This window comes from Streptomyces sp. DH10 (genome assembly GCF_029813805.1).
In the GTDB taxonomy this organism is placed as follows: Bacteria; Actinomycetota; Actinomycetes; order Streptomycetales; family Streptomycetaceae; genus Streptomyces; species Streptomyces coeruleofuscus.
Window position 1 is genome coordinate 1 of sequence record NZ_JARVKU010000023.1, and the last position, 163,486, is coordinate 163,486.

145 protein-coding genes, 1 other RNA gene and 6 pseudogenes are annotated in these 163,486 nt (G+C 71.4%); 73 read left to right on the forward strand and 79 right to left on the reverse strand.

The genetic code is table 11. The features are described 5' to 3' along the window. The 3 genes and pseudogenes from QC385_RS34980 to QC385_RS34990 all read right to left on the reverse strand — a co-directional run. Nucleotides 1-295: pseudogene (locus QC385_RS34980) on the reverse strand (class E sortase); the annotation flags it as partial. 183 nt (nucleotides 296-478) lie between these two features. Then, a complete protein-coding gene (locus QC385_RS34985; protein WP_279545391.1) occupies nucleotides 479-2,116 on the reverse strand; it encodes an alkaline phosphatase D family protein in 1,638 nt (545 codons plus the stop codon). A 79-nt stretch (nucleotides 2,117-2,195) separates the two neighbouring features. Continuing rightward, entirely contained in the window at nucleotides 2,196-2,840 is a 645-nt protein-coding gene (locus tag QC385_RS34990; protein WP_279545393.1) for an HNH endonuclease family protein, read from the reverse strand. 399 nt (nucleotides 2,841-3,239) lie between these two features. Between QC385_RS34990 and QC385_RS34995 the strand changes: the two genes are divergently transcribed. Both QC385_RS34995 and QC385_RS35000 read left to right on the forward strand, forming a co-directional pair. Then, nucleotides 3,240-3,821: a TMEM165/GDT1 family protein gene (locus QC385_RS34995; RefSeq protein ID WP_086604837.1), complete on the forward strand. Its 582-nt coding sequence runs from the start codon at nucleotides 3,240-3,242 to the stop codon at nucleotides 3,819-3,821. Nucleotides 3,822-4,022: 201 nt separating this feature from the next. Beyond that, complete coding sequence (locus tag QC385_RS35000; RefSeq protein ID WP_279545395.1) at nucleotides 4,023-4,682, forward strand: HAD family hydrolase; 660 nt, start codon at nucleotides 4,023-4,025, stop codon at nucleotides 4,680-4,682. Between the two features lie 31 nt (nucleotides 4,683-4,713). Here the strand turns inward: QC385_RS35000 and cpt are convergent, their stop codons facing one another. Together cpt and QC385_RS35010 are read right to left on the reverse strand one after the other, a co-directional pair. After that, on the reverse strand, nucleotides 4,714-5,244 hold the full coding sequence (gene cpt, locus QC385_RS35005; protein WP_279545396.1) for a chloramphenicol phosphotransferase CPT: 531 nt from the start codon (nucleotides 5,242-5,244) through the stop codon (nucleotides 4,714-4,716). 27 nt (nucleotides 5,245-5,271) lie between these two features. Next, nucleotides 5,272-7,251 (reverse strand): peptidoglycan-binding protein, encoded by a 1,980-nt coding sequence (locus QC385_RS35010; RefSeq protein ID WP_279545397.1) that lies wholly within the window; start codon nucleotides 7,249-7,251, stop codon nucleotides 5,272-5,274. Between the two features lie 159 nt (nucleotides 7,252-7,410). Between QC385_RS35010 and QC385_RS35015 the strand changes: the two genes are divergently transcribed. Then, the gene (locus QC385_RS35015) at nucleotides 7,411-9,462 is read left to right on the forward strand and encodes an MDR family MFS transporter (RefSeq protein ID WP_279545399.1); all 2,052 of its coding nucleotides are present in this window, start codon (nucleotides 7,411-7,413) and stop codon (nucleotides 9,460-9,462) included. Between the two features lie 58 nt (nucleotides 9,463-9,520). Here QC385_RS35015 and QC385_RS35020 read toward each other — a convergent pair whose 3' ends face one another. Next, nucleotides 9,521-10,012 carry a GNAT family N-acetyltransferase gene (locus QC385_RS35020; RefSeq protein WP_279545400.1) on the reverse strand — a complete coding sequence of 164 codons (492 nt, stop codon included), beginning with the start codon at nucleotides 10,010-10,012 and terminating at the stop codon, nucleotides 9,521-9,523. A gap of 167 nt (nucleotides 10,013-10,179) precedes the next feature. Here QC385_RS35020 and QC385_RS35025 point away from each other — a divergent pair, with 167 nt between their 5' ends. Together QC385_RS35025 and QC385_RS35030 are read left to right on the forward strand one after the other, a co-directional pair. Next, on the forward strand, nucleotides 10,180-10,896 hold the full coding sequence (locus QC385_RS35025; RefSeq protein ID WP_279545401.1) for a hypothetical protein: 717 nt from the start codon (nucleotides 10,180-10,182) through the stop codon (nucleotides 10,894-10,896). Nucleotides 10,897-10,901: 5 nt separating this feature from the next. After that, a complete protein-coding gene (locus QC385_RS35030; RefSeq protein ID WP_279545402.1) occupies nucleotides 10,902-11,498 on the forward strand; it encodes a hypothetical protein in 597 nt (198 codons plus the stop codon). 22 nt (nucleotides 11,499-11,520) lie between these two features. On the opposite strand, the gene QC385_RS35035 is transcribed toward QC385_RS35030, so the two are convergent. Next, on the reverse strand, nucleotides 11,521-11,928 hold the full coding sequence (locus tag QC385_RS35035) for a J-domain-containing protein (protein WP_150480607.1): 408 nt from the start codon (nucleotides 11,926-11,928) through the stop codon (nucleotides 11,521-11,523). 88 nt (nucleotides 11,929-12,016) lie between these two features. Here QC385_RS35035 and QC385_RS35040 point away from each other — a divergent pair, with 88 nt between their 5' ends. After that, nucleotides 12,017-12,409: a hypothetical protein gene (locus QC385_RS35040; protein ID WP_279545403.1), complete on the forward strand. Its 393-nt coding sequence runs from the start codon at nucleotides 12,017-12,019 to the stop codon at nucleotides 12,407-12,409. Between the two features lie 20 nt (nucleotides 12,410-12,429). On the opposite strand, the gene QC385_RS35045 is transcribed toward QC385_RS35040, so the two are convergent. Beyond that, entirely contained in the window at nucleotides 12,430-13,101 is a 672-nt protein-coding gene (locus QC385_RS35045; protein WP_279545405.1) for an O-methyltransferase, read from the reverse strand. Nucleotides 13,102-13,254: 153 nt separating this feature from the next. Then, nucleotides 13,255-14,628 carry a glycine betaine/L-proline transporter ProP gene (gene proP / locus QC385_RS35050; protein WP_279545407.1) on the reverse strand — a complete coding sequence of 458 codons (1,374 nt, stop codon included), beginning with the start codon at nucleotides 14,626-14,628 and terminating at the stop codon, nucleotides 13,255-13,257. A gap of 286 nt (nucleotides 14,629-14,914) precedes the next feature. Here proP and QC385_RS35055 point away from each other — a divergent pair, with 286 nt between their 5' ends. Together QC385_RS35055 and QC385_RS35060 are read left to right on the forward strand one after the other, a co-directional pair. Continuing rightward, nucleotides 14,915-16,981, forward strand: a complete 2,067-nt coding sequence (locus QC385_RS35055; protein ID WP_279545408.1) for a bifunctional glycosyltransferase 87/phosphatase PAP2 family protein — start codon at nucleotides 14,915-14,917, stop codon at nucleotides 16,979-16,981. 147 nt (nucleotides 16,982-17,128) lie between these two features. Then, nucleotides 17,129-17,545 carry a peptidoglycan-binding domain-containing protein gene (locus QC385_RS35060; RefSeq protein WP_279545409.1) on the forward strand — a complete coding sequence of 139 codons (417 nt, stop codon included), beginning with the start codon at nucleotides 17,129-17,131 and terminating at the stop codon, nucleotides 17,543-17,545. Between the two features lie 50 nt (nucleotides 17,546-17,595). Here the strand turns inward: QC385_RS35060 and QC385_RS35065 are convergent, their stop codons facing one another. Beyond that, nucleotides 17,596-18,006, reverse strand: a complete 411-nt coding sequence (locus tag QC385_RS35065) for an ATP-binding protein (protein ID WP_279545410.1) — start codon at nucleotides 18,004-18,006, stop codon at nucleotides 17,596-17,598. 93 nt (nucleotides 18,007-18,099) lie between these two features. Here QC385_RS35065 and QC385_RS35070 point away from each other — a divergent pair, with 93 nt between their 5' ends. After that, on the forward strand, nucleotides 18,100-18,948 hold the full coding sequence (locus tag QC385_RS35070; RefSeq protein ID WP_279545411.1) for a helix-turn-helix domain-containing protein: 849 nt from the start codon (nucleotides 18,100-18,102) through the stop codon (nucleotides 18,946-18,948). Beyond that, the gene (locus QC385_RS35075; RefSeq protein ID WP_279545412.1) at nucleotides 18,908-19,120 is read left to right on the forward strand and encodes a DUF397 domain-containing protein; all 213 of its coding nucleotides are present in this window, start codon (nucleotides 18,908-18,910) and stop codon (nucleotides 19,118-19,120) included. Before QC385_RS35070 ends, QC385_RS35075 begins: the two co-directional genes overlap by 41 nt. Here the strand turns inward: QC385_RS35075 and QC385_RS35080 are convergent. Beyond that, nucleotides 19,104-20,273 carry a steroid 3-ketoacyl-CoA thiolase gene (locus QC385_RS35080; protein ID WP_279545413.1) on the reverse strand — a complete coding sequence of 390 codons (1,170 nt, stop codon included), beginning with the start codon at nucleotides 20,271-20,273 and terminating at the stop codon, nucleotides 19,104-19,106. The genes QC385_RS35075 and QC385_RS35080 overlap by 17 nt on opposite strands. A gap of 216 nt (nucleotides 20,274-20,489) precedes the next feature. Here QC385_RS35080 and QC385_RS35085 point away from each other — a divergent pair, with 216 nt between their 5' ends. Beyond that, entirely contained in the window at nucleotides 20,490-21,725 is a 1,236-nt protein-coding gene (locus tag QC385_RS35085) for a cytochrome P450 (RefSeq protein WP_279545414.1), read from the forward strand. Between the two features lie 3 nt (nucleotides 21,726-21,728). Here QC385_RS35085 and QC385_RS35090 read toward each other — a convergent pair whose 3' ends face one another. Continuing rightward, nucleotides 21,729-22,319, reverse strand: a complete 591-nt coding sequence (locus QC385_RS35090) for a TetR/AcrR family transcriptional regulator (protein ID WP_279545415.1) — start codon at nucleotides 22,317-22,319, stop codon at nucleotides 21,729-21,731. Nucleotides 22,320-22,460: 141 nt separating this feature from the next. Here QC385_RS35090 and QC385_RS35095 point away from each other — a divergent pair, with 141 nt between their 5' ends. Next, entirely contained in the window at nucleotides 22,461-23,381 is a 921-nt protein-coding gene (locus QC385_RS35095; RefSeq protein ID WP_279545416.1) for an alpha/beta hydrolase family protein, read from the forward strand. Nucleotides 23,382-23,633: 252 nt separating this feature from the next. Here the strand turns inward: QC385_RS35095 and QC385_RS35100 are convergent, their stop codons facing one another. The 5 genes from QC385_RS35100 to QC385_RS35120 are packed head-to-tail and all read right to left on the reverse strand — an operon-like array spanning nucleotide 23,634 to nucleotide 29,136. After that, nucleotides 23,634-24,458 carry an ECF transporter S component gene (locus QC385_RS35100; RefSeq protein WP_279545417.1) on the reverse strand — a complete coding sequence of 275 codons (825 nt, stop codon included), beginning with the start codon at nucleotides 24,456-24,458 and terminating at the stop codon, nucleotides 23,634-23,636. Further along, nucleotides 24,455-26,110, reverse strand: a complete 1,656-nt coding sequence (locus tag QC385_RS35105) for an ABC transporter ATP-binding protein (RefSeq protein ID WP_279545419.1) — start codon at nucleotides 26,108-26,110, stop codon at nucleotides 24,455-24,457. The genes QC385_RS35100 and QC385_RS35105 overlap by 4 nt, the downstream gene beginning before the upstream one ends. Further along, a complete protein-coding gene (locus tag QC385_RS35110; RefSeq protein WP_443033070.1) occupies nucleotides 26,107-27,288 on the reverse strand; it encodes a CbiQ family ECF transporter T component in 1,182 nt (393 codons plus the stop codon). The genes QC385_RS35105 and QC385_RS35110 overlap by 4 nt, the downstream gene beginning before the upstream one ends. Continuing rightward, the gene (locus QC385_RS35115; protein WP_279545421.1) at nucleotides 27,281-27,904 is read right to left on the reverse strand and encodes an SCO2322 family protein; all 624 of its coding nucleotides are present in this window, start codon (nucleotides 27,902-27,904) and stop codon (nucleotides 27,281-27,283) included. The genes QC385_RS35110 and QC385_RS35115 overlap by 8 nt, the downstream gene beginning before the upstream one ends. After that, entirely contained in the window at nucleotides 27,901-29,136 is a 1,236-nt protein-coding gene (locus QC385_RS35120) for a prenyltransferase/squalene oxidase repeat-containing protein (protein ID WP_279545422.1), read from the reverse strand. The genes QC385_RS35115 and QC385_RS35120 overlap by 4 nt, the downstream gene beginning before the upstream one ends. A 454-nt stretch (nucleotides 29,137-29,590) precedes the next feature. Between QC385_RS35120 and QC385_RS35125 the strand changes: the two genes are divergently transcribed. Continuing rightward, nucleotides 29,591-30,406 carry an SAM-dependent methyltransferase gene (locus QC385_RS35125; protein ID WP_279545423.1) on the forward strand — a complete coding sequence of 272 codons (816 nt, stop codon included), beginning with the start codon at nucleotides 29,591-29,593 and terminating at the stop codon, nucleotides 30,404-30,406. 4 nt (nucleotides 30,407-30,410) lie between these two features. On the opposite strand, the gene QC385_RS35130 is transcribed toward QC385_RS35125, so the two are convergent. The 3 genes from QC385_RS35130 to QC385_RS35140 all read right to left on the reverse strand — a co-directional run bounded on the left by QC385_RS35130 (nucleotide 30,411) and on the right by QC385_RS35140 (nucleotide 32,969). Beyond that, nucleotides 30,411-31,316 (reverse strand): helix-turn-helix domain-containing protein, encoded by a 906-nt coding sequence (locus QC385_RS35130; RefSeq protein ID WP_279545425.1) that lies wholly within the window; start codon nucleotides 31,314-31,316, stop codon nucleotides 30,411-30,413. A 92-nt stretch (nucleotides 31,317-31,408) separates the two neighbouring features. Further along, nucleotides 31,409-31,864 carry a nuclear transport factor 2 family protein gene (locus tag QC385_RS35135; RefSeq protein WP_279545427.1) on the reverse strand — a complete coding sequence of 152 codons (456 nt, stop codon included), beginning with the start codon at nucleotides 31,862-31,864 and terminating at the stop codon, nucleotides 31,409-31,411. 49 nt (nucleotides 31,865-31,913) lie between these two features. Continuing rightward, nucleotides 31,914-32,969, reverse strand: a complete 1,056-nt coding sequence (locus QC385_RS35140) for an MBL fold metallo-hydrolase (protein ID WP_279545428.1) — start codon at nucleotides 32,967-32,969, stop codon at nucleotides 31,914-31,916. Between the two features lie 85 nt (nucleotides 32,970-33,054). Between QC385_RS35140 and QC385_RS35145 the strand changes: the two genes are divergently transcribed. Together QC385_RS35145 and QC385_RS35150 are read left to right on the forward strand one after the other, a co-directional pair. After that, the gene (locus QC385_RS35145; protein ID WP_279545429.1) at nucleotides 33,055-34,506 is read left to right on the forward strand and encodes an aldehyde dehydrogenase; all 1,452 of its coding nucleotides are present in this window, start codon (nucleotides 33,055-33,057) and stop codon (nucleotides 34,504-34,506) included. A gap of 2 nt (nucleotides 34,507-34,508) precedes the next feature. Beyond that, nucleotides 34,509-34,742: a ferredoxin gene (locus QC385_RS35150; protein WP_279545430.1), complete on the forward strand. Its 234-nt coding sequence runs from the start codon at nucleotides 34,509-34,511 to the stop codon at nucleotides 34,740-34,742. Between the two features lie 508 nt (nucleotides 34,743-35,250). Here QC385_RS35150 and QC385_RS35155 read toward each other — a convergent pair. Continuing rightward, the gene (locus QC385_RS35155; protein WP_279545432.1) at nucleotides 35,251-35,913 is read right to left on the reverse strand and encodes a TetR family transcriptional regulator; all 663 of its coding nucleotides are present in this window, start codon (nucleotides 35,911-35,913) and stop codon (nucleotides 35,251-35,253) included. 211 nt (nucleotides 35,914-36,124) lie between these two features. On the opposite strand from QC385_RS35155, the gene QC385_RS35160 reads away from it, so the two are divergent. The 3 genes from QC385_RS35160 to QC385_RS35170 are packed head-to-tail and all read left to right on the forward strand — an operon-like array spanning nucleotide 36,125 to nucleotide 39,587. Beyond that, nucleotides 36,125-37,777, forward strand: a complete 1,653-nt coding sequence (locus QC385_RS35160; RefSeq protein ID WP_279545434.1) for a glycosyltransferase family 4 protein — start codon at nucleotides 36,125-36,127, stop codon at nucleotides 37,775-37,777. Further along, on the forward strand, nucleotides 37,771-38,520 hold the full coding sequence (locus tag QC385_RS35165) for a class I SAM-dependent methyltransferase (RefSeq protein ID WP_279545435.1): 750 nt from the start codon (nucleotides 37,771-37,773) through the stop codon (nucleotides 38,518-38,520). Before QC385_RS35160 ends, QC385_RS35165 begins: the two co-directional genes overlap by 7 nt. After that, complete coding sequence (locus tag QC385_RS35170; protein WP_279545437.1) at nucleotides 38,517-39,587, forward strand: prenyltransferase; 1,071 nt, start codon at nucleotides 38,517-38,519, stop codon at nucleotides 39,585-39,587. The genes QC385_RS35165 and QC385_RS35170 overlap by 4 nt, the downstream gene beginning before the upstream one ends. Before the next feature lie 124 nt (nucleotides 39,588-39,711). Here the strand turns inward: QC385_RS35170 and QC385_RS35175 are convergent, their stop codons facing one another. Next, complete coding sequence (locus QC385_RS35175) at nucleotides 39,712-40,005, reverse strand: hypothetical protein (RefSeq protein ID WP_059416357.1); 294 nt, start codon at nucleotides 40,003-40,005, stop codon at nucleotides 39,712-39,714. Between the two features lie 314 nt (nucleotides 40,006-40,319). Between QC385_RS35175 and QC385_RS35180 the strand changes: the two genes are divergently transcribed. From QC385_RS35180 to QC385_RS35190, 3 genes are read left to right on the forward strand one after another with little or no spacing between them, the layout of a single operon-like run. Further along, complete coding sequence (locus tag QC385_RS35180) at nucleotides 40,320-41,453, forward strand: hypothetical protein (protein WP_279545438.1); 1,134 nt, start codon at nucleotides 40,320-40,322, stop codon at nucleotides 41,451-41,453. Beyond that, a complete protein-coding gene (locus QC385_RS35185; RefSeq protein WP_279545440.1) occupies nucleotides 41,450-43,015 on the forward strand; it encodes a vWA domain-containing protein in 1,566 nt (521 codons plus the stop codon). The genes QC385_RS35180 and QC385_RS35185 overlap by 4 nt, the downstream gene beginning before the upstream one ends. Continuing rightward, nucleotides 43,002-43,751 (forward strand): hypothetical protein, encoded by a 750-nt coding sequence (locus tag QC385_RS35190; protein WP_279545441.1) that lies wholly within the window; start codon nucleotides 43,002-43,004, stop codon nucleotides 43,749-43,751. The genes QC385_RS35185 and QC385_RS35190 overlap by 14 nt, the downstream gene beginning before the upstream one ends. Before the next feature lie 7 nt (nucleotides 43,752-43,758). Here QC385_RS35190 and QC385_RS35195 read toward each other — a convergent pair whose 3' ends face one another. The 6 genes from QC385_RS35195 to QC385_RS35220 all read right to left on the reverse strand — a co-directional run bounded on the left by QC385_RS35195 (nucleotide 43,759) and on the right by QC385_RS35220 (nucleotide 49,794). Beyond that, complete coding sequence (locus tag QC385_RS35195; protein ID WP_279545442.1) at nucleotides 43,759-44,772, reverse strand: LLM class F420-dependent oxidoreductase; 1,014 nt, start codon at nucleotides 44,770-44,772, stop codon at nucleotides 43,759-43,761. A gap of 97 nt (nucleotides 44,773-44,869) precedes the next feature. Continuing rightward, a complete protein-coding gene (locus QC385_RS35200; RefSeq protein WP_279545443.1) occupies nucleotides 44,870-45,715 on the reverse strand; it encodes a hypothetical protein in 846 nt (281 codons plus the stop codon). 159 nt (nucleotides 45,716-45,874) lie between these two features. Next, nucleotides 45,875-46,840: an N-acetylmuramoyl-L-alanine amidase gene (locus QC385_RS35205; protein ID WP_279545444.1), complete on the reverse strand. Its 966-nt coding sequence runs from the start codon at nucleotides 46,838-46,840 to the stop codon at nucleotides 45,875-45,877. Nucleotides 46,841-46,892: 52 nt separating this feature from the next. Then, entirely contained in the window at nucleotides 46,893-47,180 is a 288-nt protein-coding gene (locus QC385_RS35210) for a hypothetical protein (RefSeq protein WP_279545445.1), read from the reverse strand. 107 nt (nucleotides 47,181-47,287) lie between these two features. Then, nucleotides 47,288-47,938 (reverse strand): class I SAM-dependent methyltransferase, encoded by a 651-nt coding sequence (locus QC385_RS35215; RefSeq protein WP_279545446.1) that lies wholly within the window; start codon nucleotides 47,936-47,938, stop codon nucleotides 47,288-47,290. A gap of 116 nt (nucleotides 47,939-48,054) precedes the next feature. Further along, nucleotides 48,055-49,794 (reverse strand): MFS transporter, encoded by a 1,740-nt coding sequence (locus QC385_RS35220; RefSeq protein ID WP_279545447.1) that lies wholly within the window; start codon nucleotides 49,792-49,794, stop codon nucleotides 48,055-48,057. A gap of 204 nt (nucleotides 49,795-49,998) precedes the next feature. Between QC385_RS35220 and QC385_RS35225 the strand changes: the two genes are divergently transcribed. Together QC385_RS35225 and QC385_RS35230 are read left to right on the forward strand one after the other, a co-directional pair. Beyond that, a complete protein-coding gene (locus QC385_RS35225) occupies nucleotides 49,999-51,426 on the forward strand; it encodes an MFS transporter (RefSeq protein ID WP_279545448.1) in 1,428 nt (475 codons plus the stop codon). A 297-nt stretch (nucleotides 51,427-51,723) separates the two neighbouring features. Then, the gene (locus tag QC385_RS35230; protein WP_279545449.1) at nucleotides 51,724-52,464 is read left to right on the forward strand and encodes a class I SAM-dependent methyltransferase; all 741 of its coding nucleotides are present in this window, start codon (nucleotides 51,724-51,726) and stop codon (nucleotides 52,462-52,464) included. A 106-nt stretch (nucleotides 52,465-52,570) separates the two neighbouring features. Here QC385_RS35230 and QC385_RS35235 read toward each other — a convergent pair whose 3' ends face one another. After that, entirely contained in the window at nucleotides 52,571-53,785 is a 1,215-nt protein-coding gene (locus tag QC385_RS35235) for a polysaccharide pyruvyl transferase family protein (protein WP_279545450.1), read from the reverse strand. A gap of 301 nt (nucleotides 53,786-54,086) precedes the next feature. On the opposite strand from QC385_RS35235, the gene QC385_RS35240 reads away from it, so the two are divergent. Genes QC385_RS35240 through QC385_RS35250 form a run of 3 tightly spaced genes read left to right on the forward strand, consistent with a single transcriptional unit; the run spans nucleotide 54,087 to nucleotide 57,004 of the window. Beyond that, nucleotides 54,087-54,944 (forward strand): MaoC/PaaZ C-terminal domain-containing protein, encoded by an 858-nt coding sequence (locus QC385_RS35240; RefSeq protein ID WP_279545451.1) that lies wholly within the window; start codon nucleotides 54,087-54,089, stop codon nucleotides 54,942-54,944. 31 nt (nucleotides 54,945-54,975) lie between these two features. After that, complete coding sequence (locus QC385_RS35245; protein WP_279545452.1) at nucleotides 54,976-56,052, forward strand: Zn-dependent alcohol dehydrogenase; 1,077 nt, start codon at nucleotides 54,976-54,978, stop codon at nucleotides 56,050-56,052. A 10-nt stretch (nucleotides 56,053-56,062) separates the two neighbouring features. Further along, the gene (locus tag QC385_RS35250; protein ID WP_279545453.1) at nucleotides 56,063-57,004 is read left to right on the forward strand and encodes a 3-oxoacyl-ACP reductase; all 942 of its coding nucleotides are present in this window, start codon (nucleotides 56,063-56,065) and stop codon (nucleotides 57,002-57,004) included. 142 nt (nucleotides 57,005-57,146) lie between these two features. On the opposite strand, the gene QC385_RS35255 is transcribed toward QC385_RS35250, so the two are convergent. Together QC385_RS35255 and QC385_RS35260 are read right to left on the reverse strand one after the other, a co-directional pair. Further along, a complete protein-coding gene (locus tag QC385_RS35255; RefSeq protein WP_279545454.1) occupies nucleotides 57,147-57,320 on the reverse strand; it encodes a hypothetical protein in 174 nt (57 codons plus the stop codon). A 97-nt stretch (nucleotides 57,321-57,417) separates the two neighbouring features. Further along, nucleotides 57,418-58,734 (reverse strand): hypothetical protein, encoded by a 1,317-nt coding sequence (locus QC385_RS35260; protein WP_279545455.1) that lies wholly within the window; start codon nucleotides 58,732-58,734, stop codon nucleotides 57,418-57,420. 233 nt (nucleotides 58,735-58,967) lie between these two features. Here QC385_RS35260 and QC385_RS35265 point away from each other — a divergent pair, with 233 nt between their 5' ends. From QC385_RS35265 to QC385_RS35275, 3 genes are read left to right on the forward strand one after another with little or no spacing between them, the layout of a single operon-like run. Next, on the forward strand, nucleotides 58,968-59,822 hold the full coding sequence (locus QC385_RS35265; protein WP_279545456.1) for a Nif3-like dinuclear metal center hexameric protein: 855 nt from the start codon (nucleotides 58,968-58,970) through the stop codon (nucleotides 59,820-59,822). Continuing rightward, complete coding sequence (locus QC385_RS35270; RefSeq protein ID WP_336621342.1) at nucleotides 59,819-60,562, forward strand: zinc ribbon domain-containing protein; 744 nt, start codon at nucleotides 59,819-59,821, stop codon at nucleotides 60,560-60,562. Before QC385_RS35265 ends, QC385_RS35270 begins: the two co-directional genes overlap by 4 nt. A gap of 19 nt (nucleotides 60,563-60,581) precedes the next feature. Next, entirely contained in the window at nucleotides 60,582-62,021 is a 1,440-nt protein-coding gene (locus QC385_RS35275; protein ID WP_279545458.1) for a bifunctional RNase H/acid phosphatase, read from the forward strand. Here QC385_RS35275 and QC385_RS35280 read toward each other — a convergent pair. From QC385_RS35280 to QC385_RS35295, 4 genes are all read right to left on the reverse strand, one after another. Beyond that, complete coding sequence (locus QC385_RS35280) at nucleotides 61,996-62,643, reverse strand: bifunctional 4-hydroxy-2-oxoglutarate aldolase/2-dehydro-3-deoxy-phosphogluconate aldolase (RefSeq protein ID WP_279545459.1); 648 nt, start codon at nucleotides 62,641-62,643, stop codon at nucleotides 61,996-61,998. The genes QC385_RS35275 and QC385_RS35280 overlap by 26 nt on opposite strands. An 89-nt stretch (nucleotides 62,644-62,732) precedes the next feature. Further along, nucleotides 62,733-63,515 (reverse strand): peroxide stress protein YaaA, encoded by a 783-nt coding sequence (gene yaaA, locus QC385_RS35285; RefSeq protein ID WP_279545460.1) that lies wholly within the window; start codon nucleotides 63,513-63,515, stop codon nucleotides 62,733-62,735. Between the two features lie 43 nt (nucleotides 63,516-63,558). Next, nucleotides 63,559-64,137 carry a hypothetical protein gene (locus QC385_RS35290; RefSeq protein WP_279545461.1) on the reverse strand — a complete coding sequence of 193 codons (579 nt, stop codon included), beginning with the start codon at nucleotides 64,135-64,137 and terminating at the stop codon, nucleotides 63,559-63,561. Further along, nucleotides 64,134-64,889: a MerR family transcriptional regulator gene (locus QC385_RS35295; RefSeq protein ID WP_279545462.1), complete on the reverse strand. Its 756-nt coding sequence runs from the start codon at nucleotides 64,887-64,889 to the stop codon at nucleotides 64,134-64,136. The genes QC385_RS35290 and QC385_RS35295 overlap by 4 nt, the downstream gene beginning before the upstream one ends. 104 nt (nucleotides 64,890-64,993) lie before the next feature. Between QC385_RS35295 and QC385_RS35300 the strand changes: the two genes are divergently transcribed. From QC385_RS35300 to QC385_RS35370, 16 genes and pseudogenes are all read left to right on the forward strand, one after another. Then, nucleotides 64,994-65,833, forward strand: coding sequence for a helix-turn-helix domain-containing protein (locus tag QC385_RS35300; protein ID WP_279545463.1), 840 nt, complete (start codon nucleotides 64,994-64,996; stop codon nucleotides 65,831-65,833). Nucleotides 65,834-65,915: 82 nt separating this feature from the next. Further along, nucleotides 65,916-66,632: pseudogene (locus tag QC385_RS44355) on the forward strand (DMT family transporter); the annotation flags it as partial. Between the two features lie 115 nt (nucleotides 66,633-66,747). Beyond that, nucleotides 66,748-67,153, forward strand: an RNA gene (gene rnpB / locus QC385_RS35305) — RNase P RNA component class A. Between the two features lie 118 nt (nucleotides 67,154-67,271). Then, nucleotides 67,272-68,327 carry a lytic transglycosylase domain-containing protein gene (locus tag QC385_RS35310; protein WP_279545464.1) on the forward strand — a complete coding sequence of 352 codons (1,056 nt, stop codon included), beginning with the start codon at nucleotides 67,272-67,274 and terminating at the stop codon, nucleotides 68,325-68,327. 111 nt (nucleotides 68,328-68,438) lie between these two features. Beyond that, a complete protein-coding gene (locus tag QC385_RS35315; protein ID WP_279545465.1) occupies nucleotides 68,439-69,539 on the forward strand; it encodes an RNA polymerase sigma factor in 1,101 nt (366 codons plus the stop codon). A gap of 176 nt (nucleotides 69,540-69,715) precedes the next feature. Next, on the forward strand, nucleotides 69,716-70,645 hold the full coding sequence (locus QC385_RS35320) for an ABC transporter ATP-binding protein (RefSeq protein WP_279545466.1): 930 nt from the start codon (nucleotides 69,716-69,718) through the stop codon (nucleotides 70,643-70,645). After that, nucleotides 70,642-71,412 (forward strand): MlaE family ABC transporter permease, encoded by a 771-nt coding sequence (locus tag QC385_RS35325; protein ID WP_010036858.1) that lies wholly within the window; start codon nucleotides 70,642-70,644, stop codon nucleotides 71,410-71,412. Before QC385_RS35320 ends, QC385_RS35325 begins: the two co-directional genes overlap by 4 nt. 3 nt (nucleotides 71,413-71,415) lie before the next feature. Continuing rightward, a complete protein-coding gene (locus QC385_RS35330) occupies nucleotides 71,416-72,231 on the forward strand; it encodes an MlaE family ABC transporter permease (RefSeq protein WP_279545467.1) in 816 nt (271 codons plus the stop codon). An 8-nt stretch (nucleotides 72,232-72,239) separates the two neighbouring features. Beyond that, nucleotides 72,240-73,481, forward strand: a complete 1,242-nt coding sequence (locus QC385_RS35335) for an MCE family protein (RefSeq protein WP_279545468.1) — start codon at nucleotides 72,240-72,242, stop codon at nucleotides 73,479-73,481. After that, nucleotides 73,478-74,515, forward strand: coding sequence for an MlaD family protein (locus QC385_RS35340; RefSeq protein WP_279545469.1), 1,038 nt, complete (start codon nucleotides 73,478-73,480; stop codon nucleotides 74,513-74,515). The genes QC385_RS35335 and QC385_RS35340 overlap by 4 nt, the downstream gene beginning before the upstream one ends. After that, nucleotides 74,512-75,600: an MCE family protein gene (locus tag QC385_RS35345; protein ID WP_279545470.1), complete on the forward strand. Its 1,089-nt coding sequence runs from the start codon at nucleotides 74,512-74,514 to the stop codon at nucleotides 75,598-75,600. Before QC385_RS35340 ends, QC385_RS35345 begins: the two co-directional genes overlap by 4 nt. Beyond that, nucleotides 75,597-76,721: an MCE family protein gene (locus QC385_RS35350; protein ID WP_279545471.1), complete on the forward strand. Its 1,125-nt coding sequence runs from the start codon at nucleotides 75,597-75,599 to the stop codon at nucleotides 76,719-76,721. Before QC385_RS35345 ends, QC385_RS35350 begins: the two co-directional genes overlap by 4 nt. After that, a complete protein-coding gene (locus QC385_RS35355; protein ID WP_279545472.1) occupies nucleotides 76,718-78,022 on the forward strand; it encodes an MCE family protein in 1,305 nt (434 codons plus the stop codon). The genes QC385_RS35350 and QC385_RS35355 overlap by 4 nt, the downstream gene beginning before the upstream one ends. Next, nucleotides 78,019-79,296 (forward strand): MlaD family protein, encoded by a 1,278-nt coding sequence (locus QC385_RS35360; RefSeq protein ID WP_279545473.1) that lies wholly within the window; start codon nucleotides 78,019-78,021, stop codon nucleotides 79,294-79,296. The genes QC385_RS35355 and QC385_RS35360 overlap by 4 nt, the downstream gene beginning before the upstream one ends. Nucleotides 79,297-79,316: 20 nt before the next feature. Beyond that, nucleotides 79,317-79,781: a hypothetical protein gene (locus QC385_RS35365; protein WP_193506231.1), complete on the forward strand. Its 465-nt coding sequence runs from the start codon at nucleotides 79,317-79,319 to the stop codon at nucleotides 79,779-79,781. A 67-nt stretch (nucleotides 79,782-79,848) separates the two neighbouring features. Continuing rightward, nucleotides 79,849-80,631, forward strand: a complete 783-nt coding sequence (locus QC385_RS35370; RefSeq protein ID WP_279545474.1) for a hypothetical protein — start codon at nucleotides 79,849-79,851, stop codon at nucleotides 80,629-80,631. Nucleotides 80,632-80,643: 12 nt separating this feature from the next. On the opposite strand, the gene QC385_RS35375 is transcribed toward QC385_RS35370, so the two are convergent. The 4 genes from QC385_RS35375 to QC385_RS35390 form a co-directional block, all read right to left on the reverse strand. Beyond that, the gene (locus QC385_RS35375; protein ID WP_279545475.1) at nucleotides 80,644-91,362 is read right to left on the reverse strand and encodes a non-ribosomal peptide synthetase/type I polyketide synthase; all 10,719 of its coding nucleotides are present in this window, start codon (nucleotides 91,360-91,362) and stop codon (nucleotides 80,644-80,646) included. Next, on the reverse strand, nucleotides 91,322-92,986 hold the full coding sequence (locus QC385_RS35380; protein ID WP_443033071.1) for an MFS transporter: 1,665 nt from the start codon (nucleotides 92,984-92,986) through the stop codon (nucleotides 91,322-91,324). Before QC385_RS35380 ends, QC385_RS35375 begins: the two co-directional genes overlap by 41 nt. A 105-nt stretch (nucleotides 92,987-93,091) precedes the next feature. Then, nucleotides 93,092-93,469: a MazG-like family protein gene (locus tag QC385_RS35385; RefSeq protein WP_279545476.1), complete on the reverse strand. Its 378-nt coding sequence runs from the start codon at nucleotides 93,467-93,469 to the stop codon at nucleotides 93,092-93,094. A 48-nt stretch (nucleotides 93,470-93,517) separates the two neighbouring features. Next, nucleotides 93,518-94,075, reverse strand: coding sequence for a DoxX family protein (locus QC385_RS35390; RefSeq protein WP_279545477.1), 558 nt, complete (start codon nucleotides 94,073-94,075; stop codon nucleotides 93,518-93,520). A gap of 148 nt (nucleotides 94,076-94,223) precedes the next feature. On the opposite strand from QC385_RS35390, the gene QC385_RS35395 reads away from it, so the two are divergent. Further along, entirely contained in the window at nucleotides 94,224-94,550 is a 327-nt protein-coding gene (locus tag QC385_RS35395) for a hypothetical protein (RefSeq protein WP_086846736.1), read from the forward strand. 61 nt (nucleotides 94,551-94,611) lie between these two features. After that, a complete protein-coding gene (locus tag QC385_RS35400) occupies nucleotides 94,612-95,598 on the forward strand; it encodes an aldo/keto reductase (protein WP_279545478.1) in 987 nt (328 codons plus the stop codon). Between the two features lie 314 nt (nucleotides 95,599-95,912). On the opposite strand, the gene QC385_RS35405 is transcribed toward QC385_RS35400, so the two are convergent. Next, entirely contained in the window at nucleotides 95,913-96,671 is a 759-nt protein-coding gene (locus tag QC385_RS35405; RefSeq protein WP_279545479.1) for an SDR family oxidoreductase, read from the reverse strand. 133 nt (nucleotides 96,672-96,804) lie between these two features. Between QC385_RS35405 and QC385_RS35410 the strand changes: the two genes are divergently transcribed. After that, a complete protein-coding gene (locus QC385_RS35410) occupies nucleotides 96,805-98,445 on the forward strand; it encodes an alkaline phosphatase D family protein (RefSeq protein ID WP_279545480.1) in 1,641 nt (546 codons plus the stop codon). On the opposite strand, the gene QC385_RS35415 is transcribed toward QC385_RS35410, so the two are convergent. Next, nucleotides 98,432-99,466, reverse strand: coding sequence for a Gfo/Idh/MocA family protein (locus QC385_RS35415; RefSeq protein ID WP_279545538.1), 1,035 nt, complete (start codon nucleotides 99,464-99,466; stop codon nucleotides 98,432-98,434). The genes QC385_RS35410 and QC385_RS35415 overlap by 14 nt on opposite strands. An 85-nt stretch (nucleotides 99,467-99,551) precedes the next feature. On the opposite strand from QC385_RS35415, the gene QC385_RS35420 reads away from it, so the two are divergent. Together QC385_RS35420 and QC385_RS35425 are read left to right on the forward strand one after the other, a co-directional pair. Then, complete coding sequence (locus QC385_RS35420; protein ID WP_279545481.1) at nucleotides 99,552-100,895, forward strand: multidrug effflux MFS transporter; 1,344 nt, start codon at nucleotides 99,552-99,554, stop codon at nucleotides 100,893-100,895. Continuing rightward, nucleotides 100,892-102,022 (forward strand): serine hydrolase domain-containing protein, encoded by a 1,131-nt coding sequence (locus QC385_RS35425; protein WP_279545539.1) that lies wholly within the window; start codon nucleotides 100,892-100,894, stop codon nucleotides 102,020-102,022. Before QC385_RS35420 ends, QC385_RS35425 begins: the two co-directional genes overlap by 4 nt. Before the next feature lie 331 nt (nucleotides 102,023-102,353). Here QC385_RS35425 and QC385_RS35430 read toward each other — a convergent pair whose 3' ends face one another. After that, nucleotides 102,354-103,100, reverse strand: coding sequence for a class I SAM-dependent methyltransferase (locus tag QC385_RS35430; RefSeq protein ID WP_279545482.1), 747 nt, complete (start codon nucleotides 103,098-103,100; stop codon nucleotides 102,354-102,356). Between the two features lie 153 nt (nucleotides 103,101-103,253). After that, nucleotides 103,254-103,427: pseudogene (locus QC385_RS35435) on the reverse strand (ATP-binding protein); the annotation flags it as partial. On the opposite strand from QC385_RS35435, the gene QC385_RS35440 reads away from it, so the two are divergent. Further along, nucleotides 103,421-103,669 (forward strand): hypothetical protein, encoded by a 249-nt coding sequence (locus QC385_RS35440; protein WP_279545540.1) that lies wholly within the window; start codon nucleotides 103,421-103,423, stop codon nucleotides 103,667-103,669. The pseudogene QC385_RS35435 and the gene QC385_RS35440 overlap by 7 nt on opposite strands. 813 nt (nucleotides 103,670-104,482) lie before the next feature. Here QC385_RS35440 and QC385_RS35445 read toward each other — a convergent pair. After that, nucleotides 104,483-105,238 (reverse strand): hypothetical protein, encoded by a 756-nt coding sequence (locus QC385_RS35445; RefSeq protein WP_279545483.1) that lies wholly within the window; start codon nucleotides 105,236-105,238, stop codon nucleotides 104,483-104,485. A gap of 234 nt (nucleotides 105,239-105,472) precedes the next feature. Further along, complete coding sequence (locus QC385_RS35450) at nucleotides 105,473-105,919, reverse strand: SRPBCC family protein (protein ID WP_279545484.1); 447 nt, start codon at nucleotides 105,917-105,919, stop codon at nucleotides 105,473-105,475. Between the two features lie 167 nt (nucleotides 105,920-106,086). Between QC385_RS35450 and QC385_RS35455 the strand changes: the two genes are divergently transcribed. Further along, complete coding sequence (locus QC385_RS35455; protein WP_279545485.1) at nucleotides 106,087-107,073, forward strand: small ribosomal subunit Rsm22 family protein; 987 nt, start codon at nucleotides 106,087-106,089, stop codon at nucleotides 107,071-107,073. An 83-nt stretch (nucleotides 107,074-107,156) separates the two neighbouring features. After that, complete coding sequence (locus QC385_RS35460; protein WP_150480509.1) at nucleotides 107,157-107,510, forward strand: hypothetical protein; 354 nt, start codon at nucleotides 107,157-107,159, stop codon at nucleotides 107,508-107,510. Here the strand turns inward: QC385_RS35460 and QC385_RS35465 are convergent. Together QC385_RS35465 and QC385_RS35470 are read right to left on the reverse strand one after the other, a co-directional pair. Next, on the reverse strand, nucleotides 107,477-108,847 hold the full coding sequence (locus QC385_RS35465; RefSeq protein WP_279545486.1) for a S28 family serine protease: 1,371 nt from the start codon (nucleotides 108,845-108,847) through the stop codon (nucleotides 107,477-107,479). The two genes, QC385_RS35460 and QC385_RS35465, sit on opposite strands and share 34 nt — an antisense overlap. A 117-nt stretch (nucleotides 108,848-108,964) precedes the next feature. Then, nucleotides 108,965-109,168, reverse strand: a complete 204-nt coding sequence (locus QC385_RS35470) for a DUF6243 family protein (RefSeq protein WP_279545487.1) — start codon at nucleotides 109,166-109,168, stop codon at nucleotides 108,965-108,967. A 106-nt stretch (nucleotides 109,169-109,274) separates the two neighbouring features. Between QC385_RS35470 and QC385_RS35475 the strand changes: the two genes are divergently transcribed. Next, nucleotides 109,275-109,910 (forward strand): TetR/AcrR family transcriptional regulator, encoded by a 636-nt coding sequence (locus tag QC385_RS35475; RefSeq protein WP_279545488.1) that lies wholly within the window; start codon nucleotides 109,275-109,277, stop codon nucleotides 109,908-109,910. Here QC385_RS35475 and QC385_RS35480 read toward each other — a convergent pair. Beyond that, complete coding sequence (locus QC385_RS35480) at nucleotides 109,889-110,785, reverse strand: glycerophosphodiester phosphodiesterase (RefSeq protein WP_279545489.1); 897 nt, start codon at nucleotides 110,783-110,785, stop codon at nucleotides 109,889-109,891. The two genes, QC385_RS35475 and QC385_RS35480, sit on opposite strands and share 22 nt — an antisense overlap. Before the next feature lie 210 nt (nucleotides 110,786-110,995). Between QC385_RS35480 and QC385_RS35485 the strand changes: the two genes are divergently transcribed. Next, entirely contained in the window at nucleotides 110,996-111,733 is a 738-nt protein-coding gene (locus QC385_RS35485) for a bifunctional DNA primase/polymerase (protein ID WP_279545490.1), read from the forward strand. Between the two features lie 18 nt (nucleotides 111,734-111,751). Here QC385_RS35485 and QC385_RS35490 read toward each other — a convergent pair whose 3' ends face one another. Continuing rightward, nucleotides 111,752-112,753 (reverse strand): hypothetical protein, encoded by a 1,002-nt coding sequence (locus QC385_RS35490; RefSeq protein ID WP_279545491.1) that lies wholly within the window; start codon nucleotides 112,751-112,753, stop codon nucleotides 111,752-111,754. Nucleotides 112,754-112,893: 140 nt separating this feature from the next. Between QC385_RS35490 and QC385_RS35495 the strand changes: the two genes are divergently transcribed. Next, entirely contained in the window at nucleotides 112,894-113,538 is a 645-nt protein-coding gene (locus QC385_RS35495; protein WP_279545492.1) for a PhzF family phenazine biosynthesis protein, read from the forward strand. Nucleotides 113,539-113,638: 100 nt separating this feature from the next. Continuing rightward, entirely contained in the window at nucleotides 113,639-113,851 is a 213-nt protein-coding gene (locus QC385_RS35500; RefSeq protein ID WP_279545493.1) for a hypothetical protein, read from the forward strand. A 76-nt stretch (nucleotides 113,852-113,927) separates the two neighbouring features. On the opposite strand, the gene QC385_RS35505 is transcribed toward QC385_RS35500, so the two are convergent. Continuing rightward, nucleotides 113,928-114,575: a biliverdin-producing heme oxygenase gene (locus QC385_RS35505; protein WP_279545494.1), complete on the reverse strand. Its 648-nt coding sequence runs from the start codon at nucleotides 114,573-114,575 to the stop codon at nucleotides 113,928-113,930. Between the two features lie 126 nt (nucleotides 114,576-114,701). Further along, nucleotides 114,702-115,559, reverse strand: a complete 858-nt coding sequence (gene map, locus QC385_RS35510) for a type I methionyl aminopeptidase (RefSeq protein ID WP_279545495.1) — start codon at nucleotides 115,557-115,559, stop codon at nucleotides 114,702-114,704. Nucleotides 115,560-115,617: 58 nt separating this feature from the next. Between map and QC385_RS35515 the strand changes: the two genes are divergently transcribed. After that, nucleotides 115,618-115,848 (forward strand): hypothetical protein, encoded by a 231-nt coding sequence (locus QC385_RS35515; RefSeq protein WP_279545496.1) that lies wholly within the window; start codon nucleotides 115,618-115,620, stop codon nucleotides 115,846-115,848. A gap of 68 nt (nucleotides 115,849-115,916) precedes the next feature. Here the strand turns inward: QC385_RS35515 and QC385_RS35520 are convergent, their stop codons facing one another. Next, on the reverse strand, nucleotides 115,917-116,519 hold the full coding sequence (locus tag QC385_RS35520) for a hypothetical protein (protein WP_279545497.1): 603 nt from the start codon (nucleotides 116,517-116,519) through the stop codon (nucleotides 115,917-115,919). A gap of 118 nt (nucleotides 116,520-116,637) precedes the next feature. Between QC385_RS35520 and QC385_RS35525 the strand changes: the two genes are divergently transcribed. The 3 genes from QC385_RS35525 (at nucleotide 116,638) to QC385_RS35535 (ending at nucleotide 118,743) form a co-directional block, all read left to right on the forward strand. Further along, nucleotides 116,638-117,747, forward strand: a complete 1,110-nt coding sequence (locus tag QC385_RS35525) for a sialidase family protein (protein WP_279545498.1) — start codon at nucleotides 116,638-116,640, stop codon at nucleotides 117,745-117,747. A gap of 33 nt (nucleotides 117,748-117,780) precedes the next feature. Then, nucleotides 117,781-118,500, forward strand: coding sequence for an NADPH-dependent F420 reductase (npdG, locus tag QC385_RS35530; protein ID WP_020269687.1), 720 nt, complete (start codon nucleotides 117,781-117,783; stop codon nucleotides 118,498-118,500). A 63-nt stretch (nucleotides 118,501-118,563) separates the two neighbouring features. Further along, the gene (locus QC385_RS35535) at nucleotides 118,564-118,743 is read left to right on the forward strand and encodes a hypothetical protein (protein ID WP_279545499.1); all 180 of its coding nucleotides are present in this window, start codon (nucleotides 118,564-118,566) and stop codon (nucleotides 118,741-118,743) included. A 4-nt stretch (nucleotides 118,744-118,747) separates the two neighbouring features. Here QC385_RS35535 and QC385_RS35540 read toward each other — a convergent pair whose 3' ends face one another. Then, nucleotides 118,748-119,548, reverse strand: a complete 801-nt coding sequence (locus QC385_RS35540; protein WP_279545500.1) for a site-2 protease family protein — start codon at nucleotides 119,546-119,548, stop codon at nucleotides 118,748-118,750. A gap of 169 nt (nucleotides 119,549-119,717) precedes the next feature. Here QC385_RS35540 and QC385_RS35545 point away from each other — a divergent pair, with 169 nt between their 5' ends. Further along, nucleotides 119,718-122,996: a BTAD domain-containing putative transcriptional regulator gene (locus tag QC385_RS35545; RefSeq protein WP_279545501.1), complete on the forward strand. Its 3,279-nt coding sequence runs from the start codon at nucleotides 119,718-119,720 to the stop codon at nucleotides 122,994-122,996. A gap of 20 nt (nucleotides 122,997-123,016) precedes the next feature. On the opposite strand, the gene QC385_RS35550 is transcribed toward QC385_RS35545, so the two are convergent. From QC385_RS35550 to panB, 3 genes are all read right to left on the reverse strand, one after another. After that, a complete protein-coding gene (locus tag QC385_RS35550) occupies nucleotides 123,017-123,832 on the reverse strand; it encodes an ABC transporter permease (protein ID WP_279545502.1) in 816 nt (271 codons plus the stop codon). Beyond that, nucleotides 123,829-124,848 (reverse strand): ATP-binding cassette domain-containing protein, encoded by a 1,020-nt coding sequence (locus QC385_RS35555; RefSeq protein WP_279545503.1) that lies wholly within the window; start codon nucleotides 124,846-124,848, stop codon nucleotides 123,829-123,831. The genes QC385_RS35550 and QC385_RS35555 overlap by 4 nt, the downstream gene beginning before the upstream one ends. Before the next feature lie 173 nt (nucleotides 124,849-125,021). Continuing rightward, entirely contained in the window at nucleotides 125,022-125,897 is an 876-nt protein-coding gene (gene panB / locus QC385_RS35560; protein ID WP_279545504.1) for a 3-methyl-2-oxobutanoate hydroxymethyltransferase, read from the reverse strand. Nucleotides 125,898-126,098: 201 nt separating this feature from the next. Between panB and QC385_RS35565 the strand changes: the two genes are divergently transcribed. The 5 genes and pseudogenes from QC385_RS35565 to QC385_RS44360 form a co-directional block, all read left to right on the forward strand. Next, nucleotides 126,099-127,700: an MFS transporter gene (locus tag QC385_RS35565; RefSeq protein ID WP_279545505.1), complete on the forward strand. Its 1,602-nt coding sequence runs from the start codon at nucleotides 126,099-126,101 to the stop codon at nucleotides 127,698-127,700. A 107-nt stretch (nucleotides 127,701-127,807) separates the two neighbouring features. Continuing rightward, entirely contained in the window at nucleotides 127,808-128,443 is a 636-nt protein-coding gene (locus tag QC385_RS35570) for a TetR/AcrR family transcriptional regulator (protein WP_279545506.1), read from the forward strand. Between the two features lie 176 nt (nucleotides 128,444-128,619). Then, entirely contained in the window at nucleotides 128,620-129,672 is a 1,053-nt protein-coding gene (locus tag QC385_RS35575; protein ID WP_279545507.1) for an endonuclease/exonuclease/phosphatase family protein, read from the forward strand. Nucleotides 129,673-129,828: 156 nt separating this feature from the next. Next, complete coding sequence (locus QC385_RS35580) at nucleotides 129,829-131,046, forward strand: MFS transporter (RefSeq protein WP_279545508.1); 1,218 nt, start codon at nucleotides 129,829-129,831, stop codon at nucleotides 131,044-131,046. Between the two features lie 110 nt (nucleotides 131,047-131,156). Next, nucleotides 131,157-131,781: pseudogene (locus QC385_RS44360) on the forward strand (zinc-binding dehydrogenase); the annotation flags it as partial. Between the two features lie 36 nt (nucleotides 131,782-131,817). On the opposite strand, the gene QC385_RS35590 reads toward QC385_RS44360, so the two are convergent. The 5 genes and pseudogenes from QC385_RS35590 to QC385_RS35610 all read right to left on the reverse strand — a co-directional run bounded on the left by QC385_RS35590 (nucleotide 131,818) and on the right by QC385_RS35610 (nucleotide 138,353). Next, the gene (locus QC385_RS35590; RefSeq protein WP_279545510.1) at nucleotides 131,818-133,572 is read right to left on the reverse strand and encodes an NAD+ synthase; all 1,755 of its coding nucleotides are present in this window, start codon (nucleotides 133,570-133,572) and stop codon (nucleotides 131,818-131,820) included. 91 nt (nucleotides 133,573-133,663) lie between these two features. After that, a pseudogene (locus QC385_RS35595) lies at nucleotides 133,664-135,606 on the reverse strand (S53 family peptidase). A gap of 158 nt (nucleotides 135,607-135,764) precedes the next feature. After that, nucleotides 135,765-136,385 (reverse strand): DUF305 domain-containing protein, encoded by a 621-nt coding sequence (locus QC385_RS35600; RefSeq protein WP_279545511.1) that lies wholly within the window; start codon nucleotides 136,383-136,385, stop codon nucleotides 135,765-135,767. Continuing rightward, nucleotides 136,382-137,047, reverse strand: a complete 666-nt coding sequence (locus QC385_RS35605) for a DUF3105 domain-containing protein (RefSeq protein ID WP_279545512.1) — start codon at nucleotides 137,045-137,047, stop codon at nucleotides 136,382-136,384. The genes QC385_RS35600 and QC385_RS35605 overlap by 4 nt, the downstream gene beginning before the upstream one ends. Further along, complete coding sequence (locus QC385_RS35610) at nucleotides 136,971-138,353, reverse strand: RNA-guided endonuclease InsQ/TnpB family protein (protein ID WP_279545513.1); 1,383 nt, start codon at nucleotides 138,351-138,353, stop codon at nucleotides 136,971-136,973. The genes QC385_RS35605 and QC385_RS35610 overlap by 77 nt, the downstream gene beginning before the upstream one ends. 220 nt (nucleotides 138,354-138,573) lie before the next feature. Between QC385_RS35610 and QC385_RS35615 the strand changes: the two genes are divergently transcribed. Then, nucleotides 138,574-139,023 (forward strand): RrF2 family transcriptional regulator, encoded by a 450-nt coding sequence (locus QC385_RS35615; protein ID WP_279545514.1) that lies wholly within the window; start codon nucleotides 138,574-138,576, stop codon nucleotides 139,021-139,023. Here QC385_RS35615 and QC385_RS35620 read toward each other — a convergent pair. Further along, nucleotides 139,020-140,210: a globin domain-containing protein gene (locus QC385_RS35620; protein ID WP_279545515.1), complete on the reverse strand. Its 1,191-nt coding sequence runs from the start codon at nucleotides 140,208-140,210 to the stop codon at nucleotides 139,020-139,022. The genes QC385_RS35615 and QC385_RS35620 overlap by 4 nt on opposite strands. Nucleotides 140,211-140,504: 294 nt before the next feature. Between QC385_RS35620 and glnA the strand changes: the two genes are divergently transcribed. Then, nucleotides 140,505-141,866, forward strand: a complete 1,362-nt coding sequence (gene glnA / locus QC385_RS35625) for a type I glutamate--ammonia ligase (RefSeq protein ID WP_279545516.1) — start codon at nucleotides 140,505-140,507, stop codon at nucleotides 141,864-141,866. A 75-nt stretch (nucleotides 141,867-141,941) separates the two neighbouring features. On the opposite strand, the gene QC385_RS35630 is transcribed toward glnA, so the two are convergent. The 12 genes from QC385_RS35630 to QC385_RS35685 all read right to left on the reverse strand — a co-directional run bounded on the left by QC385_RS35630 (nucleotide 141,942) and on the right by QC385_RS35685 (nucleotide 153,675). Continuing rightward, nucleotides 141,942-143,210: a tyrosine-type recombinase/integrase gene (locus QC385_RS35630; protein WP_279545517.1), complete on the reverse strand. Its 1,269-nt coding sequence runs from the start codon at nucleotides 143,208-143,210 to the stop codon at nucleotides 141,942-141,944. A 74-nt stretch (nucleotides 143,211-143,284) separates the two neighbouring features. Beyond that, a complete protein-coding gene (locus QC385_RS35635) occupies nucleotides 143,285-143,524 on the reverse strand; it encodes a helix-turn-helix transcriptional regulator (RefSeq protein ID WP_279545518.1) in 240 nt (79 codons plus the stop codon). Between the two features lie 439 nt (nucleotides 143,525-143,963). Next, complete coding sequence (locus QC385_RS35640) at nucleotides 143,964-145,439, reverse strand: ATP-binding protein (RefSeq protein WP_279545519.1); 1,476 nt, start codon at nucleotides 145,437-145,439, stop codon at nucleotides 143,964-143,966. A 2-nt stretch (nucleotides 145,440-145,441) separates the two neighbouring features. Further along, nucleotides 145,442-146,278, reverse strand: coding sequence for a bifunctional DNA primase/polymerase (locus tag QC385_RS35645; protein ID WP_279545520.1), 837 nt, complete (start codon nucleotides 146,276-146,278; stop codon nucleotides 145,442-145,444). Further along, nucleotides 146,275-147,138 carry a deazapurine DNA modification protein DpdA family protein gene (locus QC385_RS35650; protein ID WP_279545521.1) on the reverse strand — a complete coding sequence of 288 codons (864 nt, stop codon included), beginning with the start codon at nucleotides 147,136-147,138 and terminating at the stop codon, nucleotides 146,275-146,277. Before QC385_RS35650 ends, QC385_RS35645 begins: the two co-directional genes overlap by 4 nt. Before the next feature lie 81 nt (nucleotides 147,139-147,219). Further along, nucleotides 147,220-147,732 (reverse strand): hypothetical protein, encoded by a 513-nt coding sequence (locus QC385_RS35655; RefSeq protein ID WP_279545522.1) that lies wholly within the window; start codon nucleotides 147,730-147,732, stop codon nucleotides 147,220-147,222. Nucleotides 147,733-147,756: 24 nt separating this feature from the next. Then, a complete protein-coding gene (locus QC385_RS35660; RefSeq protein WP_279545523.1) occupies nucleotides 147,757-147,948 on the reverse strand; it encodes a hypothetical protein in 192 nt (63 codons plus the stop codon). Nucleotides 147,949-148,161: 213 nt separating this feature from the next. Next, complete coding sequence (locus tag QC385_RS35665) at nucleotides 148,162-150,273, reverse strand: FtsK/SpoIIIE domain-containing protein (protein ID WP_279545524.1); 2,112 nt, start codon at nucleotides 150,271-150,273, stop codon at nucleotides 148,162-148,164. Nucleotide 150,274: 1 nt separating this feature from the next. Then, a complete protein-coding gene (locus QC385_RS35670) occupies nucleotides 150,275-151,873 on the reverse strand; it encodes a hypothetical protein (RefSeq protein WP_279545525.1) in 1,599 nt (532 codons plus the stop codon). A gap of 106 nt (nucleotides 151,874-151,979) precedes the next feature. Continuing rightward, on the reverse strand, nucleotides 151,980-152,315 hold the full coding sequence (locus QC385_RS35675; RefSeq protein ID WP_279545526.1) for an RRQRL motif-containing zinc-binding protein: 336 nt from the start codon (nucleotides 152,313-152,315) through the stop codon (nucleotides 151,980-151,982). After that, nucleotides 152,312-153,421, reverse strand: coding sequence for a hypothetical protein (locus tag QC385_RS35680; RefSeq protein ID WP_279545527.1), 1,110 nt, complete (start codon nucleotides 153,419-153,421; stop codon nucleotides 152,312-152,314). The genes QC385_RS35675 and QC385_RS35680 overlap by 4 nt, the downstream gene beginning before the upstream one ends. Further along, on the reverse strand, nucleotides 153,418-153,675 hold the full coding sequence (locus QC385_RS35685) for a DUF6284 family protein (RefSeq protein WP_279545528.1): 258 nt from the start codon (nucleotides 153,673-153,675) through the stop codon (nucleotides 153,418-153,420). The genes QC385_RS35680 and QC385_RS35685 overlap by 4 nt, the downstream gene beginning before the upstream one ends. Nucleotides 153,676-154,193: 518 nt before the next feature. Between QC385_RS35685 and QC385_RS35690 the strand changes: the two genes are divergently transcribed. After that, nucleotides 154,194-154,589, forward strand: a complete 396-nt coding sequence (locus tag QC385_RS35690) for a GntR family transcriptional regulator (RefSeq protein WP_279545529.1) — start codon at nucleotides 154,194-154,196, stop codon at nucleotides 154,587-154,589. Nucleotides 154,590-154,805: 216 nt separating this feature from the next. On the opposite strand, the gene QC385_RS35695 is transcribed toward QC385_RS35690, so the two are convergent. Beyond that, nucleotides 154,806-155,315: a flavoprotein gene (locus tag QC385_RS35695; protein ID WP_279545530.1), complete on the reverse strand. Its 510-nt coding sequence runs from the start codon at nucleotides 155,313-155,315 to the stop codon at nucleotides 154,806-154,808. Between the two features lie 50 nt (nucleotides 155,316-155,365). Then, a complete protein-coding gene (locus QC385_RS35700) occupies nucleotides 155,366-156,601 on the reverse strand; it encodes a helix-turn-helix domain-containing protein (RefSeq protein ID WP_279545531.1) in 1,236 nt (411 codons plus the stop codon). Between the two features lie 205 nt (nucleotides 156,602-156,806). Between QC385_RS35700 and QC385_RS35705 the strand changes: the two genes are divergently transcribed. Beyond that, on the forward strand, nucleotides 156,807-157,589 hold the full coding sequence (locus QC385_RS35705; protein WP_279545532.1) for a hypothetical protein: 783 nt from the start codon (nucleotides 156,807-156,809) through the stop codon (nucleotides 157,587-157,589). A gap of 61 nt (nucleotides 157,590-157,650) precedes the next feature. On the opposite strand, the gene QC385_RS35710 is transcribed toward QC385_RS35705, so the two are convergent. After that, entirely contained in the window at nucleotides 157,651-158,433 is a 783-nt protein-coding gene (locus QC385_RS35710) for a hypothetical protein (RefSeq protein ID WP_279545533.1), read from the reverse strand. A 533-nt stretch (nucleotides 158,434-158,966) separates the two neighbouring features. Between QC385_RS35710 and QC385_RS44365 the strand changes: the two are divergent. Further along, nucleotides 158,967-159,053 (forward strand): annotated as a pseudogene (locus tag QC385_RS44365) (glutamine synthetase); the annotation flags it as partial. Nucleotides 159,054-159,232: 179 nt separating this feature from the next. Here the strand turns inward: QC385_RS44365 and QC385_RS35715 are convergent. After that, the gene (locus QC385_RS35715; protein ID WP_279545534.1) at nucleotides 159,233-159,679 is read right to left on the reverse strand and encodes a VOC family protein; all 447 of its coding nucleotides are present in this window, start codon (nucleotides 159,677-159,679) and stop codon (nucleotides 159,233-159,235) included. Between the two features lie 15 nt (nucleotides 159,680-159,694). Further along, a complete protein-coding gene (locus tag QC385_RS35720; protein ID WP_279545535.1) occupies nucleotides 159,695-160,213 on the reverse strand; it encodes a pyridoxamine 5'-phosphate oxidase family protein in 519 nt (172 codons plus the stop codon). Nucleotides 160,214-160,363: 150 nt separating this feature from the next. Between QC385_RS35720 and QC385_RS35725 the strand changes: the two genes are divergently transcribed. After that, entirely contained in the window at nucleotides 160,364-163,372 is a 3,009-nt protein-coding gene (locus QC385_RS35725; RefSeq protein ID WP_279545536.1) for a bifunctional [glutamine synthetase] adenylyltransferase/[glutamine synthetase]-adenylyl-L-tyrosine phosphorylase, read from the forward strand. Nucleotides 163,373-163,486 lie beyond the last annotated feature (114 nt).

Genomic DNA, 163,486 nt, shown 5'->3' on the forward strand with positions numbered 1-163,486 from the left:
CCTCCGGCCGTTCCTGCGGCACGGGTCCCTCCGGCCGTTCCTGCGGCACGGGTCCCTCCGGCCGTTCCTGCGGCACGGGTCCCTCCGGCCGTTCCTGCGGCACGGGTCCCTCCGGCCGTTCCTGCGGCACGGGTCCCTCCGGCCGTTCCTGCGGTACGGATCCCTCCGGCCGTTCCTCCGGTACGGCTGCTTCCGGCCGTTCCTGCGGTACGGATCCCTCCGGCAGGGCCTCTTCCGGTACGGATCCCTCCGGCAGGGCCTCTTCCGGTACGGATTCCTCGGTCGACGCAGACAAGGGTGGGGCTCCCGGGCGTGTGGGGCGCATTCGGAGGTCCGCCGGTGGGGAAGCGGACGGTCCGCCTCATCATGCCGTCGCCGGGGACCGGAACCGAGGTCCCTGGCCAAGGATTGACGGTCGGTGTGGGATGCCTCACGAGCATCACGGTCATCGGGGCAAGAAAGGGTCGTAATAGGTCCGTTACGGGGCAAGTTCGGAGTCCAGCAGCGTCGTCAGGCGCGGGCCCTTTCCCTCCCGTGCCCGGGCCTGCTCCAGGCGCAGCCGTGCCGAACGGCCGCGCAGGGTCAGTGTCATCAGCTGGTTGCCGAACCAGGGGCCGCCCGTCTTGCGCCAGCCGACCGGCGGCCGGGGGAGACGCCCGTGCCGGGCCAGGCCACGGCCGAACGTGCGCGCCACCGCGCTCCAGCCTACCCGGAAGGCCATTCGGATCGACAGGGGGACGGAGTTGTGGACGGGCGAGCAGACGAGCTGCACCACCCGGGCGTCGGGACCCGGCCCGGGCCACGAGGGCTCGGCGATGTAGGCGTGGTGCACGTCCCCGGACAGCACGCACACCGTCGCCGGGGCGTCCCGCCCCGAGCCTGCCTCGGCGATCAGCTCCGCCAGCCCGGCGAACGACTCGGGGAACGCCGACCAGTGCTCCAGGTCGGCCCCCCGCCGCACCTTCTCCCCGACCCGCGCCCAGCGCTCGCCCCGTTCCCCCCGGCACAGCGCCGCGTTCCAGCCCTCGGCGTCGTGCACCAGATGCGGCAGCAGCCAGGGCAGCGAGGTGCCGAGGAGGAGGTGGTCGTACGACCCGGGGCTGTCCAGGACCTGCTCGCGCAGCCAGGCCTCCTCGCCCGGGTCGAGCATCGCGCGGCGGTCCTCGGCGAGGACCCGGGCCGCCCGGCTGTCGACCATCAGCAGGCGTACGCGCCCGAAGTCGCGCCGGTAGCTCCAGCGCGCCGTGGCCGCGTCGGCGTCGGCCCGGGCGGCGAAGGCGCGCAGCACGTCGGTGCCGTCGGAGGCCTCCCGGACGCCCTTGTACACCGGGTCGGCGGCCAGTTCCTCCGGTGAGAGGTTTCCCAGGTGCTGGTACACCCAGTACGACATCAGGCCGCTCAGCAGCCGCTCCCGCCACCAGTCGGTGGCCCGCATGTCGGTGAGCCAGGCGTCGGAGGTGTTCCAGTCGTCGATGACGTCGTGGTCGTCGAAGATCATGGAACTGGGGACGGTGGACAGCAGCCAGCGGATGCGGGGGTCGAGCCACGACTCGTAGTAGAGGTGCGTGTATTCCTCGTAGTTGGCGACCCCGTTGCCCGGCGGCTCGTTCAGGTCGCGGCGGGCCGCCAGCCAGCGCTGCGTCGTCTCGGAGGTCTCGTCGGCGTACACCTGGTCGCCGAGCAGCAGCAGGACGTCGGGACGCTCGCCCTCCGGGTCGGCCACGAGGCGGGTGGCCAGCGCGTCGAGGGCGTCCGGGCCCACGGGGTCGTGCCCGCCGGCCGGAGGGGCGGCCCAGCGGCAGGAGCCGAAGGCGACGCGGAGGCCGCCCTCGCTGTCCGGCGCGTGGATCGCCGACGGCGGGAAGGGGGAGTCGGGCAGCGGCCACACGGGGGTGTCGTCGAGGAGGACCTCGTACGTCGTGGACGTACCGGCCGTGAGGCCGGTCACCGGGATCAGCGCGTAGTGGTGACCCGCCACCTGGAAGGTCGGGGCCGTGCCGCCGGCGCCGTCGGCGCAGCGCACCGCGGCCGTGCACGGACGGCTCGTCTCCACCCATACGGTCGCGGACGAGTCGTCGGTGTACCTCAGCAGCGGTCCGAGCCGCAGTCCGGCCATCGTGGCCCCCTCTCCGTCGCCCCGTACGGTACGGAACGACGGAGGTCAGCGGGGAGGTTCCGACACGGATTCGCGCGTGTCAGCAGTTCGCGAGGTGGTTCTGGAGCGCGGACTTCTCGGCCGAGTCGACCGAGAGGCCGTAGTAGTACTTCACCTGGACCCAGGCGCGGACGTAGGTGCAGCGGTACGTCGTCCGGGAGGGCATCCAGGTGGCCGGGTCCTGGTCGCCCTTGGCCTGGTTGACGTTGTCGGTGACCGCGATGAGCTGCGGGCGGGTCAGGTCGTTGGCGAAGGACTGGCGGCGGGAGGTCGTCCAGGAGTCGGCGCCGGAGTCCCAGGCCTCGGCCAGCGGGACCAGGTGGTCGATGTCGACGTCGGAGGCGGCGGACCAGGTGGCGCCGTCGTAGACCGAGTACCAGCTGCCGCTGGTGGCGGCGCAGGAGGAGTCCTGCTGGACGTTCGAGCCGTCGCGCTTGAGGACGACCTCGCGGGTGTTGCAGGAGCCGGACTGGGTGATCCAGTGAGGGAAGAGGTCGCGGTTGTAGCCGGTGCGGTCCTCCGTGGCCACGGTGAGCGAGGCGAGGTAGGAGCGGGCGGTGGCCCCGCTGACGGGGGTGGGCAGGGCGGCGGAGGCGGCCGGGCCGTTGAGAAGGCCGGCCGAGGCTATGAGACCGGTGAGGCCCGCGAGTATGCTGAGCCGTCGACGCGCGTAGAACTTCGGCATGCGAACTCCCTTGAGGGGTGGGGGCGTTGGGCTGCGAGCGAGGGAATGCTCGTCGCGCCGTGTTGCGGGGAGGTGTGCGCCCGGTGAGAAGTTAGTGACGCGTGCATGACATGACAAGCTTTAAGGCGGAACTTTTCGCTCCAGGGGTGTCGCGTACCATGGTCGGCGCAGAAGGGGAGTAGCTCTTCGCCGGACCGTCGACATACTGCTCAGCCCGCCTGAGCCGGCGCCCGGAGGCAGGTCCTACTGGTCCGTCCAGGGGTCCCGCCAGCGAGACCTTCGGCAAGCAGTGCACACCCGTGCCCCACGGCACGGGAGCCGAGTGTGCTGCCGTGCCGAGGTGTCGTGTGTGAAGATCCAGCACTCTCGGTGGGGCAGCCCCGACCGATTGAGGAACCCTTGATCAGCCTGACCGTGACGGCCGTCGTCTTCGGCGTCGTCTTTCTCGCCGAACTGCCGGACAAGACCGCCCTGGCCGGCCTCGTCCTCGGCACCCGCTACCGCGCCTCCTACGTCTTCGCCGGTGTCGCCGCTGCGTTCGCGCTGCATGTCGCGCTCGCCGTCGCCGCGGGCAGCGTGCTCACGCTGCTGCCGCAGCAGATCGTGCAGGCGCTGACGGGCGTGCTCTTCCTGGGCGGGGCCGCGGTCCTGCTGCTGAAGAAGGGCGAGGACGAGGAAGAGGTCCGCAAGCCGGAGAACCAGTCCTTCTGGAAGGTCTCGGGCGCGGGCTTCATGCTCATCCTGGTCGCCGAGTTCGGCGATCTCACGCAGATCATGACCGCGAACCTGGCCGCCCGCTACGACGACCCGCTCTCCGTCGGCCTGGGCGCGGTGCTCGCGCTGTGGGCGGTGGCCGGAATCGGCATCGTCGGCGGAAAGGCGCTGATGAAGAAGGTGCCGCTGCGGCTGATCACGCAGATCGCGGCGCTGGTGATGCTCGCTCTCGGTGTGTGGAGCCTGTGGGAGGCCGTGACCGGGTGAGCCGGGGCGGCCGGGGGAGCCGGGGCGAGCTGAACGGTGGGTGAACGTCTGCGGGGGGCCCTGGCGCGATCCGGGGATGTTTTGTACCGTGGAGAAACAAAGTGGCCCTCGCCCGTTTTCCCTGACCGGCGGGCGGGGCCGCCTTGTCCCTCCGGGGGCTGCCGAGTGCCCTCGTCCGAGCCCTGAGCCTTGGAGCTGCCGATGACGGCCACCGCCGTGCTCACCGCCCGCGGCCTGCTGCTGGACATGGACGGCACCCTCGTCAACTCCGACGCCTCGGTCGAACGCGTCTGGCGGCGCTGGTCCGAGCAGCACGGGCTCGACGGGGACGAGGTCATGAAGGTCGTCCACGGACGGCAGGGGTACGCGTCGATGGCGCTGCTGCTGCCCGGCCGGCCGATGGAGCAGAACTACGCGGACAACGCCCGGATGCTCGCCGAGGAGACGGCCGACACCGAGGGTGTCGTCCCGATCCCCGGGGCGGCGGAGTTCCTCGCCTCGCTGCGGGGGCTGCCGCACGCGCTCGTGACCTCCGCCGACGTCCCGCTCTCGACGGCGCGGATGGCCGCGGCCGGGCTGGAGCTGCCCGAGGTGCGGGTGACCGCGGAGTCGGTCGGGGCGAGCAAGCCCGACCCCGAGGGCTTTCTGAAGGGCGCCGCCGAGCTTGGTGTGGCGCCCGCGGACTGTGTCGTGTTCGAGGACTCCGGCGCCGGGATAGCGGCGGGTCGCTCCGCAGGGATGACGGTGGTCGGGGTCGGGCCCCGGGCCGCGTTCCACGCGCCGGACGTGGTGGTGGACGACCTCACGCAGGTGCGCGTGGAGGCCGTGGGGGACGGGACGATCCGTCTGCATGTCGGGTGACGGACGCTGCGGTCACCAGGAGCCGGCTCGGTCAAACGTGGGCGGCGATGGTGCGTGCACACACCAGGGACTCGGTGTGTGTGGTGTCCACCTCCAGGTCGTAGCGCACGCCCTCGTGCACCAGGTGCGCCTGTGAGGCGGCCATGCCCCGGACCCGGTCGCCCCGGGCGATCTCGCGCCCCGCGGCGACCGCGCTGTCGCACCTGACGCCGACCCACAGCACGCCGAGCCCGTCCAGGGCTTTCTGCCAGCGCAGTTGGGAGTGCGGTCCGCCGAGGAAGACGTCGTCGACGATGATCCTGGCGCCGGCGCGGGCCATCGCGGCGATGCCCTCGGTCCAGGCCGCGTCCAGGGCGCGGAACTCCGCGCCCACGCTCACCCCGCCGTCCGCGGCGAAGCTGATCCCTCCGTCCGAGCCCTGCATCTTCGCGGGCAGCGCATCGACGAACGAGTCGACGCCGAAGGCGAGCCACGGGTCCGGCAGCACCTCTTGCAGGCACCGGACGATCCCGGACTTGCCGGAGCTCGAACCGCCGTTGAGGACGATCACCTGAGTAGTCACGGCGTCACAGTAGGGCGCTCGGGCCGGTCATGGCTCCTTGGTTTCCGACTCCAGCTTGGCCCGCGTCTCCCGGTCGTAGACGCCGAGATCTTCGGTCTGGATGCCGCGTGACCACTGGTAGGTGCGGACGGCCTCCTCGAGCCGGCTGTCGTAGTCGCCGTCGGTGTCCTCGTCGTAGAGGTACAACTGGCGCAGCCGGAGCTGGAGTTCGGTGACCTCCGGGCCGCGGTCGCCCAGGCGCAGGACGGCGGGGCCGCTGTTCTGGCGGGATCGGTCCGGGGGCGCGTTCTCCGGGCTGGCCGGGGCGGACGTCCGGGATGCCGACGGGCTGGCCGACCGCGACGGGCTCGGCGAGGCGCTCGGCGTGGACGGCGACGGGGACGCCGAGGGGCTCAGCGTGGCCGACGGCGGCGGTACGGCGGGGGCCGGCGGCGCGGCCTGTGTGCTCTCCGCCGGCGGCGTGGATGCCGCGCTGCTCGACGGGACGTCCGGCACGCTCGCCCGGAGGTCGTCCGGCAGCGCGCTGTTCCGGGACGGCGCCTCGTAGGAGAACATCCCGCTCGCGTACCCGGCCGCGGCCACCACGGCGACACAGGCCCCGGCGGCCGTGGCGAGCAGTGCGTTGCGCCGCCGACGCCGGGGCCTGCGGCCGGACTCGTCCGCTTCCGGCCTGCCCCGGCCCGGTCCTCCCGTGCCGTCGAAAAGCCGCAGATCGGTGACGCTGGGCTCGGTCGCGGCGGAGGCCAGGGGCGTCGGCAGGACGGAGGTTTCCGGGGAGGCCGGCAGCACGGAAGTGACCGGCGAGGCCGGCAGCACGGTGGTCGCGTCCGGGTCGACCGAGGCGACCGGGCGCAAAGGCATGGTCACGTCGGCGGGGGAGGGCGGCGGCGCGGCACCTTCGGCGCGCGGGGCTTGCCCGGGATTCGTCATGGGCGGTCGCGGGGCGTCGTGGGGCGTCCGCGCGGGGCCGTCGGTGTGCGGGGGCTGCGCAGGGTGGGTCCGGGGCGGTCGGGGAGCGGTGTCGGCTGCCCGCCCGGGGTTGGTCATGGGCGGTCGCGGGGCGTCGTGGGGCGTCCGCGCGGGTCCGTCGGTGTGCGGGGGCTGCGCAGGGTGGGTCCGGGACGGCCGGGGAGCGGTGTCGGCTGCCCGCCCGGAGTTGGTCATGGGCCGTCGCGGCGCGTCGTCGGTGGCCCGCGCGGGGCCGTCGGTGTGCGGGGGCTGCGCAGGGTGGGTCCGGGACGGCCGGGGAGCGGTGTCGGCTGCCCGCCCGGAGTTGGTCATGGGCCGTCGCGGCGCGTCGTCGGTGGCCCGCGCGGGGGCTTGGGCGTGTGAGGCCTCGGCGTGCGGCGAGGCGGTCGGATCGTCCGTGCGGGTCCGTCGCGGAGTGCCTTCGCCCACTCGGGTGGAAGCGTCGGCAGGGGAGGTCTGGGCATGCGGGGCCGAGGCGGAGTGGTCCGCCGGGGACGGCTGGGCGGGGCCGTCCTCGCGCCGGGACCCCGACGGGTGGGTCTGGGGCGGTCGCGGGGCGTGGTCGGCCGGTCGCCCGGGCGTCCGGCCCGGGGCGCCTTCGGGGGTCTGCGCCGAGGTCTCGGCGTAGGAGGCCCCCGCAGGCGTGGGCCTGCCGTCCGCGTGTGGTCGCCGTGGGGTGCCGTCGGCCGCCCGGGTGGGCTGCTCGGGGCTCGTCGCGGGTGAGGGCGTGGTCGGGCCGTCCGCGCGGGTTCGTCGTGGGGTGTTGCCGCCTGCCCGCGTGGGTGCGTCCGTGTGCGAGGGCGACGTGGGCCGGCCCGGCGTGTCCTCGTCCTCGGGAGCCCGTGTGGGCGGGTCGGGCGTGAGTTCGACGTAGGGACGGATCCGGAGCGGGTCGAAGTCCTCCGCTGCCGCCGCATCGGTCGTGCGGGCGTTGCGGAGGGCCTCTGCGGCGCGCTGGGCGCAGGTGCAGGACGGGGTGTTGTCCGGCTGTCTGGGCGTGCCGCACTCCGGGCACGGGTGGCCGTTCGGCTGTTCCACGCGTTCCTCCCTCCCCTCGCGAACTCCAGAGATTATCCAGATCTTCTCCACAGTGCGGATGACGAGCCCCCGGAATGAAAGCTTCCAAAAGGACTCGGCGGGCCATACCCCGTCACACCGGTCACGATGGAAAATGTCACAGGACCCTCGGGAGGTCTCATGGCCGGGCATGTGCACGTCACTAAGACGCCGGACCAGGGCGCCGCCGACCGGGAACAGGTGTCCGGGAACGTGCTGGTCTCGATCGGCGCACTGCTCCTCGGGATGCTGCTCGCCGCCCTCGACCAGACCATCGTGTCGACCGCGCTGCCCACCATCGTCAGCGAGCTGGGCGGCATGGATCACCTGTCCTGGGTGGTCACCGCCTACCTGCTGGCGGCGACCGCCGCGACCCCGCTGTGGGGCAAACTCGGCGACCAGTACGGCCGCAAGCGGCTGTTCCAGACGGCGATCGTGATCTTCCTCGTCGGCTCCGCGCTGTGCGGCATGGCGCAGGACATGACCCAGCTCATCGCGTTCCGGGCCGTGCAGGGGCTCGGCGGCGGCGGGCTGATAGTGCTGTCGATGGCCATCGTGGGAGATCTCGTCCCGCCCCGCGAACGCGGGCGCTACCAGGGGCTGTTCGGGGCCGTGTTCGGGGCGACGAGCGTGCTCGGGCCGCTGCTTGGCGGGCTGTTCACCCAGCATGTGAGCTGGCGCTGGGTGTTCTACGTCAACCTGCCCGTCGGGATCGTGGCGCTCGCCGTGATCGCGGCCGTGCTGCACATCCCGCGCCGGGCGCAGCGGCACGTCATCGACTACCTCGGCACCTTCCTCATCGCGGCCGTCGCCACCTGCCTGGTGCTCGTCGCCTCCCTCGGAGGCACGACCTGGGGCTGGGGGTCCGCGCAGATCGTCGGGCTCGCGGTGCTCGGTGTCGCCCTCGCCGTCGTCTTCGTGGCCGTCGAGCGGCGGGCCGCCGAACCCGTCCTGCCGTTGAAGCTCTTCCGCGTCCGCACCTTCACGCTCGCCGCCGTGATCAGTTTCGTCGTCGGCTTCGCCATGTTCGGCGCGATGGTCTACCTGCCGACCTTCCTCCAGGTCGTGCAGGGCGTCAGCCCGACCATGTCCGGTGTGCACATGCTGCCGATGGTGTTGGGGCTGCTGCTGGCCTCGACGGCCTCCGGGCAGATCGTCAGCCGGACCGGCCGCTGGAAGGTGTTCCCGGTCGCCGGCACCGGCGTCACCACCCTCGGGCTGCTCCTGCTCCACCAGCTCGACGAGCACAGCTCCACCGCCGAGCTGAGCGGTTACTTCTTCGTCTTCGGCCTCGGACTCGGCCTGGTGATGCAGGTCCTCGTGCTCATCGTGCAGAACGCCGTCCCGTACGAGGACCTGGGCGTCGCCACCTCCGGCGCCACCTTCTTCCGCTCCATCGGCGCCTCGTTCGGCGTGGCCGTCTTCGGCACGGTCTTCGCGAACCGGCTCGGTGACCAGCTCACGGACGCCTTCCGGGGGGCGCAACTGCCGCCCGGCGTCTCGGTGGCCGCGCTGGAGGCCGACCCGCGCGGCATCGCCGCCCTCCCGCCCGGTCTGCGCCCGCCGGCCCTGCACGCGTACGCCGTCTCCATCACGGACGTTTTCCTCTACGCCGCCCCCGTCGCGCTCCTCGGCTTCGTGCTCGCCTGGTTCCTGAAGGAGGACCGGCTGCGCGGCTCCGTCACCGCGCCCGACGTCACGGAGACCCTGGCCAGCAACCCCGTCCAGCGGTCCTCGCACGACGAGGTGTGCCGCGCGCTGTCGGTGCTCGGCAGCCGCGCGGGGCGGCGCGAGATCTACCGGGAGATCACCGCCCGGGCGGGCTACGACCTGCTGCCCGCCGCGAGCTGGGTGCTGCTGCGGATGAGGCGGTACGGCTCGGTGGAGCCGGCCGTGCTGGCCGAGCGGACGCCCGTGTCGCTGCCCGTGATCATGAAGGCCGTACGCCAGGTCGAGGAGCGCAGGCTCGCCGTGCGCACGGGCCTCGACATGGTCCTGACCGACCGGGGTCGCGAGGTCGCCGAGCGGCTGGCCCAGGCCCGTGAGGAGTCCCTCGCCGCGCTGCTCGGCGACTGGTGGGGACCGGACCGGCCGACGGATCTGGTGCAGCTCGTGCGGGAGCTGAACGGCGAACTGTGCGGCTCCGAGCGGGAGCGGCCCTCCGAGGTCCGTCCGGTGGAGCACCTCGGCTGAGGCGCCGTCGGTGGGTGGTCGGGTGAGGCGCTCCGGCTGAGGCGCCGTCGGCGGGCGGTCAGGTGAGGTGCTTGGTGAACCAGTGCTCGGCGTACGGTTCGTCGTTGTGGGGCTCGGTCTCCGTGTAGCCGAGCCGGGCGTAGAGGGCGCGGGCCTCGACGAGGTCGCCGCGGGTGTCGAGCACGATCCGGCCGGCGCCGAGCGCGCGGGCGGCGTCCTCGGCGGCCCCGACCAGGAGCGCGGCACCGCCCTTGCCGCGCATCGGCTCGCACAGGAACACCCGCTTGAGCTCGGCGGTCGTGCCGTCCAGCAGCCGTACGCCCGCGGTGCCGGCCGGCTCACCGCCGTACCGGGCGACCAGCAACCGGCCGCGCGGGGGCGTGAGTTCGGCGCCCGGCTGGGCGGCGATCTCACGCTCCAGCTCGTCCGGGTCGGTCCGGCGCCCCTCGTGCAGCAGGTACCAGCGGTCGCTGACCTCGGTGTAGTACGCCCGCCACAGGGCGGCGGCGACGGGGGAGTCGTACGGTTCCGGGGCCACGGTCCAGGTCATGACCGGCATTCTCGGCGGGGGCCCTGCCAGGCCCGCAACCGAATATCCCGGGGTGTGCGCGCCCCGGGGGTGGGCCGGACACCGTTTGGGGGCCTGCTTCCGGGCTACCCGGTCGGCGAACCGGCTCGCGAGGAGAGCCGGTTGGGCCGAGAACCCGGAAGGCATTCATGTCCACTGGCCTGATCATTGCTCTGATCGTGATCGCGGCGGCCGTCGTCATCATCGCGGCCGTCATGACCCTGCGCGCCCGAGGGGCTCGGCGCGGCCCGAGCCTGAAGCGGCGCTTCGGACCCGAGTACGACCTGGCCGTCGCCCGCCACGACGGCGACGCCAAGGCGGCCGAGCGCGAGCTCGCCGAGCGCGTGGAACGCCACGGCGACCTGCGCGAACGAGCGCTGGAGCCGGCGCAGCGCGAGCAGTACGAGGCGCGCTGGACGGCCGCCCAGGAGCGGTTCGTCGATTCGCCGCGGGAGGCCGTCGCCGAGGCGGACCGGCTGCTCGCGGAGCTCGCCGGCGTCCGGGGCTTCCCGGACGGCGGGCAGTACGAGGAACAGCTCGCCGCGCTGTCCGTGCACCACGCCCACCACGTGGACGGCTACCGGCGCGTGCACCGCGCGGCGCACCTGCGCGCGGACGACGCCCGGGACGGCGGCACCGGTACGGAAGACATGCGTGAGGCCATGGTGGCGGCCCGCGCCCTGTTCGAGGAGCTCGTGCGGCCCGCCCGCCACGACGGCGGAGGCCACGCCGCCGGCCCGCACCTGGGCGGACGCCATGAGGGCGGACGGCACAAGGCCGGGCTGAACGGCGGCCGCAAGGCCCCGGCCACCCGCGACGGACACATGCCGTGGGCGCTCCACCGACGTCAGGCGAAGGAGAGTTGAGATCGATGTCCAACATGACCCCACCGCCCGGCGACGAATCCTTCGGCGCCCGCGGCTCCGCCGGTCCCGACGCCCGCGGCGAGACCGCCCTGGGCACCGGCCACGGCACGACGTCGCACGGCATCGGCGGTCCGACGGACCGTGCCACCGGAAAGGGGACCGCGGAAACCGCCCGGACCCCTGAAACCTCCCGGGCCCCCGGGACCGCCGGGGCGCTCGGCTCTCATGGGACCCATGAGACCCCTGGGACTCCCGGGACCTCCGAGACCGCGGCAACCCCTGGCACCCCCGAAACCTCCAAAGCGCACGGCACGCACCTGCTCCCCAACGACGAGTCCGACAAACTCGGCTCCCAGTTGCACCACGCCGTCGCCGAGTTCGTCGACGCCCCCCGGGCCGCCGTCGAGGAGGCCGACCACGTGCTGGAGGAGATCGCGGCCCGGTTCACCGAGGCCGTGACCCAGCGCCGCCGCACCCTGCGCCACTCCTGGCAGTCCGTGGAGGGCGGCGAGGGCAAGCCCGTGTCGAGCGGCGACACCGAGCAGCTCCGGCTGGCCCTGAAGGACTACCGGGAGCTGGCGGAACGGCTGCTGCACGTCTGAGCCGGGTGCTCCCGAGCCCCGGTCACCGGTCCGCCCGGCGCTCCCGCCACTGCCGTACGACGTCCTCGACGTCGTACGGCTTTTTACCGAGCGGGGGCCCGGGCGGCGGCTTGAACATCATGTCGCGGATCTTGTCGTTGATCTCGCCGATGATCTTCCTGACGGCCTGCTCCGAAGGCGCCGCGTACGCGGCCAGGAGCGCGTCCTCCGCCTCCTTGCGCAGTGCCAGCGTCGGCGGCAGGACCGATAGGCCCTCGCGCGCCATCTTCCGCTTGACCCACCACAGTTCGTCGTAGGTGGAGTCCACATCGGCCGGCAGCGGTTGGCCCGCCCCCGGCAGCCGCTCGAACTCGCCGCGTGTCTCCGCATCACGGATCTGTTTGTCGACCCAGGACTCGAAGTCGACGCCGGGTGGCTTTCGCTCGGTCATGAACCCATTGTGCCGGACACCGTGCGGCCTGGCGTTCTATCATGCGGCGGGCTTGCAGTCCCATCAGGACGTCTCAGGAGGAGCGCACGTGCTCGAACTCACCATGGCCGCCGTGTCCGCGGCGGAGGAGGGTGCCACGGCCGGCATGCTCATGGCCGACGCGCCCAGCGAGCCGGGCGCCGTGCTGCGGGTGGGCCGCGACAAGTCGGTGTGCCGGCTGTCGACGCCGGACGACTGGCTGTTCGTCTCCCGCGTCCACCTGGAGTTCCTGTGCGGGGCCGACGGGACCTGGCAGCTGACCTGGCTGCGCGGCTCCCAGCCCGACCCGTCCTCCGAAGTCCGGCTCACGGTGGGGGAGTACGTCCAGCCCCTCGCCTACGGCGGCACCGTCCCGCTGCCCAGGGGCGGCAGCGGCGAGGTCATCGTCCAGGACCGCACCGCCCCGCGCAGCGTCAACGTGGGCTTCTTCCACGAGGTCTGAGCGCCCGGCGACACCCGGCCCTACGCCAGCACCCGTGCCAGCGCGAACCCGTCGTACCCCTTCATGCCGACCGTCTGGATCGCCGTACCGCTCAACCGCGGGTGGCTGCCGATCAGTTCGATCGCGGCGCGGGTGCCCGTCACGTCCGGGGCCGTGCTCTCGGCGTCGGTCACGCGGCCGCCGCGGACGACGTTGTCGAGGACGATCAGGCTGCCCGTGCTGGTGAGCTTCAGGGCCCACTCCACGTAGTGCGGGTTGTTGGCCTTGTCGGCGTCGATGAAGACCAGGTCGAAGGGGGGCGGGTTCTCGTCGGCCAGCTTGGGCAGCGACTCCAGGGCCGGGCCCACCCGGACCTCGACGAGCTTGTCCAGGCCGGCGCGGGCGATGTTGCGGACGGCGACCTCGGCGTGCTTGGGGTCGTACTCCAGGGAGACCAGCCGCCCGTCGGCGGGCAGGGCGCGGCCCAGCCAGATGGTGCTGTAGCCGCCGAGCGTGCCGATCTCCAGGATGTGGCGGGCGCCCTGGATCTGGGCCAGGAGCTGGAGGAGCTTGCCCTGGTTGCCCGCGACGTTGATGTGCGGCAGCCCGGCGGCGTCGCTGTCGCGCAGGGCGGCCGCCAGGGCTTCGTCGTCCGGGGCGAGGCGGTCGGTGAAGTAGGCGTCGACCTCGTCCCAGACGTGCGACTCGCTCATGCACCTCTACCTTTCGTACGCATAGTTAGCATCCCTAACTAGTGGCGGTGACGAAGATACGTGGTGCACCGGTTCGCTGTCAGGGGGATATCGCCCGGCGTGTCTTGTCTCAGCCGGTCACCGGAAGGGCTCTCGGCCGGCCACCGACGGTTCTCAGTCGGCCACCGACGGTGCCGACCCCGGCAGCGGGCGCCCCGCCGACTCGGCCATGCGCCACACCGCGAAACCGCCGACGACGGCCGCGGCCATCATGTAGTACGCGGGCATCATCATGTTCCCGGTCGCGCCGATCAGGGCCGTGACCACCAGCGGCGTCGTGCCGCCGAACAGGGACACGGAGACGTTGAAGCCGATGGACAGGGAGCCGTAGCGGACCTTCGTCGGGAACAGCGCCGGGAGCGCCGAGGGCATGGCCGCCGTGAAGCAGACCAGCAGCAGGCCGAGGGCGCCCATGCCGAGCGCGACGGCCAGCAGGCTGCCCTCGCGGATCAGCAGCAGGGCCGGGACGGACAGCAGCAGGAAGCCCGCGCAGCCGGTGGCGATCACCGGGCGGCGGCCGATCCGGTCGGTCAGCGCGCCGGCGAAGGGCTGGACGATCATCATGAGGGCCATCACGCCGAGTACGACGAGCAGGCCGTGCGTCTCGTCGTAGTGGAGCTGACCGGTCAGGTAGCTCGGCATGTACGACAGCAGCATGTAGTCGGTGACGTTGAAGACCAGCACCAGGCCGACGCAGAGCAGCAGGGCCCGCCACTGGCCGGTGATCATCTCGCGCAGCGGCACCTTGGGGCGGTCGGTCTCGGCCTTCTCGACCTCGGCCGCGAACGCCGGGGTCTCCTCCAGGCGCAGCCGCAGGTACAGGCCGATGATGCCCATCGGGCCCGCGATCAGGAACGGGATGCGCCAGCCCCAGGAGGTCAGGTCGTCGGCGGAGAGCAGGGCGGTCATGAGCGTGACCAGGCCGGCGCCGCCGATGTAGCCGGCGAGGGTGCCGAACTCCAGCCAGCTGCCGAGGAAGCCGCGCCGCTTGTCGGGGGCGTACTCGGCGATGAACGTGGAGGCACCCGCGTACTCGCCGCCGGTGGAGAAGCCCTGCACGAGGCGGGCCACGAGGAGCAGGACCGGCGCGCCGACGCCGATCGTCGCGTACGACGGGATCAGGCCGATCGCGAAGGTGCCCGCCGCCATCATGATCATGGTGAGCGCGAGGACCTTCTGGCGGCCGACGCGGTCGCCGAGTGGGCCGAAGACCATGCCGCCGAGGGGACGGACGAGGAAGGCCGCGGCGAAGGCGCCGAACGTGGAGAGCAGCTGCGCGGTGGGGTTGCCCGAGGGGAAGAAGACCTTGCCCAGCGTGACCGCGATGTAGCTGTAGACACCGAAGTCGAACCATTCCATCGCGTTGCCCAGCGCGGCCGCCTTCACGGCGCGCTTGACGAGCGCGGGGTCGGTGACGGTGGGGTCGGGGGTTTTCGCTGCGCGGCTCTTCAGGCCGGACGCGGGAGCGACGACTGAGACAGTCGACAAGACTCGCTCGCCTACCTTTCGACGGGGACAGGGGCGCGGTCCGCGCGGCGGCGCTGTCGTACGGGCCGAAAAGCGACGATAGGCGGATAAAGGCCGATCACGGGCCGTACGCCTTTCGTTGCAGGGGGCATCTAAATCCCGGCTGTGCAGGCACGTCTGCCCGGCTGGGAGCGGTTCCCACGCGATCTTGATGTGATCCTTCTCGCGTCACGAGAGGCAACCACGCGCCTCGCGCACTATCGTCAACCGGACGTAGGGGGCATATCGGGTAGAAGGTCGACGAGGCGTGGCGAATGCGGAGCGCAGCGGACGACCGGCGGAAGCCTTCGGAGCGACCGCCGTCGGCAGTACCCGCACACCCTCCCGCGCGCCCCTGCGCATGGCCTGTCTCGCGCTGTGGCTGATCGTCGCCGCCCTCGCCGCCCGGCAGGTGGCCGTCGTGCTCGGCACTCCGAGGGGCGAGCGGCTGACGGATCTGGAGACCTGGGTCGGGCCGAACGGCGTCCTGCGCGTGACCGGCTCGCTCTACGACTCCACCCGCTTCACCGGCACCCCCTTCGGCGGACTCGTCCTCAAGCCCCTCACCCGTGCGGCCGAGCAGGCCCTCGGCTGGGGCTGGACCTTCGGCACGCTGCTGCTGGTCGTCGCGCTCGGACTGATCGCCGCCCGCGCCCTGCCCCAGCCCATCGGCCGCCGCACCGCCCTGCTGGCCGCCCCCGTCGCCATCGGCCTGCTCATGCTGTCCCTGCCGGTCCGCAACACCCTGTGGCTCGGCCAGACCAGCATCATCCCGGTCCTGTTCGTCCTGCTGGGCTGCTTCGCCGCCCACGGCCAGCGGACCAGCGGCCTGCTCATCGGCGTCGCGGCCGCGCTCCAGCCCACCCTGCTGCTCTTCACGCCCCTGCTGTGGTTCACCGGCCGCAGACGCGCCGCGCGCTCCACCGGCGTCACCTTCGCCGCCTGCACCGCGCTCGCCTGGGCCGCGATGCCGCACGACTCCCACACCTACTGGGTCCACCACATGGCCGGCGTCGGCCTCGGCGGCCGGGCCGACGACCTCGGCAACCAGTCCCTGCACGGCGCCCTGCTGCGGCTCGGCCTGAACGGCCCCCTGGAGGTCGCGCTCTTCCTGACGCTCGGCGCGGCCGTCGCCGTCCTGGCCCTGCGCCGCGCCGTGCGCTACGTCGACGACGGCCAGCTGCTCCTCGCCGTCGCGATCACCGGCTGCGCCGCGATCGTCGTCTCGCCCACGGCCTGGCAGCACCAGCTGCTGTGGGTGCTGCTCGCGGTCGTCGGCCGGGCCGGCACACGCGCCTCCGACCGCTACGTCTGGCCCGTCGCCGTCGTCCTGGTCATGACCCTGCCGGCCAGGATGATGCTGCCGGACATGCCGTCGCTGGACCCGCTGCGCACCAACCTCGTCCTGGTCGCCGCCCTCGCCGCCGCCACGGCCGTGCCGTTCCTGTCCCGCACCTCCCCGCACTACCAGTCGCCGGTCCCGACCGAGTACGCCCCCGCCGCCCCGGCCCGCTTCCGGCACATCCCGCTCGCGCCCTTCCTGCGCCGGGTCCTCACCCGGCCGAACCTCCTGCTGGAGCTGCTCCTCATCCGGGTCACCTACGCCGCCTACTCCCAGGTCCGGCTCGCCGCCACCGGGGGCAGCATCTCGGCCGGCCGGGCCGAGGCCGAGGAGAACGGCCGCCAGATCCTCGGCCTGGAACGCGCCGTGCACCTCGACATCGAGCACTGGGCCAACCACACCGTCGTCACGATCGACTGGCTGCGGGACTTCTGCGACTTCTACTACGTGTCGCTGCACTTCATCGCCCCGCTGACCGTCCTCGCCGTCCTGTACTGGCGCCGCCCCGCCGACTACCGCTGGGCCCGCTCCGCCCTGGGCTTCGCCACCCTGCTCGCCCTGGTCGGCTTCTGGCTCTACCCGCTGGCCCCGCCCCGGCTGATGCCGGCGCTCGGCTTCATCGACACCGTCCACGGCGTCCAGGACTTCTCCCGGCCCGACTACGGCACGCTCACCGCCCTGACCAACCAGTACGCGGCGATGCCGTCCCTGCACTTCGGCTGGTCGCTGTGGTGCGGCGTGGTGATCGCCGTGCTGGCGGGCCGCTGGTGGATCAAGGCCCTGGGGATGCTGCACCCGCTGCTCACCGCGTCCTCGATCGTCGCGACCGGGAACCACTGGGTGCTGGACGCGGCCGGGGGAGCGGTGGTCGTCGGCGCGGGCTTGGCACTCACCTATCTGCTGTCCGGCCCCCGGGCCGCCACCGCCGCGGCGGCCAGCGTGAACGCACACCGGCCCAAAGACCCGTACACAGTTGACACCGCCCCCGGCTGAGCCCCAACCGCCCGCTGGAGACGGGCGGTTGCGGCCGCAGCCCATGCCCTCGCCGCGTTCGCCGGCCTCGCCCGAGATGCACCCCGGGTGAGGGGCGCGCACGATGAGAAAAGGGCACCCTCTCTGGAGGTGATGGGGATGCGAAGTGTGCTCACCGCCCTGGCGGCCCTGATTCTTCCAATTTCCCTCGCGGCAGCACCAGCTGTAGCGGCATCACATGGCACTTCGGCGACCGCCGCGGTGACCAGCGCCCAGGCCGCAGACACGTTGAATCGTCCAGCAAGCCTCGTGGCCCAGGGACCGGACGACGTATGCAACTACACCGATAGTCGACCGAGCCTTCGCCTGGGGTCATCCGGGGCAGCGGTCCAACAGGCCCAGTGCTACCTGAATCAGGCGATCGGCGCCGACCTGGACGAGGACGGAGACTTCGGCCGAGTCACGCAATCCGCGACGGAGGACTTCCAGCGGTGTGCCGACATCGTCGTCGACGGTCGCATCGGAGCCCAGACCTGGTCGTTCCTTTCCTTCTGGGCCAACGCGCCAGGCACTCCGTACTGTTGACGGCCCCGAAGCCCAAGGGGTGGTCAGGACACACGGTTCAAGGTCTCTGTTCACTCCAGGGTGACGGACTCGGTCCCGCATTCGAACCACACGGTCTTCCCGCCCCCGCGCCACAGCGACACGCCCCACTTGTCGGCCATCGCGTCGAGCAGGAGCAGCCCCCGGCCACCCTCGGCCTCCGGCTCCGGCCGGGCCGGGGAGACCGGCAGTCGATCACTGCCGTCCGTCACCTCGACCCGCACCCCGGCCGGCTGCCGCAGCAACAGCAGCGCGCAGCGGCGGTCGGGGACGTGCTGTACGACGTTCGCGAGCAGCTCGGTCACGCCCAGCTCGACGGCGTCCGACAGCTCGGGCATACCCCACTCGCCGAGGAACGAGCGGACGATACGGCGGATGTGGAGGGGGGCGTGTTCACCGACGGTGAGGCGCATCGTGTACTGGGCGGGAATGTATTCGTTCACGGGACGAGGCTGGCGTGCCGTGACTACTCTGGGCTACGGAACGGATACAACGGGTCCCATTGTGGGCCGAGTTGCGTGAGAGGGGCTTCTGCCGTGACCCACATCAACGCCCTTGACCCGGGTGCGTCTCCGCTCGACTACTACGGCTTCGAGCTGAGGAGATGCCGTGAGGCCGCCGGGCTGACACAGAAGCAGCTCGGGGAGATCCTCAATTACACGGGCTCGTTGGTTGGCCAGATCGAGACAGCACGGAAGGTTCCGACGCCGGAGTTCAGTGAGCGGGCGGATGCGGCGCTGGGCACGGACGGCCTGTTCTCCCGGCTGGTCGAACTGGTGCTGCGGAGCCAATTGCCCGCCTGGTTCAGGCAAGTGGCTGAGCTGGAGGTGCGAGCAGTCGCGATGTGCACCTTCCACACGCATCTGGTTCACGGCCTTCTTCAGACCAAGGCGTACGCAAGGGGGGTGCTGGGTGCGCTGGACAGAACCGACCTCGACGACCGCGTCTCCGCTCGGCTGGCACGTCAGCGCATCTTCGAGAAGGGCGAGCCGCCCGTCTTCTGGGCAGTCATCAGCGAAGCCGCGCTGTACCAGGAGATCGGTGGCCGGGAAAGCATGCGCGGCCAACTGGCCCACTTGTTGTCCTTCGAGGGCAACCCCCGGATCAACGTTCAGATCCTGCCGTTCTCCGCTGGAGCCCACGCAGGACTCCAAGGCTCATTTGACCTCTTCCGCTTCGATAGCGATCCCGACATCGTCTACACCGAGGGGTACGGCAGCGGGCATCCGACCGCAAACCCGGACACCGTCAAGGACTGCTCGCTCCGTTACGATCATCTGCAAGCCGCCGCGCTCTCCCTCAGGGAATCGGCGGATTTGATCCGGCGTGTGATGGAGGAACGCTATGGCGAGCAGTGTGATCCCGGCGGGGGCCCAGTGGCGTAAGTCCAGCTACAGCGGCGATCAAGGCGGCAGTTGCGTAGAGATCGCCGAAACCGCACACACCACGGTCGTCGCAATACGCGACTCCAAGAACCCGGCGGGACCGATCCTCACCCTCGACCCCGCCACGTTCACCACCTTCATCGACTGGACGACGACTACAACCGCTGAATGATCGTGCCGGTGGCCAAACCGCCGCCCGCGCACATCGTGATCAGCGCGAACTCCTTGTCCGCGCGCTCAAGTTCATGAAGCGCCGTCGTGATGAGCCGGGCCCCGGTGGCTCCCACCGGGTGCCCGAGCGCGATCGCGCCACCGTTCACGTTCACCTTCTCCAGATCCTGCTCGAAGACCTGCGCCCAGCTCAGTACGACCGATGCGAACGCCTCGTTGATCTCCACGAGGTCGATGTCCTTGAGGGACATCCCGGCCTTGCCCAGCACGGCCTTGGTCGCGTCGATCGGGCCGTCGAGGTGGAAGTGGGGGTCGGCGCCCACCAGGGCCTGGGCCACGATCCGGGCCCGGGGCCTCAGCTTCAGGGCACGAGCCATCCGCTTCGACGCCCACATGATCGCCGCCGCCCCGTCGGAGATCTGCGACGAGTTGCCGGCCGTATGGACCGCCGTCGGCATGATCGGCTTCAGCGCGGCCAGCGCCTCCGCCGTCGTGTCGCGCAGGCCCTCGTCCTTGTCCACCAGGCGCCACATGCCCTGCCCGGCGTGCTGTTCCTCCTCCGTCGTCGGCACCTGGACCGCGAACGTCTCTCGTTTGAAGCGCTCCTCCGCCCAGGCGTGGGCGGCCCGCTCCTGGGAGGCGAGGCCCAGGGCGTCGACGTTCTCGCGGGTCAGGCCGCGGTGGCGGGCGATGCGCTCGGCCGCCTCGAACTGGTTCGGCAGGTCGACGTTCCACTCGTCCGGGAACGGCTTGCCCGGCCCGTGCTTCGAGCCCGACCCGAGCGGCACCCGGGACATCGACTCCACGCCGCAGGAGATGCCGACGTCGATCACGCCCGTGGCGACCATGTTGGCCAGCATGTGGGAGGCCTGCTGCGAGGACCCGCACTGCGCGTCGACGGTCGTCGCTGCCGTCTCGTAGGGGAGCCCCATCGTGAGCCAGGCCGTGCGCGCGGGGTTCATGGACTGCTCACCGGCGTGGGTGACCGTACCGCCGACGATCTGCTCTATGCAGTCGGCCGGGATACCGGTGCGGCCGAGGAGCTCGCGGTACGTCTCGCCCAGGAGGTAGGCGGGGTGCAGGTTGGCGAGCGCGCCGCCGCGCTTGCCGATGGGGGTGCGTACGGCTTCGACGATCACGGGTTCGGCAGCCATGGGTGCGGGTCCTCTCCGGGAGGCTACGCGGAACTAGTACGCGTTCTAGTTCTGCCAGCAGTGTGCTGAGGGCTGCTCTCCGACCGCAAGAGTCGTGCGAGTAATTGGGGGGTCCATGCCCCTTGCTACTTGTAGAACCCGTTACTACCGTCACCGCAACTCCGCACAGCTGATGGGCCGTCAGAATCAGAGTCGGTACGAGTGGTGGGAGCCGCCATGTCCTGTCCCGCGCTGCCCGAGGGGTTCGACTTCACCGACCCGGACCTGCTGCACAGCCGTGTGCCGCTGCCGGAGTTCGCCGAGCTGCGCCGGGTGGAGCCGGTCTGCTGGGTGCCGCAGCCGGCGGGTCTCGCCGGTTTCCAGGACGAGGGATACTGGGCGGTCACCCGGCACGCCGACGTCAAGTACGTCTCCACGCATCCGGAGTTGTTCTCGTCGTACCTCAACACGGCGATCATCCGCTTCAACGAGCACATCGACCGCGACTCCATCGACGCGCAGCGGTTCATCCTGCTGAACATGGACCCGCCCGAGCACACGCGGGTGCGGCAGATCGTGCAGCGCGGGTTCACGCCCCGGGCGATCCGCGCGCTGGAGGAGCGGCTGCGGGCCCGTGCCCACGCGATCGTGGCGAACGCCGGCGCGCACACCGGCCCCTTCGACTTCGTCACCCAGGTCGCCTGCGAACTGCCCCTCCAGGCGATAGCCGAGCTGATGGGCGTGCCGCAGGAGGACCGGGACAAGATCTTCGACTGGTCCAACAAGATGATCGCGTACGACGATCCCGAGTACGCCATCACCGAGGAGGTCGGCGCCGAGTCGGCCACGGAGATCATCGCCTACGCGATGAACATGGCCGCCGACCGCAAGCAGTGTCCCGCCCACGACATCGTCACGCAGCTGGTCGCGGCGGAGGACCAGGGCAACCTCAACTCCGACGAGTTCGGCTTCTTCGTGCTGATGCTGGCCGTCGCGGGCAACGAGACCACCCGCAACGCCATCACCCACGGCATGCACGCCTTCCTCACCCACCCCGGCCAGTGGGAGCTGTACAAGAGGGAGCGGCCGTCGACGACGGCGGAGGAGATCGTGCGCTGGGCGACCCCGGTCGCCGCCTTCCAGCGCACCGCCACCCAGGACACCGAGCTGGGCGGCAAACTGATCCGCAAGGGCGACCGGGTGGGGCTGTTCTACGCCTCCGCCAACCACGACCCCGAGGTCTTCGACGAGCCGGACGACTTCGACATCACCCGCGATCCCAACCCCCACCTCGGTTTCGGAGGTGGCGGCCCGCACTACTGCCTGGGCAAGTCCCTCGCCGTGCTGGAGATCGACCTCATCTTCAACGCGATCGCCGACGCCATGCCGGGTCTCCAACTGGTCGAAGATCCGCGCCGGTTGAGGTCGGCGTGGATCAACGGGGTGAAAGAACTCCGGGTTCGGGCCCAGTAGCGGTCAGTGCGGTTGGCGTAGTCCTGTCACGAGGAGCGCGACCAGTCGGCGTGCGTCGTAGCGGGGGTCGCTGTCGGCGCCGACGCAGAGGTTTCCGATGCCGCGCATGAATTGGTACGCGTCGAGGTCGGAGCGGATCTCGCCGGAATCGGCGGCGGCGCCGAGCAGTTGGGTGCACACCGGCAGGAGGCGGTCGAGGAAGTAGGTGTGCAGCGGCCCGAAGCAGGTGCTGTCCCCCTGCATCGCGGTGGCCAGGCCGTGCTTGGTGACCAGGAAGTCGACGAAGAGATCGACCCACCGCTCCAGGGCGGCATGGGGCGTCGGGCCGGCCGCCAGCAGGGCCGGGCCGGCTTCGGCGCAGGCGTCGACCTGGTGGCGGTAGACGGCGATGACGAGGTCCGCCCGGGTAGGGAAGTGGCGGTAGATCGTGCCCACCCCGACGCCGGCCTTGGTCGCGATGTCCCGTACCGGCGCGTCCACGCCCGAGCTGACGAAGACCTCGGCGGCCGCGTCCAGCAGGGCCTGCTGGTTGCGCCGGGCGTCCTTGCGCTTGGACCGGGCCGGGCTTCCGGCGCTCTGGCCGCTGTCGTTCACCGTGTCGTCCTTCCGTGCTGGTGCTGGTGCGTGCTGTTGCGTGCGGTTGTAAAGCGGAACCGTGTTCCGTATCGTGGGTGTCGTAATCGGAACGGCGTTCCGTTTTATTCATGATGACAGACCTGACCGGAAGGCACCTCCATGCCCGGCACTTTCCTGTCCGACTCCACCATGGTGATCTCCGCGAAGCCGGTGGTCCTGCCCGCCCCGGGCCGCGGTGAGGACCTCCAGGTCCGCGTGTCCGCCCCCGCGGCCGGCGGCGATCTGCCCGTCGTCCTCTTCTCGCACGGCTTCGGCTGGTCGATGAACGGCTACGCCCCGCTGGCGGACTTCTGGGCCGCCCAGGACTTCGTGGTGGTGCAGCCCACCCACCTGGACTCCAGGACGCTGGGCCTGCCACCCGAGGACCCCCGCACGCCGCGGATCTGGCGCTTCCGTATCGAGGACCTCACGCGTGTGCTGGACGGACTCGACGTCCTCGAAGCCTCCGTACCGGGCCTCGCCGGACGCCTCGACCGTGACCGTATCGCCGTGGCCGGTCACTCCTGGGGGGCGCAGACGGCGAGCACGCTGCTGGGCGCGCGCGTCCTCGACTCCGACGGTGTTCCCGGCGAGGACATGTCCGACCCACGTGTGAAGGCGGGTGTGCTGCTCGCCATGGCAGGCCTGGGCGACGACCTGACCCCGTTCGCCGTCGAGCACCTGCCGTTCATGAGGCCGTCCTTCGACACCATGACCACGCCGGCGCTCATCGTCGCCGGGGACCGTGACGACTCCGCGTTGTCCACGCGCGGACCGGACTGGTTCACCGACCCGTACACCTACAGCCCGGGAAACAAGAGCCTGCTCACGCTGTTCGGAGCGGAACACTCGCTCGGGGGCATCCCCGGCTACGAGGTGGCGGAGACGACCGACGAGAGTCCCGCACGCGTCGCACTGCTCCAGCGCCTCACCACCGCCTACCTGCGCAGCGCCCTCTACCCCGGGGACACCGGCTGGAAGGCGGCGGCCGTCGCGCTGGAGGAGGACCCCGAGCCGCTGGGGAAGCTCGAGAGCAAGTAGAGGACGCAAGAGATGGGCGAAGGCGACGGCCCCGGGGATCAGGGGGCCGCCGCCTTCGGTCTGTGGGGGGTGGGCTCTGTCTACGGGGCGGGCGGTCTTGGGAGGTGGCCTGGCCAGCGAAACAGGCACGCCGGATGCCCGCAAGGAGCCCGCTTACTAGGTGTGGCCGCATGTGCGCGGAAGGTCCGCCCCGTGACCGGGGGCTGTTCCTACGGCCCCGCTTCGTACGTGACGGGGGTCATGTGGGGGGCTTCACGTCCGGGGCGCGTCGAACGTGACCGGCGTCTCGAAGGCCGCCCGGCGGGTGGCGCGGCGCAGCGCCCGGAGGACCGCGGGGCCGAGTGCGAGCGTCAGGACGACCGTGACGACGGCCCGGCCCAGGTCCCAGCCCAGCGAGGTGGCCAGGCAGTACGCGAGGAAACGGGCCAGGTTGCCGGCGACCGCCGCGTGCGGGTCGAAGGCGACGTTGGAGGCGAGGGCGCTCATGAAGGGCCAGCCGGCCAGGTTCATGACCGTGCCGTAGGCGAAGGCGGCGAGGAAGCCGTAGACCGCGAGCAGCACGAGCTCGGCACGGCCGCGCAGCCGGTCCGGGCCCGGCAGCAGGCCCGCGCCCATCGCGAACCAGCCCATCGCCAGCATCTGGAACGGCAGCCACGGGCCCACCCCGCCCGTGAGCAGCGCGGACGCGAACATCGTCACCGAGCCGAGGACGAACCCGAACCCCGGGCCGAGGACCCGCCCGCTCAGCACCATCAGGAAGAACATCGGCTCGATCCCGGCGGTACCGGCGCCGATCGGCCGCAGGGCCGCACCCGTGGCGGCCAGCACGCCGAGCATCGCGACCGCCTTCGGGCCGAGACCGGTCTCCGAGATCGCCGCGGCCACCACCGCCACGAGCAGCACCAGCAGGCCCGCGAAGAGCCAGGGCGCGTCCTGCGCGTGGGCGCTGAGCCGCGAGGTGGGCGGGGTCAGGAACGGCCAGCCGAAGGCGACGACGCCCACGGCGCTGACGAGGGCCAGCGCGGCGAGCGAGCGGGGGCCGAGACGGACGGCCCGGGCCTGGCGCTGGGCGTTCACGAGTCGGTCCCGGGCTGGAGGGCCGCGCGGACCTGGGAGACCGTGAGCCAGTGCCGCGGGGCCAGAATCTTGGTGACCTGGGGGGCGAAGGAGGGGGAGGAGACCACGACGTCCGCCGTCGGGCCGTCGGCGATCACCTCGCCGTCGGCGAGCAGCACCACCCGGTGGGCGATCTCGGCGGCCAGCTCCACGTCGTGCGTGGCCAGCACGATGGCGTGCCCCTCGGCGGCGAGGGTTCGGAGCACCGCGACCAGGCGGGCCTTGGCCGCGTAGTCCAGGCCGCGGGTCGGCTCGTCCAGCAGGAGCAGCGGCGGCCGGGCGGTCAGTACGACGGCCAGGGCGAGGGCGAGCCGCTGGCCCTCCGAGAGATCCCGGGGGTGGGTGTCGTCGCTGACGCCGGGGAGCAGTTCGGTGACCAGGGCACGGCAGGTGCCGGGTTCCGCGTCCGCGTCCTGGTCGGCCGCGGCGCACTCTGCGGCGACGGTGTCGGCGTAGAGCAGGTCGCGGGGCTCCTGCGGGACCAGGCCGACTTTGCGGACGAGGTCCTTCGGGGAGGTGCGGTGGGGTACGGCTTCGCCGAGCCGGACGGTTCCCGAGCTGGGGGTGACCAGGCCGACCAGGGAGTTGAGCAGGGTGGACTTCCCGGCGCCGTTGCGGCCCATGAGGGCGATGGTCTCGCCGGGGGTGATGGTGAGGTCGATGCCGCGGAGGGCTTGGATGCGGGCGCGGGTGACCGAGAGGGCTTGGAGCGCGCCTACTGGGGTGGGGGGTTCGGAGCGTTTGCGGGTGCGGGTGGTGTGTGGTTGATCGCGCAGTTCCCCGCGCCCCTTGGGGGCGTCGTCGAGCCGTTCGCGCAGAGCTACTGCCCGCCTGCGCGCGTCGCGGACCGTCAGGGGCAAGGGCGTCCAGCCTGCCAGCCGGCCCAAAGCCACCACCGGCGGGTACACGGGGGACACGGCCATCACCTCGGCCGGGGTGCCCAGGACCGGAGGCGCGGCCGGGGCGGGCAGGAGTACGACCTGGTCGGCGTACTGGATGACGCGTTCCAGGCGGTGTTCGGCCATGAGGACCGTCGTGCCGAGGTCGTGCACGAGCCGCTGGAGGACCGCCAGGACCTCCTCGGCGGCGGCCGGGTCGAGCGCGGAGGTCGGCTCGTCCAGGACGAGGACGCTCGGGTGCGGGGTGAGGACCGAGCCGATCGCGACGCGCTGCTGCTGGCCTCCGGAGAGCGTGGCGATCGGACGGTGGCGCAGGCCTGCGAGGCCGAGCAGGTCGAGCGTCTCCTCGACGCGGCGCCGCATCACGTCCGGGGCGAGGCCCAGCGACTCCATGCCGTAGGCGAGTTCGTCCTCGACGGTGTCGGTGACGAAGTGGGAGAGGGGGTCCTGGCCCACCGTGCCGACGACGTCGGCGAGTTCGCGCGGCTTGTGGGTGCGGGTGTCGCGGCCGGCGACCGTGACCCTGCCGCGCAGGGTGCCGCCGGTGAAGTGCGGGACGAGCCCGCTGACCGCGCCCAGGACCGTGGACTTGCCCACACCGGACGGGCCGGCGAGGAGGACCAGTTCGCCCTCCGGGACCTCGAAGTCGATGCCCTGGACGGTGGGTTCAGCGGCGCCGTCGTACGTCACGGACACATCCTCGAAGCGGATCACGAGGGCTCCTTGGGGTCGGGGGCGACGAACGCGGGCAGCAGGCCGAGGAGGATCGCCGCCGCGGGCCAGAGGGGGAGCGTGGGGGCCACGAGCGGCACCACGCCGGGGTGCAGGGCCGCGGGGTCCCGGACGGCGGCGAGCGTGAGGAGCGCGGCGACCGCCACGCCGGAGGCGACGACCAGCCAGGCGCGCACGTCCCAGCGGTCGGGGCGGTACCGGGTGCGCAGCGACCGCCGTCCGCCGAGCCGGAGACCCGCGAGGGCGGCTGCGAGGCCGGTGAGGAGTACCGGGATGCCGTAGGTGGCGCCTTCGGCGGTGAGCAGACCGTACGTTCCGGCGCACACGCCGAGCAGCCCGCCGAGGGTGAGGGCGGCGGTGGTGCGGCGGACTGCGGCGGGGACCTGGGCGGTACGGCCGTAGCCGCGGGCGTCCATCGCGGCGGCGAGCGACACCGAGCGCTCCAGCGCGCCCTCCAGGACCGGCAGGCCGACGTGCAGCAGGCCCCGCAGGCCCTTGTCCGGGCGGCCGCGCAGACGGCGGGCTGCGCGCAGGCGCTGGACGTCGGCGATGAGGCTGGGCGCGAAGGTCAGGGCGACGACGACCGCGACGCCCATCTCGTACAGGGCGCCCGGGAGGGACTTGAGTAGGCGGGAGGGGTTGGCGAGGGCGTTCGCGGCGCCGACGCAGATGAGCAGGGTGGCCAGCTTCAGGCCGTCGTACAGGGCGAAGGTGAGGGCCTCGGCGGTGACCGCGCCGCCGAGGCGGATGCCCTGGGCCCAGGCGGGCAGACCGACTTCGGGGAGGGTGAGGAGGGTGTGCGTGCCGGGGATGGGGGAGCCGAGGATCGTGGCGAAGAGCAGGCGGATGAGCAGGACGGCGAGGGCGAGTTTGACGAAGGCGCCGTAGGAGCGGGACCAGGGGGTGTCGGGGCGGCGGGTGGCCACGACGTAGGCGGAGACCGTGATGAGGAGGGTGAGGAGGAGGGGGTTGGTGGTGCGGGTGGCCGCGGTGCCGAGGGAAAGGGACCAGAGCCACCATGCTGCTGGGTGCAGTTGTGCTCCGCGTCGGTGCCCGGGCCGGGGTGGGTCCGCAGCCCGGCGGAGCGTGGTGCCGCCCTTCTGCGGGACGGGTGCCGCCCCAGCGGCACGACTGCCCGCAGGCTGGGTGCCGCTACCCACGTCGGCGTACCTGCCAGATCGCTGCTGCGGCCAGCACTGCCACCGTGGCGATTCCCGCCCACAGGCCAAGGGACGGGCCGTTGTCCGGCTTGTCCTGCTTCCCGGTCGGGGTCTCACTCTGCGACACCTGCTCCCCGCACCCCTTCTCCGGGTAGCCCGAGATGGCGCACAACAGGGCGTTCGTGTCGTAGCGCAACGGCTTGGCCACCGTCGCGAGGGCCTCTGCCGTCGTCGCGTCGGGGGACACCCGTGCGCAGGCCGTTCGAGGCGCGGGCGGCTTTTCGCCGGACGGCGCGTCCGCCGCCGTGCCGAAGTCGAGGAGCAGGGCCACCCGCTTCTCGCCGTCCTGCGCGGGCGTCTTCGCGCAGATCGCCGTGAAGTCGGCCGTGCCGCGCGGGCGGGCCGCGTCGGAGGAGTCCTCGCTCACCGCGAAGCGGAAGCCCTGGACGTCGCCGTCCGAGGGACGGGTCACGGACGGGCCCTGGGTGGCGTAGACCCAGTGGTCGCCTTCGCGGTCCCAGAACGACCAGTACCGGTACCCGGCGGCCTGGGCCTGGCCCGCTCCCGCGCCCAGCAGGAGCGAGGCCAGGACAAGGAGAAGGGCCCGGCGGATCACGGCTGCTGCCTGTTCCTGCGGCCGCTGAAGAGGAAGCCGATGCCGACACCGGCGACGAGGCAGACACCGACGTACCACCAGACGCCGAAGGGGCCCGAGTCCGAGTCGCTCTTGTCTTCCGCGGCCTGGGTCTTCTCGGCGGTCTGCGGGGCCGGACCCGTCGCGTTCAGCTGCTTCACCAGGTCGGTGCCGCCGAAGTCGCGCGGGTCCGTGCCCGTCGCGTGGGCGGCGAAGATCAGCTGGGCGTAGGCGGCGGGACCGTTCTGGCCGGCCCAGGCCGAGGCGTTCTTCTCCAGCCAGCTCAGGGACCTCTCCGCCTGCCCGGTGTCACCCCGCGCGGCGAGCGCGACGACCGCGTCGGCGGTGTTGCCGTAGTCGGGCTGGGGGTCCGCACCCGGGAGGGCCGAGGTGAGGTGGCCGTCCTCGGCGAGAGCCTTGGTGAGGTAGGCGGCTCCGTTGGCCGCCGCCTGCTCCGGCGTCTTCCCGTCCTCGCAGGCCTGGCCCTTCGTCGCCCCGGTCGTCTCGGTCGCCCCCGTCTTCCCGCCGGGCTTCACCACCATGCCCTTGCCCAGTGCGCCCAGCACACCCGCCGCCGTGGCGTCCGCGTTGGCGGCGAGCTTGCCCTTCTTGTCCGGCTGGAACGCGAAGGCGCCCGCGTCGTCGCCGTCACAGCCGAGGGCCAGCTTCAGGAGCGCGTCGTAGGGCGACTTGCCGCCCTTCTCGACCTGTTGCGGCTTCTCGCCCGCGGCGGTCAGCGCGCCGATGACGACGGACGTGGAGTTGGTGTCGCTGGCGCCGCCGGGCGTATAGCCCCAGCCGCCGTCCTTGTTCTGGACGGACTTCAGCCAGGCGACGGCCTTGCCGGTGACGGCGCCGTGCCCGCCGAGGGCGGTGAGGGCCTGGACGGCGGCGGCCGTCTGGTTCGTGTCGACCATGGTCCTGGCGTCGCACGCGGCGGTGGGATCGGCGCGGTACGGGGCGAAGGAACCGTCCGCGCACTGCTGGCGCACCAGCCACTCCACGGACTTCGCCGCGGGCTTCACACCCACCGTGTCCTGCGCGAGCAGGGCGAGCGACTGGCGCCAGACGCCGTCGAACTTCGGGTCCTTGCCGCCGTACAGGGCGGAGGGGAACGCCTGGGACGGAGAAGGGGACGGGTCGGCGACGGCCGGTGTGGCGGCGCCGACCACGGCGACGGCGGCCAGGACCGCGGCGCTGCGGCGGACGTTCATGATCGGCGGGTGCCTCTCCCTGTGGGGGAGCCGGGCAGCACGGGACACCCCGGCGGCTCGGCTCCGTACCTCGACGGTGCCGTGCACCGGCGGCCTGCCGGGCACGTGAGCCGGTCACGATCCGTACGGGGCGATCCGGCTCACCGCCTCGGCGGCGGTACACGGTTGCGGGTCAGCGCCGGAATTGCACCGGCTTCCCCCCGTACGGGTGTGATGACGACCCGCTTACTGTACCCGCACGTCCAAAACGGGCTGAGGGTGCCGGGTGGGGGCGGACAGCTTCGCCTCCTATGGTCCACGAGCCTCCTACGCGGGGAAGGTGACCCGGCCTGGACTACGGAGCCGGACGGAAGCGGAACTGCTGGGCCCCGCCGAGGAGTTGCTCCTGTCTCAGGGGCCGGCACGGCGGCACTCAAGCTAACGTGGGCCTCCACGACCACACGCAGGAGCGTCCATGACTGATCAGGTGCGGAACTCCGGGCAGGAGCCGCTCCCCAAGATCGACACCTCCGTGCCGCACTCGGCCCGGATCTGGAACTACTGGCTGGGCGGGAAGGACAACTACGAAGTCGACCGCGTGGCCGGTGACGCGTTCCGCGAGATCTTCCCGGGTATCGAGACCGGAGCCCGCGCCGCCCGCTACTTCCTCGCCCGCGCCGTCCGCCACCTCGCCGCCGAGGAGGGCATCCGCCAGTTCCTGGACATCGGCACCGGGCTGCCCAACGTGGACAACACCCACCAGATCGCCCAGCGGGTGGCGCCGGAGAGCCGGATCGTCTACGTCGACAACGACCCGCTGGTGCTGGCCCACGCCCGCGCGCTGCTCACCAGCACCGAGGAAGGCGTCACCAACTACGTCGACGCCGACCTGCGCGAGCCGGGCACGATCATCCGGGAAGCCGGGAAGACGCTCGACTTCGACCAGCCCGTCGCCCTCATGCTGATGGGCATCCTGGGCCACATCGAGGACCACGACGAGGCACGCTCGATCGTGCGGCAGCTGGTGGACGCCCTGCCCTCCGGCAGCTACCTCGTCCAGTACGACAGCACCGACACCAGCGAGGATTACGTCCGGGCCATCCAGCAGTACAACGACGGCGGCTCGATCCCGTACATCCTGCGCAGCCCCGAGCAGATCGCCCGCTACTTCGACGGTCTGGAGCTGCTCGAACCGGGCGTCACGTCCTGCTCGCGCTGGCGCCCCGACGCCGCGGCCCTGGATCTCCCCGCGGAGGTGCACCAGTACGGCGGAGTCGCCCTGAAACGCTGACGTCTCAGGTCTCCTGAAGGATGCGGTGGAGGATGGTCGGAGTCTCGTCCGGTGACTCGGCTTCGACCACCAGCCGGTTCATCGCGTCCCAGTAGCACTCGATCTCGGCAGGCCGGTCGGGATAGAGGCCGGTGGTGAGCCGTTCGAGGTAGACCACGTCGGGCAACTCGCCGCCGGGCAGGCGCAGAATCGTGACCGGGCCGCCCTCCGCCGCGTGGCCGCCACTGCTGAACGTCAGGATCTGGACCGTGACCTGCGGAAGCCCGCAGATCTCGATGAGATGCCTGAGCTGCGCGCGCAGGACGTCGGGACCGCCCACCGGGCGACGCAGCGCCGCCTCGTCGATCACGGCCCACAACCGGGTCGCCGGCCGCCGGCGCAGAATCCGCTGGCGGGTCATCCGCAGCGCGACCCGGCGGTCCAACTCCTCCGCGCCGGCGTCCGGGCGGGCGACCCGGATGGAGGCCCGTGCGTAGTCGGCGGTCTGGAGCAGTGCGGGAACGCGCTGGACCTGGAAGCAGCGGATGACGCTCGCCGCCTGTTCCGCGCCCAGGTACGTCTGCATCCAGGTGGGCACCACGTCGCTGTAGTACTGCCACCAGGCGGGGGTGTTGGCCTGCTCGGCCAGTGCCACCAGGGTCGCGCGCTCGGCCTCGTCCGTGACGCCGTAGTGCGTGAGCAGATCGGCGACGTCGCGCAGCTTGAACCCGTGCCGGCCGGTCTCCATCCTGCTGATCTTGGACGCGGAGGCCCGGATGACATGGCCCGCGTCCGCACGGCCGATGCCCCGCTCCTCCCGCAGCCCGCGCAGCCGTGCGCCCAGCACCAGCCGCGGCACCATGGGCCCGGCCGATCCGCTGTCCAGGACTCCGCTGCCGGGCGTCGTACGAGCGGCCTCTTCGGTGCCCATGGGCATGTCTCCTTGCGGGGGAACGCAACTCCGCGATGTCTGTGAGCGCCGCGGCATATGCATCCTAGGGCCCCGCGCCGACCCCATCCGGCTTATGGCAGAGGCGAGTTCGCCCGCGGGGTGGCTCCGCCGAAGGGCAGGTGCAGCGTCCGCGAGGCGAGCAGCCAGGCGCCGTCGGCCCTGTGGAACGTGTCCTCGTAGTGCCCGGCCTGGACCGGCGGCCCGGCCGGGACCATACCGCCGTCGTAGCCGTCGACGCGGTACGTCGTGAAGTACGAGATCGCCTCGGCCACGTCCGGGGACACCACCGTGACCAGGACGTTGGACATCATGCGGCGGGACAGCCGGTCGGCGGGGCGGGAGCCGAAGTACGCGCGCAGGGCGTCCCGGCCCTTGACCAGCCGTCCGTCCTCCGGCCACTGCCAGACGCCGTCCTCGGTGAACAGCTCGGCCACGGAGGAGGGTTCGCCCAGGTCGAGCCGGTGGACGAAGTCGATGACCAGGCGCTCGCAGGCGCGTTCGGCGAGGAGGCGTTCCATGGGGTCCATGATTGTTTCGTAGCACCCCGGCGGTCGGTCCTCCGCCGGGTTTGCCACCTCATTGCACCGCCACGTACGTCACCGGATCGCTCCCCGGCACCGCCTCCGCCCGGCCCGCCTTGACCAGGCGGCGCAGATGGGACTCGGCCTCCGAGACGGCGATGGTGCGGGAGCCGTGGGGGATGTCGGCCCAGGGGCGGTTCCACTCCATGCGCTCGGCGAGCTGCCAGGGCGTGAGCGGCTCGGCGAGGAGGGCCAGCAGGTCCGTGAGGCGGGCCTCGTGGTGGGCGAGCAGCTCGCGGACGCGGGCGGCGGCGTCGGGGAAGGGGTGCTGGTGGGCCGGGAGCACCTCGGCGGGGGCGAGGCGGCCCACGCGTTCGAGGGAGTCGAGGTAGTCGCCCAGGGGGTCGGTGACCGTGGTGTCGTCGGGATCCTCGTAGAGGCCGATGTGCGGGGTGATCTCGGGCAGCAGGTGGTCGCCGGAGAACAGGCGGCCGTGGCCGGGGAGTCGCGCGGGGTGGGTTTCCTCCAGGTGGAGGCAGACGTGGCCCGGGGTGTGCCCCGGGGTCCAGATCGCGCGCAGGCGGCGGCCGGGGAGGTCGAGGAGTTCGCCGGGGACGATGTCGCGGTCGGGCAGGGCGGGGGAGAGGCCGGGCAGGGCGCGGGGCCGGGCCGCGCGCAGCGGGGCGATGTGCTCCTCCGGGGCGCCGGCGGCGGCGAGCTTGGCCGCCATGTACGAGAACCAGCGCTCGGGGCGGGCCCCCCGGGTCCGCCGTACGACCGCCGTGTCCGCCGGGTGCATCGCGATCCACGCGCCCGAGGCCTCACGGACCCGGCCGGACAGGCCGTGGTGGTCCGGGTGGTGGTGGGTGACGACCACGCCGTGGATCTCGGCGACCGAGGTGCCGCAGGCGGTGAGGCCGGACGCGAGGGTGTCCCAGGACGCCGGGTCGTCCCAGCCGGTGTCGATCAGTACCGGGCCCCGGTCGGTGTCGACGACGTACACCAGCGTGTGGCCGAGGGGATTGTCCGGGATGGGGACCCGCAGGGACCGGACACCTCCGCCGTGGTCGTACACCGCCGGGGCGGGCCCGCGGTCCTGGCTGCTCTGCATGTGCCCTCCGTTCCACGGCCATTGCCCACTATAACGAGAACTGGTATCAGTTTCTGAAACACCGTCAGATGCGAAGGCAGCGGCCATGACCGAGCTCGTGGAACACGGACAGCTGTTCGTCGGCGGGGAGTTGACCGACCCCCTGGGTACGGACGTCATCGAGGTGATCTCGCCGCACACGGAAGAGGTCATCGGGCGCGTCCCGCACGCCTCGACCGCGGATGTGGACCGGGCCGTGGGGGTGGCCCGGCGGGCCTTCGACGAGGGCCCCTGGCCGCGCATGAGTCTCGACGAGCGGATCGAGGTCGTGAGCAGGATCAAGGACGGGATCGCCGCCCGGCACGACGAGATCGCCCGCGTGATCTCCGCCCAGAACGGCTCGCCGTACTCCTGGAGCGTCCTCGCCCAGGCCCTCGGCGCCGTCATGGTCTGGGACTCGGCGATCACGGTCGCGCGGAACTTCACCTACGAGGAGCGGCGCGACGGCGTGCTCGGCCGCATCCTCGTCCGGCGCGAGCCCGTCGGGGTCGTCGCCGCCGTCGTCCCCTGGAACGTCCCGCAGTTCGTCGCCGCCGCCAAGCTGGCCCCCGCGCTGCTCACCGGCTGTACGGCCGTCCTCAAGCCCTCGCCCGAGTCGCCGCTGGACGCGTACCTGCTCGGCGAGATCACGCGGGAGGCCGGGCTGCCGGAGGGCGTGCTGTCGATCCTGCCCGCGGACCGGGAGGTGAGCGAGTACCTGGTCGGGCACCCCGGCGTCGACAAGGTGTCCTTCACCGGGTCGGTCGCGGCCGGCAAACGCGTGATGGAGGTCGCCGCCCGCAACCTCACCCGCGTGACCCTCGAACTGGGCGGCAAGTCGGCGGCCGTCGTCCTGCCCGACGCGGACGTCGAGACGGCCGTGGCGGGCATCGCCCCCGCGGCCTGGATGAACAACGGGCAGGCCTGCGTCGCCCAGACCCGCATCCTCCTCCCGCGCTCCCGCTACGACGAGTTCGCCGACGCGCTGGCCGCCGCGGCGGGCGCGCTGACGGTCGGCGACCCGCTGGACCCCGCCACCCAGGTGGGCCCGCTGGTGGCGAGGCGGCAGCAGCGGCGCAACCTCGACTACATCCGCATCGGGCAGGAGGAGGGCGCCAAGATCCTCACCGGCGGCGGACGCCCGGCCGGCCTCGACCGCGGCTGGTACGTCGAGCCGACCCTCTTCGGCGACGTCGACAACTCCATGCGCATCGCCCGCGAGGAGATCTTCGGCCCGGTGATCTGCCTGCTGCCCTACGACGACGAGTCCGACGCCGTGAAGATCGCCAACGACTCCGACTACGGGCTGAGCGGCAGCGTGTGGACGGCGGACGTCGAGCACGGCATCGAGATCGCCCGCCAGGTCCGTACCGGCACCTACTCGGTCAACACCTTCAGCCTGGACATGCTGGGCCCCTTCGGCGGCTACAAGAGCTCGGGCCTCGGGCGGGAGTTCGGGCCCGAGGGGTACGGCGAGTACCTGGAGCACAAGATGATCCACCTCCCCGCGGACGCGTAGCGATGGGTGACCGCTGGCACGTCGAGGTCGACCGCTCCCTGTGCATCGGCTCGGCCCAGTGCCTCCACCACGCGCCGGACGGCTTCCGCCTGGACTCCGCCCGGCAGTCCCATCCGGTCGCCCCGGACACGGACGCGAACGAGCGGGTGCTGGAGGCGGCGGAGAGCTGTCCGGTGGAGGCGATCACGATCACGCTGGGGGACAGCGGGGAGCCGGTGTTCCCGCCGGAGGACTAGGGCCTGTCGTTTGGATCAGGTCGCGGGGAATCGACGGTATCTCGTCAGCGCCGGTGAGCGGGGCCTGGTGCGTGCGGCTGCAAGGCGGAGGAGGGAGCCAACGCGATGGGGGCACCGCCCGCGCGAGCGAAGCCGAGCGTGGGGGAGTTGGCGACTGACGACAACGCCGCAGATGCGCGTGCCAGGCCCCGCGTCTGCGACCTGATCCAAACGACAGGCCCTAGGGAGGACACCCTCTCTGGAAGGCGCCCCTTTTGTCGGAAAAATCATGTTTCCGGGGGTTCCATTCCTGGCTGGTGGTTCTACCCTGGAATCAGGCCTACGGGACGAGTGAGGGAGTCCGACCGGAGTAGCCGACTTTGGCAGGAAGCCTCGGCTTCCGCCGGTGCCGACTGCGACGGTAGGGCTGAGAGGCCGGAAGGTCGAAGGGCCGAGAGGTCCGGCGACCTGAAGGCGACCCCCAGAACCTGATCCGGACCATGCCGGCGAAGGGAACCCGTCTCGTAGGTCATTCCTGTGCGTCCGGCGCCGTCAGGTCGATCAGGCGGCACACCGTCTCGATGTCGATCTTGACCTGGGCGATGGAGGCGCGGCCCGACAGCCAGGTGATGAGCGCCGAGTGCCAGGTGTGCTCTATGACCCGCACCGCCGACAGCTGCTCCGCGGTGGGGTGTTCCAGCCCCATCGCGTCCAGGATGATCGCCGTCGTCTGCCGCGAGACCTGGTCGACCTCCGGGCTCACGCTGCGGTCGGCGAAGGTGAGGGCGCGGACCATCGCGTCGGCCAGATGCGGCTCGCGCTGGAGGGCGCGGAAGGCCCGCATCAGCGTCTCCGCGACCCGCTCGGCCGCCGACTCGCCCTGCGGGGGCTTCTTCCGCAGCGTGCCGTGCATGTGCTCCAGCTGGTCCTGCATCGTGGCGACCAGCAGATGGATCTTGGAGGGGAAGTAGCGGTACAGGGTGCCGAGCGCCACCTGTGAGGACTCCGCGACCTCGCGCATCTGCACGGCGTCGAAACCGCCCCGGCTGGCCAGCTGCGCGCTCGCGTGCAGGATGCGGCGACGACGGGCCTCCTGTCGCTCCGTCAGGGGCGGGGAGGCGGGGGCTGTGACTCTGGCGTCCACCTTGGCCACCTTGTTCACCTTGGCGCTCACCTTGGCTTCCGCGGGCATGGGCCGGTCCCGTTCCGTGACCGTCCGTGAGGACGAGTGATCAGACAGCATGGCACGGCACCGGCCGTGGCGTGAATCACCTGATCCACTGGTCACAGCGCCCTTACCTGCCGGTAGATTCAGAGCCTCCGGACGATCAAGTCTGAAACTTGTTCTAGATTAGCGTCCCGGCGTAATCTCGCGGGACAGAGCAGGGAGAAGGGGGCCGAGAGTGACCGCTGAGGCCAGCGAGGCCGGGGCTCCGGAGGACCCCGCGGCCGACGGCTTGCGACCGCTCAACATCGCGCTCCTCACCTATAAAGGAAACCCGTTCTGCGGCGGCCAGGGCGTCTACGTCCGCCACCTCTCACGCGAACTGGCCCGCCTCGGCCACCGGGTCGAGGTCATCGGCGCACAGCCGTATCCCGTGCTCGACGAGGGTTACGACGGGCTGAGCATCACCGAACTGCCCAGCCTCGACCTCTACCGCCAGCCGGACCCCTTCCGCACGCCGAAGCGTGACGAGTACCGCGACTGGATCGACGCGCTCGAAGTCGCGACCATGTGGACCGGCGGCTTCCCCGAACCGCTGACGTTCTCGCTGCGCGCCCGCCGCCACCTGCGCGCCCGCCGCGGCGAGTTCGACGTCGTCCACGACAACCAGACGCTCGGGTACGGGCTGCTGGGAGACGTGGGCGCGCCCCTGGTGACCACGATCCACCACCCCATCACCGTCGACCGGCAGTTGGAGCTGGACGCGGCGGAGGGCTGGCAGCGGCGCTTCTCCGTGCGGCGCTGGTACGGCTTCACGCGCATGCAGAAGCGCGTCGCGCGGCGGCTGCCGTCCGTGCTCACCGTCTCCGGCTCCTCGCAGCAGGAGATCGTGGACCACCTCGGCGTCCGCCGGGACCGCGTCCACGTGGTCCACATCGGCGCCGACACCGACCTGTTCTCGCCGGATCCCTCGGTGCCCGTCGTGCCCGGACGGATCGTGACGACGTCCAGTGCCGACGTGCCGCTGAAGGGCCTGGTCCACCTCGTCGAGGCGCTCGCCAAGGTCCGCACCGAGCACCCCGCCGCCCACCTGGTCGTCGTCGGCAAGCGTCCGGCGGAGGGGCCCGTCGCCCAGGCGATGGAGCGGTACGGCCTCGACGGTGCCGTCGAGTTCGTCAAGGGCATCTCCGACGCGGAACTCGTCGACCTCGTGCGCTCCGCCCAGGTCGCGTGCGTACCGTCGCTCTACGAGGGCTTCTCGCTGCCGGCCGCCGAGGCCATGGCGACCGGGACGCCCCTGCTCGCCACGACCGGCGGGGCGATCCCCGAGGTCGCCGGCCGGGACGGGGAGACCTGCCTGGCGGTGCCGCCGGGCGACTCGGACGCACTGGCGGCCGGGCTGGGCCGGCTCCTGGGCGACGCGGAGTTGCGTGCGCGGCTCGGAGCGGCCGGGCGGGAGCGGGTACTGCGGCACTTCACGTGGGCCAGGGCCGCGGAGGGCACGGTGGCCCGGTACCGCGAGGCGATCGCCAGGTCCCGTGGCGACCGCTCCGTGGTGACGCCGCTGGCCTCCGGCGGTTCCGCGGTGGGCGGTGACCGTTCGGCGCCCCCGACTTCCGGTGGATCCGCGGTGGGCGCGGACCGCTCGGTGTCCGTGGTTTCCGGCGGTTCGGCGTCTCAGGTTTCCGACGGCTCCGCGGCGGGCGGGGACCGCTCGACGCCCCCGGCTCCCGCCGACCCCGCGGGCCCGGCTTCCGGCCGCCTCCCCGCAGCCGGCGTCGATCAGTCCGCGTCACCGGCTCCCGGCCGTTCCGCGGCTCCCGCAGGTGCCGTCTCGGCGGCCACCACAGATGTAGAAGGCGTCAACTCCGAAAGCAGGGCCACGTGCTGACCGTCGACTTCTCCCGGTTCCCGCTCGCCCCGGGCGACCGAGTCCTGGATCTCGGCTGCGGTGCCGGCCGGCACGCCTTCGAGTGCTACCGGCGCGGTGCGCAGGTCGTGGCCCTGGACCAGAACGCCGAGGAGATCCGCGAGGTCGCGAAGTGGTTCGCGGCGATGAAGGAGGCCGGCGAGGCCCCCGAGGGCGCCACCGCCACGGCCATGGAGGGCGACGCCCTTGCGCTGCCCTTCCCCGACGAGTCCTTCGACGTCGTGATCATCTCCGAGGTGATGGAGCACATCCCGGACGACAAGGGCGTCCTCGCGGAGATGGTGCGCGTGCTGAAGCCCGGCGGGCGCATCGCCGTCACCGTCCCGCGCTACGGCCCGGAGAAGGTCTGCTGGACCCTGTCCGACGCCTACCACGAGGTCGAGGGCGGCCACATCCGCATCTACAAGGCGGACGAGCTGCTGGAGAAGATCCGCGAGGCCGGCCTGGAGCCGTACGGCACCCACCACGCCCACGCGCTGCACTCCCCGTACTGGTGGCTGAAGTGCGCGTTCGGCGTCGACAACGACAAGGCGCTGCCCGTGCGGGCGTACCACAAGCTGCTCGTCTGGGACATCATGAAGAAACCGCTGGCCACCCGGGTCGCGGAGCAGGCGCTGAACCCGCTGATCGGCAAGAGCTTCGTGGCGTACGCGACCAAGCCGCACCTGCCGCGTCTTTCCGACACCGAGGCGGACGCCCAGTGACGACTCCCCGGACGGAACATCTGGTCCTGCCCGGGGTCCTCACCGCCGGTCAGGCCGCCGCGACCGTCGCCGGCATCCTCTCCGTTCAGCGCGAGGACGGCGCGATCCCGTGGTTCCGGGGACACCACCTCGACCCGTGGGACCACGTCGAGGCCGCGATGGCCCTCGACGCGGCGGGTGAACACGAGGCAGCCGAACGGGCCTACCTGTGGCTGGCCCGGCACCAGAACGAGGACGGCTCCTGGTACGCGGCCTACGCGGACGGGGACTTCGCCGAGGTCACCGACCGGGGCCGGGAGACCAACTTCGTCGCCTACATAGCCGTCGGCGTCTGGCACCACTACCTCTCCACCGGCGACGACACGTTCCTGGAGCGGATGTGGCCGGCGGTGTACGCGGCGGTGGAGTTCGTGCTCCGCTTGCAGCAGCCGGGCGGGCAGATCGGCTGGCGGCGCGACGACGACGGCACGGACACGGCCGACGCCCTGCTCACGGGCAGCTCCTCCATCCACCATGCCCTGCGGTGCGCGCTGGCGATCGCCGAGCAGCGGGAAGAGGCGCAGCCGGACTGGGAGTTGGCGGCGGGCGCGCTGCGCCACGCGATACGCCGGCACCCGGAGCGGTTCCTCGACAAGAACCGTTACTCGATGGACTGGTACTACCCCGTGCTCGGCGGCGCCCTGACCGGTGCCGAGGCCAAGGCCCGCATCGAGGAGGACTGGGACCGTTTCGTCGTCCCGGGACTGGGGGTGCGCTGCGTGGTCCCCAACCCGTGGGTGACGGGCGGCGAGTCCGCCGAACTGGCACTGGCGCTCTGGGCGATGGGGGAGTCGGATCGCGCGCTGGAGATCCTCCAGTCGATCCAGCACCTGCGCGATCCGGAGAGCGGTTTGTACTGGACGGGCTACGTCTTCCAGGACGAGGCGATCTGGCCCCTGGAGCTGACCACGTGGACCGCGGGGTCGCTGCTGCTGGCCGTGGCCGCGCTGGGGGGCCATGAGGCCACATGCCGGGTCTTCGGCGGCGAGGGCCTGCCACTGGGGCTCGAGTCGGACTGCTGCGCCTAGGAGTTCCGGTGGGCGCGGGGGATTGGCGGGCGCGGGTTGTGTGTTGTGGGGCTCGCGCCCACGCGGCGGGGCCGCATGTCGACGCAGCCCCGCGCCCCTGAGGGACGAGCCCCTCACCGCATTTTCAGTGCCGGTGTGCGCGATTGGCGATCGCGTGGCCCACGAACAGGTAGACCACCGCTGCCAGGCCGTAGCCGGCGACCACTCGGGCCCAGGCCTCGTCGAACGTGAAGAGGTCGTGGGACCAACCCGCCAGCCAGCGGGCCGCGTCATGGATGAACTGGACGAAGTCGTTCGCCCGGTTCGCGTCCAGCAGGTACATCAGAATCCACAGGCCCAGGATGAGGGCCATGATGTCGGCGACGACCGCGATGATCGTGCCGGCCTGATTCGCACCGTTGCGATATCGAGGGGACATGTCAACCGGGTTGCCCGTGAAACCCGGTTCAAACCCGGCCCCGGTGCGCCGCGCCCCACCGGCCTTCGCCGTGCGCTTCTTCCCGCGTTCAACCGACGTTCCCGGAAGGGCCGTTCGGGGTACACCCGCATCACCGACGATCCTGGCCCCGCACACGGGGAGAACGCAGGTGTCACGGGGGGAGAACGCAGGTGCCCGCGAACAGACCCGCTACCGAAGAGCCGCGGTTAACCGTCACCAGACCCCCGCGCCGACGCCTGCGCAGAGCGCTGGCGTCGGCGCTGCCCGTCCCGGTCATCGGGCTGGTCCTGCTCGTGACCTCCGGGAACCTGCTGCTGCCGCTGCGGCAAGTGGTCACCATTGAGGCCAAGATGGCCTCGAAGCGGGACTTCTTCCAGGACCCCGAGGTCGAGCGGCTGCTCATGAAGCACGGCTTCCGCGTGCACATCACCAACATGGGCTCGCGTGAGATCGCCAAGCAGGACTACGAGGGGTACGACGTCGTCTTCCCCTCCGGCCAGCCGGCCGCCGACCTGATCAGCCGGGAGCGCGCCCGGGCGAACCGTCCGGTGCTGCTGTACCGCCCGTTCGTCAGCCCCATCGTGCTGGCCACCTACCGGGACTACGCCGAGGTGCTCAGGGTCGAAGGCGTCGCGAAGCGCCTGCCGGGCCCGGGCGGCCGGCCGATGTACTACACCCTCGACATGCGGAAGTTCCTCGACCTCGCGCACGGCAAGAGGACGCTCGGCAAGAACAGGGTGGTCCAGCGCGATTCCGGGGGCGGCTACCGCTGGGACGAGATCGACCGCAAGGACCGCGTCCGCAACGGCAACAAGATCCTCGCCCAGACCTCGGACATCTGCGAGTCCAACTCCGCCGGCACCTACCTCGGACTCGTGGCCTTCGTCGAGCACGGGAACGACGCGCCGGACAACGGGGCCGAGGCCGAGCAACTCGCCCGGAAGATCAAGCCGCTCCTCGTCGAGCAAGGTCTGCCGTCCTCCGAACGGGCCGAAACGTATCTGTCCCCCGACGGGCCGAGCATCGCCCCGATCTCGGTGATCTACGAGCACCAGTTCCTCGCCCACCAGATCGGGCACCAGGCCGAGAAGGGCGCGACCGATGACGAGCGCGTCCTGCTCTACCCGTCCACACGCTTCGTCACCGAACCCCAGCTCGTCGCGCTCACCGGCGACGGCGCCCGGCTCGGCGAACTGGTCAGCAAGGACCCAGAACTCCAGCAGCGGGCCATGGAGTTGGGCTTCCGGGCCCGCAACGCCGGCAGCGGCGCGACCAGCGACGAGCTCACCCGGTTCCTCACCGAGCGGCAGATCCCGGTGCCCACCACGTCCTCCGACGACACCCGGGCGGTCCTGCCCAGCCTGCCCCTGCTGGAGAAGATGATCGAGATCGTCGGAGACTGCCCGGACCGGACGGGCAACCGGTGAGGCGCGGCACGGGCCTGCTGGCGCTCTGCCTGGCGCTCGTCACCACCCTGCTCACCGCCTGCTCGGGCGACGGCGGCGACGACACCGTCCGGCTGCGCGTGCTCGCCGGTCCCGACCTGTCCGTACTGGCCCCGCTGCTCGGGGAGTTGAAGGAAGAGACCGGCGTCGACCTGCGTCTGGACCACCGCGCCGACGCCGAGACGAAGATCCCCGACCGCGACAGGTACGACCTCGCGTGGCTGTCGTCCGACCGCTATCTGCGTCTCACCGACAAGAACGCGACCCGGGGGTGGCAGCGCACGCCCACCATGACCTCCCCCGTCGTCATCGGTCTGAAGCCGGACGTGGCACGCAAGCTGCGCGCCCAGGTGCCCGGCTCCCGGCTCACCTGGGCGGACATCGCGGACGCCGCCGCCACGGGCACCGTCCGCTTCGGCATGGCCGACCCCCGGCACGCCGGCAGCGGACTCGCCGCCCTCGTCGGCGTCGCCACCGCCGCGGCCGGCACCGGAGCCGCTCTGCGCCCCGAGGACGTCTCCTGCGACCGGCTGCGCGGCTTCCGCTCCGGCCAGACCCTCACCGCCGACACCGGCCCCGCCCTCGTCGACTCCTACGTCGATCACCAGGACGAGGCCAACGCCCTCATCACCTACGAGTCCGACCTGCTCGCCCTCAACGCCACCGACCGCCTCGACGACCGCCTGGAGATCGTCCGCCCCGAAGACGGCATGGTCCTGGCGGACTTCCCGCTGCTCCTGCTGAACCCGGCCCACCGGACCGCGTACGACAAGGTCACGCAGTGGCTGCGGCGCGACTCGGTGCAGCGGCAGATCATGCGGCACACGCTGCGCCGCCCCGTGAACACGACCGTCACCCGGGACCCGCGGCTGCGCGAACCGGTCGGCAACGCGCTCTTCTACCCCGACCGTCCCGCCGTCGTCGAAACCCTGTTGACGGACTACGGCGACCCCGACCGCCGCACCACCAGCCAGGTGGTCTTCCTGCTCGACTTCTCCGGCTCGATGCGCGGCACCCGGATGGCCGCCCTGCGCGAGGCCTTCGCCGGACTCAGCGGCGCGGACCCCTCCGCCTCCGGCAAGTTCACCCGCTTCTACCGGGGTGAACGGCTGACCGTCGTCCGGTTCGGCGGCCGGGTGCTGGAGGAGAAGACCGTCACCGTCACCGGCCCGAGGGACCTGAGCGCCCTCGCCGGCACCGTCGCCCGGGGCGGCTACGGCGACGCCACCGCCGTGTGGTCCGCCCTCGACCACGGCTACCGCACCGCCGCCCGCGAACTGGCCGCCGACCCCGACCGCTCCGTCTCACTCGTCCTGATGACGGACGGCGAGAACAACGCGGGCCTGTCCTATGCCGAGTTCGTACGCCGCCACAAGGCGCTGCCCGCCGCCGTGCGCGACGCCGTCCACACCTACCCCGTCCACTTCGGCGAGGCCGACGCAGGCGAACTGCGGCGCGCGGCGGCGAGGACGGGCGGACGGATGGTGGACGCCGCCGGCTCGTCCCTTTCCGAGGCGTTCAAGGAGATCCGTGGCTGTCACTGACGCACTGTGGTGGAGCCTTTGGTGGCCGTGGATGACGGTCTGGCTGGCGACGGCCGCCGGCGTGCTGGTGCTCGCGGTGGTCCTGGTGCGCCACGCCCGGGAGCGGCGCAGGCGTCTGCGGCGCTGGCAGTCGGCGTACAGCATCTGCCTGTACCTGGACGAGCAGGCGGTGATGGACCTGTACGAGCTCGGCAACTACCGGTCCGCGCTGGAGGAGGCCGTCGAGCTGCGGACGAAGGTGGACACGAGTGTCGGCTTCTGGAGCCGGGTGCTGTCGTGGCTGTTCCGGTTCCGGCTGAAGCGGGACGTCAGCCAGGAGACGTTCCGCAAGTTCGTGCGCAAGGACAAACCGATCAACGTGATCGGCGTGGTGATGGAGGCCTTCGACCGGGCCGACGCCATCGTCCACGCCGACCTGACCACCCTGACCGTCGTCCCGAACCGGAACCTCGCCGACAACCTGGCCGACGGCCGTGCGGTGACCCTGAGCCGCATCGGCGAATTCGTCTCGGTCAAAGGCGTCTTCACCCGCGTGCCGGACGTGGCGGAGGGATTCGAGCTGCGGGCCGAGTACGGCGAGGAGCGGCCCCCGGTGTACATGCGCGTCGTGGCCCCCGGGAACGCGCGCCGCTCGATCCCGGCCGGCACGTTCACGGCCCGCTGCCTCGGCAAGATGACCGGCTGGCGCGAGGACACCCGCGAGGTGACGCTGGAGGCGATCGCGATCTTCTGGTGACCGCCGCTCACCGGGAGTTGAGCTCGGCGAGCACGCGCAGGGTGTGCGGGTCGGGGGCGAGGACGAGGAGGTCGGTCACCGGCCCCTTCCGCCACGACTCCAGCCGCTCCGCGATGCGTTCGCGCGGTCCGACCAGGGAGATCTCGTCGGCGAAGGCGTCCGGCACGGCGAGGACCGCCTCCTCCCGGCGGCCGGACAGGAACAACTCCTGGATGCGGTGGGCCTCCTCCTCGTACCCCATGCGGGCCATGAGGTCGGCGTGGAAGTTGCGGGCCGCGTGCCCCATGCCGCCGATGTAGAAGCCGAGCATCGCCTTGACGGGCAGCAGGCCCTCGGCGACGTCGTCGCAGACCCGGGCCTGTGCCAGGGGCGCGACGAGGAAGTCCTCGGGGAGTTCGCGCACGGCCGGGCCGTAGACCTCCGGCCGGGTCGGCGACCAGTACAGCGGCAGCCAGCCGTCGGCGATCCGGGCCGTCTGGGCGACGTTCTTCGGCCCCTCCGCACCGAGCAGGATCGGCAGGCCGGGACGCAGGGGGTGGGTGATGGGCTTGAGCGGCTTGCCGAGGCCGGTGGCGTCGGGGCCCCGGTAGGGGTGGGAGTGGAAGCGCCCGGCCAGCTCCACCGGCGCCTCCCGCCGCAGCACCTGCCGTACGACGTCGACGTACTCGCGGGTGGCGGTGAGCGGCGAGGAGGGAAACGGGCGGCCGTACCAGCCCTCGACGACCTGCGGGCCGGACAGTCCGAGACCCAGCATCATGCGGCCGCCGGAGAGGTGGTCGAGGGTCAGCGCGTGCATCGCGGTCGTGGTCGGCGGGCGGGCCGCCATCTGCGCGACGGCCGTACCCAGCCTGATCCGTGAGGTGTGCGCCGCGATCCAGGCGAGCGGCGTGAAGACGTCCGAGCCCCACGACTCCGCCGTCCACACCGAGTCGTAGCCCAGCCTCTCGGCCTCCTGCGCGAGCGCCACGTGGCCGGGGGACGGGCCGCGGCCCCAGTAGCCGAGCGCGAGACCGAGCCGCATGCCTGCCTCCTGACGATGTGTCAGCTGACGGGGCGACGAACTGTACGGCAACGGCCCCCCACCCGGAAGGGTGAGGGGCCGTACGTCGTGCAGGGGCTCAGCCGCGCTGGATGCCCGACGTGTCCTGGAGGACACCGCGGCGGCCGTCCTGCGTCTGGGCGACCAGGGCCGCGCCGCGCTGCTCGACGGCCAGGTACCAGGTACCCGGCGCGAGTTCGGCGATCGGCGTGGGCGAACCGTCCTCGGCGAACAGCGGCCGCGGCACCGGCACCGCGAACCAGAACGGCGAGAAGTCCCCGGCCGGGGGCTGCGGCGCCTGGGCCTGCTGCGGCTGCGGCTGACCACCGTAGGGCTGACCCGGCTGCCCGGGCCCGGGCTGTCCCGGCTGGGGCTGGCCATAGCCACCCGGCTGCTGAGCGCCGGGGTAGCCGTAACCGCCGGGGGGCTGGGCGCCGTAGGGCTGCGGGGTGGCGGGGCGGGGTGCCGGGAGGAGGGCGCCCTTGAGGGCCGGGACGAGAGGCGTGGCGATGGCGGCGGCGGCCAGGAGCAGCGTGGCGACGAGGGCGAGGGTCAGGCCGAGGCCGGCACCGGGACCGTCGGAGGTGCTGCCCTCGAAGTTGTCGGCTCCGCCGGCCGGGTCGAAGATGTTGCCCAGCGCGCTCCACGCGGCGAACACCGCGAGGGCGACGCCGAACTGGCCCAGGTCGAGACCCGCGATCTTCGGGACCTGCGGCAGACTGCGGGCGACGATGACGAGCGCGGCGCCGATGATCCCCGCCAGAACGACACTGAGCACGACCGGCCCGCTTGCCCACAGACTGGGAAGGTCGGCGCTGTCAGGGACACCATCGATCGAGTAGAGGTCGAGGAACGACGCGATGAAGAGCAACACCGCTGCTCCGATCACCACGCCGTCGCCTCGAGTGAGGGAGCGGATATTCACTTCAGGTCCTTCGCAGGTCGTCTCGTCGTCGGTAGAGGCGTCGCTGTCACCATGCCGTCGTCGGGCCCCGGTGTGAAGCGTGGGGGTGGCCCCTCATCGTACGAACGGACCCTATCGTCCGCCCGACCAGGGTGTCCGCCCGGATCAGCCCGCCGAGAGCTACCCGCGCAGGAAACTCACGATTCCCTCAGAGATCCCTTGCGCCGCCTTCTGCCGCCACGCGCCACTGGTCAGCAACGCCGCGTCCTTGCTATCGCGCATGTTGCCGCACTCGATGAACACCTTGGGAACCGTTGACAGATTGAGACCGCCCAGGTCCTCACGCGTGACGAGACCGCCGCCGTCGCCGACGTAGTTGGACGGCGCGCTGCCGGTGACGGCCACGAAGCGGCCCGCGACGCGCTCGCCGAGATCACGGGAGGGGGCGACGATCGAACGGGTGTCGGCGGCGCCCGCGTCCACCGCGCCGGGCAGGATGACGTGGAAGCCGCGGTTGCCGGCGCCCGAGCCGTCCGCGTGGACCGAGACCGCGGCGTCGGCCTTCGCCTCGTTGCCGATCCGGGCCCGCTCGTCCACGCACGGGCCGTACGGCCGGTCGGCGTCCTGCGTCAGTTTCACCGTGGCGCCCTGCTCTTCGAGGAGTGTGCGCATCCGGTGTGCCACGTCCAGGGTGAACTTCGCCTCGGTGTAACCGTCGTTGGTGGACGTGCCCGTGGTGTCGCACTCCTTCCAGTTCGTGCCGATGTTCACCTTGCGGTTGATCTCGGACGGGTGCTGGAAGTTCTCCGGGTTGTGCCCGGGGTCGATGACGACGACCTTCCCCTTGAGCGGGCCGGAGGCCGGGGCGGGCGCGGAGGTCGAGGACGCCGTCGGTTTCCGCGACGGCGAGGCGCCCGGATTCTTGGCGTCGTCGGTCGGTGTGTCCGACGACGAGGACACGGGGGGCGGGGAGGACCGCACGGTCGCCTGACCCGAGCCGTCTCCGTCCCCGGAGCCGCCCACCGTCTCGTACACGAGCCAGCCGAGCAGCGCCCCCGGCACCAGCGCGGCCAGCGCGACGGTCAGGGGGCCGCGGCGGGAGCGGCGGGGCTGGGGAGGTTCGAAGTCCGGGCCTACGTACGACACGTCTGCCACCCTAGCGGCCGCTGCGGGTCGAGCACGGCCCGAAGGGCGGCGGCTACCCGTCGTTGGCGTCGGGGTCCCCGTGCCGTACCGCCTCCTTCACCCGCGCCTCGATCTCCTGGCGGGGTGTCTCCTCCTGCTTCGCGTATGCGGTCACCGCCGCCTGGACGTCGCGGGCGAGGTCGCGCCAGGCGCGCCAGGCGGTCTCCCAGGTGGTGGTCTGCTGGGCGCTCCACTTGGTCTGGGTGGGCGGACCGTACGCGTCCTGCAGTTGGCGCACGCGGGCGTACGCCTCGTCCGCCGCGCGCTGCTTCTCCACGAGCTCTGCGAAGGTGTGTGCCACGCGCCCGGATCCTTGGGCAGCGGCGGTCGCCCGCCGACGCGCCACGCCGCCCATGGGCCGACCGGGAGGGGGCGGAGGGCGCGCAGTTCACCCGCCCAGCCGTTCTCCTAGACGCCCGGGCCGGTGCGCCGCAGGACCCGCAGCGAGTCCGTGGCCGAGACCTCGGTGAACGCGCCGGAGGCGAGGGCCCGGAGGTAGACGCGGTACGGGGCCTGACCGGTGAACTCGTCCTGCGGGTCGGGGAAGACGTCGTGGATGGCGAGCAGGCCGCCCTCGGCCACGTGCGGGGCCCAGCCCTCGTAGTCGGCGGTGGCGTGCTCGTCCGTGTGGCCGCCGTCGATGAAGACGAGTCCCAGAGGGGTCCGCCAGATCGCCGCGATCTGCGGGGAGCGGCCGACCAGGGCCACCACGTGGTCCTCCAGGCCCGCCCGGTGCAGGGTGCGGCGGAACGTGGGCAGCGTGTCCATCAGGCCGAGCTCGGGGTCGACCGTCTCCGGGTCGTGGTACTCCCAGCCCGGCTGCTGCTCCTCGCTGCCGCGGTGGTGGTCGACGGTCAGCGCGGCGACCCCGGCCTCGCGGGCCGCGTCGGCGAGCAGGACCGTGGACCGGCCGCAGTACGTGCCGACCTCCAGCAGCGGCAGCCCGAGCCGCCCGGCCTCCACCGCCGCCGCGTACAGGGCCAGGCCCTCGTCCACGGGCATGAACCCCTTCGCCGCCTCGAAGGCGGCCAGGATCTCGGGCTTCGGGGCCGCGGGCATGGGGTTCCTTCCGGTCGTACGACGGTCCGGGCGCCCATGCTGCCGTACCCCCTGCCGAGAGGACGACAGGGGGTACCGGTGACCAGGGGGTGTTTCGGAAACACCCCCTAGCAGCGTCAGGCGGAGACCGTCTCGCCCGGCAGCGGCAGGTCCAGGTCGACCGGCCGCTCGTCGCCGGCGTGGGTCGCGGACGAGGCGAGCGGGCCGTGGCCCGTGGCGCGGGCGGCCACGACGTACGCGCCACCGGCCGGAACGGTGAGCGCGTAGGCGCCGTCCTCGGCGGAGAGCGTCGCGCCCGCCTGGCGGCCCCGGCGGTCGATCAGCGTGACCTTGGCGCGGGCGACGGGCGTGCCGTCGGCCGCCAGCACCCGGCCGCGGAAGCCGCGCAGGACCTGCTCGGCGCGCTCCAGGTTGGCGTCCTCCTCGCTGCTGGCGCGCAGCTGAGGCTTGTTCGACGGGCGGCGGCCCGGCAGGAAGAGGGCCAGGAGCAGGCCCACGGCGACCGCGCCCGTCGCGATCAGGAAGGAGACCCGGAAGCCGTGCATGGTCGGGATCTCGACGCCGCCGACGTTGTCCGCGGTGTTCGCCAGCACCATGCCGATCACGGCGCTCGACACCGACGTGCCGATGGAGCGCATCAGGGTGTTGAGGCCGTTCGCAGCGCCGGTCTCGGAGGCCGGGACCGCGCCCACGATCAGGGCGGGCAGCGAGGAGTAGGCGAGGCCGATGCCCGCGCCCAGCAGGACCGAGATGACCAGGCTCTGCCAGGCGGCGCTCATCAGGCCGAGGCCGGCGCCGTAGCCGATCGCGATGATCAGCAGGCCGAGGATCAGGGTGAACTTGGGGCCGTACTTCGCGGACAGCCGGGCGTAGACGGGCGCGGTGAACATCATCGTCAGGCCGAGCGGCGCGACGAGCAGACCCGCGACGACCATCGACTGGCCGAGGCCGTAGCCGGTGGACTTCGGCAGCTGGAGCAGCTGGGGCAGGACCAGGGAGACGACGTAGAAGGAGACGCCGACCATGATCGAGGCGAGGTTGGTGAAGAGGACGGCCGGACGGGCCGTGGTGCGCAGGTCGACCAGCGGGGCCTTGACGCGCAGCTCCATCACGCCCCACAGGAGCAGGACGACCGCGGCGGCGGCGAACAGGCCGAGCGTGGTGCCGGAGGACCAGCCCCAGTCGCTGCCCTTGGTGATCGGCAGCAGGAAGAGCACGAGCCCGGCGGACAGGCCGATCGCGCCGGGCAGGTCGAAGGTGCCCTCGGCGCGCATCGGCGACTCGGGCACGACGAGCAGGGTGAGGGCGATGGCGAGGACGCCGAGGCCGGCGGCGCCGTAGAACAGGGCGTGCCAGTCGGTGTGCTGGGCGACCAGGGCGGCGGCGGGCAGGGCGAGACCGCCGCCGACGCCTATGGAGGAGCTCATCAGGGCCATCGCCGAGCCGAGCCGTTCGCGGGGCAGCATGTCGCGCATCAGGCCGATGCCGAGCGGGATGGCTCCCATCGCGAAGCCCTGGAGCGTACGGCCGGCGATCATGAGCAGCAGGTCGCTGGTGAAGGCGCTGACCAAGGCGCCGACGACCATGACCGACAGGCTCGTGATCAGCATGCGCCGCTTGCCGTAGAGGTCGCCGAGGCGGCCCATGATCGGGGTGGCCACCGCGCCCGAGAGGAGGGTCGAGGTCAGGACCCAGGTGGCGTCGCTGGGGGCGGTGTCCAGCAGTTGCGGCAGGTCCTTGATGACCGGGACGAGCAGGGTCTGCATCACCGCGACAACGATGCCCGCGAAGGCGAGCACCGGGACCACGGCCCCGCGCGCTCCGCCGGCGGGACGGACTGTCGTCGTCTGCGTCATTGAGAGGGGCCTCCAGGCCGGGTGTTCGGGGGGTGCGTGGTTACGTGGGGTGTGAACCTTGTATGCGTAGGCAACTATTCCGTTGCTTCGGCACTCTAACGAAATCTTGACCTTCTCTTGGGGAAGGGGGTCGGAGCTGCCGTGGTCCTAGGTCCAAAAACCTGGGCCAAAAACCGATGCCGACGGGCTGGAGTGGTTGAGAGCATGACACCCATGGTCGAAGCCGCCGAAATAACCCGTACTCCTCGCCGTACCGCCCCTCCCACCTGGCTCGTGGTCGCACTCACCTGTGCCGGGCAGTTCCTCGTCGTCCTGGACGTGTCCGTGGTCAACGTGGCGCTGCCGTCGATGCGGACCGGACTCGGGCTGAGCGAACAGGGCCTTCAGTGGGTGGTGAACGCCTACTCCATCGCCTTCGCCGGGTTCATGCTGCTCGGCGGGCGGGCCGGAGACCTCTACGGCCGCAAGCGGATGTTCCTCATCGGGCTCGGACTGTTCACGCTGGCCTCGCTGGGCGGCGGACTGGCGCAGGAGGAGTGGCAGTTGCTGGTGGCGCGGGCCGTACAGGGGCTCGGGGCGGCGGTGCTGGCGCCCTCGACGCTGACGATCCTCACGGCCTCGGTGCCGGAGGGTGCCGCCCGGGCCCGGGCCATCGGGACCTGGACGGCGGTCGGTGCCGGTGGTGGCGCGGCCGGCGGCCTGGTCGGCGGGCTGCTGGTGGAGACCTTGTCGTGGCGGTGGGTGCTGCTGATCAACGTGCCCGTGGGGGCGGTGGTGCTGTGCGCGGCCGCCTGGTTCCTCACCGAGGGCCGGGCCGGGGACGGGCGGCGGCTCGACCTGCCCGGCGCGCTGCTCGTGACGGGCGGGCTCGGCACGCTGGCCTACGGCATCTCCCAGACAGAAGCGGCGGGCTGGACGGCGGCGGCCACGTTGCTGCCGCTGTTCGCCGGGCTCGCGCTGATCGGGCTGTTCCTCGCGGTCGAGGCCCGGACGGAGAGTCCCCTGATGCCGCTCGGGCTGCTGAAGCTGCGGTCGGTGTCGTCGGCGAACGTGGCGATGTTCCTGTGCGGCTCCGCGATGTTCTGCATGTGGTTCTTCATGACCCTGTACGCGCAGAACGTCCTGGGCTACACCCCGCTGGAGGCCGGACTCGCCCTGGTCCCGAGCTCCCTGGCCGTCATCTTCGGCTCCAAGATCGCGCCCCGGCTCATGCGGGGGGTGGGGGCCCGGAACGTGGCGGCGCTGGGCACGCTGGTCGCCGTGGCGGGCTTCGCCTGGCAGTCCACGATGACCCCCGAGGGCGCGTACGTGACGACGATCCTGGTCCCCGGAGTCCTGATGATGCTCGGCGCGGGCCTGGCGGCGACGCCGCTGGCCTCCCTGGCCACGTCCGGGGCGGCGCCCGAGGAGGCCGGACTGGTGTCCGGGCTCGTCAACACCTCCCGCACGATGGGCGGTTCCCTGGGCCTGGCGGTCCTGTCCACCCTCGCGGCGGCCCGGTCGGCGGGGAGCGGGACTCCGGAGGCACTGACGGAGGGGTACGCCTTGGCGTTCCGGGTGGGGACCGGAGTGCTGGCCGTGGGCGTGCTGTTGATGTGGGTCTGGCTGCCGCGGACGGTACGGGAGCACTAGGTGTGTTGTCCGGACAGGTTGGTGACGCGGCTGGCTGGGGCTTGGCCGCTGATGCCGGTGTGGGGTCGCCGACGGCGGACAATCGGCGCGCGTCGCGTCGTCCGGGACGGGGGCGTCCAGGCCCCTGGGCGGCGTGCCGCCGGTATTTCGGTCCGGGGGCGGAGTGACCCGCCGACGGGTGCGGTCCCGGTTCCTCCACGGGCCGCAGGAGGCCCTTCATCGACGCCTGAAAACCGGTCTGAGCTGGGCTTTCGCCCTGTCCGGGCATACGGTTGCCGGACGTGAAAGGGGGACCGGATGGACCGGACCATACGCACCGTCGACGACGTACTCGCGCTGCTCGACGGGCTGTTCGCGCCCGAGGCCGATCGGTGGACGGGGCGGGGCGCCGAGTGGTGGGACGGCTTCTACGCCGACCGTTCCCGGCCGGTGCCGTTCTTCGTGGCGAAGCCGGACGAGAACCTGGTGGGTTGTGTCGAACGGGGGGTGATCAGCGGAGGGCGGGCGCTGGACCTGGGGTGCGGCCCGGGGCGCAACGCGCTGTACCTGGCCGAGCGGGGGTTCGAGGTGGACGCGGTCGACCTTTCTCCGGCGGCCGTCGACTGGGCCCGGGAACGGGCCCGTGAGGCGGGGGCGGACGGCGTACGGTTCCACTGCGGGGACGCGTTCGCGCTCGCCGGCACGGAACTCGCCGGGCCGTACGACCTCGTGTACGACTCCGGCTGCTTCCACCATCTGCCTCCGCACCGGCGGGTCAGCTATCTCGCGCTGCTGGAGGACGTCCTGGCTCCCGGGGGCCTGTTCAGCCTCACGTGCTTCGCCGCCGGTGCCGGCGGGATGGGCTCGGAGCTGTCCGACACGGACTTCTACCGTGAGGCGAAAGGTCTCGCGGGCGGGCTCGCCTACACGCCCGAGTCGCTGCGGGAGATCTTCTCGGGCCTGACCGAGGTCGAACTGCGGCGGATGCGGGGCGAGCCGGAGGAGGCGGCGTACTTCGGCGAGAGCTTCCTGTGGACGGCCCTGTTCCGGCGGGACTGAGGTCTCACAGCCGGCCCTGGCGGCGCCCCTCCCGAGCAGCGGCGCGAGCGCGCCGTGCGGCATGCCCTGGTCCTCCGCGAGCCGCCCCCGGTTTTGGGTCTGCCGGTCAGTGGCCGAGGGCAGGGCCGGGCGCGTCGAGCAACGAGGTCAGCGTCTCGGTGAACGCCGTTGCCGAGTAGTCGGCGTGCGCACGGATGCGCGCCGCCACGGCCTCGGCACCGCCGCCCTCCAGGAGCCGGACCAGCCGGTCGATGCTCTGCCGGTGCCCTTCCTGGGTGGACAGGTAGAAGTCCGCCGCGTCGTACGCCATGTGGAAGACGTGCTTCTTCACATCGCTCAGCGTCAGGTAGTCGTCGTGGGTCTTGGGGGTCGGCTCGGGCGCGCCGACGCACACCGCGGGGGTGCCGGCGCCCCAGGCGTTGACGGACAGGTGGTAGGTGTCCGTGATGACCAGGCGGTAGCGGGGGAGGACCCCCACCAGGTCGCCGATGGTGTGCCGGCCCGGGCGCGGCGCGATGTGGCCGACCTGAGCGGGGATGTCCCGGTCGAACCAGGGCAGCCATTCGAGCGGGGCGCCCAGGCGCTCGGACAGGTCCTGGCAGAAGGCCGGCAGCCACTCGGGGATCCGGGTCCGGGCACCGAGGAACACGCCGATCGCGCCGCCGTCCGGGACCGCCCGGGACCACTCCGTCGTCGGGAGGTGGCCGAGGTCGCCCGGACGGGACAGCAGCGCCGCGTCCGAACCGAAGTAGTCGGTCGTACGGTCCCGGCGCAGGTGCGCGATCTTCGCGGCCGAGAGCGGGTCACGCACCCAGACGCGGCGGCTGCGCGTCACCAGGCGTGAGAACAGCGGGCCGTATTCCTTGTCCTCGTAGTCGGACTGCGCGTTGTGCAGGATCGTCCCGCCGTAGCTGAGGGTCCGCGCGAGGAGCTCGTCCGGCTGGTCCGCGAACAGCAGGGTGCGGTTCAGCAGGTTCCGGGCCGCCGCACGGTCCTCGGCGAAACCGAAGTCGAGCAGACGGTTCGTCGCGTCCTGCTCCAGGTAGTGCCGGGTGTGGAGGAAGTCGCCCCAGAAGACGACCGCGTCGTGGTCGCGGAGCGTGTCGAGGTGCTCCGTCAGGGGGTGGAAGCGGAACGGGAGGTCCGTGTCTCGCGCGCACTCGCGCAGGGGCACGGTCTCCGGCGTGTGCAGGGTGTACCAGGTGGCGTCGATCTCGGGGGTCATCCGCCGCCGCAGGGACTCGAACGCCAAGTCGACGGTCAGCATGCCGGTGTTGCGGTACCCGATGTTCGGCGCGGTGATGACGGCGACGCGTGCCATGTGCTCCATTTCCCCTAGCAGTTGCCGGCGCCGTCCACGTGTACCTGTACGTGTGGCGCGGACCATCGCCAACGTACACGCCGATGTGGGTCGTACCGCGTCCTGCCCCCTGCCCGTGAGGTGTCACGATCTGACACAGTGTCAGGAGGCTTCACAAGTGTGGGGGCCTGGGCTATACAGAGGGCGCAGGACTGGAACGCGTTCCAGTTCAGCCCCAGAAGGCCTCGGTGCGGCCGACGGTGCGGACGGCCGTGCCGAGGTCCTTCCCGCGGCGGTCTTCACCACGGCGATCAGGAGCCCCATGCCCATCGACGCAGCCAAGGCGCTCGCCGCCGAACCCCGGACCGGCGAGCTCTCCTGGGACCACAAGGACGTGCAGCTCTACCACCTCGGCATCGGCGCCGGCGTCCCCGCCACCGACCCCGGCGAGCTGCGCTACACCCTGGAGTCCCGGCTGCACGTCCTGCCGAGCTTCGCCACCGTCGCGGGCGCCGGATCCCCCGGCGTGATCAGCGGCCTGTCCATGCCCGGCGTCGACGTCGACCTCGCCCGCGTTCTCCACGGCGGGCAGAGCCTGCGGATCCATCGCCCCATCCCGGCACGCGGGCGAGCGACCGCCACCGGCCGGATCGCCGCCGTGTACGACAAGGGCAAGGCGGCCGTCCTCGTGATGCGGACCGAAGTGGCCGACGACGACGGGCCGTTGTGGACCAACGACGCGCAGATCTACGTCCGGGGAGAGGGCGGCTGGGGCGGCGACCGGGGACCGTCCACCCGGCTCGATCCGCCCGCCGGCGAGCCGGACCGGGTCGTCGAGCGGCACGTCCGCGAGGACCAGGCCCTGCTCTACCGCCTCTCCGGCGACCGGAACCCGCTGCACGCCGACCCCGATTTCGCCAAGCGCGCCGGGTTCGACCGGCCCATCCTGCACGGGCTGTGCACCTACGGCATGACGCTCAAGGCGGTCGTGGACACGCTGCTCGACGGGGACGTGACCCGGGTCCGGTCGTACGTCACCCGGTTCGCCGGGGTCGTGTACCCGGGGGAGACGCTGCGCATCCGCATGTGGCGTCCGGACGGCGAGGTCCGGGTCGCCGTCAGTGCCGTCGACAGGGACGACACGCCCGTCCTCGCCGACACCGCCGTCGAACACACCTGAGTCCAGAACGCCGTACGAGGGGAGCCGCACCATGCGCGCAGCCGTACTGCACGAGATCGGCCAGGACAAACTGGAGGTCCTCGACGACGTCGAGGCGGTGGGGTTCGGACCCGGCAGGGTGCGGATCCGGGTGCGCGCCACGGGGCTGTGCCACTCGGACCTGTCCGCGATGAGCGGGGTGCTGCCGCAGCCGGGGCCGTTCGTGCCCGGGCACGAGGGCGCGGGCGAGATCCTCGAAGTCGGCGAAGGCGTCGGACACTTGGCGGTCGGCGACCGGGTCGTCGTGTGCTGGCTGCCCGCCTGCGGTGCCTGCCCCGCCTGCAAGCGCGGGCAGACCGAGCTGTGCCTCGCCGGGTTCATGAACGCGGGCACCCCCAACTTCAGGCGGCCCGCCGGGGACGTCTTCGGCATGGCCGGCACCGGCACCTTCACCGAGGAGGTCGTCGTCGACGCCGGGTGCGCGGTCCCGATACCCGACGACGTGCCCTTCGACATCGCCGCCCTCATCGGCTGCGGGGTGACGACCGGGCTGGGCGCCGCGCTCAACACGGCGGACGTGGAGGCCGGTTCGTCGGTGGCGGTCATCGGGTGCGGGGGTGTGGGCATCTCCGTGATCCAGGGGGCCAGGCTGCGCGGGGCCGCCGAGATCGTCGCCGTCGATCCGGTCGCCTCCCGGCGGGAGGCCGCCCTGCGGTTCGGGGCCACGAAGGCCGTCTCGCCGGACGAACTGCCCGACGCCAAACAGCAGGTCACCGCCGGCGAGGGCTTCGACTACGTCTTCGAGGTCGTCGGCAGGTCCGCCACGGCACGGACCGCCTACGACACCACCCGGCGCGGCGGCACCCTCGTCGTGGTCGGCGCCGGCGCCATGGACGACTTCCTCCAGCTGAACATGTTCGAGCTGTTCTTCGACGAGAAGCGGATCCTGCCGTCCATGTACGGCGGCGGCGACATCCTGCGCTCCTACGAACGCACCATTGCACTGTGGCGCGCGGGCCGTGTCGACCTGGCGGGCCTGATCACCCACCGGGTCCCCCTCGCCGACATCAACGAGGCCCTGGACCAGATGCGGACCGGGACCGCCCTGCGTACCTGCATCGAGATGTGAGGACACCGCCATGCCGCTGCCGCTGAAGGGACTGTCCGCGATCGTCACGGGCGCCGGCCGCGGGCTCGGCCGGGCCGAGGCGCTGGAACTCGCCCGGCTCGGCGCCGCCGTGGTCGTCAACGACTACGGGCAACCCGGGAGGGACGGCACCGGCGAGGCCTCGGCCGGGCCCGCAGAGGAGGTCGCCGCCGAGATCCGCGCGGCGGGCGGCACCGCGCTCGCGCACACCGGCGACGTGTCCGACTTCCGGCAGGCGCGCGAACTGGTCGAGTCGGCCGTCGCCGAGTTCGGCAAGCTCGACATCCTGGTCAACAACGCGGGCATCCTGCGCGATCGCATGGTGTTCTCGATGGCCGAGGAGGAGTGGGACGACGTGCTCCGCGTGCACCTCAAGGGGCACTTCAATACCATCCGGTTCGCCGCCGCCCACTGGCGCGAGCGGTCCAAGCGGAACGGGGAGCCGGTGTACGGGCGGATCGTGAACACCTCCTCCGAGGCGTTCCTCGCCGGTTCCGCCGGGCAGCCCAACTACGCGGCCGCCAAGGGCGGGATCGTCGGCCTCACCACCTCCACGGCCCTCGCCCTCGGCAAGTACGGCGTCACGGCCAACGCCATCTGCCCGCGCGCCCGCACCCGGATGACGGAGGACGTCTTCGCGGGCGTCGAACAGTCCGCCGGCAACGGCCTCGACCCGCTCGCCCCCGAGCACGTCGCCCCGCTCGTCGGCTATCTGGCCTCGCCCGCCGCCGCCCATGTGAACGGACAGCTCCTCGTGGTGCACGGCGGCATGGTGGCCGTCGTCGAACGGCCGCGCGTCGCCGCCCGGTTCGACAGCAAGCAGGACACCTTCACGTACGACGAACTGGAGGCCGTTCTCGGGCCGTACTACGCGGACCGGCCGGCGGGGGAGACGTTCGCGGCGGCGGAGGTGCTGGGGCTGAGGCGCGGCTGAGGTACGAGGGCTGAGGCGCGGCTGGAGGACCGAGGCTGAGGCGCGGCCGAGGACCGAGGCTGAGGCGCGGCCGAGAACGGGAAACGGCCCCACCCGTCAACAGAGGGTGGGGCCGTTCGGTCGTCCGGACACTGACGTTCCGTCAGGCCGCCGTCTCGGTCCGCTCGGTCCGCTCGGTCTCCGTCACCGGCTTGCGGTGGCGGCCGCGCGGAGCCGTCTCGCTGACCTGCGTGGAGATCTCGCCACGGTGCCGGCCGTGGCCGGCGGCGATCTCCTGGACGTCGGCGTGCGGCTGGTTCGTGCTGGCGTCGCTCATCGGATGGAATTCACCCCGTCAACATGATCTTTCAAACAGCCGGGCGAGTTTAACCGTCACCCCATATCCCGGATCCAGGCGGCCACGCCAACCGGCACTAGTTCGTTACAAGCCGTCCCAACGGCGCCTCTTGCAGCGGGACCGGGCGGGGAGTCGAGGGGGCCGGGGGCGGAGCGGGATCGGCTGGTGAGGCGGGTTGCGGGGCCTGCGACGGGTGTCCTGCCGCCGTGGGCGCCTGTTCCGGAGGGTGTCCCGTTGCGGGAGTCGCCCCGGCGGCTCGGGCGTCAGGCCCCTGCCCCGGCCCCCGCTCCGGTCCCTGTCCCGGCCCCCGCTCCGGTCCCTGTCCCGGCTCCGAATGCGGCGGCATGCCGCCGGGCTCGGGCGCCGCGGCCGCGGGCGGGCTCACCTGAGCCACGCCGCACGGCACGTCCTGCGTCGCGTACGGCAGACGCAGCACCCCGTCCGGCGTCCACAAGCCCGTGCCCGCCAGCCACCCCTCGGGCGCCGCGAGATGGTGCACCCGCCGCTCGGCCGGCCGCCACACACCGACCCACCTGCCGCGCGGCCCGTCGACGCGCAGCGCCACCGCGCAGCTCTCCGGCGTCAGGATCTGCCCCGGCTGGATCGCGAACGGCGTGACGGTGCAGTCCCGCAGCCGCAGGCACTCCGGGAAGCGCACCGGCAGCGTGCTGCCCAGGACACCCCAGCCCAGCCGGCCCTGCCCCGGCGAGGGCGCGTCCGAGCGGATGAGCAGCAGCCCGCTGTCGGGGTCGGCGAGCAGCAGCCGGTCGTCGCTGTCGGCGGCGATCTGGAGCAGCGGCGACATCTCCCCGCCGCGCTCCAGGTCCACCGCGACGGCCTTGGTGCGCCCGCCGGTCTCCCGGTCCAGGGCCAGCAGCCGTCCCGTACGGTCCAGCCAGACCCCGCCCGAGCAGCGGCCGGGCAGCTCGGCCAGCCGCTCGGGCCCGAAGGCGCCGCCCGCCACCAGCCACACCGTCGTCGAACGCGGGCCGACCGCCAGGGCGTACGCCCGCTCGCCGCCGGGGGCGGGCGGCAGCAGCCGCAGCCGGGCCGTGTCGTCCCGGCACTCGACCACGCCCAGGGGCAGCTCGCCGGTGCCGGGCCCGGTCGGGTACAGCAGCGAGAAGGCGTGCCGCCCGGCCACCAGACGGTGGATGAGGACCCGCCCGTCGCCCATCGGCTGCACCTCGGTGCCGGGTTCCTCCGGCTGGTTGCGGGGCAGGGGTACCGCGTACGGCTCGGGGCCGTCCAGGGTCCAGCGCTCCGGGAACCAGGAGTCGCCGGCCGACGCGAGGCGTGCGGCGTAGGCGCCGTCCGCGGTGAGTGTGCATCCCGCCGACGCGACCCCGTCGTCCTCGTGTCCCGCCGAAGGCTCGATCGCACACGCTGTCATCGTTCGGTCACCTCCAGTGACGAACGTAGTTTTCGTACGTGCAGGCGGGGAATCCGCAGGGTCCACACTTCACACATAAGGGTGTTCCAGGAACGATTCGCCTGAGGATGTGGGGGCTTGTGTGCTCCGCGGGGCGACAGCCTGCCGACAGCGGGCGACGAGGGAGGGCATCGGGGAGGGAGCGGCGGCGGTGGCGGTTCAACGCCACAGATCAGCCGGGTAGCCTTGCACCCGTGCCCCGTCTGTCTGAAGTCATCGCCGCGCTGGAGAACCTGTGGCCCGCCGAGCGAGCCGAGTCCTGGGACGCGGTCGGCACCGTTGTGGGCGACCCGGACCAGGAGGTCACGCGCGTCCTGTTCGCCGTCGACCCGGTCCAGGAGATCGTCGACGAGGCGGTGAAACTGGGTGCCGACCTGCTCGTCACCCACCACCCGCTCTATCTGCGCGGCACGACGACGGTCGCGGCGACGCACTTCAAGGGCCGTGTCGTCCACACCCTGATCAAGAACGACATCGCGCTGCACGTCGCCCACACCAACGCCGACACCGCCGACCCCGGCGTCTCCGACGCCCTCGCGGGCGCCCTGGACCTGCGCGTCACCGGGCCGCTCGTGCCGGACGCCGGCGACCCCGCGGGCCGCCGGGGACTGGGCCGCGTCTGCGCCCTCGACCACCCGCTGACCGTCCGCGAGTTCGCCGCCCGTGCCGCCGAGCGGCTGCCCGCCACCGCGCAGGGCATCCGGGTCGCCGGCGACCCCGAGGCGGTGCTGCGCACCGTCGCCGTCAGCGGCGGCTCCGGCGACAGCCTCTTCGACCAGGTACGCGCGGCGGGCGTCGACGCCTTCCTCACGGCGGACCTGCGCCACCACCCCGTCTCCGAGGCCCGCGCCCACAGCCCCCTCGCGCTGCTCGACGCGGCGCACTGGGCCACCGAGTGGCCCTGGTGCGAGCTGGCCGCGAGCCAGCTCGACGAGATCTCCGACCGCCACGGATGGGACCTGCGCGTCCACGTCTCGAAGACGGTCACCGACCCCTGGACCGCCCACGCGGCCTCTGCCACTTCTGACCCACTGGGAGCCCCGAACTGAACGCCGCGCCCGCCGACCAGATCCGACTCCTCGACGTCCAGGACCTCGACGTCCGTCTCCAGCAGCTCGCCCACCGGCGGAGGTCGCTGCCCGAGCACGCCGAGATCGAGTCGCTCACCAAGGACCAGATCCAGCTGCGCGACCTGCTCGTGGCCGCGCAGACCGAGGAGAGCGACACCTCCCGCGAGCAGACCAAGGCCGAGCAGGACGTGGACCAGGTGCGCCAGCGCTCCGCCCGCGACCAGCAGCGCCTGGACTCCGGCGCCGTCACCTCCCCCAAGGACCTGGAGAACCTCCAGCGCGAGATCGCCTCGCTCGCCAAGCGGCAGGGTGATCTGGAGGACGTGGTGCTGGAGGTCATGGAGCGCCGGGAGTCCGCGCAGCAGCGGGTCGCCGAGCTGACCGAGCGGGTCGGATCCGTCCAGTCGAAGATCGACGACGCGACCGCACGCCGCGACGCCGCGTTCGAGGAGATCGACGCCGAGGTCGCCACGGTCACCAAGGAGCGCGAGGTCATCGCCGGTTCGATCCCCGCCGACCTGCTCAAGCTCTACGAGAAGCTGCGCGAGCAGCAGGGCGGCGTCGGCGCGGCGAAGCTGTACGCGCGCAGCTGCCAGGGCTGCCGGCAGGAGCTCGCGATCACGGAGCTGAGCGAGATCCGCAGCGCGGCTCCCGACACGGTGATCCGCTGCGAGAACTGCCGCCGCATCCTGGTGCGCACGTCCGAGTCTGGTATCTAGGCCGCGGGGAGCCTGTCCGGTGCGGGAGTTCATCGTCGAGGCCGACGGCGGGTCGCGGGGCAACCCGGGACCCGCGGGCTACGGGGCCGTGGTGAGCGACGCGGCGACGGGCGAGACGCTGCGGGAGGCCGCCGAGTACATCGGCGTCGCCACGAACAACGTCGCCGAGTACCGCGGCCTCCTCGCCGGCCTGCGCGCCGCCCACGAGCTGGACCCGGGCGCGGCGGTCCACGTCCGGATGGACTCCAAGCTCGTCGTCGAGCAGATGTCGGGCCGCTGGAAGATCAAGCACCCCGGCATGAAGCCACTGGCCGCGGACGCGGCCCGGATCTTCCCGCCCGGGCGCGTGACGTACGAGTGGATTCCACGAGAGCGCAACAAGCACGCGGACCGGCTGGCCAACGAGGCGATGGACGCCGGGGCCAGGGGAGAGCAGTGGTCGGCGTCGACTTCGACGGCGGAGCTGGACACCGGAGCCGGGGCCGGAGCTGGAGCCGGAGCCGAGGCTGTCGCCCCGGCGGGCCCGCCGGGTGATGCCGCGGCGGGCGCCGCGAGGGTGCGCGAAGCCCTGGCTACTGGGCGTGGGGAGGCTGACGCTTCAACGGACGCGGCCAGGGGCACGGCCACGGCAACGGACGCGGCCAGGGCCACGGACGTGGACTCGGCAACGGACGCGGCCAGGGCCACGGAAGCGGACACGGCCAGGGCCACGGACGTGGACTCGGCAACGGACGCGGCCAGGGCCACGGAAGCGGACACGGCAACGGCCAAGGCGGACGCCGACACCCGTGCCGCCAAGGCCGTTGCCACCCCCGGCTGGGCTCCCGCCGACATGGGTGCCCCCGCCACCTTCGTGCTGTTGCGGCACGGGGAGACGCCGTTGACGCCGCAGAAGCGGTTCTCCGGCAGTGGTGGTACCGATCCCTCCCTCTCCGACATCGGCCGGGACCAGGCCGAGCGGGCCGCCGCCCTGCTCGCCCGGCGGGGCACGATCCAGGCGATCGTGTCGTCGCCCCTCGCCCGTACCCGGGAGACCGCCGGTATCATCGCCGCCCGGCTCGGCCTCGAAGTGAGCGTCGACGACGGGCTGCGCGAGACGGACTTCGGCGCCTGGGAGGGCCTCACCTTCGCCGAGGTGCGCGAGCGCCATCCCGACGACCTGAACGCCTGGCTGGCCTCCCCGGACGCCGAACCCACCGGCGGCGGCGAGAGCTTCGCGGCGACCGCCACCCGGATCGCCGCCACCCGCGACAAGCTGATCGCGGCGTACACGGGACGCACGGTCCTGCTCGTCACGCACGTGACCCCGATCAAGACGCTGGTCCGGCTCGCCCTCGGCGCCCCGCCGGAGTCACTGTTCCGGATGGAACTGTCGGCGGCGTCCCTGTCGGTCGTCGCGTACTACGCGGACGGCAACGCCAGCCTCCGGCTCCTCAACGACACGTCGCACTTGCGCTGAGCGCCGCCGCCTCGCGGGCCAGCGTCTCGACGCGGCCCCAGTCGCGGGCCGTGACCGCGTCCTGCGGCAGCATCCAGCTCCCGCCCACGCACGCGACATTGGACAGGGCCAGATAGTCCGGGGCGGAGTCCGGGCCGATGCCGCCCGTGGGGCAGAACCGGGCCTGGGGAAGCGGCCCGGACAGCGACTTCAGGTAGGCCGTACCGCCCGCGGCCTCGGCCGGGAAGAACTTCATCTCCCGCACCCCGCGCTCCAGCAGCGCCACGACCTCGGACGTGGTCGACACCCCCGGCAGGAACGGCACGCCGGATCCCCGCATCGCCTCCAGCAGCACGTCCGTCCAGCCAGGACTGACCAGGAAGCGGGTGCCCGCGGCCACCACCTCCGCGACCTGCCCGGGGCTGATCACCGTCCCGGCACCCACCACCGCCTCCGGCACCTGCCCCGCGATCTCCCGGATCGCCTCCACGGCCGCCGGCGTGCGCAGCGTCACCTCGATCGCGGGCAGCCCACCGGCGACCAGCGCCCGCGCCAGCGGTACGGCGTCACCGGCATCCTCGATGACGACGACGGGGACGACGGGCGCGAGATCCAGTACGGAGGCGGGCAGGGGAGAGGCCATGGCCGTATCCTGCCGCCGACTCGACAACATGCGCAAAGCTCATTGCATATGCTGCAACACGTCACATCATTGCCGGGCTGCGGTGATGCTCAGTGGACCTCGGTCACCAGCACATCCAACGACCACGCCTGCCCCGCCTTCGCGGGGGCCTGCGCCTCCACGACGTACCCGAGGTCCCGCAGTGCCTCCACCAACTCGGCCGGACCCTTCGGGGCGGCCCCGGTGGTCAGCAGGCTGCGCACGATCCGCCCCTTCGTCGCCTTGTTGAAGTGGCTGACGACCTTCCGGGTCGGCGCGTGCAGCACCCGCACGGACGCCGTCCGCCCGGCGACCTCGCCCTTCGGCTTCCACGCGGCGGCGTACGCGGCGGACCGCAGATCCAGCACCAGCGCGTCCCCGGCCACCTCGGGAAGCACCGACGCCATCGGCGTACGCCAGTGCGCGCCCAGCGCACCGAGACCCGGCAGCTTCACACCCATCGAGCACCGGTAGGACGGGATCCGGTCCGTCACCCGGACCGCTCCCCACAGCCCGGAGAAGACCAGCAGCGACCGCGCGGCACGCCGCTTGGCGGAGGCGTCCAGGGACGCCAGGCCGAGGGCGTCGTACAGCACCCCGGTGTAGATCTCCCCGGCCGGCCGGGCCCCCGCCGTGCGCAGCTCCGCGTTCTTCGCGACCTCGCCCCGCAGCCCCTCGCTCAGCCCGAGCACCTCGCGCGCCTTGTCCTCGTCGCCGGTGCACAGCTCGACCAGCTCGGTGAGGACGGCCTCCCGGGCGGCGGTCAGCCCCGGCAGCGACAGCGCCTCGGGCTTCAGCGGGGCACCGCGGCCGGACGGGGCCTTGCCTTCGGACGGCGGCAGCAGGACAAGCACGCGTACTCCTTCGATCGAACTCCGCCGACAGCGTACGGGGAGCTCAGACGCGGGCCTGGCCGAGGGCACGGACGAGCTCGTCGGCGTCGTCGGCGTGGAAGCGGACCACCCGTACCTCCCTGCGACGCCCGAAGAACGTGACGTGCGTGACCGGTTCCGTCAGTTCGAGCGTGACGGTCGTCTGGGACCCGACCTCGACGTCGAGTTCACCGTCGGCCCGCTCGTGCGTCATCCGCAGCTCGCGCCGCACCGAGGCGATCCGCTCCAGCGGCACGCACAGGTCGACGTGGACGTACCGCCGTATCCGCAGCCGGCCGGCGTCCGGATCCAGCACGTGCGGGCGTACGACCGACGAGGCGTGCAGCGCGACGACGACGACGATGCCGTACACGTCCAGGAAGAGAAGCACGGCGTGCGCGATCGGCCAGTCGCGCAGCAGCACGGACATCGCGACGGTCTCGACGAGACACACGAACCCGAACCCGAGCATCATCGCGCCCTGCCCGCGCGCATACCCGAAAGCCCGCCCCCTCCTCGTCCCGTCGGTCCGCCGCACCACCCACAGGACGAGACTCACCAGCAGCCGCACCTCGTGCCGCACCAGCAGGCGCGCGACCCTCATCGCCGCTCCTCGCTGAGTATGCGCAGCGTCCGGCGGATCGCCTCCGCCTGGGCCGGGGCCAGGTCCTCGTAGAAGGCGCGCAGGACGCCGCCGTCGTGGTCGAGGTCCCCGATCTCCGGGAACAGCCCCGGCGGAATGCAGTCGGCGAGGGCCCGGGCGGCCTCGGCGACGCGCGGATCGTCCGGCTCCGCGTCGGCGAGCGCGTCGAGCCGGGCATACACCTCGTTGGCCCGCGCCACGGCTTCGGGCCGGCCGAGCACCGCGCCCAGCGACGACACGAGCTGCTGCCGGGCCTCGTCAGGCATGGCCGTCTCCAGGAAGGCCATGATCTCGCGGTCCTTGGCGGCCATGGGCGAGTCCGACAGCTGCGCCGTCCCGGCGAACAACGCGGCCAGCTCGGGCGACACCGGCCCCTCGGCGGGCAGCCCGCCCTCAGCCTCCAGCAACGCCCGCAACCGCCCGCGCCGCTCCCGGACGGCCTCCTCCTGCCGCGCCAGATCCTCGTCCAGCTCGGTCAGCACCTCGACGAGGTCCTTCCCCGCGTCGTCCGCCAGCACGTCCCGCACCTCGGCGAGCCCCAGCCCCAACTCGGTCAGCCGCCGGATCCGCGCCAGCACGACAGCGTGCCGCAGCCCGTACTCCCGATACCCGTTCGCCCGCCGCTCCGGCTCGGGCAGCAGCCCCACATGGTGGTAATGGCGCACGGCCCGCGTGGTGACACCGACGACGTCGGCGAGTTCTCCGATCCGCATGGGACCAGTAGAGACGTTGACGTTGCGGCAAGGTCAAGCGCCGCATCCGGCCTGGACACCACCGGCATCCTCTGATCCCCTGTGAAGCGGGGAGGTACCACGAGGTGAGTACACGGGGGCGGGTACGGGAACAGGCCCGCTGGGCCAGGGCGCGGCTGGGGCGGGGCGGGCCGCCCCTTGACCTCCTCACCGCACACTTCGACCGGCACGTCTACGCTCCGCACGCCCACCACGAGTTCACCATCGGCGTCACGGTCGGCGGCTCGGAGGTCATCGCCTACCGGGGCGGGCTGATCCACTCCTACCCCGGCTCGATCGTCGTGCTGGAGCCGGGCGAGATGCACACCGGCGGTCCGGCCGCCTGCGAGGGCTACGCCTACCAGGCCCTCTACGCCGAGCCCTCCCTCCTCACCGACGGCACCCTCGGCGGCACCCCGCACTTCCGCGACCCCGTCCTGCACGACCCCGAACTGGCCACCGCCCTGCGCGCCGCCCACACCGACATCAGCGCCTGCCCCGACCCGCTGGAGGCCGAGTCCCGCCTGCCCTGGCTGCTCACGGCCCTGGCCCGCCGGCACTCCACGGCCCGGGCGGGCGAGGACACCGTCCCCGGCGCCGGCCACATCGCCCGGGCCGTACGCGACCGCCTCGCGGACGAGCTGCTGGAACCCCCTTCCCTGGCCGACCTCGCCACCGACCTGGGCCTCTCCCGCTACCAACTCCTCCGCGCCTTCCGCACGACCATGGGGGTACCGCCCTACGCCTGGCTCGCCCAGCACCGCGTGACCAGGGCCCGCGGCCTTCTGGAAACCGGCCTGCGCCCCGCCGAGGTCGCCGGACTCGTCGGCTTCGCCGACCAGGCGCACCTGACCCGCTGGTTCCGCCGGGTGCTGGGCGTGACCCCGGCGGCGTACCGCAACAGCGTTCAAGACGCGGCGGGGTGAGGCGGCCGAGACTCGCCGTATGACTGCACGCGGCTGGTTCCTGTTCTCCCTGATGGGAGTGGTCTGGGGCGTCCCCTACCTGATGATCAAAGTGGCGGTGGAGGACCTGTCCCCGTCCATGGTGGTGTTCACGCGCTGCGCGCTGGGCGCCGCGCTCCTGCTTCCCTTCGCGCTCCGCCAAGGCGGCCTCGGCCGTACCGTCCGGACCCACTGGAAGCCGATGCTGGCCTTCGCCGTCATCGAGATCATCGGCCCCTGGTGGACCCTGACCGACGCCGAACGCCACCTGTCCAGCTCCACCGCCGGACTCCTCATCGCGGGCGTGCCGATCGTCGCCCTCATCCTGGCCCGCTTCTTCGGCGCCGAGGAACGCGTGGGCGCCCGCCGTGTCGCCGGACTCGCCCTCGGTCTCGCGGGCGTCACCGTCCTCACCCTGCCCCACCTCACCGGCGGCGATGCCCGCTCCCTGGCCGAGGTACTGGTGACGGTCGTCGGCTATGCCACCGCCCCGCTGATAGCCGCCCGGCATCTCAAGGACGTCCCGACCCTCCAGCTGATCACCCCCTGCCTCACGCTCGCCGCCGTCGTCTACGCCCCAGCCGCTTACCTGACCCGGCCCGCGACCATGCCCTCGGCCGAGGTCCTGGCAGCCCTCGCCGGCCTCGGCATCGTCTGCACCGCGATCGCGTTCGTGGCCTTCCTGGAGCTGATCAAGGAGATCGGCCCGACCCGGGCCGGCGTGATCACCTACGTCAACCCGGCGGTCGCCGTCGCCGCGGGTGCCCTCTTCCTGGACGAGGAACTGACCTTCGGCATCGGCGTCGCCTTCACCCTGATCCTGGCGGGCTCGGTGCTGGCCACGGCCGCGGCGCCGAAACGGGAGATCCGCCGGGTACCATGGTCGACACGGCAGACGAGCCGGGCGGACGGCCGCGTGGAGTCCCCCTGACGGGGAGCTTCCCGAGGAACGTCCGGGCTCCACAGGGCAGGGTGGTGGCTAACGGCCACCCGGGGTGACCCGCGGGACAGTGCCACAGAAAGCAAACCGCCGAAGGCTCCGGCCCTCGGTAAGGGTGAAACGGTGGTGTAAGAGACCACCAGTGCCTGGGGTGACTCAGGCAGCTAGGTAAACCCCACCCGGAGCAAGGTCAAGAGGGAGCGCCTCGGTGCTCCTGCGCGGACGATCGAGGGCTGCCCGCCCGAGTCCGCGGGTAGACCGCACGAGGCCGGTGGCAACGCCGGCCCTAGATGGATGGCCGTCGCCCGGGGCTCCGCGAGGAACCCCGGGAACAGAACCCGGCGTACAGCCCGACTCGTCTGCCGCTCCCATGCCACGCCGCACTGGTTCCGCCCGGAGCGTGGGCAAAACCCTGCGACGGACCCACCCCCCTCCCCCGTAGAGCAGACGACAGGAAGCTCACAGGGAGGGGAGCAGGACGTGGCAGGGCACAGGGGCAAGCGCGTCAGAGCTACGGCGGCCGCAGTGGTGGCGATGGCGGCGCTCACCGCCTCGCAGGCGCCGGGGGCGGTGACGGCGCGGGCAGCCGCACCGGCGCGCGGTCAGGCACCCGCCGTGGACGGCCCGAGCGTGTCCGGCGACGCGCCGTACCGGACCGAGCTGCCGCCGCTGCGGACCGGGAAGCGCGCGGGCGGCCAGGCGGCGGCGGAGGAGGAAGTGGGCGGCGCGCTGCCCGCCAGCGTGTTCGCCGCCTACCGGCGGGCCGAGGAGCGGCTCGCGCGTGAGGCGCCCGGGTGCCGGCTGCGCTGGCAGCTGCTGGCGGCGATCGGGCAGGTGGAGTCGGGGCAGGCGCGGGGCGGCAGGGTGACACAGGACGGTACGACCGTGGCGCCGATCCTCGGGCCGCGGCTGGACGGCGTGGCCTTCGCGCTGATCCGGGACACCGACGGCGGCGCACACGACGGGGACACGGCGTACGACCGCGCGGTCGGGCCGATGCAGTTCATCCCCTCGACCTGGGCCCGCTGGGGCGCGGACGGCAACGGCGACGGGCGCACGGATCCGAACAACGTCTTCGACGCGGCACTCGCCGCCGGACGGTATCTGTGTGCCGGTGGCCGGGACCTGTCCGTTCCCGCCCAGCTGGACCGCGCGATCCTCGGCTACAACCACTCGGCGGCCTATCTGCGCACGGTCAGGGCCTGGTACACGTACTTCCTGGAAGGGCACCGGGTGGTGCCGGACGACTCCGCCGGGTCCTCCGCAGGGCCCTCCGCCGAGTCCTCCTCCGCTCGACCCGAGCCGTCGCGGGCACCCGCGAAGCGGAAGGCGGCCTCGCCGGCACCGACACCCTCCGCCCGGCCGAGTGTCCCGCCGTCTCGTACCCCGTCGCCTTCCGCCTCCCCGGCCCCGGCCGGAACCCGCCCCGCCACCGACCCCGGGAAGCCGGACGAGCCACGACTCCCCGCCCCCGACCCGGACTTGGAGTTCCCCGCCCCCGACCTGCTGCCCAGCGGCGCCCCGCTCACCCAGTAACAGCGCGGACTCGATGACCACCTCCCCCTCCACAACCGCCGATACTGGGCGGTAATGTCGCCCACCGCCGGACACAGCACGAGACCGGTGGGCGAGCGCGAAGGGGCCCTCATGGCGACGGACATGCCTGCGGACATGCCCGCAGAGGCAGAGATACCTGCGGAGATGCACGCGGCCGACGAGCGGTGGCGGCGCATGTGGAGCCACCGCGAGCACCTGCTCAAGGTGGCCCGGCGCAGGTCGATGAGCCCGGAGGACGCCGAGGACGCGGTGCACGAGGCGATGCTGCGCGCCGCCGAGCGGCCCGACCTGGACGAGGAGCGGCTCGCGGCCTGGCTGACGACGGTGACGATGCGGCTGTGCGTCGACCGCTACCGGCAGGTGAACCGCGAGGCCGAGGTGCGTACCAGCCCGACGCTCATCGCCCCCGGGCCGGTGCCCGTCGAGGAGGCGGTGTGCGACCGGGCCGAGGCGAAGTGGCTGGCGGTGCGCAGTGGTGAGCTGCCCGCGCGGCAGGCCGAGGCGCTGCGGCTGAAGTCGGAGGACCTGGACGTCGGCCAGGTCGCCGTCCGGATGGGGCTGAGCTACCGGACCGTCGAGTCGCTGCTGGCCCGCGCCCGGCGGACGCTGCGGCAGTCGCTGGCCGCCACGCTCGGGTTCGCGCTGTTCCTGATCGGCTGGGGACGGCCTCGCGGAGTCGGCAGGGCACAGGCTGTGGCCGTCGCCTCGACGGCGGCGTCCCTGGCGGTGGCGGGATTCGTGCTGCCGTACGCCCTCGATGGCGGTGGGAGCGGGGGAGGCGGGGGCGGTACGACGCCTCGGCCTGCGGTCGCCTCGCCCGGTGCGGAGGCGGTTCGGCCGGGCGGCGGTGGCGGGGATCGTACGCCTCCGGGAATGGGCCCCACAGCTGCGGCAGCAGAACGCGGAGCGGCCGAGCGCCCCATCGGCGAATCGTTCCTCCCGCTGTCCGTGCCGTCACTGCCGGAGGTCCCGGACGTTCCGGATGTCCCGGACGTTCCTGAGGTCCCGGTGTCGTCGCTGCCCTCGTTGTCCGCGCCGGAGGTCCCGCAGGTGCCCGACGTCCCCGACTTGCCGGTGGAGCCCCCCGCCGTGCCGACCGGCACAGTGGTCCCTGCGGTCCCGGAAGCCCCGGAGGCTCCCGCCGTACCGTCCGCCTCGCTCCCCGTGCCCACGCCGAGCCCGCTTCCGTAGCGCCTGGGAAGCCCACCTCGGTAGCGCCCGGAAACCCACCCGGAAACCCCACTCCCGTACCCACCCGAAACCCGCCCGAAAAAAATCCGCCACTCGAGCGACGGACCCCCCGCCCCTCCCCGTAGAGCAGATGTCAGAGCTGCTGGAGCTGCTCCACGGGCTGAAGGGTGGACCGGATGGGTGTCGAGATCTGTGTGGAAGGGCTGACCAAGTCCTTCGGTCACCAGGTCATCTGGCAGGACGTCTCGCTGACGCTGCCCGCCGGGGAGGTCTCGGTCATGCTCGGCCCCTCCGGCACGGGCAAGTCGGTGTTCCTCAAGACGCTCGTCGGCCTGCTCAAGCCGGAGCGCGGCTCCATCACGATCCAGGGCCGGGACATCACCAGGCTCCGGGAGCGCGACCTGTACGAGGTGCGCAAGCTGTTCGGCGTGCTGTTCCAGGACGGCGCGCTGTTCGGCTCGATGAACCTGTACGACAACATCGCCTTCCCGCTGCGCGAGCACACCCGTAAGTCGGAGAGCGACATCCGGCGCATCGTGCTGGAGAAGATGGACATGGTCGGGCTGATCGGGGCGGAAGGGAAGCTGCCCGGTGAGATCTCCGGCGGTATGCGGAAGCGGGCCGGGCTGGCCCGGGCGCTCGTCCTCGACCCCGAGATCATCCTCTTCGACGAGCCCGACTCGGGTCTCGACCCGGTCCGCGTCGCCTACCTCAACCAGCTCATCGTCGACCTCAACGCCCAGATCGACGCGACCTTCCTGATCGTCACGCACGACATCGCCTCGGCCCGCCAGGTGCCGGACAACATCGGGCTGCTGTTCCGCCGCGAGCTGGTGATGTTCGGGCCGCGGGAGAAGCTGCTGGCCAGCGACGAGCCCGTCGTACGGCAGTTCCTGAACGGCCGGATGCAGGGCCCGATCGGCATGGCGGAGGAGAAGGACGCGGCGCAGGTCGAGCAGGAGCTCGCGCAGATCGACGACAGCGCCCGCGTCCAGGAGCCGGCTCCCCGCCTGCTGCCGGGGCCGGGCATCACCCGGCCACCCCGCTGGGAGGCCATCGCCCGGCGCGAGGCCGCGCTGCACCGGAAGGAGGTGGCCGGCGCGTGAGCCTGTCACCGGTGGGAGCGCTGCGGCACTCGGGCAGCCTCTTCGCGATGGCGCTGGACGTCGTCCGGACGATTCCCCGACGGCCTTTCCAGGCGCGGGAGTTCATCCAGCAGACGTGGTTCGTCGCGAGCGTCACCATCCTGCCGACGGCCCTGGTCTCCATTCCGTTCGGGGCGGTCATCGCGCTCCAGATCGGCAGCCTGACCCGGCAGTTGGGCGCCCAGTCCTTCTCCGGGGCCGCCTCCGTGCTCGCCGTGCTGCGCGAGGCCTCGCCGATCGTCACCGCGCTGCTGATCGCGGGCGCCGGCGGCACGGCGATCTGCGCCGACCTCGGGGCGCGGAAGATCCGCGACGAGATCGACGCGATGCAGGTGCTGGGCATCGACCCCATCCACCGGCTGGTCGTCCCGCGCGTGCTGGCGTCGATGCTGGTGGCGGTGCTGCTCAACGGCCTGGTCTCGGTGGTGGGCGTGGCGGGCGGCTACTTCTTCAACGTCGTTCTCCAGAACGGCACTCCGGGCGCCTACCTGGCCTCCTTCACCACCCTCGCCCAGCTCTCCGATCTGTGGGCGGCCGAGGTCAAGGCGCTCGTCTTCGGCGCGATCGCCGGGATCGTCGCCTCCTACAAGGGCCTGACCGCGAAGGGCGGACCCAAGGGGGTCGGCGACGCGGTGAACCAGTCGGTGGTGATCACCTTCATGTTGCTGTTCGTGACCAACTTCGTGATGACCGCGGTGTACTTCCAGGTCGTCCCCCAGAGGGGTTAGCCGATGAGACTCATCGACCGCCCGCTGAAGTCCCTCGAGGCGCTGGGCACTCAACTCTCCTTCTACGGCCGCTCGCTGGCGTGGACGGGGCGTACCGTGCGCCGGTACAAGAAGGAGATCCTGCGGCTGCTGGCCGAGGTGAGCTTCGGCCGGGGCGCGCTCGCCGTCGTGGGCGGCACGGTCGGCGTGATCGCCTTCCTGTCGTTCTTCACCGGCACGGAAGTGGGGTTGCAGGGGTACGCCGCGCTCAACCAGCTCGGCACCTCCAACTTCGTGGCGTTCCTCTCGGCGTACTTCAACACCCGTGAGATCGCCCCGCTGGTGGCCGGGCTCGCGCTCTCCGCGACCGTCGGCGCGGGGTTCACCGCCCAGCTCGGCGCGATGCGGATCAGCGAGGAGACCGACGCGCTGGAGGTCATGGGCGTGCCCTCGCTGCCGTTCCTCGTGACGACGCGGATGATCGCCGGGTTCGTGGCCGTCGTCCCGCTGTACGTGATCGGCCTGCTGTCCTCGTACCTGGCCGCCCGCACCATCACCACCGGCTACTACGGGCAGTCCACGGGCACGTACGACCACTACTTCCAGCAGTACCTGCCCCCGGTGGACGTGCTGTGGTCCTTCGGGAAGGTGCTGGTCTTCGCCGTGCTGATCATCCTGGTGCATTGCTTCTACGGCTACTACGCGAGCGGCGGCCCGGCGGGCGTCGGCGTCGCGGTGGGCCGCGCGGTGCGGACCTCGATCGTGGCGATCAACGTCCTGGACTTCTTCCTGTCGCTGGCGATCTGGGGCGCCAGCACGACCGTACGGATCGCGGGGTGAGCCGCCGTATGAAGGTGCTGAGACTGCGGTTGTACGGCGTCGTCTTCATCGCCGTGCTCGCGTTGCTGCTGTCCCTGTCCGTCGCCGTCTACCGGCAGGCGTTCACGCCGGTCGTGCGGATCACGCTGGAGGCCGACAGCCTCGGCAACCAGCTCGATCCGCGCGCCGACGTCAAGCTGCGCGGGCTGCTGGTCGGCGAGGTGCGCGAGGTGCGGGCCGACGGGACGAAGGCGACGCTCGACATCGCGCTCAAGCCGGAGCACGTCGCCCGGATCCCGTCCGACGTGCACGCGCGCCTGCTGCCCAAGACGCTGTTCGGCGAGAAGTACGTCGACCTGGTCGCACCGCGCGGCTCATCGGGCCGGCCCATTCGCGCCGGTGACGTCATCACCCAGGACCGCACCCGCGTCGGCATCGAGGTCCAGCAGCTGATGAACGACCTGCTGCCCCTGCTGCGGACGGTCCAGCCCGGCAAGCTCAACGCCACGCTCTCCGCGTTCGCCACCGCCCTGGAGGGACGCGGCGACCGGATCGGCGACAACCTCACGCGAGTGGAGGCCTACCTGCGCCGCCTCAATCCGCACCTGCCGTCCCTGAAAGAGGACATCGCACGCTTCGCCGACGTCGCCGAGGTCTACGGCGACGCGGCGCCCGACCTGATGGAGATCCTGCGCAACACCGTCACCACCAGCCGCACGATCGTCGAGGAGAAGGACCGTCTGGCGGCGGCGCTGAAGACGACGGCCACCGTCGCGGGCACCGCCGAGGACTTCCTCGACGCCAACGGCGACCGGCTGATCACCCTCGGCCGGGTCTCCCGCCCCACGCTGGAGCTGTTCGCCCGCTACTCGCCCCAGTACCCCTGTCTGCTGGCCGGGCTGGTCCGGCAGGAGAAGGCGTCCGAGGAGGCGTTCCGGGGCGGCAAGATGCACATCACGCTGGAGGTCGTACGGCCGCAGGGCGCGTACGAACCGGGGGAGGAACCGCGCTACGGCGAGCGGTCCGGCCCCAACTGCCGTGATCTGCCGCATCCTCCGGTGCCGGCGCCCGGTGCCCAGCTCAACGACGGTTCGAAGAAGACCAGTCCGTCCTCGGGCGGTCCGCTCGGCGTCTCCGCCACCCGGGCCGAACAGCGGGCCGTCGGCTCGCTCGTGGCGCCGGCGCTGGGCGTGCCCGCGGACGAGGTGCCGCCGGTCGCGACGCTGCTGTTCGGGCCGATGGCGCGCGGGACGGCGGTGAGCGTCGCATGAGCACCACAAGTGCCCGGCAGACCGCCGCCCCGCTGATCAAGTTCAGTCTCTTCGCGCTGGTGACGATGGTGGCGACGGCCCTGCTCGCCGCCACCATCGTGAACATCTCCTTCACCCCCGAGCACGAGTACCGCGCGGTCTTCAGCGACGTCACCGGTCTGGAGGAGGGCGACGACATCCGGGTGGCCGGAGTGCGGGTCGGCGAGGTCGCGGGCATCCGGATCAAGGACCGGACGCTGGCCGAGGTCACCTTCACGGTCAGCCGGGACCGGCCGCTGCTCACCAGCACCGGCGCCGTCATCCGCTACCGCAACCTGGTCGGGCAGCGGTACGTCGCACTGACCGAGGGCGCCGGCGACGGCACCGGGCTGCGCCCCGGCGGCACGATCCCGCTCGCGCGCACCCAGCCCGCCCTCGACCTGAACGCGCTGCTGAACGGCTTCAAGCCGCTGTTCGCCGCGCTCAGCCCGAAGGACGTCAACCAGCTCGCCACCGAGATCATCAAGACCCTCCAGGGCGAGGGCGGCACCGTCAACAGCCTGCTGACGCACACGGCGTCGCTCACCACGACACTGGCCGGCCGCGACAAGCTGATCGGCTCGGTGATCGACAACCTCAACACCGTGCTGAAGACGCTCGACAAGCGCGGCGCCCGCTTCTCCGGACTGCTCAAGCAACTGCGCCGGGTCATCTCGGGCCTGTCCGCCGACCGCAAGCCCATCGGGGAGTCGCTGGTGAGCATCGGCGATCTGACGGAGGCCACCTCGGGCCTGCTGAAGGACGCGCGTCCGCCGCTGAAGGACGACATCGCGGAACTGACCGACCTCACCGGGACGCTGAACGACAACGAGAAGACCGTGGAGGGCGTGCTGAAGAGGCTGCCGAACAAGCTCAACGAGCTGACGGGGACGGCGTCCTACGGCTCGTGGTTCAACTTCTACCTGTGCGACTTCGACGGCCGGATCGTGCTGCCGAAGACGAAGCAGGTACTCACGCCCGAGATGCACGTGGCGAGGGCGAGGTGCGGGGCATGAGCCGCAAGCGCCGCCCGGAGCCGCTGGTCAAGGTGCGCATCGAGCCGCCCCGCATCCGGCTTCCCCACATCCGGCTTCCCCGCATCCGCCGCCCGCACCTCGGCCCGTTCCGCGAGCGCAACCCCGTCGTCATCGGCGCCGTCGGACTCACCGTCCTCGCGCTGCTGACCGTGGCCGCGTTCAACGCCGACCGCCTGCCCGTGATCGGCGACGGCGAGACGTACAGCGCCGCGTTCGCGGAGGCGGGCGGTCTCAAGCCGGGCGACGAGGTGCGGATCGCCGGGGTCAAGGTCGGCAAGGTCGAGGAGGTCGACCTGGACGGTGATCACGTCAAGGTCACCTTCAAGATCAAGGACGAGCCGGGGTTCGGCACCGAGACCGGCGCGTCGATCCGGGTCAAGACGATCCTCGGCGCGAAGTACCTCGCCCTGCACCCCAAGGGGCGGGGCCGGCTGGAGCCCGGCAGCGAGATCCCGCTGGAGCGGACCGTCCCCGCGTACGACGTCGTGCAGGCGTTCAGCGATCTCACCACCACGACGGAGAAGGTCGACACCGAACAGCTGGCCAAGGCCCTGGACACCATCTCCACGACCTTCGAGGACTCACCGGAAGAGGTACGGGCGTCCATCAAGGGCCTGTCGAAGATCTCCCGGACGGTGGCCTCGCGCGACAAGGCCCTCAGGGAGCTCCTCGACCACGCGAACGGCGTGACGGGCGTACTCGCCGACCGGTCGGGCGACTTCACGGCCCTGGTCGAGGACGGCGACAAGCTGTTCAAGGAGATCAACAAGCGGCGCGCGGCGATCCACAAGCTGCTGAAGACCTCCGCCGCGCTCGGCATCCAGCTCTCCGGACTGGTCCAGGACAACGAGAAGGAGATCGGGCCCGCGCTCAAGGGCCTCAACACCGTGGTGAAGATGCTCGAACGGAACCAAGCCGGCCTGGAGCGCAGCATCAAGCTCCTGGCCCCCTACGTACGGGTCTTCACCAACACCCTCGGCAACGGCCGCTGGTTCGACTCCTACGTCCAGAACCTGGTCGCCGCCCCGGTGGTGCCGCGGACGCGGACGGGAGGCGCGCGGTGAGCAACCGTCGGAAGAAGCCCCTGGCCCTGCTGATCGCCCTCGTCCTGGTCGCCGCGCTCACCTATGTCCTGTGGCCGAGGACCGAACCGGCCCGCGTCACGGCGTACTTCCCGCGCACCGTCGGCATCTACCCCGGCTCGGACGTCCGCGTGCTGGGCGTGCGGATCGGCGAGGTCAAGGAGATCACGCCGGAGGGCGGCCGGGTGCGGGTGGAGCTGGAGTACGACGCCGACCGCAAGGTCCCGGCGGACGCGCAGGCCGCGATCATCAACTCCTCGGTGGTCAGCGACCGTTACGTGCAGCTGCTGCCGGTGTACCGGAGCGGTCCGGTGCTGCGGGACGGGGACGAGATCCCCGAGTCGCGTACGGCCGTGCCGGTCGAACTGGACCGCGTCTTCGACAGCCTGCACACCACGGCCGAGGCGCTCGGCCCCGAGGGCGCCAACAAGGACGGCGCCCTGTCACGGCTGCTCGGCGTCAGCGCCGACAACCTCGACGGCCAGGGCGAGAACCTCCACCGGATGGTCGGGGACCTCTCGGAGGCGGTCACGACTCTCTCCGACGGCCGCACTGACCTGTTCGGCACGGTCCGCAACCTCCAGGTGTTCACGGCGGCGCTGGCGGCGGACGACAAGAGCGTGCGGTCGTTCAACAGCAGCCTCGCCAAGGTCGCCGAGCAACTCGCGGGCGAGCGCAAGGACCTGGCGGCCGCGCTGAAACACCTCGGCACGGCCCTCGGTGACGTGTCCGCCTTCGTGAAGAAGAACAAGAAGTCCCTGACCTCGAACGTGGAGGGCCTGAGCAAGGTGACCAAGGTGCTCGTCACCCAACGGGCGGCACTGGAGGAGCTGCTGGAGGTCGCGCCGACGGGCATGTCGAACCTGAACAACGCCTACAACCCCTCCGCAGGCACCCTCGACACCCGCAACAACCCCGACCATCCGCAGGATCCCGCCTCCCTGCTGTGCTCGATCCTGAAGACGACCGGGGAGAAGACCGACTGCAAGGACCTGAGGGACCTCTTCGACTCCCTGCCCGAAGTGCCCGAAGTGCCCGAGGGCGCCGCGGCCACCGGCACGGTCGACCGCACCCTCGGCGGAATCCTGGGGGCACGCGCATGAGGCCACTGCGCAAGGGCGGGGCGGTCGCGTGGGCGGCCGTCGGGACGCTGCTGCTGTCCGGCTGCGAGTTCAACGGCTGGTACGACGTTCCGCTCCCCGGCGGAGCCGCCGCCGACGGTCGCGCCTATCACGTCACCGTCGAGTTCCGCGACGTCCTGGACCTGGTTCCGCAGTCGGCGGTCAAGGTCGACAACGTCACCGTGGGCGCGGTGGAGAAGGTGGAGCTGGAGGGCTGGCACGCGAGGGTCCGCCTCCGGGTCGCCGACTCGGTGAAGCTGCCCGCCAACGCCGTGGCCGGGCTGCGGCAGACCAGCATGCTCGGCGAGAAGTACGTGGCGCTGGCCGGGCCGCCGGACAGCACGCCGGTCGGCCGGCTCCGCGACGGTGACGTGATCCCCCTGTCCCGCAGCGGCCGCAACCCGGAGGTCGAGGAGGTGCTGTCCGCGCTGTCCGCCCTCCTCAACGGCGGCGGCGTGGCCCAGCTCAAGACGATCACCACGGAGCTGAACAAGGCCCTGGAAGGCCGGGAGAACCGGGTCAAGTCCCTGCTCAAGGAGCTCGACACCTTCATCGGCGGCCTGGACGACCAGCGCCGGGACATCGTTGGCGCCCTGAAGGCCGTGGACCGGCTGGCCGAACGGCTGGGCAAGGAGAAGAAGACGATCGCCCAGGCCGTCGACACCATGCCGCCCGCTCTGAAGGTCCTGGCCGACCAGCGCCGCGACCTGACGAGGATGCTCACCGCCCTGTCGAAGCTGGGCAGGACCGGCACCAAGGTGGTCAACGCCTCGCACGACGACACGGTCGCCAACCTCAAGCGGCTGCGGCCGATCCTGCGACAGCTCAACAAGGCGGGCAGCGACCTGCCCAACTCCCTGGAGCTGCTGACGACCTACCCGTTCCCGCGCAACGTGGTGGACGCCATCAAGGGCGACTACGTCAACCTGCACATCACGGCGGACCTCGACCTGCCCGGCATCTACGGCAACCTGACGGACGAGCCGGGCGGCGGGAACGGCGGGGACACGCGGATACCGGAGCTTCCCGAGGCCCCGGACCTGCCGGACGTACCGGATCTCCCGGAGGCACCGGATCTGCCGGACGTGCCGAAGCCCACCGCGCTGCCGAGCGGTCCGGGCGTGCCATCGGCTCCGTCGGCCCCCTCGGGCGACGACGACCCGCTGTGCCCGCCGGTCTGCACCGCCGGTTACGGCTCCGGCGGCCACCGCACCCGGGGCGACTGGCCCGAGGGGATCGACCTCGAACTCGCCGAGCTGATGCTGAAGGGGGTCCAGCCGTGATCACCCGTACGGTCAAGGCGCAACTGATCGCCTTCGCCGCCCTCACCGCCGTGGGGGTGTCGTACGTCGGCGCCGAGTACACGGGCCTGGTGGACGAAGTCCTGGACCGCGGCTACACCGTGCGGGCCGACTTCGCCGGCTCCGGGGGCGTCTTCCCCGGCGCCGAGGTCACCTACCGCGGAGTGCCGGTGGGCAAGGTCGGCGCACTGAGCCTGACCGGCCCCGACGGCGTCTCGGTCACGCTCGACATCGAGGACGGGGCGCCGCGCATCCCGGCGGACACGCTGGCCGTGGTGGCGAACCGTTCGGCGGTGGGCGAGCAGTACGTCGACCTCCAGCCCCGCGTCTCCCGCGGCCCGTACCTGCTGGACGGCAGCACGATCCCGCGCGAGAGCACGCGGGTGCCGCTGTCGACGACGGACATGGTCCTCAGCCTGGACCGCCTGGTGAACTCGGTCGGCAAGGACGACCTGGGCGTCACGGTCGACGAGCTGGGCAAGGCGTTCGCCGGTACCGGCCCGAACCTGAGCCGCCTGGTGGACTCGGGCAACACCCTGGTCGAGTCGGCGTCCGAGGCGCTGCCGGAGACCATCGCCCTGATCGAGGACTCACGCAAGGTCCTCAAGACGCAGGCCGACCAGGGCTCGTCGATCAAGTCGTTCGCGCGTGATCTGGCGGCGCTCTCGGCCCAGTTGAAGGCGAGCGACGGGGACCTGCGCAAGCTGATCGGCAACGCGCGGCCGGCGGGGCAGGAGCTGAACTCGCTGCTGAAGGCGACCGGGCCGCAGCTTTCGGTCCTGCTGGCCAACCTGATCAGCGGCGGCCAGGTCACGCTGGCCCGCCTCCCCGGCGTGGAGCAGGCCCTGGTCACCTTCCCGCTGATGGTCGAGGGCAGCTACACGGTCGTCCCGGGCGACGGCACCACCCACTTCGGCCTGGTCCTGAACGCCGACGACCCGCCGGCCTGCACCCAGGGGTACGGCACGGCACGCCGCGACCCCGCGGACACCAGCACACGCGAGGCGAACACCGGCGCCCGCTGCACGCTCCCGCGCGGCAGCCAGTCGTCGGTACGGGGCGCGCAGAACGCCCCGGGCGCGTCGGCCCCCGGCGGCGGCGCGAACCAGGCGGCGTACGTCACCCCGTACGACCCGGAGACCGGCACCACCACCGGCCCGGACGGAAACAACGTCGAGATCGGCTCGACGGGCGGCCAGCAGGCCGTGTTCGGAAAGGAGTCGTGGCAATGGCTGCTTGTTGGCCCCGTGGCATGAGGCCGGTGCGCCCCGGAGTGATGACGGCGGGTCTCGTCGCGGCGACCGTCGTCACCACGGCACTGTCACTCTGGCTGGCCTTCGGCCTCTACCAGCAGCGCGAGGCGGATCAGCGACGCCAGGGCATCCTGGCCGCCGCCCGCCAGTCGGCGCTGAACTTCACCTCCCTCGACTACCGGCACTACGACCGCGACAGCGCGAACGTGCTGGCGGGCGCGACCGGCGAGTTCAAGAAGCAGTTCACCGCGCAGACGGACCAGCTGACGAAGCTGGTGGCCCAGAACAAGTCCGTGTCGCAGGGCCAGGTTCTGGAGGCGGGCATCGTCCGCTCCGACGAGGACTCGGCCCGAGTGCTGGTGGTCGCCGACAGCAAGGTGAGCAACACCGCCGCGCCCGAGGGCGAGGCGCGCACGTACCGGCTCCAGCTCGACCTCGTGCACAAGGACGGCCGCTGGCTGACGTCCGACGTCGAGTTCGTCGGCTGACCCACGGGCCGATCCGCCGACCGACAAGCACCGACAAGCACCGACGAGGAGTACGAGGAGTACGACCATGCCGAAGACGACCACCGGCCGCGCCCCCGGCCCCGGCGCCCGCCGCACCATGACGGCGGCCGCCCGCGCCGCGGCGAAGCGCGCGGAGCGCGGCCACCGTGAGGCGGGCGCGGCGACGGCCGGCGACGAGGAGTCCCCGCGCCGGGCCGAGCGGCCACGCGCCGGGCGCACCGTCCTCGTCGATGCCCCGAAGGACGGCTGGGACGACCCGCCGGAGCCGTCACCGGAGTCGTTCGAGGAGGACGGGCCACAGGACCGGAGCGAGCCCGGCCCCGGCGGCCGTCGGAGGCCGCTCACCCTGGTCCTGGCCGTCCTGCTCGTCGTAGGCCTGGCCGCGCTCGCCGCCCTGGGATGGCAGTACCGCGACGGCCGCCTGACGGAGAGCGCCCGGACCGAGGCGCTCGCGGCCGCGCGAAAGGCCGCGCCGATCGTCCTGTCGTACGACTACCGCCGCCTGGACAAGGACTTCTCGACGGCCCGCGCCCACCTGACCGGCGACTTCCGCGACGAGTACGGCAAGACCACGAAGACCGTGGTCGCCCCCACGGCCGAGAAGTACCACGGCGTGGTGAAGGCCACGGTCGCCGCCCCCGGTTCCGGCGGCACCCCGGCCGCCTCCGTCGTCTCGGCCTCCCCCGACAAGGTCGTGGTCCTGCTCTTCGTCAACCAGGTCACCGAGAGCACCCAGGTCTCGGGGGCCCGCGTGGACCAGAACCGGGTGCGGATGACGATGGACCGCACGGGGGAGGGGTGGAAGGTGAGTGCGGTGGACGCGTTGTGACGAGCGGTTTCCTCAGCCGCCCGAGTCCACCGCTGCCCTCAGCGCCTCGGTGAAGGACCCGGCCCACGCCTCGACCGTCTCGCGGGTGAACAGGTCCGTCGAGTACTCGAACGTGACCGTGACCGAGTCGGCCTCGGGTGCGATCACGACGTAGAACTCGTTGCGGGCCACGCCCTGGGCGGGGAGGGCGCGGATGGTGGTGGTGACCTCCTGGAGGTTCAGGGTCGGGGGCTCTGTGGTGATCACGGTGAACAGGACCGTGGGGAACAGGGCGTCCTTCAGCTCGGGCGAGACGAGGGACACCACGTCCGTGAGGGGGAGTTCCTGGTGGTCGAGGGCCGTGAACAGGGTGGTGCTCAGCTGGGAGACCAGGTCGGGGAACGTTTCCGCGTCGGACAGCCGGGCCCGTAGGAGTACGGCGTCACCGAGGATGCCGACGATCTCGGCGCGGTCGCGCTGGACGCGGTTGGCGCTGGACGCCGCCAGGACGATGTCGTTCCGTCCGCCGCAGAGGTCGCCCAGCCACCTGGCGAACGTGGCCGCGAGGACCGTGTAGGCCGTGGTGCCCAGGCGGGTCGCCGTGCCGGTCAGGCGGGCGGGTGTGTCGTCGGTGATGGTCCAGGTGTGCAGGGCGCCCCGGCCGGAGAGCTTGCCCGGGTGCGGGTGGTCGTAGGGGAGGGGCGGGCGCAGCGGGACGGTGTCGAGTTCCGTGCGCCAGAAGTGTTCCAGGGCTGTTCTGCGCTGGTCCGGCAGTGCGTGTTCCGATCGGGCGAAGTCCGTGAACTGGCGTATTTCGAACGGCAGTTGGGGTTGCGTGCCGGATCGTCGCGCGTTGTAGAGCTCCTGAAGGTCGCGCCTGATGATGCTCAGGGACCAGCCGTCACACACCGCGTGGTGGAAGACCGTCACCAGGACCCAGTGGTCCTCGGCGAGACGGGCCAGGCGGAAGCGGAAGAGAGGCGGCTGGTCCAGCGTGAACGGGGTGGAGACCTGCTCGCGGCACCAGCGGTCCACGGCCTCTTCCGTGGTCCCGGCACGGAGGTCGGTGATCGGCAGCGTCACGGGGACTTCGGCCAGGATGTCGACCTCGTACCGTCCGTCCTCCCGGCGGACCGGCCTGCCGCGCAGCGCGTGGTGGCGTGCCACCAGGTCGATGAGGGCCTGGTGCAGGACCTCGGGGTCCAGGGCGCCGCGCAGGTCCATGCGGTGGGCGATGTTGTAGACGCTCGGGTCGGGGAGCGCGTGGTGGCGGCGCCACAGGCGGCGCAGAGTCGAGGGCATCGGCGCGGTGTCCACGACACGGTGACGTGCCGCGATGCCCCGGATCGTCGGGTCCAGGAAGAAGTCGGCCATCGTGAGGTCGACGTCCGCCTCCTCCCGCATGCGGTTCAGCAACCGGATCGCACTCAGGGAGTGGCCGCCGAGTTCGAAGAACGATGTGGTGACCGGGATCGGCTCCATGGCCAGTTCCTCGCCCCACAGATCGTGCAGCGTCTTCTCCAGAGCCGTCGTGGGCCCGGTCTGCGACGGCCCGGCGGACTCGTCCCCCGGATCCGGCAGGGCCGAGCGGTCCAGCTTGCCGGAGGTGTTCACCGGGAGGCGGTCGAGGGTCACCCAGCGGCGCGGCACCAGGTGGTCGGGGAGTTCGGCGGCCAGTGCGGTGCGCAAGGAACGCCAGGACGCCGTCGGTTCGGCGGGCACGACGTAGGCGGCCAGCTCCATGTCACCGTGGCGGTCGCGGCGTGGGAGGACGGCCGCGTCCCGGACCCCGGGCAGTGCCGTCAACGCCGACTGGACCTCGCCCGGTTCGACGCGGTAGCCGCGGATCTTGACCTGGTCGTCCGCCCGGCCCCGGTACTCCAGCGTGCCGTCCGCGCGCATGCGGCCCAGGTCGCCCGTGCGGTACAGCACCCCGCCCTCGCCGTCGTCGACGAACGCGGCGGCGGTCTCGGCGGGGCGGTTGTGGTAGCCGTGCGCGACCGGAGTGCCGCTCACGTGGATCTCGCCGACGGCGCCGACCGGGACCTGCCGGCCCGAGTCGTCCAGCAGCAGTACCCGCGCTCCAGGCACCGGGGTGCCGATCGGGGGCCACTCCTCGCCGGCCGGGTCGACGCGGTGCGACGTGACGATGACCGACGTCTCCGTGGGGCCGTACTGGTTGTGGAGAGCGCAGTCCGGGTGCTTCGCGAGGAACCGGCGGAAGGCGGGCGTGAGCTGGAGTGCCTCGCCCGCCGAGAACAGCTCGCGCAGGGAGGGGAGCTCGGGGGCCGTCTCCATCAGGTACTTCAGGGGGGTGCAGGGCATGAACAGGCGCTGCACCCGGTGACGGCGTACCGCCTGCGCCAGCGCCGCGGGGTCGTGCCGTACGGCGTCGTCGACCAGGACGAGCGTGGCTCCCGAGGCCAGCGTCGTGAAGATCTCCTGCACGCTGACGTCGAACACCGGTGACGTCCATTGGAGGGTGCGGAGGGCGGGGTGGCGGCGCAGGTGGCCGTGGACCAGGTTCGCAGGGCCGCGGTGGGGTACGACGACGCCCTTCGGGCGGCCGGTCGAGCCCGAGGTGTGGATGCAGTACGCCGGGTCCTGCGGGCCCGCCCCGTCCTGCAGCGGGGCGGACGGCAGCGTGTCGTCCGCCTGTTCCACACGCAGGACGGGCGGTTCCGGCGCGAGGTCCGGGTGCCCGGCGAGCGCGGTGCCGGAGGTGAGCAGGAGGACGGGTGCGCCGTCGGCGAGCAGCAGCGACAGACGCGGGGTGGGCAGGGACGGGTCGAGGGGGAGGTATGCCGCCCCGCTCTTGAGCACCGCCAGCAGGGCCGTGATCAAGTGCGGGCCCCGTTGCAGGAGTACGGCGACCCGTTCTCCGCGTGCGGCGCCCCTGGTGCGGAGCTGCCGGGCGAGGCGGTTGGCCGCCGCGTCCAACTCCCCGTAGGAGAGCTGTTGTTCCCCGCTGATCAGGGCTACGGCGTCCGGGGTGCGGTGCGCCTGCTGCTCGAACAGGCCGTGCAGGGTGGCCAGGGCCCCTTCGCCGGCGCCTTCCTGCCGGGACAGGATCGCGCGGTCCGCGGCCGTGAGCGCGGTGAGGTCCGCCAGCGGCGCGCCCGGTGTGTCCAGGGCGCGACGCAGGACCTCTTCGACGTAGTCCACGAAGCGGCGCACCGTGGCCTCGTCGAAGAGGGCCGTGTCGTACTCGACCATGAAGCGGACGCCGCCCGCGTGGTGGGTGAGGTAGACGCTGAGGTCGAACGGGGCGCGGGCGCTCGGCACGTCGAGCAGGGTGGCCGTCAGGCGGGGCGGGTCGAAGAGGGCCTCGCCCTCGTTCTCGTACTCCACCATCACCTGGAACAGCGGATTGCGGCCCGGGTCGCGACGCGGGTTGAGCGCGCCGACCAGTTCGTCGAAGGGCACGCCGCGGTGTTCGTACGCCGACGTGCTGCTCTCCCGCACCCGGCGCAGCAGCGTCGGGAAGTCCGGGTCGCCGGTCAGGTCCAGGCGCAGCGGCACGGTGTCGAGGAACAGGCCCACATGGTTTTCGGCGCCGGCGGGCCGGGCGGCTACGGCGGTGCCGATCACCACGTCCCGTTGCCCGCTGAAACGGCCCAGGACCGCGCCGATCGCGCTGGTCAGTGTCATGAAGAGGGTGGCGCGGTGCCCGGCGGCGAACTTCCGCAGCCCGTCCGTCAGTTCCGCGTCGAGGGCGTGCGTGAGGCTCGCGCCCGCTCCCGTCCTGACCGGCGGGCGGGGGCGGTCGGTGGGCAGGGTCAGTTCCGGTGCGTCGCCGAGGTGCTGCCGCCAGAAGTCCAAGGACGCGGGGTCTGCCTCGGGTGCCGCCGGCGGTTCGGGCAGGGGCGGCGGCTCCGAGCCCGCACCGCCGCCCCGCCGGGCGCGGTAGTACGCGGCCAGGTCGCGGGCCAGCACAGCCGTGGAGGAGGAGTCGAAGACGATGTGGTGGGCCAGGAGGAAGAGCAGGTGGCGGTCCGGGGACAGGCGGAGCAGGCGGGCCGCGACCAGAGGACCCGTGGCGAGATCGAGTCCGTGGTCGTCCGCGAGTGCCGACCGCAGGGCCTCCTCCTCGGTCGAACCCGTGTGGTCCTGCACCGGGCAGTCGAGCGGCATACGGTCGCGTATCTCCTGGTAGGGGATGCCGTCCGTCTCGCCGAACACCGTGCGCAGCGCCGGGTGCCGGTCCGTCACCCGGTCCAGCGCCCAGCGCAGGGCCGGGACGTCCAGCGGGCCCTCCAGCCGGATCGCCTTGGGCTCGTGGTACATGGCGGTGCCCGGGTGCAGTTGCTCCAGGAACCAGATACGGCGCTGGGCGGGGCTGAGCGGTGCCCGCCGGCGGGGCTCGGGGCGTGGTGACTGCGGGACGGCGGACTCGTACAGCGGCTGTGGCTTCAAGCCGGGCGTCGTGCTGCGGACACGGTCCAGTACCGGCAGCGCCGCCAGCACCTTCTCCTTCGGTACGCCGAAGTCCACGAAGCAGGCGATCTCGTCCGCTCCGGCCTCCCGCAGACGCCGTACGGTCTCCGCGGCCGTGTGCTCGTTGCCGATCAGCGCGCGGGAGTCGCAGTAGCGCTCGTAGGCGCGGCCGAGGAGGAACTCCACGTCCTCCTCGGGGGTGTTCTCCAGGTCCACCTGGAAGCCGAGACTGTTGGTGACCTGGTCGAAGAGGGACAGGGAGGACCGCAGATACGACAGGAAGGGCCGGTAGGCCTCGGCCCGCGCCCGCTCCGCGTCGTCCTCCAGGTAGGTGTGCACGAGCACCACGACCCGCCCGGCCGCCGGGTCGAGACCGTGCTCGGCGCGGCAGCGCCGGTACAGCGCGATGTTCTCGGCCAGTTGCTCCACCGTCTGCGTCATCAGGTTGGTGACCACGCCGAGGTCCTCGGCGGCCGCCCTGCGGTAGCTGTCCGGGTTCCCGACGACGGCCACGTACATCGGCGGCCGTTCCTGTACGGGGCGGGGGTGCAGGCGGATCTCCACGGGGGTGCCGTCGCCCGCCGTCGTCTTCACCGGCTGTCCCGACCAGAGGTCCCGTACGGTCGCCAGGTGCTCGTACATCACCTCCCGGTGCCGGCCGAAGTGCTGCGGCGCCAGCGCGAAGTCGGTGGCGTGCCAGCCGCTCGCGAAGCACAGGCCCGTCCGGCCGCCGGAGATGTTGTCGACCACCGACCACTCCTCCGCGACCCGGGCGGGATGGTGCAGCGGCAGCACCACGGAACCGGCGTGCAGCCGGACCCGGCTGGTCCGGGCGGCCAGAGCCGCGGCCAGTACGGAGGGGTTGGGGAAGAGCGCGCCGAAGGAGTTGAAGTGCCGCTCGGGGAACCACAGGGCGTGGAAGCCGTGCTGGTCGGCGAAGTCCGCGGCGGCCATGATCAGGCCGTATTTGTCGTGGTCGGTGTCCTGGGGGTAGTCGCCGAAGAAGTAGAGGCTGAAGTCGAAGGCGGCAGGGGACGGGGTGGAGGGTGTGGGCGCGGGCCGGGGGACAAGGGGTGCCGGCGTCCGTGCCGGAGTGGGCGGCGCCGTCGTGGTGCCGGACGTCGCGAGCACGTCCAGTTGGCGGGAAATCATCTCGCCCACCTGGTCGACGAGTTGCTCCGCCAGCCGTAGCTGCTGACCGAACAAGGCGTGCAGCCCGTCCGGTGACTCCGACGGAGCAGTAGGCGCCGCCGGCTGCTCAACCACCGGCTCATCGATCACTGGCTCGTGGACCACCGGCGCGTCTCCCCGCAGTTGCGCGACCCGCTCCGCCAGCCTCCGCGGTGTGTCGGCCGAGTCGAACACTTCCCGGACCGGGACACGGACGCCGTACCGCTGCTCCAGCTCCGTCGTCATGCTCATCAGGGAGAGGGAGTCGGCGCCCAGTTCGAAGAACGAGCTGTCCGGTGTGACGTCGGCGGTGGGGCGGCCGAGCTTGCCGGCCGCCAGTTCCCTTATGACGAGCAGGACTTGGTCGTCCGGCCCGGGCTCCTCGGGAGCCGGCACCGGCGCCTCCGCCCGGAACGGCACCACACGCCGCCGCAGCGGATGCCCCGGCAGCGACACCCGGCCTCCGTCGCCGGTCAGCGTCTGCCAGTCCAGGTCCGCGCCCCTGCCGTACAGCGAGCCGAGCGCCGTCAGAAGCCCGTGTGCCTGCTCGGGCGCCCCGTCCCCTTCGCCCTGCCCGCTCAGCCAGCGGCTGTCGGGTACGCAGTGCCGGCCGAGGCCGGTGAGGGTCCGCCCGGCGCCGATCTCCACGAAGTCCCGGCAGCCCTGCTCGACGGCCGTGTCCAGGGCGAGGCCGAAGCGGACCGGCTGCCGGGCCTGACGGCACAGGTACTCCACGTCGACCGTCCAGCCCGCCCGGCGCAGTTCACCGTCGGCCGTGGTCACCAGCGGGGTGTGCGACGGACGGTACGTCACGCCGCGCGCACGGGTCCGGAACTCGTCCAGGGCGCTGTCGATCCCGGCGGAGTGGAACGCCCGGTCGACCGGCAGCTCCCGCCACCGCAGGCCCTCCCGGTCGAGCAGTACCGCCGCCTCCTTCAGGGCCTGCGGCGGGCCCGAGAGCACCTGGGCGTGGGGACCGTTGACCGCGGCGAGCTCCGCACCGGCGGCCAGGGCGATGCGCCGCGCGGTGGCCTGGTCGGCTCGGACGGCGAGCATGCCCCCGGCCGGGCAGCGGGTCTGCATCAGCCGCCCGCGCCAGGCGGTGAGCCGCAGCCCGTCCTCCAGCGTCAGGACGCCGGCCGCGTACAGGGCGGCGTACTCGCCGACGCTGTGCCCGAGCAGGAGCGCGGGGCGTATCCCGGCCGTCCGCCAGGTGTCCGACAGCGCTGCCTGATGGGCGAAGAGGGCGGCTTGCGCGGTTTCGGTGGGCCAGATCTCGTCGTCCGTGGGGTGGCCGTCGGGCGTGGGGGCGGGGGTGGTCAGCAGCCGCGCGAGCAGGCTGCCGCCGAACTCCCCGGCGTACACCTCCTCGCACCGGTCGAGCGTGGCCCGCGCGGCCGGGTGCGCGGCGTACAGGCCGTTCGCCATGCCGCGACGGGCACTGCCCTGGCCCGCGAACGCGAAGGCGACCGGGCCGAGAGGGGAGGACGTGAGGTGGCGCTGGTCCCCCAGCGCGCGGGCGAGTTCGGCCGCCGTGCGGCCGGCCACGGCGGTGCGTGCCGGGCGGTGCGGCCTTCCGTGGGCCAGGGTTGCGGCCACGTCGGCGGCCGGGAGGCCGGGCCGGGCCAGCAGCCCGTCGCGCAACACGGCCGCGAGCTCCTCCAGGGCCTCGGGGTCGCGGGCCGACACGGGGACGAGGACGGGCAGTTCGGCGGTGGGGCGAGGAGGTGCGGGCGGGGCCTCCTCCAGCACCACATGGGCGTTGGTGCCGCCGACGCCGAGCGCGCTGACCCCGGCCCGGCGGGGCACGCCGTCCGGCACCTGCCACGGCCGCAGTTCCGTGGCGAGTGCCAATGTGCCGTCCGACAACGGGAGTTCGGGGTTCGGGTGGGTGAGGTGCGGTGTCGGCACCAGGGTGCGGTCGCGCAGCATGAGGACCGTCTTGATGAGCCCGGCCATTCCGGCGCAGCTGTCGAGATGCCCGATGTTCGGCTTCACCGAGCCGACCACGCAGGGGCCGGAGCGAGCGGATGCCCCCGTGTCCTCGCCCAGCGCCCGCCGCAACGCCGTCAGCTCCACCGGATCCCCGAGCCGCGTTCCCGTGCCGTGCGCCTCCACGTACGAGATCGTCGATGCGGGCACCTCCGCCCTGCGCAGCGCCTGGCGTACGACTTCGGCCTGTCCCTCGACACCGGGCGCGCTGAAGCCGACCTTGGCGGCGCCGTCGTTGTTGACCGCGGATCCCAGGATCACCGCGTGCACGGTGTCGCCGTCGGCCAGCGCCCGGTCGAGACGCTTGAGCAGGACGGCGGCCACGCCGTTCCCGCCGACGGTGCCGTCGGCCTCCGCGTCGAAGGCCCGGCAGCGTCCGGTGGGGGACAGGATCGACCCGGGGTGGCTGTGATAGCCGGTCTCCTGGGGCAGGTGCACGGCCGCCGCGCCCGCCAGCGCCAGGTCCGTCTCCCCGGTGAGCAGCGCCTGGACCGCGAGGTGCACCGCGACCAGGGAGGTGGAACAGGCCGTCTGCACACCGATCGCCGGACCGGTGAGGCCGAGCCGGTAGGCGACGCGGGTGGCGAGGAAGTCCGGCTCCTGGCCGATGGCCGACTGCATGCCGGCGACCGGGTCCGACGGGTCGTACGGTGAGCCGGTCGCGGGCTGCTGCTGGTGGTCGTAGAGGTTCATGCCCGACCCGGCGAAGACCCCCACCCTGACGCCGGGCGCGGTCGCCGCGTGGCCGCCGTCCTCCAGGGCCTGGTGGCAGCACTCCAGGAACAGCCGGTGCGCGGGATGCGTCAGCCCGGCCTCCTTGGGGCTCATCCCGAAGAAGTCCGCGTCGAACTCCTCGACGCCGTCGAGGATCCCGGCGGCCGGCACGAGGCCGGGGGCGCGGCGCTGGTCCGGCGACAGGCCCGCCGCCGCGAGCTCCTGCTCGCTGAAGACCCGGACGCTGTCGACGCCGCCCCGCAGATTGGCCCAGAACTCCTCGACCGAGTTCGCGCCGGGGAAGCGCAGCGACAGCCCGATGACGGCGACGCGGCGGTCGGGGGATTCCGTGCGGGAGGTGCTCTCATCGTCCACTGCCGCGGCCACGGCCCCGGCTCCCGTCCCTGCTCCCGTCCCGGCCGCCGGTCCGCTCGCGAGGTGTGCCGCGAGTGCCGTGGCCGTCGGGTGCTCGAAGAACGCGGTCTGGGCGACCGGCGTCCCGAGGCGGTCCGCCAGCCGGTTCCGCAGGCGCACCAGCAGCACGGACGTCAGGCCGAGTTCGTAGAACGGCACGTCCGCGTCGGCCGGACGGCCCAGTACGGCGCTCAGCTCCTCCCGGACGGCCCGGGTCACGGCGTCCGCGTCAGCCCGGGCGGACGGTGCCGGAGCCGGGGCGGACGGTGCCGGAGCGGGGGCGGAGGGTGCCGGAGCGGGGGCGGCGTCGAAACCACCGGCGACCAGGCGGCTCTGGAGTTCCGCACGGCGCACCTTGCCCGCCGGCGTCCGCGGGAACTCGCCCGCCGGGACGGGCAGGACGTAGGCGGCGGTGAGCCTGAGGCGGGTGAACAGCGCCGCCTTCACCTCGGCGGCGATCCGCGGGTCTTCGGCGGTGCCGCGGCTGACGAAGAACACGGCGAGGTCCTCCGTGCCCCGCTCCGGGTGCGGGATGCCACAGGCGGCGACCTCACCCTGCCGGACGCCGTCGACGGCGGTGGCGGTCTCCTCCACCTCGTGGCAGTAGACGTTGTGGCCGTTGAGGATGATCACGTCCTTGCGGCGGCCCGTGATGACCACCTGGCCGCCGTCGAGGAACGCCAGGTCGCCGGTGTCGAGCCAGTCGCGTCCGGCGGGGTAGGCGACGGCGTCCGCCTCGGGGTCGTTCACGTAACCGGGGGTGAGCCGCGCTGCCGAGTGGACCTGGAGCCTGCCGATGCGACCCGGCGGCACGAGGTCGCCGCGGTCGTCGACGACGCGCAGAGTGACGCCGTGCGCGGGCGAGCCGCAGGCGACGAAGGTGACGCACTCGGCGTCCGGGGTGTCCTCACCGGCCCGCACCAGGTCGCCGCCCAGGCTGTTCTTGAGCAGGCGGTGCACGGTGCCCGGCCGGTCCAGCCGGCCGTAGGTGACGGCCGTGACCGTCTCGGCCATGCCCCACACCGGGGCGATGTGCTCCTCGCGCACCCCGTACGGGGCCGTCGCGTCGAGGAAGCGGCGCAGCACCGGCAGGACGACCCGCTCGCCCCCGCACACCAGCGACTTGAGACCGCTGAGGTCCCAGGGGCGGTCGGCCCGCTCGGCGAGCGCGTCCGCGACCAGCCGGTAGGCGAACGTCGGTGCCCAGCCGTGCTGCGCCCGGTGCTCGTGGAGGAGGTCGAGCCAGCGCAGCGGATCGGCGAGCACGTGCTCGGTGGGCGCGTGGACGTTGGTGCAGCCGGTGAAGACCGCGAGCAGGTGGTAGAGCAGGAAGGCGCCGCTGTGGTCGACGGGCAGCCAGTTCACCATCGTGTCGTCCGGGCGGACGTCGAGGATCCGCCTGCTGCTCGCCGCGAAGTCCGCGAGCCCGGCGTGCGTCAGCCGGGCGGCCTTCGGGACGCCCGTGCTGCCGGAGGACAGCATCAGCAGGGCCGTGTCGGACGGGTCCGGCTCGACGAGGTCGTCGTGGCCGTCCGCGGGCGGTGCGTCCAGGCAGGCGGCGGCGAGGGCGACGCGCGGTGCGGGCGTGGCGTGGGCGAGGGCCGCCGCGCCGGGTGCGTCGGTCAGGACCAGCGGCCGGTCGAGCAACGCGCAGGCCTGCCGTAAGCGTTCGAAGGCCGGGGAGCCCGGCGCGGGGTGCTCGGCGATGGCCACGGGTAGGGCACCGCCGAGGACACACGCCCAGAAGGCGGGGAAGAACTCGGCCAGCGGCAGCCCGCACAGCACCACCGTGTCGCCGCGCCGCAGTCCGTGCGCCCGCAGGCCGGTGAGCATACGACGTGCCGCGTCCAGCAGTTCGGGATACGACCGTGAGCTCGTCGTGCCGTCGGCGGCGACGGTGACGACGGCTCCGCCGGGAGCGGACCGGGCGGCGCCCAGCAGCGCCCGCACGGCGTCGGCCGGATCACCCTCCGTGCGTTCGGGCTCAGGACCCCGGCAACTGGCTTGCCCCCGTAGACGTTCCATGCGCGTGTTCTCCCTTTTCTTCGCCGGACGGCGGGTGATGTGAGTGGTCCTCGCCGGTGGGTGGGCGGTCGTGGCCGATGGGTGGGCGGTTGCCGCCGGTGGACGGGTGGGTCTCGCCGGTGGCTTGGGTGTTCTGGCCGGTGATCGGGTGGGTCTCGCCGACGGTTTGGGTGTTCTGGTCGGTGGACGGGTGGGTCTCGCCGACGGTTTGGGTGTTCTGGCCGGTGGACGCGTGGGTCCCGCCGACGGCTTGGGCGTTCTCCCAGGCGGACGGGTGGTTCTCGCCGGTGGGCGGACGGTCCTCCCCGGGGGACGGGTGGCCCTCCCCGGCGGACGGGCGGCTCTCTCCGCTCGGCGGGCGGCCGTCGTCGGCGTGCGAGTGGGCATCACCGTCCGCCGGGCCCGGTCGCCCCGTCCCGCGCCGGCCCGCCATGAACAGCAGCAGCACCAGCGCCCCGCACACCGCCGCCCCATGGAAGGCGCCCACGACGGCCAGTGCGGGCAGCACCTCCAGGGCGGCCGCCGCGGCCATCGTGCCCAGGGCGAACCCGGACTGCTCGGCGGTGGCGGACAGGCCGAACAGGCGGCTGCGCTGCCGGTCGGGTGCGGCCTGGAGGCGCGAGGTGTAGACGATCTCGGTCCAGCCGTCCGCGAACCCCGCCGCCACGGCCGCCGCCATCAAGGCCGGGGCGGGCAGCCCGGTGAACGCCGCCACGAAACAGAACGACATCGCGCAGGTGCCCACCGCGAACGCGCGCTCGCCCCAGGACGCCCCGTGCGACCGGCGTTTGAGGACCTGGTGGGCGAGCAGGGTGCCCACGGCCCACGCCGACCAGAAACGGGTCATGAACACCGCCGGATCGGACGGCTCGGCCGCGTGCGCCGCCAGCGGCAGCGCGACGTTGTGCGAGGCGGACGCCAGCGCGTCGAGCCCCCGCAGCGCGATCATGCCGAGCAACGCTCCGGCGAGGCCTGCCACACGCAGCCGCGTCCGCTTGCCACGAGCCCGCGAGGACCCGGTTTCGGCCCGCTCCTCCCCGGACTCGTCAGACGGTTCGTCGTCCGTGCGCGGCCGGAGCACCAGTACGGCCGCGGCCGACACCGCGAAGCTCGCGGCGTTCACGGCGAAGGCGACACCGAAACCGCCGAGGGCGATGACCGGCGCGGCCGACGCGAAGCCCAGCACCGTGGCGACGGAACGGGCCGTGACCAGCACGCCGTTCGCCCGGGCGCGGTCGTCCTGCCCGACCATGACGGGCACCGCGCTGCGCAGGGCGACGTTGAAGAAGGTGTTGCCCGCGCCCAGCACGACCACCGCCCCGAGCAGCACCCACAGCGGCGTGTCCGAGGCCCGGAGCGCGAGCACGACCATGGCGAGGGTCTGGGCGAGGTCCGTGACCACCATGACGGTCCGGCGCGTGAACCTGGCGGTCAGCGCCCCGGCGGCGAGGCCCGCGGTGACACCGGACAGCAGCCGTACGGCCATCACGACGCCCACGCCCAGGGCGGTGCCCGTGACCTCGTACGAGAACAGGCTCAGCGCGATGAGATTCAGATAGGTCCCGTACGCCGACACGGCATGCGCGACCACCACGGCACGAAACCGCCACTCCACCCCCGTCACCGGACTCCTCAACCTGGTTGGGCCAGGGTCGGCCGCTCGGCGCTTTTTCACCGCAGCGTAACCCGAGGGGGAAAGGTGAACGGGCGCTTGTGCGTTATTCGATGATCAGAGCGACGGACGCGGGACGTCCGCTTGTGCCGGCAGTGCCGCGGACCTGCGTGTCACCCGCTCCAGGTGCCGGGCGAGGACCTCCCGCGCCTCCGGCGTCAGGGTCCGCAGCGCCACCAGCGCCGTGATGACGACATCGCACAGCTCCGACTGCACGTCGTCCCAGGTGTGCGTCACGCCCTTGCGCGGGTTCTGGCCGGTCGCGCCGATCACCGCCTCGGCGACCTCCCCGACCTCCTCGGACAGCTTCAGGACGCGCAGCAGGACCCCCTCGCGACCCTCGATCGGGCGGTGGGAGTCGAGCCACTCCCACAGGGTGTCGACGGCGGCCCACAGGTCGGGCGGGGGCGGGGCCTGAGGCGTGTGATCGTTCATGGGGCGGCAGCCTGCCACGAGGGTCTGACAGTGAAGGGCCCCCGGCGGCTACTCCATGAGCTCCTCTTCGAACAGCGAGTCCTGCTCGCCCTCCTTCGCCTTCCGCAGCCGCCGGGCACGCGCCCCCACGACCAGCGCCGTTCCCGCCGCCGTCGCCGCGAACGCCGCCGGAATCATCCAGTTCCGGTTCACCGCGTGCCCGAGCGCGTGGTCCAGGGAGAGCCGTCCCGGGCCGGTGACGGCCAGTCCGGCGGCCGTGAGGCCCAGCGTCGCCGCGTACTCGTAGCCGCCGCCCTGGTTGAAGAAGCCGTTCGGCGTGTGCACCGCGGCCGCGCCGGCCATCGCGCCGGCCGCCGCGGCCCCGGCGGCCGGTGTGGCGAGGCCCAGGGCCAGCAGTGCGCCGCCGCCGGTCTCGGCGAGGCCCGCCGCCGTCGCGCTCGTCTTGCCGGGGACGTAGCCGACGGACTCCATGAACTGGCCGGTTCCCTCGATGCCGTGCCCGCCGAACCAGCCGAACAGCTTCTGCGTGCCGTGCGCGGCCAGCACACCGCCCGTCCCCAGCCGAAGCAGCAGCAGGCCCAGATCACGTCGGTCGTAACGCCTCACGTCGTCTCCCGGAGCAGACAGCAGGAACAGGGGAACACTCCCCGTCGCGTTTCCACCGTCGCACCCCTGACACCCCGCGGACCCGCCCGGGACGCCGTTCGGGTGGCACGGGTGGCGTGTCGGGGCGGCCGGTACGAGGCTGACGGGCATGACGATTCAGACCACGCGCCTCAGCGATCCGGCCGTCCGCGCCTTCGTGACCGCCGTGAACAACCACGACCGCGAGGCCTTCATGGCGCTCCTCGCGCCCGGCGCGACCATGGCCGACGACGGCTCCGACCGCGACCTCGCCGACTGGGTCGACCGGGAGATCTTCTCCTCCCACGGCCACCTGGAGGTCGACAACGAGTCCAACGGCGGCCGCGCCCTCATCGCCCGCTACAACAACGACACCTGGGGCGAGATGCGCACCCGGTGGAGCTTCACCGTGGACGACGACGGCCGGATCTCCCGCTTCGAGACCGGGCAGGCCTGAAAAACCCGCACTCCGCCGGGCCTTGCCTTCGCGTGCGCTCCAACTCCTAGCATCCCCGGGCATGGAAACCACACGGACGCTGGGACGCAGCGGCATCGAGGTGAGCGCCCTCGGCTTCGGCTGCTGGGCCATCGGCGGCGAATGGCAGGGGACCGACGGGCAGCCGCTCGGCTGGGGCAAGGTCGACGACGAGGAGTCGGTGCGGGCGGTGCGGCGCGCCCTCGACCTGGGCGTCACCTTCTTCGACACCGCCGACACCTACGGCGCCGGACACAGCGAACGCGTGCTCGGCCGGGCCCTCGGCAAGCGCAGGGCCGATGTCGTCGTCGCCACCAAGTGGGGCAACGTGTTCGACGAGGACACCCGGACCCGCACCGGCGGCGACGCCTCCCCGGCCTACCTGCGCCGCGCCCTGACCGCGTCCCTCGACCGGCTCGGCACCGACTACGTCGACCTCTACCAGTTCCATCTCTCCGACGCGGACACAGAGCAGGCCGCCGTGCTCCGGGACGCGTGCGAGGAGCTGGTCCGCGAGGGGCTCATACGGGCGTACGCCTGGAGCACCGACGACACGGCACGCGCCGCCGTGTTCGCCGAGGGGCCGCACTGCGCAGCCGTCCAGCACACGCTCAACGTGCTCCAGGACGCGCCCGCGATGATCCGGCTGTGCGAGGAGGCGGGCCTGGCGAGCATCAACCGCAGCCCGCTCGCCATGGGGCTGCTCACCGGGAAACGCCGGGCCCGGCAGCCGCTGGAGGCCGGTGACATCCGCAGCAGGCCCCCGGCCTGGCTCCAGGGTTTCGGTGACGGATCCGGCGCCGACCCGGAGTGGCTCGCCCGCGTCGACGCCGTCAGGGACGTGCTCACCAGCGAGGGCCGCACGCTCGGCCAGGGCGCCCTGGCCTGGTTGTGGGCGCGCAGCCCGCGCACGATTCCCATCCCGGGTTTCCAATCGGTCGCCCAGGCGGAGGAGAACGCGGCGGCGCTGGAGAAGGGGGCACTGACCGGCGCGCAGCTGACCGAGGTCGACCGGCTGCTCGGGCGGTGATCCTTGCGGGACCTTGGGCCAGTCTTTGACCGGCCGTACGCCACCCGGCCCTTGACGTGAACGGCAGTCGTTCCACACGCATCGGTGCGTACCCCGCGGTCCCACGCGGGGTCCACCCCCACCCGGTGCCGTGGAACGACTGCCGTCGCCCCCCTGGACATGGCCTACGGAAGCCCTCAGACGGAGGCTCTCTGCTCCAACTGTGAAGCTTTCGTGTAGGAGATTTGAGCATAAGCGTCCGACCGGCCGCAATGGGGCGGACGTTCAAATTCCGTTTGTGCAGGTTGACGAGTTGACGAGTTCGCGCTCCCGGCTCAGCCGCGCCCGACGTACGGCATCGCCGTGGCCAGTACGGTCGCGAACTGCACGTTCGCCTCCAGCGGCAGCTCCGCCATGTGCCGCACCGTGCGGGCCACGTCGGCGACGTCCATCACCGGTTCCGGGGCGACCTCGCCGTTCGCCTGAAGCGCTCCCGTCTGCATACGGGCCGTCATGTCGGTGGCCGCGTTGCCGATGTCGATCTGCCCGACGGCGATGCGGTACGGCCGCCCGTCCAGCGACAGCGACTTGGTCAGGCCGGTCAACGCGTGCTTGGTCGCGGTGTAGGCCACCGAGTGCGGACGCGGCGTGTGCGCGGAGATCGAGCCGTTGTTGATGATCCGCCCGCCCTGCGGTTCCTGCTCCTTCATCTGCCGGTACGCCGCCTGCGCGCACAGGAACGCCCCGTTGAGGTTGGTGTCCACCACGTGCCGCCACGCCTCGTAGGGCAGCTCCTCGACCGGCACGCCGCCGGGCCCGAACGTCCCCGCGTTGTTGAACAGCAGGTCGACCCGCCCGAAACGCTCGACGGTGGCGGCGAACAGGGCGGTCACGTCCGCGGGCCGTGAGACGTCCGTCCGTACGGCGAGAGCCGCGCCCCCGGGCACCAGGGCCGCCGTCTCCTCCAGCGCCTCGGCGCGCCGCCCCGCCAGTGCCACCGACCAGCCGGCACGGAGCAGTTCCACGGCGACCGCCCGGCCGATGCCGGAGCCCGCTCCGGTCACCACCGCGATCGCATTTTCCTTGGCATTCATGGGCCCGCAGCGTACGGGAGGGCCCGCCACGCGGAACTCACCCATCCGTCACGCGAGTGCTGTGTACGTGTCAACCAGGTGTCGTCCCCGGCCACTCCAATGCCCCCTGAGCCATTCGTCAGGGGAGGACCGGATGACACCCGCAGCACACCCGTCCCAGCACGCCCCCGAACTCCGCGCGGCCGCCCGCCACATCGGCCGCCGCCGCTTCCTCACCGCCACCGGCGCCGCCGCCGCGCTGGCCTTCGCGACCAACCTGCCGTCCCCCGGAGTCGCGGCCGCCGCCGAACTCGACGCCGCGCGGATCACCGAGAACCCGTTCACGCTGGGCGTCGCCTCCGGCGACCCGCTGCCGGGTTCCGTCATCCTGTGGACCCGCCTCGCACCCGCCCCCTTCCAGGCCGACAGCGGACTGCCCGCCGAACGCGTCACGGTCCACTGGGAGCTGGCCCACGACGAGCGGTTCCGCCGCATCGCCCGGCGCGGCACCGCCACCGCGCACCCCGAGTTCCACCACACCGTCCACGTCGAGGTGGGCCATCTGGACGCCGGACGCGTCTACTACTACCGCTTCCGCGCGGGCCGCTGGGTCAGCCCGACCGGCCGTACCCGCACCGCCCCGGACCCCGGCAGCCGCGTCCCGGAACTCACCCTCGCCGCCGTCTCCTGCCAGGCCTACCACGACGGCTACTACACGCCGTACGCCCATCTCGCCGCCGCCGACGTCGACCTCGTCCTCCACCTCGGCGACTACCTCTACGAGTACGCCGTCAACTCCGCCGGCGGCCAGCGCAACTACACCGACCGCACGCTGCCCGACGTGTTCAACCGAGAGACCCTGACCCTGGAGGACTACCGCCTGCGGTACGCCCTCTACAAGTCCGACCCCGACCTGAGCGCCGCGCACGCCGCGCACCCCTTCGTCGTCACCTGTGACGACCACGAGACCGAGAACAACTACGCCGACGACATCCCCGAGAACAGCGTTCCGCCGGAGGAGTTCCTGCTGCGCCGCGCCTCCGCCTACCGCGCCTACTGGGAGAACCAGCCGCTGCGGCAGCCGCAGCGCCCCACCGGACCCGACATGCGGCTCTACCGCCGCCTGCACTGGGGCCGGCTCGCCCAGTTCGACGTCCTCGACACCCGCCAGTACCGCTCCGACCAGGCCTACGGAGACAAGGCGCACGTCCCCGGGCCCGAGTCCGACGACCCGGCGCGCACCATGACCGGGGCGACACAGGAACGGTGGCTGCTCGACGGCTGGCGCTCCTCGCGGGCGCTGTGGAACGTCGTACCGCAGCAGGTCCTGTTCGCCCGGCGGCACATGGACGCCACCACCCCGTCGCGGGTGTCGATGGACGCCTGGGACGGCTACAGCGCCTCACGCCGGCGCGTCCTCGACGGGGCGAAGGCCGCCGGCGTCGAGAACCTGATGGTGCTCAGCGGCGACGTGCACGCGGCGTACGCCTTCGACATCAAGGACGACTTCGACGACCGGAACTCCGCGACGCTCGGCACCGAGATCGTCGCGACGTCGGTCTCCAGCGGCCGGGACGGCGCCGACAAGCCCGCCACCTGGGACACCTACATGTCCGCCAACCCGCACCTGAAGTTCTTCAACGGGCGGCGCGGCTACGTCACGGTCGCCCTGGGACGGGAGTCGGCGCGGGCCGACTTCAAGACCGTGCCGTACGTGACCAGGCAGGGGGCGCCGGTCACGACGACCGCGTCCTTCGTGACCCAGGTGGGGGAGCAGGGGCTCAAGCCGGCGTGAGCTCGGCCGTCAGGTCCTCGTCCGGGGTCTCGCCCGGGTAGCGGACGCCGACGCGGTCCCGGATCGCGTCGAGCGTCCGCATCACGGCGAGGGTGCCGTCGAGCGGGACGAGCGGGGACTCGGTCTCACCGGCGCGCACCGCGCGCATCACCTCGGCCGCCTCGTGACGGAGGCTGTTGCGGGGCCCGTCCGCCGGGTCGGCCGTGAACTCCTCGGGGTCACGGCCGTCCCGGTGCAGCACGAAGCGGTCCGGGAAGAAGAAGCCGTCCGGGATGTCGATACGGCCCTGCGAGCCGGTGACCGAGGCGGAGGTCGCCGTACCGCCGACGATGGAGCAGTGCACCGAGCCGAGAGCGCCGCTCTCCCAGGAGAGCAGCGCTCCCGTCTGGAGATCGACGCCCTCACCGGAGAGCACCGCTCGCGCCGCGATGTCCGACGGCTCCCCGAGCAGCAGCTGCGCGAACGACACCGGATACACGCCGAGATCGAGCAGCGCGCCCCCGCCCAGCTCCGGGTTCCGCAGCCGGTGCGAGGGCGGGAACGGCCCGGCCAGCCCGAAGTCCGCCTGGACCGTGCGCACTTCACCGATGGCACCGTCGTCGACCAGCGACTTCAGCCGCCGCATCATCGGGTTGCAGTACATCCACATCGCCTCCATCAGGAAGCGCCCGTGCTCCCGCGCCAGCGCGACGAGTTCCGCCGCCTCGCGCACGTTCAGCGTGAACGGCTTCTCGCACAGCACGTTCCGCCCGGCCGCCAGACACAGACCGGCGGCGGTCCGGTGGGCCGTGTGCGGCGTGGCGACGTAGACGACATCGATGTCCTCGTCCCGGGCGAGCGTGTTCCAGTCGCCGTAGGCCCGCGGGATCCCGAACCGCTCCGCGAACGTCTTCGCCGACGCCTCGGACCGGGACGCCACCGCCACGACCTCCGCGTCCGGCAGGTCGATCAGGTCCGCGGTGAACGCGGCCGCGATCCCCCCGGTCGCCAGGATCCCCCACCGCACCGTGTCCGCCGTCATTCCCGCCCCGCCTTCACCTCGTAACCCGAGCAGTCCGTACGAGCTGAGAGCATAGGTGGCGATCGACTCGAAAAGGGAGGGACTCATGCCCGAGGGTGGGGCGTCCATATCGAACACCGCGCAGGGGGCCGCAGCCGGGACGGAGCGGCCCGACCTCACACCGCACCGCCGCACCGGGCTCCTGGTCACCTTCCTCCTCGGCAGCCTGACCGCCGTACCACCGCTGGCGATGGACATGTACCTCCCGGCCCTGCCGGAGGTCACCCGCGCCCTGCACGCCCCCGCGGCGACCGTCCAGCTCACCCTCACCACCTGCCTGGCCGGCATGGCGCTCGGCCAGCTCGTGGTCGGACCGATGAGTGACCGCTGGGGACGCCGTCGCCCCCTCCTCGCCGGACTCGGCGTCTTCATCGTCGCCACCGTCCTGTGCGCGCTCGCGCCCACCGTCGAACTCCTCGTCGCCTTCCGGCTGGCCCAGGGCCTCGCGGGCGCGGCCGCCATCGTCATCGCCCGGGCCGTCGTCCGCGACCTGTACGACGGCATGGCCATGGCCCGGTTCTTCTCCACCCTCATGCTGATCTCCGGGGTCGCCCCGATCGTGGCGCCGCTCATCGGCGGGCAGGTCCTGCGCGTGACGGACTGGCGGGGCGTGTTCGTCGTCCTCACGGTCATCGGCATCCTGATCGGGGCCCTGGTCTGGACGAGGCTCCCCGAGACCCTGCCGCCCGCCGAGCGCCACAGCGGCGGCGTCGGCGAGGCCCTGCGCTCGATGCGCGGCCTGCTCGCCGACCGCTCCTTCGCCGGCTACACCCTCACCGGCGGCTTCGCCTTCGCCGCCCTCTTCGCCTACATCTCGGCGTCCCCCTTCGTCATCCAGGAGATCTACGGCGCCTCCCCGCAGACGTTCAGCCTGCTGTTCGGCGTCAACTCGGTCGGACTGGTCCTCGTCGGCCAGATCAACGGCAAGATCCTCGTCGGCCGGGTCAGCCTGGACCGCGTCCTGGGGATCGGCCTGGCCATCGTCATCACCGCCGCGACCGCGCTGCTGCTGATGTCCCTGGGCGTGTTCGGCGAGGTCGGCCTCGTGCCCGTCGCCGTCGCGCTGTTCGTCCTGATGTCCGCGATGGGCATCACCCTGCCCAACACCCAGGCCCTCGCCCTGATGCGCACCAAGCACGCCGCCGGCTCGGCGTCCGCCCTGCTCGGCACGTCGTCGTTCCTCATCGGCGCGATCGCCTCCCCGCTCGTCGGCGTCGCCGGGGAGGACACGTCCGTCCCGATGGCCGTCGTCCAACTGGCCGCCGCCCTGGTGGCACTGGCCTGCTTCGTGGGAATGTGCCGACCCTGGAAGTCTGACAGGGAGATGGACGGCAAGACGGACGGGAAGACGGACAGCAGGGGCGTGAGCGTGGAGGGAGCAGACAGCTGAGCGCACCAAGACTGCGCGACGGCACGCCGGAACGGGCCGGACTCGACCCCGGGGAACTGCGTCACCTGGTCCGGGAGGTCCACGTCCTCACCACCGGGCAGCGCCCCTGGGCGCCCGGCGCGGTCGTGGTGGTCGGACGCGGCCCGGTGATCGCGGTCGAGGAGGCGGCGGGCTGGGCCGTCCGCTACGCGGCCTACGACGAGGCCACCGACGCGGGCGTGGAACTGCCGCCCGAGGAGCGGGTCCCGATGACCGTCGGCACCCCCTTCGACCTGGCGTCCCTGACCAAACTGTTCACAGCCGTGGCCGCCGTGCAGCAGATCGAGCGGGGCACCCTGGGCATCGACGCGAGGGTGGGCGCGTACCTGCCCGACTTCACGGCGGCCGCCCGCCACGGCATCACCGTACGGCAGCTGCTCACCCACACCTCCGGGCTGCGCCCCGAACTCCCCCTCTACGACTACGTCGACGACGCCGGGCGGCTGGCGGCGCTGCGCACGGAGGCGCCGACCGAGGCACCGGGCACGTACCGCTACTCCGACCTGAACATGCTGCTCCTCCAGCACGTCCTGGAACGCCTCACAGGCCGCACGCTCGACGTCCTCTTCCGTGACGGCATCACCCGGCCGCTGGGCATGACGGCGACGGAGTTCGGGCCGTGCCCCGGGGCGGCGGCGACCGAGGACCAGCGGCGTCCGTGGGCCAAGGCGGACCGGGGGATGCTGCGGGGCGAGGTGCACGACGAGAACGCCTGGGCGCTGGGCGGCGTGGCGGGCCACGCGGGCCTGTTCTCCACCGGCCGGGACCTGGCGGTGTTCTGCCGCACCCTCCTCGCCGGCGGCTCCTACGGCCCCGCCCGCATCCTGGGCCCCGACTTCGTCGACCTCCTCTTCACCCCACCGGGCCTGGGCTTCTCCCTCGACCAGCCCTGGTTCATGGGCGACCTGGCGGGTCGCGGCGCGGCGGGCCACACGGGCTTCACAGGCACGTCCCTCGTCCTCGACCCGGCGACGGACACGTTCCTGATCCTTCTCACCAACGCGGTCCACCCCCGTCGCCGCCGCCCGGACAGCGCGCCGAGGGCAGCGGCGGGGTCGCGGGTGGCTCGGGCGGTGCGGGGGATGTGAGAGGGGGGAGCGGTGGTGTGCGGGGCGGTGATGAGGGGGTGGGCGCGAGCGCGGCTCTCCTAAAGCGGTGCTCAGCCAGCCGTGGACTATTGGTGGACCGTCCTGAACTGCCGTATGCAGGGTTTTGACCTGCCGCGTTGCCCAGGTCCCAAGCGGCCTCCGGAGCGGTGTGCGCAGGTCAAATCCTGCCGGGGGTGGCTTCGTTCACTTCCAGCGACAGCGTTTGTCGGTCTGTTTGAGCAGCAGTGAGTGCCCGGCCTCGCCATGATTGTTCACGAGAATTGACGGCACCTCTGTCCGCTGGCGGTCGCCAACGTGTCGCAGCGCTGTGTCAACAGGTGGCGACCGCCAAGCTGACCACGTAGTGCTCCTCGACCATCCGGTTCGGGAAGACCTCGACCAGGAGATCGCGCTCCTTGGCAATAAAGGTGTTCGTCACTTCCTTGCCCAGGACGAGGAAGTCGGAGTAGCTGGCGAGGTTGGCGAGATGCATGTCGAGAGGAACGCTCCGGGTCCATGGCACGTGCCGGTGGACGACGCCGAGCTCGGGCGGCAGTCCGCGGAACCGGGCCGTGGGGTCGTGAGGGCTGTCGTCGGCACCGAAAAGTCGGCGCAGGCGCGCGTCCTGGTCGGCAATCCATGGAACGGTGCTGTCTGAGTCGTTCCACCAGAGGGCGAGTGCACCACCGGTGCGCAGAACTCGGAGAGCTTCCGGAACGGATTTGCGTTGGTCGGTCCAGTGCCAGGCTTGAGCATATGTGAGGACGTCGATGGAGGCGGAAGCCAGCGGCAGGTTGTTGCCGTCGCCGATCACAAGGGGGACATCGGGCAGGCTGAGACGGAACTGCGAGGCCATCCCGGGGCCCGGCTCGATAGCGATGACGTTCGCACCGCGCTCCTGGAGAAGCATCGTCGCCAGTCCGGTGCCAGCCCCGACGTCAGCGACGCGGGCGCCCTCCAAGGGGGAGCCGGTGAGTTCCTCGACCGCGTCGAGCAATTCGGACGGGTACGAAGGACGGTTCGCAGCGTAGCTGGCGGCAGCCGTGTCGAACGAGCGAGCCTGCGAAGTGATGGTCATACGAACATTGTTGACGGCTGCAGGTACTTGGCGCCGTACTTTTATGCCTTTCCTCCGACAGCAGGTAGTCACCGGGAACGTCGGTGGATGCAACAGCGTGACGGCTCGCCGCCCACATGAGGGCGGCGAACGTTGAGACAGGATCGTCGGACGTCAGCTGGCCTTCGCTTGCTCTTCGGCTCGTGCTCGGGTGGTGGCGAGGCGGTAGGAGTCCGTGCCGGTCTCGATGATGGTGCCGTTGAAGGTAAGTCGGTCGACGATGGCCGCGCAGAGTCGGGGGTCGGTGAAGGTCTTGGTCCAGCCGCCGAAGGACTCGTTGGATGCGACGCGACCACGTGCTCGTGAGCGAGGTGCCGGTTCAGCAGCAGGACCTCGATCAACGCCCGGGTGCCGTCCCGCTCGCCATGGACCTTGCGGGCCTGGGCCCACCAGGCGTCGTGGACCGGGGTGAACCTGCCTGCGGACCGGGCCTGTTCCAGGGCGGTGGCACCAGGGAAGGCGCCGGGCTTGCGGATGAGGGCTTCGAGGTAGTGGTCCAGGTCCAGGCGGCAGCTGCCCTTTGCGATTAGCCTCTCGTGGCGGGCCACCTCGGCGTTTCTGTCGTAAACCACCAGGTGAGAGGCGTGCAAGACAACGCGCACCCGTTTGCCGATGAGCACGACCACCAAGCGCAAGATCACACCGCGCCTGACCAGCAAAAACCTAGCTCACCAAGATCCCCGACAACACCCAGGGCAAGAAGACACCCGCGAGGGAGCGAGGAGCATTGATCATGTGAGTGGCCGCGGGTCACGGCCGCCCTCGATCAGTCGCGGCTGCGCAGCGGCACAGCGTGTGCATCATGAGGCATGGGGATCGATCTGGAGCTGCACTCATCACGGCCAGCTCGCAACAACTGGCGCAAGTCCCGCGTGACACTTCTACGGAGCTCCTACGGGCATGGCGACGCCCTGGCCGACGCTCTTGGCTCACTCCAACTCCTCGGAGTCCCGGGGAGACTCACTGCCGTCGATCCGTACGGGGATACGTTGATGAACGAGCAAGAGGCAGACGCCGCCCTCCGGGAGATCCACGGTCTGAGGCAGAGATGCGGCGACGAACGTCAGCTCGCCGCACTGGACGACCTCGCAAAGATGCTAGAAGAGTGCGCGGCCACTCCAGGAAGTTACTTGTGGTCCGCGGGCGACTGAAGCTCTCCCGCCACGTCCGCCGGGTGAGTGTCTAACTGCGTGACAACGCCCACGGGCAACGGTGAACAAGCGCGGACGCCCATGGACCGTCAGTGCAGTTAAGGGGCGCGCCGGCCCAAGGTCGAGCGCCCAACCAAGTTGCTTCGGGACGAAGAGGCCGTGGGTTCAAACCCCGCCGCCCCGACACGGTTCTCAGCTGGAAGAGGCAACGACCTGCCCGACGACGGAGAAGCGCTGCCGACACACAGGGCAGGTCGCCTCACCGAACGCATAAGTCAGGGCGCGTGCGACTTCCCCATGCCCGTCGGCCAGGGCAAGGTCGTAGAGGCGCCGGCCGAGACCTTCCAGGGCGCCAGGATCGGCCGGGTGGAGAGGAAAGGTCTCGAGATCGTCGGCGAGGGCGTAGTCCTCCGCCGCGCTGAAGAAGCCTCGCTCTCCGAAAATCACCCACAGCGAGGCGCACCCGTCGGGATCGGGGCACTCGAGCTCGTACTCCTCGCTGACGACGCCCCAGACCAAGGTCTCCGCCCAGTGGATGTCGCCCTCCAGGTTCAGGACCGCCTCAACCAGATAGCAGTAGTCGTTCCGGTCGGCGGTGACCTGCCGCCATCGGTGTGCGGCACCCACTAGGCGTGCGACTTCCGGCGCGTACCGGTGCCGCAGGTTCCGGGTCTCGTACCGCTGGTCGGCCTGGACGAGAAGGGCGCCGGCCAGGTGGAGGGCCGAAGCTGCCACGCCGGCTTTGTCGGAGTCCGCCATGTCGGCCAGTGTGTGCAGCACCAACGGATGGGCGACATCCAGAGAGCCGTTGTGGTAGAGCTCCGTCCAGAGGTCGCTCCAGGCCTGACTGTCCCGGCCTGTGGCGGCACGTTCCAGCAGGATCTTCAGACGGTCGGAATCGGCGTTGTCTGCGCGAGGAACAGGAGGACTCGTCGTCATTTCCGGCATCCAAGCAGACTGTCGCAAGCGCACTTTCGCCGACCTGTCGATCACTGTGGACGTGCGCCGGTCGGCACGTCCGGTAACGTTGGGCCGCCGACGGGAGAGCCGTCGCAAGTCTGCCCCGTGCTGGCCGCCGGTGCCCTCGCGCAGTTGGTCGCCGGTCACACAACCGGCGACGACGGCGGCACCATTGGCACCCCCGATCGGGCAGTCTCGGCACCCGGGCAGCGCAACAGTGCCTCAAACCCCCACGCCACGCTCCCGCACCGCAATCCGCGCCAGTTTCGTCAGCATCATCCCGTTCCGGACCGCGACGACGTAATCCACGGGCAGTCCGTGCATCCGGGTGCCGGGGCCCCGGAGCGGGTGCCAATCGAGGGTGAAGAGGGTGTGCTCGCCCCAGGGGAGCAACCTCATGGCGATGCGGGCCGCGCCGAAGGGGTCCGCCTTCGCCTCCAGTTCCAGGCGGTGGGGTGGTTCGCAGACGCGGACGACGCAGGTGTCGTCGAGGGTGAGGGGGCCGGCGCCGACGCGGACCTTCAGCCGGGCGCCCACCTCCGGCCAGTGCGGGTCCGCGGCGAGGACCTGCCGGGTTCCTGTCACCCACTCCCCGTAGCGGTGGCCGTCGCACAGCAGGCGCCAGACTTCGGATGGCGAGCTCAGGATCAGACGGCGGCTCCGGGCCATGATCACGCTCCTGGGCAGCTGTGAGCTCAACGCGAGAACTTCGAGAACGTCGAGAACTTCGAGAACTTCGAGAACATGGTTCCAGCGTCATGCCGACGCACCACGTGCACCGTCCGACCGGTCCGGACGGGTGAGTCTCCGGGCCCGGGGCCTCGTAGAATCGCCGGGTGAACGCCCCCGCATCCCCGGCTGAAACCCTCCGCGCCGCCCTCGCCGGTCTGCTCGACGGGCTGCCGCCCCGGCAGGCCGCGCAGGCGGTGGAGCGGCTGATCGCCAGCTACCGGGGGGCCACCCCGACCGACGCTCCCATCCTCCGCGACCGGGCCGATGTCGCCGCCTACGCGGCTTACCGCATGCCCGCGACCTTCGAGGCGGTCCGTTCCGCGATGGAGGCGTTCGCGGAGGCCGTGCCCGGGTGGGTGCCCGGGTCGCACACCGACGTCGGTGGCGGAACCGGTGCCGCCGCCTGGGCCGTGAGCGCGACCTGGGGCGGGAAGCGGCCCGTCACCGTGCTCGACTGGGCCGAGCCCGCGCTCGCGCTCGGCCGGGAGATCGCCGCGGCCGACCCGGCCCTGCGGGACGTACGGTGGCAGCGCTCTCGGATCGGAGCGGCGCTCACCCTGGAGAGCACTGATCTCGTCACCGTCTCCTACGTCCTCAACGAGCTGACCGCCCCCGACCGCACCGCCCTCGTCGACGCCGCCGCGACCGCGGCCCAGGCCGTCGTGATCGTCGAGCCCGGCACCCCCGACGGCTACGCCCGCGTCATCGAGGCTCGCGACCGGCTGGTCGGCGCCGGCTTCCACGTCGCCGCCCCCTGCCCGCACAGCGCCGCCTGCCCCATCGCCCCGGGCACGGACTGGTGCCACTTCTCCGCCCGGGTCAGCCGCTCCTCCCTGCACCGCCAGGTCAAGGGCGGCTCCCTCCCCTACGAGGACGAGAAGTTCAGCTACGTCGCCGCCGCCCGCTTCCCCGTCGCCCCGGCAGTCTCCCGTGTCGTGCGGCGCCCGCAGATCCGCAAGGGCCAGGTCCTCCTCGACCTGTGCGAGACCGAACCGTCCCTGCACCGCACGACCGTCACCAAACGCCACGGCGATCTTTACAAGGCGGCACGGGACGCGGACTGGGGCGACGCCTGGCCTCCGGCACCATGATCGGGACTCCTGTCAGGTACGCATAAGATCAACTCCGCGCCTTCGGGAGTGAGCAATGCGCACCACAGAAACGGGAGGAACCTTTGAAGAAGCTTCTGATCGCCCCGGTGGCGGTGGCGGCCCTGGCCCTGGCCGGGTTCGTGCCGAGTGCCTCCGGCACGGCGACCGTGCGGAGCGACGACATGACCACCGTCGCGGCCACGGCCAAGTGCAAGAGCCTCACGGCACTTTCGAACGTCAACGTGCGCAAGTCGGCCAGCACCAAGTCGACCATCCTGCGCCTTTGGTACAAGGGCACCAAGGGCTGTGACATCAAGGGTGTCGACGGCGGCTCGTACAAGAACGCCTGCGGGATCAAGAGTTACCACTACTGGCGCAAGGTCAACTACCGCGGCACCGTGGGCTACGTGCCCAACGTCTGCGTGAAGTACTCCTGACCGACCCAGCGGAACAACGCCTCCTCCGCCGACGCCCGGTCGGCGGGGGACAGGTTCGCGATCTCGATGTTGTGGTTGCCTCCCGGGACCCAGAGAACCCGGGAGTCGTGGCCGCCGGGGTCGAAGTGCTCGGCCACGGAAGGGTCCTGGGCGCCGTTGACGACCAGCATCCGGCTCCCGCGCCGGCGGACCCAGCGGTCGATGTCCGGCATGGCCGCCGTGTCGAAGGTCATGGGGATGTCCCGCGGGACGAAGTTGCGCGCCTCGATGCCGCCGGAGTGGCGTATCAGGTCCGCCAGATGGTCGGTGGGGACGTCGCCGTACCCCAGCTGCGTGCCGATCTGGTACCAGTACGGGACGTACCGCCGCGCCGCCGTGTCGGCGTAGAAGGGCAACCCCGCCGTGTCGTCGAGCCAGGTGTACAGCTCGTCGGCCGTCGCCTCCGGGCCGGGGATCGTGGCGACGTCGGCCGCGCTGCCCCGCTGCCAGAACATGAACAGCACGCGCAGCACGGCGATTTCGAAGGCCTGGTCGGCGCTGCCGATGATGCGGAACGTGTCGTTGCGGGCGGTCGCCCAGGCCTCGTAACGGGCGACCATCTCGGCCCGTTTGAGCAGCAGCCGCCGCTGTGCGGACTTGACGGCCTCGCGGCCCGCGGGGGTGCCGACCGTCTCCAGGAAGCGCAGGTAGGCGGAGTTGTCGCGGTCGTCGACGTTGTTCGGAGCCGAGTAGACCACCGTGCCGTGCACGTCCCGGGGGTGGAAGCGGCGGTGGTAGACCGTCGCCGTGCCGCCCTTGCTGCTGCCGGTGGAGATCCACGCGCCGGGGTAGAGCCGGCGGAAGAGGCGGACGACGCGGTGGTGGTCGTCGGCGGCCTGGCGGATCGTGAGGTGGGCGTAGTCGGTCCCCGCCGGGCGTGACGTGCCGAAGTAGCGGTGTTCCATCTGGAGTTGGCTGGCGCCGAGCAGGATCGTCGGTTCGCTCCGCCAGGGCGAGAGGACCGCGTGGTAGCCCGTGGTGGTGAGGACCATGGGACGGTCGGCGGCGGTGTGCAGCAGGGTGAGGCGCTGCTCGAAGGCGCCGGCCGCGGGGTTCCTGTGGTCGACCGGCTGGCGCAGGCCCAGGACGAAGTGCCGGTAGCCCGGTTCGGCGTCCTGCCGCTCCTCGATCAGCCGCAGTCCGGGCAGGGCCCGCAGCGCGTCCGCGATGTCGCCGGTGCCGGGACGGGCCGCTCCGGCCGCCGCCCGGGCGGGCAGGGACGTCGTCGCGGCGAGGCCCGCCGCCGAGACGGCCGTCGCCGCGGAAGTGAGCAGTCGTCGTCTCGTCCACACGCGCATCGTGAGTCCTCCCGGGTGTCCGTCGGCCGCGGTGTCACGACCGCGTTCAGTACATCCGCCGGACGTCCCGGGAGGATCCCGCGCGCGAGGGGACCGCCTCCCCCGGGCGGGGGAGGCTCACGACGACTTGCCGGTCGCACCGCCCTCCTGCTGTTGCTGCCGCTTCTCCTGGAGCTTGCGCAGCAGCTCGCGTTTCTGGGCCTGCGGGTCGAGACCGCCGCCGATCCGGCCGTCCCGGCCGCCGCCGCGCAGCGCCTTGCGGCCGAGCTTCTGGCGCGATCCGCCGACACCCAGCAGGTTTCCGGCTCCACCTCGGGTCATGTCGGGCTCCTTCCCCATCCTTCTTCGCGACGAGACGGTTCGTCTCGTTCGCGTTGCTCCACTGTCCGCGAGACGCTCCGTCTTGTCAACCTGTTAAATTCGACCCATGCCCGCACAGAAGTCCGCACCGCCCGCCAAGCCCGCCCCCGACTCCACCCGGCGCAGTGAGAAGTCCCGCCGCGCCATCTACGACGCCGCCCTCTCGCTCGTCGTGGAGGTCGGCTATCCGAAGACCACCATCGAGGGCATCGCCGCCCGCGCCGGCGTCGGGAAGCAGACGATCTACCGGTGGTGGTCGTCGAAGGCGGACGTGCTGATGGAGGCGTTCCTCGACCTGGGCGAGCAGTCCCTGCGGGAAGCGGGCCCGGTGCCGTACGCCTTCCCCGACACCGGCGACGTCGCCGCCGACGTCAAGGGCGTCCTGCGCGCCACCGTCGACCAGTTGCGCGACCCGAGGTTCGAGGCACCGTCCCGCGCGCTGGCCGCCGAAGGCGTCGTCAACGAGCAGCTCGGGCGCGAGCTGGTCGCCAAGCTGATGCAGCCCTCACTCGACCTGTACATGCAACGGCTGCGCGCCGCGCAGGACGCCGGGCAGGTTCGGCCCGACGTCGACCCGCGCATCGCCCTGGAGTTCTTCATCTCCCCGCTCGCCCAGCGCTGGCTCCAGCACACCGGCCCGATCTCCTATGAGTACACCGACACCCTCGTCGACTACGCCCTTCACGGCCTCGCGCCCCGCTGAGCGGCCCGCGCGAGGCGCCCCGGCGCGTCCGTGATCACCCCGTCACACCCCAGTGCCAGCACCCGGTCCCGCTGCGCGTCCGTCACCACGGTGTGCGCCCACACCCGCCGGATCCCCGAGCGCACCGCCCGCGCGAGGTCCGCGTCCCGCGCCCGGTGGTCCACGTCCAGCAGGTCCACGTACGACCGCCAGCGCTCCGGGCGGTCGGTGCGCAGCTGCCGTGCCGAGCGCCACAACTGGGCGAGCAGGCCCAGGCGATGGGCACGCCGGGCCACCTCCGGGTCGTTGGAGTTCACGAACACCGAGCGGGTCAGGCCGCGGGCCCGGATCAGCCCGGCCAGCCGGTCGAGGCCGCGCGGGTCCTTCGCCTCCAGCATCAGCACGATCCGCCCGCCGAAACGATCCAGCACCTCCGCCACCGTCGGCGGCCGTTCCGACCGCCAGCTGCCGGGCAGGGCGTCCTTCGGGCGCAGCCGGACGCCCTGCCACTCCCGGGCGTCAAGGCCGCGCACCTCGCCGCCCAGGTACGTGGTGCGGTTCAGGGTCTCGTCGTGGAACACCACGGGCGTCCCGTCGCGCAGCAGCCGGGTGTCGAAGTCCAGCACCTGCGCCGTACCGCGCTCGTAGGCGGCCATCAGCCCCGTCATGCTGTTCTCGGGGACCTCCCGGGCGCCGCCGCGGTGGGCGACGTACGCGATCCGGGGGAGCGCCGCCACGGTCAGGGGGCCGGTGCCCCACTCCAGCGGGCGGGTGTGCCCGGCCGGTGGACGGATGCCCGTCGGCAGGGCCGGGGCGGCGCCGACCGGTCCCGTGAGGGTCAGCGAGACCACCGAAACCGCGGAGGCGAGGCCCGTCAGCGCGATCCTTGTGACCATGGCGACCACGGTAGGGTGCCATGTCATGGCAAAGCGGGCAATGACACTCGATGACGGTGCGGAGTACGCCTCGCCCCACGGGCATATGCCTCGCCCCACCGGTACATGTCTCGGCCCTCCTGCCCCGGATGTGGGCACTGGCCCCCCGGCGCGCGGCAAGATGGGACGATGAGGCATGCTGTTCCGCACGACAGCGAGGCGAGGGGATAGATGAGCGCGGAGTACGGCGGCAGGACCGGCCTACAGGGCAAACTCACCCAGTGGCTGCGCGCCGGGCGCCGGCCGAAGGAGGCCGCCGGTGACGGCGGCCGTGAGGACCTGCTGCTCGCCGCCGCCGGCGCCGGACTGCCGCTCGCGCCCGCCGCCCACCCGGCCGGCTACCGCTGCTCCTGCGACCGCGTCGGCTGTCCCACTCCGGCCCGGCATCCGGTGTCCTTCGCCTGGCAGACGCAGTCGACCACCGACCGCGCCCAGATCGAACGCTGGGCCCGCCATCAGCCGCAGGCCAACTTCATCACCGCGACCGGCATGGTGCACGACGTCCTGGACGTGCCCCTGGATGCCGGTCGCAGTGCGTTGGAGCGGCTGCTCGCCGACGGCGTCGAGGTCGGGCCCGTCGCCGGGAGCGACGACGGCCGCATGCTGTTCTTCACCCTCACCCGCGGGACGCCCGAGGAGGAGGACGAGTGGTGGCCGTGCGAACTGGACTGCCACCCCGAGACGATGGACGAGCACCCCGGGCTGCGGTGGCACTGCCGCGGCTCCTACGTCCTCGTACCGCCGGCGCGGCTGCCCGGCGAGGACCGGACCGTGCACTGGGTGCGCGGGCCGGAGCATCCGCTGCCGGATCCGCTGACCCTGCTGGAGACCCTGACCGAGGCCTGCGCCCGGTACGCCGGTGAGGACGCCGACCAGGCCGGGGCGGCCTGGCCGGTGCGACGGCACTGAGCCGGTCCCGCTCCGCCCCTACGAGCCTTCCGCCGACGTCATTCCCTGGATCCGGCCGAGGATCGTCACTTTCTGGTCGCCGCTGCCCTCCGGCGGGTCCAGCGCCACCTCGTTGGAGACGAACTCCATCAGGAGGGACTGCTTGATCTCACCGGTCGTCAGCGCGAGAACGTCCTTGTTGGGAACGGGGAACGACGTGCCCGCGTAGGCCGTCTGCTTCTCGTAGTGCCGGGTGGTGAAGAACACCAGCGCGCCGCCGTCCGCCGTGCGCAGGGCGAGGGGCTGGTAGTCGCCGTTCGTCAGCGGTTCGTCGATGTACTGGGTGACCAGGCCCGGCTTCTTGGAGTTCTTCGCGCGCAGGGCGCGCCACTGGCTGGTGTGGGAGCCGTCCGCGAAGGTGTCCCCGCCGTTCTTGAGGTAGGACGTGTAGTCCCGGCTCAGGTCGCCGGGATCGGCGGCCAGGCCGGTCGAGTTCACCGGGACGGATTCGGCCCAGCCGTCCGCGTCCTTCTTGAACTCCGGGACCTTGCCCGGGGCGACGAGGGTGAGGTACGCGACCTGGAAGGGGTCGTCCAGGCTGCTGCGGGTGAACACCAGCAGCCAGCGGGCCGTGCCGCCCTTGTTGCCGGCGGCGTCGGCGAGGAACCAGCGGGGCCAGCCGGCCTTCTTGGGGATCGTGTACTTCGCGTCCGTCAGCTTCAGGGGCGCGTGGTTCGGGTTGCCGTCCGGGTTGTTGGTCTTCCCGGCCTTCAGGCGTGCCGAGTCGATGTCGGCCAGGGCCCCGGTGGTGTGGTCGGCGTCCAGGGAGGCGTCGTAGGCCTTGTCGGCCTCGTTGTACGCGGTCGTGAACTCCTGGAGGGCCTTGGCGGCTTCGGCGCGGGTGGTGGACGGGAGGATCTCCCGTTCGCCGTGCACCACGACGCATCCGCTCGCCGTCGCCGACAAAGCGGTCACCGAGGCTGCTATGAGGGCGCTCCGGGCGGACCTGCGGAGCGTTCGAGGGTCGCGATCCCTGCTCATCGGGTTCCTTCACCTTCCCCTTTCCGGAGGCGAACCCTACCGGGTGGCTCCAGTTGCGGGTTGGGGGGTGTGCCGGGGGTGTCCGTACACCCACCGGCACCTGGGACCACCCGGAGCCCGGGCGATGTTTGAATGCCCTCGTGACTGACTACGACGTGCTCCGCGTCTTCTGCGGGCCGAACGGTGGATACGGCAACGAACTCGGTGTCGTGCGCGAGGGTTCGGTACTGCCCGAGCGCGGTGACCGGCAGGAGTTCGCCGCGAAACTCGGGTTCAGCGAGACCGTGTTCGTCGACGACCCCGAGCGCGGGGTGATCGACATCTACACGCCCACCCTGCGCCTGCCCTTCGCCGGACACCCGTGTGTCGGGACGGCCTGGCTGCTCGACGTGCCCGAGCTGGTCACGCCCGCCGGGGTGGTCGGTGCCCGGCAGGACGGTGAGTTCTGCTGGATCGAGGCACGGGCGGAGTGGGTGCCGCAGCGGACCCTGCGGCAGTACGGCAGCGCCGCCGAGGTCGACGACCTGGCCGTGCCACCGCCGGGGGAGTGGGTGTACGCCTGGGCGTGGGAGGACGAGCCCGCCGGACGGGTACGGGCCCGGGCCTTCCCCGGACGCGGCGACGGGATCGACGAGGACGAGGCGACCGGGGCGGCGGCCCTGCTGCTCACCGACCGGCTCGGCCGGGCCCTCAACATCACCCAGGGCGCGGGCTCCCAGATCCTGACGGCGCCCCAGCCGGGCGGGTGGACCGAGGTCGGCGGCCGGGTCCGTCTCGAACGCTGACCCGGCCGGTGCGCGTCCGTACGGGTGGAACAGCGTGTGTGGGGGGTACCGAACGGGGGCCTCTGGGCGTGACCACTCATCCTTCGCGAGAGGAGCCCCAGTGCGCATCCGATCCGTTCTGGCCGCCGTCGTCCTGACCGCCGCCGTCACCGCCGCCGGTGCGGCCACGGCCCACGCCGGCGACGACGGCCCCGGCCACCACAACGGCAAGCACCACATCCCGTGCAGCCCGTACTTCGGTGAGCTCGAAGCCGAGACCGCCGGGATCGAGTGGGGCGGCGCCGTCTGCTACAGGGGCGTCTTCGACCTCTGAGCCGACGGCTGACTGACGGCAGCGGGTCCCCCTCGCCCTGTGCGGAGGGGACCCGCCGCGTGTTTCCGGGTTCAGCTCACGCCGACAGCGGGAACTCCTCGCCCAGCGCGTGGAACACCGCGTTGTTCATCGCGTACGCCCGCTGGCACTCCGCCACGATCCGCTGCCGTTCCAGCTCGTCGCCGGGCAGCGCGTCCAGCAGCTCCCAGTAATCCCGCTTGAAGGCGGCCGGGTTGGGGATCTGCTCGAACACGTAGAACCGGACGCCGTCGCCCTTCTTCGGGAAACCCCACGTCCTCTCGGCCGTGTCGCGGATGATCTGCCCGCCGGAGAGGTCACCGAGGTAGCGGGTGTAGTGGTGGGCGACGTAGCCGGCCGGCCAGGTACGGGCGCATTCGGAGATCCGCCGCGCGTACTCCAGGGTGGCGGGCAGCGCGCTGACGGCCGATCGCCAGCCGGGGCCGCGCAGGTACTCCAGGTCCTGCTCCAGCGAGGCCGTCCGGAACAGCTCCGGGCGGACGAAGGGGCCGGCCACCGGGTCCCCGGCCAGGCGCTCGGCACCGGACTCCAGGGCCCCGTACACGAACCACAGCTGCTCCGTGTAGCGGGCGAACGCGTCGACCCCCAGTTTGTGCCCCAGCAGGTCGCCCATGAACGTCGAGCCCCTGACCTCCTCGTGCTGCTCGCGAGAAGCGGTCCGCAGGAGTGTCGAGAAGGATTCCATGGGCACATCCTCTGCAGTAAGGCTTACCTAAGTCAAGAGATTTGCCGACGCCCTGTCGGTAAAAGCGTACAAGAGAAAGCCCGCCTTGGCGGGGCGGGCTCGGTGATCGGGATCGGCGATCGGTGATCAGGGCAGCGTCAGGATCTCCGCGCCCGTCTCCGTCACCACCAGCGTGTGCTCGAACTGGGCCGTCCGCTTCCGGTCCTTCGTCACGACCGTCCAGCCGTCGTCCCACATGTCGTACTCGTGCGTCCCGAGCGTCAGCATCGGCTCGATCGTGAACGTCATCCCGGGCTGGATGACCGTCGTCGCGTGCGGGCTGTCGTAGTGCGGGATGATCAGGCCCGAGTGGAACGAGCTGTTGATGCCGTGGCCGGTGAAGTCCCGGACCACCCCGTAGCCGAAGCGCTTGGCGTACGACTCGATGACCCGGCCGATGATGTTGATCTGGCGGCCCGGCTTGACCGCCTTGATCGCCCGGTCGAGGGACTCCCGGGTCCGCTCCACCAGCAGCCGCGACTCCTCGTCGACGTCACCGACCAGGTAGGTCGCGTTGTTGTCGCCGTGCACACCGCCGATGTACGCCGTCACGTCGAGGTTGACGATGTCGCCGTCGCGCAGGACCGTCGAGTCCGGGATGCCGTGGCAGATGACCTCGTTGACCGAGGTGCACAGGGACTTCGGGAAGCCCCGGTAGCCGAGCGTCGAGGGATAGGCGCCGTGGTCGCACATGTACTCGTGCGCCACCCTGTCCAGCTCGTCCGTGGTCACCCCGGGGGCGATCAGCTTCGCGGCCTCCGCCATCGCCCGGGCGGCGATCCGGCCGGCGGTCCGCATCGCCTCGATCGTCTCGGGCGTCTGCACCTCCGGTCCGGTGTACGGCGTCGGCGCGGGCTTGCCGACGTACTCGGGGCGGCGGATGTTTCCGGGCACGGGGCGGGTGGGGGACAGCTCCCCCGGTACGAGCAGCGACTGGCCAGACATGCCAGCGAGTCTAACCAGCGGCCATGGGGGAACATGACGGTGGCGAGAGGAGCTGGTCATGGCCCTGTTCAAGAAGCGGACGGTCGGCAAGCCGGGCGAGTGGTACTACTGCCTGGAGCACAAGAAGGTCGAGGAGGGGCCGGAGTGCCCCAACAAGGACCGGTTCGGACCGTACGCCTCCCGCACGGAAGCCGAACGCGCGATGGAGACCGCCCGCGCACGCAACCTCCAGTGGGAGAACGACCCCAAGTGGCACGACGCCCCGGCGGGCGGCCGGAACGACGAGTAGGCGCATCCCTGCGGCTGCGCGCCGGTCGCGCAGCCGCACCACCGGCACAGCCGGCCCAGGAGATGTCCCTACCAGCGCGCCGGTGGAGGGGCCGTCAGGTGCTCCGCCAGTCTCGCCACCCTGTCCCGGAAGCGGCGCCGGCCGCGCGGAGTCGGCAGGGCGTTCTCCCCGGCCGCCGCGCTGACCAGGTGCTGGACCGTGTCCAGGTCCAGCTCCGAGCCGTCGGGTACGGCCAGGGTCTCGTGGGCCATCGCCGCCAGTTCCCCCTCACCGGGGCCGAGTGACAGCACCGTCGCCCCGGCGCGCCGGGCGTCGGACACCCGTTCCAGGAGGGGTGGGGCAGGCCCCTCGGGGGACACCACCAGCAGCGTCTCGCCCCGCCGGGCCGCCTCCAGCCGGCCGAGGCCGACCGCCAGGTGCGCCGGATCCGAGGGGCGCGCGTCGTGCCGTACCAGCGTCGGGGCCAGCTCCGGCGTACCCGACCACGCCGCCTCGTCCACCAGGTGCGCCGCCAGGTGCCACGGCTCGTACTCCGGTGTGCCGACGAGCAGCATCCCGCCGCCGTGCGACACCACCGACCCCCGCAGCGCACCGGCGAACCGCCGCGTGGCGCCCAGCCACTCCGTCCCGGCGAGCACTTCCCGCAGCAGCGCGACCCGTACGGCATCCATACGACCGCATCCTGCCCCGACCGGTCACTCGTGATGTGGAATTCACCACGCATTCGCCCGGCTTGGGCAGGAGGACCGGTCATCCGTACCCGCGTCGAACGCCCGGAGGAACCCGCCGATGACCGAGACCAGCGTCCCCTTCCGCGCCGGCCTGGAGGGGTACGCCAGCTTCCGCATCCCCGCCGTCGTCGCCACCGTTCCCCACTCCCGGCTCCGCTCGAGCGGGGGCACCCCCATCGGCACCCTGCTCGCCTTCTGCGAGGGCCGTGTCGGCTCCCGGGACGACTTCGGGAACATCGACGTCGTACTCAAACGCTCCACGGACGGCGGCCGCACCTGGGGCCCGCTCCTGGTCGCCGCCAAGAACGGCGACGCCCTCGCCGGCAACCCGGCCCCCGTCGTCCTCGACACCGGCCGCGTGCTCCTGGTGCACGTACGCAACGCCGCCCCCGCCACCGAGGACGCCATCCGGCGCGGCAAGGTGAGCGCGGCCGACGGACGCCGGGTCTGGGTGCAGCACAGCGACGACGACGGCCTCACCTGGTCCGCGCCGAGGGAGATCACCCAGCAGGCCAAGAAGCCGCACTGGCGCTGGTACGCCACCACCCCCGGCCACGCCCTCCAGCTGAGCACCGGCCGGGTCGTCGTCCCCGCCAACCACTCCCTGCCGCCCACCGGCACGGACAACGGCACGGAGGGCAGGTACAACGGTGGCCACTGCCTGCTCAGCGACGACCGGGGCGCCACCTGGCGGATCGGCTACGTCGACGACAACACCGACGGCTACATCAACGCCAACGAGACCACCGCCGCCGAACTCCCCGACGGCCGCGTGTACTTCAACACCCGCAACGACTCCCCGTCACCGGGCACCCGAGCCGACGCACACTCGGCCGACGGCGGGCAGACCCTGGTGAAACCCTTCCGTCCGCAGGCGGGCCTGGCCGCTCCCGTGTGCCAGGCGAGCGTGCTCCAGCTCCGCGACCCCGACGTGCTCCTCTGCTCCGGCCCCGCCGACCCGGGCTTCCGCGCTCTGATGACGATCCGCGCCTCCGCCGACGGCGGCACCACCTGGCGCCCGGCCCACACCGTGGACGGACTGCCCGCCGCGTACTCCGACCTCGTGCGCGTCGACGCGGACACCGTGGGTCTGCTGTACGAGACCGGCGACTTCAGCGCCTACGAGACCATCACCTTCCGCCGGGTGCCGGTGACGGAGCTGACCTGAGCCGATGACCGCGCCGGACGTAGAGTCTGGGCCATGACCTCTACCGACAGTGCTGCCACCGACAACGCCCAGAAGGCCCCCGCCAAGGACCCCTGGGACCTGCCCGACGTCTCCGGACTCGTCGTCGGAGTGCTCGGCGGGACCGGGCCGCAGGGCAAGGGTCTCGCCTACCGGCTCGCCAAGGCCGGGCAAAAGGTGATCATCGGCTCGCGGGCGGCCGACCGCGCCCAGGCCGCCGCGGAGGAACTCGGACACGGCGTCGAGGGCGCCGACAACGCCGAGACCGCGCGCCGCAGCGACATCGTGATCGTCGCCGTGCCGTGGGACGGCCACGGCAAGACCCTCGAATCCCTGCGCGAGGAGCTGGCCGGCAAGCTCGTCGTCGACTGCGTCAACCCGCTCGGCTTCGACAAGAAGGGCGCCTACGCGCTCAAGCCCGAGGAGGGCAGCGCCGCCGAGCAGGCCGCCGCCCTGCTGCCGGACTCCCGGGTCACGGCCGCCTTCCACCACCTGTCGGCCGTGCTGCTCCAGGACCCGGAGATCGACGAGATCGACACCGACGTGATGGTGCTCGGCGAGGTCCGTGCCGACGTGGAGATCGTGCAGGCCCTCGCCGGGCGCATCCCCGGCATGCGCGGCATCTTCGCCGGGCGGCTGCGCAACGCCCACCAGGTGGAGTCGCTGGTGGCGAACCTGATCTCCGTGAACCGCCGGTACAAGGCGCACGCGGGACTCCGCGTCACGGACGTGTGACGGCATGGGGGACACTGGACGGCACAGCAGTGCCCGCAGTGTCCCCCGACAGGAGTCGACCCGATGCCCCGCCTCGCCCTCTACGCCCTGATCGTCTGCGTCCTCGCCGTGGCCGCGGCCGTGGTGTCCTTCACGCGGGGCAGCTTCCTGGGGATCGTCTGGGTGCTGCTGGCCGGCCTGTCGTCCAACATGTGCTGGTACTACGTCAAGCGCGGCAAGCAGCAGAAGTCCGTCACGGGCTGACCCGTCAGGGAGCGGCCGAGCAGAACTCGTTCGACCCCTGCCAGAAGCGGTACAGCTCCTGACCGCAGTACGTCTCGAAGTCACTGATCCCGAGCGACTTCAGCAGCGAGTCGACCACGTCGAAGAACACGCCGTTCACCGCCGGCAGCCACAGCAGCGCGAACACGAACAGCAGGCCGAACGGCGCGAACGGCTCCACCTGCCGCCGGATGTTGTACGACAGCCAGGGCTCGATGACGCCGTAGCCGTCCAGGCCCGGGACCGGCAGGAAGTTCAGCAGCGCGGCCGTCACCTGGAGCAGCGCGAGGAAGGCCAGGGCGAACCGGAAGTCGCTCGGCACGCCGTCCAGCGCGTCCAGCCAGAACGGGGCCGTGCAGACGATGGCGAACAGCACGTTCGTCAGCGGGCCGGCGGCCGAGATCAGGCTGTGCTTCCACCGCCCCTGGATCCGCCCCCGCTCGATGAACACCGCCCCGCCGGGCAGCCCGATCCCGCCCATGATCACGAAGATCACCGGCAGGACGATGCTGAGCAGCGCGTGCGTGTACTTCAGCGGGTTCAGCGTGAGGTAGCCCTTCGCGCCGACCGAGATGTCGCCGCTGTGCAGGGCGGTGCGCGCGTGCGCGTACTCGTGCAGACACAGCGAGACGATCCAGGCCGCCGTCACGAAGAGGAACACGGCGACGCCGGGCTGCTGCGCGAACCCGGTCCAGGTCGCCCACCCCGTGACCGCCGTCACGGCCAGAATCCCGACGAAGACGGGACTGATCCGCCGCTCACTGTGGCGGCTGGTGGCGGTGGTCATGGGACTCCCTGCACTCTCGAACACGCGATGGGACGCCCGACGGTACCGGGCGCAGGGGGAGAACGTCTCGCGCGGTGCGGTCGGTTCCGGGGGTGCGGGGGCATCGGGCGGCCCCCCCCGCCCGCCGCGCCGCCGAACTCCGTGACCGGCTCTCGGCATACCGGGGACAATGGTCCCCGTGCGCTACCGCATCCTCGGCACCACGCAGGCGCTCCGCACCGACGGCACGGTCGTTCCGGTGGGCGGGGCGCGGCTGCGTGCGCTGCTGACCGTGCTGGCCCTGCGGGCCGGTCATACCGTGCCCGTGGGGCTGCTCGTCGACGAGGTGTGGGGCGGTGAGCCGCCCGCCGACGCCCCGGGGGCGCTCCAGGCGCTGGTCGGGCGGTTGCGGCGGGCGCTCGGGGCCGAGGCGGTCGCCTCCGCCGAGGGCGGGTACCGGCTCACGGCCGCGCCCGACGACGTCGACCTGCACCGGTTCGAGCGGCTGGCCGGTGAGGGACTGCGGGCCCTGGCCGACGGCGACCCCGCCAAGGCGGCCGTGGTCCTGGACGACGCCCTCGCCCTGTGGCGCGGCCCGGCCCTCGCCGACCTGCCCGACCGCGCCGCCGAGGCGGCCCGCCGGGACACCCGCCGCCTGGACGTGCTGCGCGCCCGCCACAGCGCCGCCCTCGCCCTCGGCCAGGCCGAGCAGTCCCTGCCGGAACTGACCGCCCTGTGCGACAGCCACCCCCTGGACGAGCCCCTCCAGACGCTGCGCCTGCGCGCCCTGCGCGACGCCGGCCGCACGGCGGAGGCGCTGGACGCGTACGAGGACGTGCGGCGGCTGCTCGCCGACCGGCTCGGGGCCGACCCGGGGCCGGAACTGCGTTCCCTGCACGCGGAGTTGCTGAAGCTGGGCGACGACAGCCCCGTGCCCGCCGCGGACGCCCCGGCCGTCGGCAACCTGCGCGCCCGGCTCACCTCCTTCATCGGCCGCGAGAGCGACCTCGAGACCATCCGGCGCGATCTCACCGCCGCCCGCCTGGTGACGCTGCTCGGACCCGGCGGCGCAGGCAAGACACGGCTGTCCCAGGAGGCCGCGGAGACCGTACGGCATGCCATGCCGGGCGGCGTGTGGCTGGCCGAGCTCGCCCCGGTCGACGACCCCGCCGCCGTACCGGAGGCCGTGCTCACCGCCGTCGGCGCCCGCGAGACCGTGCTGTACGGCGCCGGTGCCGAAGGTATCCGGGCCGCCGTCGGCGACCGGCTCGACGATCCCGTCGAGCGGCTCGCCGAACACTGCTCCAGGCCCGGCATGCTGCTGATCCTCGACAACTGCGAACACGTCGCCGAGGCCGCCGCCCGGCTCGCCGAGGAACTGCTGGAGCGCTGCCCCGGCCTGACCGTCCTCGCCACCAGCCGTGAACCCCTCGGCGTGCCGGGGGAGTCGCTGCGGCCCGTGGAGCCGCTGCCCGAGCCGGTCGCGCTGCGGCTGCTCGCCGACCGGGGCGCGGCGGCCCGGCCCGGCTTCCGGACCGAGGACGACCCCGAGGCGTGCGCGGAGATCTGCCGGCGCCTCGACGGCCTGCCGCTGGCCATCGAACTGGCCGCCGCCCGGCTGCGGATGCTGACGCCACGCCAGATCGCCGACCGGCTCGACGACCGCTTCCGTCTCCTCACCTCCGGCAGCCGTACCGTCCTGCCCCGCCAGCAGACCCTCAGAGCCGTCGTCGACTGGTCCTGGGACCTGCTCGACGAGGACGAACGGGACGTCCTGCGGCGGCTGTCGGTGTTCGCCGGTGGCTGCGACCTGCCCGCCGCCGAGGCGGTGTGCGGACCGGTCGCCCTGGAGGCGCTCGGCTCCCTCGTCGACCGCTCCCTGGTCGTGGCCACGCCGCCCGGCGAGGCGGGCGACGGCGAGATGCGCTACCGGCTGCTGGAGACCGTCGCCGAGTACGCCGCAGAGCGGCTGGACGAGTCCGGGCAGCGCGCCGGCGCCGAGCGCGCCCACCTGACGTACTACCGCGAACTCGCCCGCACCACCGACCCGTTGCTGCGGGGCCCGGGCCAGCTGGCCGCGATCCGCCGGCTGGAGCGGGAGTACGAGAACCTGCGCACCGCCCTGCGCCGTGCCGTCGCCCTGCGCGACGAGCAGGAGGCGCTGTGCCTGACGCTGTCCCTCGTCTGGTACTGGCAGATGCGCGACCTGCGCATCGAGGCCCGCAACTGGTGCCGCGAGGTCATGGCCCTCGGCCCCGACCCCTTCACCGAGCCCGTCCGCCCCGCCGCCCCGGTGTGGCAGCGCTGCACCGACGCCCCGCCCCCGATGGCCGGCGAGGTCCTGTGGGAGGCCCGGCGCGGTGTCCACCTGGCCCATCTCGCCTGCATGGACACCGAACTGGACGCCTGGCAGAACCCGCGCTCCCAGCAGAAGCTGCGGAACATCTCCCTGACCTACGAGGCCGGCCTCCCGCAGAACTGCCGGCTCCCCGGCCTGCTCTGGTTCTTCGCCGTGATGCTGACCGGCGACATGGACCGGCTGCGCGTCATCATGGACGCGGCCATCCGCACCTGCCGCGAGACCCCCGGCTTCGACTGGGAGCTGGCCTCCGGCCTCCAGATGCGGGCCAACTTCCTCGCCAACCGCATCGACTGGGCCGGCGACGCCGCCCGCGACGCCGACGAGTCGCTGGCGATCTACCAGCGCCTCGGTGACGCCTGGGGCACCGCCGAGGCCCTCTCCGCCCGCGCCGAGGCCCATGAACGCAAGGGCGACTACACCCTGGCCGCCGCCGACTACGAGGCGGCCATCGCGCACGCCGAACGGGTCGGCGCCCGCGCCCAGTCGGCCGTCCTCGCCGCCCGGCTGGGCAGCGCGCTGCTGGAGGCGGGCGAGGGCGAGCGCGGCGAGCGGCTGCTGCGCGAGGTGATCGCCCAGCGCGGGGACTCGCACAGCGAGGCCATGCCCGCCGCCCGCCTGTTCCTGGCCGGCTGGCTCGGCATGACGGGCCGCGTCCCCGAGGCGCGCGAGCAACTGCGGCGGCTGCGCCAGGACTTCCGTATCGCGCACTTCATCGTCTTCGACGCGTTCATCCTCGGCGCGGAGGCCTGGCTGGACGCCATGGAAGGGCGTCACCAGGCATGCCTGGACCTGATCCGCAGGGCGATGGAGCGGGCCGCCGATCCGCTCTCGGTGGCCATCACACCCCATATGCGCGCGGTGTACCTGACCATCGCCGCCGGGTCCCTGGCCGCCCTCGACGGCGGGCACCGCGCCCGGGACGCGGCCCGCTTCCTCGGCGCCGCCGACGCCCTGCTGCCGTCCGGGCACGTCGCCGCGCGGCAGGAGCGCGAGGCACGCGAGCAGGCGGAGCGGCGGGCGCGGGCGGTGCTCGGCGGCCCGGCGTACGAGTCCGCGTACGCGGAAGGCGGCGGCCTCTCCCCCGAGGAGGCCGCCGCCCTGCTCTGACGCGGATCCGCCCCGCCGGTTCAGCTCTTCGTGCGGAACTTGTGGATCGCGACCGGCGCCATCACGGCCGTGATCGCCACCGACCAGCCGAGCGTCACCCACAGGTCGTGCGCGACCGGCCCGCCCACCATCAGCCCGCGCGCGGCGTCCGCCAGCGTCGACAGCGGGTTGTAGTCGGTGAACGCCTGCAACCAGCCCGGCATCGACGTCGTCGGCGCGAAGATCGACGAGCCGAACTGGAGCGGGAACAGCACCAGGAAGCCCATCGCCTGCACGGACTGCGCGTTCTTCAGGATCACGCCCAGGGTGAGGAACACCCACATGATCGACGAGGCGAACGCCGTGGACAGGGCCACCGTCGCGAAGAGCCCCGGCCAGTTGGTGATCTCGAACCCGACCGCGACGGCCACGATCATCAGCACGGCGGTCGCGAACAGCATCCGCAGCAGCTCCACCGAGATCTTCGCGAACAGCACCGAACCGCGCCCGATCGGCATGGACCGGAAGCGGTCCATGACACCGGAGTTGAAGTCCTGGCTGAAGCCGGTGCCGACGCCCTGGGACAGCGTCATGCTCATCATCGCGATCATGCCGGGGATCACGTACTGCACGTACCGGTCCTGCCCGCCCCCCAGCGCCTGCCCGATCGAGCCGCCGAAGACGAACACGAACAGCAGGGTGAAGATGACCGGCATGAACAGCGCGTCGGCCATCGACTCCGGGTCCTTGCGGATCCACAGCAGGTTGCGGCGGATCAGGGCACCGGTGTGGCGCAGGTGGCCGCGCAGCGAGATGCGGGCGTCCGCCTCGGCGTCGTGGATGGTGACGGCGCTCATACGGCGGCCTCCTGAAGGTCTTCGGCGGGCACGGCGTCCTGCGGGGCACTGGCGCGGTGGCCGGTGAGGGACAGGAACACCTCGTCCAGGCTGGGGAGTTCGGTGGTGATGGAGGAGAGGGTGACGCCGCGCGCGGTGACCGCGCCGACCACGGCGGTCAGTTGCTCGTCGCTGAGGATCGGCACGAGGACGTCACCCCGGTCGGTGTCCACGGTCGTGGTGGCGAGCCCGGTGATCCCCAGGTCGTCCAGCGCGGCGGCGAGGGGCCGCAGCTGCATCTGATCGGCCGGGCGGATCCGCAGCGCCCGGCCGCCGACCTTCGCCTTCAGCTCCTCGATGGCGCCGCCCGCGATGACCTGGCCGCGGTCGACGACCGTCAGCTCGGAGGCGAGTTGCTCGGCCTCCTCCATGTACTGGGTGGTGAGCAGCACGGTGACTCCGTCGCCGACCATGCGCTTCACCTCGTCCCACACCTCGTTGCGGGTGCGCGGGTCGAGCCCGGTGGTCGGCTCGTCCAGGAAGAGCACGGCCGGCCGCCCGATCATCGAAGCGGCCAGGTCCAGCCGCCGCCGCATCCCCCCGGAGTACGTCGCCGCGGGCCGCTTGGCCGCCTCGGTCAGCGAGAAGCGCTCCAGCAACTCGTCGGCCCGGCCGCGGGCGTCCTTGCGGGGCAGGTCGAGCAGCCGCCCGATCATGTACAGGTTCTCCCAGCCGGAGAGCTTCTCGTCCACGGAGGCGTACTGCCCCGTGAGCCCTATCACCCGCCGCAGGTGCCGCGGCTGCCGTACGACGTCGTAGCCGGCCACGGTCGCCTGCCCCGAGTCGGATTTCAGCAGGGTGGACAGGATCCGCACCAGGGTGGTCTTCCCGGCCCCGTTCGGCCCGAGCACCCCCATCACGGTGCCCTCCCGCACGTCCAGGTCGACCCCGTCCAGCGCCTTGGTCTCGCCATAGTGCTTCACCAGCCCCCGCACGGTGACAGCGGCGCCGCCGGTGTTCTTGTCGATTCGCGTCATGGCACAGACGGTGTCAGCTCCCACCGACAAACCACCGACAGACTGCCGACAGCCCTTGTCGGTGGTCCGGCAAGGGGACAGCCCGTCGACGGGGGAAGATCGACGGGCTGTCGTGGTACCGCTATGGCTCCAGTGGGGCACCCCTGTGGCTCCAGTGGGGTACTCCTATGGCTCTAGTGGACGGAGTGCTCCTCCAGCGGGAACGTTCCGCCGACCACGTCCTCCGCGAACGCCTTCGCCGCGTTCCCCATGACCTCACGCAGATTCGCGTACTGCTTCACGAACTTCGGTACGCGCCCGCCGGTCAGACCCAGCATGTCCGTCCAGACCAGCACCTGCGCGTCCGTCTCGGACCCGGCGCCGATCCCGACGGTCGGAATGTGCAGCACCCGCGTCACCTCGGCCGCCAGCTCCGCCGGAACCAGCTCCAGCACCACGGCGAACGCACCCGCGTCCTGCACGGCCTTGGCGTCCCGCAGCAGCTGCTGGGCCGCCTCCTCGCCCCGCCCCTGCACGCGGTAGCCCATCGAGTTGACGGACTGGGGGGTCAGGCCGATGTGCGCCATGACCGGGATGCCGGACTCGACGAGCAGCCGGATCTGCTCGTGCGACCGCTCGCCCCCCTCCAGCTTCACGGCCTGCACGCCCGCCTCCTTCACCAGCCGGGTCGCCGAGCGCAGCGCCTGCACCGGACCCTCCTGGTAGGAGCCGAAGGGCAGGTCGCCGACGATCAGGGCGCGCGAGGTGCCCCGTACGACCGCCGCCGACAGCATGGTCATCTCGTCGAGGGTGACGGGCACGGTCGTCTCGTACCCGAGGTGGCAGTTGCCCGCCGAGTCGCCGACGAGCATGACCGGGATCCCGGCCTCGTCGAAGACCGACGCGGTCATCGCGTCGTAGGCGGTGAGCATGGGCCACTTCTCGCCGCGCTCCTTGGCGGCGGCGATGTCCCGCACGGTGATGCGGCGGGTGCCCTTGCCCCCGTACAGCGTCTTGCCGCCGTCGGAGGACTTCGTCTGAGCAGTCTGGGCAGCCGGAAGCTGCGTCATTGCACGGCTCCTAACACGTCATCTCGAGGCGCCCTGACGGCGTCCCCGGACCACGTCCATGGTGGCACCTCGTGTCATCCAGGGCTAGGGGAGCCCCTGTGAGTTCCGCCGGGTGCCGTGAAACACGGCGCACGTAAGGGCTCGGTAAAAGTATTCCAATACGAGACGGTCTCGTATCGAAATGGCTCTAGGCTCGGCGGTATGACTACTCCTGCCGACCGTGCCGCCCCCACCGGCCCTCGCATACCGGAAGCGGTGCACCGGCGCCGATGGGCGATCCTCGGCGTGCTGATGCTCAGCCTGCTGATCGTCGTCCTCGACAACTCGATCCTGAACGTCGCCATCAAGACGATCTCCACTCCCGCCCCGACCGGCCTGGGGGCCACGCAGAGCGAGCTGGAGTGGGCGATCAACGCCTACACCCTCGTCTTCGCGGGCCTGCTGTTCAGCGCCGGTCTGCTGGGGGACCGGCTGGGCCGCAAGAAGGTGCTGCTCGGCGGGCTCGCGGTGTTCGGCATCGGCTCCGCGCTCGCCGCCTTCTCCGGCTCCCCGGGCGAGCTCATCACCTACCGGGCCGTCATGGGCCTCGGCGCCGCGTTCGTCATGCCGGCCACGCTCGCCGTCCTCATGAACGTCTTCGAGCGCGAGGAGCAGCCGAAGGCCATCGGCATCTGGGCGGGCGGCGTCGGCCTCGCCATCGCCATCGGCCCGATCACCGGCGGCGTGCTCCTCGACCACTTCTGGTGGGGCTCGGTCTTCCTCGTCAACGTGCCCATCGTGCTGCTCGCGCTCGCGCTGATGCTGTGGCTGGTGCCCGACTCCCGCGACCCCAGCCCCGGCCGCCTCGACCCCGTCGGCGTCGTGCTGTCCGTCGTCGGCCTGGTGCTGCTCGTCTACGGCATCATCAAGGGCGGCCAGCTCGCCGACTTCACCGACGCCACGGTGCTGGCCACGATCGGCGCGGGGCTCGCCGTGCTCGTCGCCTTCGTGCTGTTCGAGAAGCGCACCGACCACCCGTCCATCGACGTCACGTACTTCAAGAGCAAGGTCTTCTCGGCCGCCGTCGCCGCCATCGCGCTGGTCTTCTTCGCGCTGATGGGGGTGACCTTCTTCTCGGTCTTCTACGCGCAGAGCGTGCGCGCCTACTCTCCGTTCCAGACCGGTCTGCTGATGCTGCCGCTGGCCGCCGGCCAGCTGATCTTCGCGCCGCGCGCGCGGCTGCTGGTCGACCGCTTCGGCAACAAGGCCACCACGACCGCCGGAATGCTGGTCATCGCCGCGATGCTGGCCGCCTTCGCCACGCTGGACGCCGACACGCCCATCTGGATCCTGGAAGTGATCTTCTTCCTGATGGGCACCGGCATGGCGCACGTCATGACGCCGGTCAGCGTCGTCATCATGCAGGCCCTGCCCCGCGAGAAGGCAGGCTCGGCCTCCGCGCTCAGCAACACCTTCCGGCAGGTCGGCGGCGCCCTGGGCATCGCCGTTCTGGGCTCGGTGCTGTCCGCGGCCTACCGCACCGGCATCGAGGACAAGCTCGACCGACTGCCGCCGGCCGTACGGCACACCGCGGGGGAGTCCATCGAGGCCACCCTCGGCGTCGCCGCGAAGCTGGGCCCGCGGGGCGAGGCCCTGGTCACCCCGGCCTACGACGCGTTCCTGCACGCGATGCACGTCACCGCCCTGTGGGGAGCGGGGGTCGCACTGATCGGCGCGGCCGTCGCGGCGCTGTTCCTGCCCGGCAGGCGGCCTGAGCCGCAGCAGGGGGAGGAGGAAAAGGAGTTGTCGGACGCGCGGTCCTAGGTCTCGGACGCGCGGTAGATCTCGGACGCGGTCGAAGATCTCGGACGCGCGGTCGTAGACCCTGCGGGAGAATCATCCTCACCCTGCCCAGGAAAGGACCCAGCGACGTGAGTCTCGCCGAACGGCACCCCCGGCCAGACGGCCCCCCGAGGGGCCGCCCCAGAAGCGAGGCCGTGGAGCGCGCCATCATCGACGGCGTGATGGGCCTGCTGGAGGAGGGCGTACCCCTCGCGGAGCTGTCCATCGAGCGGATCGCCCGCACCGCCGGCGTCGGCAAGGCCACCATCTACCGCCGTTGGAGCGGCAAGGAGGAACTCTTCGCCGACGTCCTGCGTGCCACCGAACCCCCCGGGCCCCCGCTCCCCGGCACCTCCACGCGCGACGACCTCGTGGCCCTGCTGGAACAGGCGCGCCGGCGCGGCCTGGCCAAGCGCTCGTCGGCGATCCTGACCAACGTGCACGCCCAGATGAAGAGCAGCCCGAAGATCTGGGCGGCGTACGAGGCCGCCGTCCTCGCACCGCGCCGCCGGCTGGGCCTGGAGATCCTGCGCCGGGGGCAGGAGAACGGCGAACTGCGCACGGACGTCGACATCGAACTTCTGAGCGACATGTTCATCGGCCCCGTGCTCGTGCGCTCCGTCCTGCGCCCGGACGCCGATCTCCCCGACGACCTCGCCGCCCAGGTCGTCGACACACTCCTCGAAGGCCTACGACCCGTCAGTTCCGCAGCTCACAGCTCCTAGTGTGCGCGTTTCGTCACAGACGGCGCTTACTCCGGGTCCGATCGGAACTCGTCCCACGGGCTCGAACGTCCTCGCCCCCGTACGGCCGTCGAAGGACGGCGGGAACGGAACGGATCATCCCCTAGGGTCGTAGACACGGGGGCGATGGTGTGCACGGCAGGCAGTGAGGCGACGGTATGGCGCAGCAGCAGGCGTACATGACGGAGACGGCAGACGGCGGCTCGGGGCCCGAGCCCCGGGGAGACCGGCTTCGGCGCCTGTTCGGCCGGTTGCTCGGCGACTGGCGCGGGGACCGGCAGGTCTGGCGGCGCGGAATCGTGGTGGCCGCGTGCGCGGTGCTGCTGGCCGTCGTCATGCTGCTGCACTCGCGGATCCCGAACACGATCGGCAACCTGGGCAGCCTCGTCGAGACGTTCCTGCCCTGGCTCGGCCTCTTCATCCCGGTGCTGCTCCTCGTCGCCGTGGTCCGCAAGTCCGCGACCGCCCTGATCGCGGTGCTGCTGCCGGCCGTGGTCTGGCTGAACCTCTTCGGCGGCCAGGTCAGCGACAAGACCGCCACCGGCGGCGACCTCACCGTGGCCACGCACAACGTCAACGCGGACAACCCCGACCCGGCCGGTACCGCCCGTGACGTGGCCGCCTCCGGCGCGGACGTGGTGGCCCTGGAGGAGCTGACGGCGGGCGCGGTCCCGACGTACGAGCGGGCGCTGGACTCGACGTACCCGTACCACTCCGTGCAGGGCACGGTCGGGCTGTGGAGCAAGTACCCGCTGACCGGCGTGGGGGCCGTCGACATCGACCTGGGCTGGACGCGGGCCATGCGCGCCACCGTGACCGCCCCGGCCGGGCAGGTCGCCGTCTACGTCGCCCATCTGCCGTCCGTACGCGTGAAGATGGAGGCCGGGTTCACGGCCCGGCAGCGCGACCGGAGCGCCGACTTCCTGGGCGAGGCCATCGCCCACGAGCCGCTGGAGAACGTCGTACTGCTCGGCGACCTGAACGGCACGATGAACGACCGCGCGCTCAACGCCGTCACCTCGCAGATGCGCTCCACGCAGGGTGCCGCCGGCAACGGCTTCGGGTTCAGCTGGCCGGCGTCGTTCCCGATGGCGCGCATCGACCAGATCATGGTCAGGGGCCTGAAGCCGGAGAGCTCGTGGACCCTCCCGCAGACGGCCAGTGACCATCTGCCCGTCGCGGCCCGTGTGAGTGTCACCACAGGCGGCTGAGGAAAACCCCAGCTCAGGGCCAGTCCGTCAGGAGTGGGCAACCGCGGCTTCACTTCGCGGAGGCCTCGCGGAATAGTCGGCCTGCGAGACTTTGTTCCGTACTTGAACATACGAAGTCACGAAGTACGAACACCGCAAGTCTCGAAAGGCTCCCTCATGCCCCTGGCCCTGCTCGCCCTCGCCGTGGGCGCCTTCGGCATCGGTACGACCGAGTTCGTGATGATGGGGCTGCTGCCCGATGTCGCGAACGACCTGAACATCTCGATACCCAGCGCCGGCCACCTGGTGTCGGCGTACGCGCTGGGCGTCGTCATCGGCGCCCCCCTGCTGGCCGCGGTCACCGCCCGGATGTCCCGCCGTACGGTCCTGATCGGGCTGATGGGGCTGTTCGTCGCGGGCAACGCGCTGTCGGCCCTGGCTCCCGACAACGGCTGGCTGCTGGCGGCCCGCTTCCTGAGCGGTCTGCCGCACGGCGCCTTCTTCGGCGTCGGCGCCGTCGTCGCGACGAACATGGTCGCCCCCGAACGCAAGGCGCGCTCGGTCTCCCTGATGTTCCTCGGCCTGACGGTCGCGAACGTCGTGGGTGTGCCCGTCGCGACCCTCATGGGCCAGCAGCTCGGCTGGCGGGCGACCTTCCTCGGCGTCAGCGCCATCGGCCTGGCGGCGATCGCCGCGCTCGCGTTCCTGATCCCGCACGACCACGAACACGCCACCGCGAAGGGCCTGCGCGGCGAACTGGCCGCCCTGCGCTCCGTCCCGGTCTGGCTGTCGCTCGGCACGACGGTCGCGGGCTTCGGCGCCCTCTTCGCGGCCTACAGCTACATCACGCCCATGCTCACGGACGCCGCCGGGTACGCCGGAGCCAGCGTGACCCTGCTGCTGGCCCTGTTCGGTGTCGGCGCGACCGCCGGCAACCTGCTGGGCGGCCGCCTGGCCGACCACTCCCTGCGGGGCACGCTGTTCGGCGGCCTGGGCGCGCTGGTGGCGGTACTGGCGCTGTTCCCGCTGCTGATGCGCACGGAAATCACCGCCGCCGTCGCCGTGATCCTGCTCGGCATGGCGGCCTTCGCCACCGGCTCCCCGCTCCAGTTGATGGTCATGGACAAGGCCGCGTCGGCCCCGTCCCTGGCCTCCTCCGCCAACCAGGCCGCCTTCAACCTGGCCAACGCCGGCGGCGCCTGGATCGGCGGCCTCGCCCTGGCCGCGGGCTTCGGGGTCACCTCCCCGGCCCTGGCCGGCGCGGCCCTGGCCGTGCTCGGCCTCGGCGTCGCGTCGCTGGCGTACGCGGTGGACCGGCGCACCGCGCCGGCCGGCGGTCGCGAGCGGGTCGTGGCGAGCCACGTCCCGCAGGAAGCGGAAGCGGTGCGCCGCTGACCGAGGTCGGTACGCCGGCGCTGTGACTCGGGCAGCGGTCCGCGGGTGGGTACCCGCGGACCGCCGCCCTGTGCGTACGGCAACCGAGAGGGCGCGGCAGGCAGGTCTCTCACGCCGGTCCGGGTCAGGTCCGCATCTCGGTGCGTGCCACGGGCGTCACCCCCGCCGACTGGTACCTGCGCTCAGGGATGCTGAAGGAGATGACGTCCCTGCGCGTCGACGAGGTGGGCGAGGGCGTCACGGCACCTCCATCGGAGACGCGGTCTTCGGCTTCGTCCCCCTGGCCCGACTGGGCGGGGCCTCCGCCCAGTACGCGGTGCTGGAGGCATGGGCTCCCAAGCCCCGGGCTGACTTCCTCGACGGACTCGGTGTCACCCCGGTCACCTGCGGTCCCGGCCTGGCCGACCGCGTCGCCCCACTCGCTCCCGCGGCGTCGACGTCGTGCTCGACGCCGCGGGCAAAGGCTCCCTCCCCGACCTGGTGGCCATCGCCGGAGACCCCCACCGCGTCGTGACCATCGCCGACTTCGACGCCGCCCGCCACGGAGTGCGGCTCTCCCGCTCCGGCGTGGGCGAGCCCGGCTGGTCAGGGCTGCCGCACGCCGCGTCCCTCGCCGACGAAGGCCGCCTCACCGTCCCGGTGCACCGGGTGTTCCCGCTGAGGGACATCGCCGCGGCGCACGAGGAGAGCGCCACCGGTCATGCGCGCGGCAAGGTCGTCGTCACTGTGCCGTGAGACACGGGACCTGTCCCATGCCCGCGAGGGGCCTCGTCAGACCGACTCCCGCCACCCGTTCGTGATCGGCAGGCGGCGGTCCTTGCCGAAGCCCTTCGCCGAGATCTTCGTGCCCGGCGGGTACTGCCGTCGCTTGTACTCGGCCGTGTCGACCATGCGCAGGGTCTTCATGACCAGCGCCCGGTCGTAACCGGCCGCGACGATCTCGTCGGCGCCCCGGTCCCGGTCGACGTAGAGCTCCAGGATCGCGTCCAGCACCGGGTAGTCGGGGAGCGAGTCCGTGTCGACCTGGCCCGGGCGGAGTTCCGCGCTCGGGGGCTTGGTGATGGAGTTCTCGGGGATCGGCGGGGTCTGGCCGCGTTCCACGGCGGCCCGGTTGCGCCACTCGCCCAGGCGGAAGATCGACGTCTTGTAGACGTCCTTGATGGGGCCGTAGGCGCCCACCGAGTCGCCGTAGAGCGTGGAGTAGCCGACGGCCAGTTCCGACTTGTTGCCGGGGGCCAGGACGATGTGGCCCTCCTGGTTGGAGATGGCCATGAGCAGCGTGCCGCGCAGGCGCGACTGGAGGTTCTCCTCGGCCAGGCCCGACAGGCCCAGGGAGCCCATGTACGCGTCGAACATCGGCTCGATGGCGACCGTGCGGTAGTTCAGGCCGGTGCGGCGGGCCAGTTCCGCCGCGTCGTCCTTGGAGTGGTCCGAGGAGTACTTCGACGGCATCGACACGCCGTACACGTTCTGCGCGCCCACCGCGTCGCACGCGATCGCCGCGACCAGTGACGAGTCGATGCCCCCCGACAGGCCGATCAGGACGGACTTGAAGCCGTTCTTCGCGACGTACGCCCGCAGGCCCACCACCAGCGCCGAGTAGACCTCCTCGTCGTCGTCCAGGCGGTCCGCGTAGCCACCGGTGAGCTCGGGCTCGTACGGCGCCAGGGGCTTCTCCGACAGCACCACCCGGTCGATGCGCAGGCCGTCGTCCACCACGCCCGTCGGCGCGTCCGCCGACGCCGCCGGCAGGTCCAGGTCCAGGACGACGCAGCCCTCGGCGAACTGCGGCGCCCGCGCCACGACCTCGCCGTCCCTGTCCACGACGATCGAGTCGCCGTCGAACACCAGCTCGTCCTGGCCGCCGATCATGGCGAGGTAGGCCGTGGTGCAGCCGGCCTCCTGGGCCCGCTTGCGGACCAGCTCCAGGCGGGTGTCGTCCTTGTTGCGCTCGTAGGGCGAGGCGTTGATCGAGACCAGCAGGCCCGCCTGCGCCGAGCGCGCCGCGGGGACACGGCCGCCGTCCTGCCAGAGGTCCTCGCAGATGGCCAGGGCGACATCGACGTCGTGGACGCGCAGGACCGGCATGCTGTCGCCGGGCACGAAGTAGCGGAACTCGTCGAAGACGCCGTAGTTCGGCAGGTGGTGCTTGGCGAAGTTCAGGACGACCTCGCCGCCGTACAGCACCGCGCCCGCGTTCTGCGGCGCGCCGGCCGGCTGGCCGTACTTCGGCTGGGCGGTCGCGCAGCGGTCGAGGTAGCCGACGATCACCGGCAGCTCGCCGAAGCCCTCGTCGGCCAGGCGGACGGCAAGGCTCCGCAGCGCCGCCCGGGAGGCCTCCACGAAGGACGACCTGAGGGCCAGGTCCTCGACGGGATACCCGGTCAGCGCCATCTCGGGAAACGCCACGAGATGCGCTCCCTGCTCGGCGGAGTGCCGGGTCCAGCGGACGATCGACTCGGCGTTCTGGGCGAGGTCGCCGACGCTCGAGTCGATCTGGTTCAGGGCGAGACGTAGTTGAGGCACGGGCCCAGTGTAATCGTCAGAGCGACGCAATGGGGTGGTGTGGGTCACCCCACACCACCCCTGTCCCCTTGCGGAGGTCAGCCGTCGGAAGTCAGCGGCGCCTGTACGACTCGACGTACCCGCTCGCGGGCGTGCCCACGCCGGTGACGTCGTCGTAGCCCTTCACGGCCGAGAGCGAGCTGTCCTTGCCCAGGCTGCGCACGGACGTGGCCAGGCCGCCCGTGGCGTCGTAGCCGTTCACGAAGTCGACGCGGGCCACGGCCAGGCCGGAGCCCGTCGGGTCGTCGGTGACGTCGTGGTAGGCCTTCGAGCCTGCCTTGGCGTAGATCGCCGGGTTGGCGAAGCCGATCGGCGTGCCGCCGCGGGCCTCCTGGGCCAGCGCCTGGATGGCGGCGATGGTCGGCGCCGCGAGCGAGGTGCCGCCGATCCGGTACTCGCTGTACGCCTGCGTCTTCCCGTCGGGCAGGGTCTGCGTCTGGCCGACCAGGAAGCCGGTGTTCGGGTCGGCGATCGCCGCGATGTCCGGGACGACGCGGTTGCCGTCCGCGCTGTTGGCCTTCGCCAGCGCGTCCGGTACGACGCCCTGCTGATAGGAGGGCTCCGCCACCGTCCTGCTGGTGCCGCCGCCCGCGCCGGAGGTGAAGGCGCCGGGGAAGTCCGTCCAGCTCTTGCCGTCGGCCGACAGGTTCGCCTTGTCGGTGCCCCAGCCGGTCTCCCACAGGTACGTGTCGTTCTTGCCGACGGCCAGTGAGGTGCCGCCGACGGCGGTCACCCACGCCGAGTTGGCCGGGGAGTCGACCTGCTTCGTGCCGGAGGCGGCAACCTCGTCGCCGTTGTCGCCGGAGGAGAAGTAGAAGCCGATGCCCTCGACCGCGCCCAGCTGGAAGACCTGGTCGTAGGCGGCCGCGAGGTCGGGCGTCTGCGCCGCTTCCACCTCGCCCCAGGAGTTGGAGACGATGTCGGCCAGGTGGTGGTCGACGACCTTGCCGAGCGCGTCGAGCAGGTCGCTGTCGTTGCAGGAGGCCGCGCCCACGTAGGGACGTCCGAGGCCGGCGCCACCGCGTGCACGGCCTCGACGTCCAGGGTCTCCTCGCCGTACCAGCCGGACGCCGAGCAGGCCTTGGTGTCCGTGTACTTCCCGGGCAGCACCTGGTGGAGCTGCCCGCTCTTCCAGGCCGCGTCGCCGTGCTTGCCGGCGTAGGTGGCCGCGTCGTGGGCGATCGTCGGCGAGGCGTACGCGTCCGTGATGGCGACCCGGACACCCTTGCCGGTGCGGGTGCCCGCGCCGTAGGCGGCCCGCAACTGCTTGCCGGTGTAGCCCTTGACCGCGTACGGGATCTTCGTGCTGTACGCGTCCGGCAGCGTGCTCGCGGTGTTCGAGCCGTAGTACGAGGAGAACGGCCCGGCGTTGCGGAACACGGTGTCCGGCGGCGGCAGCCGGTCGTCGTGCGTGACCATGTGCGGGGCGTTGTCGAGGCCGGTGGCGGTCAGTACGGCGTCGGCCAGGCTCGCCGGCACGGAGGCGGTGCTCGCCGGGGCGCGGTAGGTCTTCGAGCCCTCGGCGAAGTCGTGCAGCTGGGTGCCGAACGCCTTCTCGGCGGCGGCCACGTCACCGGTGACGGAGACGTAGTGCGCCGTGACGCCGGTGACCTTCAGGCCGGCGGCCGTCAGCCAAAACTTCACGGCGGCCACCTGGGCCTCGGTCGCGCCGAAGCGGGCCTGTGCCTGCTTGGCGGTCAGGTACTTGCCGTACGAGGCCGACGCCGGGTCGGAGACGGCCTTGGCGTACGCGGCGAGGCCGGCCGCGTCGCGGCCCCGGAGATAGACCCGGGCCGACACCCCGGCACCGTCGGAGGTGGCGCCCTCGTCGGCCCTGGCCGTGGCCCACGCGGGCTTGGTCCCGGCGAGCAGGTCGCGGAGCGGATGGTCGGCGGCGTGGGCCGCGGGTATGCCGAGCGCCAGCGCGCCGACGAGCATCGGCAGTGTCGCCGCCATGCTCACTCCGGCGCGCACCCTGGCGCGATTGGATCTCATGGAACCCCCAGTGCGGTTCGACGCGAGTGGATCACTCGACGGTCGCCACTCTCGCGACGAACCGTTCATGCCAGGGGAATGCGCAGCCCAAGAAGCGCTCTACGGAGGCCAAGAGGAGGCCAAGAGGCCGCAGTACAGGGTGTTTTGGGGCTTACGCCCTACGAGCGCGGTGCGGCGCCCCGCTCCTTGAGCATGTCCGCCATCAGGCCGATCTCCGACCGCTGCGCGTCCACCATGCCCTGCGCGAGCCGCTTCTCCACGCCGACCGTGCACTTGTCGACACAGCCCTGGGCCATGTGGACGCCGCCCTGGTGATGGTCCGTCATCAGCTGGAGGAAGAAGACCTCCGCCTGCTTGCCGCTGAGCTCGCCGAGCTTCTTCATCTCCGTGTTGGTCGCCATGCCCGGCATCAGCGCGCCGTCCTTGCCGGAGGCCATGTCGCCCATGCCCATCCACGTCATCGGCGGCTGGGAGGACACCTTGGGAAGCCCCCACAGGTCGAGCCAGCCGATCATCATGCCGCGCTGGTTGGCCTGTGTCTGCGCGATGTCGTACGCGAGGCGCCGCACCTCCTCGTCCTTGGTGCGGTCGCGCACGATGTACGACATCTCCACGGCCTGCTGGTGGTGCACCGCCATGTCCCGCGCGAACCCCGCGTCCGCGGACTCGGCGGACGGGGTCCGGCCGCCGCCGTCGTCCCCGGCGACGGCGTAGGTGATCGCGCCGGCCGCGACGAGCGCCGTCACCGCGGCCCCCGCGATCAGACCGGCCTGCCTCACTGCGACAGCCCGTTCGTGCAGGCGGCACCCGGCTCCGGCGTCTGCTTGCCCTGGACGAACTTCTCGAAGAACTTGTCGACGTCCGGGTCGCTCGCGCCCGTCACCGTGCGCTGGTGACCCCACGCCGAGAGCACGATCGGGTCCTTCTGCTCGCCCAGCGGGCTCATCAGCGTGTACGGCGTCTTCTTCACCTTCGCCGCGAGCGCGTCGATGTCGGCCTTCTTCGCGTCGGCGTTGTACGTCACCCAGACCGCGCCGTGCTCCAGCGAGTGCACGGCGTTGGTGTTGTTGATCTCCTTGGTGTAGACGTCGCCGTTGCAGTTCATCCAGGCCAGGTTGTGGTCACCGCCGACCGGGGGCACGGAGGCGTACTTCACCGCCTTGTTGACGTGGTTGCGGGCCAGCTCGCCTTCCCAGGTCTTCACGCCGTCCTTGCCCGTGACGAACTTCCCCTTGGCCGAGGAGTCGCTCGCCGCGGTGTCGCTGCCGCCGTCGGACTGGGACCGCACGAGCACGACACCGCCGGCGACGAGACCGCAGACGATCACGACACTGGCCGTGATGGTGAGGATCCGGTTGCGGCGCTCACGGGCCTGCTCGGCGCGCCGCATCTCCTCTATCCGCGCCTTGCGGTCCGTGTTGCTCTTCTTGGCGGAGCCCATGGGGTGTCCTTCGTGGGGAAAGTGGGACGGTCGGGTGAGCTGATCTTGACGTGCTCCCTGGCTTAATGTCCAGAGTTCCGGCCTGGGGCGTCCGACCCTTCCAGTGGCTTCCTGCTTCGACGCGCTGTGCGGGCACGTATGCCCGTCTTATCGGCGCTCCACAGGCGTTTGGTGTCTCCGCCCGTCCGGCGGCGACGATGCGGCGTCCTTCGAAGTGGACGTTGCGGGCTGCGTTGTGGTCGCGGTCGTGCACGGTGCCGCATCCGCTGCACGTCCACTCCCGGAGGTGCAGGGGCTTGGGACCGTCCCGGAATCCGCAGGCCGAGCAGACCTGAGAGGACGGGAAGGCACGGTCGACCTTGGCGAAGGTGCGGCCGTGCAGAGCCGCCTTGTACTCCAGCATGCCGACGAACGCCGACCACCCCGCGTCGTGCACGGATTTGGCGAGCCGAGTGCGGCCGAGGCCGGACACCGCGAGGTCTTCCACGAACACCGCTTGGTTGTCGCGAATGATCTGTGTGGAAGCCTTGTGATGCCAGTCCCGGCGCCGGTTGGCCACCTTGGCGTGCTGGCGTGCGACCTTGATGCGGGCCTTGGCCCGGTTCTTCGAACCCTTGACCTTGCGGGAGAGCTCCCTTCCAAGGCGCCTGAGCTTCTTCTCCGCCCGGCGCAAAAAGCGCGGGCTGTCGATCTTGCGGCCGTTGGACAGGACGGCGAAGGCGGACAGGCCCAGGTAGATACCGGTTTCTGTCTCCAGCTCGGGGAGGATGTCCGGCTCGGTGTCCACGACGAAGCTGAGGAAGTACCGGCCCGAGCTGTCCCTGGTGACAGTCAAGGACGTCGGTGCGGCTGGCAGCCGGCGAGACCACTTGACCTTGAGGTTGCCGACCTTGGCCACGTACACGGTGCCGTTGTCCTGGAGGGAGAAGGCGTTGGTGTTGAGGCGGATCGACTGCCGGGTGTCCTTCTTCGATTTGTAGCGGGGAGGGCCGACCTTCCGGCCCTGCCGTTTGCCTTTGAGGCTGTCGAAGAAGTTCTTGTAGGCGGTGTCCAGGTCCCGCAGGGACTGCTGCAGGGCGACCGCTGACACGTCGGCGAGCCAAGCGCGCTCCTCGGTGCGCTTGGCCTGGGTGATACGCAGCCGGGACAACTCCGCCGACTTCACGTACGGCATCCCCGCCGCGTGTGCTTCCTTCCGGTCGCGCAGGCAGTCGTTCCACACCACACGGGCGCATCCGAACGCCTTTGCCAGCGCACGGCGCTGGGCGGCATCCGGGTAGGCCCGGTAGTTGTAGCGGAGCTGCATACCGAGCACCGTAAGGACGCTTCGTGGCCACCCACGGCGAAAGATCACATCCAACCGGAATTGCACACGATGTGAGCAGGTATGTTCGAGGGCTTCGAGGTGGAGCTGATGGAGGTCACCGGCGCGTCAGAGCAGAACAGCACTGACAGTTGCCGGTCAGGCGCGGACCTTCGAGTACGGATAATTTGAATCGTAGATTCCCATTACCTAGGCTGCGGGCATGCGGCTGCTGCGCTCCACCGACCTGGCCCTGCGGGTCCTGATGCGGCTCGCCGTCGCCGGCGAGTCGAGTCCGACGACCCGCGACGTCGCCACCGGCATGGACGTGCCGTACACCCACCTGGCGAAGGTCGTCGCCGAGCTCCAGCACATGGGCCTGCTGGCCGCCCGTCGCGGCCGCGGCGGAGGTCTCACGCTCACCGAGCGGGGCCGTACGGCGTCCGTGGGCGCCGTGGTGCGCGCCTTCGAGGGCGACGGCGACGTCGTCGACTGCGAGGGCCCCACGCCCTGCCCCCTGAACTCCGCCTGCCGCCTGCGCGGCGCGCTGCGCCGGGCCCAGGAGGCGTTCTTCGTCTCACTGGACCCGGTCACGGTGGCGGACATCGTGGCGGAGCCGACCGGGGCGCTGCTGCTGGGGATCTCGCGGGGCGCCGGTCCCCGTGATGTCTAGGCCGCCTGCCCCGCCAGCCACAGATCCGGCCCGAACACCTCGTAGTGGATGTCGGCCGCTGCCACGCCCTTGCCGATCAGCTGGGCCCGTACCGCCCGCATGAAGGGCAGCGGCCCGCACAGGTACGCGCGCGTGCCCGGCGCGACCGGGACGTCGGCGAGGTCGACCAGGCCGGAGCGGGTGCCCGCCGGGGCGTCCTGCTCGTACCAGAAGTGGACGGCCGCGTCGGGCAGCTTGGCGGCGTAGGCCTCGTGGTCGGTGCGCAGCGCGTGGGTGGCGGGTGAGCGGTCGCCGTGCACGACGGTGACGGGGGCGCGGTGCCCCGAGCCGGCGAGGTGGGCCAGCATCGCGGTCATGGGGGTCACGCCGATGCCGGCCGACGCCAGCAGCAGCGGGGTGTCGGGGCCGGCGTCCAGGACGAGGTCGCCGTAAGGCTCGGACAGCTCCAGGACGTCACCCGCCCGCACGCGCGCGTGGAGGTGGTTCGAGACCTCGCCGTCGGGAGTGCCGTCGCCCTGCACGCGCTTCACGCTGATCTGCCGCAGGTCCGGGGCGGGCGCCCCGGAGAGGCTGTACTGCCGTATCTGCCGGGCGCCGTCCGGAAGCGCGACGCGGACGGAGACGTACTGGCCGGCGAGGAAGTCCCGCACCGGACCGCCGTCGGCGGGCCGCAACCGGAACGTGGCGACGTCGTCGGTCTCGGCGACGCGCTCGACGACCTCCCAGGACCGCCAGGCGTACCCGCCCCGCTCCTCCCGCAGCCGCTTCTCGACGGCGATGAGGGCGTTCGCCATCAGCCAGTAGACCTCGTCCCAGGCGGCGGCGACCTCGGGGGTCACGGCGTCGCCGAGCACGTCGGCGATGGCGGCGAACAGGTGCTCGTGGACGATGTCGTACTGCTCGGACGTGATGCCGAGGGAGGCGTGCTTGTGAGCGATGCGGTGCAGCATCGCGTCCGGCCGCTGCTCCGGGTGGTCGAGCAGGTGTGTCGCGAAGGCGGCGATGGATCCGGCGAGCGCCTGCCGCTGGGTGCCGGCGGCCTGGTTGCCCCGGTTGAACAGGTCGTTCAGCAGTTCGGGGTGGGCCGCGAACAGCCCGGCGTAGAAGCGCTCGGTGATCGTGCCGAGGGCCGCCCCGACGGCGGGGAGGGTGGCGCGGACGGTGACGGCGGACTGCTCGGACAGCATCGGGACTCCTCAGGACTCGACTGCCGGGCACCGTATTTAAAGTTGCATGTGAAATGCAAATTAAATGGGAGGGGAGCGAACCGAACCGGCCGTTACGGATGCCGGTGCGAGCAGGCACTATGGGCGGAAGAGCAGTTCACCCGCCGTACGTGAGGCGTTCGGCCCCGGGCCGCCCGGGCGATCATGGTGCGCAACGCGTACGAAATGGTGGTGTGGTGGGATGCTCAGGTGCCCGACCGCCTCCCGTGGTACGGAAGACAGGCGGCCTGACCAGCAAGGATGGGGAAGCGGAAGATGGACAAGCAGCAGGAGTTCGTGCTCCGGACGTTGGAGGAGCGCGACATCCGGTTCGTACGCCTGTGGTTCACGGACGTGCTGGGCTTCCTCAAGTCCGTCGCCGTGGCCCCGGCCGAACTGGAACAGGCCTTCGACGAGGGCATCGGCTTCGACGGCTCCGCGATCGAGGGCTTCGCCCGGGTCTACGAGTCCGACATGATCGCCAAGCCGGATCCGTCGACCTTCCAGATCCTGCCCTGGCGCGCGGAGGCCCCGGGCACGGCCCGCATGTTCTGCGACATCCTCATGCCGGACGGCTCCCCGTCCTTCGCCGACCCGCGCTACGTGCTCAAACGCGCCCTGGCCCGCGCCTCCGACCTGGGCTTCACGTTCTACACGCACCCGGAGATCGAGTTCTTCCTGCTGAAGGACCGGCCGCTGGACGGCAGCCGTCCGACGCCCGCCGACAACTCCGGCTACTTCGACCACACCCCGACCAACGTCGGCATGGACTTCCGCCGCCAGGCGATCACCATGCTGGAGTCGATGGGCATCTCGGTCGAGTTCTCCCACCACGAGGGCGCGCCGGGCCAGCAGGAGATCGACCTGCGCTACGCCGACGCGCTCTCCACGGCCGACAACGTCATGACGTTCCGCCTGGTCATGAAGCAGGTGGCGCTGGAGCAGGGCGTCCAGGCGACCTTCATGCCGAAGCCGTTCTCCGAGCACCCCGGCAGCGGCATGCACACCCACCTCTCCCTCTTCGAGGGCGACCGCAACGCCTTCTACGAGTCGGGCTCGGAGTACCAGCTCTCGAAGGTGGGCCGCTCCTTCATCGCGGGCCTGCTGCGGCACGCGGCGGAGATCTCCGCCGTCACCAACCAGTGGGTCAACTCCTACAAGCGCATCTGGGGCGGCGCGGAGCGCACGGCGGGCGCGGGTGGCGAGGCCCCCTCGTACATCTGCTGGGGCCACAACAACCGCTCGGCGCTGGTCCGCGTCCCGATGTACAAGCCCGGCAAGACGGGCTCGGCCCGGGTCGAGGTCCGCTCCCTGGACTCCGGCGCGAACCCGTACCTGTCCTACGCCGTCCTCCTCGCCGCCGGCCTGAAGGGCATCGAGGAGGGCTACGAGCTCCCGCCGGGCGCCGAGGACGACGTCTGGGCCCTCTCCGACGCCGAGCGCCGCGCGATGGGCATCGAGCCGCTGCCCCAGAACCTCGGCGAGGCCCTGACCCTGATGGAACGCAGCGACCTGGTCGCCGAGACGCTCGGCGAGCACGTCTTCGACTTCTTCCTGCGGAACAAGAAGTCGGAGTGGGAGGAGTACCGCAGCGAGGTCACGGCGTTCGAGCTGCGCAAGAGCCTGCCGGTGCTGTAGGCGCAGGTCAAAGCAGGTTTCGCGCTGATTGTGCAGATGGGGCCGACGGTCGCGGACCGTCGGCCTCATGGCGTCTCACCGACCCTGGGCCGTCTCTGGGCCGTCCGGCGCCGGATCGGTGCCCTCGTACAGGCCGTCCACGGCCTTCCGGGCTCGTGCGTCGCTACTCGGCATGAGGTGCGTGTAGACCCGGAGCGTGAACCCCGGATCGTTGTGTCCGAGGTAGTTGCTCAGCGCCTTGACGTTCTCGCCGGCGTCCAGGAGGACCGAGGCGTAGAAGTGCCTGAGAGCGTGCATGCCGTGTTCGCGGGCAGCCTGGTGACGCTCTCCCGGATTCGGCGCGGGGATCACCCCAGCGGCCACGAGCGCAGGCTTCCACGCGCGGACGTTGAAGTCGGTACGCCGAACCGCCCCCGCGCCGTCGAGGCGGGTGAACAGCAGCCGCTTCGTGACAGGCGGACCGTCCACCCGGAGCCACGGCAGGGTGATCTCTACCGGGGGGAACGCCTCCATGTGCTGCTTGAGGACGTGCGCCACGCGGTCCGGCAAGGGAACGTCGCGGATCTTGTTTCGCTTCGGTGGGGCGAACACGAGACCGTCTTTCGTCACCTTCACCTGGTTCGCGATGTGCAGCCATCCGGAGTCGAAGCCGATTGCATCGACGGGCAACCCGAAGATCTCCCCTTGCCGCAGTCCGCATCCGCCTCCGAGGTCGACCGTCGCGCGGTATCGCTCCGGCAATGCCGCTCGTACAGCGAAGACGCGCTCTGCGCTCCACGGCACAACGCGGCCACTTCCCGCAGCAGGCGGACGCACCGATTGCGCGTGGCACGGGTTCTTCGACAGATGACCGTCGTCCACCGCCGCGTTGAGGACCGTCGACACGTTGTTGTAGATCACGCGCCGGTACGACGACGCAGGGACAGCCCGTTCCAGTTCGCTGAGCCAATCCCGGATGTGTTCCGGCTTGAACGAGCCGAGCGGTCGCGGTCCCAGGTAGGGGATGGCGTGGCCGCGAATCGCGGACTCCACTGACTCTCGCGTGGTCATGTCGGTGGTCTGCGTGTTCAGCCACTTCTCGGCGTATTGCCGGAATGTCACTCGGCTCGCTGCTGGGTCCACGTACTGCCCCCGAGACATGTCCGCCTCAATGTGGGCGAGCCACTGATCGGCCAGCCGCTTCTGTCCGTCGGGGAATGACTTGCTCTTCTCGGTTCCGTCCGGGCCGATGTAGCGAGCGCGGTAGCGCATCCCGGTGCCGTGGCGGTCTGTACGTACGCGACGGGGCTTGCCACCGGCGTCGGGTTCGGTCTTGTACCACCGGTCTTGGATGTGGCCTGCCATCAGGCAGTGATCCTCTCGACATGCGGCAGGGAGAGCCGCCCGGCGGCTCTCCCTGCTGTGTGGTGGGTGTTCGGTCAGGCGGCGGCGGTTTCGGCGTGCTTGCGCTGGTCGACGTAGGCCCGTACGTCGGCGGGGTCGTAGCGAAGGTGCTTGCCGATGCGGAAGCCGCGCGGGCCGGTGCGCTTCTTGCGCCACTGGTAGACGGTTTCTAGGGGCACCTCGAACATCTCGGCGATGTCGTCCGGGGTGAGGTACCGGTCCGGGAGGCCGCCTCGGAGAGTGGCACGGGGGTCTGGGTCTTTCGGCTTTGCCATAGGGGCTCCAAGCGGAGAGAGCATGGCGCGTTTGTCCGAGGTTCAGATTTCTGCGTCACAGCGTCACCTGCGTCATTCAGGCATCTGACCTGCGGAAATCTGTGACGGAGCGCGGTTGAGGTGCGTCACCGCCGCGTCACCTGCGTCACCGGGGCGTGACGCAGGTGACGCAGGATGACGCAGACGGATCGGGTCTGCGTCACGCTCTTTTCGGCTGGTCAGGGGCCGTTTTCCGTCGCGTGTGACGCAGGTGACGCAGCGTTCCCCTACTTAGGAAAAAGAGGGGGTGGTGTCTGTTGTTGTGCGCGCCTTAGAACGCGAAGAAGGAGCCGCTGCGCGGCACGTCCTTCGGGCGGTGCTGCGCACCGAACAGCAAGAGGAGCACCCATCGCCGCGTCGGCCCGGGTGCTCTTCTTGCTGTTGTGCGGTGACCTCGCGTTCAGAACGCGGGCTCCTGTTGCGGCCCGGGTGCCGGCGCGGGTTCGGTGAGCTCGATGTAGCGGGCCTCGCGGGTGCGTCCCCAGTCCACGACCAGGCCGCGGGCGGCGAGGGTGGGCTGAAGGCGCTTGAGCCGGTCGGAGAGGACCTTGCCGGTGGTCGGCCACCCCTTGGGTAGCGGGCGGCAGTCTTCGCCGCTGTAGAGCCGGGTGAGCAGGTGCAGCCACTCTGCGGACGTCATTCGCTCCTGTGCCCCGGGTTGCATGCCGGCGGCGTACTGGAGCACGGTCTGCGCGAGCAGGTCGCCCTCGATGACGTCGTCGTTGAGGTCGTCTAGCCCGGCCCGGTAGGCCGCCAGAGCTCCGAGGCCCATGGCCTCGTCGAGCTGCGCGCACAGGTGGGCGAAGTCCGCCATTCGCAGGTCGGTTGGCGTCTCGGCGGTGGCGGCGCGGACCTTGACGGTCAGGTCCAGCAGGGAGCCGAGCATGATGGGAAGGGCTTCGGCGTACTCCGTCCACAGCTCCGCTTCGGTGCGCCGCACCTTCGGGCGTTCGAGGCGGAGCGGTAGGAGGCGTTCGGCGAGGTCGGGTCGGATGACGCCGACGTCGATGCCGGTCAGGAGCAGGGGGCGGCGGTAGCGGGCGCGGAAGACGTCTCCGTCGGTGAACAGGGCGCGCTTGACGCTCTCGGCTCCGGTGACGATGCAGCACATGGCGTCGGACAGGTCCGGGGTCATGTGGGAGAGGTTGTCCAGCGCGGTGACCCATCCCGCGGCCACGGCCGCGATCAGGTTGTCCTCGTCCTTCGGGGCCCGGCGCAGGTCGCCGGTCATGCCCTCGATGAGCCGGATGAGCATCCGCCCGCCGGTGGACTTCCCCGCGCCTTGGGGGCCGGTGAGGAAGGGGGCGGGGACGGGCACGGAGGGTTCCAGGCAACCGATCAGCCAGGCCATGGCCAGGCACTCGGTTTCGGCGTTGGCGAAGTTGCACAGCCGAAAGAGCAGGTCGATGCCCTTGCCGTTGGTGTCCTGGGCAGGGAGCGGCAGTTCGCCGGTGAGCTGGGTGCGCCGCCAGCACACTTCGCTGGGGTCGGGGGTGCGGATGTCCCAGCCGGTGGGGTGGATGCGGACCGACTGGCCGTCGTTGCGGCCCAGGTCCAGCCAGGTGGCCCCGTCCAAGCCGGGGGCGACGCGGATGTGGACGGGCTGGACCTGCTCGGTGAGGGCGAGTGCTTCGATCAAGTCGAGTGCCTCCTTCATGGCGGTGCCGTTGAACGTGCCGAGTCCGTCCTTGAACAGGCCGACCATGAGTTCTTGGCGGTGGCTTCCGGTGGTGCCCTGGGAGCGGATGGGGCGGGCCACGGGGTGGCCCTTGCGCTGGGCGTAGACGGTGCCGTCTGCGGTGCGGAAGTAGCGGAAGCGCTCTTGGGCGTAGTCCGCGATGACCTTCCGGGCCGGGTTCTTGTCGTCGTCGTCCATGCTCAAAGTCCCAACCGATTGCGGGCGTTGGTCCACGCGTCAGTGCAGTGCCGGGCGGTCTCGCCCTTGGCCTGCGCGGCGGTGAACAGGCGCGCGACGTGGTCCTCGGCGAGGCAGCCGCACTGGCCGTGCGTGGACAGCACGGCCAGGAACGTGCGGTAAACGGTCGTGTGGACCGCCTCGCTTGCTCTGGTGATGCGCTGTTCCGCCATGGCGATCCCGCGCTCCAGGAAGGCGGGCGTGCGGTGACGGCACTGACCGCCCCCGGCCGGCGCGGGCGCCGTGGCGGTCGGAGGCGGGGGCCCGACCGGCGCGGGCTTGCTTGCAGCCAGCGCGCGCACGGCGTCCGGCAAGGCGGTCATGGTGCCGGTGCCGAACCCGAGCCAGCGGGCGTAGGCCATGGTCGACTTGATGTCCACGCCAGGTCGGACCGCGTTCGCGGACTGCATCCGACCGATGTAGAGCCAGTGCTCACCCCGGGTGGTGGGCACGGTCTGCGTGGCGGGCAGGTGCTCGCGGGCCCAGGCGATTGCGTCGGCATTGTCGAGATCCACGACCGTCATCCCCGCACCGCCCGGGTGATAAGCGACCGCCTCGGCTTGCAGCCATGCGCGGCGCCAGGACCCCGAGGTGATGACGTCCGGATCGGTGGTCGCGGCAGCCCACGCGTGGCAGGGCCTGGGGCAGGCGCACGGTCCCGGGGTCTTCATGTTGGGGCGGCCGCCGCATGCATTGTTGGCGCACCTGCGACAGTTGCCGAACGGGACCTTGCCCACCCGCAGGGGCAGGGGCGGAATGCCGCTCGCGGCCAGGTCCAATGCGATGTCCAGTGCCTTCATGCCGCACTCCGGTCGGTCAGCAGCGTCTGCCGGTGGGTGGGGACCGCGTCGATCACGCGCTGACGCCACTCCAGGGCGTAGTCGATGCAGTTGGCGCAGTTTTTGTGCGTGTGACCGGGCAGGGGCGGGCGGCGCCGCGCGTGGGAGCTCCAGGCCGCGGAGTCGGCGGAGGCCAGCAGATGCCCGACGCGTTCCAGGCCGAGGATCTTGAATCCAAAGCCGTGCAGGCGCAGCCCGTGCGAGGCCATCGCGGTCACGATCGCGGCACCCTGGCGGGTGGACTGCAACCGGCACACCGAGCCGAGGCCTACGACGGGTTCGGCCCGCAGGTCGACTCCGGCCTTGTCGTACAGCTCAAGGCAGTGTTCGTAGGCCGGGATGCTGTCGCCCTGCACGACAGGAGCGATGCGCAGATCGGGGGCGAGGGAGCGCAGTTCGAGGAAGTTGGCGACGGTGCGGCGTTGGTGTTCTTCCACGCTGAGGTGGGTGCCGACGAAGCACTGCCCGCCGAACCATCCGCCCTCGATGATGGCCTTCTCGCACATCCAGTCCTGCGGGGCGGCCCAGTCGTAGGGGCCGACGTGTTCCCAGATGCGGCGTAGATCCTGCACGTACTGGCGGGGCGGTCGCGTCCACGTGCCCTTATCCTTCAACTCCATGAAACCGCCGGAGTCAACGGCGTAGGGGCCCCGGGCTTCGTCCCACTTGACGGCGCGGTCCCAATGCTCGGACTTCAGGAACAGCGGCACGTCGGTCCAGCGCAGCCAGTGCCGTTTATGGGTGGTCAGGTAGAAGCGCATCCCGCTCGCGGCGGGAGCTCCCGGCGGTAATGCTCGCGGGACGGTGGTGTGTTGGGTCATGCTGGAGGTCTCCAGTTCGGTGTAAGCGGGCTGGACAAGGGCGGCCCGGTCTTTGGCGAGAGAGGGCCGCCTTTGGCGTTGTCAGCGGTGGAGTTCGTTGCGGTTGCGGGCGATGAGCCCGTAGGCGGGTGCGGTGATGGTGTTGGTCTCCTGGCGGACCGGGCCGGTGTAGTGGTGGTGGGTTACGGTGCGGACGCCCCTGAGCGCCTTCAAGGCCGACCCGATCGCGGCGGCGACCGCGGCCACGGCGGCGATGGGGAGGGTGACGAACAGGACGCTGGCCAGGGTCACGGCGGCGAATCCCTGGCAGGCGAGCCAGATCCCGCAGCCGACGCCAACGAACGCGGCGCCTGTACCGATCCCGGCGACCGCGGTGCCCGCGGCCCACGCCGGCACCATCCGGTGATCCGGCTGCGGGACGGGCGGAGTGGGCCCGTAGGCCGGCAGCGGCGCGGGGTCGCGGAACTGGGTTGGCATCGGGGCAATCGGCGCGGGCCGGTAGGCGTCGTCGATGATCCGGCGGGCTTCGGCGTTGGTTTCGGCGTCGGTCATGCGCGGCCACCAGTCGGTGGCGGCGTTCTCGGTCTCGCTCACGGCAGCTGTCTCCCTTCCGGTGGGTCAGGCGATGGCGGATGCGGCGTTGATGAGGGCCTGTATGGCGGCGCGGATGGCGGTGGAGGCTCCGGTGTCGGCGGTGAAGAACCCGAAGAGGAACACCGCGAGCGCGGCGCCCGGGCCGACGTAGCGGGAGCGGATGAGGCCGAACGTCAGGAGCCCGAAGAGGGCGACGGCGGACAGGGTCACGATCACGAGCGGCCCCCTTGGGCAACGGCCGGCGGGCAGTACCCGAACCCGGGTGCTGCCCGCCGATGGCTTGTCGTCTGACTTGTCGTGCGGCTTGTCGCTTGTCTTGTCGCCTTGCTTGTCTTGTCGCTTGTCGCCTCGCAGGTCACAAGCCGTTTCCGCCCCCCACGACACCCCGAGAACGGGTGTGCGTGTGGGACGGGTGACAAGCGACAAGCACTACTCGCCCGAGGGCGACTCAGGGATGTGATCGCGGTGGACGTAGCGGGCTTTGGTGCCCTCTCCGACCCGCACCGCGGTGCCCTCGTCGGCCCACGTCTTGAGCCAGCCCACGACCGTCTGCCTCGTCGTGCCGTACTCGTCCGCCAGCGCACGAGCGATCGCAGACGCGCCCGTCCCTTCCGGGCCCGCGGCGAGGAGCGCGGCGAGCGCGGCCCGCTGCGCGGGACTGTCCTGCTCCTGCTCCTTGCGCAGTGCGGACAGGTCCAGCCCCGAGGATGCCGGCGGCGGGGTGTCGGGGGCGGTGGCGAACTGGGCGTCGATCTCCTCGCGGAACCGGCGCAACAGGTCGTCGTCCCCGCCCGACGTCCCCGTGCGGTCGGTGCGCAGTGCGGACAGGTTCAACCCGCCCCCGGCGTCGGGCGCCCACTGCTCGGCGCCGGTCGCTTCCGGGGTGAGGTCGCGCATCCACGCCGTGCGCTCCGCGTCCCACCGCCGCGCGTAGTCGGCGCCCGCGGCATTCGCGGACACCGCGTCCAGGCGCGGGTGCCGGTCGCTGGTGGCGACGGTGATGTCGCGGATCTGTGAGGGCTTGATCCGCCACGCCTTGAACAGCGCGCCCGGCGACTCAGGGGTTCCCATGAAGCCGGCACCCTTGAAGGGCGCCTGATCCACGCGCAGCCCGCGTCGGCCGGGGAACATCTTGGAGAGGTCCATACCCTCGGTCTCGCCACCGGTCAGGGCGACGCGGACCTTGGCCTCACGGCGGATGAGTAGGTTCCCCAGCACGCTGCCCGTCGCCCCGAGCGCGGTGATGATCGTGCGACCACCCATGGAGCGGTGCATGCGGATGAACTCATAGATCCGTTTGGCGAGTTCCTTCATCCGCCGGTCGGTGCTGACCAGGATCTCCGCGCCCTCGTCGATGACCAGCATGATCTGGGGAATCTTCGCGCTCACCGGCAGCAGGTCGGTGTCGTGCTTGGCCATCAGCTCCTGATAGGCGCGCTTGCGGTGCAGACCGACCGCGATCGCCGCGTCCAGCAGCTTCAGCGCTTCCTCGTATGTGCCGGCGAGCCAGTCCACGCCGGGCCGCACCGGATTCCCGTCCGCCTGCTTGAGCTCGCCACTCAGAGCGGGCCGCACCCAGGGCAGGCCGGCCGACCCGGCGTTCAGGTCGATCACCCACGTGAGGACGTCCTCGGCGCGGGCGAGTCCGGCCAGGATCGTGTGCAGCATGTTCGTCTTGCCCGATCCGGTCGGCCCGACGACCAGAGCGCACTGTTCACGCAGGTAGGCGAGTACGTCGTCACCGTTGGTGCGGAACCCCCAGGGGATGCCGGTCAGGATCGACAGCGGCGTGTAGTCCTCGGGGTAGGTGCGCGCTTCGGCGAGGACGTTGCAGGTGGTGACGTCCACGATCGCCCGGCCCTGGTGTACGCCGGGGCCGACCGCGGCGGTGCAGCCGTGCGGCAGCTTCGCGTCCGCCGACAGCGCCGCAGCGTACTGGGCGATGCGGTCGTAGGTGGTGCCGCCCTGCGGTTCGAGATCGAGGGAGTAGCCGTTGCCGGTCTCCCACATCTCCACGGCCAGCACGCGCACGGTGATGTTGCAGATCCGGCGGATCCGCTCCACCCACTCAACGGCGATCTGGCGCCGCTCCGCACTCATCTCCTGCGCAATCTGGCGACGCTCCGCGGCCAAGGCCTCTTCCTCGCGGGCCTCTTCGTACAGGGCGACGGAGCGGGCGCCAGCGCCCATGCCCACTCCGAGGGTGGCGAGCGACCCGAGGGCGGCCCAGGACAGGGGACCGCTGGCCATGGCCCAGGTTGTCCACCCGGCGCCGACCAGCCATGACGCGGCCTTGAAGGCGAGGGTGCGGCCCGCGTTGCGGACCTTGAGCCCCGCCACGGTGTGACCGAGGGCGCCGGCGCCGCCCACGGCGAGCGCCCACAGGGGCGGCATGCCGGTCGCGGCGCCGGTTGTGGCGATGGCCAGGGCTCCGGTGGTCGCGGACAGGGCGCCGGTCACGGGTCCGTGACCGGCACTCCAGTCCAGCACCGGGCCACTGTCCGCCTGCTTCTTCTTGTTCGCGGCAGTGGTGGCACTCATGTCAGACGTTCCAGCCCTTCTCGGCCTCGGGGCCGTTGCGGGGGTCCTCGTGACGGGCGATGTCCTGCTCGTGGGCCTGCCGGAACAGCGGGCCCATGTCCTCAGCGACCGCGACCGCGCTCATCAGGGCGCCGAAGATGTCGTTGAAGCCGTCCGCGACCTCCTTCTCCAGCGGGAACTCACTGTCGGCGCGCTCGGCGAGGGTCTTCATCACGTTCGCCACGCTGGTCAGCGCGGCCGGGAGCCCTTCGACCATGGCGAGGATTTCCATGGCGTTCTCGGGGTCGTAGGCCTGGGCGGCCTGCTCCATCTCGGCGGCGTGCTCTTCGAACTGGAATCCGGACACGTGCTCTCCTTCGCTACTGGTCGACGTGCCTTCGGTGTTGTTCGGGACAGGTCCGGCCGGGCGTTCCACCCGGTCTCCGAGCCCGTCGGTGACGTCCTTGGCGGCCTCCTGCTCTGCCGCGTCCTCCGCGGCGGCCTGCTCCTCACGGATCGCCGTATCGCGCTCGGCGCGCTGCTTACGGGCCGCGCCGGTCAGCTGTCGGTACAGGCGCCGGCCGGGGTGAACGAGCCAGGGCAGGCCCAACTTCCGGCCCAACGGACTGGACAGGAAGCCGAGGAGACCGATCGGGAGCGCGAGCAGTGCGGCCAGGGCGCGGCGCCCGTGGAAGCGTGCTGCAGAGCGGCGCAGGGCCTTCCTCGCGGCCTGCCGGGCGGGCGCCTTGCGCACGCTGGACCGCCCGTCGGCCACCTTCCGCGCGGTGGCCGCGTCCCGGCTCGCCCGATGCTTGGCGATGGCCGCCTGCTTCACCGCACGCGCCTTACGGCCCGCACCGCCGAGCATCCGACCGGCCAGACCACGCGACCGCGACCGCGCCTTGTGGGGCTTGGGGAGATTGCGGCGAGCGTCGGCCACCGCGCGCCGGGCCGCAGAGGTCTGCTCACGCCTCTGCGCGCGGGACGCTCCAGCCTGCTTCTGAGCCTTCCGCAGCGCCTTGACCTGCCCCGCCTTGGACAGCGCGCCCCCCGCACCGCCACGACCGCCGCTCTTGAGCCCGGCGGGCTTGTTCAGGGAGACCGGAGCACTGTGCTTGGCCGCCCCGGACCGTCCATGACCAGCCGCGCCACGCCCCAGCCCGGCGCCCGGTCCGCGCCGCTTCTGACCGGGGACCTTGCCCGACCCGCCAGCCGTGCGACCGACACCTGAACCGGTCTTACGACCGGCGGCGTTGAGGCCACCGGAACGGTGCTGGGCGGAGTGCTGGCGAGCAGCGGTACGCGCGGCGGCCCGACGCGCAGCCTGCTTCGGGCGCGGGTTGCGACTGCGGTAGGAGGCAAGGGTGCCGAACACGACCATGCCCGTCGCGGCGACCACCGCGGCGACCGGCCCGCCGACCAGCCCCGCCCCCGCGATCGTGGAGACCGTGGCGTTGGCCCCGGACAGGGCCAGCGGCGCGACCGGCCAACCACCCGGAGCGTCCTCTACCTGAATGTTCTTCTGCTCATCCGCCTTGTCCACAGCCTGTGTGGGAGCCGGGGTGGGTGGGGTGTCGGTGGTGGCGGGGGCCACTACCGCTTCCGTACTGATGTCGGTCATGCTGAGAGCACTCCTTCCGGAGTGAAAAGCAGGACCCGAACGAGCTGGTGAGAAGGTGCGTTCGGGTCCTGCGCCGGTCTGGGGATGCGCTGTTCAACAGGGGATGTCAGGCGGCGCACTGTTCCTCGGGGGCGGCGCAGGAGCCGCACGTGCCCAGCGAGGGCGGGATGACGTAGCCGACGTCGCGCCGGCAATCGGGGCAGACGCGGCGGGCGGCGTTGGCCTTGGCCAGGGCCGCCCACCGGCCCGGCGTCATCGGACGCACCGGCTTGGCCAGGTCGATGCGGTACAGGTAGGCGACCAGCGGACCGCGCCGGCGCCGCGGGCGCTCGAGCTGGGCGGCGACGTCTTGCCCGCCGGGCCGCAGACCGAGGGCGCGCAATTGCCGGTAGGTCGCGTAACCGTCCGGGGCCAGGCGCCAGCGGTAGACGGGCAGGCTCACGACGTGCTCTCGGCGGCCATGAGCGTGGTCCACGCCTCACGCACCCGGTCCTCGGCGCCCTTGAAGCCCTGCCCCCGGAACTCCGTCGCGGCCTGCCGATACGACAGCGGAGGGTTCTGCGAGTGCCGCAGGAACCGCAGCACCACGACCAGCTGAGCGTCCGAGAGCGTGGCCCCCGGCTCGGGGACCGTCACACCCGCGACCATCGCCACGTCCGCGAGCGTCACGGCCGGGAGGCGAAGGTCCTCCTCCCGTGACGGCTCGGTGTCGTCGGCGGGCGGTTCGACGTCCGGCGTCACGGTGGCGTCACGCCCGTCGTCACACTCACTGTGCGGGCCGGGGCGCGGGCCGTTGACCTGCGTGTCTTCTGCGTCCCGGGCGGTGTCCGAGGGGGGCAGGGCCGGGGCAGTCGCGGAGGTGGATTCCAGGGGCGTGACGGTCGGCGTCACGGGCGTGCCGAACATGGCGGCCAGGGCGGCATCCGCGCCCTCGGTGACGCGCTCGCGCTGCACATCCACCAGCCGCGCCCCGAGCGTGACGTCACCGACGCCGACCTTCTCTGCGAGTTTCCACGACTCTCGCTCCGATTGTGCCTGCACCTTGGCGTCGGGGTGGTTGGCGGCACGGGCCCGGTGATAGGCGAGAGCCTGAACAAGCTCAGCCGTCTTGCGCTCGGCCTCCGGATCGCGACCATCTCGGTGGACGACGATTCGACGCGCGAGGAACGCGGCGCCCTCGGCGGACACGGACATGCCCATCGGGGTCAGCGCGTAGATGACCATGCGGCCCGCATCCGGGGCGGCCATCGCCGACATCGCCGACGCCGCGGCCGGCAGGGCCCACAGCCCGGCGCGCACCGGCCACGGGGATGCCTGGCCCAGCATCGTCAGACCGAGCAGGACCAGCGCGAGGACCGCGGTGGCGCCCTCACCCGCCGCGACCGCACCGGCCGCCGTGCCCTTGCCGTACATGTGGCTGATGTTGGAGAACGTGCCGATTGCACCGAACCCGCCGGTCGCGACCATAGGCACGAACGCCGCGGTCAGCACGAGCGCTTGGCCGCGGGTCAGCTTGCGCGGCAACGCCGTGACGGGAGTGCCGGTCATGCAACTTCTCCCGTCCCGAGTCGGTTGGCGACCGTGCGGCGGGCGACCAAGACCTTGTTCGCGGCCCGCCGCAGACGCCGCTGATCCAGCTCCGATGCCGGCTGGTCCAACAGGCTGATCTGGACGTCCAGCAAGTCCATCTCCGCATCGATCAGCGGACGCTCCAACTCGATGGCGTGGAGCTCCCGCCAGGACGGCTCCGCGTCGGGAAGGCCATCGGTAACGGGCTCCTGAACAGCAACGATGAGCTTCATGGGTCGTGTCTCCCTAGCAGTAGGTACGGCCCGAACAGCGGCTCCCGGGAGGCACCCCGGGAGCCGCCCGCCGTACGGGGACAGGTCCTCTCGCGAAGCACGAGCGACCGCGGCTCCCCGACACCTCACGCCGCGTACAGCAGAGGTGTCGGGGACCGTGAGCACTGGTACTCAGGCAGGGCATCGAACGCCCCGCGAAGGTTCTGCGGATGTCAGATCACGCAATGCCAGTCACCGCCCCGAGGGGCGGATCCGGGCAGGTCACCCGGCCCGACATGGGTGGTCGGGATGGTGACCCGCACCCATCGACCACCCGTGTTCAGGTGGCTGGGTCGGCACTCTGTTGAGTTCTTCGCAGTGCGGAATCCGGGCCTTGCTTCCGGGCACTGACACAGACCGCGAAGCCCTTTTGGGCCTCACATCCGGCATGTGTTCAGATTGACTTAGGTCAATCTGTCTGTCAAGGGAGCGCGGTAGAGGAAGGGGAGATTGACCTAGGTCCGGCTACTCTCGGAGGTATGGAGCAGAGCCCCGAAGTGCCCAAGCCCACGCCAATGGCCAAGGAGATTGCTGCGCAGTTCCGCGAGAAGATCACGGGCCCCGATCGTGAGTACGGCCCGGGGGACCGGCTTCCCGCTGCCCGCTCGCTCGCCAAGGAGCTTGGCGTGCAGCTCATGACAGTTCAGAGTGCGTATGGCCAACTTCGCGACGAGGGGCTGATCCTCACCCAGCAGGGACGCGGGACGTTCGTCCGTGATCCTGCGGTACCTCTCGGCACCGAGCCGGGCAGTAGCCCTACTTTCGCGGCCTTGGCCGCGGAACTCAGCACGATTCATGACGCTCTCCGTTCGTTCGGGGAGCGGCTTGATCGGCTTGAGCGACTTGTGGGAAGCGAGACTCCACCTTCGCCGTGAGTCCGTCCGCACGCCTCAGCAGTCGTTCGACCTCGACACGCGTCTTGCTCAAACTCGCCTTCGGTGGGGCGAGTTCAGCAGGTGTTTCGCCTTCCGGCTCGCCGCCTTGCTCATTGATCCCTGACATGCCAATGAGCATGTAGCCGTGAACGGCAGAGGACCCGGACAGAGTGTCCGGGTCCTGTTTTCTTGCAGGTCAGGGGTGTTGGCGATTGGTCATTTGGCTACTTCGTTCACGGCCTCTAGTACTGCGCCCCAGGGAAGTTCACGCCCCGCCGGCGCCTCGCGCGGCTCGTACAGCGGCCACACCTGGGGGTCGTCGATGATGCGTACGCCCCCCGCCCGCAGGATGTCGATGTGGCGCTGCCATGCGGGGTGGCGGGCGTGCGCTGCATTCACCCGAGGGAAGACGACGACCGGCAACCCGAGGGTGCCAATTGCCTCGCCCACTTGAGTCAGAGCCTGGTTGTCCATCAGGCCCGTGGCGAGCTTGGCGACCATGTTGGCCGATGCGGGGGCTACGACGTAGCAGTCAACCGGTGGGTGCGGTCGTGCCTCGCCAGGCACACGCGGTTCGTCGCGCACGGGCAGACCGGTCAGCTTCTCCAACCGCTCGACCTCGCCGCTCACCCGTAGCCACTGGCCTGCGGTCGGCGTCAGCGTGACAGCCACCTGCCATCCGCGCTCCATCGCGGGCCCAACCAGACCGGTACGCAGCGCCTCCACGCCTCCAGCCGCCGACCCGACGACTCCGAGCACCCCACGCTTGCCTGCACTCACTGCACCGCCCTGCACCGTTGAGCCATCACGAACACCTCGGACGATCGCGAGCCGCCGGTGACTGGTGATTGCTTGATTAGATCCCGCAGCGTCTCGCGCACCCTCGGATTGTTGCGCACGAGCTGCGGCGATGTGCGTTCCGCCGTGCGGAGTTCCGTGAACGCCTCATCGCCCTGTCCGTTGAGCGAGAGGGCGCGCGCGAAGTCGATGCGGTGCGACACGCTGCGTTCCTGCGGCATGTGGTCGACGTTGATCCGGCCGTGTTCCACCACGTACGACACGTTGTCGAGGTCCAGCTCAACCGACAAACGGTGAAGCAGGACGTTCGTGGGTCCGAAGCCGGTCTGCCAGTAGTTCTCATCCGAGCCGAGATCATCCGCGAGTTCCTCGGCTCGGTCCAACAGACCGGTTGCGGTGGGCCGGTCCTGGTGGCGGGCCGCTGCGACGGCGGCCCGCAGGTGGATCATCCCCAGCAAACTCAGTGCCGCAGGGTCGTTCTCGGTCACCCGAGACGAGAGCCACGCGGCGGCCGTGTTGCCCAGCTCCAACGCGTCGTCGTAGCGGCCGTTGGCCAGTAGGGCGTGTGTGCCGGACCGTGCGGCGGACGCCAACACGAGCGGGTCGTCAGACTCGTCTGCGGCACGCATCGCGCGCTCGGCAGCGAGCCATGAGATGTCCGATTCGCCGATCTTCGCGAGGGTCGTTGCTGCGAGGTGGTGGGTACGGGCCGACACTGCCCAGCAGTCGCTACGGTCCTCGCCGCGCCGGGCGGCTCGCTCCTCCAGCTCTTGGGCGGTCTGGAGGAGAGCGGGGAGTGCGGCGATGACGCTGCCGAGCCGCCCACCCTGGTAGTCGTTCCAGGCCTGCTCCACACGCACAGCCACGGGCGCGGGGGTGGGGAGCTGCACCTCAGCCTCGGGACCGAAGAGCAGACGAGACAGCCGGCGCGGGCTCATGAGTGCGTCGCGCACGGCCGGAACGTCGTCCTGCTGCTTCTCGTCCTCCATGAGCACGGTTTGACCGAGCAGGTCCCCGAGGGGCGCGCGTAGGACGCGCGAGAGCTCCGCGAGCATGTCGATCCGGGGAGGCTTCCGGCGCCCCGTCTCGATCTTCGCCAACCAGTCGGTGCTTCGGCCGACCAGTCCGGCCAAGACCTCTTGCGTGTAGCCGCGACGCTTGCGGTAGAACGCGATCCGTTCGCCGATGCTGAGGTGATCTCCGAGACCACGCATTGCGTGCTGCCTCCTGTTGTTGGGGGCTTGCTTCACGGTACCGAGTCGGTGACGGGGCTGGTAGCTGACCTCGGTCGCTGCTTGGTTAGATGCAGCGTGGGGGACTGAACGGTGAGAGACCCGGACACAGTGTCCGGGTCCATCGAAGGACGAAGATGCCCAAAGGCCGTGCCCAGTGGCCTCAGTTGAAGGCATCATCTGGAACATGACGACACCGGCTAGCCCGTCAGGACAGCAGACGAATCTTCGAAAGGTCTTTTATCAATGCCAGTTGGGAAAAGGCGATCTCGACAGTATGTTCGCAATGGCGTGCGAGGGGATACCTGTGCCGGAGGTGAAAATTTCAACTACGGCCGGAGAGACACTATTCTGGAAGTCCTCCCTGGAAGAGCTCGTTGCCACCGTTCAGCGCGAAGCACCAGAAATTCATGGGGATTGGGCAAATCTCACGCTCCAAGCTAGCACCCCATCCCAGGACAGAGGGGTGAAGATAACCATAGACAAGGAGAGAACTGAGGTTAATGTCTCGGGGTCAGATACAACTTGGGCGTTTGGCCAGATAGCAAGGATCGAAAAATTTCTGGTCTCGCGTGGTGCGGTCTTCAGTTCTCCCAAGTATGAGAACACCGTCACCTTGCTGACTCTCGCCTTCTTTGTGGGGCTCGGCACATTCTTTGTGATTCATGGCGTGGATAATGAAACCGTTGCGGACTGCGTTAGAAGAGCAGAAAAGGCTCCCAGGAATCAAACCTTCTTCAACATCTTCATGACCTTGGCGTTCTCCTTCGGATTGCTTTTTCCATTCTTTCAATTCTTGAAGCGTCGGGCGCTCCGGGCGCAGTTGAAAGTTGATGTAGATATGCCAAGAGGTACATGGTGGGCGCGACTTTCCAACGGGGAGAAAATTGCCGCCGTTACCATTCCTCTGACCGCACTAGCAACCCTGGGCGCTATAGCTACAGCAGTTAACGATCTTTGGGGCAAGTGACGAAGTGCCGCCCTTGCTTGACGGCTTCAGCCTCCGTTTTCCATACGGGAAGGGGTTGCACTTAGACTCCGCGGATCGTGTTAAGCACTCCTAGAAGGCCATGAACGCGGCGCCCGTACAGGATGGCAAGAATGGCAACGCCGCATCCGCCGATTACATAGGTGTCAATTCCATTGGGAAGGGAAAGAAGTCCCACACCGATCGCACAGCCAGCGACCAAGACTGCGGATACGGCCAGCCTCAATGGTTCCCAGTCACGCACCGGTATCAGCTCGGTGTCAAAGTCCTCTTCATCAAGAAGTGCGCCCATTCTTCCCTCTATAGAGCGGTTGCTGATCTTCATAAGCAGGCAAGCCAGGGGTGTCAGCGCAATGTCCCCTTCCTTATCGACGCGAGTTTCAGCCTTCCGTAATTGGGAGACAACCAGTTGGGCGTGCTTCTTCACCGCACGTTTTCGGTGCGACCGGACGGGTAGTTGGTCACTGTAACGGTGAAGGGAGAGGATCCCGTCCTCGACCCGACTCATCTGCTTCGAGAGTTCCCGCATGGCGTCAGGGCGCCGCGCTAAACTCGCTCTTTTGACCTTGGCGCAGGCTGTCACGGCATGCGCAAGTCCGTCCAGCGCGCTGTAGCGGCGAAATGTGCGCATTTTCTTGGAGAGGGACCCTCTTTGCCCCATTGCTGTGCGATAAGCAATGACTGGCGGAATCCACTGAATAGCAGTCCATGCTGCGGCGCCTGCTATCGCCCTGACGACGGGGGAGGTAATGGTCTCGGTGAGACTTCTGAAGTGACCGCTTTGTACTGTGTCCCACCCCTGAATGGCTGCTGGAGTGAAACCCATGTAAGTACGCTGGGCGTCACCCTTGATGTAATTCGTAATCATTCCGTCAACCCAGCTGAGGGCAAAAAAAGTGCAAGAGAGCCCGATTATTGGTACTAACCAGCTTCGATAAGAGCGAGCGCGGAGTAGAGCGCGCATCTGCCGTGAAGCCGGAGGGAGGGACAACTCCGCCAGGCTATCTTGTAGTTCATTTATGAGGCTTTGGGCTGCCCTGGATTGCCTCGCGTCGATGCGTCGCTTCATCTGGCCGATCACATTGACCGATCATGCCATCTCATGTCCGACATCACTGCCTGATTGAAGAATCGATGCTGGTGAGCGGCGGCTGAGTGGCCATCTGGGGACGTGGGTGCTGCAAGTTTTCTGATGGACTGGCTGGGCTGTCACGAGTACTCGTGCGGCGGACCACGGGCCGTCTGTGGGCCGTCGAAGGGCGGCCCCCAACAGCCAACGACGACCCCTGACGACCGCTCGATACAAGGCCCGCGCTGCGCCAACGTCGATCACCTCAGGTCGCTCCGGTCCGGAGTCACTTCCTGCGGAACAAGAAGTCGGAGTGGGAGGAGTACCGCAGCGAGGTCACGGCGTTCGAGCTGCGGAAGAACCTGCCCGCGCTGTAAGGGCGGTGCCGTCTCCTGACGAGCGGGGAGAGGGGCCGGCGGTCATCGACCGCCGGCCCCTCGTCCGTTTCTCCGGCTTCGAGGCCTCCCCGAGCAGCCGCCGCAACTCCGCCACCTCCGGCTCCAGACACTCCACGCACGAGTCCAGGTACGCGTTGCCGGAGTCGTCGTGTGCCCGGTCAGCCCCCCTGCCGCTTGAGGTCCGCCAGCAACTGGTGCAGCGGTTCCGTCGCCCGGCGGCGGTACTCCTGGATCGCCCAGCCGTTGCCGTCCGGGTCCGTGAAGTGCATGAACGTGGCGCCGTCGTCGGGGGCGTACTGGACCGGCTCCGAGACGTCGAGGCCGCGTTCGACGAGTTCCGCGTGGGCCGCCTTGATGTCGGCGACGCACAGTTGCAGGCCCTGGTAGGAGCCGGGCGCCGGGGTGGGGCCCGGGGTCATCTCCCAGATCGAGTCGCCGAGGGCGATCGAGCAGCCGGAGCCGGGAGGCGTCAGCTGGACGATCCGCATCCCGGGCATGACCTCCTGGTCGATGTCCACGTGGAAGCCGACCTTGTCCCGGTAGAAGTCCCGGGCACGGTCGATGTCGGTCACCGGCAACGGGATGACTTCGAGTGTGAAGTCCATGGCGTGACTCCTTCGTCAGGCATCGGTGAACCGCCACCTCGTCTGGCTGAACGGCTCCCCCTTACCGAACCCGAAACAGGTGCGCGGCGCCACCGCGTAGACGGCCGCGTGTCCCGCGCCGTGGTGGAAATAGCCATCCCGTACTTCGAAGTGCCAGAAAACGCCGTACTTCGCCTCCCACGCGGCGGCCAGTTCGCGTAGGCGCCCGTCGTCGGTCACGCGCGTCGCCTCGCCCTCGACGACCAGGTCGTAGCCCTGGTTCCAGGTGTTCGTGCCGGTGGTCAGCACGACGTGCGGGTTCTCGGAGAGGTTCCTGGCCTTGCGCTCCTCCGGGCCCGTGCAGAAGTGCAGGGCGCCGTCCGACCAGACCGCCGGCAGCGGGGTGACGTGCGGGCGGCCGTCGGGGCGCACCGTGGTGATCCAGAACAGTTCGGCGGCCGCGAGCCGCGCCTCGGCCTCCTGCCAGTCGGTCGCGGTGGCTGTCTCGTCGCTGTAGCGGCGGTCCAGACGGGTCTCGGGGTGCATGGTGGTCATGAGCGTCCTCCCGGCCTGTGGCTTTTCACAGGTGCAGACCCCGTCCGCCCGCCGAACTCATCGGCGCTTCCCCCGGCCCGTGCGGTTAGGCTCAAAGCCACACGACCTTGATCCGATGCAAGTCCGAGGAACAGTGCGAGGGAGGCCCGGATGACGGCGGCGCCGGGGCGCAGGAGCAGTACCTTCACGCGGCTGCTGCGGCACGGTTTCACCGACGCCTCCGCCGCCGAGCGGCTCCTGGACAGCGCCGAGCTCGCGCCCCTGCGCGACGACCCGGTGCTGCTGGACGCGCTGGGCGCCACCGCCGACCCCGATCTCGCGCTGCTCGGGCTGGTCCGGCTGCTGGAGGCCCAGCCGGATCCCGGCGCCCGCAGGCAGCTGCTCGACACGCTGATCTCGTCCAAGCCGCTGCGCGACCGGCTGCTCGGTGTGCTCGGCGCCTCCACCGCACTCGCCGACCACCTCACCCGGCACCCGGACGACTGGCAGGCGCTCGTCATGTACGAGGCGTACGACCTGCACCCCGGGGTGGAGGAGTTCGAGGCCGGTCTCGCACAGGCCACCGACCCCGTCTCCCTGCGCGTCGCCTACCGGCGCTGCCTGCTGTCCATCGCCGCCCGGGACGTGTGCGGCACCACCGGCGTCGCCGAGTCCGCGGCCGAGCTCGCCGACCTGGCCACGGCGACCCTGCGCGCCGCCCTCGGCCTCGCCGGGGCCGTCGCGCCCGAGGACGCCGCCCTGTGCCGGCTCGCGGTCATCGCGATGGGCAAGTGCGGCGGCCACGAGCTGAACTACGTCTCGGACGTGGACGTCATCTTCGTCGGGGAGGCCGTCGAGGGCGCCGACGAGACCAAGGCCGTCCGGGCCGCGACCCGGCTCGCCTCGCACATGATGCGGATCTGCTCGGAGACGACCGTCGAGGGGTCCATCTGGCCCGTGGACGCCAACCTCCGGCCCGAGGGCAGGAACGGCCCGCTCGTGCGGACCCTCTCCAGCCACCTCGCCTACTACCAGCGCTGGGCCAAGACCTGGGAGTTCCAGGCGCTGCTCAAGGCCCGTCCGGTGGCCGGCGACCTCGACCTCGGCGCGGAGTACGTCACCGCCGTCCAACCGCTGGTGTGGAAGGCCGCCGAGCGCGAGAACTTCGTCCCGGACGTGCAGAAGATGCGCCGCCGGGTCGTGGAGAACATCCCCGTCGCCGAGGTCGACCGCCAGCTGAAGCTGGGCCCGGGCGGCCTCAGGGACGTCGAGTTCGCCGTGCAGCTGCTCCAGCTGGTGCACGGCAGGGCCGACACCTCGCTGCGCAGCGGCACCACCCTCGACGCGCTGAAGGCCCTCGCCGCCGGCGGGTACGTCGGCCGGTCCGACGCCGCCCAGCTCGACGAGGCCTATCGCTTCCTGCGTTCCATGGAGCACCGGATCCAGCTGTTCCGGCTGCGCCGCACCCACCTCGTGCCCGAGGACGAGGCCGAGCTGCGCCGCATCGGCCGCTCCCTCGGCCTGCGCACCGATCCGGTCGCCGAGCTGCTCCGCGAGTGGAAGCGGCACGCCACCGTCGTACGGCGTCTGCACGAGAAGCTGTTCTACCGGCCACTGCTCGACGCGGTCGCCCAACTCGCCACCGGCGAGGCCCGGTTGAGCGCCGAGGCGGCCCGGGAGCGCATGGTCGCTCTCGGATACGCCGATCCGGCCTCCGCCCTGCGCCACCTGGAGGCGCTGGCGTCCGGTGTCACCCGCAAGGCCGCCATCCAGCGCACCCTGCTGCCCGTCATGCTGGGCTGGTTCGCCGACTCGGCCGACCCGGACGCAGGTCTGCTCAACTTCCGCAAGGTGTCGGACGCGCTCGGCAAGACGCCCTGGTACCTGCGGCTGCTGCGGGACGAGGGCGCCGCCGCGCAGAACCTCGCCCGCGTGCTGTCCGCCGGCCGGCTCGCGCCCGACCTGCTGATGCGCGCCCCGGAAGCGGTGGCGCTGCTGGGCGACGGGGACGGCGGCGGCCTGGAGCCGCGCTCACGGGCCCATCTGGAGCAGGAGATACTCGCCGCGGTGAACCGGGCCGACGGGGCAGCCCAGGCGGTCACGGCCGCCCGTGGTGTGCGCCGCCGCGAGCTGTTCCGTACGGCCGCCGCCGACATCGTCGGCTCCTACGGCACCGAGGAGCAGCCCGTCGAAACCGACCCTGGCGCCCTGGTGGACCGGGTCGGCGGCGCGGTGTCGGACCTGACGGCCGCGACCCTCGCCGGTACGCTCCGCGCGGTCGTGCGGGACGGCTGGGGGGACAGTCTGCCCACCCGGTTCGCGATCATCGGCATGGGCCGGTTCGGCGGCCATGAACTGGGCTACGGCTCCGACGCGGACGTGCTGTTCGTGCACGAGCCGCGCGACGGCGTCGACGAGCGGGAGGCCGGGCAGGCCGCCAACAAGGTCGTCTCCGAGATGCGCCGGCTGCTCCAGATCCCCAGCGCCGACCCGCCTCTCCTCATCGACGCCGACCTGCGCCCGGAGGGCAAGTCCGGCCCGCTCGTGCGGACCCTCACCTCGTACGCGGCGTACTACCGCAGGTGGTCCCTGACCTGGGAGTCGCACGCGCTGCTGCGGGCCGAACACGTCGCCGGGGACGAGGACCTGGGCCGCCGGTTCATCGAGCTGATCGACCCGCTGCGCTACCCGGCGGACGGGCTCGCCGAGGAGGCCGTCCGCGACATCCGGCGGCTGAAGGCCCGCATGGAGTCCGAGAGGCTGCCGCGCGGTGCCGACCCCAAGCTGCACGCCAAGCTGGGCCCGGGTGGTCTGTCCGACGTGGAGTGGACGGTGCAGTTGCTGCAACTGCGGCACGGCGCGTCCGAGCCGGGCCTGCGCACGACCCGGACGCGCGAGGCCCTGGCCGCCGCCCGCACGGCCGGTCTGATCACGGACGAGGACGCGGCGGTCCTGGACGAGGCCTGGGTCCTCGCGACCCGCGTCCGCAACGCGGTGATGCTGGTACGCGGCCGGGCCGGCGACACGTTCCCCACGGAGCCGCGTGAACTGGCCGCCGTGGGACGGTACCTGGGCTACGGACCCGGCCATGCCGGCGACATGCTCGACGCGTACCGGCGTACGGCCCGCCGGGCCCGGGCCGTGGTGGACGAGCTGTTCTACGGGGTGACGGAGCGCTAGGGCGTGTCCGCAAAGTCCCGCCTGCCCCGCGACGCCCGGCACGCCCTCTCGCCGCACCGGGCGAACACCCACGTACAACCAGTACGCGGGCGTCCGCCCGGCACTCCCCCAGCC

Excerpts from the sequence above, each read along its gene's own strand:
- QC385_RS34985 (WP_279545391.1), bottom strand. The coding sequence starts at position 2,116 with ATGGCCGGACTGCGGCTCGGACCGCTGCTGAGGTACACCGACGACTCG.
- QC385_RS34990 (WP_279545393.1), bottom strand. The coding sequence starts at position 2,840 with ATGCCGAAGTTCTACGCGCGTCGACGGCTCAGCATACTCGCGGGCCTC.
- QC385_RS35000 (WP_279545395.1), top strand. The coding sequence starts at position 4,023 with ATGACGGCCACCGCCGTGCTCACCGCCCGCGGCCTGCTGCTGGACATG.
- QC385_RS35015 (WP_279545399.1), top strand. The coding sequence starts at position 7,411 with ATGGCCGGGCATGTGCACGTCACTAAGACGCCGGACCAGGGCGCCGCC.
- QC385_RS35020 (WP_279545400.1), bottom strand. The coding sequence starts at position 10,012 with ATGACCTGGACCGTGGCCCCGGAACCGTACGACTCCCCCGTCGCCGCC.
- QC385_RS35025 (WP_279545401.1), top strand. The coding sequence starts at position 10,180 with ATGTCCACTGGCCTGATCATTGCTCTGATCGTGATCGCGGCGGCCGTC.
- QC385_RS35030 (WP_279545402.1), top strand. The coding sequence starts at position 10,902 with ATGTCCAACATGACCCCACCGCCCGGCGACGAATCCTTCGGCGCCCGC.
- QC385_RS35035 (WP_150480607.1), bottom strand. The coding sequence starts at position 11,928 with ATGACCGAGCGAAAGCCACCCGGCGTCGACTTCGAGTCCTGGGTCGAC.
- QC385_RS35045 (WP_279545405.1), bottom strand. The coding sequence starts at position 13,101 with ATGAGCGAGTCGCACGTCTGGGACGAGGTCGACGCCTACTTCACCGAC.
- QC385_RS35075 (WP_279545412.1), top strand. The coding sequence starts at position 18,908 with ATGGCGAGCAGTGTGATCCCGGCGGGGGCCCAGTGGCGTAAGTCCAGC.
- QC385_RS35080 (WP_279545413.1), bottom strand. The coding sequence starts at position 20,273 with ATGGCTGCCGAACCCGTGATCGTCGAAGCCGTACGCACCCCCATCGGC.
- QC385_RS35085 (WP_279545414.1), top strand. The coding sequence starts at position 20,490 with ATGTCCTGTCCCGCGCTGCCCGAGGGGTTCGACTTCACCGACCCGGAC.
- QC385_RS35095 (WP_279545416.1), top strand. The coding sequence starts at position 22,461 with ATGCCCGGCACTTTCCTGTCCGACTCCACCATGGTGATCTCCGCGAAG.
- QC385_RS35120 (WP_279545422.1), bottom strand. The coding sequence starts at position 29,136 with ATGAACGTCCGCCGCAGCGCCGCGGTCCTGGCCGCCGTCGCCGTGGTC.
- QC385_RS35125 (WP_279545423.1), top strand. The coding sequence starts at position 29,591 with ATGACTGATCAGGTGCGGAACTCCGGGCAGGAGCCGCTCCCCAAGATC.
- QC385_RS35130 (WP_279545425.1), bottom strand. The coding sequence starts at position 31,316 with ATGGGCACCGAAGAGGCCGCTCGTACGACGCCCGGCAGCGGAGTCCTG.
- QC385_RS35135 (WP_279545427.1), bottom strand. The coding sequence starts at position 31,864 with ATGGACCCCATGGAACGCCTCCTCGCCGAACGCGCCTGCGAGCGCCTG.
- QC385_RS35140 (WP_279545428.1), bottom strand. The coding sequence starts at position 32,969 with ATGCAGAGCAGCCAGGACCGCGGGCCCGCCCCGGCGGTGTACGACCAC.
- QC385_RS35145 (WP_279545429.1), top strand. The coding sequence starts at position 33,055 with ATGACCGAGCTCGTGGAACACGGACAGCTGTTCGTCGGCGGGGAGTTG.
- QC385_RS35150 (WP_279545430.1), top strand. The coding sequence starts at position 34,509 with ATGGGTGACCGCTGGCACGTCGAGGTCGACCGCTCCCTGTGCATCGGC.
- QC385_RS35155 (WP_279545432.1), bottom strand. The coding sequence starts at position 35,913 with ATGCCCGCGGAAGCCAAGGTGAGCGCCAAGGTGAACAAGGTGGCCAAG.
- QC385_RS35175 (WP_059416357.1), bottom strand. The coding sequence starts at position 40,005 with ATGTCCCCTCGATATCGCAACGGTGCGAATCAGGCCGGCACGATCATC.
- QC385_RS35195 (WP_279545442.1), bottom strand. The coding sequence starts at position 44,772 with ATGCGGCTCGGTCTCGCGCTCGGCTACTGGGGCCGCGGCCCGTCCCCC.
- QC385_RS35215 (WP_279545446.1), bottom strand. The coding sequence starts at position 47,938 with ATGCCCGCGGCCCCGAAGCCCGAGATCCTGGCCGCCTTCGAGGCGGCG.
- QC385_RS35220 (WP_279545447.1), bottom strand. The coding sequence starts at position 49,794 with ATGACGCAGACGACGACAGTCCGTCCCGCCGGCGGAGCGCGCGGGGCC.
- QC385_RS35225 (WP_279545448.1), top strand. The coding sequence starts at position 49,999 with ATGACACCCATGGTCGAAGCCGCCGAAATAACCCGTACTCCTCGCCGT.
- QC385_RS35230 (WP_279545449.1), top strand. The coding sequence starts at position 51,724 with ATGGACCGGACCATACGCACCGTCGACGACGTACTCGCGCTGCTCGAC.
- QC385_RS35235 (WP_279545450.1), bottom strand. The coding sequence starts at position 53,785 with ATGGCACGCGTCGCCGTCATCACCGCGCCGAACATCGGGTACCGCAAC.
- QC385_RS35240 (WP_279545451.1), top strand. The coding sequence starts at position 54,087 with ATGCCCATCGACGCAGCCAAGGCGCTCGCCGCCGAACCCCGGACCGGC.
- QC385_RS35245 (WP_279545452.1), top strand. The coding sequence starts at position 54,976 with ATGCGCGCAGCCGTACTGCACGAGATCGGCCAGGACAAACTGGAGGTC.
- QC385_RS35250 (WP_279545453.1), top strand. The coding sequence starts at position 56,063 with ATGCCGCTGCCGCTGAAGGGACTGTCCGCGATCGTCACGGGCGCCGGC.
- QC385_RS35255 (WP_279545454.1), bottom strand. The coding sequence starts at position 57,320 with ATGAGCGACGCCAGCACGAACCAGCCGCACGCCGACGTCCAGGAGATC.
- QC385_RS35260 (WP_279545455.1), bottom strand. The coding sequence starts at position 58,734 with ATGACAGCGTGTGCGATCGAGCCTTCGGCGGGACACGAGGACGACGGG.
- QC385_RS35280 (WP_279545459.1), bottom strand. The coding sequence starts at position 62,643 with ATGGCCTCTCCCCTGCCCGCCTCCGTACTGGATCTCGCGCCCGTCGTC.
- QC385_RS35290 (WP_279545461.1), bottom strand. The coding sequence starts at position 64,137 with ATGAGGGTCGCGCGCCTGCTGGTGCGGCACGAGGTGCGGCTGCTGGTG.
- QC385_RS35295 (WP_279545462.1), bottom strand. The coding sequence starts at position 64,889 with ATGCGGATCGGAGAACTCGCCGACGTCGTCGGTGTCACCACGCGGGCC.
- QC385_RS35315 (WP_279545465.1), top strand. The coding sequence starts at position 68,439 with ATGGCGACGGACATGCCTGCGGACATGCCCGCAGAGGCAGAGATACCT.
- QC385_RS35320 (WP_279545466.1), top strand. The coding sequence starts at position 69,716 with ATGGGTGTCGAGATCTGTGTGGAAGGGCTGACCAAGTCCTTCGGTCAC.
- QC385_RS35330 (WP_279545467.1), top strand. The coding sequence starts at position 71,416 with ATGAGACTCATCGACCGCCCGCTGAAGTCCCTCGAGGCGCTGGGCACT.
- QC385_RS35335 (WP_279545468.1), top strand. The coding sequence starts at position 72,240 with ATGAAGGTGCTGAGACTGCGGTTGTACGGCGTCGTCTTCATCGCCGTG.
- QC385_RS35340 (WP_279545469.1), top strand. The coding sequence starts at position 73,478 with ATGAGCACCACAAGTGCCCGGCAGACCGCCGCCCCGCTGATCAAGTTC.
- QC385_RS35345 (WP_279545470.1), top strand. The coding sequence starts at position 74,512 with ATGAGCCGCAAGCGCCGCCCGGAGCCGCTGGTCAAGGTGCGCATCGAG.
- QC385_RS35355 (WP_279545472.1), top strand. The coding sequence starts at position 76,718 with ATGAGGCCACTGCGCAAGGGCGGGGCGGTCGCGTGGGCGGCCGTCGGG.
- QC385_RS35365 (WP_193506231.1), top strand. The coding sequence starts at position 79,317 with ATGACGGCGGGTCTCGTCGCGGCGACCGTCGTCACCACGGCACTGTCA.
- QC385_RS35370 (WP_279545474.1), top strand. The coding sequence starts at position 79,849 with ATGCCGAAGACGACCACCGGCCGCGCCCCCGGCCCCGGCGCCCGCCGC.
- QC385_RS35375 (WP_279545475.1), bottom strand. The coding sequence starts at position 91,362 with ATGGAACGTCTACGGGGGCAAGCCAGTTGCCGGGGTCCTGAGCCCGAA.
- QC385_RS35385 (WP_279545476.1), bottom strand. The coding sequence starts at position 93,469 with ATGAACGATCACACGCCTCAGGCCCCGCCCCCGCCCGACCTGTGGGCC.
- QC385_RS35395 (WP_086846736.1), top strand. The coding sequence starts at position 94,224 with ATGACGATTCAGACCACGCGCCTCAGCGATCCGGCCGTCCGCGCCTTC.
- QC385_RS35400 (WP_279545478.1), top strand. The coding sequence starts at position 94,612 with ATGGAAACCACACGGACGCTGGGACGCAGCGGCATCGAGGTGAGCGCC.
- QC385_RS35405 (WP_279545479.1), bottom strand. The coding sequence starts at position 96,671 with ATGAATGCCAAGGAAAATGCGATCGCGGTGGTGACCGGAGCGGGCTCC.
- QC385_RS35410 (WP_279545480.1), top strand. The coding sequence starts at position 96,805 with ATGACACCCGCAGCACACCCGTCCCAGCACGCCCCCGAACTCCGCGCG.
- QC385_RS35415 (WP_279545538.1), bottom strand. The coding sequence starts at position 99,466 with ATGACGGCGGACACGGTGCGGTGGGGGATCCTGGCGACCGGGGGGATC.
- QC385_RS35420 (WP_279545481.1), top strand. The coding sequence starts at position 99,552 with ATGCCCGAGGGTGGGGCGTCCATATCGAACACCGCGCAGGGGGCCGCA.
- QC385_RS35430 (WP_279545482.1), bottom strand. The coding sequence starts at position 103,100 with ATGACCATCACTTCGCAGGCTCGCTCGTTCGACACGGCTGCCGCCAGC.
- QC385_RS35440 (WP_279545540.1), top strand. The coding sequence starts at position 103,421 with ATGCGACGCGACCACGTGCTCGTGAGCGAGGTGCCGGTTCAGCAGCAG.
- QC385_RS35445 (WP_279545483.1), bottom strand. The coding sequence starts at position 105,238 with ATGCCGGAAATGACGACGAGTCCTCCTGTTCCTCGCGCAGACAACGCC.
- QC385_RS35450 (WP_279545484.1), bottom strand. The coding sequence starts at position 105,919 with ATGGCCCGGAGCCGCCGTCTGATCCTGAGCTCGCCATCCGAAGTCTGG.
- QC385_RS35465 (WP_279545486.1), bottom strand. The coding sequence starts at position 108,847 with ATGCGCGTGTGGACGAGACGACGACTGCTCACTTCCGCGGCGACGGCC.
- QC385_RS35470 (WP_279545487.1), bottom strand. The coding sequence starts at position 109,168 with ATGACCCGAGGTGGAGCCGGAAACCTGCTGGGTGTCGGCGGATCGCGC.
- QC385_RS35475 (WP_279545488.1), top strand. The coding sequence starts at position 109,275 with ATGCCCGCACAGAAGTCCGCACCGCCCGCCAAGCCCGCCCCCGACTCC.
- QC385_RS35480 (WP_279545489.1), bottom strand. The coding sequence starts at position 110,785 with ATGGTCACAAGGATCGCGCTGACGGGCCTCGCCTCCGCGGTTTCGGTG.
- QC385_RS35485 (WP_279545490.1), top strand. The coding sequence starts at position 110,996 with ATGAGCGCGGAGTACGGCGGCAGGACCGGCCTACAGGGCAAACTCACC.
- QC385_RS35490 (WP_279545491.1), bottom strand. The coding sequence starts at position 112,753 with ATGAGCAGGGATCGCGACCCTCGAACGCTCCGCAGGTCCGCCCGGAGC.
- QC385_RS35505 (WP_279545494.1), bottom strand. The coding sequence starts at position 114,575 with ATGGAATCCTTCTCGACACTCCTGCGGACCGCTTCTCGCGAGCAGCAC.
- map (WP_279545495.1), bottom strand. The coding sequence starts at position 115,559 with ATGTCTGGCCAGTCGCTGCTCGTACCGGGGGAGCTGTCCCCCACCCGC.
- QC385_RS35515 (WP_279545496.1), top strand. The coding sequence starts at position 115,618 with ATGGCCCTGTTCAAGAAGCGGACGGTCGGCAAGCCGGGCGAGTGGTAC.
- QC385_RS35520 (WP_279545497.1), bottom strand. The coding sequence starts at position 116,519 with ATGGATGCCGTACGGGTCGCGCTGCTGCGGGAAGTGCTCGCCGGGACG.
- QC385_RS35525 (WP_279545498.1), top strand. The coding sequence starts at position 116,638 with ATGACCGAGACCAGCGTCCCCTTCCGCGCCGGCCTGGAGGGGTACGCC.
- npdG (WP_020269687.1), top strand. The coding sequence starts at position 117,781 with ATGACCTCTACCGACAGTGCTGCCACCGACAACGCCCAGAAGGCCCCC.
- QC385_RS35535 (WP_279545499.1), top strand. The coding sequence starts at position 118,564 with ATGCCCCGCCTCGCCCTCTACGCCCTGATCGTCTGCGTCCTCGCCGTG.
- QC385_RS35540 (WP_279545500.1), bottom strand. The coding sequence starts at position 119,548 with ATGACCACCGCCACCAGCCGCCACAGTGAGCGGCGGATCAGTCCCGTC.
- QC385_RS35545 (WP_279545501.1), top strand. The coding sequence starts at position 119,718 with ATGGTCCCCGTGCGCTACCGCATCCTCGGCACCACGCAGGCGCTCCGC.
- QC385_RS35550 (WP_279545502.1), bottom strand. The coding sequence starts at position 123,832 with ATGAGCGCCGTCACCATCCACGACGCCGAGGCGGACGCCCGCATCTCG.
- QC385_RS35555 (WP_279545503.1), bottom strand. The coding sequence starts at position 124,848 with ATGACGCGAATCGACAAGAACACCGGCGGCGCCGCTGTCACCGTGCGG.
- panB (WP_279545504.1), bottom strand. The coding sequence starts at position 125,897 with ATGACGCAGCTTCCGGCTGCCCAGACTGCTCAGACGAAGTCCTCCGAC.
- QC385_RS35565 (WP_279545505.1), top strand. The coding sequence starts at position 126,099 with ATGACTACTCCTGCCGACCGTGCCGCCCCCACCGGCCCTCGCATACCG.
- QC385_RS35575 (WP_279545507.1), top strand. The coding sequence starts at position 128,620 with ATGGCGCAGCAGCAGGCGTACATGACGGAGACGGCAGACGGCGGCTCG.
- QC385_RS35580 (WP_279545508.1), top strand. The coding sequence starts at position 129,829 with ATGCCCCTGGCCCTGCTCGCCCTCGCCGTGGGCGCCTTCGGCATCGGT.
- QC385_RS35605 (WP_279545512.1), bottom strand. The coding sequence starts at position 137,047 with ATGGGCTCCGCCAAGAAGAGCAACACGGACCGCAAGGCGCGGATAGAG.
- QC385_RS35610 (WP_279545513.1), bottom strand. The coding sequence starts at position 138,353 with ATGCAGCTCCGCTACAACTACCGGGCCTACCCGGATGCCGCCCAGCGC.
- QC385_RS35615 (WP_279545514.1), top strand. The coding sequence starts at position 138,574 with ATGCGGCTGCTGCGCTCCACCGACCTGGCCCTGCGGGTCCTGATGCGG.
- QC385_RS35620 (WP_279545515.1), bottom strand. The coding sequence starts at position 140,210 with ATGCTGTCCGAGCAGTCCGCCGTCACCGTCCGCGCCACCCTCCCCGCC.
- glnA (WP_279545516.1), top strand. The coding sequence starts at position 140,505 with ATGGACAAGCAGCAGGAGTTCGTGCTCCGGACGTTGGAGGAGCGCGAC.
- QC385_RS35630 (WP_279545517.1), bottom strand. The coding sequence starts at position 143,210 with ATGGCAGGCCACATCCAAGACCGGTGGTACAAGACCGAACCCGACGCC.
- QC385_RS35635 (WP_279545518.1), bottom strand. The coding sequence starts at position 143,524 with ATGGCAAAGCCGAAAGACCCAGACCCCCGTGCCACTCTCCGAGGCGGC.
- QC385_RS35640 (WP_279545519.1), bottom strand. The coding sequence starts at position 145,439 with ATGGACGACGACGACAAGAACCCGGCCCGGAAGGTCATCGCGGACTAC.
- QC385_RS35645 (WP_279545520.1), bottom strand. The coding sequence starts at position 146,278 with ATGAAGGCACTGGACATCGCATTGGACCTGGCCGCGAGCGGCATTCCG.
- QC385_RS35650 (WP_279545521.1), bottom strand. The coding sequence starts at position 147,138 with ATGACCCAACACACCACCGTCCCGCGAGCATTACCGCCGGGAGCTCCC.
- QC385_RS35665 (WP_279545524.1), bottom strand. The coding sequence starts at position 150,273 with ATGAGTGCCACCACTGCCGCGAACAAGAAGAAGCAGGCGGACAGTGGC.
- QC385_RS35670 (WP_279545525.1), bottom strand. The coding sequence starts at position 151,873 with ATGACCGACATCAGTACGGAAGCGGTAGTGGCCCCCGCCACCACCGAC.
- QC385_RS35680 (WP_279545527.1), bottom strand. The coding sequence starts at position 153,421 with ATGACCGGCACTCCCGTCACGGCGTTGCCGCGCAAGCTGACCCGCGGC.
- QC385_RS35685 (WP_279545528.1), bottom strand. The coding sequence starts at position 153,675 with ATGAAGCTCATCGTTGCTGTTCAGGAGCCCGTTACCGATGGCCTTCCC.
- QC385_RS35690 (WP_279545529.1), top strand. The coding sequence starts at position 154,194 with ATGGAGCAGAGCCCCGAAGTGCCCAAGCCCACGCCAATGGCCAAGGAG.
- QC385_RS35700 (WP_279545531.1), bottom strand. The coding sequence starts at position 156,601 with ATGCGTGGTCTCGGAGATCACCTCAGCATCGGCGAACGGATCGCGTTC.
- QC385_RS35705 (WP_279545532.1), top strand. The coding sequence starts at position 156,807 with ATGACGACACCGGCTAGCCCGTCAGGACAGCAGACGAATCTTCGAAAG.
- QC385_RS35710 (WP_279545533.1), bottom strand. The coding sequence starts at position 158,433 with ATGGGTTTCACTCCAGCAGCCATTCAGGGGTGGGACACAGTACAAAGC.
- QC385_RS35715 (WP_279545534.1), bottom strand. The coding sequence starts at position 159,679 with ATGGACTTCACACTCGAAGTCATCCCGTTGCCGGTGACCGACATCGAC.
- QC385_RS35720 (WP_279545535.1), bottom strand. The coding sequence starts at position 160,213 with ATGACCACCATGCACCCCGAGACCCGTCTGGACCGCCGCTACAGCGAC.
- QC385_RS35725 (WP_279545536.1), top strand. The coding sequence starts at position 160,364 with ATGACGGCGGCGCCGGGGCGCAGGAGCAGTACCTTCACGCGGCTGCTG.